The 230,686-nt window shown below is 70.1% G+C and carries 213 protein-coding genes and 3 rRNA genes (2 of these 216 running past the window's edge); 119 read left to right on the top strand and 97 right to left on the bottom strand.

From position 1 onward, the window contains the following. Positions 1-25, top strand: partial view of an anti-sigma factor RsbA family regulatory protein gene (locus F4560_RS40920; protein ID WP_184928379.1) — the 3' end only. Its footprint begins 923 nt before the window's first position; 25 of the gene's 948 nt are visible here — the last part of the coding sequence; its start codon lies off the left edge, out of view; its stop codon occupies positions 23-25. Positions 26-264: 239 nt separating this feature from the next. On the opposite strand, the gene F4560_RS40925 is transcribed toward F4560_RS40920, so the two are convergent. Continuing rightward, positions 265-789 carry a hypothetical protein gene (locus tag F4560_RS40925; RefSeq protein ID WP_184928380.1) on the bottom strand — a complete coding sequence of 175 codons (525 nt, stop codon included), beginning with the start codon at positions 787-789 and terminating at the stop codon, positions 265-267. 201 nt (positions 790-990) lie between these two features. On the opposite strand from F4560_RS40925, the gene F4560_RS40930 reads away from it, so the two are divergent. The 3 genes from F4560_RS40930 (at position 991) to F4560_RS40940 (ending at position 3,361) form a co-directional block, all read left to right on the top strand. Next, entirely contained in the window at positions 991-1,722 is a 732-nt protein-coding gene (locus F4560_RS40930) for a lysophospholipid acyltransferase family protein (protein WP_184928381.1), read from the top strand. 21 nt (positions 1,723-1,743) lie between these two features. Then, positions 1,744-2,256 carry a polyadenylate-specific 3'-exoribonuclease AS gene (locus tag F4560_RS40935; protein WP_184928382.1) on the top strand — a complete coding sequence of 171 codons (513 nt, stop codon included), beginning with the start codon at positions 1,744-1,746 and terminating at the stop codon, positions 2,254-2,256. 79 nt (positions 2,257-2,335) lie between these two features. After that, on the top strand, positions 2,336-3,361 hold the full coding sequence (locus tag F4560_RS40940) for a 6-phosphofructokinase (protein WP_184928383.1): 1,026 nt from the start codon (positions 2,336-2,338) through the stop codon (positions 3,359-3,361). Positions 3,362-3,430: 69 nt separating this feature from the next. Here the strand turns inward: F4560_RS40940 and F4560_RS40945 are convergent, their stop codons facing one another. Both F4560_RS40945 and F4560_RS40950 read right to left on the bottom strand, forming a co-directional pair. Continuing rightward, positions 3,431-3,787, bottom strand: a complete 357-nt coding sequence (locus F4560_RS40945) for a cupin domain-containing protein (protein ID WP_184928384.1) — start codon at positions 3,785-3,787, stop codon at positions 3,431-3,433. A 21-nt stretch (positions 3,788-3,808) separates the two neighbouring features. Beyond that, positions 3,809-4,048 carry a DUF4242 domain-containing protein gene (locus F4560_RS40950; RefSeq protein ID WP_184929698.1) on the bottom strand — a complete coding sequence of 80 codons (240 nt, stop codon included), beginning with the start codon at positions 4,046-4,048 and terminating at the stop codon, positions 3,809-3,811. 129 nt (positions 4,049-4,177) lie between these two features. Here F4560_RS40950 and F4560_RS40955 point away from each other — a divergent pair, with 129 nt between their 5' ends. Continuing rightward, the gene (locus F4560_RS40955) at positions 4,178-5,884 is read left to right on the top strand and encodes an AfsR/SARP family transcriptional regulator (protein ID WP_184928385.1); all 1,707 of its coding nucleotides are present in this window, start codon (positions 4,178-4,180) and stop codon (positions 5,882-5,884) included. A gap of 27 nt (positions 5,885-5,911) precedes the next feature. Here the strand turns inward: F4560_RS40955 and F4560_RS40960 are convergent, their stop codons facing one another. Next, positions 5,912-6,928 (bottom strand): DUF2891 domain-containing protein, encoded by a 1,017-nt coding sequence (locus F4560_RS40960; protein WP_221483824.1) that lies wholly within the window; start codon positions 6,926-6,928, stop codon positions 5,912-5,914. Positions 6,929-6,991: 63 nt separating this feature from the next. Here F4560_RS40960 and F4560_RS40965 point away from each other — a divergent pair, with 63 nt between their 5' ends. Further along, positions 6,992-8,380 carry a class II 3-deoxy-7-phosphoheptulonate synthase gene (locus F4560_RS40965; RefSeq protein ID WP_184928386.1) on the top strand — a complete coding sequence of 463 codons (1,389 nt, stop codon included), beginning with the start codon at positions 6,992-6,994 and terminating at the stop codon, positions 8,378-8,380. A 76-nt stretch (positions 8,381-8,456) separates the two neighbouring features. Here F4560_RS40965 and F4560_RS40970 read toward each other — a convergent pair whose 3' ends face one another. Beyond that, complete coding sequence (locus tag F4560_RS40970; RefSeq protein WP_184928387.1) at positions 8,457-10,526, bottom strand: Stk1 family PASTA domain-containing Ser/Thr kinase; 2,070 nt, start codon at positions 10,524-10,526, stop codon at positions 8,457-8,459. A gap of 184 nt (positions 10,527-10,710) precedes the next feature. On the opposite strand from F4560_RS40970, the gene F4560_RS40975 reads away from it, so the two are divergent. Then, complete coding sequence (locus tag F4560_RS40975; protein WP_184929700.1) at positions 10,711-11,076, top strand: Rv2175c family DNA-binding protein; 366 nt, start codon at positions 10,711-10,713, stop codon at positions 11,074-11,076. Between the two features lie 162 nt (positions 11,077-11,238). Further along, on the top strand, positions 11,239-11,703 hold the full coding sequence (locus F4560_RS40980) for a hypothetical protein (RefSeq protein ID WP_184928388.1): 465 nt from the start codon (positions 11,239-11,241) through the stop codon (positions 11,701-11,703). 6 nt (positions 11,704-11,709) lie between these two features. Here F4560_RS40980 and F4560_RS40985 read toward each other — a convergent pair whose 3' ends face one another. Both F4560_RS40985 and mptB read right to left on the bottom strand, forming a co-directional pair. Next, a complete protein-coding gene (locus F4560_RS40985; protein ID WP_312869788.1) occupies positions 11,710-12,597 on the bottom strand; it encodes a phytoene/squalene synthase family protein in 888 nt (295 codons plus the stop codon). Beyond that, entirely contained in the window at positions 12,594-14,144 is a 1,551-nt protein-coding gene (gene mptB, locus F4560_RS40990; protein ID WP_184928390.1) for a polyprenol phosphomannose-dependent alpha 1,6 mannosyltransferase MptB, read from the bottom strand. Before mptB ends, F4560_RS40985 begins: the two co-directional genes overlap by 4 nt. 202 nt (positions 14,145-14,346) lie before the next feature. Between mptB and F4560_RS40995 the strand changes: the two genes are divergently transcribed. After that, on the top strand, positions 14,347-15,051 hold the full coding sequence (locus F4560_RS40995; protein WP_184928391.1) for an ABC transporter ATP-binding protein: 705 nt from the start codon (positions 14,347-14,349) through the stop codon (positions 15,049-15,051). A gap of 13 nt (positions 15,052-15,064) precedes the next feature. Next, positions 15,065-15,790: an ABC transporter permease gene (locus F4560_RS41000; protein WP_184928392.1), complete on the top strand. Its 726-nt coding sequence runs from the start codon at positions 15,065-15,067 to the stop codon at positions 15,788-15,790. On the opposite strand, the gene crtI is transcribed toward F4560_RS41000, so the two are convergent. Beyond that, positions 15,723-17,216, bottom strand: a complete 1,494-nt coding sequence (gene crtI / locus F4560_RS41005; protein ID WP_184928393.1) for a phytoene desaturase family protein — start codon at positions 17,214-17,216, stop codon at positions 15,723-15,725. The genes F4560_RS41000 and crtI overlap by 68 nt on opposite strands. A gap of 2 nt (positions 17,217-17,218) precedes the next feature. Further along, on the bottom strand, positions 17,219-18,286 hold the full coding sequence (locus tag F4560_RS41010) for a polyprenyl synthetase family protein (protein WP_184928394.1): 1,068 nt from the start codon (positions 18,284-18,286) through the stop codon (positions 17,219-17,221). Positions 18,287-18,391: 105 nt separating this feature from the next. Here F4560_RS41010 and F4560_RS41015 point away from each other — a divergent pair, with 105 nt between their 5' ends. Further along, positions 18,392-19,279, top strand: a complete 888-nt coding sequence (locus tag F4560_RS41015; protein WP_184928395.1) for a methylenetetrahydrofolate reductase — start codon at positions 18,392-18,394, stop codon at positions 19,277-19,279. A gap of 53 nt (positions 19,280-19,332) precedes the next feature. Here F4560_RS41015 and F4560_RS41020 read toward each other — a convergent pair whose 3' ends face one another. Then, positions 19,333-19,776, bottom strand: coding sequence for a carboxymuconolactone decarboxylase family protein (locus tag F4560_RS41020; RefSeq protein WP_221483826.1), 444 nt, complete (start codon positions 19,774-19,776; stop codon positions 19,333-19,335). A gap of 40 nt (positions 19,777-19,816) precedes the next feature. Beyond that, positions 19,817-20,467 (bottom strand): DUF3153 domain-containing protein, encoded by a 651-nt coding sequence (locus F4560_RS41025; RefSeq protein WP_184928396.1) that lies wholly within the window; start codon positions 20,465-20,467, stop codon positions 19,817-19,819. A 104-nt stretch (positions 20,468-20,571) separates the two neighbouring features. Between F4560_RS41025 and F4560_RS41030 the strand changes: the two genes are divergently transcribed. From F4560_RS41030 to F4560_RS41040, 3 genes are all read left to right on the top strand, one after another. Further along, a complete protein-coding gene (locus F4560_RS41030; protein ID WP_184928397.1) occupies positions 20,572-22,254 on the top strand; it encodes a DUF885 domain-containing protein in 1,683 nt (560 codons plus the stop codon). An 85-nt stretch (positions 22,255-22,339) separates the two neighbouring features. Further along, positions 22,340-22,966: a DUF4148 domain-containing protein gene (locus F4560_RS41035; protein WP_184928398.1), complete on the top strand. Its 627-nt coding sequence runs from the start codon at positions 22,340-22,342 to the stop codon at positions 22,964-22,966. Between the two features lie 27 nt (positions 22,967-22,993). After that, positions 22,994-23,677, top strand: coding sequence for an SMI1/KNR4 family protein (locus tag F4560_RS41040; protein WP_184928399.1), 684 nt, complete (start codon positions 22,994-22,996; stop codon positions 23,675-23,677). A gap of 17 nt (positions 23,678-23,694) precedes the next feature. On the opposite strand, the gene F4560_RS41045 is transcribed toward F4560_RS41040, so the two are convergent. Together F4560_RS41045 and F4560_RS41050 are read right to left on the bottom strand one after the other, a co-directional pair. Then, entirely contained in the window at positions 23,695-24,255 is a 561-nt protein-coding gene (locus F4560_RS41045) for a GNAT family N-acetyltransferase (protein ID WP_184928400.1), read from the bottom strand. Continuing rightward, entirely contained in the window at positions 24,252-24,752 is a 501-nt protein-coding gene (locus tag F4560_RS41050) for a YbaK/EbsC family protein (RefSeq protein WP_184928401.1), read from the bottom strand. The genes F4560_RS41045 and F4560_RS41050 overlap by 4 nt, the downstream gene beginning before the upstream one ends. A gap of 182 nt (positions 24,753-24,934) precedes the next feature. Between F4560_RS41050 and F4560_RS41055 the strand changes: the two genes are divergently transcribed. From F4560_RS41055 to F4560_RS41065, 3 genes are all read left to right on the top strand, one after another. After that, positions 24,935-25,348, top strand: a complete 414-nt coding sequence (locus F4560_RS41055; RefSeq protein ID WP_184928402.1) for an SAV_6107 family HEPN domain-containing protein — start codon at positions 24,935-24,937, stop codon at positions 25,346-25,348. After that, positions 25,345-26,109 carry a maleylpyruvate isomerase family mycothiol-dependent enzyme gene (locus F4560_RS41060; RefSeq protein WP_184928403.1) on the top strand — a complete coding sequence of 255 codons (765 nt, stop codon included), beginning with the start codon at positions 25,345-25,347 and terminating at the stop codon, positions 26,107-26,109. The genes F4560_RS41055 and F4560_RS41060 overlap by 4 nt, the downstream gene beginning before the upstream one ends. 166 nt (positions 26,110-26,275) lie before the next feature. Continuing rightward, the gene (locus F4560_RS41065; protein WP_184928404.1) at positions 26,276-26,908 is read left to right on the top strand and encodes a dienelactone hydrolase family protein; all 633 of its coding nucleotides are present in this window, start codon (positions 26,276-26,278) and stop codon (positions 26,906-26,908) included. A 10-nt stretch (positions 26,909-26,918) separates the two neighbouring features. Here the strand turns inward: F4560_RS41065 and F4560_RS41070 are convergent, their stop codons facing one another. After that, complete coding sequence (locus F4560_RS41070) at positions 26,919-28,502, bottom strand: alkaline phosphatase D family protein (protein ID WP_184928405.1); 1,584 nt, start codon at positions 28,500-28,502, stop codon at positions 26,919-26,921. A 23-nt stretch (positions 28,503-28,525) separates the two neighbouring features. Between F4560_RS41070 and F4560_RS41075 the strand changes: the two genes are divergently transcribed. The 6 genes from F4560_RS41075 (at position 28,526) to F4560_RS41100 (ending at position 33,746) form a co-directional block, all read left to right on the top strand. Then, the gene (locus tag F4560_RS41075; RefSeq protein ID WP_184928406.1) at positions 28,526-29,236 is read left to right on the top strand and encodes a VOC family protein; all 711 of its coding nucleotides are present in this window, start codon (positions 28,526-28,528) and stop codon (positions 29,234-29,236) included. A gap of 19 nt (positions 29,237-29,255) precedes the next feature. Beyond that, the gene (locus tag F4560_RS41080; RefSeq protein ID WP_184928407.1) at positions 29,256-30,383 is read left to right on the top strand and encodes a hypothetical protein; all 1,128 of its coding nucleotides are present in this window, start codon (positions 29,256-29,258) and stop codon (positions 30,381-30,383) included. A gap of 104 nt (positions 30,384-30,487) precedes the next feature. Then, the gene (locus F4560_RS41085; protein WP_184928408.1) at positions 30,488-30,811 is read left to right on the top strand and encodes a YciI family protein; all 324 of its coding nucleotides are present in this window, start codon (positions 30,488-30,490) and stop codon (positions 30,809-30,811) included. Next, the gene (locus tag F4560_RS41090; protein WP_184928409.1) at positions 30,808-32,058 is read left to right on the top strand and encodes an RNA polymerase sigma factor; all 1,251 of its coding nucleotides are present in this window, start codon (positions 30,808-30,810) and stop codon (positions 32,056-32,058) included. Before F4560_RS41085 ends, F4560_RS41090 begins: the two co-directional genes overlap by 4 nt. A gap of 48 nt (positions 32,059-32,106) precedes the next feature. Next, positions 32,107-32,748: a GntR family transcriptional regulator gene (locus F4560_RS41095; protein ID WP_184928410.1), complete on the top strand. Its 642-nt coding sequence runs from the start codon at positions 32,107-32,109 to the stop codon at positions 32,746-32,748. A 2-nt stretch (positions 32,749-32,750) separates the two neighbouring features. After that, positions 32,751-33,746 carry a 1-aminocyclopropane-1-carboxylate deaminase gene (locus F4560_RS41100; protein ID WP_184928411.1) on the top strand — a complete coding sequence of 332 codons (996 nt, stop codon included), beginning with the start codon at positions 32,751-32,753 and terminating at the stop codon, positions 33,744-33,746. Between the two features lie 36 nt (positions 33,747-33,782). On the opposite strand, the gene F4560_RS41105 is transcribed toward F4560_RS41100, so the two are convergent. Next, complete coding sequence (locus F4560_RS41105; protein WP_184928412.1) at positions 33,783-34,250, bottom strand: MarR family winged helix-turn-helix transcriptional regulator; 468 nt, start codon at positions 34,248-34,250, stop codon at positions 33,783-33,785. Positions 34,251-34,324: 74 nt separating this feature from the next. Between F4560_RS41105 and F4560_RS41110 the strand changes: the two genes are divergently transcribed. Next, a complete protein-coding gene (locus F4560_RS41110; protein ID WP_184928413.1) occupies positions 34,325-34,828 on the top strand; it encodes a carboxymuconolactone decarboxylase family protein in 504 nt (167 codons plus the stop codon). Between the two features lie 143 nt (positions 34,829-34,971). On the opposite strand, the gene F4560_RS41115 is transcribed toward F4560_RS41110, so the two are convergent. Next, positions 34,972-39,636 carry an ATP-dependent helicase gene (locus tag F4560_RS41115; RefSeq protein WP_184928414.1) on the bottom strand — a complete coding sequence of 1,555 codons (4,665 nt, stop codon included), beginning with the start codon at positions 39,634-39,636 and terminating at the stop codon, positions 34,972-34,974. A gap of 77 nt (positions 39,637-39,713) precedes the next feature. Here F4560_RS41115 and F4560_RS41120 point away from each other — a divergent pair, with 77 nt between their 5' ends. Then, positions 39,714-41,702, top strand: coding sequence for an Hsp70 family protein (locus F4560_RS41120; protein WP_184928415.1), 1,989 nt, complete (start codon positions 39,714-39,716; stop codon positions 41,700-41,702). A gap of 49 nt (positions 41,703-41,751) precedes the next feature. Further along, entirely contained in the window at positions 41,752-42,987 is a 1,236-nt protein-coding gene (locus tag F4560_RS41125; RefSeq protein ID WP_221483828.1) for an MFS transporter, read from the top strand. Here F4560_RS41125 and F4560_RS45870 read toward each other — a convergent pair whose 3' ends face one another. Continuing rightward, positions 42,988-43,113: a hypothetical protein gene (locus F4560_RS45870; protein ID WP_281392379.1), complete on the bottom strand. Its 126-nt coding sequence runs from the start codon at positions 43,111-43,113 to the stop codon at positions 42,988-42,990. It abuts the gene before it with no gap. Positions 43,114-43,122: 9 nt separating this feature from the next. Next, positions 43,123-43,962 carry a LysR family transcriptional regulator gene (locus tag F4560_RS41130; RefSeq protein ID WP_184928416.1) on the bottom strand — a complete coding sequence of 280 codons (840 nt, stop codon included), beginning with the start codon at positions 43,960-43,962 and terminating at the stop codon, positions 43,123-43,125. Positions 43,963-44,033: 71 nt separating this feature from the next. Between F4560_RS41130 and F4560_RS41135 the strand changes: the two genes are divergently transcribed. From F4560_RS41135 to F4560_RS41160, 6 genes are all read left to right on the top strand, one after another. Continuing rightward, the gene (locus F4560_RS41135; protein WP_184928417.1) at positions 44,034-44,495 is read left to right on the top strand and encodes a cupin domain-containing protein; all 462 of its coding nucleotides are present in this window, start codon (positions 44,034-44,036) and stop codon (positions 44,493-44,495) included. A gap of 45 nt (positions 44,496-44,540) precedes the next feature. After that, on the top strand, positions 44,541-45,374 hold the full coding sequence (locus tag F4560_RS41140) for a helix-turn-helix transcriptional regulator (protein ID WP_312869790.1): 834 nt from the start codon (positions 44,541-44,543) through the stop codon (positions 45,372-45,374). A gap of 80 nt (positions 45,375-45,454) precedes the next feature. Then, complete coding sequence (locus F4560_RS41145; protein ID WP_184928419.1) at positions 45,455-46,219, top strand: glucose 1-dehydrogenase; 765 nt, start codon at positions 45,455-45,457, stop codon at positions 46,217-46,219. A gap of 72 nt (positions 46,220-46,291) precedes the next feature. Continuing rightward, positions 46,292-46,486 carry a DUF3046 domain-containing protein gene (locus tag F4560_RS41150; RefSeq protein ID WP_184928420.1) on the top strand — a complete coding sequence of 65 codons (195 nt, stop codon included), beginning with the start codon at positions 46,292-46,294 and terminating at the stop codon, positions 46,484-46,486. A gap of 181 nt (positions 46,487-46,667) precedes the next feature. Next, positions 46,668-47,714, top strand: coding sequence for a recombinase RecA (recA, locus tag F4560_RS41155; RefSeq protein ID WP_184928421.1), 1,047 nt, complete (start codon positions 46,668-46,670; stop codon positions 47,712-47,714). Between the two features lie 6 nt (positions 47,715-47,720). Continuing rightward, on the top strand, positions 47,721-48,305 hold the full coding sequence (locus tag F4560_RS41160) for a regulatory protein RecX (RefSeq protein WP_184928422.1): 585 nt from the start codon (positions 47,721-47,723) through the stop codon (positions 48,303-48,305). A 58-nt stretch (positions 48,306-48,363) separates the two neighbouring features. On the opposite strand, the gene F4560_RS41165 is transcribed toward F4560_RS41160, so the two are convergent. The 3 genes from F4560_RS41165 to edd form a co-directional block, all read right to left on the bottom strand. After that, on the bottom strand, positions 48,364-49,056 hold the full coding sequence (locus F4560_RS41165; RefSeq protein ID WP_184928423.1) for a YqeB family protein: 693 nt from the start codon (positions 49,054-49,056) through the stop codon (positions 48,364-48,366). 127 nt (positions 49,057-49,183) lie between these two features. Continuing rightward, the gene (gene eda / locus F4560_RS41170; protein ID WP_312869791.1) at positions 49,184-49,837 is read right to left on the bottom strand and encodes a bifunctional 4-hydroxy-2-oxoglutarate aldolase/2-dehydro-3-deoxy-phosphogluconate aldolase; all 654 of its coding nucleotides are present in this window, start codon (positions 49,835-49,837) and stop codon (positions 49,184-49,186) included. After that, positions 49,834-51,699: a phosphogluconate dehydratase gene (gene edd / locus F4560_RS41175; RefSeq protein WP_184928424.1), complete on the bottom strand. Its 1,866-nt coding sequence runs from the start codon at positions 51,697-51,699 to the stop codon at positions 49,834-49,836. Before edd ends, eda begins: the two co-directional genes overlap by 4 nt. 227 nt (positions 51,700-51,926) lie before the next feature. On the opposite strand from edd, the gene F4560_RS41180 reads away from it, so the two are divergent. From F4560_RS41180 to F4560_RS41195, 4 genes are all read left to right on the top strand, one after another. Further along, positions 51,927-52,223, top strand: coding sequence for an Rv0250c family protein (locus tag F4560_RS41180; RefSeq protein ID WP_184928425.1), 297 nt, complete (start codon positions 51,927-51,929; stop codon positions 52,221-52,223). 134 nt (positions 52,224-52,357) lie between these two features. Continuing rightward, a complete protein-coding gene (gene sdhC, locus F4560_RS41185; RefSeq protein WP_184928426.1) occupies positions 52,358-53,119 on the top strand; it encodes a succinate dehydrogenase subunit SdhC in 762 nt (253 codons plus the stop codon). 9 nt (positions 53,120-53,128) lie between these two features. Continuing rightward, the gene (locus F4560_RS41190) at positions 53,129-55,015 is read left to right on the top strand and encodes a fumarate reductase/succinate dehydrogenase flavoprotein subunit (RefSeq protein WP_184928427.1); all 1,887 of its coding nucleotides are present in this window, start codon (positions 53,129-53,131) and stop codon (positions 55,013-55,015) included. Between the two features lies 1 nt (position 55,016). Then, positions 55,017-55,766: a succinate dehydrogenase/fumarate reductase iron-sulfur subunit gene (locus F4560_RS41195; protein ID WP_184928428.1), complete on the top strand. Its 750-nt coding sequence runs from the start codon at positions 55,017-55,019 to the stop codon at positions 55,764-55,766. Here the strand turns inward: F4560_RS41195 and F4560_RS41200 are convergent. The 8 genes from F4560_RS41200 to F4560_RS41235 form a co-directional block, all read right to left on the bottom strand. Next, positions 55,718-56,464, bottom strand: coding sequence for a ferritin-like domain-containing protein (locus F4560_RS41200; protein WP_184928429.1), 747 nt, complete (start codon positions 56,462-56,464; stop codon positions 55,718-55,720). The two genes, F4560_RS41195 and F4560_RS41200, sit on opposite strands and share 49 nt — an antisense overlap. A gap of 97 nt (positions 56,465-56,561) precedes the next feature. Next, entirely contained in the window at positions 56,562-56,972 is a 411-nt protein-coding gene (locus F4560_RS41205; RefSeq protein ID WP_184928430.1) for a type II toxin-antitoxin system VapC family toxin, read from the bottom strand. Then, positions 56,969-57,226, bottom strand: coding sequence for a type II toxin-antitoxin system Phd/YefM family antitoxin (locus tag F4560_RS41210; RefSeq protein ID WP_184928431.1), 258 nt, complete (start codon positions 57,224-57,226; stop codon positions 56,969-56,971). Before F4560_RS41210 ends, F4560_RS41205 begins: the two co-directional genes overlap by 4 nt. 75 nt (positions 57,227-57,301) lie before the next feature. Then, complete coding sequence (locus tag F4560_RS41215) at positions 57,302-58,168, bottom strand: ADP-ribosylglycohydrolase family protein (protein ID WP_184928432.1); 867 nt, start codon at positions 58,166-58,168, stop codon at positions 57,302-57,304. Positions 58,169-58,236: 68 nt separating this feature from the next. Then, positions 58,237-59,016: a methyltransferase domain-containing protein gene (locus F4560_RS41220; protein WP_184928433.1), complete on the bottom strand. Its 780-nt coding sequence runs from the start codon at positions 59,014-59,016 to the stop codon at positions 58,237-58,239. A 103-nt stretch (positions 59,017-59,119) separates the two neighbouring features. Continuing rightward, a complete protein-coding gene (locus F4560_RS41225; protein WP_184928434.1) occupies positions 59,120-61,981 on the bottom strand; it encodes a vitamin B12-dependent ribonucleotide reductase in 2,862 nt (953 codons plus the stop codon). Positions 61,982-62,113: 132 nt separating this feature from the next. Then, positions 62,114-62,572 carry a transcriptional regulator NrdR gene (nrdR, locus tag F4560_RS41230; RefSeq protein WP_077007489.1) on the bottom strand — a complete coding sequence of 153 codons (459 nt, stop codon included), beginning with the start codon at positions 62,570-62,572 and terminating at the stop codon, positions 62,114-62,116. 523 nt (positions 62,573-63,095) lie between these two features. Beyond that, entirely contained in the window at positions 63,096-63,593 is a 498-nt protein-coding gene (locus F4560_RS41235; RefSeq protein WP_184928435.1) for a LysM peptidoglycan-binding domain-containing protein, read from the bottom strand. Between the two features lie 241 nt (positions 63,594-63,834). On the opposite strand from F4560_RS41235, the gene lexA reads away from it, so the two are divergent. Continuing rightward, positions 63,835-64,512, top strand: a complete 678-nt coding sequence (gene lexA / locus F4560_RS41240) for a transcriptional repressor LexA (protein WP_221485362.1) — start codon at positions 63,835-63,837, stop codon at positions 64,510-64,512. Between the two features lie 46 nt (positions 64,513-64,558). On the opposite strand, the gene F4560_RS41245 is transcribed toward lexA, so the two are convergent. From F4560_RS41245 to F4560_RS41255, 3 genes are read right to left on the bottom strand one after another with little or no spacing between them, the layout of a single operon-like run. Beyond that, positions 64,559-65,587: a hypothetical protein gene (locus F4560_RS41245; protein WP_184928436.1), complete on the bottom strand. Its 1,029-nt coding sequence runs from the start codon at positions 65,585-65,587 to the stop codon at positions 64,559-64,561. Between the two features lie 4 nt (positions 65,588-65,591). Further along, positions 65,592-67,037 (bottom strand): GTPase HflX, encoded by a 1,446-nt coding sequence (gene hflX / locus F4560_RS41250; RefSeq protein ID WP_184928437.1) that lies wholly within the window; start codon positions 67,035-67,037, stop codon positions 65,592-65,594. Between the two features lie 43 nt (positions 67,038-67,080). After that, positions 67,081-67,575 carry an ArsR/SmtB family transcription factor gene (locus tag F4560_RS41255; RefSeq protein ID WP_184928438.1) on the bottom strand — a complete coding sequence of 165 codons (495 nt, stop codon included), beginning with the start codon at positions 67,573-67,575 and terminating at the stop codon, positions 67,081-67,083. Between the two features lie 64 nt (positions 67,576-67,639). On the opposite strand from F4560_RS41255, the gene F4560_RS41260 reads away from it, so the two are divergent. Together F4560_RS41260 and F4560_RS41265 are read left to right on the top strand one after the other, a co-directional pair. After that, entirely contained in the window at positions 67,640-68,857 is a 1,218-nt protein-coding gene (locus tag F4560_RS41260) for an MFS transporter (protein WP_184928439.1), read from the top strand. Between the two features lie 67 nt (positions 68,858-68,924). Then, the gene (locus tag F4560_RS41265; RefSeq protein ID WP_184928440.1) at positions 68,925-69,782 is read left to right on the top strand and encodes an SMP-30/gluconolactonase/LRE family protein; all 858 of its coding nucleotides are present in this window, start codon (positions 68,925-68,927) and stop codon (positions 69,780-69,782) included. Here the strand turns inward: F4560_RS41265 and dapF are convergent. From dapF to F4560_RS41280, 3 genes are read right to left on the bottom strand one after another with little or no spacing between them, the layout of a single operon-like run. Further along, positions 69,779-70,579, bottom strand: a complete 801-nt coding sequence (gene dapF / locus F4560_RS41270) for a diaminopimelate epimerase (protein WP_184928441.1) — start codon at positions 70,577-70,579, stop codon at positions 69,779-69,781. The genes F4560_RS41265 and dapF overlap by 4 nt on opposite strands. A gap of 10 nt (positions 70,580-70,589) precedes the next feature. Further along, positions 70,590-71,492: a tRNA (adenosine(37)-N6)-dimethylallyltransferase MiaA gene (gene miaA / locus F4560_RS41275; RefSeq protein WP_184928442.1), complete on the bottom strand. Its 903-nt coding sequence runs from the start codon at positions 71,490-71,492 to the stop codon at positions 70,590-70,592. A gap of 4 nt (positions 71,493-71,496) precedes the next feature. After that, the gene (locus F4560_RS41280) at positions 71,497-72,180 is read right to left on the bottom strand and encodes a class III extradiol dioxygenase subunit B-like domain-containing protein (RefSeq protein WP_184928443.1); all 684 of its coding nucleotides are present in this window, start codon (positions 72,178-72,180) and stop codon (positions 71,497-71,499) included. A gap of 185 nt (positions 72,181-72,365) precedes the next feature. Here F4560_RS41280 and F4560_RS41285 point away from each other — a divergent pair, with 185 nt between their 5' ends. Then, complete coding sequence (locus tag F4560_RS41285; RefSeq protein WP_184928444.1) at positions 72,366-73,718, top strand: DUF349 domain-containing protein; 1,353 nt, start codon at positions 72,366-72,368, stop codon at positions 73,716-73,718. 278 nt (positions 73,719-73,996) lie between these two features. Here the strand turns inward: F4560_RS41285 and F4560_RS41290 are convergent, their stop codons facing one another. Both F4560_RS41290 and miaB read right to left on the bottom strand, forming a co-directional pair. Then, positions 73,997-74,494, bottom strand: a complete 498-nt coding sequence (locus F4560_RS41290; protein WP_184928445.1) for an Rv2732c family membrane protein — start codon at positions 74,492-74,494, stop codon at positions 73,997-73,999. Beyond that, a complete protein-coding gene (gene miaB, locus F4560_RS41295; RefSeq protein WP_184928446.1) occupies positions 74,491-75,960 on the bottom strand; it encodes a tRNA (N6-isopentenyl adenosine(37)-C2)-methylthiotransferase MiaB in 1,470 nt (489 codons plus the stop codon). The genes F4560_RS41290 and miaB overlap by 4 nt, the downstream gene beginning before the upstream one ends. Before the next feature lie 57 nt (positions 75,961-76,017). On the opposite strand from miaB, the gene F4560_RS41300 reads away from it, so the two are divergent. Next, a complete protein-coding gene (locus F4560_RS41300) occupies positions 76,018-76,965 on the top strand; it encodes a TAXI family TRAP transporter solute-binding subunit (protein WP_312869792.1) in 948 nt (315 codons plus the stop codon). 30 nt (positions 76,966-76,995) lie between these two features. Here the strand turns inward: F4560_RS41300 and F4560_RS41305 are convergent, their stop codons facing one another. Then, positions 76,996-78,375 carry a sensor histidine kinase gene (locus tag F4560_RS41305; protein WP_184928447.1) on the bottom strand — a complete coding sequence of 460 codons (1,380 nt, stop codon included), beginning with the start codon at positions 78,373-78,375 and terminating at the stop codon, positions 76,996-76,998. Beyond that, positions 78,376-79,047, bottom strand: coding sequence for a response regulator transcription factor (locus F4560_RS41310; RefSeq protein ID WP_184928448.1), 672 nt, complete (start codon positions 79,045-79,047; stop codon positions 78,376-78,378). Between the two features lie 162 nt (positions 79,048-79,209). On the opposite strand from F4560_RS41310, the gene F4560_RS41315 reads away from it, so the two are divergent. The 4 genes from F4560_RS41315 to F4560_RS41330 all read left to right on the top strand — a co-directional run bounded on the left by F4560_RS41315 (position 79,210) and on the right by F4560_RS41330 (position 82,574). Continuing rightward, positions 79,210-79,938 carry an amino acid ABC transporter ATP-binding protein gene (locus tag F4560_RS41315; protein ID WP_184929706.1) on the top strand — a complete coding sequence of 243 codons (729 nt, stop codon included), beginning with the start codon at positions 79,210-79,212 and terminating at the stop codon, positions 79,936-79,938. Positions 79,939-80,000: 62 nt separating this feature from the next. Next, a complete protein-coding gene (locus F4560_RS41320) occupies positions 80,001-80,888 on the top strand; it encodes a glutamate ABC transporter substrate-binding protein (protein WP_184928449.1) in 888 nt (295 codons plus the stop codon). 172 nt (positions 80,889-81,060) lie between these two features. Next, the gene (locus F4560_RS41325; protein ID WP_184928450.1) at positions 81,061-81,732 is read left to right on the top strand and encodes an amino acid ABC transporter permease; all 672 of its coding nucleotides are present in this window, start codon (positions 81,061-81,063) and stop codon (positions 81,730-81,732) included. Next, positions 81,729-82,574 carry an amino acid ABC transporter permease gene (locus F4560_RS41330; RefSeq protein ID WP_184928451.1) on the top strand — a complete coding sequence of 282 codons (846 nt, stop codon included), beginning with the start codon at positions 81,729-81,731 and terminating at the stop codon, positions 82,572-82,574. The genes F4560_RS41325 and F4560_RS41330 overlap by 4 nt, the downstream gene beginning before the upstream one ends. A 185-nt stretch (positions 82,575-82,759) precedes the next feature. On the opposite strand, the gene F4560_RS41335 is transcribed toward F4560_RS41330, so the two are convergent. Next, a complete protein-coding gene (locus tag F4560_RS41335; protein ID WP_184928452.1) occupies positions 82,760-83,842 on the bottom strand; it encodes an Rv2629 family ribosome hibernation factor in 1,083 nt (360 codons plus the stop codon). Positions 83,843-83,890: 48 nt separating this feature from the next. On the opposite strand from F4560_RS41335, the gene F4560_RS41340 reads away from it, so the two are divergent. The 7 genes from F4560_RS41340 (at position 83,891) to F4560_RS41370 (ending at position 90,245) form a co-directional block, all read left to right on the top strand. Further along, complete coding sequence (locus F4560_RS41340) at positions 83,891-84,592, top strand: EcsC family protein (protein ID WP_184928453.1); 702 nt, start codon at positions 83,891-83,893, stop codon at positions 84,590-84,592. Positions 84,593-84,859: 267 nt separating this feature from the next. Further along, positions 84,860-85,012, top strand: coding sequence for a hypothetical protein (locus F4560_RS41345; protein WP_184928454.1), 153 nt, complete (start codon positions 84,860-84,862; stop codon positions 85,010-85,012). A 32-nt stretch (positions 85,013-85,044) separates the two neighbouring features. Further along, on the top strand, positions 85,045-85,254 hold the full coding sequence (locus F4560_RS41350) for a hypothetical protein (RefSeq protein ID WP_184928455.1): 210 nt from the start codon (positions 85,045-85,047) through the stop codon (positions 85,252-85,254). A gap of 45 nt (positions 85,255-85,299) precedes the next feature. After that, on the top strand, positions 85,300-87,939 hold the full coding sequence (locus tag F4560_RS45875; RefSeq protein ID WP_184928456.1) for an ATP-binding protein: 2,640 nt from the start codon (positions 85,300-85,302) through the stop codon (positions 87,937-87,939). 68 nt (positions 87,940-88,007) lie between these two features. After that, positions 88,008-88,547, top strand: coding sequence for an NADPH-dependent FMN reductase (locus F4560_RS41360; RefSeq protein ID WP_184928457.1), 540 nt, complete (start codon positions 88,008-88,010; stop codon positions 88,545-88,547). Beyond that, a complete protein-coding gene (locus F4560_RS41365; RefSeq protein ID WP_184928458.1) occupies positions 88,544-89,713 on the top strand; it encodes an MFS transporter in 1,170 nt (389 codons plus the stop codon). The genes F4560_RS41360 and F4560_RS41365 overlap by 4 nt, the downstream gene beginning before the upstream one ends. A 103-nt stretch (positions 89,714-89,816) precedes the next feature. Further along, the gene (locus F4560_RS41370) at positions 89,817-90,245 is read left to right on the top strand and encodes a CBS domain-containing protein (RefSeq protein ID WP_184928459.1); all 429 of its coding nucleotides are present in this window, start codon (positions 89,817-89,819) and stop codon (positions 90,243-90,245) included. Positions 90,246-90,371: 126 nt separating this feature from the next. Here F4560_RS41370 and F4560_RS41375 read toward each other — a convergent pair whose 3' ends face one another. Then, positions 90,372-90,914, bottom strand: coding sequence for a CGNR zinc finger domain-containing protein (locus tag F4560_RS41375; protein WP_312869793.1), 543 nt, complete (start codon positions 90,912-90,914; stop codon positions 90,372-90,374). Positions 90,915-90,976: 62 nt separating this feature from the next. Between F4560_RS41375 and F4560_RS41380 the strand changes: the two genes are divergently transcribed. From F4560_RS41380 to F4560_RS41390, 3 genes are read left to right on the top strand one after another with little or no spacing between them, the layout of a single operon-like run. Then, positions 90,977-91,627 carry a maleylpyruvate isomerase family mycothiol-dependent enzyme gene (locus F4560_RS41380; RefSeq protein ID WP_184928461.1) on the top strand — a complete coding sequence of 217 codons (651 nt, stop codon included), beginning with the start codon at positions 90,977-90,979 and terminating at the stop codon, positions 91,625-91,627. Between the two features lie 45 nt (positions 91,628-91,672). After that, the gene (locus tag F4560_RS41385) at positions 91,673-92,608 is read left to right on the top strand and encodes a DUF3500 domain-containing protein (RefSeq protein WP_184928462.1); all 936 of its coding nucleotides are present in this window, start codon (positions 91,673-91,675) and stop codon (positions 92,606-92,608) included. Then, positions 92,605-93,237, top strand: coding sequence for an endonuclease V (locus F4560_RS41390; RefSeq protein WP_184928463.1), 633 nt, complete (start codon positions 92,605-92,607; stop codon positions 93,235-93,237). Before F4560_RS41385 ends, F4560_RS41390 begins: the two co-directional genes overlap by 4 nt. On the opposite strand, the gene F4560_RS41395 is transcribed toward F4560_RS41390, so the two are convergent. Together F4560_RS41395 and F4560_RS41400 are read right to left on the bottom strand one after the other, a co-directional pair. Next, positions 93,225-94,445 carry a family 4 glycosyl hydrolase gene (locus tag F4560_RS41395; protein ID WP_184928464.1) on the bottom strand — a complete coding sequence of 407 codons (1,221 nt, stop codon included), beginning with the start codon at positions 94,443-94,445 and terminating at the stop codon, positions 93,225-93,227. The genes F4560_RS41390 and F4560_RS41395 overlap by 13 nt on opposite strands. Next, complete coding sequence (locus F4560_RS41400; protein WP_184928465.1) at positions 94,442-95,308, bottom strand: LysR family transcriptional regulator; 867 nt, start codon at positions 95,306-95,308, stop codon at positions 94,442-94,444. The genes F4560_RS41395 and F4560_RS41400 overlap by 4 nt, the downstream gene beginning before the upstream one ends. A 71-nt stretch (positions 95,309-95,379) precedes the next feature. Here F4560_RS41400 and F4560_RS41405 point away from each other — a divergent pair, with 71 nt between their 5' ends. The 6 genes from F4560_RS41405 to F4560_RS41430 all read left to right on the top strand — a co-directional run bounded on the left by F4560_RS41405 (position 95,380) and on the right by F4560_RS41430 (position 101,914). Further along, positions 95,380-96,282 carry an alpha/beta hydrolase gene (locus F4560_RS41405; RefSeq protein ID WP_184928466.1) on the top strand — a complete coding sequence of 301 codons (903 nt, stop codon included), beginning with the start codon at positions 95,380-95,382 and terminating at the stop codon, positions 96,280-96,282. After that, entirely contained in the window at positions 96,282-97,475 is a 1,194-nt protein-coding gene (locus tag F4560_RS41410) for an MFS transporter (RefSeq protein ID WP_184928467.1), read from the top strand. Before F4560_RS41405 ends, F4560_RS41410 begins: the two co-directional genes overlap by 1 nt. Before the next feature lie 63 nt (positions 97,476-97,538). Further along, positions 97,539-99,398 carry a Xaa-Pro dipeptidyl-peptidase gene (locus tag F4560_RS41415; protein ID WP_184928468.1) on the top strand — a complete coding sequence of 620 codons (1,860 nt, stop codon included), beginning with the start codon at positions 97,539-97,541 and terminating at the stop codon, positions 99,396-99,398. A gap of 95 nt (positions 99,399-99,493) precedes the next feature. Further along, positions 99,494-100,006 carry a M23 family metallopeptidase gene (locus F4560_RS41420; protein ID WP_184928469.1) on the top strand — a complete coding sequence of 171 codons (513 nt, stop codon included), beginning with the start codon at positions 99,494-99,496 and terminating at the stop codon, positions 100,004-100,006. Continuing rightward, positions 100,006-100,770, top strand: coding sequence for a M23 family metallopeptidase (locus F4560_RS41425; RefSeq protein WP_184928470.1), 765 nt, complete (start codon positions 100,006-100,008; stop codon positions 100,768-100,770). The genes F4560_RS41420 and F4560_RS41425 overlap by 1 nt, the downstream gene beginning before the upstream one ends. Positions 100,771-100,885: 115 nt before the next feature. Continuing rightward, positions 100,886-101,914 (top strand): DUF4192 domain-containing protein, encoded by a 1,029-nt coding sequence (locus tag F4560_RS41430; RefSeq protein ID WP_184928471.1) that lies wholly within the window; start codon positions 100,886-100,888, stop codon positions 101,912-101,914. A 732-nt stretch (positions 101,915-102,646) separates the two neighbouring features. Here F4560_RS41430 and F4560_RS41435 read toward each other — a convergent pair. The 6 genes from F4560_RS41435 to F4560_RS41460 form a co-directional block, all read right to left on the bottom strand. Then, a complete protein-coding gene (locus tag F4560_RS41435) occupies positions 102,647-102,886 on the bottom strand; it encodes a hypothetical protein (protein WP_184928472.1) in 240 nt (79 codons plus the stop codon). A gap of 142 nt (positions 102,887-103,028) precedes the next feature. Further along, entirely contained in the window at positions 103,029-103,523 is a 495-nt protein-coding gene (locus tag F4560_RS41440) for an RICIN domain-containing protein (protein ID WP_184928473.1), read from the bottom strand. A 145-nt stretch (positions 103,524-103,668) separates the two neighbouring features. Continuing rightward, complete coding sequence (locus F4560_RS41445) at positions 103,669-105,723, bottom strand: S9 family peptidase (protein WP_184928474.1); 2,055 nt, start codon at positions 105,721-105,723, stop codon at positions 103,669-103,671. Next, complete coding sequence (gene galE, locus F4560_RS41450; protein ID WP_184928475.1) at positions 105,723-106,685, bottom strand: UDP-glucose 4-epimerase GalE; 963 nt, start codon at positions 106,683-106,685, stop codon at positions 105,723-105,725. Before galE ends, F4560_RS41445 begins: the two co-directional genes overlap by 1 nt. Positions 106,686-106,707: 22 nt before the next feature. After that, entirely contained in the window at positions 106,708-107,868 is a 1,161-nt protein-coding gene (gene galK, locus F4560_RS41455; RefSeq protein ID WP_184928476.1) for a galactokinase, read from the bottom strand. Further along, positions 107,865-108,557, bottom strand: a complete 693-nt coding sequence (locus F4560_RS41460; RefSeq protein WP_184928477.1) for an iron-dependent transcriptional repressor DtxR — start codon at positions 108,555-108,557, stop codon at positions 107,865-107,867. The genes galK and F4560_RS41460 overlap by 4 nt, the downstream gene beginning before the upstream one ends. Before the next feature lie 61 nt (positions 108,558-108,618). Here F4560_RS41460 and F4560_RS41465 point away from each other — a divergent pair, with 61 nt between their 5' ends. Continuing rightward, positions 108,619-109,458: a sulfurtransferase gene (locus F4560_RS41465; RefSeq protein WP_184928478.1), complete on the top strand. Its 840-nt coding sequence runs from the start codon at positions 108,619-108,621 to the stop codon at positions 109,456-109,458. A gap of 90 nt (positions 109,459-109,548) precedes the next feature. On the opposite strand, the gene F4560_RS41470 is transcribed toward F4560_RS41465, so the two are convergent. Further along, positions 109,549-110,172, bottom strand: coding sequence for a DUF3558 domain-containing protein (locus F4560_RS41470; RefSeq protein ID WP_184928479.1), 624 nt, complete (start codon positions 110,170-110,172; stop codon positions 109,549-109,551). 126 nt (positions 110,173-110,298) lie between these two features. Between F4560_RS41470 and F4560_RS41475 the strand changes: the two genes are divergently transcribed. The 5 genes from F4560_RS41475 to F4560_RS41495 all read left to right on the top strand — a co-directional run bounded on the left by F4560_RS41475 (position 110,299) and on the right by F4560_RS41495 (position 116,414). Continuing rightward, positions 110,299-111,474, top strand: a complete 1,176-nt coding sequence (locus F4560_RS41475; protein WP_184928480.1) for an acetoin utilization protein AcuC — start codon at positions 110,299-110,301, stop codon at positions 111,472-111,474. A gap of 2 nt (positions 111,475-111,476) precedes the next feature. Continuing rightward, on the top strand, positions 111,477-114,146 hold the full coding sequence (locus tag F4560_RS41480) for a bifunctional acetate--CoA ligase family protein/GNAT family N-acetyltransferase (protein ID WP_184928481.1): 2,670 nt from the start codon (positions 111,477-111,479) through the stop codon (positions 114,144-114,146). 135 nt (positions 114,147-114,281) lie between these two features. After that, entirely contained in the window at positions 114,282-115,115 is an 834-nt protein-coding gene (locus F4560_RS41485; RefSeq protein WP_184928482.1) for a glutamate ABC transporter substrate-binding protein, read from the top strand. Positions 115,116-115,137: 22 nt separating this feature from the next. Next, positions 115,138-115,911 (top strand): GntR family transcriptional regulator, encoded by a 774-nt coding sequence (locus tag F4560_RS41490; RefSeq protein ID WP_184928483.1) that lies wholly within the window; start codon positions 115,138-115,140, stop codon positions 115,909-115,911. Positions 115,912-116,087: 176 nt separating this feature from the next. Further along, complete coding sequence (locus F4560_RS41495; RefSeq protein ID WP_184928484.1) at positions 116,088-116,414, top strand: hypothetical protein; 327 nt, start codon at positions 116,088-116,090, stop codon at positions 116,412-116,414. 269 nt (positions 116,415-116,683) lie between these two features. Here F4560_RS41495 and F4560_RS41500 read toward each other — a convergent pair whose 3' ends face one another. From F4560_RS41500 to F4560_RS41515, 4 genes are read right to left on the bottom strand one after another with little or no spacing between them, the layout of a single operon-like run. Next, the gene (locus tag F4560_RS41500; protein ID WP_184928485.1) at positions 116,684-117,487 is read right to left on the bottom strand and encodes an ABC transporter permease; all 804 of its coding nucleotides are present in this window, start codon (positions 117,485-117,487) and stop codon (positions 116,684-116,686) included. Further along, the gene (locus F4560_RS41505) at positions 117,484-118,449 is read right to left on the bottom strand and encodes an ATP-binding cassette domain-containing protein (protein WP_184928486.1); all 966 of its coding nucleotides are present in this window, start codon (positions 118,447-118,449) and stop codon (positions 117,484-117,486) included. Before F4560_RS41505 ends, F4560_RS41500 begins: the two co-directional genes overlap by 4 nt. A 49-nt stretch (positions 118,450-118,498) precedes the next feature. Further along, positions 118,499-119,239 carry an HNH endonuclease gene (locus F4560_RS41510; protein WP_184928487.1) on the bottom strand — a complete coding sequence of 247 codons (741 nt, stop codon included), beginning with the start codon at positions 119,237-119,239 and terminating at the stop codon, positions 118,499-118,501. Then, the gene (locus F4560_RS41515; protein ID WP_184928488.1) at positions 119,236-120,570 is read right to left on the bottom strand and encodes an AAA family ATPase; all 1,335 of its coding nucleotides are present in this window, start codon (positions 120,568-120,570) and stop codon (positions 119,236-119,238) included. The genes F4560_RS41510 and F4560_RS41515 overlap by 4 nt, the downstream gene beginning before the upstream one ends. Positions 120,571-120,790: 220 nt before the next feature. Here F4560_RS41515 and F4560_RS41520 point away from each other — a divergent pair, with 220 nt between their 5' ends. After that, positions 120,791-121,645 (top strand): helix-turn-helix domain-containing protein, encoded by an 855-nt coding sequence (locus F4560_RS41520; protein ID WP_184928489.1) that lies wholly within the window; start codon positions 120,791-120,793, stop codon positions 121,643-121,645. Then, positions 121,642-121,818: a DUF397 domain-containing protein gene (locus F4560_RS41525; RefSeq protein ID WP_184928490.1), complete on the top strand. Its 177-nt coding sequence runs from the start codon at positions 121,642-121,644 to the stop codon at positions 121,816-121,818. Before F4560_RS41520 ends, F4560_RS41525 begins: the two co-directional genes overlap by 4 nt. Positions 121,819-121,856: 38 nt before the next feature. On the opposite strand, the gene F4560_RS41530 is transcribed toward F4560_RS41525, so the two are convergent. The 5 genes from F4560_RS41530 to F4560_RS41550 are packed head-to-tail and all read right to left on the bottom strand — an operon-like array spanning position 121,857 to position 128,849. After that, entirely contained in the window at positions 121,857-122,090 is a 234-nt protein-coding gene (locus F4560_RS41530; protein WP_184928491.1) for a formate dehydrogenase subunit delta, read from the bottom strand. After that, entirely contained in the window at positions 122,087-124,867 is a 2,781-nt protein-coding gene (fdhF, locus tag F4560_RS41535; protein WP_184928492.1) for a formate dehydrogenase subunit alpha, read from the bottom strand. The genes F4560_RS41530 and fdhF overlap by 4 nt, the downstream gene beginning before the upstream one ends. Continuing rightward, positions 124,864-126,411, bottom strand: a complete 1,548-nt coding sequence (locus F4560_RS41540) for a formate dehydrogenase beta subunit (protein ID WP_184928493.1) — start codon at positions 126,409-126,411, stop codon at positions 124,864-124,866. Before F4560_RS41540 ends, fdhF begins: the two co-directional genes overlap by 4 nt. After that, positions 126,408-126,872, bottom strand: coding sequence for a formate dehydrogenase subunit gamma (locus F4560_RS41545; protein ID WP_184928494.1), 465 nt, complete (start codon positions 126,870-126,872; stop codon positions 126,408-126,410). The genes F4560_RS41540 and F4560_RS41545 overlap by 4 nt, the downstream gene beginning before the upstream one ends. Positions 126,873-126,932: 60 nt before the next feature. After that, positions 126,933-128,849, bottom strand: coding sequence for a molybdopterin-binding protein (locus F4560_RS41550; RefSeq protein WP_184928495.1), 1,917 nt, complete (start codon positions 128,847-128,849; stop codon positions 126,933-126,935). 93 nt (positions 128,850-128,942) lie between these two features. On the opposite strand from F4560_RS41550, the gene F4560_RS41555 reads away from it, so the two are divergent. From F4560_RS41555 to sigJ, 4 genes are all read left to right on the top strand, one after another. Then, positions 128,943-130,262 carry an OFA family MFS transporter gene (locus tag F4560_RS41555; protein WP_184928496.1) on the top strand — a complete coding sequence of 440 codons (1,320 nt, stop codon included), beginning with the start codon at positions 128,943-128,945 and terminating at the stop codon, positions 130,260-130,262. A gap of 420 nt (positions 130,263-130,682) precedes the next feature. After that, complete coding sequence (gene fdhD / locus F4560_RS41560; protein ID WP_184928497.1) at positions 130,683-131,516, top strand: formate dehydrogenase accessory sulfurtransferase FdhD; 834 nt, start codon at positions 130,683-130,685, stop codon at positions 131,514-131,516. An 84-nt stretch (positions 131,517-131,600) separates the two neighbouring features. Beyond that, a complete protein-coding gene (locus F4560_RS41565; protein ID WP_184928498.1) occupies positions 131,601-132,791 on the top strand; it encodes an NAD(P)/FAD-dependent oxidoreductase in 1,191 nt (396 codons plus the stop codon). A gap of 10 nt (positions 132,792-132,801) precedes the next feature. After that, a complete protein-coding gene (sigJ, locus tag F4560_RS41570) occupies positions 132,802-133,737 on the top strand; it encodes an RNA polymerase sigma factor SigJ (protein ID WP_184928499.1) in 936 nt (311 codons plus the stop codon). Between the two features lie 6 nt (positions 133,738-133,743). On the opposite strand, the gene sucD is transcribed toward sigJ, so the two are convergent. Then, on the bottom strand, positions 133,744-134,631 hold the full coding sequence (gene sucD, locus F4560_RS41575; RefSeq protein WP_184928500.1) for a succinate--CoA ligase subunit alpha: 888 nt from the start codon (positions 134,629-134,631) through the stop codon (positions 133,744-133,746). 1 nt (position 134,632) lies between these two features. Continuing rightward, the gene (gene sucC / locus F4560_RS41580; RefSeq protein ID WP_184928501.1) at positions 134,633-135,793 is read right to left on the bottom strand and encodes an ADP-forming succinate--CoA ligase subunit beta; all 1,161 of its coding nucleotides are present in this window, start codon (positions 135,791-135,793) and stop codon (positions 134,633-134,635) included. A 235-nt stretch (positions 135,794-136,028) separates the two neighbouring features. On the opposite strand from sucC, the gene F4560_RS41585 reads away from it, so the two are divergent. The 6 genes from F4560_RS41585 to F4560_RS41610 all read left to right on the top strand — a co-directional run bounded on the left by F4560_RS41585 (position 136,029) and on the right by F4560_RS41610 (position 144,574). Then, positions 136,029-137,849 (top strand): thiamine pyrophosphate-binding protein, encoded by a 1,821-nt coding sequence (locus tag F4560_RS41585; protein ID WP_184928502.1) that lies wholly within the window; start codon positions 136,029-136,031, stop codon positions 137,847-137,849. 12 nt (positions 137,850-137,861) lie between these two features. Beyond that, positions 137,862-139,091 (top strand): formyl-CoA transferase, encoded by a 1,230-nt coding sequence (gene frc / locus F4560_RS41590; protein WP_184928503.1) that lies wholly within the window; start codon positions 137,862-137,864, stop codon positions 139,089-139,091. A gap of 39 nt (positions 139,092-139,130) precedes the next feature. Beyond that, positions 139,131-141,263, top strand: a complete 2,133-nt coding sequence (locus F4560_RS41595; RefSeq protein ID WP_184928504.1) for an acetate--CoA ligase family protein — start codon at positions 139,131-139,133, stop codon at positions 141,261-141,263. 64 nt (positions 141,264-141,327) lie between these two features. After that, positions 141,328-142,833: an Nramp family divalent metal transporter gene (locus F4560_RS41600; RefSeq protein WP_312869795.1), complete on the top strand. Its 1,506-nt coding sequence runs from the start codon at positions 141,328-141,330 to the stop codon at positions 142,831-142,833. Then, a complete protein-coding gene (locus F4560_RS41605; protein ID WP_184928505.1) occupies positions 142,833-143,402 on the top strand; it encodes a hypothetical protein in 570 nt (189 codons plus the stop codon). The genes F4560_RS41600 and F4560_RS41605 overlap by 1 nt, the downstream gene beginning before the upstream one ends. 71 nt (positions 143,403-143,473) lie before the next feature. After that, positions 143,474-144,574, top strand: a complete 1,101-nt coding sequence (locus F4560_RS41610; RefSeq protein WP_184928506.1) for a TerC family protein — start codon at positions 143,474-143,476, stop codon at positions 144,572-144,574. A 178-nt stretch (positions 144,575-144,752) separates the two neighbouring features. Here F4560_RS41610 and F4560_RS41615 read toward each other — a convergent pair whose 3' ends face one another. Together F4560_RS41615 and F4560_RS41620 are read right to left on the bottom strand one after the other, a co-directional pair. After that, positions 144,753-145,079 carry a hypothetical protein gene (locus F4560_RS41615; protein WP_184928507.1) on the bottom strand — a complete coding sequence of 109 codons (327 nt, stop codon included), beginning with the start codon at positions 145,077-145,079 and terminating at the stop codon, positions 144,753-144,755. Between the two features lie 290 nt (positions 145,080-145,369). Continuing rightward, positions 145,370-146,107 carry a GntR family transcriptional regulator gene (locus tag F4560_RS41620; protein WP_184928508.1) on the bottom strand — a complete coding sequence of 246 codons (738 nt, stop codon included), beginning with the start codon at positions 146,105-146,107 and terminating at the stop codon, positions 145,370-145,372. Positions 146,108-146,715: 608 nt separating this feature from the next. On the opposite strand from F4560_RS41620, the gene F4560_RS41625 reads away from it, so the two are divergent. From F4560_RS41625 to F4560_RS41635, 3 genes are read left to right on the top strand one after another with little or no spacing between them, the layout of a single operon-like run. Then, on the top strand, positions 146,716-147,741 hold the full coding sequence (locus F4560_RS41625) for a 2-dehydropantoate 2-reductase (RefSeq protein ID WP_184928509.1): 1,026 nt from the start codon (positions 146,716-146,718) through the stop codon (positions 147,739-147,741). Positions 147,742-147,751: 10 nt separating this feature from the next. Beyond that, on the top strand, positions 147,752-149,290 hold the full coding sequence (locus tag F4560_RS41630) for an aldehyde dehydrogenase family protein (RefSeq protein ID WP_184928510.1): 1,539 nt from the start codon (positions 147,752-147,754) through the stop codon (positions 149,288-149,290). A 13-nt stretch (positions 149,291-149,303) separates the two neighbouring features. Next, entirely contained in the window at positions 149,304-150,389 is a 1,086-nt protein-coding gene (locus tag F4560_RS41635) for an acyl-CoA dehydrogenase family protein (RefSeq protein ID WP_184928511.1), read from the top strand. Between the two features lie 13 nt (positions 150,390-150,402). Here F4560_RS41635 and F4560_RS41640 read toward each other — a convergent pair whose 3' ends face one another. The 3 genes from F4560_RS41640 to F4560_RS41650 are packed head-to-tail and all read right to left on the bottom strand — an operon-like array spanning position 150,403 to position 153,524. Next, positions 150,403-151,896 carry an aldehyde dehydrogenase (NADP(+)) gene (locus tag F4560_RS41640; protein ID WP_184928512.1) on the bottom strand — a complete coding sequence of 498 codons (1,494 nt, stop codon included), beginning with the start codon at positions 151,894-151,896 and terminating at the stop codon, positions 150,403-150,405. Continuing rightward, on the bottom strand, positions 151,893-152,717 hold the full coding sequence (locus F4560_RS41645; protein ID WP_184928513.1) for an NAD-dependent epimerase/dehydratase family protein: 825 nt from the start codon (positions 152,715-152,717) through the stop codon (positions 151,893-151,895). Before F4560_RS41645 ends, F4560_RS41640 begins: the two co-directional genes overlap by 4 nt. Before the next feature lie 24 nt (positions 152,718-152,741). Further along, on the bottom strand, positions 152,742-153,524 hold the full coding sequence (locus F4560_RS41650) for an IclR family transcriptional regulator (RefSeq protein ID WP_184928514.1): 783 nt from the start codon (positions 153,522-153,524) through the stop codon (positions 152,742-152,744). A 945-nt stretch (positions 153,525-154,469) separates the two neighbouring features. Here F4560_RS41650 and F4560_RS41655 point away from each other — a divergent pair. From F4560_RS41655 to F4560_RS45260, 6 genes are all read left to right on the top strand, one after another. Then, entirely contained in the window at positions 154,470-155,372 is a 903-nt protein-coding gene (locus tag F4560_RS41655) for a 5-dehydro-4-deoxyglucarate dehydratase (protein ID WP_184928515.1), read from the top strand. Next, on the top strand, positions 155,369-156,625 hold the full coding sequence (locus tag F4560_RS41660; protein ID WP_184928516.1) for a glucarate dehydratase family protein: 1,257 nt from the start codon (positions 155,369-155,371) through the stop codon (positions 156,623-156,625). The genes F4560_RS41655 and F4560_RS41660 overlap by 4 nt, the downstream gene beginning before the upstream one ends. Continuing rightward, the gene (locus F4560_RS41665; RefSeq protein ID WP_184928517.1) at positions 156,619-157,761 is read left to right on the top strand and encodes a hypothetical protein; all 1,143 of its coding nucleotides are present in this window, start codon (positions 156,619-156,621) and stop codon (positions 157,759-157,761) included. The genes F4560_RS41660 and F4560_RS41665 overlap by 7 nt, the downstream gene beginning before the upstream one ends. Before the next feature lie 220 nt (positions 157,762-157,981). Continuing rightward, positions 157,982-158,476, top strand: a complete 495-nt coding sequence (locus F4560_RS41670; RefSeq protein ID WP_184928518.1) for a hypothetical protein — start codon at positions 157,982-157,984, stop codon at positions 158,474-158,476. 91 nt (positions 158,477-158,567) lie between these two features. Beyond that, on the top strand, positions 158,568-159,110 hold the full coding sequence (locus F4560_RS41675) for a hypothetical protein (RefSeq protein WP_184928519.1): 543 nt from the start codon (positions 158,568-158,570) through the stop codon (positions 159,108-159,110). Further along, positions 159,107-160,618 carry a GNAT family N-acetyltransferase gene (locus F4560_RS45260; protein ID WP_246477950.1) on the top strand — a complete coding sequence of 504 codons (1,512 nt, stop codon included), beginning with the start codon at positions 159,107-159,109 and terminating at the stop codon, positions 160,616-160,618. Before F4560_RS41675 ends, F4560_RS45260 begins: the two co-directional genes overlap by 4 nt. A gap of 12 nt (positions 160,619-160,630) precedes the next feature. Here the strand turns inward: F4560_RS45260 and F4560_RS41690 are convergent, their stop codons facing one another. Next, the gene (locus tag F4560_RS41690; protein WP_184928520.1) at positions 160,631-160,885 is read right to left on the bottom strand and encodes a hypothetical protein; all 255 of its coding nucleotides are present in this window, start codon (positions 160,883-160,885) and stop codon (positions 160,631-160,633) included. 105 nt (positions 160,886-160,990) lie between these two features. Between F4560_RS41690 and F4560_RS41695 the strand changes: the two genes are divergently transcribed. Both F4560_RS41695 and F4560_RS41700 read left to right on the top strand, forming a co-directional pair. Next, entirely contained in the window at positions 160,991-161,836 is an 846-nt protein-coding gene (locus F4560_RS41695; RefSeq protein ID WP_184928521.1) for a helix-turn-helix domain-containing protein, read from the top strand. After that, positions 161,836-162,024: a DUF397 domain-containing protein gene (locus F4560_RS41700; RefSeq protein WP_184928522.1), complete on the top strand. Its 189-nt coding sequence runs from the start codon at positions 161,836-161,838 to the stop codon at positions 162,022-162,024. The genes F4560_RS41695 and F4560_RS41700 overlap by 1 nt, the downstream gene beginning before the upstream one ends. Positions 162,025-162,042: 18 nt before the next feature. On the opposite strand, the gene F4560_RS41705 is transcribed toward F4560_RS41700, so the two are convergent. Continuing rightward, a complete protein-coding gene (locus tag F4560_RS41705; RefSeq protein WP_312869798.1) occupies positions 162,043-163,716 on the bottom strand; it encodes a fumarate hydratase in 1,674 nt (557 codons plus the stop codon). A gap of 88 nt (positions 163,717-163,804) precedes the next feature. Between F4560_RS41705 and F4560_RS41710 the strand changes: the two genes are divergently transcribed. Next, complete coding sequence (locus tag F4560_RS41710) at positions 163,805-164,725, top strand: phosphotransferase family protein (RefSeq protein WP_184928523.1); 921 nt, start codon at positions 163,805-163,807, stop codon at positions 164,723-164,725. Positions 164,726-164,917: 192 nt separating this feature from the next. Here F4560_RS41710 and F4560_RS41715 read toward each other — a convergent pair whose 3' ends face one another. The 4 genes from F4560_RS41715 to F4560_RS41730 all read right to left on the bottom strand — a co-directional run bounded on the left by F4560_RS41715 (position 164,918) and on the right by F4560_RS41730 (position 169,749). Then, positions 164,918-165,862 carry a sigma-70 family RNA polymerase sigma factor gene (locus F4560_RS41715; RefSeq protein ID WP_184929710.1) on the bottom strand — a complete coding sequence of 315 codons (945 nt, stop codon included), beginning with the start codon at positions 165,860-165,862 and terminating at the stop codon, positions 164,918-164,920. 256 nt (positions 165,863-166,118) lie between these two features. Further along, a complete protein-coding gene (dtd, locus tag F4560_RS41720; protein WP_184928524.1) occupies positions 166,119-166,544 on the bottom strand; it encodes a D-aminoacyl-tRNA deacylase in 426 nt (141 codons plus the stop codon). Beyond that, the gene (locus tag F4560_RS41725; RefSeq protein WP_184928525.1) at positions 166,541-168,028 is read right to left on the bottom strand and encodes a DUF7782 domain-containing protein; all 1,488 of its coding nucleotides are present in this window, start codon (positions 168,026-168,028) and stop codon (positions 166,541-166,543) included. Before F4560_RS41725 ends, dtd begins: the two co-directional genes overlap by 4 nt. A gap of 218 nt (positions 168,029-168,246) precedes the next feature. After that, positions 168,247-169,749: a PucR family transcriptional regulator gene (locus F4560_RS41730; protein WP_184928526.1), complete on the bottom strand. Its 1,503-nt coding sequence runs from the start codon at positions 169,747-169,749 to the stop codon at positions 168,247-168,249. 96 nt (positions 169,750-169,845) lie between these two features. Between F4560_RS41730 and F4560_RS41735 the strand changes: the two genes are divergently transcribed. After that, complete coding sequence (locus tag F4560_RS41735; protein WP_184928527.1) at positions 169,846-170,160, top strand: DUF3099 domain-containing protein; 315 nt, start codon at positions 169,846-169,848, stop codon at positions 170,158-170,160. On the opposite strand, the gene F4560_RS41740 is transcribed toward F4560_RS41735, so the two are convergent. Continuing rightward, positions 170,142-171,062 (bottom strand): carbohydrate kinase family protein, encoded by a 921-nt coding sequence (locus F4560_RS41740; protein ID WP_184928528.1) that lies wholly within the window; start codon positions 171,060-171,062, stop codon positions 170,142-170,144. The genes F4560_RS41735 and F4560_RS41740 overlap by 19 nt on opposite strands. Beyond that, a complete protein-coding gene (locus tag F4560_RS41745) occupies positions 171,059-171,967 on the bottom strand; it encodes a pseudouridine-5'-phosphate glycosidase (RefSeq protein ID WP_184928529.1) in 909 nt (302 codons plus the stop codon). The genes F4560_RS41740 and F4560_RS41745 overlap by 4 nt, the downstream gene beginning before the upstream one ends. A gap of 31 nt (positions 171,968-171,998) precedes the next feature. Here F4560_RS41745 and F4560_RS41750 point away from each other — a divergent pair, with 31 nt between their 5' ends. Then, positions 171,999-172,250: a DUF3039 domain-containing protein gene (locus F4560_RS41750; RefSeq protein ID WP_184928530.1), complete on the top strand. Its 252-nt coding sequence runs from the start codon at positions 171,999-172,001 to the stop codon at positions 172,248-172,250. Positions 172,251-172,453: 203 nt separating this feature from the next. Here F4560_RS41750 and F4560_RS41755 read toward each other — a convergent pair whose 3' ends face one another. Further along, positions 172,454-173,623 (bottom strand): YihY/virulence factor BrkB family protein, encoded by a 1,170-nt coding sequence (locus tag F4560_RS41755; protein ID WP_184928531.1) that lies wholly within the window; start codon positions 173,621-173,623, stop codon positions 172,454-172,456. 186 nt (positions 173,624-173,809) lie between these two features. On the opposite strand from F4560_RS41755, the gene F4560_RS41760 reads away from it, so the two are divergent. From F4560_RS41760 to F4560_RS41780, 5 genes are all read left to right on the top strand, one after another. Continuing rightward, positions 173,810-175,522 carry a DEAD/DEAH box helicase gene (locus tag F4560_RS41760; protein ID WP_184928532.1) on the top strand — a complete coding sequence of 571 codons (1,713 nt, stop codon included), beginning with the start codon at positions 173,810-173,812 and terminating at the stop codon, positions 175,520-175,522. 171 nt (positions 175,523-175,693) lie between these two features. Then, on the top strand, positions 175,694-176,827 hold the full coding sequence (locus F4560_RS41765) for a sugar ABC transporter substrate-binding protein (protein ID WP_184928533.1): 1,134 nt from the start codon (positions 175,694-175,696) through the stop codon (positions 176,825-176,827). 93 nt (positions 176,828-176,920) lie between these two features. Next, positions 176,921-177,694, top strand: coding sequence for an ATP-binding cassette domain-containing protein (locus F4560_RS41770; RefSeq protein WP_184928534.1), 774 nt, complete (start codon positions 176,921-176,923; stop codon positions 177,692-177,694). A gap of 56 nt (positions 177,695-177,750) precedes the next feature. Continuing rightward, a complete protein-coding gene (locus F4560_RS41775; protein ID WP_184928535.1) occupies positions 177,751-179,184 on the top strand; it encodes a sugar ABC transporter permease in 1,434 nt (477 codons plus the stop codon). 1 nt (position 179,185) lies between these two features. Beyond that, on the top strand, positions 179,186-180,358 hold the full coding sequence (locus F4560_RS41780) for an ROK family protein (protein ID WP_184928536.1): 1,173 nt from the start codon (positions 179,186-179,188) through the stop codon (positions 180,356-180,358). A gap of 170 nt (positions 180,359-180,528) precedes the next feature. Here the strand turns inward: F4560_RS41780 and F4560_RS41785 are convergent, their stop codons facing one another. The 4 genes from F4560_RS41785 to ppgK form a co-directional block, all read right to left on the bottom strand. Continuing rightward, positions 180,529-180,708, bottom strand: coding sequence for a DUF7455 domain-containing protein (locus F4560_RS41785; protein WP_015800348.1), 180 nt, complete (start codon positions 180,706-180,708; stop codon positions 180,529-180,531). Positions 180,709-181,131: 423 nt separating this feature from the next. Then, the gene (locus tag F4560_RS41790) at positions 181,132-182,625 is read right to left on the bottom strand and encodes a vanadium-dependent haloperoxidase (protein ID WP_184928537.1); all 1,494 of its coding nucleotides are present in this window, start codon (positions 182,623-182,625) and stop codon (positions 181,132-181,134) included. Between the two features lie 182 nt (positions 182,626-182,807). Then, positions 182,808-184,109 carry an RNA polymerase sigma factor gene (locus F4560_RS41795; RefSeq protein ID WP_184928538.1) on the bottom strand — a complete coding sequence of 434 codons (1,302 nt, stop codon included), beginning with the start codon at positions 184,107-184,109 and terminating at the stop codon, positions 182,808-182,810. A gap of 197 nt (positions 184,110-184,306) precedes the next feature. Continuing rightward, positions 184,307-185,068, bottom strand: a complete 762-nt coding sequence (gene ppgK / locus F4560_RS41800) for a polyphosphate--glucose phosphotransferase (RefSeq protein ID WP_184928539.1) — start codon at positions 185,066-185,068, stop codon at positions 184,307-184,309. A gap of 94 nt (positions 185,069-185,162) precedes the next feature. Here ppgK and F4560_RS41805 point away from each other — a divergent pair, with 94 nt between their 5' ends. After that, the gene (locus tag F4560_RS41805) at positions 185,163-185,963 is read left to right on the top strand and encodes an inositol monophosphatase family protein (protein WP_184929711.1); all 801 of its coding nucleotides are present in this window, start codon (positions 185,163-185,165) and stop codon (positions 185,961-185,963) included. Positions 185,964-186,285: 322 nt separating this feature from the next. On the opposite strand, the gene cei is transcribed toward F4560_RS41805, so the two are convergent. Further along, positions 186,286-186,996, bottom strand: coding sequence for an envelope integrity protein Cei (gene cei / locus F4560_RS41810; RefSeq protein WP_184928540.1), 711 nt, complete (start codon positions 186,994-186,996; stop codon positions 186,286-186,288). Between the two features lie 431 nt (positions 186,997-187,427). Here cei and F4560_RS41815 point away from each other — a divergent pair, with 431 nt between their 5' ends. Continuing rightward, entirely contained in the window at positions 187,428-187,727 is a 300-nt protein-coding gene (locus F4560_RS41815; RefSeq protein ID WP_053717171.1) for a DUF4193 domain-containing protein, read from the top strand. 210 nt (positions 187,728-187,937) lie between these two features. Here the strand turns inward: F4560_RS41815 and F4560_RS41820 are convergent, their stop codons facing one another. Further along, on the bottom strand, positions 187,938-188,402 hold the full coding sequence (locus F4560_RS41820; RefSeq protein WP_312869801.1) for a DUF3093 domain-containing protein: 465 nt from the start codon (positions 188,400-188,402) through the stop codon (positions 187,938-187,940). 24 nt (positions 188,403-188,426) lie between these two features. Between F4560_RS41820 and dut the strand changes: the two genes are divergently transcribed. Further along, entirely contained in the window at positions 188,427-188,894 is a 468-nt protein-coding gene (gene dut, locus F4560_RS41825; protein ID WP_184928541.1) for a dUTP diphosphatase, read from the top strand. Between the two features lie 5 nt (positions 188,895-188,899). After that, positions 188,900-189,532, top strand: a complete 633-nt coding sequence (locus F4560_RS41830; protein WP_184928542.1) for a DUF3710 domain-containing protein — start codon at positions 188,900-188,902, stop codon at positions 189,530-189,532. On the opposite strand, the gene F4560_RS41835 is transcribed toward F4560_RS41830, so the two are convergent. Further along, positions 189,529-190,194: an alpha/beta fold hydrolase gene (locus F4560_RS41835; protein ID WP_184928543.1), complete on the bottom strand. Its 666-nt coding sequence runs from the start codon at positions 190,192-190,194 to the stop codon at positions 189,529-189,531. The two genes, F4560_RS41830 and F4560_RS41835, sit on opposite strands and share 4 nt — an antisense overlap. Before the next feature lie 105 nt (positions 190,195-190,299). Here F4560_RS41835 and F4560_RS41840 point away from each other — a divergent pair, with 105 nt between their 5' ends. Together F4560_RS41840 and F4560_RS41845 are read left to right on the top strand one after the other, a co-directional pair. After that, positions 190,300-190,677, top strand: coding sequence for an OB-fold nucleic acid binding domain-containing protein (locus tag F4560_RS41840; protein ID WP_184928544.1), 378 nt, complete (start codon positions 190,300-190,302; stop codon positions 190,675-190,677). After that, positions 190,674-191,447 (top strand): DUF3159 domain-containing protein, encoded by a 774-nt coding sequence (locus tag F4560_RS41845; RefSeq protein ID WP_184928545.1) that lies wholly within the window; start codon positions 190,674-190,676, stop codon positions 191,445-191,447. The genes F4560_RS41840 and F4560_RS41845 overlap by 4 nt, the downstream gene beginning before the upstream one ends. A 64-nt stretch (positions 191,448-191,511) precedes the next feature. Here F4560_RS41845 and F4560_RS41850 read toward each other — a convergent pair whose 3' ends face one another. Then, positions 191,512-192,168, bottom strand: a complete 657-nt coding sequence (locus tag F4560_RS41850) for a potassium channel family protein (protein ID WP_033437070.1) — start codon at positions 192,166-192,168, stop codon at positions 191,512-191,514. A 1-nt stretch (position 192,169) separates the two neighbouring features. Next, a complete protein-coding gene (locus F4560_RS41855) occupies positions 192,170-192,832 on the bottom strand; it encodes a potassium channel family protein (protein ID WP_184928546.1) in 663 nt (220 codons plus the stop codon). An 82-nt stretch (positions 192,833-192,914) separates the two neighbouring features. On the opposite strand from F4560_RS41855, the gene F4560_RS41860 reads away from it, so the two are divergent. The 3 genes from F4560_RS41860 (at position 192,915) to dxs (ending at position 198,140) form a co-directional block, all read left to right on the top strand. Continuing rightward, complete coding sequence (locus F4560_RS41860; protein WP_184928547.1) at positions 192,915-194,942, top strand: APC family permease; 2,028 nt, start codon at positions 192,915-192,917, stop codon at positions 194,940-194,942. Beyond that, the gene (locus tag F4560_RS41865; protein ID WP_184928548.1) at positions 194,939-196,168 is read left to right on the top strand and encodes a class I SAM-dependent RNA methyltransferase; all 1,230 of its coding nucleotides are present in this window, start codon (positions 194,939-194,941) and stop codon (positions 196,166-196,168) included. Before F4560_RS41860 ends, F4560_RS41865 begins: the two co-directional genes overlap by 4 nt. A 73-nt stretch (positions 196,169-196,241) precedes the next feature. After that, positions 196,242-198,140, top strand: a complete 1,899-nt coding sequence (dxs, locus tag F4560_RS41870) for a 1-deoxy-D-xylulose-5-phosphate synthase (RefSeq protein WP_184928549.1) — start codon at positions 196,242-196,244, stop codon at positions 198,138-198,140. Between the two features lie 317 nt (positions 198,141-198,457). Here dxs and F4560_RS41875 read toward each other — a convergent pair whose 3' ends face one another. Further along, positions 198,458-198,643, bottom strand: a complete 186-nt coding sequence (locus F4560_RS41875; protein ID WP_184928550.1) for a hypothetical protein — start codon at positions 198,641-198,643, stop codon at positions 198,458-198,460. A gap of 143 nt (positions 198,644-198,786) precedes the next feature. Here F4560_RS41875 and F4560_RS41880 point away from each other — a divergent pair, with 143 nt between their 5' ends. The 6 genes from F4560_RS41880 to rrf all read left to right on the top strand — a co-directional run bounded on the left by F4560_RS41880 (position 198,787) and on the right by rrf (position 207,406). Then, positions 198,787-199,923, top strand: a complete 1,137-nt coding sequence (locus tag F4560_RS41880) for a GIY-YIG nuclease family protein (protein WP_184928551.1) — start codon at positions 198,787-198,789, stop codon at positions 199,921-199,923. A 111-nt stretch (positions 199,924-200,034) separates the two neighbouring features. After that, positions 200,035-200,721: a response regulator transcription factor gene (locus tag F4560_RS41885; protein WP_184928552.1), complete on the top strand. Its 687-nt coding sequence runs from the start codon at positions 200,035-200,037 to the stop codon at positions 200,719-200,721. Between the two features lie 200 nt (positions 200,722-200,921). Continuing rightward, the gene (locus tag F4560_RS41890; protein ID WP_246477951.1) at positions 200,922-201,872 is read left to right on the top strand and encodes a sensor histidine kinase; all 951 of its coding nucleotides are present in this window, start codon (positions 200,922-200,924) and stop codon (positions 201,870-201,872) included. 346 nt (positions 201,873-202,218) lie between these two features. Further along, a 16S ribosomal RNA gene (locus F4560_RS41895) occupies positions 202,219-203,735 on the top strand. Between the two features lie 355 nt (positions 203,736-204,090). After that, positions 204,091-207,172: ribosomal RNA gene (locus F4560_RS41900) — 23S ribosomal RNA — on the top strand. 117 nt (positions 207,173-207,289) lie between these two features. After that, positions 207,290-207,406, top strand: a 5S ribosomal RNA gene (rrf, locus tag F4560_RS41905). The 16S, 23S and 5S rRNA genes sit together here, the layout of an rRNA operon. Before the next feature lie 366 nt (positions 207,407-207,772). On the opposite strand, the gene F4560_RS41910 is transcribed toward rrf, so the two are convergent. Together F4560_RS41910 and F4560_RS41915 are read right to left on the bottom strand one after the other, a co-directional pair. Further along, entirely contained in the window at positions 207,773-208,105 is a 333-nt protein-coding gene (locus tag F4560_RS41910) for a nucleotide pyrophosphohydrolase (RefSeq protein ID WP_033442814.1), read from the bottom strand. Further along, the gene (locus F4560_RS41915) at positions 208,102-209,013 is read right to left on the bottom strand and encodes an AraC family transcriptional regulator (RefSeq protein ID WP_184928553.1); all 912 of its coding nucleotides are present in this window, start codon (positions 209,011-209,013) and stop codon (positions 208,102-208,104) included. Before F4560_RS41915 ends, F4560_RS41910 begins: the two co-directional genes overlap by 4 nt. Before the next feature lie 71 nt (positions 209,014-209,084). Here F4560_RS41915 and F4560_RS41920 point away from each other — a divergent pair, with 71 nt between their 5' ends. Continuing rightward, positions 209,085-209,885 carry an NAD(P)H-binding protein gene (locus F4560_RS41920; protein ID WP_184928554.1) on the top strand — a complete coding sequence of 267 codons (801 nt, stop codon included), beginning with the start codon at positions 209,085-209,087 and terminating at the stop codon, positions 209,883-209,885. Here the strand turns inward: F4560_RS41920 and F4560_RS41925 are convergent. From F4560_RS41925 to gdhA, 4 genes are all read right to left on the bottom strand, one after another. Beyond that, complete coding sequence (locus F4560_RS41925) at positions 209,852-210,544, bottom strand: class I SAM-dependent methyltransferase (protein WP_184928555.1); 693 nt, start codon at positions 210,542-210,544, stop codon at positions 209,852-209,854. The two genes, F4560_RS41920 and F4560_RS41925, sit on opposite strands and share 34 nt — an antisense overlap. A gap of 2 nt (positions 210,545-210,546) precedes the next feature. Next, a complete protein-coding gene (locus F4560_RS41930) occupies positions 210,547-211,587 on the bottom strand; it encodes an ImmA/IrrE family metallo-endopeptidase (RefSeq protein ID WP_184928556.1) in 1,041 nt (346 codons plus the stop codon). A gap of 23 nt (positions 211,588-211,610) precedes the next feature. Next, positions 211,611-212,246 carry a hypothetical protein gene (locus F4560_RS41935; RefSeq protein ID WP_184928557.1) on the bottom strand — a complete coding sequence of 212 codons (636 nt, stop codon included), beginning with the start codon at positions 212,244-212,246 and terminating at the stop codon, positions 211,611-211,613. Between the two features lie 75 nt (positions 212,247-212,321). Beyond that, positions 212,322-213,665 carry an NADP-specific glutamate dehydrogenase gene (gdhA, locus tag F4560_RS41940; protein WP_446692429.1) on the bottom strand — a complete coding sequence of 448 codons (1,344 nt, stop codon included), beginning with the start codon at positions 213,663-213,665 and terminating at the stop codon, positions 212,322-212,324. Between the two features lie 242 nt (positions 213,666-213,907). Here gdhA and F4560_RS41945 point away from each other — a divergent pair, with 242 nt between their 5' ends. Together F4560_RS41945 and F4560_RS41950 are read left to right on the top strand one after the other, a co-directional pair. Continuing rightward, entirely contained in the window at positions 213,908-214,762 is an 855-nt protein-coding gene (locus tag F4560_RS41945; protein ID WP_281392001.1) for an alpha/beta fold hydrolase, read from the top strand. Beyond that, positions 214,762-215,982: a PP2C family protein-serine/threonine phosphatase gene (locus F4560_RS41950; RefSeq protein WP_184928559.1), complete on the top strand. Its 1,221-nt coding sequence runs from the start codon at positions 214,762-214,764 to the stop codon at positions 215,980-215,982. The genes F4560_RS41945 and F4560_RS41950 overlap by 1 nt, the downstream gene beginning before the upstream one ends. 32 nt (positions 215,983-216,014) lie before the next feature. Here the strand turns inward: F4560_RS41950 and F4560_RS41955 are convergent, their stop codons facing one another. The 4 genes from F4560_RS41955 to F4560_RS41970 all read right to left on the bottom strand — a co-directional run bounded on the left by F4560_RS41955 (position 216,015) and on the right by F4560_RS41970 (position 221,621). Further along, on the bottom strand, positions 216,015-216,383 hold the full coding sequence (locus F4560_RS41955) for a peptidase inhibitor family I36 protein (protein WP_184928560.1): 369 nt from the start codon (positions 216,381-216,383) through the stop codon (positions 216,015-216,017). A 67-nt stretch (positions 216,384-216,450) separates the two neighbouring features. Beyond that, positions 216,451-217,305: a DUF72 domain-containing protein gene (locus F4560_RS41960; RefSeq protein WP_184928561.1), complete on the bottom strand. Its 855-nt coding sequence runs from the start codon at positions 217,303-217,305 to the stop codon at positions 216,451-216,453. Positions 217,306-217,383: 78 nt separating this feature from the next. Then, the gene (locus F4560_RS41965) at positions 217,384-220,500 is read right to left on the bottom strand and encodes an AAA family ATPase (protein WP_184928562.1); all 3,117 of its coding nucleotides are present in this window, start codon (positions 220,498-220,500) and stop codon (positions 217,384-217,386) included. A 20-nt stretch (positions 220,501-220,520) separates the two neighbouring features. Beyond that, positions 220,521-221,621, bottom strand: a complete 1,101-nt coding sequence (locus F4560_RS41970; protein WP_221483838.1) for a metallophosphoesterase family protein — start codon at positions 221,619-221,621, stop codon at positions 220,521-220,523. A 284-nt stretch (positions 221,622-221,905) separates the two neighbouring features. Between F4560_RS41970 and F4560_RS41975 the strand changes: the two genes are divergently transcribed. Then, positions 221,906-225,109, top strand: coding sequence for an AAA domain-containing protein (locus F4560_RS41975; protein WP_184928564.1), 3,204 nt, complete (start codon positions 221,906-221,908; stop codon positions 225,107-225,109). Positions 225,110-225,160: 51 nt separating this feature from the next. Beyond that, entirely contained in the window at positions 225,161-225,898 is a 738-nt protein-coding gene (locus F4560_RS41980) for an arylamine N-acetyltransferase family protein (protein WP_184928565.1), read from the top strand. Here F4560_RS41980 and F4560_RS41985 read toward each other — a convergent pair. Together F4560_RS41985 and F4560_RS41990 are read right to left on the bottom strand one after the other, a co-directional pair. Next, the gene (locus F4560_RS41985; RefSeq protein WP_184928566.1) at positions 225,891-226,616 is read right to left on the bottom strand and encodes a DUF72 domain-containing protein; all 726 of its coding nucleotides are present in this window, start codon (positions 226,614-226,616) and stop codon (positions 225,891-225,893) included. The two genes, F4560_RS41980 and F4560_RS41985, sit on opposite strands and share 8 nt — an antisense overlap. 60 nt (positions 226,617-226,676) lie before the next feature. Beyond that, complete coding sequence (locus F4560_RS41990) at positions 226,677-227,129, bottom strand: hypothetical protein (protein WP_184928567.1); 453 nt, start codon at positions 227,127-227,129, stop codon at positions 226,677-226,679. Positions 227,130-227,433: 304 nt separating this feature from the next. Here F4560_RS41990 and F4560_RS41995 point away from each other — a divergent pair, with 304 nt between their 5' ends. Beyond that, positions 227,434-230,686, top strand: partial view of a PDDEXK-like endonuclease domain-containing protein gene (locus F4560_RS41995; RefSeq protein WP_184928568.1) — the 5' portion only. 1,799 nt of this gene lie beyond the right edge of the window; 3,253 of the gene's 5,052 nt are visible here — the first part of the coding sequence; its start codon is at positions 227,434-227,436; its stop codon lies beyond the right edge, outside the window.

The raw sequence follows: 230,686 nt of genomic DNA on the forward strand, positions 1-230,686 counted from the left end.
CATCCGCCTAACCGCCGGCCCCTGACCCCCGCGCGCGTCAACCCCCACCCCCGCGTGAGTCCTACGTTCAGAACGCGCGAGTCGTACGTTCAGGACCACCGTGTCCTACGTTCAGGACCCCCGAGTTCAACGCTCAGAACAAACGATCTTGTTCTGAGCGTTGAACTCGGGGGTCGCGAACGTAGGACTCACGGGTCCTGAACGTAGGACTCACGGGGTCTGGAGGTTCGACACGCGGGGCCTGAGTGTTCGACTCGCGCGGAGTCAGAGGACGGCGCCGTCGTCCCAGCCGGAGTCCGGTGGCGGGCCGCTGCGCATCCGGAGGACCAGCCACCCGGCGCCCGAGCACATCACGATCAACGCCAGCGGCGTCCCGATGGTGCCGGTCAAGCCGAACAGGCCCGGCGCGAGCAGCAGCACGACACCCAGCACGATCAGCGCCAACGCCGCGATCGTCCCCCGCCGCAACGCGGGCAACGGCGGCGGGTCCGGCGGCACGTAGTGGTCGTTCGGATCGTCCGAGTCGACGTCACCACCGGGCACGCCGTCAGGCCCGTCCTCCATCGTGGCCACGGCCGGCTGGCCCTCGGGTCGCATCGGACGGACGGGCTCAGCCTCGTCGCCTTCGTCCGGCTCGACCTCGTCGGAGACGGAGTCGGAGTCAGAGCCCGAGTCGGAGTCGGGCCACGTCCGCGTGCCCACGCCTTCGCGTTCCAGGCCCGCCACGATCTCGGCGAAGGTCGCGTCCACGTCCTCCGGACCGTCGGTCGGGTCGCGTCGGGAGTTCATCGGCGTGCTCCAGCCCTCCGGGTCGTGAAGGCCAACCCTCTGCCAGGTTCCATCGTCCCACGAGCCCGTTGTGTTGCGGATTACGGCAGCCGGTGGACCTTGGGACCGTACCGCCTTCGCGTGCGTGTTCGTTGTGTGTTGTGCCATCGGCTCCGTAGGCTGACGGCGGGGATCAAGCTCGTCGAGGAGGCGCTCCCAGCGGTGCTCTACTGGTTGATGAAACACATCTTTCTCGGGCCGCTCCTGAACCTGTTCTTCCGACCCCGGATCATCGAGGGCGCGGAGAACATCCCGAAGGACGGTGGCGCGATCCTGGCGAGCAATCACCTCGCGGTCTCCGACTCGTTCTTCCTGCCGTTGAAGCTGTCCCGCCGGGTCACCTTCCCCGCCAAGATCGAGTACTTCACCGGCAAGGGCCTCAAGGGCGCGCTGCAACGCTGGTTCTTCTACGGCGTCGGCCAGGTCCCGATCGACCGGTCCAGCGCGTCGGCCGCCCAGGGCGCGCTCGACACCGGTGTGCGGATCGTGCGCGAGGGCAAGCTGCTGGGCATCTACCCCGAGGGCACCCGCTCACCCGACGGCCGGCTGTACAAGGGCAAGGTCGGCGTGGCCTGGATCGCGCTGGAGTCCGGCGCGCCCGTGATCCCGATCGCGATGTTCGGCACGGACAAGGCCAACCCCATCGGCTCGCGGATGTGGAAGCCGTACCCGATCCGGATCAAGATCGGCAAGCCGCTGGACTTCTCCCGGTACGCGGGCCTGTCCGGCGACCGGTTCGTGCTGCGGTCCATCACCGACGAGATCATGTACGCCCTGATGGAGCTGTCCGGCCAGGAGTACGTCGACGTGTACGCGACGAAGGCCAAGGAGGACCAGGGCGCGCCCCGACCCGCGAAAGCGGTCGATCGGCTGCCCGAGACGAAGGCGGGCTGATCCGGCACCTAGGGTGGTGGGGTGCGGTTCTTCTACGACTGTGAGTTCATCGAAGACGGGGTGACGATCGACCTCGTCTCCATCGGAGTGGTCGACGAGGAAGGCCGCGAGTTCTACGCCGTGTCCACCGAGTTCGACCCGGCCAAGGCCGGTCCGTGGGTGCGCGCCAACGTGCTCAACCAGCTGCCGTCGCCCGCCGACAAGGCGTGGCGCAGCCGTGAGCGGATCCGGAAGGACCTGCTCGACTTCCTCGGCGGGGCCAAGGCCAACCGGGACGACATCGAGCTGTGGGCGTGGTTCGCCGCGTACGACCACGTGGCGTTGGCGCAGCTCTGGGGCCCGATGCCGGCCCTGCCGCGTTGCCTGCCCAGGTTCACCCGCGACCTGCGTCAACGCTGGGAGGACGTGGGCAAGCCCTACCTTCCGCCCGCTCCCGCCGACGCGCACGACGCGTTGGCCGACGCGCGGCACAACCTGGAACGGTGGAAGGTGATAGAGACCGAGCGGCTGCGCAAGGGTTTCGCGGTCCGGTAGGTGGACCCTCGCTTGCTGCACCGATCCAGGGCGTGTCAGTCTTGGGTGACTCACGCCACGAGAGAGATTGGCTAAGCAAATGCGCATTGGTGTGCTCACCGGCGGTGGCGACTGCCCCGGCCTCAACGCGGTAATCCGCGCTGTGACCCGCAAGGGCATCGAGGCTCACGGCTGGGAGATCGTCGGGTTCCGGAACGGGTGGCAGGGGCCGATCGAGAACCTGACCAAGCCGGTCGGGCTCGGTGAAGTCGAGGACATCCTCACCAGGGGCGGCACCATCCTCGGCTCCTCGCGCACCAACCCGTACAAGGTCGAGGGCGGTGTCGACCGGATCCGCGAGAACCTCGCGGCCAACAAGGTCGACGCGCTGATCGCGATCGGCGGCGAGGACACCCTCGGCGTCGCGAAGCGCCTGACCGACGACGGCATCGGCGTCGTCGGCGTGCCGAAGACCATCGACAACGACCTGGGTGCGACCGACTACACGTTCGGCTTCGACACGGCCGTGCACATCGCCACCGAGGCGATCGACCGGCTGCGCACGACGGCCGAGTCGCACCACCGGGCGCTCGTCGTCGAGGTCATGGGCCGGCACGCGGGTTGGATCGCGCTGCACTCGGGCCTGGCCGGCGGTGCGAACGTGATCCTGGTGCCGGAGCGGCAGTTCAGCGTCGAGAAGGTCGTCGAGTGGGTCGAGCGGCGCTTCGAGCGTCAGTTCGCCCCGATCATCGTGGTCGCCGAGGGCGCCATGCCCGAGGGCGGCGCCGAGGTGCTGCACTCCGGTGAGAAGGACGCGTTCGGCCACGTTCGGCTGGGCGGCATCGGCACCTGGCTGGCCGAGGAGATCGCGGAGCGGACCGGCAAGGAGTCCCGTGCGGTCGTGCTGGGCCACGTCCAGCGCGGTGGCATCCCGACCGCCTACGACCGCGTGCTCGCCACCCGGTTCGGCCTGCACGCGGTGGACGCGGTCGCCGAGGGCGACTTCGGCGTCATGGTCGCGCTGCGCGGCACGGAGATCGTCCGCGTGAAGCTGGCGGAGGCGACGGCGGAGCTGAAGACCGTTCCGGCGCACCGTTACGCCGAGGCCGAGGTCTTCTTCGGCTGATCGACACATTTCACCGACGAGCGCCCTCGGACTCCAGGTTCGAGGGCGCTCGTCGCTGTTCGAGTCCCCTCACTTCTTGGCGTAGTCCCGCAGGCCGGTGAAGTCGAGCATCACGCACGGCTCGTCGCCGACGATCCAGGCGTCGTGGCCCGGCTCGACCATGATCGCCTCGCCCGGACCCGCTTCGCCTTCCGCACCGTCGTCCATGACGACGTGCATCCGGCCGGACAGGATGTAGCCGGTGTGGGCGGCCTGGCACGAGTCGGTGCCCGCGATCGGCTTCACGTCCTGCGACCACCGCCAGCCCGGCTCGAACTCCGCTCTGCCGACCGTGGCGTCACCGACGGTGACCAGGTCGACGTGGCCGTGCGGGAACTCCCGCACTTCCTCCGGTTCGGTGAAGCTCTTCGAGGCAAGCACAGACATCTCGATCACCTTTCGCGGTTCTCAGCCCTGCGTGACGGGGTGGATCTCGTCCGCCACGAGGCCGTGCGCCTCGCGGTGGACCCGGTGCGCCGACTCCGCGTCCGGAGCCTCGACGAGGCAGAACACCTTCCCGTCCTGCTCGTCGACCCAGTAGTTGAGGTACCGGACGCCGTACTGGTCCTGGATGCGGAGATCGGCGGAGTGGGCGTCGGCCACGTCCTTCGCACTGGCGCCCTCGGGCAGGTGGTTGTGCACGTCCATGAACAACACGGTCAGCTCCTGACTGGGGGTGGAGCGGAAACGCTAGGCGGCAGAGCGTTCCCAGACCGTTCCCGCGACTACGCACGGTTTCCCCCGGCGTTCCGGGCAGGCCGGACGTATGGTTCCGCCATGCCGGCCACCTGCGAGGTGCGCGTTCTCGGCAGGTTCTCCATCGTCGTCGAGGGCAGACCTGTCCCTGGTGACGTGTGGCGCAACCGCCGGGCGGCCGACGTGGTGAAGCTGCTGGCCGTGGCGCCGGACCACCGGTTGCACCGCGAGCAGGTGATGGACCGGCTGTGGCCCGACCTGCCGGTGGACGCGGCGGGGGCGAACCTGCGCAAGGCGGTGCACTACGCGCGGCGCGCGCTCGGGTGCGCCGACGCGATCCAGTGCGAGGGTGGGCTGCTGACGCTGTGGCCGGCCGGTGTCCTCGACGTGGACCTGGACCGGTTCGAGCGGGCCGCCGACGCCGCGCTGGTCTCGGGTGACGCCGGGTGGTGCGCGTTCGCCGCCGCCTACTACCGCGGTGACCTGCTCGCCGACGATCCCTACGAGTCGTGGGTGGTCGAGCCGCGGGAGAAGGCCAAGGACAAGTACACCGCGTTGCTGAGGGCCGCGGGCGGCTGGGCGCGGCTGCTCGAACTGGACGAGACCGACGAGGACGCGCACCGCGCGCTGATGCGGCGGCACCTGACAGCCGGCAACCGACGTGGGGCGCTGCGCCAGTTCGAACGGCTGCGTCGCGCGCTGCGGGAGCGGATCGGCGTCGGGCCGGATGCGGAGACCGTCGCGCTGTACGAGTCGGCGTTGACGGTGGACGCGGCCGAACCGCCGTCCCCGGCGCAACGGGCGGCGGTGGGGCTGGCCAACGGCCTGGTCGCGTTCGGGCGGCGCGACCTCGCCGCGGCCGAGCGGTCGGCCAGGCAGGTGCGGGTGCTCGCGCTGGACGCCGACCTGGGGCACGAGCTGGGCGAGGCGTCGACGCTGCTGGCGCTCGTCGCGCATGCCCGCGGCACGTGGCACCAGGTGTTCCGCGAGGAGTTCGCCGACTCCGTGCGGCACCCGACGCGACCGGAGGTCTACGACGCCCACCTGTGCTTCCAGGAGTTCTACCTGTACGGACCGGAGGGGCACGAGGGCGCGGAGTCGTTCGGCCGCGACCTGCTGGACATCGCGTCACGGGCGGGATCGGCGGCCGGGCGGGCGCTGGCCTACCTCCTGCTGGGCGAGTTCGCGTTGCTGTCCGGGCACGTCCACAGCGCCGTCACCACGTTGCGGGAGTCCCTGCGTGAAGCCGAACGCGCCGGGTGCGTCTCGGCCCAGTCGCTGGCGCTGGAACGCCACGCCGAGGCCGAGGTCCGGCTTGGTGACCGGGCCGCCGCCCGCGCCGACCTCGACCGCGCGCTGCCGCTGGCCGGGAGTTCCCGGATCCCGTCGCACCTGGTGATCCGCGTCCACGGGGTCCGCGTGCTCGCCGCCGACAGCCTCGGCGGCGAGCTCGGCGCGATCCGGGAAGCCGAACGGTGGCTGCACGAGGCGACGCACGTGTGCGATCCGTGCTCCATGGGGTTCCGGATCGCGGCGGCGACGGCGTGTGCGCGTGCGGGCAGCCCCAGCAGGGCCAGGACGCACCAGGCGGAGGCCGAGCGGATCAGCGGGCTGTGGCAGGGCGGTCCGTGGTCGGCCGCGCTGTGGGAGGTGCGCGCCGAGGTCCGTCGCGCCGAAGGCCGGGGCGCGCAGGCGGCGGCGCTGTTCCGCGAGGCGGCCGAGCAGTTCGCGGCGCTGGGCCGACCCCTGGAGGAGAGCAGGTGCCTGGCCGCCGCGGTCACCTGCTAGGCGGTGTTTCGCACTTCCAGAACATGCCTAGTCGTGGAACGCGCCGAGGTGGAGGTAGGCGGCGAAGGTGCCGAGCCAGTGCTCGGCGTAGTAGCCGTGGCCGAAGACGTAGGCGAGGCCGGCCTCGCGGTGGGCGTCGGCGGCGGTGCGGGCCAGGTCGGCGTAGCGGTGGGCGGCCGGTAGGGCGGCGGCGATGGAACGCCACTGCCAGGCGCGGGACAGGGCGAGGCCGACCAGGTGCGACCCGTACGCGTCACCCGGGTCGTCCACCGGCACCGGCTCGCGCAGCACCTTCCAGCGCGCCTCCTCCAGGTTCGGCAGGAACGCCTCGAACCACGCGGTGAACGCGTCGGCCGGCAGCACCCGCCGCATCAGGTCCGCCTCGGTCAGCGCGGGGGACAGGAAATCCGCCGCGTCCGGCTCGAACCCGCCGTACCCGACGTCCTCCCGGTGCCACCGCAACGCCGCCTCCACGCACGCCGCGGCCAGCTCCTCGTCACCCACAGCGCGCGCCGCGTCGAGCACAAGCCCGGTGGCGAACGCGGTGTTGCCGTGCGTGCCGGACCGGTTCGGCAGCCGCGCACCGGCCACCTTGGCGAGATACCGGTCACGCAGGACCACGCTCAACGGCCGCAGCGCCACCGCCCAGGGTGAACCCCAGGTGCGGAGTTCCGCATCGAGCACCAACAGCCACGCCCATCCGTAGGGCCGCTCCCAGAACCCGCCGCCGGGGCCGTCGAAGTACGCCGCCTCGGTCTCCGCGTGCTCCGGGGTGATCAGCGAATCCAGCACCCGACGGGCCTCCGCCGCACCCTCGACCTCGGGCCGCGACCGCAGCACCCGGACCGCCAACCAGGTCTGATGCACGCACGAGTGCCAGTCGAACGACCCGGCGAAGATCGGGTGCAGCACCCGCTGCGGCACCAGGTCGGCGTCCCCGGTGATCACGTGCGACCAGTGCGTCGGATAGTCCCGCCGGAGGTTCTCCACCGCGGTCGACAGCAGCCGGGCCGCCATGTTGTCATCCAGCCGGGTGTCGGACATGGCCCACATCATGCACAGCCGGACCCGTGCCCGTCCCGAGGTGTGGACAGCTATCTTTAACGTGTGAACTGGACCGTGGACGTGCCCGTGGACACGCTTCCCGAGCTTCCGCCCCTCCCGCCCGAGCTGCGCACGCGGCTGGACGACGCGCTGGGGCGCCCCGCCGCGCAGCAGCCGGAGTGGCCGGACGCCGAGCAGGTGCGCCGGGTGCGCGCCGTGCTGGAGAGCGTGCCGCCGATCACCGTGCCGGCCGAGATCGACCGGCTGAGCGCGAACCTGGCCGAGGTCGCCCGCGGCGAGGCGTTTCTGCTTCAGGGCGGTGACTGCGCGGAGACGTTCGCGGACAACACCGAGCCGCACATCCGCGCCAACATCCGGACCCTGCTCCAGATGGCCGTCGTGCTCACGTACGGCGCCAGCCTGCCGGTGGTGAAGATCGGCCGCATCGCGGGCCAGTACGCCAAGCCGCGCTCGTCGGGCATCGACGCGCTCGGCCTGCCGTCCTACCGCGGCGACATCGTCAACTCGTTGGTCGCCACGCCCGAGGCACGCGTGCCGGACCCGTCGCGGATGATCCGCGCCTACGCCAACGCGGGCGCGGCGATGAACCTGCTGCGCGCCATGACCACCGCGGGCATGGCCGACCTGCACAAGCTGCACGACTGGAACAAGGACTTCGTCCGCCAGTCGCCGGCGGGGGAGCGGTACGAGGCGCTGGCCGGTGAGATCGACCGCGGCCTGCGGTTCATGTCGGCGTGCGGCGTGAACGACGCGTCGCTGCACACCACCGAGATCTTCGCCTCGCACGAGGCGCTGCTGCTGGACTACGAGCGCGCGCTGCTGCGCTTGGACACCAACGGCGACAAGCCGCGGCTGTACGACCTGTCGTCCCACTTCCTGTGGATCGGCGAGCGGACCAGGCAGCTGGACGGCGCGCACATCGCGTTCGCCGAGCTGCTGTCCAACCCGATCGGCCTGAAGATCGGCCCGTCGACCACGCCTGAGATGGCGGTCGAGTACGTCGAGCGGCTCGACCCGCACAACCAGCCGGGCCGGCTCACGCTGATCAGCCGGATGGGCAACGGCAAGGTGCGCGACGTGCTCGGCCCGATCGTCGAGAAGGTCACCGCCTCCGGCCACCAGGTCATCTGGCAGTGCGACCCGATGCACGGCAACACGCACGAGGCGTCCACCGGCTACAAGACCCGGCACTTCGACCGGATCGTGGACGAGGTGCAGGGCTTCTTCGAGGTGCACCGCAGGCTCGGCACGCACCCCGGCGGCATCCACATCGAGCTGACCGGCGAGGACGTCACCGAGTGCCTGGGCGGCGCCCAGGAGATCTCGGACATCGACCTGGCCGGCCGCTACGAGACCGCCTGCGACCCGCGGCTGAACACGCAGCAGTCGCTGGAACTGGCGTTCCTGGTCGCGGAGATGCTCCGCAGCTGATCCCCGGCTGAGAAGTGGCCCCCGACTCGCGGAGTCGGGGGCCACTGTCGTTCCAGGCGACTTTCGTCCCAGGGCCCTACACGGCGATCAAAGTGATCTTGGTGTCCTTGGGGACGCGTTCCCCGGCCCGGATGGACTGGTTGACGACGCGGGCGCGGTCGCGTTCGTTGAACTGGACGTCGACCTTGAGGCCCGCCTCTTCCAGGATCTTCTTCGCTTCCTTCACCGACTTGCCCTCGACGTGCGGCACGGTCACCGAGTCCGCCGACAGCACGACGGTCACCTTCCGGTTGTTCGGGGGCATGTTCGAGCCCGCCGGCGGGTCGGTGCGCACCACCCGGCCGCCGTCGACCGCGGCGGAGAACTCGGTCGGACCCTCGACCGGCTCGAACCCGGCCGCGCTGAGCTCCGCGAACGCCTCGTCCTTCGTCTTGCCGGTCACGCTCGGCACCGGCTTGGGCTCGGAGCCCTTGCTCAGCACGATGACCACCGTCGAGCCGATCGGCACCGGCGTGCCGGGCGCGGGCTTCAGCGTCACCACCTTGCCCTTGGGCACGCGGTCGCTGAACGCGTCCTCGACGGGGTTGAGCTGCGACTTCAACCCGACCGACGCGATCTCCCGCTCGGCCGCGGCGATCTCGGAACCCGCGTTGACCTGCGGCACGACCGGCTTGCCGGCGGACACCACGATCCGCACGTGGTCACCCTGCGTGGCCTCGGTGCCGGCCGGCGGGTCGGTGCCGATCACCTGCCCGGCGGGCACGGTGTCGCTGTTCTCGGTCCCCTGGGTGGACTTGAGCGAGGCCTGGTCGAGCATCGCGATGGCCGTGGACAGCTCCTTGCCGACCAGGTCGGGCACCTTGGTGACGCGACCGACCGCGAGCCACCAACTGGTGAGCCCGACGAGGATCGCGGCCACCACCACGACGCTGATCCACGTGACGAACTGCCGCTTGCTGCGCGCCCGCATTTCTTCGTGCAGCTGCTCGGGCGTCTTCTTCTTCGGCGGTCTCTTCGTCCGCACCCGGGCCGGCGGTGGGGGCGCCGCGGGCATGGGCTCGGACGGCGGCATGATCAGGTCGGCCCGGGAGATCGCCTTGGTGCCCTGCGGGCCGGTCGACGGCGGCACCAGCGGGTTCGGCCGGTGCACGGGCACGGTCGGCTCGGCGAACGGCGCACCCGCGCCCACCCGCACCGGCTCCACCCGCAACGTCTGCTCGGCCGGGCTCGGCGGCGCGGGAACGTGCGCCGTCGGCTCCTCGGTCGGCGCCGCCGAGGGCGCCGAGGCGGGTACCGGCACGTCCACGGTGGCCAGCCCGAGCATCGCCCGCGCGGTCTCCACCTCGGACAGGAACGAGTCGGCGTCCGCGGGCCGCAGGAACGGCTCCTTGCGGGTCGCCCGGCGGACCAGTTCGGCCACCTCGGCGGGCACGTCCGGCACCGGGGGCACGTCGTCGTTCACGTGCCGGTAGGCCACGGAGATGGCGTTGTCGCCCACGTACGGCGGCGTGCCGGTCAGCATCTCGTACAGCAGCACGCCCGCCGAGTACACGTCGCTGCGCGCGTCCGTGGTGCCCGTGGTGACCTGTTCGGGTGAAAGGTAGGCGACTGTGCCCAGGATCATGGTGTCGCTGGTCACGCCCACCGTCGACATCGCCCGGACCAGACCGAAGTCGGCGACCTTGACCGTGCCGCCCGGACCGATGAGCACGTTCTCCGGCTTCACGTCCCGGTGCACGAGGTCGGCCCGGTGCGCGGCGGCCAGCGGCGAGAGGATCTTCTCGATCACGGTCAGCGCCAGCGGCACGTCCAGCTTGCCGCGTTCGGTGATCAGGTCGCGCAGCGTGCCGCCCTCGACCAGCTCCATCACCAGGAAGACCCGGTCCTCGTCCACGCCCTGGTCGTGCACCTGCACCACGCCCGGGTGGTGGAGTTTGGCGGCGGCCCGCGCCTCACGCTCGAACCGCGCGACGAACTGCGGGTCGGCGGAGAACCTGGGGTCCATGACCTTGATGGCCACGGGGCGCTCCAGGCGGGTGTCCACACCGCGGTACACGGTGGACATGCCGCCCCGCGCTACCAGGGTGCCGACCCGGTAGCGTTGTTCGAGCAGCCCGCCGATCACGTTCGTAGCCGACCTTTCCACAGCCGTGGATCGTACGGTGGGTGGTGCAGACCGATGCTGTGCGTCGGAGCATCCCACGCTTGCTTGTGGGATCCGCGTCAAACCCCGGTGAAACAGGGGGTGGCCGAAAGCCGACCCGTGGGTGTATCCCCACCACCCGGTTGGCGCAGGGCGTCGTTCACGTCGTTGTGGCATCGTGACGCAGGTGAGTGCGATTCCTGCCGCTGCGGATGTGCTGGCTCCCGACCTGGAGGTCCTGCCTCTACCCGAGGTCGCCGAGCGTCTTGACCTACCGATCAACCGTGTCCAACAGCTGCTTCGCGACGGTCAACTGCTCGCGGAGCGCCGGAACGGCATCCTCGTCGTCCCCGCCGCGTTCCTCGCTGCCGGAGGCGTTGTGAAGGGGCTGCCGGGCACCGTCACGGTGCTGCGTGATTCCGGCTTCTCGACCGAAGAGATCCTCCGGTGGCTGTTCACCGAGGATGAAACCCTCCCCGGCACGCCCATCGAGGCGTTGCGCGGCGACCGCGGCCGTGAGGTGAAGCGGCGGGCACAGGCCCTGGCTTTCTGACGAGCACAGCACCACCCACTACGACCGGCGACGTCCGGGCGGACCCGAAGCCGGGGCCGTCCGGACGCCGCGCCGCGCCCGGCCCGTGGACAAGTGCGGAGTCGGGTCGGTGACTTGATCGTTCCGCCCCGGCGGCGGCGTCGCCTGTGCCAGACTCCGGCCGTGTTCCTCCGTGTAGTCCGTATTGTGCTCATCGTCGCCGGTTTGGCGCTGCTCGGCATCAGCGCGAGCGTGTTGTCGGACACCAGTTCGACGAGCGGAAGCATCAACGCGCTGTGGGTCTGCGAGCCCGAGCGCCCGTCGTCGACCAGCGTCAAGTGCCAGATCCGCCAGGGCTCCTTCACCGGACCCGGCAGCAGCGAGGTCCTCGACTACCAGGTCTTGCTGCCGGTCGGGCTCGGGCTGATCCTCGCCGCCATCGCGATCGGGCAGTTCGAGCGGCCCAGGGAAGTCGCCGCCGCGCAGCAACCGGGTCGGCCTCCGGTCCCGTCCGGGCCGCCGCATCAAGGACCGCACCCCGGACAACAGCCTGGACCTCCCGGACAGCAGCCTGGACCTCCCGGACAGCAGCCCGGACAGCAGCAGGGGTGGGCGGGGCAGCCCGCGGGACCGCCTCAGCACTACTGACCCCGATCAGCGGCCGATGACCCTGGCCACCAGCGCGCGCCCGAACGCGGGCACGGCGACCGCCAGCCGCCGCGAGTCCGGCACCGCCACCCGCCGGTCCAGCACCTGGTAATCGGCCGCCACGATCTCGTCCAGGATCTCCCGGTACAGCGTGAGCGCGGTCCGCACGCACGGCCGTGACACGGGCCGCAGCATCGGCACCCCCACCTCGGCCTCCCGGTACTCGGCGAACGTGTGCGCGACGAAGTGCCGGAACGCCCGCCGCACCCGCTGGTCCGACTTACCGGTCCGCCGGCACCACACCAGCAGCTCGCGGTCGACGCCGTGCACCGCCAGCACGTCCTCCGGCAGGTACAGCCGACCCCGGTCCAGGTCTTCCCCCACGTCACGCAGGAAGTTCGTCAGCTGGAACGCCCGGCCGAGCGCGGCGGCGGACGGTTCTGCCTCGGCTCGCGGCACGACGGTCCCGAACACCGGCAGCAGCTGCAACCCGATCACCGCCGCCGAACCGTGGACGTACCGCTCCAGCGCGGCGAAGTCCGGGTACGACGTGACGGTCAGGTCCATCCGCATCGACGCCAGGAACTCGGTGAACAACGAGTGGTCGATCGAGTACCGGTGCGCGGTGTCCACCACGGCGGCGAGCACCGGGTGACCGGTCGCCCGCCCCGCCCACTCCTCCTCCAGCCGCGCTTCCCACAGCTTCAACTCGGCCGTCGGGTCGGCGGACTCACCGCTGTCCACGATCTCGTCGGCCCACCGGGCGAAGCCGTACAGGGCGTGCACGGCGGGCCGCTGGTCGGGCCCGAGCAGCTTCGTGGCGAGGAAGAACGTGCGGCCGTGCCGGGCGTTCAGCTCGCGGCAACGGGCGTACGCCGCGGCCAGGTCCGTCACACGTACCTGCCGGACAGCCGCAGCGGGTCGGGCTTGGTCAGCGACACGCACGCGAGCGCGGACACGGCGGCGACCATCGCCAGGTAGACCCACGCGTACAGCGCCGTGTCGCCGTTGGGGAACGTCACCAGCAGGAGGCAGGTCGAGAAGAACGCCGCCGCCTTCAGCCCGACCTCGGTCCACGGCAGCGCGGCGGCCATCACCAGCGGCCAGCTGAAGTACCAGGGCAGCGTCGCGGGGGAGAGCAGGGCCACGGCCAGCATGGTGATCGCGGCGCGGCGCACCGCCTCCGGCCCGCCGTCACGGGCGGCCCGCCACTGCCGCCACGCGATGTAGACCAGCAGCACCGAGCCGAGCCCGCGGGCGATGGTCATGAACCAGCCCGGTTCGACCCGGACGACCGCGTTGACCGCGGTGTGCGCGAAATCGCCGACCGCGCTGGGCAGCGACAGCCAGTTCACGATCGTGGAGGACGAGCTGAGCGCCGGGATCCAGCCCAGGTCCAGCCCGGACAGGAGGGTGGTCGCGGCGAACACCGAGACGAACGTGGCCACGCCGCCCGCGATGGCCTTGCCCAGCTGCGCCGTCCGCGTGCCGGGCAGCCGACGTGCCCACACCAACACCAGGAACGGCAGCGCGACCACGGCGGTGGCCTTCACCGCGAACGCCAACGTCACCACCGCTATGCCCAGCACGTGTCTGCGGTCCAGCACCAAGAGCACGCCGGCGGCCAGCAGGCCGACCATGAGCAGGTCGTTGTGCGCGCCGGCGATCAGGTGCACCAGCATCAACGGGTTCGCGGCGGCCACCCACAGCGCGATGGCGGCGCGTCCGCCGAGGTGGCGGGTGAGGCCGGTCAGCGCCCAGCACAGCAGCGCCAGGCCGATGGCGAGCACCAGCCGCATGACCACCACGCCGCCGATGACGCTGCCGCCGGTCACCCAGACGACACCTTCCGAGAGCATGAGGAACAGCGGCCCGTACGGCGCGGGCGTGTTCTGCCAGACCCAGCTCACGTTGTCCGACAGCGGGCTCTGGAGCACCGCCGGCCCGACCGAGTACGGATCCAGGCCGTTGAGGGCGAGCTGGCCCTGTGCCAGGTAGCTGTAGATGTCCTTGCTGAACAACGGCGGCGCGAACATCAGCGGCAGCGTCCAGGCGACGATCGCGGTCAGCACCGCGGTGGTGCCGACGTGCCGGTTGCGCACCATTCGGCCCAGCCGGATCCACGCCCAGACGACCATGCCGAGACCGATGTAGAGGACCGCGGTGGCCAGGTCGTGGCCGTGGCCGTACCGGATGAAGCTCAGCGTGGTGTCGGCGAGCAGCGGGTCGTGCTTGAGGATCGCGCCCGCGCCCGTGCCGCCCAGCGCGAGCAGCATGACGCCGCCGACGCCGAGCAGGATCGTCCGGATCGGGATGCCGCCGGGATCGGAGCGGTCCGGCCGGCTCGACCGACTGGCCTGCTCCGGAACCTGGGTAGCCGACGACCGCACCGGCTCGACAGGTGCGGCGCTCGATCGTGGAGAAGACGGGGTCGCGGCCATCGCGGCAACATCGTCGCACAACGGCTGGACGCGCCTGCACGAGATTGCTCAACCTGGTGACACGCTCGTAACACCCGGACGGATCCTCGCACGGCCGGGCCGCCCGGGGCAGTGGCCACATGGAGTATTCGGTCCAGGATCGGGATCGGTTCGACCTGCGTGGAGCCTGGCGGATCACCTGTCACGGGCGATAATCCAACGCATGTCCACAGCGGTCGGCGTTGACGGCTTGCGGGTGGTGCGCGGCGGTCGTGAAGTCGTGCGCGATGTCACGTTCGAGGTGCCGCGCGGGTCGGTGACCGGGCTCCTCGGGCCGAGCGGGTGCGGCAAGACGACGTTGCTGCGCGCGGTGGTCGGTGTGCAGGTGGTGGCGTCGGGCCGGGTGACCGTGCTCGGCCGGGCGGCGGGCAGCCCGGAGCTGCGCGACCGGATCGGCTACTCGACGCAGAGCCCGTCGGTGTACGCGGACCTGACCGTGGCGGAGAACCTGCGCTATTTCGCGTCGATCCTCCGTGCGCCGCGCGGTGACGTGGACCGGGTGCTCGACGAGGTCGGGCTGAAGGGCAACGCCGACCAGCTCGTGACCACGCTGTCGGGTGGCGAGAAGGGGCGGGCGAGCCTCGCGGTGGCGTTGCTGGGCAAGCCGGAGGTGATCGTCCTGGACGAGCCGACGGTGGGCCTGGACCCGGTGCTGCGCGAGGACCTGTGGCTGCTGTTCCACCGGCTGGCCGACGCGGGCGCGGCGCTGCTCGTGTCCAGTCACGTGATGGACGAGGCGGCCCGGTGCGACCGGCTGCTGCTGATGCGGGAGGGCGCGCTGCTCGCGGACGACACGCCGGACGCGTTGCGCGCGCAGACCGGGACCCAGGACCTCGAACAGGCCTTCCTGGCGCTGGTGCGGCGATGAGGGGGTGGCGGCGATGAACACCCTGGCCACCGCGAAGCGGATCCTCACGCAGCTCCGGCACGACCACCGCACCGTGGCGCTGATGGTGCTCATGCCGTCGGTCCTGCTCCTGCTGCTGCGGTACGTCTTCGACTCCGAGCAGGCGTTCAACCGGGCCGCGCCCGCGCTGCTGGGCGTCTTCCCGTTCACGATCATGTTCATCGTCACGTCGATCACCACCCTGCGCGAACGGCTCACCGCCACGCTGGAGCGGCTGATGACGATGCCGATCGGCAAGGTGGACGTGCTGCTGGGCTACGCGTTGGCGTTCGGGCTGGTGGCGGTGGTGCAGGTGGCGGTGGCGGCCACGGTCGCGCTGACCTGGCTCGGGCTGGAGATCAGCGGCTCGGTGTGGCTGCTGCTGGTGATCGCGGTGCTGGACGCGCTGCTGGGCATGGCGCTGGGCCTGTTCGCCAGCGCGTTCGCCCGCACCGAGTTCCAGGCCGTGCAGTTCATGCCCGCGATCGTGATGCCGCAGGTGCTGCTGTGCGGGCTGTTCGTGCCGCGCGACGAGATGGCGACGGTGCTGAACTGGATCTCCGACGCGCTGCCGCTGTCCTACGCGGTCGACGCGCTGACGCAGGTCACGACGTCCGACGAAGTGGACGGCACGCTGGTGCGGAACCTCGTGGTCATCGCGGGGTGTGCGCTCGTGGCCTTGCTGCTGGGCGCCGCGACCTTGCGCCGACGGACCCCGTGATCCGCTGCGCGGCGAGCCGGCCCGAGATCAGCACCGGTGGCACGCCCACGCCCGGCGTGGTGCCGCAGCCGGCCAGCACGACGTTGTCCAGCACCAGGTTGCGCGGCCGGAACGGGCCGGTCTGGGCGAACGTGTGCGCGGCGGAGAACGGCGTGCCGGCGGCCAGGCCCATCGCGGCCCAGTCGTTCGGCGTGACCAGGTGCTCGACCTGGATGGAGTCGCCGAAGCCGGTCAGCCCGCGCGCCTCCAGCACGCCGACCAGCTCGTCCCGGTAGGCGGGCCCGACGCGGTCCCAGTCGATCCGGCCGGTGCGCAGGTTCGGCGCGGGCGCCAGCACGAACATGCCCTGTCCGGGCGGCGCGGTGACCAGCAGTGACGGGTCGCTCATCAGCGTGCCGCGGCGGGTCAGCTCGTCGAACGTCCGCTCCCACGCGCGGCCGAAGAACAAGGTGTGGTGGGCCAGCTCCGGCCACGTCCGGTCCACGCCCGCGTGCAGCACGACCGCCGACGGCGACCACGTCATCGGCAGCGGACGGCGGGGGCGGTGGCCGAGCAGGCGGTACGACATCGGCAGGTCAGGGGTGAGCACGACCGCGTCGCACGGGATGCGCTCACCGTGCGAGGTGCGCACCGCGGAGACCCGGCCGCCGATGCGTTCCAGCCAGGCCACCGGGGTCTGGAGGCGCAGGTCCGCGCCCGCGTCCCGGGCGGCTGCCGCCAACGCGTCCGGCAGCGCCCGCATCCCGCCCTGCGGGTAGTGGACGCCCGCGATGGTGTCCATGTACGCGATGACGCCGTACGCGGCGAGGGCCTTGCGCGGCGGCACGCCCGCGTACAGCGACTGGAACGAGAACACCCGCTGCAGCCGCTCGTCGCGCACGAACCGCGCCACCGACGGCCCGAGCCGGGCGAACCCGCGCAACGCGGCCAGCTTCGCCAACTGGGGCGTGACCAGGGAAAACGGCGAGTCGAAGTTCGCGCCGATGAACGTGTCGCGCTCCACCCGGTACAGCTCGGTCAGCCAGCGGCGCAGCGCCCGGTACCCCTCGGCCTCGCGCGGACCGGCGAACCGGCGCACCTCGGCCTCCATCGCCTCGGCGTCCGCGAGCACGTCCAGCGTGCTGCCGTCGGCGAACCGGGCCCGGTAGGCGGGCTCCACGGGACGCAGGTCCAGCCGGTCGCGCAGCGACTCGCCGACCGCGTTCAGCGCCTCGTCCACCAGCTCCGGCATGGTCAGCACGGTCGGCCCGGTGTCGAACCGGTACCCGCCCAGGTCCAGCCGTCCGGCCCGGCCGCCGGGCACGGCGTCCCGCTCGACCACGGTGACCCGGCGGCCCGCGCCGAGCAGGTGCAGCGCCGCGGACAACCCCGCGAGTCCCGCGCCGACCACGACGACGTGGTCCGTGCGGCCGGAGACCGTGCGCATGGTCAGTAGGTCCGCTTCGTGGCGCTGACCGCCAGCTCCGCCAGCCGTTCACCGGCCGGTTCGGCGATCGGCGCCTGGTCCAGGGCGCGCAGGGCCGACCCGGTCAGCTCGGCGATCCGGTCCTCGATCGCGTCCACCGCGCCGACCTCGCGCAGCCGGGCGCGCACCTCGTCCACCATGGCCACGTCCAGGTCGGGCTTGCCCAGCGCCTCGTGCAGCACGTCCGCGCCGTACTCCATCCCCAGCGCCACCAGCAGCGTCCGCTTGCCCTCGCGCAGGTCGTCGCCCGCGGGCTTGCCGGTCACCACCGGGTCGCCGAACACGCCGAGCAGGTCGTCCCGCAGCTGGAACGCCACCCCGATGTCCGTGCCGAACGAGCGCAGGCCGGCCACCAGCTCGGGTGAGCCGCCGCCGATCGCCGCGCCCATGTGCAGCGGGCGTTCCACGGTGTACGCGGCGGTCTTGAGCCGGTCGATGCGCAGAGCCGCGTCGGGCGAGCTGTCGCCGCGCGCCTGGGTGAGCACGTCGAGGAACTGGCCGGCGAGCATCTCGGTGCGCATGTCGCGCCACGGCAGGCTCAGCCGCTGGAGGGCGTCGGTGGGCAGGCCGGCGGCGAACAGCATGTCGTCCGCCCAGGCCAGCGCCACGTCGCCGATCAGCACCGACGCCGCCAGCCCGAACCGGTCGGCCTCACCCAGCCAGCCCTCGGCGCGGTGCTTGCGCGCGAACCGGACGTGCACGGTGGGCATGCCGCGGCGGGTCTCGGAGGCGTCCATCAGGTCGTCGTGCACCAGCGCGCACGCCTGGAGCAGCTCCAGCGAGCTGACCGCGGTGAGCACCGCGTCGGCCAGCTCGTCACCCGGGTCGCCGCCCGCTGCGCGCCAGCCCCACCACGCGAACGTCGGCCGGATCCGCTTGCCACCGCCGAGGACGAAATCGGACAGCGCGTCCACCGCGTCGGTGAACGTCTCCTCCATGCGCACGCCCAACGCCCGGCGGTCGGCGAGATAACCTGCCAACGCCTCGTCGACGTGCTTGGGCAGTTCTAGGTCCAACGCATGGAACGGCACCCGTCTATGGTCACCTCTGCCGCCGCCGGGTGCCCAACCGGGGGCCTTGTCCCATCACGTGAAAGGGAACTCCCACTGTCCGGACGTACCTCTAAGCTGAGCCCCATGACGTCGGTGGTCGAACGCCTGCGCGGGGATTCCCCCGTGTTCTCCGTCGAGTTCTTCCCGCCACGCGACGAGGCGGACGAGACCGTGCTCTGGCGCGCGATCCGCGAGCTGGAAGCCTTCGACCCGGCGTACGTGTCCATCACCTACGGCGCGGGCGGCTCCTCGCGTGACCGGACCATCCGCACCATCGGCCGGGTGGCGCAGGAGACGACGCTGGTGCCGATGGCGCACCTGACCGCCGTCGACCACTCGGTGGCCGAGCTGCGCAACGTGATCGGCTGGTACGCGGCGGTCGGCGTGCGCAACATCCTGGCCGTGCGCGGCGACCCGCCCGGCGACCCGAACGGCGAGTGGGTGGCCCACCCGGAGGGGCTGACGTACGCCGAAGAGCTGGTCCGGCTGTGCCGTGAGCTGGGCGACTTCTGCGTGGGCGTGGCGGCGTTCCCGTACGGGCACCCGCGGTCGGCGGATTTGGACGAGGACACCAAGTACCTGGTGCGGAAGCTGCGGGCGGGCGCCGACTTCGCGATCGCGCAGCTGTTCTTCGAGCCGGACGACTTCTTGCGCCTGCGTGACCGGGTCGCCGCCCTGGGGTGCGACGCGGACATCCTGCCGGGCCTCATGCCGTTGACCACGCCGCGGACGTTGGCCAAGACGGTGGAGCTGTCGGGCGCGCCGATGCCGGACTCGTTCGCGCGGCGGCTGAACCCGTACCTGGACGACCCCGCCGGGTTCCGCAAGGAAGGCATCGACGTGGTGACGGAGGTGGCGGAGCGGCTGCTCGCCGAGGGCGTGCCGTGCCTGCACTTCTACACGTTCAACCGGTCCAAGGCGACCCGCGAGATCGTCGGCAGACTCGGTCTGGTCCCAGCCAGGAGTGTGTGAATGGCCGCGAGGTCGCCTCGCTGAACGACCGAGGCGACCTCGCGGGCGTGTGGCTAGGCGTGCAGGTGGCGTTCGGTCGCCGAGTCGAGGGTGACGCCGAGCCGGTTCAGGCCGTTGATGCTGATGATCAACGCGAGCAGGTCGGCCAGTTCCTTCTCCGTGAACGTCGCGCTCGCGCGCTCCCACAACTCGTCGGGAACGCCGTGCTCGCCGAGCCGGGTCACCGCGTCGGTCAACTCCAGCGCGACCCGCTCGGTACCGCTGAAGAACTTCGACTCCCGCCACACCGACACGGCGAACAGCCGCTGCGGGTTCTCACCGGCCTTCATCGCGTCCGTCGTGTGCAGGTCCACGCAGAAAGCGCAGCCGTTGAGCACCGACGCCCGCAGCTGGACCAGCTCCACCAGCGTGCGGTCGACGTTCTCGGCGGCGTAGGCGGCCAGTCCGGTCATCAAGCGGTAGGCCTCGGGCGCGACCTTGGCGAATTTCATCCTCATGCCAGGTGGACGAGGCCGCCCCCGATCATGTGACAGCGCTCTACACGACCTGGCTGCGGCGGTGCGCCACCAGGGCCAGGACCAGGACGATCAGCACCGCGCCACCGGTCAGGCCGGCGACCAGCATGGTCCAGCCGAAGTACGACACCGAGTTCTCCCCGGCGTACCGGACCGTCGCGGTCAGCATCGAGGCCTGGCCGGGCTTCGGGGACCACGCGATGGTCGCGTCGTCCTCCTCTCGCCCGTTCGTGTCCACGATCTCACCCGGGAAGCTGATCTTCACCTGGATGTCCGAGCGCTCGGGCGGCACCTGCGTCAGGTCCACCGACCCGGACAACGTCACCAGGTCGCCCGACCGGCGGAAGGACAGCTGGTACCGGCTGGACGACGCGCTTGTCGCCGCCGACAGCGCCCTGACCTCCTCGAACGTCAACGCGCTGAACGACAGCTGCGTGCCGACGTAGTCGTCCACCTTGTACGGCTTGGTGCTCACCCGGCTGGCCAGCTCGTTCGGCACCTTCAACTGCGGCCCGGGGTCGTTGTCCTGGGTGGGCGGTGTGGCGGCGGTGATCTCGCCGGACACCCGGTCGTCCGAGGACAACGCCATGGCGGCGTGCAGCCGGACGCACCCCGTCAGCGAGAAGAGCGCGAGGAGGAACATCGGCAGGAGGAGCGCGGAGGCCCTGGACACGCGGCCATCCTGCCGGCAGCGGTCAAAAGTTGACCGCTGGGACACGATCGTGAGCGTGGCTAATTACCTGTTGGAGGGACATGGCCCGCAGTAACGTGCGACTCATGTCGACCTCCTCCTCCGCCGGCGTGCACGGCATCAGCAACCAGTTCGTAGCCGACTACGTGGCGGCGGACCCGCTGATCGCGACGTTCATCGGCGTGCCCGGTCACGACGACCGGCTGACCGACTACTCGCCGGAGGGTCACGCCGCCCGCAAGGAGCTGGCACAGCGCGCGCTCGCCGCCGTCAACGCGGCCGAACCCGCGGACAAGTCCGAAGCCGACGCCAAAGCCGTGTTCACGGAGCGGATCGGCCTGGAGGTCGAGCTGTACGAAGCCGGCCTGATGGAGGGCAGGCTCAACGTCATCGCCAGCCCCGTGCAGTCGATGCGCGAGGTGTTCGACCAGATGCCCACCGAGACGGCCGACGACTGGGCCGTGATCGCCAAGCGGCTCATCGCCGTGCCGGACGCGGTGGCGAACCTGCGAGCGGGCCTCGCGTACGCCGCGGACAAGAACCGGTCGGCGGCGTTGCGGCAGGTCACGCGGGTCGCCGAGCAGTGCGACACGTGGGCGGGCCGTGGCGGCCAGTCGTCGTTCTTCGCCACCCTGATCGCCGACGCACCCGCGGACGGCGCGCTGCGCACCGAGCTGGAGGCGGGCGCGAAGGCCGCCGCCGAGGCGTACGGCGACCTGGCCGCGTTCCTGCGCGACGACCTCGCGCCGAAGGCGCCGAAGAAGGACGCGGTCGGCGAGGACGTCTACCGGCTCCAGTCCCGCTACTTCACCGGCTCCCGCTTCGACCTGGCCGAGGCCTACGCGTGGGGCTGGGAGGAGTTCACCCGCATCGAGACCGAGATGAAGCAGGTGGCGGACCGGATCAAGCCGGGCGCCACGCTCGCCGAGGCCGCCGCCGCGCTGGACGCGAACCCGCGTTACCTGGTGCACGGCAAGGACGGCCTCCAGTCGTGGATGCAGGAGCTGTCCGACAAGGCGCTGCTGGACGTGCGCGGCGTGCACTTCGAGCTGCCGGACGAGCTGATGAAGCTGGAGTGCCGCATCGCGCCGCCCGGTGGTGGCGTCGGCGCGTACTACAGCGGTCCCACGCCGGACTTCACCCGACCGGGCCGCATGTGGTGGTCCGTGCCGGACGACAAGGAGGAGTTCTCCACCTGGCGCGAGGTGTCGACCGTCTACCACGAGGGCGTGCCCGGCCACCACCTCCAGATCGCCACGGCGGTCTACCAGGCGGAGAAGCTGAACGAGTTCCAGCGGCTGCTGTGCTGGGTGTCCGGCCACGGCGAGGGCTGGGCCCTGTACGCCGAGCGGCTGATGCGCGAGCTCGGCTACCTGGAGGACGACGGCGACCTGCTGGGCATGCTCGACGCGCACCTGTTCCGCGCCGCCCGCGTCATCATCGACATCGGCATGCACCTGGAGCTGGAGATCCCCCGCGGCACCGGGTTCCACGAGGGCGAGCGGTGGACGCCGGACCTGGGCCTGGAGTTCATGCTCACCCGGACCATCACCGACGCGGCGCACGTGAAGGACGAGATCGACCGCTACCTGGGCTGGCCCGGCCAGGCGCCGTCGTACAAGCTCGGCGAACGGCTGTGGCTGGCGGCCCGCGAAGACGCCCGTACCCGGCATGGTTCCGAGTTCGACCTCAAGCGTTTTCACAAGGAAGCCTTGGAGATGGGGGCCATGGGGCTGGACACTCTTCGTGAGCGGCTCGCGGAGCTCTGACCCTTTCGGGTCCGGTGACCTCACGTCGAGGTCACCGGATCGAGGGTTGGATGTGGGCGGACGAAAAACGGGGAGCGGGGGAACGATGGCCAGACGTGCGATGCGGTCCGCGCTGGGCGTGGTGCTGGCGGGCGCGCTGCTGATCGCCGGCGCCCCGGCGTCCGGGCAGGCCCAGCCGGTCGAGGACCAGACCGAGTGGCGCGTCCGGCAGGAGATCGTGGACCACGCGCTGCGCGAGGTCGGCCAGCGTGAGGGGAACGGCAACTACTACCCCGAGAAGTACTCGCAGACCGGTCAGGGCGTGCTGCGCCCGGCCGAGTGGTGCGGCGTGTTCGTCAACTGGGCGTGGACGACGGGCGGCGTGCCGGACAAGCCGTCGATGCGCCCCGCGCCGGGTGGGTCCGTGCTCGACCAGGGGCACTGGGCGACGTACTGGCAGAAGTGGGGCAAGGCGAACGGCCGGTGGAAGGACATCGGCGAGCGCGACGTGGAGCCTGGTGACGCCGTGGTGTACGGCAACTACCCGGACATGCACGCGCACGTCGGCCTGGTGGTCGAGGTCAAGTACGACCGGAGCGGGCATCAGGCGACGCACGTCCGCACCGTCGAGGGAAACTTCGGCGACCGGGTCGTCTACTCGAAGATGCGCCCGATCGAAGGGCTGAACGCGGGCAGGTACCTCCAGGCGACGGGCTTCGTCTCGCCGTTCTAGCACTTCCGTTGATCTACCCTGCGGCACGTGATCACCACGGACTGGGGCGGGGTGCGTGAACGCGTCGAGGCGCTCGCGCGACGGGACAAGGCCGACGTGCTCTTCGGCTACGGCGGCCGGGGGCACGGCCACCGGTTGCGGCTCGACGCACCGCTCTCGGAAGAGCAGCTGGATGAGGCCGAGGCGCGATTGCGGGTGACCCTGCCGGCGGACTACCGCTCGTTCCTGCTCCAGGTCGGGGCGGGCGGCGCGGGTCCGTTCTACGGGATCGGCTCGTTGGTGCGGCAGGACGACGGCTGGAGCTGGAACGGCCCGGGGCTGGAGTCCGATCTCGGCCGGCTCCACCTGCCGTTCGCGGGCGAAGACGTCATCACGGAGGCCCTGGCCGAGCACGACGGTAGGGAGCCGGTCTTGCGGGACTTCCCCGGCATCGAGGAGTTCAGCCGGGCGTTCAAGGCCTGGGACGGCGAGGGCGAAGTCCTGTTCCGCCGGATGGCCACCGGCGCGGTGCGGCTGAGCCACTTCGGCTGCGGCGCCTACTACTGGCTCGTCGTCAGCGGGTCCGAACGCGGTCACCTGTGGGTCGAGAACCGTCCGGTCGACCTCGGCTTCACCCCGCTCACCCGTCCCGAGCCGCGGGTCACCTTCACCCGGTGGTACCTCGACTGGCTGGCCGCGGCCGAAGACCAAGTAGACCGCGCGAGCCGCTGACCTCAGGTGACCGGTTTCTAGGTGACCGGCAGGGTGCGGCCCAGCACGGCGAACGGCCGGGGGTCGCCGGTGAACTGGTAGTGCCGCAGCACGTCCACGAAACCCATCCGCCGGTACAGCCGCCACGCCTTGCTCGGACCCTCCGGAGTGGACAGCAGCACCCGTGAACTGGGCACGCCGGCCAGCAGGTTCCGCAGCAGCTGCTCACCGATGCCCCGGCTCTGCGCGCGCGGCAGGACGTGGAGTTCGGTCAGCTCGAAGTAGTCGCGCATCCACTCCTCTACCGCGTTCGGCCCGGCGACCATGGTCAGCCCGTGCCGCACCTGCTCGTGCCACCACTGGCCGACCGAGCCGCGGTAGCCGTAGCCGATGCCGACCAGCTCGTCCTGCTCTCCCAACGCCACCACGCACCGCCAGCCCTCGCGCAGCATGTGCGCCAACCACATGGGCGCGCGCTGCTCGGCCGTGCCGGGCGGGTAGTCCATCGCGCTCACGTAGAGCGCGAGCGCCTCGTCCAACCGGGAGTTCAGCTCACGCGAGGACAGCGTGACGATCCGCTGCGACGGCGCGGCGGTCACCGGGCGACCTCGGCGGGTGTGCCACCGGTCAGGTCGACCAGACCCGCGTAAGTGGTGGGGTAGAGCGCGTGCGGGTGCCCGGCGGCGGCCCACACCACGTCGTGCCGCTCCAGCGCGACGTCGACGAACGTGCGGATCGGCGCGGGGTGGCCCACCGGGGAGACGCCGCCGATGACCTGGCCGGTGTGCTCACGCACGAACGCGGGGGTGGCCCGTTCGATCGAGTCGGCGCCGGCCAGCGCGGCGAGCTTGTCGGTGTCCGCCCGGTGCGCGCCGGACGTGAGCACGAGCAGTGGCGCGGCGACACCGTCGCGGACCGCGGCGAACACCAGGCTGTTCGCGATCGCGCCGACCGGCACGCCCACCGCGTCGGCCGCTTCGGCGGCGGTGCGAACGGCGTCGGCCAGCACGCGAATCCCGTTCGCCGCCTCGTGATGGCCCGCCTCGGACAGTGCGGCGGCCACCTTGCGGATGCCGGGGTGGTCGAGTGCGCTCACCTGTTCATAAGACCACGGGCGGTCGGCTTGAGGAGTTCCGGGCCGGCAGGTTACTCTGGTCTTGCTCGAACATTTGTTCGAGCAATGCCTTGGTGGTGGGGCGGGGGAAGCGCCCCACCACCAAGTGCCGCCGTCTCCCCGCGGCGGTCGTCGCTGTCCCGACGCCGCGAGGAGGCCGCGATATGACTCAGACCTTCCCCCGCCGCATTCCCCTCCCACTGCCACCGGCGTCGGCCGTGACCCTGCTCGGTCAGGCGCGCGAGTGCCTGGCCGAGGCCGAACGGGACCCGTTGCCGCACACCCGCTTCGCCACGGCCTACCTGGCCGCGATGCGGGCCGCGGCGGCCGTGCTGGCGGCCCGCGGCCGACCCCACCGGGGCCGGGCCAGGCCGACCAGCGTGTGGCTCCTGCTGTCCTCCCTCGCGCCGGAACTGCGCGAGTGGGCCGCGTTCTTCGCCGAGTGCTCGGCGACGCGCGCGGCCGTGTTGGCGGGCATCACCAGGCAGGTCACCCCGCGGGCAGCCGACGACCTGGTGCGCCAAGCGGCGCAGTTCACCGAGTTGGTCGACGAGATCATGTACGAGGACGGACTGTGAGCAGGGGACTGGTCGCCTACGACCGCCTGATCGACGTAGTGGAGCAGGAAGCCGAGCGCCTGGCGGCGTCGGCCGAAGGACAGCGCCCGGAACGCCAGGTGCCCGCGTGCCCGGGACTCAACCTCGGGGAGACGGCGAGGCACGTGGGCAGCACGTACCGGATGGTGTCGACGTGGCTGAGGGAAGGCAGCCAACCGCTGGTGTGGCAGCAGGACCCGGAGAAGGGGCAGACGCTGCCCGAGTACGTCCGGTCGGGTGTGCCGCCGTTGGTTCGGGCATTGCGGGCTCGTGAGCCGGACGACCCGTGCGAGACGTGGTGGCCCGCCGAGCGCAACCACAACTTCTGGGCGCGACGGCTGGCGCACGAGTCGACCGTGCACCGGATGGACGTCCAGTCGGCGGTCGGGCTGCCGGTGGACCCGGTGGACGACGACGTGGCCGAGGACGGTGTGGACGAGATCCTGTCGCTGTGGCTGGGACACCGGCTGGACCTCCTCGGTGTGCGCGGCACCCGGCAGGGGACCGTGGCGCTCCGTGCCGGGAACAAGGTGTGGCTCGCGACGACCGGACCGGACCCGGCCGTGGCACGGCTGGTCGACGACGAGGAAGCGGCGTCGGCGGACGGCGAGGTGACCGGCACTCCGATGCAGCTGTACCGCTGGCTGTGGGGCCGCATCCCGGACCGCGACCTGCCACCGCCGACCGGTGACCACGACGCGATCGCCCAGCTGTGGGCGTTGCTGAGGCTGGCCACCAAGTAGCCGGACCACCAAGTAGCCGGCCACCAAGTAGACGTGCGTCCGCCGCCGGGTAACCCGACCCCCCACCCGGCGGCGGGCGCACCCGACCCGCGCTCGACGGCGGGCGCACCCGACCCGCGCTCGACGGCGGGCGCACCCGACCGCACGGCCCGGTAGCTTTCCGGCGATGACCGAGTTCCGACCGCCAGGACGTGCCCGCGGTGGTGTCGTGGTGTGCCATGAGATCTGGGGCATCACGCCACCGCTGCTGACCGCGGCACGCGCCCTGGCCGCCGCCGGTTTCCTCGTCACCGTGCCGGACTTCTACGCCGGGCTGGACCGTCCGCACCCGCCGACCCACGCCCGCGCACGCCAGTGGCGTGACAGCCTCGACGTCACCGGAATCCGGCGGGTGCTGGACGAGGCGATCGACCGGCTGCGGACCGAGGGTGTGCCACGGGTCGGTGTGCTCGGGTACTCGATGGGCGGCGCCATCGCGCTGTGGGCCGCCACGGTCCCCGACATCGACGCGGCCGTCACGTTCTACGGCGGCGGCCTGCTGAAGCCGTACTGGCCGGACATGCCCGCGGGAGTCGTGCTGGCCGAACGCCTGGCCGTGCCGTGGATCGGCTTCTACGGGGCACGCGACCCGCTCACCCCGCCGGACGCGCTCCGACGACTCCAAGACGTGGTCGACGGCCGCGCCACCGTCTTCGAAGGGCTGGACCACGGCTTCGCCCTCGACCCCGCCGATCCCCGCCACGCGCCGGTTGAAGCCGCCGCCGCCTGGCAGGACACCATCGCGTTCCTCAACGGCTGACGCACGAAGTTCAGAGCGCGATCGAGGTCGCCTCACGCAGGCCGTCGGCGGTCGCCGTCTCCAGGCGGAACCGGGCGTCGCGGCCGTCGATCTCCAGCACGCCCACCGAGTTGCCGAAGTGCGGGCCGCTGAGCTTGCGCCACGCCACCGGGTCCGGCGAGATCCCGCGCCGGTCCGCCCACCACCGCAGCACCCGCGCGATCGGCCGTGACCACGCCAGCCGGAACGCGGGCCGGAACACCCACGGCGGCTCGTTGTGCACGGGCGAGCACACGAGTTGGTACACCTTCGAGGCCACCGGCGACTCGAACGCCGCCCGCGCCGCGTAACTGTGGTGCACGTCCCCGGACAGCACGCACACCGTGGCGGGCGCGTCGTCGGACCGCCCGATCCGCCCCAGCAGCCGGGCCAGCCGCTCGAACGACCCGCGGAACGCGGGCCAGTGCTCCAGGTCCCAGGCCTGCCGCACCTTCTCCCCGAGCCGCCCGCGCCACCCCGGCAGGCCCGCCATCCGCTCGTTCAGCGACTGGAAGTGGCTCAGCGCGTGCGGCATCAGCCACGGCAGCGACGAGCCGACCAGCAGGTGGTCGAAGTCGCCCTGCGCGTTCTCCTCGATCCAGCCGAACTCGCGGTCGCCCACCATCAGCCGTTGCGGCCCGGACAGGATCCGACCACCGCGGGTGTCGATCACCAGCAGCCGCACCCGGCCGAAGTCACGCCGGTAGCTCCACCGCGTCGACTTGCCACCGTCGACCTCCTTGTCGGCCTGCCCGGCGAAGTCCTCCAGCAGCCCTTGCACGTCACCGCCGCTCGCCCGGACCTTCCCGTACAGCTCGTCGCGCGCCAACTCGTCGGGGGAGAGGTTGCCCAGGTGCTGGTACACCCAGTACGACGCGAGCCCCGCCCGGATGCGCTCCGGCCACCACGGCTTGGCCGCCATCTGCTCGCGCCACGTCCGCGAGGTGTTCCAGTCGTCCCGCACGTCGTGGTCGTCGAAGATCATCGACGTCGGCGCCACGGACATCAGCCAGCGGACCTCCGGGTCGGCCCACGACTCGTGGTAAAGCTCGGCGTACTCGCGGAACGACACCACTTCGCCTGCGGGCTCGGGTCTGCGTTCCGCCAACCACCGGGTGACGCGCGGCGTCGGCTCGTCCGCGTAGACCTGATCGCCGAGCAGCACCAACGCGTCCGGCCACTTGTCCCGCGGCTGGTCCACCATCCGCGACGCGTACGCGTCCAGGGCGTCCAGCCCGAGCTTGTCCGGTTTCCCCGGCACGGGTTCGGTCTTCGCCGCCCGGCACGAGCCGAACATCAGCCGCCGCACCGGGCCGGTCCTGATGACGGGCGGCGGGTACGGCGAATCCGGCCGCGGCCACACCACCTCGTCGTCCAGCCGCACGTCGTACGGCGTGGTCGTGCCGGGCGCCAGCCCTTCGACCACGACCAGGGCGAAGTGCTGCTCGCCCACCTGGAACGTCTCGGCCCGCCCGCCCGCGACGGCGACCTCACAAGCGACGTCGGTCTCGACCCACACCGTCGCCGAAGTGGAGTCGACGTGCCGCAACACCGGACCAAGTACCAGCTCAGCCATTCGGCAGACGTTACCGTCGGGACATGGCAACGAGGTGGTGCGATGTCGTCGTGGACGCGGTCGACCCGGCGGCACTGGCCCGTTTCTGGTCGGCGTTGCTGGAGCGGCCGATCACCGGCGAGAGCGCCGACGAGGTCGACGTGGCGCTGGCCGACGGGATGGAGTTGGTGTTCGGGACGGTGCCCGAGCCGAAGTCGGTGAAGGACCGCGTGCACCTGGACCTGGCTTCCTCCTCGCCGGAGGACCAGGCGGCGATCGTGGCGCGGGCCGTCGACCTCGGGGCGAAGACCGTGGACGTCGGGCAGGGCGACGTGCCGTGGGTGGTGCTGGCCGACCCGGAGGGCAACGAGTTCTGCGTGTTGGAGCAGCGTGACGAGTACGCGCACACCGGCCCGGTGGCCGCGGTCGTGGTGGACTCGTTCGACCCGCCTGCGCAGGCGGCGTTCTGGGCCGGCGTGGTCGGGTTGCCGGTGATCGGCGAGGGTGCCGACTTCGCGTCGTTGGCGCGGGAAGCCGGGCCGTCGCTGGAGTTCGTGCGGGTGAACGAGCCGAAGGTGGTGAAGAACCGGATCCACCTGGACGTCGCGCCGCCCGCGGACGGCGACCTGCTGATCGAGGTGGCGCGGTTGGAGGCGTGGGGCGCGGTGCGGGCGGACGTGGGGCAGATCGACGTGCCGTGGGTGGTGCTGGCGGATCGTGAAGGCAACGAATTCTGCGTGCTGACACCACGTTGACCCGGCCATGATGGCGAGCGTGATGCAGCCCGCGTACTTAGAACCGCGCACGGACGTCCCCGCGGTGGACGACTGGTCCACCAAGTTGTTCCTCGACGAGGACAAGGCCTTCGCGCACGTGAACGACGCGATGGCCGTGGGGTCGCTGACGGTCGCGGTGAGCCTCGTGGTGTTCCCCGAGACCACTCCCGGCACCGTGGCGGCGGTGGTGGTGCTCGCGCTGCTGGGTCTCAACGCGGCGCTCGCAGCGCTGGTCCACCGGCACGAGCGGGCGCCGCGCCGGCGTGGACTGCTCGACCGACCGTGGCGGCGCGTTCCCGCGACGGTCGCCGCCGGCGGGACGTGGGACGAGGATCGGCTCATCCTCTTCACCGAGGACGGCACGGTCGTCCTGCGCGGTTCGCTGCCCGACGTGCCGCTCCAGGTGTTGGACCGGCAGGAGGTGTTCCTGTGCGGGCCGGACGACGAGGGCCGCGCCGTGGTTCGCGTCGCGGGCCTGTGCACCCTGTTCCCGATGCGGGTGGACGCCGAGGCCGACGAAGTGCGTCCCCGTGAACGCGAACCACACCTGATCGGCCGTCCGCTGGACGACCCGGTGGTGGCGCGGGCGTTCCGCGGCTTCCGTTGGGGCGCCCGAGCCTGGGTGTGGCCCACGGGGGCAGCGGTGATCGGCGCCGCGGTGGTGTCGCTGAGCCTGTCACCCCTGGCCCCGGCGGGTCTGGTGGTCGGCGGGCTCCTGATCGTCGCCGCAGCCATCCTGTCGCCGGGTGTGGCCCTCATCGGCGGGCTGTACCGCCAGGCGGTGGCGGCGGCCGAAGCGGCGACGAAGTGGACGCCGGTCCCCGTCACGCTCTTCCCATGGGAAGAGGAGCACGAGGTAGCCGGGCTCGCCCAGTTGCCGACCGGCACGGCGGTGGTGCGGTTCCCGCTGCCGGACCGGGACCTGATCGCGAACATCGCCGAGACGGGGACGATGTGGATGGCGGGCGAGGGCAGCGGCGTCGTCACCGTCGGCCTGCCGCGCGTGCACGCGCTCATGGTCGTGATGGTCGAGCGGGACCGCGACGTGCCGGAGGAGAACCCGCAGCCGTGGCTGCGGCGCGTCTTCGAACCGTCATGGGACGGTGTTCCGACGCTCCGCGGCTGAACGAAAAAAGTCCGGAGTCGATGTCGGATCGGGGCAGAGGCGTTCGTAGTAGGGGTGAGAGGCCGCCCACGAGGGGCGCCCCGAACCACAGGAGATGATCTCAGATGCAGTACCTGCTTTCCGTGATCCACGACTCGTCCACCTTGGCCACGTCGGACGAGATGGCCGCCATCGACGTGTTCAACGACCGGCTCCAGGCCGAGGGGTACTGGGTCTTCGCCGGCGGACTCGGCGGGCCCGACATGGCCACCGTCGTCGACAACCGCGGTGGCGAGGCGATGGTCACCGACGGGCCCTTCGTGGAGACGAAGGAGTACCTCATCGGCTTCTGGATCATCGAGGCCCCCGACCTCGACGTCGCGCTCAAGCTCGCCACCGATGGGTCGAAGGCCTGCAACCGGAAGGTCGAGGTGCGGCCGTTCCTGTGAACGAAGTCCGTGAGGCGATCACCCGAGCCCACCACGAGGAGTGGGCACGGGTGGTCGCCGCCTTGACCAGGCGTTTCGGTGACCTCGACATCGCCGAGGAGGCGGCGGCCGAGGCGTTCGCGGCCGCCGTCGAGCGCTGGCCGGCCGACGGTGTGCCCGCCAACCCCGGCGCCTGGCTGACCACCACCGCCAACCGCAAGGCCATCGACCGGATCCGGCGCGAGACCAAGCGCGACGACAAGCACAAGGAGGCTCGGATGTTGTACGACGACTCGCGCGGGCCTCTCGAAGGCTCTGTGGACGACGCCATCGAAGACGCCATCGAGGACGAGCGGCTCCGGCTGATCTTCACCTGCTGTCACCCGGCGCTCGCGCCGGAGACCCGCGTGGCGCTGACGTTGCGCATGGTCGGCGGTCTGACCGTGGCCGAGATCGCCCGTGCCTTCCTGGTGCAGGAGGCCGCCATGGGGCAGCGGATCACCCGCGCGAAGGCCAAGATCAAGGCGGCCCGCATCCCCTACCGGGTGCCGTCGGCGGAGGATCTCCCGGCACGCGTCTCCGGCGTGCTCGCCGTGCTCTTCCTCGTCTTCAACGAGGGCTACCTGGCGACCGGCCCCGACACCGATCCGGTGCGTCCCGGCCTGACCGCCGAGGCGATCCGGCTCGCCCGCCTGGTCCGCGCCCTCATGCCGGAGGACGGTGAGGTGGCCGGGCTGCTGGCGTTGATGCTCCTCATCGAGTCCCGCCGCCCCGCGCGGGTTTCGGCGAGCGGCGAACTGGTCGCCCTGGACGAGCAGGATCGCGGGTCCTGGGACACGGCGCTGATCGCCGAGGGGCATCGGCTGGTGCGCGAGCGCCTGGCCACCGGGGTGGCGCCGGGCCGCTACCAGATCCTCGCGGCCATCAACGCCGTGCACACCTCCGCCCGCGACGTGCGCGACACCGACTGGTCGCAGGTAGTCGCCCTCTACGACCAGCTCGTCCGCCTCGACGCCTCGCCGATCGTCGCCCTCAACCGGGCCATCGCGGTCGCCGAACTCGACGGCGCGGAGGTGGCGCTGGCGGCCGTCGACCGTCTTGAGGACAGGTTGGCCGGCTATCACGCCTACCACGCGACCCGTGCCGACCTGCTACGACGGCTGGGCCGCAGCCGGGAGTCGCGCGCCGCCTACGACAGGGCCATCGAACTGGCGGGCAACACCGCTCAGACCGCCTACCTGACCCGCCGCCGCGACCAGCTGGGATAGCCCGCGCTGGGCGCTGCGCGGTCGGGCATCAGCGTCTACAGTGCCGATATGCAATATATTGGTCGGGCGTTATTCCGTGACCAGGCGCTGACCGCGATCCGCGAGGCGATCCTCGGCGGCGACCTCGCGCCCGGCGTGCCGATCAAGGACGCCGAGTTGGCCGAGCGGCTGGGCCTGTCCCGGACGCCGGTGCGCGAGGCGTTGGCGCGGCTGACCGACGAAGGCCTGGTCGAGAGCAAGCCGCACAGCTACACGCGGGTCACTCCGCTGGACACGGCGGCGGTGCGTGACGCGTACGTCGTCGTCCGGACAATGCACGCGTTGGCCGCACGGCTGGCCGTCCCGCGCATGGTGGCGGCGGACCTGGACGCGATGCGTGCCGCCAACACGTCGTTCGCCCAGGCCTTGACCGCCGGCGACGTGCCCGCCGCACTGGCCGCGGACGACGAGTTCCACGCGGTGGCGGTGCGGGGGAGTGCCAACTTCGCCATCGCGGCCACCATCGAGCGCTACACGCCGCTCGTCCGCCGGCTGGAGCGGTTGAGGTTCGCCGCGCCGACCGGCCGCCACTCGGTGGCGATGCACGACGAGATCATCACCGCCTGCGCCGCGGCCGACGCCGACCTGGCCGCGCGGCTGGTCGAGCGGAACTGGGCGACGTTGGCCGACCTGCTGGTTGAGGAGAACTGATCATGGCGCTGGACGATTTCGCGCGCTTCCCGCTGACCTTCGGCCCATCGCCGGTGCACGAGCTGGAGCGGCTGAGCCGGCACCTCGGCGGTGCGCGGGTGTGGGCCAAGCGGGAGGACTGCAACTCCGGGTTGGCCTTCGGTGGCAACAAGACGCGCAAGCTGGAGTACCTGGTGGCGGACGCGTTGGCCACGGGCTGCGACACGCTGGTGTCCATCGGCGGCGTGCAGTCGAACCACACCCGGCAGGTGGCCGCGGCGGCGGCTCGGGCCGGGCTGAAGTGCGTGCTGGTGCAGGAGAGCTGGGTCGACTGGCCGGACGCGGTGTACGACCGGGTGGGGAACATCCTGCTCAGCCGGTTGATGGGCGCGGACGTGCGGCTGGTGGAGGCGGACTTCGGCATCGGCGTGAAGCCCGCTTGGGAGCAGGCGATCGAGGACGTGCGTGCGGCGGGCGGCACGCCGTACGCGATCCCGGCGGGGGCGTCGGACCACCCGTTGGGCGGGCTCGGGTTCGCCGGGTGGGCGGTCGAGGTGGAGCGGCAGGAGGCGCTGCTCGGGGTGCGGTTCGACACGGTGGTCGTGTGCTCGGTGACCGGCAGCACGCAGGCGGGCATGGTGGCCGGGTTCGCGGGCAGTGGGCGGACGATCATCGGGATCGACGCGTCCGCCGAGCCGTGCGACACCCGTGACCAGGTGTTGCGGATCGCCAAGAACACGGCGGACCTGCTGGGGGTCGAGGTGACCGACGCGGACGTGATCCTCGACGACCGGTTCCACGAAGGCATCTACGGTGTGCCGGGGGAGTCCACTTTGGACGCCATGCGGCTGGGTGCGAGCCTGGAGGGCATGATCACCGACCCGGTGTACGAGGGGAAGTCGCTGGCGGGGTTGATCGAACTCGTCTCCACCGGCGAGATCCCGCGTGACTCCAACGTCCTGTACGCGCACCTGGGCGGTCAGCCCGCGCTCAACGCGTACAGCGCGCTGTTCCGCTGACCGCGCTGTTCCGCTAAGCATCAGCTCCGCTGGACGTCAGCCGAACCAGCCCGGCACGTCGACGGGGAACCCGGCGTTGGGCACGACCGTGCGGAGGGACGACTCCAGCTGCGTGACGCGGTCGGCGCCGAGCTTGTGGACCCACTGGGCCCGCAGCCGGTCGAAGATCTCCGCTGCCTGGGCCAGCGAGTCGATGCCGCGCGGCGTGAGCCGGATCAGCTTGCGCCGCGCGTCCTGCGGGTCGTCGACGCGTTCGACGTAGCCGAGGGCCGCGAGCCGGTCGACGGTCTTGCCGGCGGCTTGTTTGGAGACGCCGAGGCGGCGTCCGATCTCGCTGGCGGACGCGCCGTGGGCGCCGATGGCCTGCATGGCGAAGCCGTAGGCGGGTCGGACGTCGGGGTGCCCGCGTTCGGCCAGTTCGGCGTGCAACTGGTCGATGAGTGAGCGGAACCCGGCGAACAGCAGCAAGGGCAGCTCAAAGCCCGGCGGCTCCCGGTCAGCCATCGGGATGCTCGACAAACTCGACAACCTGGTTTACGGTTTCGACAACCACGTTGTCTACTTTATCGGAGTGCTCCATGTTTGCTCAGCACACGCTCGAATCCGCCCCCACCGGCTCACGGCGACTTATGGAGTCCACCGTCGCCCACCTCGGCCACTTGCCGCCGGCTGTGGCGCTGCTCGCCGAGTCACCCGAGATGCTCGGCGGCTTCCTCCACGCCAGTGGCCTCTTCGAGGCAAGCACCCTCGACCCACTCGGCCGCGAGGTGGTGATCATGACCATCGCCACCGGAAACGGCTGCCGGGTCTGCGTCGCCATGCACACCGGCCGGCTGCGGGAGCTGGGGGCTGATGCGGCACAGATCGCGGCCCTGCGGTCCGGGGAGCCACTGGACGACCTGCGGCTGGAGGCGCTGCGGCAGTTCACCCTGCGGGTGCTCGCCACTGCCGGCGAGGTGCCGGAGGACGAGCTGGCCGAGTTCCTGGACGCCGGCTTCAGCACGCGCAACGCGCTGGAGGTGGTGCTGGGCATCGGCACGTACACGATGTCCACCCTGGCGAACCGCCTAGTGCGCGCCTGACCGGCGCACCCCGCGCGCCAGCCCGCCGGCCGTCGGCACCCACCGCAGCGGTTCGTTTGGTGCCCGCCTGACCGACACACCCCGCGCGCCCGCAGCCCGTGTCCGCCTGGGCGAACCGCCTGGTCCGTGCCTGAAGCCCGCCGTCACGCCCGCAGCCGCAACCCCTTGGGCGTCGCCCGGAAGCCCGCGTCCTGGAGGATGCCGGCCAATCGTGAGCCCAATGCCACCTCCCCATCCGCCCGCTGCACCGCCAGCTGACCCAACCACCCGTCGCGCACGGCCCGTCCCAGAGCCTGGGCGGCCGAGCGCAGCGACTCCTCCTCCTCGGTGAACGACAGCAGCGACCGCCCACCCCGCTCCACGTAGAGCGTCGCCGCACCGTCCACCAGCACTACCAGCGCACCGGACTTCCGGCCCGGCCGGTGCTTGCCCTCGCCCGACGACTCCGGCCACGGGAGCGCCGCACCGTAGGGCTGCGCCGGATCGGCCGCCGCCAGCACCACGGCGTCCGGCGTGCCCATGTGCTCCTGCCCCGGCGGCCGGGACGACGCGCGCAGCCGGTCCACCGCACCCCGCGCCGCGAACTGCGCCGCACCGAGCCCTTCGACCACGTACCCGCGCACGACCTGCCCGGACTCCTCCATCGCCCGCAGCACCCGGTACACCGCGCTGAACCCGCCCGTCACCCGCTCGGTGTCCAACGCGCCCCGCGTCAGCACACCGTGCCGCTCCAGGAACGCCTCGGCCCGCGCGTGCGCCCGCCGCGTCGCATCGACAGCGGGCACGACGGCCAGCGACCACCGGCCCGCCACCGTCGGCGGCCCGGTGCGGCTCGGCATGTCCGGTCTACCGGCCCGCATCCGCGCGTACCGACCTCGCGGCGCGGTACGCCGGGGTTTGTGCGCCGTGCCACCACCCGCGACCAACGCCCGCAACGGCGCCAACGTGTCGTTCGTGACCACACCGGCCCACACCAGGTCCCACAGCGCGCCGACGACCTCGCCGTCCGTCGTCGGACCCTGCAACGACACCCGGTCCACCAGCTGCCGGAAGAACAACGCCCCGCCGCCCAACGCCTCCACCACGGCGGTGTGCAGCGACGAGTCCGGCATCGCCTCCGGCACCAGGTCCGGCAGCAGCAGATCGGCCACATCCGTCGGCGCCAACGCGATCCAGCCGTCACCACCGGCCAGCGAGCCGCACCCCGTCCACGTCACCTCACCGGACGCGGTCAGCTCGTCCAGCAGCGCCGGGCTGTAGCCGGGCAGCCGCGCGGGCAGCACCAGCGACTCGACCGCGCTCGCGGGCAGCGGCGCGCCGGCCAACTGCTCGACCACCGAGTACACGTCGTCCACCGTCGGCGCGGACCGCAACCGCCGCCCCACCCCGTGCCAGCCCGGCAGGAATCGGCCCAGCGCGGCGGGCTCCACCGGCTCCACCTCGGCCCGCAGCCTGGCCAGCGACGCCCGCCGCAACCGCCGCAGCACCTCGGCGTCGCAGTACTCGGTGTGCGTGCCACCGGGTCTCAACTCACCGCGCACCAGCCGCCCGGTGGCCGCCATCCGCTCCAACACCCCGGTCACCACGGCCACGCCCAACCCGAACCGCTCCGCCGCCTCCATCGCCGGGAACGGCCCGTGCGTCCGCGCGTACCGGGACAGCAAGTCGCCCAAGGGATCGGCCACCGGCTCGGTGAACACCTCCGGCACACCCACCGGCAACGCCACGCCCAACGCGTCCCGCACGCGGCCCGCGTCCTCGATCGTGATCACGCGGTCCTCGCCCGCGATGCGCACCCGGATCGCCCGCCGCTGCGCCACGAGGTCCGCCAGCCACTCCGGCCGCACACCCCGTTCCAGCGCCTCCGCCTCGGACAGGTCGCCGAGGAACCGCAGCAGGTCCGCCGCGCCCTCCGCGTCCCGCGCATGCCGGTCCGGCGCGAGGCGTTGCAGGTTGCGCTCGACCTCCTCGACGACCTCCGGGTCCAGCAACTCGCGGATCGCCTCGGAGCCCAGCAACTCCGCCAGCAGTGCCGAGTCCAGCGACAACGCCGCCGCCCGCCGCTCGGCCAGCGGCGCGTCCACCTCGTACAGGAACATCCCGACGTACCCGAACAACAGGCTGCGCGCGAACGGCGACGGCGACGGTGTCTCCACCTCCACCACCCGCACCCGCCGGGCCCGGATCTCCGTCATCAGCTCACGCAGGCCCGGCACGTCGTACACGTCCTGCAAGACCTCGCGCATCGCCTCCAGCACCACCGGGAAGCTCTCGTACTTCGCCGCCACCGACAGCAACTGCGCCGCCCGCTGCCGTTGCTGCCACAGCGGGGAACGCTTGCGCGGATCACGCCGGGGGAGCAGCAGGGACCGCGCCGCGCACTCCCGGAACCGGGCCGCGAACAGCGCCGACCCGCCCACCTCGGCCACCACGACCTGCTCGACCTCCTCCGGGTCGAGCAGCACGTCGTCCGCACCCGCCACGACCTGCGCGCCGTCCAGGTCGACCGCGTCCGGCAGCCGGATAACGATCCCGTCGTCGGAGTGCGCCGCCTGCACCTCGATACCGCGCCGCTCCCGCAGCCGGGCCGCGATCGCCAACGCCCACGGCGCGTTGACCTGCGCCCCGAACGGCGAGTGCACCACCAGCCGCCAGTCGCCCAGCTCGTCCCGGAACCGCTCCACGAGCACGATCCGGTCGTTCGGCACGTGCCTGGTCGCCTCACGCTGCTCACCCAGGTACGCCAACAGGTTCGACGTCGCCCACGCGTCCAACCCGGCCGACGCCGTCCGCTCGGCCGCCTTCGCTTCGTCCATTGTGGACACTTCGCGGAGGAACTTCCCCAGCGCCCGCCCCAACTCCAGCGGACGCCCCGGCGCGTCGCCCTTCCAGAACGGCATCCGTGCCGGCTGACCGGGCGCGGGCACCACGATCACCCGGTCGTGGGTGATGTCCTCGACCCGCCACGATGACGTGCCCAGCAGGAACGTGTCGCCCACCCGCGACTCGTACACCATCTCCTCGTCCAGCTCGCCCACCCGCGAGCCGGGACCGCGCTCCGACGGCGGCGTCATCACCGCGAACAGCCCCCGGTCCGGGATCGTGCCGCCCGACGTCACCGCCAGCCGCTGAGACCCCGGCCGGCCGCGCAGCTCACCGGTGATCCGGTCCCACGTGATCCGGGGCCGCAGCTCGCCGAACTCCTCGCTCGGGTACCGGCCCGCGAGCATGTCGAGCACCGCCTGCAACGCCGACTCCGGCAGCGCGGCGAACGGTGCGGCCCGCCGCACCAGCCCGGCCAGCGCCTCGACCGTCCACGTCTCCATCGCCACCATGGCCACGACGTGCTGCGCCAGCACGTCCAGCGGGTTGCGCGGGTACCTCACGGCCTCGATCGCGCCGTCCCGCATCCGCTCCGCCACCACCGCGCACGACACCAAGTCGCCCCGGAACTTCGGGAACATCACCCCGCGCGACACCGCGCCCACCTGGTGCCCGGCCCGGCCGACCCGCTGCAACCCGGACGCCACCGTCGGCGGGGCCTCCACCTGCACCACCAGGTCGACCGCGCCCATGTCGATGCCCAGCTCCAGCGACGACGTCGCCACCACGCACGGCAGCCGCCCGGACTTCAGCTCCTCCTCGACCACCACCCGCTGCTCGCGTGACATGGAGCCGTGGTGCGCACGGGCGATCGCGGCGCTGCGCTGGGTCGTCACGCCGGACTGGCCGACCGCCTCCGCGGGAAACCGCTCGGGTTCGGACCGCTCGTCGTGGGACCGCCCGGCTTGGGGCCGCTCGGCTTCGGACCGTCCGGCTTGGGGCCGCCCGGGTTCGGACCGCTCGTCGCGGGATTGCCCGAGCTGGGACCGCTCCAGCTCCGCGGCCTCCTCGGCCAGCTCGTTGAGCCGCGCGGTGAGCCGTTCGGCCAGCCGCCGGGAGTTGGCGAACACGATCGTGGACCGGTGCGCCTGGACCAGCTCCAGGATCCGCTGCTCCACCGCCGGCCAGATCGACGCCCGCTGCACCGCGCCCGACGCCGAACCCGACACCTCGCCGGTCGGCTCGCCGAGCACCGACATGTCCTCGACCGGAACCTCGACCCGCACCTCGATCGTCTTCGCCGTCTTCGGCTGCACGACCCGCACCGGCCGACCGCCCGCGAGGAACGCGCCCACCTCCTCGACCGGCCGGACCGTCGCGGACAGCCCGATCCGCTGGGCGGGCCGCTCCAGCAGCGAATCCAACCGTTCGAGTGAAAGTGCGAGGTGCGCCCCTCGCTTCGTGCCCGCCACCGCGTGCACCTCGTCCACGATCACCGTCTCGACGCCGCGCAACGACTCACGTGCCGCCGACGTGAGCACCAGGAACAGCGACTCCGGCGTCGTGACCAGCACGTCCGGTGGTGTCCGCGCGAACGCCCGGCGCGCGTCCGCCGGTGTGTCGCCGGTGCGCATGCCGACCGTGATGTCCGGCTCGGGCAGCGATAGCCGGTGCGAGGCCTGCCGGATGCCCGCCAACGGCGCCCGCAGGTTCCGCTCCACGTCCACTGCCAGCGCCTTCAGCGGCGAGACGTACAGCACCCGACACCGCCGCTTCGGCTCCGCGGGCTTCGGCGTGGACGCCAGCCGGTCCAGCGCCCAGAGGAACGCGGCCAACGTCTTGCCGGACCCCGTGGGCGCGATGACCAGCGCGTGTTCGCCCGCGGCCGCCGCCTCCCACGCGCCCACCTGCGCCGCGGTGGGCTCGGCGAAGGCCCCGGCGAACCACTGCCGGGTCGCGGGGGAGAACGCGGACAGAACTTCCATGCCGTCCATAGTGAACCTGCGGTCCGACAATTTTGTTTGTGGCACGATCACCCCCGTTCGAAACCAAAGGGGTGACCGTGCGCGTCCTGTCCGTTGACCTGGGCACTTCCAACACCGTCGCGGTGCTTGCCGCGCACGGCCGGCCGCCCCGGGTCGTGGAGGTGGACGGTTCCGCCACCATGCCGTCGGCCGTCTACTGCGAAGAGGACGGCACCCTCGTCGTCGGCCGTGACGCCGAGCGCCGCGCCCGCCTCGACCCGGCCCGCTTCGAACCCAACCCCAAGCGCCGCGTGGACGACGGCGTGCTGCTCCTCGGCGACAACGTCGTACCCGTCACCGACGCGCTGGCCGCCGTGCTGCGCCGCGTCCTGGACGAGACGAACCGCCAGCTGGGCGGCGAGTCGCTGGACGAGATCCGCCTCACCCACCCTGCCCAGTGGGGCCTGACCCGCCGCAACGTGCTGCTGTCCGCGGCCCGCCTCTCCGGTGCCAAGGGCGAGGTCGTGCTGGTCCCGGAGCCGGTCGCCGCCGCCTCCCACTACGCCTCGCTGGCCGTCGGCCAAGCGCTTGCGGTGTACGACCTCGGCGCGGGCACGTTCGACGTGGCCATCGTCGGCGCGACCCAGAACGGCTTCACCGTGCTCGCCGAGGACGGCCTCCAGGACCTGGGCGGCCTGGACGTCGACCAGGCACTCCTCGAACACGTCGGGCGGCAGGTCTCGCACCGCGACCCGGCGGCCTGGCAGCGGCTGCTGCGCCCGGAGTCCACCGCCGACCGCAGGGCCCGGCGCGCGCTCCAGGAGGACGTGCGGGCCGCCAAGGAGTCCTTGTCACGGCACGCGCACACCGAGGTGCCGATGCCCGAGCCGTTCGAGGACGTGCTGGTCAACCGGTCCGACCTGGAAGCGCTGGTCCGGCCGAGCATGATGCGCAGCGTGGAGCTGCTGGAGTCCACGATCCGGTCCACCGGCATGGCCCCCAACCAGCTCGCGGGCATCTACCTGGTCGGCGGCGCCAGCCGCATCCCGCTGGTCGCGACGATGATCGCCGAGCAGGTGCGGATCGTGCCGACGAGCCTGGACCAGCCGGAGACCTCGGTGGCCCTGGGCGCGCACCACGTCCCCAAGGACGGCGTCACGCCGCGCTCGCAGGAGACGGCCAGGCCCAAGGAGCCGGACACGGTCGTCACCAAGCCGGTGAACCCGAACGCCGGCGGCGGGTACCAGGTCAACCCCGCGACCAGCGGCGCGTACCAGGTGAACCCGAACGCCGGCGGCGGGTACCAGGTCAACCCCGCGACCAGCGGCGCGTACCAGGTGAACCCGAACGCCAGCGGCGCCTACCAGGTGAACCCGGGCGTCAGCGGCCCGTACCAGGTCAACCCGAACGCGAGCGGCGCCTACCAGGTCAACCCGAACGCCAGCGGGCCCTACCAGGTGAACCCGCAGACCGGGCCGCAGCAGTTCAACTTCCCGTCCGTCACGCGCAGGCTGCCCGCCGAGAAGAAGAAGCCCAGCCGGACCATGCTGATCTCGGTCGGCGCGGCGGTGGTGGTGCTCGCGCTGGCGGTGGTCGGCGGGCTCGTCGCGTTCAGCGGGCCGGGCGTGCCCACCGCGCAGGACTGCAAGAACGACACCCAGCAGGACGACAAGGGCTTCACCGAGTGCCTGCGCCGCCTCGCGGGCACGATCCCGGACACGAGCACGTGCAAGGCTGGCGGCACGCCGGGTGTGGGCGGCGTCAACGCCATCAAGGGCACCGTGGTCAGCTGCGCCGTGAAGGACGACTACTCGGTCCAGTACGTCCTCACCGAGACGGTCGTGGGCGCGCAGCACGGCGCGGAGGCCGTCGTGCAGTCGCTCAAGAGCGACATGGTCGAGGCTCAGTGGGCGGGCAACGGCCTCAAGGGCAAGTACCGTGCCGCGGCCGACGGCGGGCTGGGGCTGCTCGTGTTCACCGCGGACGACCTCCCGTTGCTGGGCATCGTGACCAAGAGCGGCGGCGAGGAGCTGACCGCGGACCAGGTCGCGGACTTCTTCGAGGCTGCCGTCCAACCCGGCACCTGACCCGGACGGTGGCTGGTCGGGACACTGGTCCCCTGGCACGATCAAGATCATGACTGTGGTCGACGTCGTGCAGCGCAGGGTCCTGCGGGTGCTGGCGGTGACCCAGGTGCTGGGCGCGGCGGGCGTCACCATCGGCTTGGCGGTGAGCTCGCTCATCGCGGCCGTGCTCGCGGACTCCGACGCGGTCGGCGGGCTGGCGCAGACCAGCGCGGTGCTCGGCGCGGCCCTGTTCGCGCTGCCCGCGGCCCGGATGGCGGCCCGGCGCGGACGTCGTCCGGCGCTGGTCTTCGGCTACGGCGCGGGCGCGATCGGCGCGGTGGTGGCGGCGTGCGCGGTGGTGCTCGGCTCGTGGCACGTGCTGCTGGTCGCGCTCGTGCTGTTCGGGGCGGCGTCCAGCGCGAACCTCGCGGCCCGGTACGCGGGCGCGGACCTGGCCCATCCGCATCGCAGAGCGCGCTCGGTGGCGTTGGTGGTGTGGGCGTCCACGTTGGGCGCGGTGGCCGGGCCGAACCTGGCCGCCCCGGCGGGTGACGTGGCGGTGCGGCTTGGGTTGCCGGTGGGCGCCGGGCCGTACCTCTTGGCGGCCGCGCTGTTCGGTCTGGCCGCGGTCGTCGTCCTGCGGTTCCTCAGGCCCGATCCGCTGGCCATCGCGCAGTCCGCCGTCGTACCCGCGCACTGCGCCGGGGGAGTGGGCGAGACCAAGGGCGCGAAGGCCCTGTGGCGGTCGCTGCCCTCCGCCGCGAAGCTCGCGCTGGGCGGGGTGACCCTGTGCCACACCGCGATGGTGGGTCTGATGTCGATGACCCCGGTGCACATGGACCACGGTGGCTCGTCGCTGCGCGTCGTGGGCGTGGTCATCAGCCTGCACGTCGCCTCCATGTACGCGGCCAGCCCGCTGTTCGGGTGGATGGCCGACCGGCTCGGTCGGGTGCCGGTGCTGACGATCGGCGCCGCGCTCGTGGTCGCCGCGGCCGGTATCGCGGGCATGGCGTCCTCGCACGACGCGCCGCAGCTCGCCGCCGGTCTGGCACTGCTCGGCTTCGGCTGGTCGGCGGGCCTGGTGGCGGGATCGGCGCTGCTCACCGAGTCGGTGGAGGTGCTGGACCGGCCGGCCGCGCAGGGGTTGTCCGACCTGTGCATGAACGTCGGCGGCGCGCTCGGCGGCATCACGGCGGGCGTGGTGGTGACCGCGTGGTCCTACGCCGCGTTGGGGCTGCTCGTCGGGTTCATCGCGCTGCCGCTGCTGGTGGCGTGCCTGTTCTCGTCGTTGCAGCGGGTGTGGTGATCAGCGCTTGCGGTTGTGCCAGAGCGCCCTCACGCCCACGACGATCGCGGCGACCAGCACGGCGATCACCGCGATCGTGGCGATCGGTGACGACATCCCCGTGGGGTCTTCCTGCAGCAACAGCACACTTCGAGGTTAGCGCGCCGCCGCGGCGAATTCGCGGACCCGGGCCGTTTCGCCGGCACTGCGCCAGACCAGTCCCCACGCCACGCGCGGAGCGTCCACCAGCGGCAGGAACGCGATCTTCGGACGGGTGAAGTAGCCGACCGCGTGCGCGCCCAACGGGCAGACGCCCTCGCCGTCGGCGATCGCGGTGAGCAGTTCCTGGAACGTCGTGAGGTCCCGTCCACGCTTGACAGGCGCCCCGTGGGGGGTCGTGTCACGCCAGTAGGAGGCACGGAAGACCGTGTCGCGGGCCAGGTCCTCCAGGGTCACGGACTTCTGCCGCGTGAACGGGTGCGTGTCGGACACGGCGAGCACCAGAGGCTCCTCGAAGACCACCGGACCGGACGTCAGATCGGGTTCGTCCACCGGGAACAAGGTCACCAGCACGTCCACCTCATCCGCCCTGAGCAGCGCGAACGGGTCGGTGAACGGGGCCTCGCGGACGCGCACCTCGCTGCCGGGGTGGCGGGCGCGGAAGGTGTCGAGGACGTCCGTGACGAGGTCGGCGACGGCCGGCGCCTCGAACCCGACCCGCAGCAGGTCCGTCCCGCGTGCGGCCTCCACAGCGCGCGCTATGCCGTCCACGATCTGCTGGTAGGCCGGTGCGAGGTCGTCCCGCAGCCGGCGGCCGATGGGGGTGAGCGCGACCCGGCGGCTGGTGCGCTCGAACAAGGGCGCGCCGATGCGGCGTTCCAGCTGCTTGACGGACTGGCTGACCCGCGCCTGGGAGACGTGCAGGCGCTCGGCGGTGCGGCTGAAGTGCAGCTCCTCCGCCAACGTCAGGAAAACCTCCAGGTCACGCCGTTCCATAACTGCCAGGTTATCGTTCTATCCGGTTTCCGTCGTTGTTCGGGGTCCTGCCGGCGACGAGGCTCGACCTCATGGAAAACACGCTCCTCGTCCGCGCCGCCCAGGCCGAAAAGCTCGACGCCGACCCCGCCGCCATCGTCACCCTCCTCGCCGACCTGGACGGCCTGACCAGCAACCGGTCCACCTTCCGCGACGGCTCGGACGGCGCGCCGCCGCACTTCCACACCCGCGCCTCGGAGTTGTTCTTCGTGCTCGACGGGACGCTCCAGGTGCTGCTGGACGAGGACGTGGTGACGTTGGAACGCGGCGACTTCCTCGTCGTGCCGCCACGCGTGCCGCACGCCTTCGGCGCGCTCAAGGGCGCCGACGCGGACGTGTTGTTCGTCTTCACGCCCGGCATGGGCCGGTTCGACTACTACCGACTGCTCGACCGCGTGCAGCGCGGTGAGGCGAGCCCGCAGGAGATCCGCGACTCGCAGGACCGGTTCGACAACCACTACGTCGACAGCCCTGCCTGGAAGGCGGTGCGCTGACCGGGCTCGTTGCTACCGTGGCGTGTGACCAGCGAATCCCCCGCGGTGAGACTGCGTCGGCGAGAACAGCTCCGCGACTTCCTGCGGACCTGCCGGGCGCGGCTCACGCCCGCTGACGTCGGCATCGTGGCGGTGGGCCGGCGCCGGACGCCGGGGCTGCGGCGCGAGGAGGTCGCCGCGCTCGCCGGGGTCGGCGTGTCCTGGTACACCTGGCTGGAGCAGGGCCGCGACATCACCGTCTCGGCCGAGGTGCTCGACGCGATCAGCCGTGCGCTGCGCCTGACCGCCCTCGAACGCGCGCACCTGTACGTGCTGGCCGGTCTCAACCCGCCACGGGTCGGTGGTGCGCGCGGTGACGCGGTCGGTCCGGAGTTGCGGCGCCTGGTCGACGCGTGGACGCCGCGGCCCGCGATCCTCCGGGACCGGTACTGGAACCTGCTCGCGATCAACGCCGCGACCCGGACCGTGTTCGGCTATGACGACACCGACCACAACTGCCTGATCACGTTCTTCACCAATGCCCGGTACCGCGACATGCACGTCCACTGGGCATCGGTCGCACCGGTCGTCGTCGCCGCCTTCCGCGCCGACGCGGCGCACGCGCCCGCGGACCCGGAGTTCGACCGGGTGGTCGACGCGCTCAGCGCCGCGAGCACCGAGTTCGCCGAGCTGTGGGCACGCCACGAGGTGGGCGCCCCGGTCCAGGCGGTGAAGGCGATCCACCACCCCGAGGCCGGTGACCTGGTCTTCGACGTGACGACCCTGGCGGTGGCCGACCGCTCGGACCGGTTCCTGGAGCTGCACAACCCGCGGCCCGGGACGGGGACCGAGGAGCGGCTCGAACGGCTGCAGCACGGCGTGCAGGCCGCCTCGGCCTGATCAGGGCCGAGGGTGGTGGTGCCGCTCCCAGGTTGAGCGCGCACTGTTTGCGCCCCACGCCGGTCGGCACGCTGGACCCCATGACGCACAGCGCTACTTCCCGGTTCAAGGACAAGATCGCGCTCATCACCGGCGGCACGAGCGGCATGGGGCTCGCCACCGCGCGGAGGTTGCTCGCCGAGGGCGCCCAGGTGGTCGTCACCGGGCGCGACCAGACCCGGCTGGACGCCGTGGTCGACGAGCTGGACGGCGGTGACGGCGTCCTCGCGGTGCGCGGCGACGTGGCGAGCCTCACCGACCTCGACGCGCTGACGGCCGTGATCCTGGACCGGCACGGGCGGCTGGACGTGGTCTTCGCGAACGCGGGCGTCGCTTCGTTCCAGCCGAACGGCGACGTCACCGAGGCCGAGTTCGACCGCGTCGTGGACATCAACTTCAAAGGGGTGTTCTTCACCATCCAGAAGACCCTGCCGCTGCTGTCCGACCACGCCGCGATCGTGATCAACGCGTCGTGGACGCTGCACCGCGGCCTGGCCGGCGCGTCCCTCTACGCGGCGACCAAGGCGGCCGTGCACAACCTGGCGCACACCCTCGCGGCCGAGCTGGCGCCCAGGGGAGTGCGGGTCAACTCGGTCAGCCCCGGCTACATCGAGACCCCGATGTTCCACGACAACGTCTCCGCCGAGGCCGGAGCCGCCGTCGTCGCCGCGGTGGCCGCCGGTCGCATCGGCACCGCTGACGACGTCGCCGGCGCGGTTGCGTTCCTCGCCTCCGGTGATGCGTCCTACATCAACGGGCAGGACCTGATCATCGACGGCGGTCTGGTCGCCGCTGCCCCGCGTTGACGACCACCCTCGCTTTGACGGCCTACTACGTCGACAGCCCCGCCCGGAAGGCGGCGCGATAGCCTGGCGTCGATGCGCATCACGGTGTTCCGCGGGCGGATGGCCGACGAGTTCGGCCAGGTCAGAGCGGAGATGGTGGCCAGGGACCACGTGCTGTCGGCCCTCGGCGGTAGGACGCCCGACGAGGCGTTGGAGGCGGGGCTGCAGGTCAAGGAGGTCTGGCTGGCCGTCTGCGACGCCTTCGACGTGCCGGAACAGCGGCGGTGACCGGGCGTGACCCGGTGTGTCGACCAGGCGGTCGAACACCTGTTCGGCTACACTCCCCGACACGACCGGGTGACGACACCCCGCTGGTGACCTGGTCCCCACCCGAAATTGTCGGACCCCACCCGTAACGTCGGCCCCGACATCGCACAGCGACCCCAAGACACTCCAAGGTGGACTCCAGATGGCACCCCAGGCACCCGACCGGGACAAGGCCCTCGAACTGGCCCTGGCCCAGATCGACAAGCAGTACGGCAAGGGCTCGGTCATGCGGCTCGGCGACGAGGTCCGCGCCCCGCTCCAGGTGATCCCCACCGGCGCGATCGCGCTCGACGTGGCGCTGGGCATCGGCGGCCTGCCGCGTGGCCGCGTGGTGGAGATCTACGGCCCTGAGTCCTCCGGTAAGACGACGGTGGCGCTGCACGCCGTGGCCAACGCCCAGCGCGCCGGCGGCATCGCGGCGTTCATCGACGCCGAGCACGCGCTCGACCCGGACTACGCGAAGAAGCTGGGCGTCGACACCGACGCGCTGCTGGTCTCCCAGCCGGACACCGGTGAGCAGGCGCTGGAGATCGCGGACATGCTGGTCCGCTCCGGCGCCCTCGACATCCTGGTCATCGACTCGGTGGCGGCCCTGGTGCCGCGCGCCGAGATCGAGGGCGAGATGGGCGACAACCACGTGGGTCTCCAGGCCCGCCTGATGAGCCAGGCGCTGCGCAAGATCACCGGCGCGCTCAGCAACTCCAACACCACCGCGATCTTCATCAACCAGCTGCGCGAGAAGATCGGCGTGATGTTCGGCTCGCCCGAGACCACGACCGGTGGCAAGGCGCTGAAGTTCTACGCGTCGGTGCGGCTGGACGTGCGGCGCATCGAGACCCTGAAGGACGGCGGCGAGCCGGTCGGCAACCGCACCAGGGTCAAGGTCGTGAAGAACAAGGTGGCCCCGCCGTTCAAGCAGGCCGAGTTCGACATCCTCTACGGCCACGGCATCAGCCGTGAGGGCTCGCTCATCGACATGGGCGTCGACCAGGGCATCCTGCGCAAGTCGGGCGCCTGGTACACCTACGAGGGCGACCAGCTGGGCCAGGGCAAGGAGAACGCGCGGAAGTTCCTGCGCGACAACCCGGACGTGGCCAACGAGATCGAGAAGCGGATCAAGGACAAGCTGGGTATCGGCGCCACCCTCGACGCCGACGACACCGCTCCGGCGGCGCCGGTCGAGTTCTAACCTGGCATGGCAGGGCGAGGTGGCCGTGGTCGCGGGCTGTCCCGCGACCCTTCGGCCGACGACACCGAGCCGGTACCGGTCGACCCGGCGAAGGAGCAGCGCAAGGCGACGGACATCTGCTACGCGCTGCTCACCGCTCGGGCACGGACGCGCGTGGAGTTGAAGGACGCGCTGCTGCGCAAGGGCATCACGGAGCCGACGGCCGAACTGGTGCTGGCCAAGTTCGACCGGGCGGGCCTGATCGACGACGTGGCCTTCGCCGAGGTCTGGGTCCGTTCCCGGCACACCTACCAGGGTCTGGGTCGGCGGGCCTTGGCGATGGAGTTGCGGCGCAAGGGCGTGGCGGACGAGGTGGTCACCGAGGCCGTCGCGGCCGTGGACGACCAGGCTGAGGAAGACCGGGCGCGGGATTTGGTGCGCAAGAAGCTGCGCACCATGGCGGGCCTGGACGACACCACCAAGATCCGCCGCCTGGTCTCCGCCCTGGCACGGAAGGGCTACGCGGAAGGCCTCGCCTACCGGATCGTGCGCGAAGAGCTGCGCCGGGCCGGCGAGGACACCACGACCCTGGACGACCTGACCCAGTTCTGACCCGGCGCCGCCCCCCTGACAGTCCCGGAGTGGACGGTGCCGCAGTGGACGGTGGAGGTCAGGGGAGTTGGCGGGTCAGGCGCCAGTACTGGCGCTTCTTCTCCTCGCGCACCACGACGCCAAGGCGGCTCAGCTCGTCGCGCAGCTCGGCGGCGTCCGTGTTGTCGCCCTTGCGCAACGCCTCGGCCCGCACCTTCAACAACGCGTTCGCCCCCGGCGGCAACCCCGGCGACCCGTCGACCCACCGCCGGTAGTCGTCCCGGTACGGGTCACCGCCTTCGAGCCACTGGTACCCGTGCGACTGGAAGGCGTCCGCCAGCTCCGCCGGCTTCAGGTCGTGGTTCTCCCGGGCCAGCTCACCGGTGTCCACCCCGAGCAGCACGAGCTTCTTGCCGTCCAGGAACGCCCCGGACACCAGCGTCCGGTCGAAGCTCCGGTGCTTCCCACCCCGCAGCAGCTCGACACCCTCGTTGAACACCTCGACCACGAGCCGCTCGTGCGCCGCGATCCCGGCCACCACCAGCCCGAGCACGGCGCCCACGGCCAGCGACCCGATCGTCGCCCAAGGCTCCGGAATCGACGCCACCAACCGGAACGGCCCTTGCATCGGCGCCCAGGACAGGTCGGCCACCCAGCCGGCGACGGACTTCAAACCCCACACCACGCCCGCACCCACCAACGGGAACCCGACGGACACCAGCGCCACCTGGCCGTGCGGTTCGGCGACCACCGTGGTTCGTCGCGCGCTCATCCCTCACTACCTCCCCCGAAGTGAACGGCCCAACGCTATCGCCGTAGGCAGCGCCGGCAGGGATCAGGGGGCGAGAGTACGAAGAAGGGCGCCTCCCCGTGAAGGGAGACGCCCCACTGGCCAGGACCTAAAGGGCGGCGGCGGCCCTGGCCAGGTCTTCGATCCGGGCGAAGTCACCCGAGGCCAGCGCGTCCTTCGGCGCCAGCCACGACCCGCCCACGCAGCCGACGTTCGGCAACGCCAGGTAGCGCGGCGCGCTCTCCGGCGTGATGCCACCGGTCGGGCAGAACCGCAGGCCCGGCAACGGGCCGCCGATGGACTTCAGGTAGTCCACCCCGCCCGCGGCCTCGGCCGGGAAGAACTTGAGCGACGTCAGACCGCGCTCGACCAGCCGCATCGCCTCCGACACGGTCGCCACACCCGGCAGGAACGGCAGCCCGGTGTCCTCGGCCGCGTCCAGCACCCGGTCCGTCGACCCCGGCGTCACGAGGAACGCCGCACCGGCCTTCGCCGCCTGCTCCGCGTGCTCCGGCGTGGTCACCGTGCCCGCGCCGATCACGATGCCCGGCACCTCCGCCGCCACCCGCTCGATCGCGGCCAGCGCGGCGGGCGTGCGCAGGGTCAGCTCGATCACCCGGACACCACCGCGCAACAACGCCTGCGCCAGCGGCACGGCGTGCGAGGCGTCGTCCACGACGACGACCGGGATGACGGGCGACAGCGCCAACAGGTCCGCCGCCGTGGCGTGCGCCGGGGTGGTGGTCGCTGAGTTGGTGGTCACCGGGAAACCTCCTGGTTGAACTGGCCCTCGAAGTGCGAGGCCGCGATCGGTCCGAACACGCTCGCGCCCCGGTCCGCGGGCCCGACCGCCCGGCGCAGCGCGGCGAACAGCTCCCGACCGGTGCCGGTCCACGCCTGCGCGTCCGGTGGGAAGTCCACCAGCTCACGCCCGGCCAGCTCCTCCGGGTCCACGAACACCTCCAGCGTGCCGGTCTCGGCGTCGAGCCGCAGCACGTCACCGTCCCGCACGCGCGCCAACGGCCCGCCGACGGCCGCCTCCGGGGTGACCTGGATGGCGGCCGGGATCTTGCCGGACGCGCCGGACATCCGACCGTCGGTGACCAGCGCGACCTTGAACCCGCGGTCCATCAGCACGCCCAGCGCCGGGGTGAGCTTGTGCAGCTCGGGCATCCCGTTCGCCTGCGGCCCCTGCTGCCGGACCACGACCACCACGTCCCGCTCCAGCTCGCCCGCGTTGAACGCGGCGCTGAACGCCTCCTGCGTGGTGAACACCCGCACGGGCGCCTCCACGATCCGGTGCTCGGCCTTGACCGCAGACACCTTGATCACCGCACGGCCGAGGTTGCCGGACAGCATGCGCAGGCCGCCGTCGGCCGCGAACGGCTCCGACACGGGCCGCAGCACGTCGGTGTCCAGCGAGTGCGGCGGGCCGGGACGCCACATCAGCACGCCCTCGACCAGCACCGGCTCCTGTCGGTAGCGGTCCAGCCCGGGACCGGCCACGGTCTGCACGTCGGCGTGCAGCAGACCGGCGTCCAGCAGCGTCGAGACCAGGTACGACACGCCGCCCGCCGCCTGGAAGTGGTTGATGTCCGCCGAACCGTTCGGGTAGACGCGCGCCAGCAGCGGCACCACCGAGGACAGCTCGGAGAAGTCGTCCCAGTTCAGCTCGATGCCCGCGGCCGACGCGATGGCCACCAGGTGCATCGTGTGGTTGGTCGACCCGCCGGTGGCCAGCAGCGCGATCACGCCGTTGACGACCGACTTCACGTCGACCACGTGCCCGATCGGCGTGTACTCCTCGCCGCGGCTGATCTCCACCGCCCGCCGCGCGGCCTCTTCGGTCAGCGCCTTGCGCAGCTTGGTCCCCGGCGGCACGAAGCTCGCGCCGGGCAGGTGCAGGCCCATGACCTCGACCACGAGCTGGTTCGAGTTGGCCGTGCCGTAGAACGTGCAGGTCCCGGGGCTGTGGTACGACTGAGCCTCGGCCTCCAGCAGGTCCTCGCGGGACGCCTTGTTCTCCGCGAACAGCTGCCGCACCCGGGCCTTCTCCGAGTTCGGCAGGCCGGAGTTCATCGGGCCTGCGGGCACCAGGATCGCGGGCAGGTGCCCGAACGACAGCGCGCCGATCAGCAGGCCGGGCGTGATCTTGTCGCACACGCCGAGCAGCAGCGCCGAGTCGAACATCTCGTGCGACAGGGCGATACCGGTGGCCATCGCGATGACCTCACGGCTGAACAGGGACAGCTCCATGCCCGCGCGGCCCTGCGTGATGCCGTCGCACATGGCGGGCACGCCGCCCGCGAACTGGGCCACACCGCCGACGGCACGCGCCGCGTCCTTGATCCACGCGGGGTACTCGTTCATGGGCTGGTGTGCGGACAGCATGTCGTTGTACGCGGACACGATCGCCACGTTCGGGCGACGCAGTGCACGAAGGAGGTCTTTGTCACCGCCAGTGATCCCGGCGAAGCCGTGCGCGAGGTTGCTGCACGCCATGTCGCGCCGGGCGGGGCCATCCTGCTGGGCCTGGGCGATGCGTTCGAGGTAGGCGGACCGGCCGGCGGCGCTGCGGGCGGCGATTCGAGCCGTCACGTCGGTGACGACGGGATGCACGCTCATGGGTTCGCTGTCTCCGGTGGTGATCACGGGCCGTGGTGGGCCCGGTGGACGACAGCGCTGGCGTCGCACGGACGGACGTGACAGCTCGCACACTATGTCACGACTCATGATCGTCACAAAACCGATTCAGATCATGAGACACGACTGGGTTGGTTGTGGTCCTTGTCACAGCGCTTTCTACTTGGCAGAGTCGGCACACGGACCGGACCCCGAGGGAGGTGCTGACCATGACGTCCTCCGAGATCGTGGAGCTGCGCCGGGCGCTAGGCCAGTTGCGCCACTGCGTCGGCGGCCTGCGCGCGCGGTACGGCGACGTGGCCGCGGTGCAGAGGCTGGCCAACGACGTCGAACGCCTGGACATCGACGCGACCGAGCTGCTCGACCTGGACAGCACGCCCCGGCAACGCGAGGCGCCCCGGGCCGAACGGGAGGTCGTCGTCGTCCCCGACACGCCCTACGACCCGAAGCTGTGGAGCGACGCCGACGACGAAGGTCTCGGCGGCTACCGCAGCCAACGCACCTGAACGAACCCCGACCGGCCCCCGCGTGACCACGCGGGGGCCGCTCCCTTTCCCGGCCCTGCACTGTGTCCCACGCCACAATGTGTCTCGCACCACAGCATTCTTCACGCCCACAACGAAGTGGAACGAGGTGAGGTATGAGGGCGCAGATAGGCCAGCGCACGTTGCGGACGGACCGGTGGTGGCTACCCCCGCTGATGACGTTCGTGGGCCTGCTCCTGATCTCCATCTACGCGGGCGTGCGGACCTTCATGGGCGACCACTACTGGGTCGACGAGTACCGCTACCTCACGCCCATGTACTCGCCGTGCCTGACCGCGGAGTGCCTGCCGAACGCGGCGCACTTCGGCCGGCTGCTGCCCGAGCTGCCGGGGTTCCTCACCCCGCCGGTGATCATCATCCCGTTCCTGCTCGGCTTCCGGGTGACCTGCTACTACTACCGCAAGGCGTACTACCGGGCGGCGTGGCTGTCCCCGCCCGCGTGCGCGGTGGCCGAGCCCCACACCAAGTACACCGGTGAGACCCGCTTCCCGCTGATCGCCCAGAACCTGCACCGGTACTTCTTCTACGTCGCGTCGCTCCTGCTGCTGATCAACATCTACGACGCGATCTTCGCGTTCAGCACCGGCATCGGCCTCGGCAACATCGTGCTGCTGGTGAACGTCGCGCTGCTCGGCGCGTACACGCTGTCGTGCCACTCGTGCCGGCACATCGCGGGCGGGCGGTTGAAGCACTTCTCCAAGCACCCGGTCCGGTACTGGGCGTGGACGCAGATCTCCAAGCTCAACGCCAAGCACATGCAGTTGGCGTGGGCCTCGCTGATCTTCGTCTGCGTCACGGACCTCTACGTCGCGCTGGTCGCCTCCGGGACGATCTCCGACCTCCGATTCGTCAACTAGGGAGCTGTTTTGCCCGAGGTGGAGCGGCATTCGTTCGACGTCCTCGTGATCGGTGCCGGCGGTGCCGGTCTGCGTGCCGCGATCGAGGCCAGGGAACACGGGATGCGCACGGCGGTCCTGTGCAAGTCGCTGTTCGGCAAAGCCCACACGGTGATGGCCGAGGGCGGTATCGCCGCGGCCATGGGCAACGTGAACTCCGACGACAGCTGGCAGGTGCACTTCCGGGACACCATGCGCGGCGGGAAGTTCCTCAACAACTGGCGGATGGCCGAGCTGCACGCCAAGGAAGCCCCCGACCGGGTGTGGGAGCTGGAGACCTACGGCGCGCTGTTCGACCGCACCAAGGACGGTCGGATCAGCCAGCGCAACTTCGGCGGCCACGAGTACCCGCGGCTGGCGCACGTCGGCGACCGCACCGGCCTTGAGCTGATCCGCAGCCTTCAGCAGAAGGTGGTGTCGCTCCAGCAGGACGACTTCGCCGAGACCGGGGACTACGAGTCGCGGCTGAAGGTGTTCCAGGAGTTCACCGTCACCGACCTGGTCCTGGACGACGGCCGGGTGGCCGGCGCGTTCGGCTACTGGCGCGAGTCCGGCCGGTTCGTGCTGTTCGAGGCACCCGCGGTGGTGCTGGCGACGGGCGGTATCGGCAAGTCGTTCAAGGTGACGTCGAACTCGTGGGAGTACACCGGCGACGGTCACGCCCTGGCGCTGCGGGCCGGCGCGTCGTTGATCAACATGGAGTTCGTCCAGTTCCACCCGACCGGCATGGTCTGGCCGCCGTCGGTGAAGGGGATCCTGGTCACCGAGTCGGTCCGCGGTGACGGCGGCGTGCTGCGCAACTCCGACGGCAAGCGGTTCATGTTCGACTACATCCCCGAGGTGTTCAAGGACAAGTACGCCGACAACGAGGCCGAGGCCGACCGCTGGTACGCCGACCCGGCCGGCAACCGACGGCCACCGGAGCTGCTGCCACGTGACGAGGTCGCCCGTGCGATCAACTCCGAGGTGAAGGCAGGGCGCGGGTCGGAGCACGGCGGTGTGTTCCTGGACGTGTCGACGCGCCTGCCCGCCGAGGAGATCATGCGGCGGCTGCCGTCGATGCACCACCAGTTCAAGGAGCTGGCGGACGTCGACATCACGGCGCAGCCGATGGAGGTCGGGCCGACGTGCCACTACGTGATGGGTGGCGTGCAGGTCGAGCCGGACACGGGCGAGTCGTCGGTGCCGGGGCTGTTCGCGGCCGGTGAGGTGTCCGGCGGGATGCACGGCTCGAACCGGCTGGGCGGCAACTCGTTGTCCGACCTGCTCGTGTTCGGGCGTCGGGCTGGCGCGGGCGCTTCTGATTACGTGGCAGGGCTTTCCGCGCGGCCCGTGTGTTCGGATGCGGCCGTGGCCGAGGCGGAACGGGTGGCCGTCGCGCCGTTCTCCGGTTCCGCCGAGGGTGGCGAGAACCCGTACACGCTGCACATGGAGTTGCAGCAGGCGATGAACGACCTGGTCGGCATCATCCGCAAGGCCGACGAGATGGACCAGGCGATCAAGCGGCTGGGCGAGCTGAAGCGGCGGGCCGCGACGTTGGTGGTCGAGGGGCACCGGCAGTTCAACCCCGGCTGGCACCTGGCGCTCGACCTGCGGAACATGCTCGTGGTCAGCGAATGCGTGGCGCGGGCCGCGTTGCTGCGCACCGAGAGCCGTGGCGGGCACACGCGTGACGACTTCCCCGGGATGGATGCCGAGTGGCGGCGGAAGTTGTTGGTGTGCAAGCTCTCCGACTCCTCGGTCGAGGCCGTCGAGGTCGTGGAAGAGGCGCAGATCCCGATCCGGCCGGACCTGCTGGCGTTGTTCGAGCACAGTGAGTTGCAGAAGTACCTGGCCGCGGACGAGCTGGAGGGGTGACATGGGGTACCAGGGGCACTTCCGGGTGTGGCGCGGATCGGACCAGGGCGGCGGACTGGAGGACTTCACCGTCGAGGTGAACGAGGGCGAAGTGGTGCTCGACGTGATCCACCGGTTGCAGGCGACCCAGACGCCGGACCTGGCCGTGCGGTGGAACTGCAAGGCGGGCAAGTGCGGGTCGTGCTCGGCGGAGATCAACGGCAAGCCCAGGCTGCTGTGCATGACGCGGATGTCGGTGTTCGCGGAGGACGAGACGGTGACCGTGACGCCGATGCGCACGTTCCCGGTGATCCGCGACCTGGTGACGGACGTGTCGTACAACTACAAGAAGGCGCGGGAGATCCCGTCGTTCCGGCCGCCTACCGGTGTGGGGCCGGGGGAGTACCGGATGCAGCAGGTCGACGTGGAGCGCTCGCAGGAGTTCCGCAAGTGCATCGAGTGCTTCCTGTGCAACAACACGTGCCACGTCATCCGGGACCACGAGGAGAACAAGGAGTCGTTCGCCGGGCCGCGGTTCCTGATGCGGGTGGCGGAGCTGGAGATGCACCCGCTGGACGAGGCGGACCGGGTGGACCAGGCGCAGGCGACCCACGGGTTGGGGCTGTGCAACATCACCAAGTGCTGCACGGACGTGTGCCCGGAGAACATCAAGATCACCGACAACGCGTTGATCCCGATGAAGGAACGAGTGGCGGACCAGCGCTACGACCCGCTCGTCTGGCTGGGCAACAAGCTGTTCCGGCGGTCCTGACCTGCTTGTGCGTTCGCCAGGGCGGTCCGGAACAGGCCGGCGACGTCCAGGGCGAACCCGCGTCGCGTCACCCCGAGGTGGCGCAACGCGGGGCCGTGGTCCCAGGCGACCGTGATCACGGCGCCGCAGAGGAGCGTCCACCAGATCGCCGTCACTGCTGTTCTCGTCGGACCTGACCACCCGGCGAACGCGTCCCGCAGCCGGTCGCAGTGGAACGGAACGTGCCGTTCCTCGTCGGCGAGGATGCGTCCGGCCACCTCGGTCGTGAGCGGATCGCGGGTGCCGTCGCGGAGGGCGCGGTAGTAGCGGAGGGCCACGACTTCGGCGATCAGCAGGACCATCAGTTCGAGCTTCAACCCCAACGCCCGCCGGAGCTTGACGAACACCACGTCCGACCAGTGGCTGCTGATCGTTTGGGCGCCGGCCGAGGACAGCAGCAGCGCGAGCAGCCGAGCGTGGTTCTGCTCCTCCTTGACGAACATCCGCACGACTTTCTCGTAGTCGCCATCGCCCGCGCCCGCGGCCTTCGCGATCAGGTTCGCCCCGTCACCGGCCTCCCCGACCTGGAACCGCTGCACGCTCTCGACCACCGCGGCGTCCATCCGCGCGGCCTTCGTGAAATCGGGGTCACCAACCTCCTGCCGCCGCCGCGCCTCCGCCTCGAACTCCTGCACCCAATCACTGAAGCTGCTGTTCACGACCCTGACCTTCCGTGCGCTGGTGCCCCTGGTTCCAGCATGGACGGAGCCGGGTCGTTCGCGCGTGGAGATCCGGTGGAGGTCTCGTGGAGACCGGTCAACCGGTGAAGGGGTTCAGCAGGCGTGCGCCGGATGACGCGACATCACCGACGTTCCGCGTGACCAGCGTCCAGCCGTGGACCAGCGCGGTCGCCGCCAGCAGACCGTCGACAACGGGCAGCGGGTCCGGGACGTTGAGGCGTCCCCAGACTTGGGCCACCTCGGCGGTGACCGGGACCATCCGGTCACCGTAGGCGTCGGCCAACTGCGCCAGCCACCGCTCGAACGTCTCCGCCTGGGCCGGGTCGCGTCGGGCCAGCCGCTCGACACCCTGTCTGATCTCGCCGACGACCAGCACGCTCAAGAACAGCTCATTCGGGGAAACCGACGCGAACCAGGCGGAAACGCCGGCGTTCGGCACCTTCTTGCGGATCTCCGACACCACGTTGGTGTCAAGGAGAAAGCTCACTCGCCCTCGCTCAGGTCGACGGCTCGTGCGGGCGTCGACGGCCGGGTGATCTCCAGGTCGACATCGGGGGCGGAGCGCAGGAACGACTTGAAGTCCTCCCCGCCGCCGCGGAGACGTCGGTACTCGGCGATGTCGATGACCACGGCGACTTCTTCGCCGTGCCTGGTGACGAACTGCGGACCGTCGGTCTCGACCGACCTGATCAGCTCGCTGAAGCGCTGCTTGGCCTCCTGCAACTGCCAGTGCCCGTTCATCGCAACCTCCTCGCCCGGTCCGGTCTGTCTAGACAGACTAGATGGCGGTGACCGATCTGTCAGGTCGCGTGCCCGTCACGGCAGGGGCGAACCGGTCCGCAAGTCTGGTGGCAGCGGCTCGCGGAGGGCCAGCCAGTCACCCGGAACGCCCGTGCGGCAGGCGACGATGCCGCCGACCATCGCCGCCGTCGTGTCCATGTCACCGCCCGCTTCCACGCACGCCACGATGGCGGCCCGGTAGTCGTCGGCGTGCGTGGCGGCAGCCCAGAGGGCGAACGGCACGGTGTCCTGGGCGGTCGAGTGCGAGCCGTTGCCCAACTCGTACGCGGCCTCGGCGGTCGGACGTCCAAGCAGCCGACGTGCGTCCTCCACACCACGGCGCACCTCACTGCCATCCAGGTAGTCGAGCACCGCGTCCAGCAGATTCGGCCCCGCCATCGCCGCACCCACCGCCACCGCCACCGCCACCGCGCCCGCGATCCCCTCCGGATGCAGATGAGTCACCTCGGCCGACAGGACCGCCTGCTTGACCACGACGTCGAGGTCATCCGCGAAGAACGCGCCAAGCGGAGCCACCCGCATCGCCGCCCCGTTGCCACACGACCCTTCGCCCCGGTAGGCCGTCGTCGCAGCCTCCCGCCACGGCACCCCATCCCGAATCCGGTGCAACACCACCACCGCCCCAGGCCCGTACCCCCGGTAGGGCTCGCAGTGCTCGGCGAACGAGGCGGCCAGGCGGTCCTGGTCGACGTGGCCGTGGTCGAGGAGTTCGGCCAGCAGCAGGCAGGCCATCTCGGTGTCGTCCGTCCAGGGCCACGGCCCGGCGGGCGGCCTACCCGCTGTGAGGTCGGAGCGGGAATGGCCGGGAACGAAGTACTGCGCGCCCAAGGCGTCGCCGACGGAAAGCCCGTCCAGTGATCGGTGTGCGGAGTTGGCAGACATGTGCCGCCAACCCTAAGCCAGTTGTTCTGGAGTCTGGCAACCGTCTTACTGGTGTGGCCTCACAACCATCAGGTGCTCGGGTCCGTTTCCCAGATCGACACGTGCTTGGTGCTCTCAGCCGTGAGCTCCGAGCGGTCCCAGTCTGCCCAGCGGTACTTCAGGCTCATCCCGGCGATGCGCGCCATGAGGTCCATCTCGGCCGGCCAGGCATACCGGAAGGGGATGCGGCGGAACCGCCCTGTCCCGTCCGGTGACACGGTGACGTGGTTCGACGTGAACTCCTGCGTGACGACGTCGTACTGGTCGAACCCGACATACCCGCCGCCGTCGACGCCGGGCGCCACCGTGAACGGGACGGTGTCCTGCCCGGGCGGTAGGCGACGCAGGTCCGGCAGGCCGACCTCGACGAGGAACAGCCCGCCCGGCCGCAGGTGCGCGGCCGCGTTGCGGAAGACGTCGACCTGCCCGTCCTGCGTGGTCACGTTGCTGATCGTGTTGAACACCAGGTAGACCAGTGAGAACTGACCGGCCACCCGCGTTGTCGTCACGTCGCCGATCGTGACCTCGACCGCGTCGCCGCCCGGCTTGCCCGCGATCCGCGACGCCATCGCCCGACTCAACTCGATGCCGCTCACCGGCACGCCGCGAGCGGCCAGCGGCGCGGCGATCCGCCCGGTGCCGACGGCGAACTCGAGGACCGGACCGTCGGCCAAGTCTTCGAGCACGTCCACCGCGGGCGTCACCACATCGGGTGCGTTCGCACCGCCCGGTGCGTCGTAGTCCACGGCCACGCTCTCGGGGAACCAGCCGTCCGCAGGGTTGTCTCCCGCATTCGCTTCACCGATCACGGTCGCCGACGCTACGCCCGCGACCCTCCGTCCCTCACCCCATTTTCGAAAGGCCACGACACCTGCTGAGGAGGCCAGAGCCCCCTCAGCAGGTGGCCCGGTATCAGCTGCAACCGGAGGTGGAGCCGCAGCCCTCGCACAGGTAGCAGGAGCCGGCCGGACGCATCTTCGTGCCGCACGTCATGCACAGCGGCGCGTCGGCGGCCTTGCCCAAGTGCAGTTCGAGCAGTTCCGTCGAGCTGCCCACCTTCACGTCCTGCGGCTTGGGCTTCTTCTCCGCGGGCGCCGGGGTGGAGGCGGGAGCCGGGGCCGAGTCGACCGACGTGCGCAAGCCCTCCAGGTCGACGTCACCGTTGCCGTAGTCGGCCGACACCTGCGCGGTGCGCTCGTCGGCGGTGAAGATGCCGAGCTGGGCGCGCTTCTCGAACGGCAGGTAGTCGAGCGCCAGCCGGCGGAACAGGTAGTCCAGGACGCTGGTCGCGATGCGGACGTCCGGGTCGTCCGTCATGCCCGCCGGCTCGAAGCGCAGGTTCTGGAACTTCGAGACGTAGAACTCCAGCGGGATGCCGTACTGGAGACCCACCGAGATGGACATGGAGAACGCGTCCATCACGCCGGCCAGCGTGGAACCCTGCTTGCCGAGCTTGACGAAGATCTCGCCCAGCCCGTCGTCCGGGTACGAACCGGCGTGCAGGTAGCCCTCCGCGCCGCCGACCGTGAACGACACCGTCTGCGACGGGCGCTTCTTCGGCAGCCGCTTGCGCACCGGCCGGTACTCCACGATCGTCTCGGTCTTCACCTCGGACGAAGGTGAGCCCGCACCGACCGCCTTGGCCGTCTTGCCCGCCGACAGCGGCTGGCCGACCTTGCAGTTGTCGCGGTAGATCGCCAGCGCCTTCAGGCCCAGCTTCCACCCCTGGTAGTAGATCTCCTCGACCTCGGCGACGGTCGCCGTCTCCGGCATGTTCACCGTCTTCGAGATCGCGCCCGAGATGAACGGCTGCACGGCCGCCATCATCCGGACGTGACCCATCGGCGCGATCGACCGGTCGCCCATCGCGCAGTCGAACACCTCGTAGTGCTCGGACTTGAGCCCCGGAGCGTCCACCACGTGCCCGTGCTCGCCGATGTACTCGACGATCGCCTCGAGCTGCTCCTCCTGGTACCCCATGACCCGCAGGGCGCGCGGCACCGTCTGGTTGACGATCTGCATCGAGCCGCCGCCGACCAGCTTCTTGAACTTCACCAGCGCCAGGTCGGGCTCGATGCCGGTGGTGTCGCAGTCCATCATCAGACCGATGGTGCCGGTGGGCGCGAGCACGCTGGCCTGCGCGTTGCGCCAGCCGTTGCGGGCGCCGACCTTCTGGCACTCCTGCCACGCCTTGGTCGCGACCTTCTGCACCGCCCCGTCGTTCGAGTGGTACGTGCGCAGCATGTCGTTCGCGGCCGAGTGCTTGCGGATGACCCGCTGGTGCGCCTCGGCGTTGCGCGCGTAACCCTCGTACGGGCCGACGATGCCCGCCAGCTCCGCGGAGCGCTTGTACGCCACGGCCTGCATCAGGGACGTGATCGCGGCGGCCAGCGCGCGGCCACCCTCGGAGTCGTACGCGTGACCGGTCGCCATGAGCAGCGCGCCCAGGTTCGCGTAGCCGATGCCCAGCTGGCGGAACGCACGGGTCGTCTCGCCGATCGCGGGGGTCGGGAAGTCCGCGAAGCAGATCGAGATGTCCATCGCGGTGATGATCAGCTCGACCGACTTGGCGAACAGCTCCGCGTTGAACGTGCCGTCGTCCTTCAGGAACTTCATCAGGTTCAACGACGCCAGGTTGCAGCTGGAGTTGTCCAGGTGCATGTACTCCGAGCACGGGTTCGAGGCGGTGATCCGACCCGACTCCGGCGTGGTGTGCCAGTCGTTGATCGTGCCGTCGTACTGGATGCCCGGGTCGGCGCACTCCCACGCGGCCTGCGCCAGCTTGCGGAACAGGTCCTTCGCGTCGACGTGCTCGATGACCTCGCCGGTCTGGCGGGACCGCAGGCCGAACTGGCCGCCGTCCTCGTAGGAGCGCATGAACTCGTCCGACACGCGGATCGAGTTGTTCGCGTTCTGGTACTGCACGGACACGATGTCCTTGCCGCCCAGGTCCATGTCGAAGCCGGCGTCGCGCAGCGCGCGGACCTTGTCCTCTTCACGCGCCTTCGTCTGGATGAACTCCTCGACGTCCGGGTGGTCGACGTCCAGCACGACCATCTTCGCCGCACGGCGGGTCGCGCCACCGGACTTGATGGTGCCCGCCGACGCGTCCGCGCCGCGCATGAACGACACCGGGCCGGACGCCGTGCCGCCGGACGACAGCAGCTCCTTGGACGACCGGATCCGGGAGAGGTTCAGGCCCGCGCCGGAGCCGCCCTTGAAGATCAGGCCCTCCTCGCGGTACCAGTTCAGGATCGACTCCATCGTGTCGTCGACCGACAGGATGAAGCAGGCGCTGACCTGCTGCGGAGAGGTCGTGCCGACGTTGAACCACACCGGCGAGTTGAAGCTGAACACCTGGTGCAGCAGCATCCAGGTCAGCTCGTGCTCGTAGATCTCGGCGTCCTCGGCGGTGCCGAAGTAGCCGTGCTCGACGCCCGCCGCGACGTACTTCTTCACCACGCGGTCGATGAGCTGGCGCAGGCTGTGCTCGCGCTGCTGCGTGCCGACCGCGCCGCGGAAGTACTTGCTGGTGACGATGTTGGTCGCGTTGACCGACCAGAAGTCGGGGAACTCGACGCCGCGCTGCTCGAAGTTCACGGAGCCGTCGCGCCAGTTCGTCATGACGACGTCGCGGTGCTCCCAGGTGACCTCGTCATACGGGTGCTTGCCGGCCGTGGTGAAGACGCGCTCCACCTTCAGCTTGGCGTTCTTGTCCCCCGCGCCGTTGCGGGTGGCCGTCCTCTTGCTGGAGCCACCGACGGTCTCCGTCATCCCGGGTCCCTCTCGTCTTTCGAATCGTCTTCGAAGTTTTTCGGCGCGACCACGTCCGGGCTCCCCGTCCGAGGCGGTCGCAGGTTGGTGCCGCCGTGCTGTTGTGCCGCTGTCGTGCTGCTGTTGTGCTGCTCAGTCGTCCGTGCGCTGGGCGTCACGAAGGTCGGCGATCTCCTTCTCGAAGTCCTCGACGGACGAGAAGGAGCGGTAGACGGAGGCGAACCGCAGATAGGCCACCTCGTCCAGGTCGCGCAGCGGGCCGAGGATGGCCAGGCCGACCTCGTGGCTCGGGATCTCGGCGTTGCCGCCCGAGCGGATGGATTCCTCGACGCGGTGGGCGAGCTGCTGGAGGGCGTCCTCGTCGACGGGGCGGCCCTGGCAGGCGCGGCGGACGCCGTTGACGACCTTGTCCCGGCTGAACGGCTCGGTGACGCCCGAGCGCTTGACGACCGCGAGCACGGCTTCCTCCACGGTGGTGAACCGGCGACCGCAGCTGGAGCAGGACCGCCGGCGGCGGATCACCTGGCCTTCGTCCACCTCGCGCGAATCGACCACGCGAGAGTCCGCGTTCCGGCAGAACGGGCATCGCACGGCTCGTCTTCCCTCCTCCGCGCAGCATCCATCGCGTTAGCCTCCATGATGGGGAATACCCCAACCTGTGGACTAACTACAACGGTGTAACCACTAGATGTAGGGGTCAACCTATGCCGCGAGCCTACTGCTCTGCAACTCGGACACGCCCGTTCTCGTCCCCCGCTCGGGTGAACGAGCGCTCCGCGACCCGCCGGTCACGCAACGCCCACGGCTCGCCGCAGGTCACCGCCAAATCGCAAACGCAAACGCGCGAGTCCTACGTTCAGAACGCGCGAGTCCTACGTTCAGAACGCGCGAGTCCTACGTCCAGAACGCGCGAGTCCTACGTCCAGGACCCCCGAGTTCAACGCTCAGGACAGCCGGCCGCGGCGTCACGACGTTCTGAGCGTTGAACTCGGGGTACGCGAACGTAGGACTCACGGGTCCTGAACGTAGGACTCACGGGGTCTGGAGGTTCGACACGCGGGGCCTGGAGGTTCGACTCGCGCGGGGGTTACTGGGAGTGATTAAGAGGGTGTGATCAGGGGGTGCCGTCGGGGACGACGAGGGGTTGGCCGGGGACTACGTCGGAGTCGGGGAGGTCGTTCAGCTCGCGGATGCGGGAGACGACGGCTTCCGGGTTGCTGTTGGGGGCGTTGCGCTCCGCTACGTCCCACAGCGTCTCGCCCACCTGGACGTGTACGACGTTAGTGCGTTCGGGGACGGTCGTGGCTCCCGAGACGTACAGATAGAGCAGGCTCAGCAGCGCGGCGAACACGGCTGCAGCAGTCGCGTACGCGAGGAACTGGAGCACCGGGTGGCGCTGGGGCCGCACCGCACAGGCGGCGGGCTCGGGCGCGGTCTGGTGTACTTCGAGTCGCCGGGCTCGGCTGGCCGGGCGACGATTGTCCTTGTCCGCCAACTCGAACCGGCGGAGCACCCGCGGTCCGGGGCGCAATCCGGCGCCGAGGGCGACATCCTCGACACCCGCGCCGTCCACGAGTTCGAAGCTGTTCCGGGTGCCAATGACCACCGCCATGATGCCCTCCAACGCAGGTCATCCGATCATGATCGAACCTGTGTTCGATCGAACGTCCGTGCGAATGTGTACCACTTCATCGGGCATAATCGCTACGACACGCCGAGGTTTACTTCGAACAGGTGTTTGATCTGGACCGGTAACGCGACTACCGTCCACAAGTGAAGATCGTCGGAGAGCCGGCCTGGGCAATCGGGACCGGTGAGGAGGAAGCACCGTGGCACGCAAGACAAACGAAGACCTGCGCACCGCCGATGTGCCCTCCGCGCCCGAACCGGCGGACATCGCGGGCAACGCCGGGCTCACCCTGCGTCAGCGCAAGGTGCTCGACGTGATCCGCGACTGGCTGGACCGGTTCGGCTACCCGCCCAGCGTGCGCGAGATCGGGGAGGCGGTCGGCCTGACCTCCACCTCCTCGGTCGCCCACCAGCTGCGCGCGTTGGAGCGGAAGGGCTACCTGCGTCGCGATCCGAACCGGCCGCGCGCGGTGGGTGTGCTGCCGGCCGAGATCGTCACCGGCCTGGACCCGTCGTCCAAGCCGACGCCCGCCTACGTGCCGATGCTGGGTCGCATCGCGGCCGGTGGGCCGATCCTGGCGGAAGAGGCCATCGAGGACGTGTTCCCGCTGCCGCGCGAGATCGTCGGCGAGGGCGACGTGTTCCTGCTGAAGGTCGTGGGTGACTCGATGGTGGACGCCGCCATCACCGACGGCGACTGGGTCGTCGTCCGGCAGCAGCCCACGGCGGACAACGGCGAGGTGGTGGCCGCGATGATCGACGGCGAGGCCACCGTGAAGTCGTTCAAGCGCAAGGAAGACGGTCACGTGTGGCTGATGCCGCACAACGTCGCCTACCAGCCGATCCCGGGTGACGAGGCGACGATCCTGGGCAAGGTCGTGGCGGTCCTGCGCAGGCTCTAGAAGTCCACGGGCGGGCGGGCGGTCCGGGTCGAACGGCACGGGCCGCTTACGCCTTCCGCCTGCGCGAACGTCGCACCAGGGCCCCTAGCAGCACCAACGCCACCGCGCCGCCACCCACCACCGGCCACACCGAACGCGAGTCGGAGGCCGGGGCAGCGGCCGAGGCGTCACCGCCTGGCGCCGGAGCGTCGGCAGTGGTCGTAGTGGGCGCCGGGGGCTCGGCCAACGCCGCCGCACCCGCCACCGCCCGCACGGTCGACGACGTGGCCCCGCCGTTCCCGAACTCGGACGCCGACAGCAGCGTGCCGTCCGGGTCGAACGCGATGGCCTCACCCTGCGGCTCACCGGCCAGCGGCACCCGCACCGGGTCGCCTTCCAGCGCCTTCGCCAGGTCGCCGTCCGGCACCGGGAACAGGTACGCGTCGGTGTACGTCCGCAGCGCCGCCACCTTGCCGTCCCGCGACATGGCGCCACCGGTGACCACGCGTGTCACCACGGGGTTCTGCAACGGCCCGCCGGGGGTCTCCGTGCCGCTGATGGACACCCGGGCCACCTGCTCCATCGGCGTCGCCGCGCCCTCGCTCAACCCGGACGCCGGCCGGTACACCAATGCCGACCCGAACGTTTCCTTGGTGATGATGTGCGGAATGCCCGCGCCGTCCACCAACAATGCTTCCGCGTCGTGCTTTCCGTCAGGATACGTGAGTCGGTACAAACGACTGCCGCCGTCCGGTGAAACCGCGTGCAATGCCACGGTTTCCCGAGACTTGCCGTTGTCCCCGGTGTCCGCCGCCCACAGGGTTCCGTCAGGAGCGAGGGCTAGGTCTTCGACGTCGAACGGGTTGTTCGGCGCGGTGATCGTGCGGGTGATCGCGCAATTCCGGTCGAGCACCTGGATCAGCAGTCGGCCGCTGTCGCTGTCGTTCACCGCGAACCACTGGTTGCCGTCGGACGCGAAGCCGGACAGCTCCTCCAGCCGCGGGTCGGTCACCGCGCACACGTCGGCGACGGCCGGCTCCGCCGAGGCGGAACCGGCCGTCAACAACAGCCCGACGACTACCGCGAACGCGCGCAACGGCTCAAGCGTGGCTTCCGTTCACGGCGAACTTCTCCAGCACGCCGGCCAGGTCGCGCGGCACCCGGGCGGACAGCTCGGTGCCCTCCTCGGTGTGCCGCTCCTTGAGCACCTCGCCCTCGCGGTGCACGCGCGCGACCAGCTCGCCTCGCGCGTACGGCACCATCGCGTCGACCACGACCTCCGGCCGCGGCGTCATGGCCGCGATGCGTTCACGCAGCTCGGGGATGCCCTCACCGGTCTGCGCCGACACGAACACCGCCGTCGGGAACAGGTGCCGCAGGCGGGCCATGCCCAGCTCGCCCACCGCGTCGACCTTGTTCACCACGAGCAGCTCGGTCGGCATCGGGTCGTCCCGCCGCGACGAGATCTCGGTGATCACCTCGCGGACCGCGACGACCTGCTTCTCCGGCATCGCGTCCGAACCGTCGACCACGTGGACCAGCAGGTCCGCGTCGGCGACCTCTTCCAGCGTCGACCGGAACGCCTCGACCAGCTGGTGCGGCAGGTGCCGCACGAAGCCGACCGTGTCGGTCAACGTGTAGGGCAGGCCCTCGGGCGTCTCGGTGCGCCGCGTGGTCGGGTCGAGGGTGGCGAACAGGGCGTCCTGCACCAGCACTCCCGCGCCGGTCAGCGCGTTGAGCAGGCTGGACTTGCCCGCGTTCGTGTAGCCCGCGATGGCCACGTTCGGCACCGAGTTGGCGATCCGGCGGTGCCGCTTGGTCTCCCGGGTGACGCTCATGGCGGCGATCTCGCGGCGCAGCTTCGAGATGCGCGCGCGGATGCGCCGGCGGTCGGTCTCCAGCTTCGTCTCACCGGGACCGCGCAGACCCACGCCGCCGTTGCCGCCGCCGGCACGACCACCGGCCTGCCGGGACAGCGACTCACCCCAACCGCGCAGTCGCGGCATGAGGTACTGGAGCTGGGCCATCTCGACCTGCGCCTTGCCCTCACGGGTGGACGCGTGCTGGGCGAAGATGTCCAGGATCAGCGCGGTGCGGTCGACGACCTTGACCTTGAGCTTCTCCTCCAGCTGCCGGAGCTGGCCGGGGGAGAGCTCGCCGTCGCAGATCACCGTGTCCGCGCCCGTCGCGATCACGACGTCGCGCAGCTCGTGGACCTTGCCGGAGCCGATGTAGGTGGCCGGGTCGGGCCGGTCGCGCCGCTGCACGAGGCCTTCGAGCACCTCGGAGCCCGCCGTCTCGGCGAGCAGGGCCAGCTCGGCCAGGGACGCCTCGGAGTCGGCCGCCGTGCCTTCGGTCCACACGCCGACCAGCACGACGCGCTCCAAACGGAGCTGCCGGTACTCGACCTCGGTGACGTCCTCAAGCTCGGTGGACAGTCCCGCGACGCGACGCAGTGCGGCGCGCTCTTCGAGCGCCATGTCGCCGGTGGACAGCTCGTCCTCGTGGTCGAGCCAGTCGTTGCTGTTGTGCGTGTTTTCCGTCATTTGCCCTTCATCGTTTCACGGCACCCCTGCCGGTTTCGAGTGGTTAATCGCCCGGGTACATCGCCAGGTAGATCGCCACGCGCTCCCCGTCGGGGTGGGCCGGCTCCGCTGCCAGCTCATCGAACAACGAACGGAGACGCCGGTTTAGTTCCTCCGGGTCGGCCCGCACCACGAGTCGGACCTGTCGCAGCGAGTCGATGCCCACGTCGGCGACCTCGCCCAGGAACGCCTGGAGGACCGCCTCCTTGGCCGCCAGCGGCTTCTCCCGCCAGTCGAGCCGCCACGAGAGGCCGGTCGACAGGTAGGGGATCTCCCGCGCGCCCCGGTTGCCCGCACGCGGCTCCTGGGGTTCGAGAAAACCCGAGGCGACGAGTTTGCGCACGTGGTGGAGGGTGGTGGCGGGGTCCTTGCCGAGGCGTTCGGCGATCTCCTTGTTCGTCAACGGCGTGTCGTACGTCAGTCGGATGATGCGCAGCCGCACGTCCGAGGAGAGGGCAGCGGCCTCGTCCGCGGTGGCGATGCGTCTGGGCACGGGCACAGCATAAGACCCGCCAGAACTGAGTGATTGACAGTTTCCAATCACTCCCGAGAGACTTCACGTCGTGTCCCTCTGGTCTCATCGCGACTTCCGCCTGCTCTGGGCAGGCGACACCATCAGCCAGTTCGGCTCGACGATCGGCCGCACGGTGTTGCCGCTGCTCGCCGTGGGCGCGCTGGCCGCGACACCGTTCGAGATGGGCGTGCTGTCCGCCGCCGGAACGGCCGCGTTCCTGCTGATCGGGCTGCCCGCCGGGGTGTGGGTGGACCGGCTGCGCCGCCGTCCGGTGATGCTCGTCGCCGACCTCACCCGTACGGTGCTGCTGCTGTCGGTGCCGTTGGCCTGGTGGCTGGACGTGCTCACGCTGCCGCACCTCGTCGTGGTCGCGCTGCTGGTCGGCGCGGCCACCGTCATGTTCGACATCGCGTACCAGTCGTACCTGCCCGCGCTGGTCGGCCGGGAGCAGCTGGTCGAGGGCAACTCGAAGCTGGAGGCCAGCCGGGCGGTGGCGGAGGTGTCCGGGCCAGCCGTGGCGGGTGGTGTCGCGCAGGCGGTCGGCGCGGCGCTCGGCGTGCTCGCCACCGCGGTCGGTTACGTCGCCTCGGCGTTGTTCCTGCTGCGTATCCGCACGGAGGAGCCGCCGCCCCGTGTGCCGGACAAGCCCGGCTTGGCGCACGAGATCGCCGAGGGCCTGCGGTTCGTCTTCGGGCACCGGTCGCTGCGCGCGATCGTCGGGTGCACGGGGACCGCCAACCTGTTCGGCGGCATGACGATGGCCGTGCTGGTGCTGTTCCTCGTCCGCGACCTGGAGTTGTCCGAAGGCGTGGTGGGCCTGGTGCTCAGCTCGGCCGGCATCGGCGGGGTGCTGGGCGCGCTGACCGTGAACCGGTGGAACGCCCGGTTCGGCCAGACCAAGGTGATCTGGCTGTCCGGCCTGGTCACGTGGCCGCTCGGGCTCCTGGTGCCGCTCGGCGCGGCGGACTGGCGACTCGCGTTCCTGGTCGTCGGCGAGGCCGGGGTGGCGTACGGGGCGACCGTCTACAACATCGCCCAGGTCAGCTACCGGCAGTCGATCTGCCCGGACCACCTGCTGGGCCGGATGAACGCCAGCATCCGGTTCGTGGTGTGGGGCTCGATGCCGATCGGCGGGTTGGTGGGCGGCGTGCTGGGCGGTGGCATCGGCGTCACGGCGACGTTGTGGGTGGCGATGACGGGACAGGCCCTGTCCGTGCTGTGGGTGGTCCTGTCACCGCTGAGGACCCGCAACACCGTCACCGCGTGATCCTTTCCGGTGCTGTCACCACTGCGGGCGATGCGGGAGGCGCCGGCGATCACTACGGTCGACCGGCATGGCTGACACCACCGTGCTCCGCGAAGGTCTCCGGTTCGGCGAGGGTCCGCGTCAGGGGCCTGACGGCCGGCTCTTCTACTCCGACTTCTACGCCCACGAGGTCCGCGCGCTCGACCTGGCCACCGGCGACGAAGAGGTCGTCTGCACGGTGCCGGAGCAACCGTCGGGCCTGGGCTGGCTGCCGGACGGCCGACTGCTCGTGGTGTCGATGCGGGACCGGAAGGTGCTGCGGCTGGACGACGGCGGCCTGGTCGAGCACGCCGACGTGAACGGCATCGCGACCTTCCACGCCAACGACATGCTGGTCGACGCGCAGGGCCGCGCGTACGTCGGCAACTTCGGCTTCGACCTGCACGCGGCCATCGCGGCGGGTGGTGAGGGGCCGATGCTGGAACCGGACTGGGTGCCGCCAGGCACGCCGTTGGCGCTGGTCCAGCCGGACGGCGCGGTCACGGTGGCCGCCGACGACCTGAAGTTCCCCAACGGGATGGGCCTGCTGCCCGACGGCCGGCTGGTCGTCGCGGAAACCCTCGCCTTCTGCCTGACCAGCTTCGCGGTGGCCGACGACGGCACGTTGTCCGGCCGGCAGGTGTGGGCGTCGTTGCGCGATTACGGCATCGCGCCGGACGGCATCGCGGTGGACGCCGACGGCGGAGTGTGGGTCGCGCCCGCGCTCCAACCGTTCGCGTTCCGGGTCGAAGAAGGCGGCGAGATCACCCGAAAGGTGGAAACGAGCCAGATCTGCTTCGCCGTCGCGATCGTCGACGACAAGCTCGTCTGCTGCACCGCACCCACCTCCCAGCCGGAGACGGTTGCCACCGCACAGCTGGGCAAACTGGAGGTGTTCGCCCTCTAGAGCGCGTCCCACCAGGCCTGGTCGAGCTCACCGCGGGCCAGCAGCACGGCCGGGCCGGTCAGCGTCGCGGTCTCCTCCTCGATCACCACGGACACCTGTCCACCCAGGACGTCCACAGTGGCCTTGCCGACCCGCCGGCCGGTGCCGTACAGCCACGACGCCACCGCGGCCACCGTGCCCGTGCCGCAAGACCTGGTCTCGCCCACACCACGCTCGTGCACGCGCATCCGCAGCGCGCCGTCGCCGAGCACGTTGACGAACTCCACGTTCACCCCGTGCGGGAACAGCACCGGGTCGTGGCCCGGCGGAACGTGCAGGTCCAGTTCGGCCACGGGCACGTCCGTCACGCACCCCAGGTGCGGGTTGCCGACGTCCACCGCCACCCCGCTGAACGCCCGGCCGTCGACCGTCGCGGTACCGGTCCCGGTGACCTGCGCGCGCCCCATGTCCACCGTCACGGTGCCGTCGGAGTGCGTGATCACGTGCCGCTCACCGGCCCGCGTGCCGATGGTGAACTCCCCGGCGGGCACGAGCTCGGCCTCCACCAGGTACCGGGCGAACACGCGCACCCCGTTGCCGCACATCTCGGCGATCGAGCCGTCCGCGTTGCGGTAGTCCATGAACCACGGGCCGAAATCGGGCCGCACGACCCGCAGCACACCGTCCGCGCCCAAGCCCCGCTGACGGTCGCACAGCGCGCGCACCCGCGACTCGGTCAGGTCCAGCACGCCGTCCGGATCGGGCAGCACCACGAAATCGTTCTCGGTGCCGTGGCCCTTCAGAAACTCGACTCCCACAGCCGCCAGATTACGGGGCGACCAGCGACAGCACGTCCCCGGCCACGTCCGACGCCGCCGCGTCGAACCACCTGACCCGCTGGTCACGGCGGAACCAGGACCGCTGCTTGCGGACGAACCGCCGGGTGGCCTGCGCGGTGGTCGCCGCCGCCTCCTCCAGAGTGCACTCGCCGTCGAACGCCGCCAGCACCTGCTGGTAGCCCAGGGCCCGGGACGCCGTGCGGCCATCGCGCAGCCCCCGTGCCTCCAACGCGCGCACCTCGTCCACCAGCCCGGCCGCGAACATCCGCGCCACCCGCTCGTCCACCCGCTCGTCCAGTTCGGACACCTCGCGGTCCAGCCCCACCATCACGGTGCCGTACCGCGCGGGACCGGGCTTGGGGAGCGTCGCCGAGAACGGCTGCCCGGTCAGCTCGATGACCTCCAGCGCGCGCACCACCCGGCGACCGTTGCTCGGCAGGATCGCCAACGCCGCCGCCGGGTCGAGCTGCGCCAGCCGCCCGTGCAGCGTCTCCGGGCCGAACACCGACAGCTCCTGCTCCAGCTGGGTGCGGATCTTCTCGTCGGTGCCGGGGAACACCAGGTCGTCCACCACAGCCTGCACGTACAGGCCCGAACCGCCGACCAGCACCGGCGTGCGCCCCTCGGCCAGCAGCCGCTCCACGACGGCCCGAGCCTCACGCTGGTAGGCCGCCACGGACGCCGTCTCGGTCACGTCCAGCACGTCCAGCAGATGGTGAGGAACCCCCTGCCGCTCAAGATCACTGATCTTCGCAGTGCCGATGTCCATGCCCCGGTAGAGCTGCATCGCGTCCGCGTTGACCACCTCACCGCCCAGTTCCAGGGCAAGCCGGACGGCCAGATCGGACTTCCCGGTGGCGGTGGGGCCGACGACGGCGACGGGGGTGCTCACGGGCTCAAGCCTCCCAGACGGCGAAGTGGTAGCCGACCCCGAACGGCGCGAGGAACGACGACCAGGTGCACCGCCACCCCCCAGGCACACCCGCGGCGACCTGCCAAGCAGCCCGCCCGTAAGCGCCCAACTCAGCAGCCAACACCGGGTCCAACCCACGCAACGCACCCCTGTCCGCCGTGGCCAGCGCCTTGCGCACGTCTTCGTCAAACGTCCCGGCCCGCTCATCCGAACGTCCCACCGCCAACTCGCCATGCCGATGCGACCCATCACCCAGCACCAGAACGGCCCGCTCACCACCCAGCCGTTCACCGAGCGCGACACACTCGGCAACCGGCAGGTCCGGCGGCACGAGGTGCACCCGAACCCTCCGAACGCCCACCTGTTCCCGCAGCCAGGCAGCGACCAGCACCGGCAACGGCAGGTCGTCATCCACAGAGGACGCGTCGTCCGACAGCGACACCCGCACGTCCACCCCGAAGCCCCGGAACGTGCCCGCGACGTCCTCGACCACCCGAGGCCCAGAGGGGTCCACCGCGACCGCCACCCACTCCGACGAGTGCGCGGCCAACTCCCGGGCGACGGCCAGGCACGCCGAGCGCACCGGTTCGGTGTCCGGCGCGGCGCCGGAGACCAGTTCGGGCACCAGCAGGGGAGGGTGCGGCAGGACCGCCAGACGCGGGATCATGGCAGCCAACGCTACTCATCGGCCACCACCGGTACCGATGCGAGCTTTGACCTGTTTGAATGCGCGCGAGGTACTGGACACTCTGAAGGAGCGTCGCGGTACCCGGGTGCTGGGCCCCGTCGTAGGCGGGGCGCCCGTGGTCGGCACGGGCACCACGAAGTGGGCAGGCGAGGAGGAAGCCGGCGATGACGGAGCACGAGACGACACCGGGAACCACTGGCGACAGTGGCGCGGGGGCGGTGGTCGAGGAGACCAGGGTGGAGGCAACGCCGGTAGCAGCAGCAGCTGCGACGGCGGCGGCACCACCGGTCCCCGTGGCGTCGGACCACCCTGACCGCTGGGGGCGCGTGGACGCGGACGGCACCGTCTACGTCAAGACGGCGGACGGCGAGCGGGTCGTCGGTTCCTGGCAGGCGGGCGAGCCCGCCGAGGGCCTGGCGCACTTCGCGCGTCGGTTCGACGACATCCGCACCGAGGTCGAGCTGCTGGTGACACGGCTGTCCTCCGGCGCGGGCGACCCGAAGCACGCGATGACCAGCGCGAAGCACGTCAAGGAGAGCCTGGCCGACGCGGCGGTGGTCGGTGACCTCGCCGCCCTGGCCGCTCGCGTCGACTACGTGCTGGTCAAGGCGGAGGAGGGGTTGGAGGCCGCGAAGGCCGCCAAGGACGAGGCCCGTGCCGCGGCAGGCGCTCGCAAGCAGGAGCTGGTCGAGGAAGCCGAGGTGTTGGCGAACGAGTCGACGCAGTGGAAGTCCGCCGGTGACCGGCTGCGGCAGATCCTGGACGAGTGGAAGACCATCCGGGGTGTGGACCGCAAGACCGACGAGCAGCTGTGGCGGCGGTTCTCCAAGGCGCGTGACGCGTTCAACCGCAGGCGCGGTTCGCACTTCGCGGACCTCGACCGGCAGCGCACGGTGGCCAAGAACCGCAAGCAGGAGCTGGTCGAAGAGGCCGAGAAGCTCATCGAGTCCGACGACTGGGGCCCCACGGCCGGTCGGTACAAGGACCTGATGGTCGAGTGGAAGGCCGCCGGCCGGGCGCCCAAGGAGGCCGACGACGCCCTCTGGCAGCGTTTCCGCGCCGCCCAGGACGCGTTCTTCGCCAAGCGGTCCGAGGCGTTCAGCGAGCGTGACGCCGAGTTCTCGACCAACGCGAAGCTGAAGGAGGAACTGCTCGCCGAGGCCGAGCGGATCGACCCGTCACTGGACCTCGAATCCGCCCGCCAGCAGCTCTACAAGATCCAGGAGCGCTGGGACGCCATCGGCAAGGTCCCCCGCGAACGCGTCCGCGAACTGGAGGGCAAGCTCCGCACCATCGAGGAGCGGGTCCGGGGCGCGGTCGACGCCCAGTGGCGCAAGTCCGACCCGGAAGCCGAAGCCCGAGTGGCCCAGTTCCGCGAGCGCGTAGAACAGTTCGAAGCCCAGGCCGCAAAGGCACGCACAGCAGGTGACAAGCGCCGCGCCGAGCAGGCCGAGGCCCAGGCCAAGCAATGGCGCGAATGGCTGGCCGCCGCCGAACAGGCAGTCTCCAGCCGCTAGCAAGCAACACTCCGATGGCCCCTTCACCACCCGGTGAAGGGGCCATCGGCATCTTCGAACGCCTGTATCAACCGGCCCTTTTAATGCACCCACAACGGACCCGCAATCAACCCACCAAGGCCTGATTTGACATGGGTTCGGGTGCCATAGGCTGGACGAAGCCGGGCAGGCTTGGCGGACGCTCTTCCCGCCATGCCTGCCCGGCTTTGGCCTGCCTGGGGTGCCCGTACGGGCCCCATGTCAAATCAGGCCGGACCCGCCCACCACACCCACACACATCACTGCATAGGCGGCCGAGAAGCAGCCAACTTCAACCACTTCACCAACAACACCACCACAGCCACCACAGCCAAAACGAGCCCAAAACCGGGCCCAGGCCCAGGGTGGTGCCCAGTAGTCGTCTGCGTAGTCCAAATCGACACCACACCCGTAAACGCACCGACAAAAGAAGCCAGCGCGCAAATCCAAGCCAATACCCACCGCCGCAAAGCCAACGTCAACGCCGGCAGCAGCACACCCCCGACCACCGCCACGTACGAGAAGATCTTCGGCAACGAATCCGCGTCGCCGAACAGCACCGTCAACCCCGTCGCGCCATCCGCCCACGGCAGAATCAACGACACCAGAATCGCCAACGCCGCGACAGCAATCGTCAACGCCCCGGCACCCGGATCGATCCGCTTGGCCGCCGACCGACCCACACTGTCAATCTCTTCACGCAGCCCGGCCACGTCCTCGGGCTCGTCACCTACGGGCTCACCTGCGGGATCACTCACGGAGCCGCACACCCACCCACAGCCGCAGGCAGCGGAGCAGGCTTGCCGAACGAAGGCAGCCCCAACGTCACACCAGGCGTCTTCGGCTTGATCCCAGCCTCGGACCGATCCCCTGCCTTGGTCCGCCGATGCGACAACAACGGCCCGTCCGCGATCAGGTTGTGCGGGGCCCCGTACGTCACCACCGTCTCCACCACATCACCCGGCCGCACCCGCGCGTCACCAGGCGTGAAGTGCACCAACCGACCGTCACGCGCCCGACCGGTCATCCGCAGCGTCTCGGCGTCCTTGCGCCCCTCGCCCGAGGCCACCAACAACTCCACCCGACGTCCGACCTGCTCCAGGTTCAGCTCATGCGCGACGTCGTTGACCAGCGTCACCAGCCGGTCATACCGCTCCTGAACGACCGCCTTCGACAGTTGCCCAGGCAACTCAGCCGCCGGCGTGCCAGGCCGCTTCGAGTACTGGAACGTGAACGCCGACGAGAACCGAGCCTCCCGCACCACGTCCAAAGTGGCCTGGAAGTCCTCCTCGGTCTCACCGGGGAAGCCGACGATGATGTCCGTCGTGATGGCCGCGTCCGGCATCGCCGCGCGCACCTCGTCCAGGATGGACAGGTACTTCGCGGTCCGATAAGACCGGCGCATCTCCTTCAGCACGCGGTCCGAGCCCGACTGCAACGGCATGTGCAGCTGGTGGCACACGGCCGGCGTCTCGGCCATCGCGGCGATCACGTCGGAGGTGAAGTCCTTCGGGTGCGGCGACGTGAACCGGACCCGCTCCAGACCCTCGATCCCACCCGCGGCGCGCAGCAGCTTGCCGAACGCGAACCGGTCGCCGAACTCGACGCCGTAGGAGTTGACGTTCTGCCCGAGCAGCGTCACCTCCAGCACGCCCTCGTCGACCAGCGCCTGCACCTCGGCCAGCACCTCGCCGGGACGGCGGTCCTTCTCCTTGCCGCGCAGCGACGGGACGATGCAGAACGTGCACGTGTTGTTGCAGCCGACGGACACCGACACCCAGCCGGAGTACGCCGAGTCGCGGCGGGCGGGCAGCGTGGACGGGAAGGTCTCCAGCGAGTCCAGGATCTCGACCTGCGCCTCGCGGTTGTGCCGGGCGCGTTCCAACAGCACCGGCAGCGAGCCGATGTTGTGCGTCCCGAAGACCACGTCCACCCACGGCGCGCGCCTGACGATCTCGTGCTGGTCCTTCTGCGCGAGGCAGCCGCCGACGGCGATCTGCATGTCGGGGTTCGCGGACTTGGCGGGCGCGAGGTGGCCGAGCGTGCCGTAGAGCTTGTTGTCGGCGTTCTCCCGCACGGCGCAGGTGTTGAAGACCACCACGTCCGGCGGGGCGTCGCCCTCGGCCGGTTCGTAGCCCGCGTCCTCCAACATGCCGGCCAGGCGCTCGGAGTCGTGCACGTTCATCTGGCAGCCGAACGTGCGGATCTGGTAACTGCGAGTCACTGCACCTAGTCCTTCCGTCGGGTCCAGCGTAGAGCGTGGACGTGCGACGATGCGCAGGTGTCGGGAACGCTGCTGCGGTTGCACGCGGTCGGGGCCGCCTTGGCCCTGGCCACTCTGTCATTGACCGCGTGCGGTGACGACTTCGACCACGTCAAGCTCACCATGGCCGCAGGCAGTCCGGGCGGGGTCTACCACGCGTTGAGCACGGCGCTGGCCGACGCGTGGACGCGCGACCCCGGCATCCCCCGCCCGCAGGTGGCGAACACGGCCGGCTCGGTGGACAACCTGGACCGGCTGCGGACCAACCAGGCGCAGGTCGGGTTCTCGGCGGCCGACGCGGCGGAGGAGAAGCAGAAGGACGGGGCCGGCCACAAGCTGTACGCGCTGGCCAGGATGCACGACGACTACCTCCAGCTCGTGGTGCGGGACGACGTCCCGGCGACCAAGCTGGCCGACCTGAAGGGCCTCCGGGTGAGCGTGGGCGCCCGCGACTCGGGTGTGTGGCTGATCGCGCAGCGGCTGCTGAAATCGGCGGGCATGTCACCCGACCAGGACCTGAAAGTGCAGTACATGGACCTTCCGACCAGCACGGACGCGATGCGGAACGGTGCGTTGGACGCGTTCTTCTGGTCCGGTGGCGTGCCGACGAACGCCGTCACCACGCTGGCCACGACGGTGAAGCTCCGGATGCTCGACCTGGGCGACGAGCTGCCGAAGCTGCGGCAGGCGTACCCGGTGTACGGCTCGGCGACGCTGCCCGCGTCGGCGTACCGGCTGGGCGGCGGCCCGGTCGTCACGCTGGTCGTGCGCAACTTCCTGCTGGTCAACGACACGATGTCGGAGGAGGTGGCAGAAGCCCTGGTCAAAGGCCTGTTCCAGGCGCAGTCATCCCTCGTCGCGGCGAGCCCCGTGGCGAGGTCGATAGAGGTCAGGTCGGCGATCGAGACAACCCCGGTGGAGCTGCACCCGGGGGCCGCGCGGTACTACCGGGACGCAAAGATCTAGGTAGTCGCAGTTCCCTGAATCTCTGGCTACTCAGGCAGCCGGAAACTCGACCACCACCCGCAACCCACCCGCCTCCGGCAACTCCAACCGCACCGACCCGTCCACCCGATCCACGATCTGCCGCACCAACGCCAGCCCCAACCCGGACCCCTGCACGTTCTGGTGCGCCGGACTGCGCCAGAACCGGTCGGTGGCCCGCTCCAACTCGTCCGGCGCCAACCCCGGCCCCTCGTCCTGCACCGACAGCCGCACCACACCATCCCGCCGCCGCACGTCGACGTGCACCATCGTCCCGTCCGACGTGAACTTCAGCGCGTTGTCCAGCAACGCGTCCAACACCGTCTCGACACCACGCGGCGGCACAAGGGCCCGTCCACCCGGCTCCCCGTCCAGCACCAGGTGCACCCCACGCGCCGCGGCAGCGGGCTGCCAAGCCGTCAACCGCCCGGCCACCGCCCGGTCCACGTCCACCGGCACCGGATCGACCGACTGCGCCCCCGCCCGCGCCATGGACAGCAGCTCGTCCAGGATCCGGTTCAACCGGTTGGTCTCGTCCAGCGCGGCGGCCTGGTGCGCGATCCCCTCGCCCACCACGTGGTCCTCCAAATTGGACAGACGCAGCTTCAACGCGGTCAACGGGTTGCGCAGCTGGTGCGAGGCGTCCGCGACGAACGCCCGTTGGGCGGCCAGAACATCGCTCACGTTCGCCGCCATCTGGTCGAACGACCGGGACAGCTGCCGCAGTTCCGGCGGACCGTCGGACGAGCCGACCGGCTGCACGGGCTGACCGGACACCACCGCCGCCAACAGCCGCCCGGTCGCGTCGTCCAGCCGCCGCACGGGCCGCAACGTCCACCGGACCAGCGGCAACGCCACGAACACGCCGAGCACCAGCACCAGCAGGCTCGACCCGAGCAGCACCGACCACCACACCACGATCTCGACCCGGGTCTTCGACGTCGGCGACATCGTCACCACCGCGCCCCGGACCTCGCCCGCCTCCAGCACCGGCTCGGCCAGCACCAGCTCGGTCGACTCCCACGGCATGACGAGCGCGGGCGCGACCGGCTGCCGACCGGCCAGCGCGCCCCGCACCAGGTCGGCCACCTCGGGTGAGGACACGTCCACGTCGTCCGAGGACGCCGCCACCACCTGCCCGTCCCGGCCCAGCAACGCCACCCGGACCCCGTACAGCTCGTGGTACCGGCGCAGCTCCGCTTCCAGCACCTCGGGCTGGTCGTCGATGAACGGCCGCTGCGCCACCGACGCGAATCGGTTGGTGTCGGTGAGCCGGTCCAGGAACAACTCCTGCTGCTCGGTCTGCGCCACCCCGCGGCCCAGCGGCACGCCCATGCCGACCAGCACGAGCACGACCAGCGTCAACACGATGCCCAGCAGCCGCGACCGCACTCAGCCCCCGCTCAACCGGTACCCGACCCCGCGCACCGTCTCCAACAAAGAAGGACGCCCGAGCTTCGTCCGCAGCGTCGCCACGTGCACGTCCAGGGTCCGGTTGGCTCCCGCCCAGGTGCGTCCCCACACCTCCGCCAGGATGCGCTCCCGGGTGCACACCGCGCCACCCGCCGCCATGACCAGCGCCAACACCTGGAACTCCTTGCGCGACAACGCCACAGGTTCACCCGCGACGGTGACCTCGTGCCGGCCGAGGTCCACCCGCACGTCGGACACCTCGAACACCTCGGTGCCGGTGCCGCCGAGCCCGACCGGGTCGCCGCGCCGCCGCCGCACCGCGTGCACCCGGGCCACCAGCTCCCCCACGTCATAGGGCTTGACCAGGTAGTCGTCCGCGCCGGCGTGCAGGCCGAGGATCCGGTCGTCGATCTCGCCGCGGGCCGACACGACGATGATCGCGACGTCACTCGCCGCACGGATGTGGCGGCAGAGCGTGACACCGTCCACATCTGGCAGCCCGAGATCGAGCAACACCACGTCGATCCCGGCCAACCGATCGAGCGTCCCCCGTCCGGTGGCCTGACGGTCTACCGTGAACCCGCGCCGCGTCAACGCCGGTACCAGCGCTTCTGCGACGCGGTCGTCGTCCTCGACCAACAGCACCCGCACCGTGGAGCCTCCCCGATAAGTGTCGCCACCCTGTGACAGAGTTGAGACCCTAAGTCTTGCTCAACCGCCTGGACTGGTGTGGTGATACGCACCTAGGTTTCCGCCATCGCTCAGGAACCCCTACCTGGAGGACTGATGACCGCCGCCACTCCTGCTCCGCCGATGATCCGGATGGCGGGCGTGGACAAGTTCTTCGGACCTCTGCACGTCCTCAAGGACGTGACGTTGGAGGTGCCGAAGGGGCAGGTCGTCGTGGTGCTCGGGCCGTCCGGCTCGGGCAAGTCCACCCTGTGCCGCACGATCAACCGGTTGGAGCCGATCAACGCCGGCGCCATCGAGGTCGACGGACAGTTGCTGCCCGCGGAGGGCAAGGAGCTGGCCCGGCTGCGCGCGGACGTGGGCATGGTCTTCCAGTCGTTCAACCTGTTCGCCCACAAGAGCATCGTGGACAACGTGATGCTCGCGCCGGTGAAGGTCCGCAAGACCCCGCAGGCCCAGGCCCGCAAGACGGCCATGGAACTGCTGGAGCGGGTCGGCATCGCGAACCAGGCGGAGAAGTACCCCGCCCAGCTGTCGGGCGGGCAGCAGCAGCGCGCGGCGATTGCCCGCGCCCTGGCGATGCGCCCCAAGGTGATGCTGTTCGACGAGCCGACCTCCGCGCTGGACCCCGAGATGGTCCAGGAGGTGCTGGACGTGATGACCACGCTGGCCAAGGAGGGCATGACCATGCTCGTGGTCACCCACGAGATGGGCTTCGCCCGCAAGGCCGCGGACCGGGTGATCTTCATGTCCGACGGCGAGATCGTCGAGGACTCGGTGCCGGAGACGTTCTTCTCCGCACCCAAGTCCAACCGCGCGAAGGACTTCCTTGGCAAGATCCTGACCCACTGAAGTCCCACGACCGCGGCGCTGAGCCTGGCGCCGCTCTACCGAACAAGAGCAGGAGAAGGACGATGAGGGTTCGCACCCTTGCGGTGGCGCTGCTGGCCGGCGGCCTCGCCCTGACCGCATGCGGCAAGGAGGGCACCCCGGGCGACACGGGGACCGCCCCCTCCCAGCAGGTCGCCAGCGACGTGAAGGTCGACGGTTCGGCGACGTTCGAGAAGATGACGAAGCGCGGCAAGGTCATCGTCGGTGTCAAGGAGGACCAGCCGGGCCTGGGTTACAAGGACCCGACCACGAACAAGTACACCGGTTTCGACATCGAGATCTCGAAGCTCGTCGCGGCCAAGCTCGGCTTCGCCGAGGACAAGGTCGAGTTCAAGTCGATCCCGTCCGCCGGTCGTGAGCAGGCGCTGATCAACGGCGACGTCGACTACTACGTCGGCACGTACACGATCAACGACAAGCGCAAGCAGCAGGTCGCGTTCGCCGGCCCGTACTTCACCGCGGGCCAGGACCTGCTGGTGAAGAAGGACGACAACTCGATCACCGGCCCGGAGACGCTCAAGGGCAAGAAGGTCTGCTCGGTGACCGGCTCCACGCCGATCCAGAAGGTCAAGACCGACGGCCTCACCGAGGCGGGCAACATCGTCGAGCTCCAGACCTACTCGCAGTGCGTGACGCAGCTGCTCGAGGGCGCCATCGACGCCGTCACCACCGACGACGCGATCCTCAAGGGCTACGCCGCGCAGACGCCGGACAAGCTGAAGGTCGTCGGCAAGACGTTCTCGAACGAGCCGTACGGCATCGGTCTGCCGAAGGACGACAAGGCCCTGCGCGACAAGGTCAACGACATCCTGGACGCGGCCATCAAGGGCGGCGACTGGCTGTCCGTCTACGACGCGACGCTGGGCAAGTCGGGCTCCCCGGCCGACAAGCCGGTTATCGACCGCTACTGATCACGGTTCTCAACCGCAGCTGATCACGGCCTTCGACCGCTGCTGATCACCTGCGCACCGCGGCCGGTCGCCCCTACCGGCGGCCGGCCGCTCCACCACTCTGGCTGCACCAGCTCCACCACCTAGCTGCACCACCAGCTCCACCACCGACACCACCTAGCCGAGGAAGCCGATGGACGTCCTGCTCGACAACCTGGACCTGTACGGGCCCGGGTTCCTCAGCACCATTTGGCTGTTCCTCATCTCGGCGGCCGCGTCGCTGGTGCTGGGGGTGATCCTGGCGATGCTCCGGGTCGCGCCGGTCCCCGTGATGCGCGCCATCGGCGCCACGTATGTGACGCTTGTTCGCAACACCCCTCTCACGCTGGTGTTCTTCTTCTTCGCGTTCGCGTTCCCGCTGCTGGAGATCGTGACGTCGAACACCTTCGGCTCCGCGTCCGGCTACTACTTCTTCGCGGCGCTGATGGCGCTGATCCTCTACACCTCGGCGTTCGTGTGCGAGGTCGTGCGGTCGGGCATCAACACCGTGCCCGTCGGCCAGGCCGAGGCGTCCCGCGCCCTGGGGCTGACGTTCGGCCAGATGCTCGCCTCCGTGGTGTTGCCCCAGGCCACCCGCGCGGTCGTGCCGCCGATGATGAGCACGATGATCGCGCTGCTCAAGAACAGCACCATCGCGGCCGGTTTCTCCGTGTTCCAGGCGGGCTCGATCAGCCTGTACCTGTCCGAGCGCGGGGAGAGCCAGATGATCGGCCTGCTGTGGGTCGCGCTGTTCTTCATCCTGCTCGTGATCCCCATGTCCCTGCTGCAACGCAGCCTTGAGAAGCGGTGGAGCATCGCCCGATGAGCTCGGTCCTGTTCGACGTCCCCGGGCCCCGGGCCCGGCTGCGACACCGCCTCTACGCGCTCCTCACCATCGCCGTGGTGGCCGGCGCGCTCGGCTTCGTGGTGTACCGGTTCACCGTCACCGGCCAGTTCGAGCCCGACAAGTGGGCGTGGCTCCAGTACGAGCAGATCCAGCTGTCCTTGGTGGAGGCGCTGCTCAACACGCTGAAGGCGTTCGCGGCCGGCGCGGTGCTGGCCATGGTCTTCGGCGCGATCTTCGCCGCCGGTCAGCTCTCCGACCACAAGATCATCCGCGTGCCGGCGTTGGTGGTCGTCGAGCTGTTCCGCGCCGTGCCGCTGGTCGTGATGATCTTCTTCTTCCACTACGGCGTGCTGAAGGGGGACCCGTTCTACTCGGTCGTCCTCGGCCTGACCCTCTACAACGGCTCGGTGCTTGCCGAGGTGTTCCGTGCGGGCGTCCGGTCGCTACCGCGCGGGCAGAGCGAAGCGGCCCAAGCGGTGGGCATGCGCAAGACCCAGGTGATGTCCTACGTGCTGCTGCCGCAGGCCGTCCGGGCGATGCTGCCCGCGATCATCAGCCAGCTGGTGGTGCTGCTCAAGGACACCGCGCTCGGCTTCCTCATCACCTATGACGAGCTGCTGGAGTACGCACGCGAGCTGGGCGGCGCCTTCCAGTTCGACCGGCCGCTGGTGCCCGTCACCCTGGTGATCGGCGCGATGTACATCGCGATGTGCCTGCTGCTGACGTGGCTGGCCACGTACCTGGAGAAGCGCAGCCGGCGGAACAAGAAGGTGCTGAAGCTGGAGAAGAAGCCGGCCGAGGACGTCGTCGCGGCAGTCTGAGGTTCGCCGCGGCGGTCTGAGGTTCTGAGGTTCGCCGCGGCGGATCGGCTGACACCGCGGTCGGCCAGGCGGGTGTCCGCCGCGCTTGAGGCACGTGAGCGCGGCGTGACCCCTCTCTGCCTCGTGACCCCTCTCCACCTGGAGAACGGGGTGCCAGTAGCAACGGGTGCTAGTAGCAACGGGTGCTAGTAGCGCAGTAGCGCGCCGACACCCTCACGCAGACCGGCGACGTCGGCGACCACCACCTGGGCGCCGGTCGCCGCGGCGGCGGTGCCCAGGGCCTCGTCGGCCCGGTGCTCGCCCACGTGTTCGACACCCAGCGTGCGCAGGTCGTTCTCCCGCAGCGCGACCTGGGCGGGGTCGTCGCCGGACCACACGGTGCGGTCGCCCAAGGCCGGGTCGGACACCACCAGCGCGGCCACCTTCGCCTCCCTCAGCGCCGCCACCACGGGCTCCAGGCCCTGCACCGCGAGCCCGTCCGGACGGCCTGCCTGCGCGGTGAACTCCTCGACCACGTCGTTGTCCAGGTCGAACTGGTACTGGGCCACGAGCGCCTGCACGGCGTGGTCGAACGCGGCGTCGTCCGCCCCCTCGGCGAGGGTCGCGTGCTCGACCTCAACCAGCACGTCCCGGCACCGCGTGCTCAGCTCCGCCCGCACGTCCGCCCTCGCCTGGACCTCGCCGCCTAGGATCAGCAGCCGGGCCTTCAGGTCGGTGACCAGCCGGTCGACCTCCTCGGCGACCTGCGTCGCGTTGCGCTTGGTCGTCTCCTCGACGCCCTTCTGGATCCGGCGGTGCGAGTAGCCGCCACCGCCGACCTTGTGCAACGGGTGCTCGTCGCCGTGCACCTCGGCCGTGGTCCGCTCACCTTGGCCGTCGTAGCCGTGCAGGTCCGCGCCCGCCCGGTCGACCAGCGCGACGACGTGCGGCACGTCCGGCTCCATCCAGGTGGCCAGCGGCAGCACGTGCGGCAGGTCGGACCAGCGCACCGTCTCGGTGGCGGGCGGGCGGGGCAGCACCCGGTCCAGCAGCAGCCGCCCGTGCGCCGCGATCATCGCCCGGCCGGACTTGCCCACGACCGGCGCGAGCGCCGCCTCCTCCATAGCGTCCAGCGTGGCCTCGTCCGCACCCTGCCGGGCGAGTTCCGCGCGCGCCCCGCGCCACCGCAGCTCCATGGCCCTGGCCGCGTCCTCGGTGTCGTGCGAGGCGTCCAGGTAGACCGACGCGAACGGGCCGCGTTGCCTGACCAGCTCTCCCAGCGAAGACATGTCCATTGGCCTCGGCTACCCGCTCGCGCGCCGCGTAATCTCGGGGGCATGGTGGACGAACCGGGTGCGATCACCAAGGTGCAGCAGAGCGCGGTCGACCACCTGCTGAAGGTGGGCATCAGCGGGTTCGGGCCGTTCAAGGGCGCCGAACGGATGGCCGTGGAGGCGCTGGAGAAAGGGCTGACGCCCGAGGAGGCGATCAAGCACCTGATCCGGACGCACGTGGCGGCGGCGGGCGTGCAGGGTTTCGCCACGAACGTCGGCGGCCTGATCACGCTGCCGATCAGCCTGCCCGCCAACCTGACCGCCTCGTACCTGGTGCAGACGCACCTGATCGCGTCGATCGCCGCCGTGTACGGGCACGACCTGGAGAGCGACGAGGTGCGCACGGCGATCCTGCTGTGCCTGCTCGGCAACGCCGGGACGGAGCTGCTGAAGAAGGCGGGCATCAAGGTGGGCACCAGGCTCACCATGAACCTGATCGAGCGAATTCCCGGCCAGCTCATCCGTGAGATCAACAAGCGGGTCGGGTTCACGCTGCTGGCGAAGTACGGCACCAGCAGGGCGACCGTCACCCTGGCCAAGGGCGTGCCGCTGGTGGGTGGCGTGATCGGCGGAGCGTTCGACGCCGTCACGACGCGCGCCGTGGGCGCCTTCGCCTCCCGCTTCTTCACCGAGCGCGAAGCCGCGCCGCCGGCGGTCGTGGACGGCATCGTCATCGACGGCGAGGTGCTGGAGATCCGGGAGTGATTGGTCCAGCCGGACGTGCCTGAAACAGGCTCACGCGGTGGACCAATCTGTCTCGCGGAAAACCGGTTGGCGTTCCGGCGGGAAGCAGGCTAACGTCATGACCATGTTCTTCCAGATCTACTTCTGAGGACTTCTTCCTCCAGCGCCGCGCAGGCCTCGGGCCGCGCCGCGCCCTTCTCCTGGTGGCCTTAGCGGCTCTTCACGCGACCCCGTTGAACCGGGGGTCGTAGCCTTCTGCACGCCTCGACCTTCCGAGGAGGCGATCGCATGCCCACCATGCGCAACGAACCACCACACGACGGTCAGCCGACCAGCCGTGCCGCCCGGCGCGGTGCTCGTTCGTCCGGCGCGGTCCAGCCGCGTTACGGCGGGGGACGGGCTGTCGTCAACCAGCGCCAGTACGCCATGCGGCGTCGCTGACCAGCGACTTCGCCACACCTCAGGAGGCACACATGACCAAGAACGACGTTCCGCAGGGCGAGGCCGAGTCGGCGCAGCAGGAGCCCGAGCAGGAGTCGCAGGAAGAGCCTGCCGCCCCGCTCAACCGCGCCGCCCGACGCGGTCACGCCGCCAAGAACGACAGCGTGAACAAGGTCCCCGGCCGTCCGCAGCAGAACACGTTCGTGGGACGGCGCGTCTTCCGCCGCACCAGCGGCGGCTGACGGACCCCGCCGGCACGACACCGCTCGACTAGTCTCCGGTGCGCTATGAGCGCACACCTGGTGAGCCCGGAGCTGGTCGGGCGGTCGGCCGAGATCGGGCACCTCGCGGGCGCGTTGGCCAACGCGCCCGCGACGGTGCTCGTCGGCGGTGAGGCGGGCGTCGGGAAATCCCGGCTGGTCAACGACTTCACCGCCGGGCTGGACGCCACGGTGCTGCTCGGCGGCTGCGTCGAGCTGGACGGCCTGCCGTTCGCGCCGTTCGTCGCCGCGCTGCGGGGCATTCCGGTCACGGACCGGGAACGCGTCGACCTCGCACCCCTGCTGCCCGCGTTCGGCGCACAAGCAGCGGGGGACGAAGCACGTCCACGCCTGTTCGAGGGCGTGTTGTCGCTGCTGGCCCGGCTGTCGGACCAGCGGCCGGTGGTGCTCGTGGTCGAGGACGCGCACTGGCTGGACCGTTCCAGCCGCGACCTGCTCGACTTCCTGGTGCGCAACCAACGCGCGGTGCCGCGGTCGTTGGTCGTGGTCACGTACCGGTCCGACGAACTGGGCGGCCCGGTGCGGCCGTTGTTGGCGGAGCTGAGCCGGGTGCCGTGGGTGCGCCGGATCGAGCTGCCCCGCCTGTCCGCCCGCGACGTGCGCGCCCAACTCCGGGGAATCCTCGGCGCCGAACCGGATCCGGTGACCGCACGCGACGTTTTCCGCCGCAGTGAAGGCAATCCGCTGTTCGTCGAGGCACTGGTGGACGGCGGGGCGGAGCTGTCGCTGGAGGAGCTGCTGCTCAGCCGGGTGGAACGACTCGCCGCGGACGCCGTAGCCCTCGTGCGCGCCGCGGCCGTCGGTGGCAGGCGCATCTCCCACGACTTGCTCGCCAAGGTCCACGACGTGAGCCCCATCCGGTCCATTGTGGACGCGGGAATCCTGGTTGTGGACGGCGACGGCTACGCGTTCCGGCACGCGCTGATCCGTGACGCGGTGTACCAACGCCTCCTCCCCGGTGAACGGGTCGAGCTGCACGCCCGTTACGCCGCCGTGCTGCCCCGGTCGGTGGCGGCCGAGTTGGCCCACCACCGTTACGCCGCCGGCGACATCCCGGGTGCGGTGTCCGCCGCGTGGGAAGCTGCCGGCGCGGCACGGCGGGCGTTGGCCTACGCCGAGCAGCTGGCGATGCTCGAACGCGTGTTGTCCTTGTGGGACAACGCGTCCCACCTCGAAGTGGACCGGCTCACGGTGCTGGAAGCGGCTGGTGAGGCGGCGAGCCGGGCCGGGGAGCACGAACGCGGTGAGGAGCTGACCACCGAACTGCTGGCCGACCTGGACCCGGCCACCGAGTGCATCCGGTACGCGGCCGTGCTGGAGCAACGCGGTCGGCTGCGCGCGCAGTTGGGCCGGCCAGGAGCGCTGGAGGACCACCGCGAGGCCGTGCGACTCGTGCCGGTCGGGCACCCGATCCGCGGCTACCTGCTCAACTCGCTGGCCGCCCGGCTGATGCAGATCCCGCTCCCGGACGAGGCCCGAGAGGTCGCGGAGGAGGCGTTGGGAGCTTCCCACCACGCCGGTGACGACCCGTCCGAGGCCGCCGCGCTGATCACGTTGGCCGTCCTGGACGCACGGCTCGGTGACCTGGACGCGCAGTTGCCCCGGCTCCGCCATGCCAGGGCCATCGCCGAGAACGTCGCCGCGCACCGCGTCCGGCTGCGCGCTTTGCACTGCGAGGCGTCGCTGTCCGAGGCCTATGGGCGGCTTGAGGAAGCCGAGGAGCTGGCACGGCTGGGCATCCGAACGGCCCGCGAACTCGGGCTGGCACGGTCCGCCGGCGCGTCGCACGCCGTCGACCTGACCCGGACGCTGATCGGTGCCGGCCGGTGGGACGAGGCGCTGGAGTGCGTCGACCACGCCCTCGACCACGCGCCGCCCGCCGTCTACCACGCGCACCTGCTGTGCCTGGCGGGGTTCGTGGACGTGCGCCGGGGCGAGGTGGACCGGGCCGAGTGGGCGTTGACGCGGGCGCGTGAGCTGGCGGACGTGCCGTTCGCCCAGAACCCGCTGCAACTGCCCGGGTTGGAGGCCGAGGTGCGGCTGGCCCAGGGCCGGTTGGACGAGGTGGCGGCGGTGGTGCGGGCCGCGTTGGACCTGCCGAACGCGCTGGTGGCGTCCCGGTTCGCGTGGCCGTTGGTCGCGCTGGGCGTGCGTGCGGGGCTGCCGGTGCCGGACATGCCGGTGGCCGGACCCGTCCAAGCGGCGTGGGCGTTGACGTGTCGGGGCGAGTGGCCCGAAGCGGTCGCCGCGTGGGAGGCGTTGGGGCAGCCCTTGTGGCACGCGGAGGCGTTGTTCGGCCTGGCTTCCGTGACGCGCGATCCCGCCGCGATGCGCAAGGCCGCGGAGCTGGCGGACGGACTGGGCGCGGCGCCGTTGCGGGACCGGATCGCCGACCTGGCACGGCGGGCGCGGGTGACGCTGACCGGCGACGGCCCGGCGGAACGGGCGCGGTTCGGGTTGACCGCACGTGAGGTGGAGATCCTGCGGCTGGTCACGGACGGGCTGGCCAACCGGGAGATCGCCGAGCGGCTGTTCATCTCGGCGAAGACCGCGAGCGTGCACGTGTCGAACATCCTCGGCAAGCTCGGCGTGGCGAACCGGGTGGAGGCGGCGGCGACCGCCCACAAGCTGAGGCTGTTCGAATAAGCCCGAGTAAGTCCGAATAGGGCTGTCGCCCGATGCCTTGCCGGGTGCCTTAGACCGACCGTTGACGCATGGAGATCTTGGGTATCGCGGGAAGCATTCGCGCGCAGTCGTTCAACCGGAGGTTGCTGGCCGCCGCACGGCACGAGTTGCCTGATGGCGTGCGGTTGGCGCAGTGGGACGGGCTCGCGTCCGTGCCGCCGTTCGACGAGGACGCCGAGGACGGGCCGGTGCCGCCGGCGGTGGCCGAGTTGCGGGAGGCCATCGCGTCGGCGGCGAGCCTGCTCATCGCGACGCCGGAGTACAACGGGTCGATCCCCGGGCAGCTGAAGAACGCGCTGGACTGGGCGTCCCGGCCACGCGGTGCGGCGGTGCTGGCGGGCAAGCCGGTGGCCGTCGTCGGCGCGAGCCCCAGCCCGCACGGGGCCGCGATGGCCCAGGGCGACCTGCGGAGGGTGCTGACGACGTCCGGTGCGTCGGTGGTCGGCGAGCCGGTCGTGGTCGGGCAGGCGTTCCGGCAGTTCGACGAGCACGACCGGCTGCTGGACCACGAACTGCGGGCCGCGTTGGCCGGCGTGCTCGTGGAGCTCACGAGCCGGGTGGTCGTATGACCACTGCCCTGGAGCGCACGCGGTGGGGTGCGGTGTTCGCGGTGTCGTCGGGCATCGTGCTCGCGGCGCTCGACATGACGGCCGTCGCCGTGGCGTTGCCGGTGCTCGGAGCCGATCTCAGTGCCGGGCCTTCGGTCACGCAGTGGGTCCTGCTGGCGTACAACATCCCGTTGATCGCGTTGAGCATCCCGGCCGGGCGGTGGCTGGACCGGGCCGGGCACCTGCCCGCGTTCCTGCTTGCGGTCGGCGGGTTCGGCGCGACGAGCCTGCTGATCGCGGTCGCGCCCAACACCGAGGTGGTGCTGGTCGGACGGGCGTTGCAGGGGGCGTTCAGCGCGTTGATCGGCGCGGTGACCATGCCGATCATCGCGGGCAACGTGCGTCCCCAGCACCGGGCCCGCGCCATGGGGATCGTGCTCACCCTGATCCCGTTGAGCGGGGTGGCCGGTCCGGCGTTCGGCGGGTTGCTCACCGACCTGTTCGGCTGGCGGTCGGTGTTCCTGATCAACCTGCCGGTGGTGGCGGTCGCGGTGCTGGCCGGTCGGCGGGGGATCGCGGACGACGGGCGCGGGTTGCCGTGGCCGGGCCGGCGGATCCTGGTGGAGTCCGTCGTCTTCAGCGCGCGCGTGGTGCGGCGGCGGTCGTTGGCGTTGCCGCTGGTGGCGTTGCCGTTGATGGTGGCCGGGGTCGGGGCGTTGAACTTCGTGGTGCCCTACCTGCTGGTGGACCTGCCGTCGCGGACGGTCGGGCTGGTGCTGCTCGCGCTGTCGGCCGGGATGGCGGTGCTGTCGCCGATCGCGGGCGTGATCGCGGACCGGTACGGGTACCGGACGGTCGCCTTGACCGGTGCCGCGGTGATCCTGATCGGTACCGTGCTGCTGCTCCGAGCGGGTGACGATCCGTGGGACCTGGCGTGGCGGTTGGCGGTGATCGGGATCGGGCACGGGCTGTTCGCCGGACCCAACGCGGCGGCCCTCCTGGCGCGCACGCCACCGGAGCTGATGGGCACCGCCGGCGGCATGACGACGCTGGTACGCACGGTGGGCTTCTCCGTCGGGCCCGCGTTGGGCGCGTCGCTGGGAGGGTTCCACCCGACCGTCGTGGTGCTGGTGGTGATCACCGCTCTGGGGGTGCTCGCGACGGCCGCGCAGCAGCGGGCCGACTGAGGGCGCAGTGCTCCTATCGGGCGCGTGATCTGCCGATCACTTGCGCGGAGAACTAGCCTGAGGTGGGTAGCAACCGGATCCGGTGTAGATCGGGAGGCGCCCCATGAGGATCGCTGACGTGTTGCGTAACAAGGGCTCGGCCGTGGCGACGGTCGAGTCGAGAGCGTCGGTAGCGGATCTCGTCGCCGCGCTGGCCGAGCACAACGTGGGCGCGATGGTCGTGATCGGGCCCGAGGGCATCGCCGGGATCGTGTCGGAACGGGATGTCGTGCGGAAGCTGCACGAGCGGGGCGGCGAGCTGTTGGGCGCACCGGTGTCGGACATCATGACCAGCGAGGTGCACACCTGCACACCGCGCGATTCGGTCGACAGCCTGACCCTGTTGATGACCGAGCAGCGCATCCGGCACGTGCCGGTGCTCGACGACGGCCGGTTGGTCGGCATCGTCAGCATCGGCGACGTGGTGAAGAGCCGGATCAACCAGCTCCAAGAGGACCAGGACAAGCTGACCGCCTACATCGTGCAGGGCTGAGCGCACGACCGACCGCGCGGGCGCCTTCGGGTGTTCGCGCGGCTTGGCGTCCGGCTGGCGTCCGGCTGGCCTCCGGGGCTTGGCGTTCGGCTGGCGTTCGGGGCTTGGCGTTCGGCTTGGCGCCGGTCAGTCGCGCGTGCGGTGGTAGTGCCGGCTGACCCTGGCCCGGTTGCCGCACGACGGGTTGCACCACTCCTGCCGGGCGTGCGCCTTGACGAAGTACCGGATGCACCGGGGCCCTTGGCACGCCCGCAGCTCCTCCCGCGTCCCGCTCGCCAGGAACTCGATCGCCGCCGTCGCCAACGTGGCCAGCAGGCGGTCGACGGGGGCGGCCGAGTCCTCGTAACGCAGTCGCGGTTGCTCGGTCCAGTCCAACTGGGCGGCACGCGGCACCCGGGCGGCGGCGTCGTTGACCGTCTTCAGCGCGCTCTCGAAGTCCAACAGGTAGGGCGTGTCGAGGCGCTCGTTCGCCCGCGTCACGTGCGCGAACAGTGATCGCACGGCCCAGCGCAGCTCGATCACCCGCTGCCGTGACACCTCGTCCGGTTCTACGCCGGCCGTCACCGCTCCCGTCCACGCCGCGAAACCCTCCGGTGTGGCCAGGGCGTCCGTCAGCCCGCCGTGCCCGTCGTACCGGACCGTCCTCGCGAACTCCAGTGCCAGCGCCACCCGAGCCAGTCTAGTGATAGGTTCCCTAACGGAGTTAAGGTTATCAACCATTAGGGGGAGTGATGACGATCCAGGAGAACGCGCTGGACGCCTATCGCGGGTTGGCGGTCCTGATCGAAGACGTCACGGACGCGCAGGTGGCCGAACCGTCGGTGCTGCCCGGCTGGACTCGCGGCCACGTGCTGGCGCACATCGCCAACGCCACCGCCGGCCTGGCCGGTCAGGCGGAGAACGAGGGCGTCATGGTCGAGGTCTACGCCGGTGGACGGCCCGCGCGGGACGCCGCGATCGAGGCGGACGCGGGGCGTTCGGCGGCGGAGCACCGGGCCGCGATCGGTGACGCCGTCGCCCGGCTCGCCAAGGCCTGGGCCGGCGTCCGCGACTGGGACACCCCGGTCGTCTACCGCGACGGCACGCTGACCGGCACCGCCTACGCGTTGTGGCGCGAGGTCGAGATCCACGCCCATGACCTCGACCTGGGGCCCGTCACGTGGTCGCCCGAGTTCTGCGACCACGCGGTCGAGTTCCTGTCGGCGCGGGCGCCCGACGGCGTCCGGCTCACGTTGCAGGCCGAAGATCGCCGGTGGGTGCTGGGCGAGGGCGCGGACGTCACGCTCACCGGCTCCCGCACCGACCTGGTCACGTGGCTCGCCGGGCGCGAGCCGACGGGCCCGATCACCGGCGACCGGCCGGAACTCAAGCCCTGGCCGTAGCGCCGGCTGTGGGCGCACGGACGTCGAGGCGGATAAGTTCGGGTAATGCTGCACGAGATCGCCGAAGCCACGCGGGGCTTCCTCGACCTGTTGGACGACGGGCAGCGCGCGGTCGCGGCGCGGGAGATGTCCGACGACGACCTGCGCAAGCGGTGGGCTTACACGCCGGGGGAGCGGCCGGGCGTCGTCTACGGCTCCCTGGGCCGCGACCAGCGCAAGGCCGTGCACCGACTGCTGTCGTGCGTGCTCAGCCCGCACGCCTACGCGCAGGCCAGCACGGTCATGGCGTTGGAGGACGTGCTGGACGACCGGGAAGGCGGGCTCCGCGACCGGCACCAGGGCGACTACTGGGCCGTCCTGCTCGGCGAGCCCGGTGACGAGCCGTGGGGCTGGCGGGTCGAGGGGCACCACCTGTCGGTGAGCGTGGTGGTGGCCGACGGACGTGTGTCGGCCACCCCGTTCTTCCTCGGCGCGAACCCGGCGCGGACGTCGTACCGGGGCCGGACCGTGTTGCAGCCCTTGCGGTTGGAGGAGGAGTTGGCCCGCGAACTCCTCGACCGGATGGGCCGGACGGCGCGCGGGCTGGCCGTGGTCGCCGACACCCCGCCGCCGGACCTCCGCACCGGGAACTCGCCCCGCGTGGGCGATCTGGAACCCGCCGGCGTGACGCCCGGACAGCTCGACCGGGCGTCACGCGGGCTGCTCGTCGGGCTGGTCCGGTACTACCTCGACCGGCTGCACAGCGACCTGGCCGACGAGGAGTTCGACGCCCTCGACCTGGAGCGGCTGCACTTCGCGTGGGAGGGTTCGGCCAAACGCGGCGACGGGCACTACTACCGGATCCAGGGGCCGGAATTGCTGATCGAGTACGACAACACGGCCAACGACGCCAACCACGCGCACTCCGTGTGGCGGCGGCGGTCCGGCGATTTCGGTGACGACCTGCTCGCCGCGCACCGGGCGTCGGTGAGGCACGAGTGACCCCCGACGAAGCGATCGCGGAGCAGGAACGGCTGCGTCCGCTGGTGTCGACGCGGACCGATCCGGGGCTGGTGGTGCGGCACGTCGCCGGGCTCGACGTGTCGTACGCGGACGACGACCGGTTGGCGGCGGCGATCGTGGTGCTCGACGCGGAGTCGTTGGAGACGGTGGACTCGGCCGTGGTGTCGGGCAAGGCCGATTTCCCTTACGTCCCAGGCTTGTTCGCATTCCGGGAGCTGCCGTCGCTGCTGGAGGCGATGGAGAAGCTGACCGTCACGCCGGACCTGCTGGTGTGCGACGGTCAGGGGTTGGCGCATCCACGGCGGTTCGGGTTGGCGTGCCACCTCGGGGTGGTGGCGGACATGCCGAGCATCGGCGTGGCCAAGACGCCCATGGGGCAGTTCACCATGCCCGACGACGTGCGCGGCGCCCACACCGATCTCGTGGACGACGGCGAGGTCGTCGGGCGGGCGTTGCGGACGAGGGAAGGGGTGAAGCCGGTGTTCGTGTCCGTGGGGCACCGCATCGACCTCGACCGGGCGTGCGCCGAGGTGTTGCGGCTGTGCGTGACGAGGCTGCCGGAGACGACCCGGCGTTCGGACTCGTTGGGCCGGGCTCAGCTCAGGTAGGCCAACTCCGGGTGCCGTCGGACGTAGGTGTCCAGCAGGCTCTTGGCCGTGGCGACCGAGTCGACCAGCGGGTGCAGCGCGAACGCCTTCAACGCGGCCGACCGCGTGCCCTCCATGACCAGCCGGTCCACCGCCTTGACCGACGTGACGAGCCCGGCCGCGTGGTCGGGCAGCGGAGTCACCGGCATCGGACGTGCACCCGTCGCGTCCACCTCGCACGGCACTTCCACGATGGCCTGGTCGTCCAGTGTGGACAGTGTGGAGTTGTTGGGCACGTTCAGGATCAGCGTTGCGGTCTCGTTGTCCGCGATGGCACGCATGACCGCCATGGCTACGTGCTCGTACCCACCGCCCTCCAACGTGTCGCGTTCACGCTCTTGAGCCATGTACGTCGCTTCACGCTCCAGCCGAGTGGTCTCCCAGTCGACTTCACCGTCGTAGAAGCGTTGTTGTTGGCCGAGCAGGAACGCCCCGCGGTTGTCGCCCAGCGCTTCCCGCGTCGAGTAGTAGTAGTGCAGGTACTCGTTGGGGATGACGCCGAGCGCGCGCAGCCATTCCGCGCCGAACAGGCGGCCTTCCTCGAAGCCGGCCAGGGCGTTGTCGTCGGCCAGGAGAGTGGGGAGCAGGTTCTCCGTGCCCAGGTACACGCCTTGCAGCCACCCGAGGTGGTTCAGGCCCGCGTAGTCGAACGTCGGGTTCTCCAGGTCGAGGGCATGGGCGACGCGGCGGCACAGGCCGATCGGCGAGTCGCAGATGCCGATCACCCGTTCGCCCAGGTGGCGGGCCATGACCTCGGTGATCAGCCCGGCCGGGTTGGTGAAGTTGACGACCCAGGCCTGCGGGGCGAGTTCGGCGATCCGCCGGGCCAGCCGATCGGCCACGGGGGCGGTGCGCAGGCCGTACGCGATGCCGCCCGCGCCGACCGTCTCCTGACCCAGGACGCCGTGCGCGTGGGCGACCTCCTCGTCGATCGCCCGCCCGGCCAGACCGCCGACCCGGATCGCGGAGAACACGAAGTCCGCGCCGCGCAGGGCCTCGTCCAGATCGGTGGTGGCGGTGACGGGCGGGCCGCCGCGCAGCACGTGGTGGATCGCGTCCAGCCGGTTCGCGTCCACGTCGTGCAGCACGACTTGGGTGATGTGCTCGTCCAGCGCCTTGTGCACGAGCGGCACGCGGAACCCGCCGCCGCCCAGGATGACCAGCCTCATGCGTCCCATCCTGCACCGGCGAGCAAGGTCACGAAGGCCGACGTGAGCGGGTCCGGGGACTTGTGCGCGTAGGCGACGAGGGTTCTCCGCACCGGGGGATCGGTGCTCAGGACGGCGCCGTCGAACGTCTCGGGCAGGATGTTCCGCGGCACCAACGCCGGGCCCAGACCCGACGCGGCCAGCACCGGAGCCGCCGCTGTCTGCTCGGTGCGAACCGCCGCACCCGGCTGGAAACCCCGCGCCGCGCACGCCGCGTCGACCAGGTCCGCGAGGCCGTTGCCCGGCGCGTAGTGCACCCACCCGACGTCGGCGAGCACCCGCAGGTCGATCGGTTCGCGGTGGTGGGTGTCGGGCGGCAGGACGATCACGAACTCCTCCACGCCCAACGGCTGCTGGAAGCCGACCCAGTTCGCGGGTTCCGGCCCGAGGGCGATGTCGGCCTGACCTTCGGCCATCGCTTCGCGCAGCTCGTCGGCGTGGCGGTGCTCGAACAGGCGGATGCGGACGTCCGGGTGTTCCGCGCGCCAACGCCTGAGCACGGGCGGCAGCACGCCGAGGGTGAGCGAGTAGAGCGTGGCCACGCGGAGTTCCCCGCACTCCAGGCCCGCCGTGCGCCGTGCGGCGGTGAGCGCGCGCTCCGCGTCGGCCAGGGCGGCACGGGCGTGGGGGAGCCAGGCACGTCCGGCGGGCGTGAGGCGGACGGCGCGGGGCAGTCGGTCGAGCAGTTGCGTGCCCACCGTGCGTTCCAGCGCCCTGATCTGGTGCGAGAGGGCGGGCTGGGTGACGTGCAGCAGCTCGGCGGCGCGGGTGAAGGAGCCTTCGTCCACGACCGTGACCAGGTACTCGAACTGCCGCAGTGTCATGAGCGGAGTTTATGGGTTCGAGAAAGGATATGCCTTGGACTTATCAGACCTGGTGAGCCGATGATCGGTCCATGTCATTGAACGAACAGGCACGCGCGGTGCTGGAGAAGCTCGCGGGCGCGCCTGCGTTGGAGGACCTGACGGTCTTCGAGGCACGTCGGTCGCAGTGGGGGTTCATCGGATTCCAGAGCGCTCCGGAGCCGGTCACGCGGATCGAGCACTTCTACGTGCCCGGACCGACCGCCGACCTGCCCGCGCGGATCTACTACCCGGAGGGCGACGGCCCGTTCCCGGCGATCGTGTTCCTGCACGGCAGCGGGTGGGTGACGTGCAACCTCGACATCTACGACGTGGCGCTCCGGGCGTTGGCCAACGCGACCGGGCACGCGGTGTTCGCGGTGAACTACCAGAAGGCGCCCGAGCACCCGTTCCCCGTGCCGCTGGACGACTCGTACGCGGCCACCGCCTGGCTGTTCGAGCACGCCGAGTCCCGGGACGTCGACCCCGCGCGGATCGGGGTCATGGGTGACAGCGCGGGCGGCAACCTCGCCGCGGCCGTGGCGTTGAAGGCCCGGGGAACGCTCGACTTGGCGTTCCAGGTGTTGGTGGTGCCTGCGCTGGACGTCGACTTCACCACTCGGTCCTATGTGGACAATGCGGCGGGCTACGGGTTGTCGACGGACGGGATGCGGTGGTTCTGGTCCCACTACCTCGGTTCCGGCCAGGTCTCCGAGTTCGCCGCGCCGCTGCGGGCGTCGGTGGACGGCCTGCCGCCGACGTTCGTGGCGATCTCCGAGTACGACCCCGTGCGTGACGACGGCGAGCGGTATGCGGCGAAGTTGGCGGCGGCGGATGTGCCGGTCCGGCTGCGCGAGTTCGACGGCACGATTCACCCGTTCGTGTTGATGGACGGCGTGCTGGACGAGTACCGCGTGCTGCTGGGCGAGCTGCGGACCTGGCTGGGTGCGCTGTGATGCCTCCAGCGTTGATCGCGCTGGCCATCGGCGCGTTCGGCATCGGCACCACGGAGTTCGTGATCGTCGGCCTGTTGCCGCAGGTGGCGGGGGATCTCGGGGTGTCGATCCCGTCGGCCGGTCTGCTCGTGACGGGCTACGCGCTGAGCGTCGTGGTCGGCGCGCCGTTGATCACGGCGGGCGGGTCGCGGTTGCCGCGCAAGCAGATGCTCGTGGGTCTGATGGCGTTGTTCATCCTGGGTAACCTCGTGTGCGCGGTCGCCGACGACTACGCGGTGCTGATGGCGGGACGGGTCGTCGCCGCGCTGTGCCATGGCGCGTTCTTCGGCGTCGGGTCGGTGGTGGCGGCCGGGCTGGTCCCGCCGGACCGGAGGGCGCGGGCGATCGCGCTGATGTTCACCGGGCTGACCGTGGCGAACGTGCTCGGCGTTCCGGCGGGCACGGCGTTGGGGCAGGAGTTCGGCTGGAGGTCGACGTTCTGGGCGGTGACGGCGCTGGGCGTGGCCGGGCTGGTGGGGATCATCGCGCTGGTGCCGGTCCAGCCCGCATCGACGGGGTTGCGCGGCGAGTTGGCGGTGTTCCGCCGGCCGGGGGTGTGGCTGGCGCTGGCCACGACGGCGCTCGGGTTCGGCGCGGTGTTCGCGTCGTTCACCTACATCGCGCCGATGATGACGGAGGTCGCCGGGTTCTCGCCGGGCGCGGTGACGTGGCTGCTGGTGCTGTTCGGGGCCGGGCTGTGCGTGGGGAACGTGATCGGCGGGCGTGCGGCGGACCGGAGCCTGATGCCGAGCCTGTACCTGTTCCTGGGCGCGCTCGCGGTGGTGCTGGTGGTGTTCGTGTTCACCGCGCAGTCGGCCGTTCCGGCGGTGATCACGATCGCGGTGTTCGGCGTGTTCGGGTTCGCGACCGTGGCGCCGTTGCAGGCGCGGGTGCTGGAGCAGGCGGCCGGTGCGCCCGCGTTGGCGTCGGCGGCGAACATCGCGGCGTTCAACCTGGGCAACGCGGCGGGCGCGTGGCTGGGCGGCGTGGCGATCGACGCCGGGTTCGGCTACACCGCGCCCAACTGGGTCGGCGCGGCGATGGCGTTGGCCGGGCTCGGCGTAGCAGTGGCCGGTGGGCTGAACGGCCGACGCCGTCAAGGGCCGATCGTCGGGTCTTCTTCACCGTCCACAGTGGACGTGAAGCGCCCTTGACAGGGGTTGTGCCGGGGGGAAGGGTCTGCCCGAAACCTGTCCTACACATGATAGGGGTTCGGCGTGAAGGGTGTACGGAGAGCCGCGGTGCTCGCCGCTCTGGTGACGCTGCCGCTGGGGTCGATCCCCGCGGTGGCCGGCGCCGGGGCGGATGGTCCGGTGTTCGTCGGCGGCGAGGCGCAACCCGTCTTCGACCCGAAGGACGTGGTGCGCGAGAGCGTCTGGGTGCGCGCGCCGGTCGACAGCGACCACGACGGTCAGGACGACGAGGTCTACACCGAGGTGGTGCGCCAGACGGCCACCGACCGCGGGCTCAAGGTGCCGGTGGTGTTCTTCAACAGCCCTTACTTCTCCGGCGGCAACGACGTGGCCAACCACGACGTCGACGTGGAGCTGTACGTGCCGAACCGCCGCGGCGGGTACGACAAGCGCGACGGGTCGGTGCTGAAGGCCGAGGCGGACGAGCGGATCGCGGCGGCGGTCGGGCCCAACCCTGGTCCGGAACCGGCGCCGATCCGGTCCGGGCGGTACGAGGACTACTTCCTCGCCCGCGGCTTCGCCATGGTGTACGCCGAGTCGCTGGGCACCGGCAAGTCGTCCGGCTGCCCCACGTCGGGCGGGCACAACGAGACCATCGGCTCGAAGTCCGTGGTGGACTGGCTCAACGGCCGCACGACCGCGCGTGACGCGGCCGGCGCCGCCGTCGAGGCGGACTGGACCACCGGCAAGGTCGGCATGATGGGCGTGTCGTACAACGGCACCCTGCCGAACGCCGTCGCGGCGACCGGGGTCGAGGGCCTCGAAGCCATCGTGCCCATCGCGGCCATCTCCAGCTGGTACGACTACTACCGGGCCGACGGCGCGGTGGTGGCGCCCGGCGGGTACCAGGGCGAGGACCTGGACGTGCTGGCGGAGTACGTCTACACGCAAGCGGACCGGGAGATCTGCAAGCCGGTGATCGCGGACATCGCGGCCCGGCAGGACCGGGTGACCGGCGACTACAGCGCGTTCTGGGACGAGCGGAACTACGTCAAGGACGCCGCCAAGGTGCGGGCCGCGGTGCTCGCCGTGCACGGGCTGAGCGACTGGAACGTCAAGGTCAAGCACGTCGCGCAGTGGTACGAGGCGCTGCGCAAGCACGGCGTCGAGCACAAGATCTGGCTGCACCAGGCCGCGCACACGGACCCCGACACGCTGCGGCCGGTCGAGTGGCGGCGCACGATCAACCGGTGGTTCAGCTACTACCTGTACGGGGTCGACAACGGCATCGAGCGCGAGCCGAAGGCGACGATCCAGCGTGAGGACAAGACCACGTGGGTGGACGAGGCCGACTGGCCCGCTCCCGGCACGTCCACCGCGCGCGTGCACCCGTGGGCCGGTGGTTCGGCCAAGGGCTCGCTGCGGTTCCAGTCGGTGCCCGGCAGCGCGGTGGTGGAGTCGTTGCGCGACGACTCGTCCAAGCTCGCCGAGGACCTGATCGACCTGCCCGCCTCGGGCAACCGCCTGTCTTACGCGACGAAGCCGGCGACGTCGCCGGTCCGGTTCTCCGGTGTCGCGCGGGTCGACCTGGCGGTCTCGTTCGACCGGCCGGCGGCCAACGTGACCGCGTTGCTGGTGGACCGGGCGCCGGACGGCACTTCGCACGTGATCACGCGGGGGTGGACGGACCCGCAGAACCGGGTGTCGCCGTCGCGGACGAAGCCGATCGAGCCGGGCAAGCAGTACCGGGTCGAGGTGGAGCTGGAGCCGACCGACTACGTGGTCCCGACTGGTCACAGCGTGGAGTTCGTGGTGATCTCTTCTGACCACGACTACACGCTGCGTCCGATGCCGGGCACCGGCCTGTCGATCGACCTCACGTCGACGGTGGTGGCACTCCCGGTGGTCGGTGGCAGCGACGCGTTGCGCCGGTCGGTTGGTTAGAAAGTAATTCACGAAGGATCTATCTGGATAGTCTTCCACTTGCCCTGCGGTTGTGGTCGGATCGGCGCCACAGTCGTGAAGGAAGGTGGCAGCACATGAGCCGGATAAGGCGTGCGTTAGTCGCGGCCCTCGCCGCGCCGCTGGTCGGCCTCGTCCTCGTGCAGGGCGAGGCCGCCGCGGCGCCCGCGTTCCAGATGCCGTTCCCGTGCGGGCAGGTCTGGGAGGGGCAGACCCGGACCAGTCACAGCCCGGCCAACGCGGTGGACTTCAACCGGGCCAACGACCTCGGCGACGCCGTGGAAGCGGCGGCGGGCGGCACCGTGACGCGGGTGGCGAACGAGGGCAGCACCAGCTACGGCCGCTGGATCGAGATCGGCCACGGCAGCGGCTGGACCACGCGGTACGCGCACCTGTCGGTGCAGCGCGTGTCGGTGGGGCAGAACGTGTCGCGTGGGCAGCGCATCGGCGATGTCGGCTCGACCGGCGGCTCGACCGGCCCGCACCTGCACTTCGAAGAGCGGCTCAACGGTGTCGCGCAGCGGGTCGTGTTCAACGGCAGCACGATCTTCTACTGGGGCACCCGCAACTACACCAGCCGGAACTGCTGATGAAGCGGATCACGCGCGCGTTCGTGACCGCTCTGGTCGCGCCGCTGGTCGGGCTCGTCCTCGTGCAGGGCGAGGCTTCCGCGGCGCCGGCGTTCCAGCTGCCGTTCCCGTGCGGCCAGGTGTGGGAAGGCCAGACCCGCACCAACCACAGCCCCGCCAACTCGGTCGACTTCAACCGCGCGAACGACGACGGCGATCCCGTGGTCGCTTCGGCCGGCGGGACCGTGACGCGGGTGGCGAACGAGGGCTCCACCAGCTACGGCCGGTGGGTCGAGATCGGCCACGGTTCGGGTTGGACCACGCGGTACGCGCACCTGTCCGTGCAGCGGGTGTCGGTCGGGCAGACCGTGTCGCGCGGGCAGCGCATCGGCGACGTCGGCACGACCGGTGGTTCCACCGGGCCGCACCTGCACTTCGAGCAGCGGCTCAACGGTGTGGCGCAGCGGATCGTGTTCAACGGCAGCACGATCTTCTACTGGGGCACCCGCAGCTACACCAGCCGGAACGCGTGCAGCGGCGTGACCGGCACGGTCGGCACCGACAGCGGCGCTTCGGTGACCATCCGCTCGGGTCCGGGAACCGGGTACGCGGCCGTGGGTTCGGTCGCCAACGGCGCGACGGTGACGATCAGGTGCCAGACCCGCGGTGAGACGATCACCGGCAAGTACGGCACGACCAGTTTGTGGGACCACATCGGGTCGGGTTACATCTCCGACGCGTTCGTATACACAGGTTCGGACGGCCAAGTGGCCCCGAACTGCTGAGTTTCCGCAGGTGACTGGGCCGCTTCCGGTTCGCCGGGAGCGGCCCTTTCGCAGTTGTCCACAGACCTGGCTTTCGTGGTGGGCCGCGCGATCGGCTTCCGACACAGTCGGTCCCATGACGAAGCTGCTTCCCCCGACCAGGCTCACGGACCCGGGCGACCTGATCGCCGCGGTGCCCCACCTCCTCGGCTTCCACCCGGCCGATTCGATGGTCGTGCTGGTGGTGCGGGACCACGACATCGCGATGACCCTGCGGATCGACCTGCCCCCGCCCGACGCTGCCCACCGGGTGGCCGAGCAGCTGGCCGGGCCGTTGTCGCGGTGCGGTTCGGCCAAGGCGGTGGTGGTCGTGATCGGTGGTGGTTCGGGTGATCCACCGGAAGACCTGCCGCACGACTCGTTGGTCGACGTGATGGACGACGCCCTGCACGCGGCGCGCGTGCCGCTGCTGCTGGCGGCTTGGACCCGTGCGACGGCCAAGGGGGAGGCGTGGTTCGACTACCACGACGCGGGCACGTCGGGCACGGTGCCTGATCCGACGAGCACGGCGTTCGCCGCCAAGTCGGCCGCAGACGGCCACGTCACCTACGCCAACCGTGCCGCGATGGGGGAGTTGCTGGCCCCGGACCCGGCGGAGGTGTTGTCCCGCCGAGCCACCCTGCTGAACCGCTTGGCCGCCGACGCCGAGCCCCTCCCGCCGGACGGCACCGTGCCGCCTCGGCATCGTGACCTGATCCACGCGGAGGTGGTCCGTGCGGCTGGGCGGAAGCGTCCGTTGACCGATTCGGAGGTGGCGGATCTGGCGCACGCGTTGTCGGACCCGTGGGTCCGTGATTCGGCGCTTGGCTACTGCGTGGGTCAGCACGCCCGGAGCGCCGAGGCCCTGTGGACCGAACTGACCCGAGCCTGTCCCGCTCCGGAGCGTGCGGAACCGGCTTCACTGCTCGCGTTCTCGGCCTACGTCAATGGGCTAGGCACTCTGGCATCCCTAGCCCTGGACCGGGCGGAACAGGCCCACCCCGGCCACCGCCTGACCGAACTGCTCCGGGCAGCTCTGGAGACGGGCTTGTCCCCGGACCACCTGCGGCGACTCGCCGAGCGGGCGGCGGAGACGGATTGGAGCACCCCACCGGCCAGCTGCTAGAGCGGACCGAGCCGGGCCAGTTCGGGCCGACCGCGATTCCCCCAACCCAACCGCAACACCGCAACTGAGCCAACCCGGCCCACCGCAACCCCGCCCAGCACGCCGCGGCCCAACCCAACCCAGGCCGAGCGCAGCTGCGGCCCGACCCGGCCCGACCCAACTGCGGCCGAGCGCAGCTGCGGCCCGGCACGCCTGCGGTCCAGCGCACCCGGCCGAGCGCAACCCGGCCCAACGCACCCCGGCCCGCACGCCTGCGGCTGGGCCAACCGCAGCTGGGCAACCCCGGTTCAGCGCGACGCTGGCGGGGCCAACCGCAGCTGGGCAACGCCGGTTCAGCGCGGCGCCAGCTGTACCAACCCGGCTGGGCCTGCGCTGGCTGAGCGGCGGTGTCGGCCGGGGTCAACTGCGGCTGGGCCTGCGCAGGCTGGGCAAACCCCAGCTGGTGGGCCAACCCCAGCGGGCCCAACTCCGGCTGAGCGCAGCGCTGGCGGGGGCAACCCCCGGCTGGGGCCGGCACCGGCGGGGTCAACTGCGGCGGGTCAACCGTGGTTGGGCGAGCGTCGGTATCAGCGCGGTGCTGGCGGGGCCAACCCCGGCTGGGCTGGCGTCGGTTCAGCGCGGTGTCGGTCCAGCGCCGGCCCGGCGCCGGCTCAGCGGTTTGGGCTCAGGGTGGGTTCGGGTCCAAGACGGCGGCGCTGGCGCCAAGGCGGTGCCGGCGTACAGCGGCTCCGGTCACCACCAGCCGGTGCAGCGGCCGGACGAGCTGTCGCAGAGGCGGAACGCGATCTTGGTGACGTCCTGGTAGCTGCCGGAGTAGGACGAGTTCGTCACCGAACCATCCTCCGAGCGCTGGAGGTACGTGCGCGAAGGCAGGGAGGACGGGCCGTTCGTCCACCACCTGCCGTCGTAGTCGTTGCCGTCCCAGACCCAGGACTTGCACAACGGCAGCGTGCCGCCCTCTGGCCCGCTCAAGTTCGCGCACTGTTGAGCGGCCGACGCCGGAGAGGCGGCGACGATGGCTGCGCCGGCAACCGCGGCGAGGACGACGCCGACCCTTCGGGCAACGGAAAGAAGCATGGTGAAACCCCCGGGTTCGTGGTTGTGGGACAGGAGATCAGGCGTCGATGATCCGGGCGTCGAAGTACCAGCCCTGCTCGGCGCCGCCGTTGGCCGACCACTGGACCACCTTGGCGCCGTTGACGGTGCTGCCACCGTCGGACACCGAGGCGACCTTGCCGCTCTTGGCGTTGACCAGGTAGCCGTTCGACGTGTACCAGGACTGCTCGGCCCCGCCGTTGCAGGTCCACTGGATCAACTCGGCGCCATTGGCGGTGCTGCCGCCGCCGGAGACCGACAGGCACTTGCCGCTCTTGCCGTTCTTCAGCTGGCCGCCGGACCAGTACCAGAGCTGTTCGCCGCCGTCGTTGCAGCGCCACTGGATGATGTTGGCGCCGTTCGTGGTGCTGCCGCCGCCCTCGACGGACATGCACTTGTTGCTCTTGTAGTTCACGAGGTTGTAGTAGGTCGCCGCGCCGGCCTGCGGTGCCATGGCCACGGTCAGCCCGACGACCGCCAGGGCAGCGAAAACCGTTCTACGAAAGCGGAACACGACACTCCTGCACGTGATCGGTGCGGGTCGGGTGACCCGCACCGCCACGTTACGAACGTCCGGTTTGTGCGCGCAAAGATCCAGTGATCAAGTTCGCTTGATCTTCACCTGCGCGCCATCCGGGCGACCGGCGTCCCGAGTGCGACTAGAGCAGTTCCGGTCGGCGCCAGGGCTCACCGAGCACGTGCTCGGCCAGGAAAGCGAAGATCGTTTCGTACCAGACCTTCGCGTTCCCGGGCGTGAGGATCCAGTGGTTCTCGCTCGGGAAGTACAGGAACTTCGCCGGCACCCCGTGCCGCACGAGGTCGAAGTAGAGCCGTTGGCCCTCGCCGATCGGGACCCGGTAGTCCTTGTCCCCGTGGATCACCAGCATCGGCGTCTTGATGTCCGCCACCCGCAGGTGGGGCGAGTTGGCCCGCACCTGCTCCTGCTGCCGAAGGGGGTCGCCCATCTCGCGGATCCAGTAGTACGAGTCGTCCGTGGTCCCGGTGAACGCGTCCAGGTGCCACAGCGACGCGTGCGTCACGATCGCCTTGAACCGGTCGGTCTGAGTGGCGATCCAGTTCGCCATGTACCCGCCGAACGACCCACCCATGGCGGCCGTGCGCGAGTCGTCGATGTCGTCCCGCCGCACGGCCACGTCGGTGATCGCCATCAAGTCCGTGTACGGCTTCACACCCCACGAAGCCCACCCCGCGCGGACGAAGTCGTGGCCGTAGCCGGTGGACAGCGCCGGGTCCGGAAGCAGCACCGCGTAGCCCCGCGCGGCCATCAGCCACGGGTTCCAGCGCCAACTCCACCCGCTCCAGCTCATCACCGGACCGCCGTGCACCCACAGCAACAGCGGCGCGGGCCGGTCGGTCGACGCGCCGGCCGGCAGCACCAGCCACGCGCGAACGGTCCGGTCGTCCTCGACCACCGTGTCGATCTCGGTCAACGTGCCGGGCAGCGCCTCGACCCCACCGGGCGCGGGCAGCGGCACGGCGTCCTGGTCCACCCCGGACGCGGACAGCCGCACGGGCTGCGGCGGGTGGTCCCACGCGTTGCGCAACGCGTACACCGACGCACCGTCGGGGCTGACCATGACGTTGGTGTACGCGCCGGACGCGGTCAGCTTCACCACCGCGCCGGACGCCAGGTCGAGCTTCCAGATCGGCTGGTGCCCCCGGTGGCTGCTGGTGAAGTACACCGCGTCACCGGTCGGGCTCACCACCGGGCTGTCCGGCTCCTCGGGGAAGTCCGCCGCCAGCTCCTCGACCGCGCCGGACTCCAGGTCGACGCGCACCAACGTGTTCGTCCACGGGCTGTCCGGCGTCGAGTCGAACGCCCGCACCGCGATCACCCCGGACGAGTCCGGCAGGAACACCGGCTGGAGGAACGAATACCCCTCACGATCGGCCAGGACGCGATCCGTGGCGCCGTCGGTCGACGTCAGCCGCAGCCGGATTCGCGAGCCGTACGACGCGCTCACCGCGACGCGCTCCGCATGCGCCACCCACCGCCCGTCCGGGCTGATGGCGGGGGAGTCGTCCAACCGCGCGGCGGCGTTCGGCGTCAGGTCCACCAGACCCTCGGCCTGGTCGATCCGCGCGCTGTCCACGTCCACCGGCGACGTGGTGGCCAGCAGCCGGGGGAAGCTCGGGCCGAGGTCCGAGTCCCAGTACCGCACCGGGTACGACTCGTGCAGGATCGCGGTCACCCCGGCGTCCTCACGGGCCTTGCGGTGCTGTTCGTCCTGCTCGCCGAACTCCGCGTGAGGGTGCGCGCCCGCCGCGAGCAGCACCGTGCCCGCGTCCCGCGCCACCGCGAACTCCGACACGCCACCGGCGGGCCGGTACAGCTCGCGCGCCTCACCCACGGGAGGCAGCAGCCACAGCGCGGCCTTGTCCTTGGCGGCCTTGCCGTCCGCCGGCTTGGCCTCCTGGTCCGGCCGCGCCGAGACGAACAGCAGCGCGCCGTCCGGCGTGAACGCGGGCGCCGATTCGCCCTTCCCACCACGGGTCAACCGCCGCGCGGGCCGTTCGCCGGCGGGGTCGATCTCCCACAGCGCGCCCTGCCACGTCTTGCCGTCCGGCGCCAGGGTCGCCACCACGGCGACCATCCGCGTGCCGTCCGGCGACAGCGCCGGCGACGACACCCGCGGCATCTCGTTGTACGAGTCCAGGTCCCCGAACCCGGCCTCGGTGCTCTCGCCTGTCATCACGCCCCCTGTTGTGCCCGGGTGAAGTCCCACGCGTCACGCACGATGCCGGCCATGTCCACCCGCTCCGGCTTCCACCCCAACTCCGTGCGCGCCCGCTCGCTGGAGGCGACCAGCACCGCCGGGTCACCCGCCCGGCGCGGCGCCACGTCCGCCGGGATCGGGTGCCCGGTCACCTCGCGGCACGCGTCGATGACCTGCTTGACGGAAAAGCCCATCCCGTTGCCCAGGTTGTAGATCCGGTGCTCACCCGCCGAGGCGTGCGCCAACGCCCGCAGGTGCGCGTCGGCCAGGTCCACGACGTGGATGTAGTCGCGGACGCACGTGCCGTCGTCGGTGGGCCAGTCGTCGCCGTACACCTGCACGCGTTCACGCTTGCCCATCGCGACCTGCAACACGATCGGGATCAGGTGCGTCTCCACGCCGTGCCGCTCGCCGAACCGCCCGTACGCGCCGGCCACGTTGAAGTAGCGCAGCGACACGGCGGCCAGGCCGTGCGCGGCGGCGTAGGAGCTGATCGCGTGGTCGATCGCGAGCTTCGTCGCGCCATAGGTGTTGGTGGGCCGGGTCGGCGCGGTCTCCGCGATAGGCACCTGCTCCGGCTCGCCGTAGGTCGCGGCGGTGGAGGAGAACACCAGCCGGGACGTGCCGTGCTCGCGCATCGCGTCCAGCAGCCGCAGCGACGTCACCACGTTGCCCTGCCAGTACTTCGCGGGATCGACCATGGACTCGCCGACCAGCGACTTGGCCGCGAAGTGCAGCACGCCGTCGAAACCTTCGGCGAGCACCTCGCCGATCGCCTCGTCGATGCCCGCCTCGACCAACCGCGCGCCGTCGGGCACCGCGTCGGCGTGCCCGGTGGACAGGTCGTCCAGCACGACCACCTCGTGCCCGGACTCCACCAGCCTGGCCGCGCACACGCTGCCCACGTACCCGGCACCGCCCGTGACGAGCAACTTCACCGCAATCCCACCTTCTACTGGATCATCTGTCGCGCCCGGCGCCCGCCGAGGGCACCGCAGTGAAAGTCCTGGGCGCGGTCCAGCCGCGCTCCGCGAACGCCGCGTGCACCCGCCGCACCACGTCGTCGTGCCGCTGCACGGGTACCAGCGCGATCGCCGACCCGCCGAAGCCGCCACCGGTCATCCGGGCGCCCAGCGCACCCGCCGCGTTCGCCGCGTCCACCGCGACGTCCAGCTCCGGCGCCGACACCTTGTAGTCGTCACGCAGCGAGGCGTGCGACGCGTCCAGCAGCGGCCCCAACTCGGCAATCCGGCCCGCGCGCAGCAATCCCACCGACGCCAGCACCCGCTCGTTCTCCGTCACCACGTGCCGCACCAGCGGGCGCAGGCCCTCTGGCAGCCGGGCCGACGCGGCGTCCAACCCGTCCACGTCCACGTCCCGCAGCGCGGGCACACCCAGGATCGAGGCGGCCTTCTCGCAACCCGCACGCCGCGCGCCGTAGCCGCCGTCGGTGTGCGAGTGACTGGCCCGGGTGTCGATCACCAGCACTTCCAGGCCGTGCTCGGCCGCGTCGAACGGCACCTGCTCGGCCTCGAACGAACGGACGTCCAGGAACAGGACGTGCGCCTCGGTGCAGCACAGCGACGCCGTCTGGTCCAGCAGACCGGTGGGCGCGCCGACGAACTCGTTCTCCGCCCGCTGCACCCAGCGCGCGATCCGCGGCAGGTCGTCGGCGGGACGGTCGGCGAGCCCGAGCAGCGCCAGCGCCACCGCGCACTCCAGCGCGTGCGACGAGGACAGGCCCGCGCCCGTCGGCACGTCACCGGCGATCACCAGGTTCGCGCCGCCGGTCACGCCCTGCGCGCGCAGCGCCCACGCCACACCGGCCGGGTAGGCGGCCCAGCCGCCGACCGCGCCGGGTTCGAGGTCGGCCACCGCGATCGGCGACGCTTGCTGCACCGTGCCGCCGTCACCGACCGTGGCCACGTGCAACCGGCCGTCGGCCCGCGGCGACGCGGCCACCGCCGTCCGGTGCGGCAGTGCGAAAGGGAGCACGAACCCGTCGTTGTAGTCCGTGTGCTCCCCGATCAAGTTCACCCGACCGGGCGCCGACCACACGCCAACGGGCTCGGCGCCGTGCAGCCGGGTGAACGCGGCGACCGCACGCCGCGCCGGACTCACCGCGCCTGCACCATGACGGCGTGCGCCACCGCCGGGTCCAGTTCGGCCACCGTGCCGTTGCCGCGCACCTGGACGACCTTCGCCCCACCGAGCGAGTCGACCTCGATCAAGCCGCCCGGCACCACGCCGGCGGCCTTCAACTCGGCCATCAGGTCCGGGTCGAGCTGCACGTGCTCGGCGATCCGCCGCACCTCGACGCGACCGCCGCCACGCCGGGCCACCTCGTCCACCCGCACCAGGTCCGCCTCCGCGGGCGGCGCGGGCTCGCCGTCGCCCAGCTTGTCCAGACCGGGGATCGGGTTGCCGTAGGGAGAGGTGGTGGGGTTGCCGAGGAGCTTGACCAGCTTGCGCTCGACGGCCTCGCTCATCACGTGCTCCCAGCGGCACGCCTCGCTGTGCACGTGCTCCCACTCCAGGCCGATGATGTCGACCAGGAGGCGCTCGGCGAGCCGGTGCTTGCGCATGACCGCGATGGCCAGCCCGCGACCCTGCTCGGTCAGCTCCAGGTGGCGGTCGTCCGCCACGATGACGAGACCGTCGCGCTCCATCCGGCCCACGGTCTGGCTGACCGTCGGACCGCTCTGCGCCAACCGCTCCGCGATCCGCGCGCGCAGAGGCACTACGCCCTCTTCTTCGAGCTCGTAGATCGTGCGGAGGTACATCTCGGTAGTGTCGATGAGCTCGTTCACGCCCGCTCCCCTTCGTATGCCGTCAATGCTAGTCGGCCGGTCACGGGTGCAGGATGGTGCCGTGCATCCACTGATCAGCACCGAAGCCCTGGCCGCCGCACTGGACGGCGCCGAACCCCCCGCCGTGCTCGACGTCCGATGGCGACTGGGTGGACCGTCGGGACGTCAAGACTACGAGGTCGGCCACGTTCCCGGCGCGGCCTACCTGGACCTGGACACCGACTTGTCCTCGCCGCCCGGCGCCGGCGGCCGTCACCCCCTGCCGGACCCGGCCGCGCTCCAGGCCGTGCTGAGGGCCGCCGGCGTCCGCGAGGGTCACCCGGTCGTGGCGTACGACGCCGGTGACGGCTCGGTCGCGGCCCGTGTCTGGTGGCTGTTGCGCTGGGCCGGTCACCCGGAAGTGGCAGTCCTGGACGGTGGCTTCGCCGCCTGGGCCGCCGAGGGCCGTCCGGTCGACGCAGACACGCCCGCGCCCACCCTCGGTGACATCGTCGTCCGCCCCGGCGGCATGCCCGTGCTGAACGCCGACGAGGCCGCCGCGTTCACCGACGACGGCACGCTGCTGGACGCCCGCGCCCCCGAGCGCTACCGCGGCGAGACCGAGCCGGTGGACCCCCGCGCCGGTCACATCCCGGGGGCGCTGAACGCCCCCACCTCGGGCCACACCGCCAACGGCCGCTGGCTCGCCGGGCAGGCTCTCGCGGAACGCTTCCAGGCCATCGGCGTCTCACCGGACCGCCCGGTAGCGGCCTACTGCGGCTCCGGCGTCACGGCATCCTCGGTGGTCATGGCACTGGAACTAGCCGGAATCACCACCCCGGACGCCCCTGCGCCGCTCTACGCGGGCTCTTGGTCCCAGTGGTCCTCAGACCCGTCCCGCCCAGCAGCCACGGGCCCATGAGCCCGCGAGGTCGCGTCGATCGTTCGCGGGGCGCGAGCGGTCGACTTCCCAGGCGACCGAGCCGCCGTCTGCGGAGCAGCGGCCATTAGATCAGGCGTTCGGGATCTTGCCGAACGCCGTGGTGGCCAGCTTGAGGGAGGCTTCACACGCGTCGAAGTCGCCGAGCGGCGTGACGCTGACCATGAACGCCGGGGTGAACTCATCGGGGTCGTCGGTCAGCATGACGAGGATCGTGCACTCGCCTTCCTGCTTGACCTCGTAAGCGGTGTTGCCGCCGACCTCGATCACCCGCGGTTCGCCCTCCTGCTCGGCCGGCGCGAGCATGAACAGCACGACCGAGAACGGTTCCTCGGTGCTCTGCAAGCAGCCCTTCTCGTCGACCTTCGTCGAACCGACGGCCGCGGCCACCTCCTCGGGCGTGAGGATTTCGCACACGTCGTAGCCGTCGGTCTTCTTCTTCGTGGTGATCTTGATGTCACCGGACGGCTTGGCCGCGCCGCTCGTCGTCACGGCGCTCGTGGGCGGCTTGGACACACGGCTCGCCGTGGCGGACGACTTGGTCGAGGACGGCTTGCCGGAGGTGGTCTCCGCGGCCGACGCCCCCGCCGCGGCGACCGGCTTGCCGTCGACCTGGGTGGCGCACGCCGTCAGGCCGAACACCAGCCCCAGGGACAGGGCAGCAGTGGTGAGGGCGGAGACTCGTCGCAGGCGCATACCTCTGTGACCCCGTTCCGACGTGCGGGGTTCCATCTTCGATGGCCGCGATCCTGGCCCGCCTCGTCTCGGCAGAGACTAAGGCGCGACCGGATGGTCGGCTGCCGGGTGGGTTAGGTTTCGGGCATGGGCAAGGCAGCCGCTGTCGTCTGGGACGAGTCCTTCCTCGGCTACGACCTGGGATCGGACCACCCGCTCAACCCCGTCCGGCTGGACCTCACGATCCGGCTGGCCACCGCGCTGGGCGTGCTGGACGGCGTGGACCTGGTCACGCCGGAGCCGGCGACGGACGCCGAGATCGAACGCGTCCACGAGCCGTCGTACCTCAGCGCCGTGCAGGCCGCGCCGATGGCGGGCTGGGACGTCGGCCACGGCCTCGGCACCGCGGACAACCCGGTGTTCGCCCGCATGCACGAGGCGTCCGCGCTGGTCGTGGGCGGTTCGCTGGCCGCCGCACGCAAGATCGCCTCGGGTGAGGCGGACCGCGCGGTGAACATCGCGGGCGGGCTGCACCACGCCATGCCCGACCACGCCGCCGGCTTCTGCGTCTACAACGACTGCGCGGTCGCGATCTCCTGGCTCCTCGACAACGGCTTCGACCGGATCGCCTACATCGACGTCGACGTGCACCACGGCGACGGCGTCCAGACCGCCTTCTACGACGACCCGCGCGTGCTCACGGTGTCCGTGCACCAGAGCCCGCTGAGCCTGTGGCCGGGAACCGGGCGGGCGGCCGAGCTGGGCGGGAAGGGCGCGGAGGGCGCCAGCGTCAACCTGGCACTGCCGCCCGGCACCGGCGACCAGGCCTGGCTGCGCGCGTTCGACGCCACCGTCCCCGCCCTGCTGAAGGTTTTCCGGCCGCAGGTCCTGGTCACGCAGTGCGGCGTCGACACGCACCGCGAGGACCCGCTGGCCGACCTCGCGCTCACCGTGGACGGCCACCGCGCCATCTACTACCGCCTGCGCGAACTCGCCGAGGAGACCGCGAACGGCCGCTGGCTGGCGCTCGGCGGCGGCGGGTACGAGCTGCTCCGCGTCGTGCCGAGGAGTTGGACGCACCTGCTCGCCACCGTCCTGGACCGGGACGTGGACCCGAACACCCCGCTGCCCGCGGACTGGGTCGCCCACGCGTCCACCATCGCGCCGAACTGGCCGCTGCCGTCGTCCATGACCGACAGCGCCGACACGGAGTTCCTGCCGTGGGGCGGTCAGGTGGACACCCCGGTCGACCTGGCGATCCTGGAGACCCGGCGCGCGCTGTACCCGCTGCACGGCCTCGACCCGGAAGATCCGAGGGACTGATCGTGGACCCGTTCGACTACCCCAGACACTGGGAAGCCGACGTCGTGCTCAGCGACGGCGGCACGGTCCACCTGCGTCCCATCACGCCCGACGACGGCGAGAAGCTGCTCGCGTTCCACGGCCGGCTGTCCGAGCGGACCCGCTACTACCGCTACTTCGGCCCCTACCCGCGGATGCCCAAGCGGGACCTCGAGCGGTTCAGCACCGTCGACCACGCCGACCGGGTCGCGTTCGTCGCGCTGCTCGGCGACGACATCGTGGCGGTCGGCCGCTACGACCGCCTCAACCACACCGGCAGTGCCGAGGTCGCGTTCGTGGTCGAGGACGCCCACCAGGGCCGCGGCCTCGGCTCGATCCTGCTTGAGCACCTCGCCGCCGCCGCCCGGGAACGCGGGCTGGGCCGGTTCACCGCCGAGGTGCTCGCCGAGAACGGCCAGATGGTGCGGGTCTTCCGGGACGCCGGCTACGGGGTGAGCCGCGCGTTCGAGGAGGGCGTGGTGCACCTGGAGTTCGACATCGACCCCACCGAGGAGTCGGTCGAAGTGGCCCGCGCCCGTGAGCAGCGTGCCGAGGCGCGCAGCGTGCACAACCTGCTGCACCCGAAGTCGATCGCGGTCATCGGCGCGTCCACCGACCGGACCAAGATCGGCAACGCGGTGCTGACGAACCTGCTCACCGGCGACTTCGCGGGTCCGGTGTACCCGGTGAACGCCGAGCACCGGTCCGTGCGCGGGGTGCGCGCCTACCCATCCGTGCTGGAGATCCCGGACGACGTGGACCTCGCCGTGGTCGCGGTGCCCGCCGCGAGCGTGGACGAGGTCATGGACGCCTGCCTGGCGAAGGGCGTGAAAGCGCTGGTCGTGGTCACGTCCGGGTTCGGCGAGACCGGGCCGGGCGGGTTGAGCGCGGAACGCAGGCTCGCCGCCGAGGCCCGTGCGCACGGCATGCGGGTGGTCGGCCCGAACGCGCTGGGCGTGCTGAACACCGACGCGGGCGTGCGACTGAACGCCACCCTCGCGCCGAATCTCCCGGCCCGGGGCCGCACCGGCTTCTTCTGCCAGTCCGGCGCGCTGGGCACCGCGATCCTGGCCACCGCCGCCGAACGCGGTCTCGGCCTGTCCACGTTCGTCTCCGCCGGCAACCGCTCCGACGTGTCCGGCAACGACCTGCTCCAGTACTGGGAGACCGACCCGGCCACCGACGTGGTGCTGCTGTACCTGGAGTCGTTCGGCAACCCGCGCAAGTTCGCCCGGCTCGCCCGCCGGCTCGGCCGCACCAAGCCGATCGTGGCGGTGAAGTCCGGTAGGCACGCGGTCACGCCCGCGTTGGCGGCCACCTCCGTGCCGGTGGACGAGTCGAGCGTGCAGGCGTTGTTCGAGCAGGCCGGCGTGATCCGGGTGGAGTCGCTGGCGCAGCTGTTCGACACCGCCCTGCTGCTGGCGCACCAGCCGTTGCCCGCCGGGCCGCGCGTCGCAGTGGTCGGCAACTCGACCGCGATCGGGCTGCTGGCCGCCGACACCGCGTTGGCGCAGGGCTTGGAGCTGGCGGGCGACCCGGTGGACGTGGGCGCGCAGGCCGGGCCGGAAGCGTTCGCGGCGGCGGTCAAGGAAGCGTTGGACAACCCCGACGCGGACGCGCTGGTGGTCGTGTTCGTGCCGCCGCTGGCGGTGCCGGGCACGTCGTTCGCCCGCGCGTTGCGCGAGGTGGTGGAGCAGGGCGGGCGGAACAAGCCGATCGCGTCGACGTTCCTCGCCGTGGAAGGTGTTCCGGCCGAGTTGGCGGTGCCCGGTCCCGGTGGTGCGCCTGGACGGGGTTCCGTGCCGTCGTACCCGAGCCCGGAACGCGCCGTGCTCGCGTTGGCGCGGGTGACCCGTTACGCGCGGTGGAGGTCCGCGCCGCAGGGCACGTTCGTGCGGCCCGACGGCATCGACCGGGACGCCGCGCACGTGATCGTCGACTCCCTGAAGCTGGACGACACCGGTGAACGGCTGGTCGACGACGACACCGCCGTGCGACTGCTCGGCTGCTACGGCGTGGAACTCGTGCCGTTCCGTGTGGTCACGTCGGCCGACGAGGCCGTGCGCGCGGCGGGGGAGCTGGGCTACCCGGTGGCGATGAAGTCCACCGACGACCGGCTGCGGCACCGCACGGACCTGGTCGGCGTGCGGCTCGACCTGTCCGGCGAGGAGGCCGTGCGCACGGCGTACGCGATGCTCGCGGAGATGTCCGACCGGCCCGACGTGTACGTGCAGCGCATGGCGCCCAAGGGGATCTCCTGCGTGCTGGGCCTCCAGGACGACCCGTCGTTCGGCACGCTGGTGTCGTTCGGGCTGTCGGGGCTGGTCAGCGATCTGCTGGGGGACCGGGCGTACCGCGCCGTGCCGCTGACCGACGCGGACGCGGCGGCGTTGGTCCGCGCGCCCAAGGCGGCGCCGTTGCTGGCGGGGTACCGGGGTGACGAACCGGCCGACCTGGGAGCGTTGCAGGAGTTGGTGTTGCGGCTCGCCGCGCTGGCCGAGGACCTGCCCGAGGTCCGGCAGCTCACGCTGGAGCCCGTGCTGGCCAGCGCCGCCGGCGCGTACGTCAGCAGCGCGCGGGTGACCCTCGGTCCGCCGCCTTCCCGGCATGACACCGGTCCCAGGCGGCTGCGTTCACCCGGCGGCGCCCGTTAGCGCGGTCATGTTCTTGATGCACAACCGTCACCCTTGACCGATCCGGTGTCCCCTATCTTCCCCGTGGCTATGGACGCCAATCCCCGGGCCCGCTTAAGTTCCGGGCATCCCGAGGAACTCCCGAAAAGGGGAAGAATGGCTCTGGCATCGCTGCGCGCCCTTGTTGTGGCGTGTTCCGCCTCGCTTGTCCTCACTTCGTGTGCCACCGGTGACGGCACCACCGTCGCCGGCAAGGCGGACAGCTCCAACGAGTTGACCATCGCCGTGGCATACGACCAGCCCGGTCTCGGTGTGCGCCGTCTCGACGGCACGTACCGCGGCTTCGACGTCGACGTGGCGCGCTATGTGGCGAAGGAACTGGGTGTCGATGAATCCGGTATCAAATTCACGGAGGCGACCCCTTCGGAACGCGAGAAGCTGCTCACCGAGGGCGGCGCGGACCTCGTCGTGTCCAGCTATTCGATCACTGACAAGCGCAAGGAGGTCATCGACTTCGTCGGCCCGTACTTCGTGGCTGGTCAGGACCTGCTGGTCAGGCTGACCGACGAGCGGATCACCGGCCCGGACTCGCTCGACGCGAGTGGTCTGAAACTGTGTTCTGTGAAAAACACCACCTCTGCGCAGTATGTGAAGGAGAAGTTCGCGCAATCTGTGGAACTCGTGGAATATCCCAACTTCAGCGACTGCGTCACCGCGCTGCTCGCCGAGCAGGTGGACGCGATGACGACCGACGACGTGATCCTCGCCGGCTACGCCGCGCAGAACCCCGAGCTGCTGCGGGTCGTCAACAAGCCGTTCAGCAAGGAGGAGTACGGCATCGGGATGCGCCAGGGCGACCCCACCAGCAAGGCGAAGGTCACCGCCGCCGTTCGGAAGATGATCGATACGGGCGAATGGCGCAGGTCGCTTGAGGCCAATGTGGGCGCATCCGGTTACGCCATCCCGGACCCGCCTGAAATCACGTCCTGAGCCGCGCCCGTAGGCTCGGAATGTGCATGCCTCGCAATACGTTCCCCAGTACCGCGCGGACGGGCCGGTCCGCGCCGGTATCCCCGAACACGGTCGCGTCCCCCGCTACTACGCGGTGAAGACGGAACTGCTGTGGCTGATCGACGCGCTGGGCGAGGGCGCCGCGCTCCCGCCGGAGCGTGAGCTCGCCGAGCGGTTCTCGGTGTCCCGGGTGACGCTGCGGCAGGCCGTCGGCGAACTGGTGCTGGAAGGCAAGCTCCAGCGTCGCCAGGGGAGCGGCACGTACGTCGCGCCGCCCAAGCTCGTGCAGCCGCTGTCGCTGCTCAGCTACGCCGAGGGCATGCGGCGGCAGGGCGTGGTCCCGACGCGCAGCGTGATCACGGTCGAGCACCTGCCCGCGGACGAGGTGCTGTCGCGGGACCTGCGGGTCGACCGGGGTGAGCCGGTCGTCCACCTGGAGCGGGTGCTGCTGGCCGACGACGAGCGGGTCGGGTTGGAGTCCACCTACCTGCCGGCGGCGAGGTTCCCGACGCTGCTGGAGGTCTTCGACCCGACCACGTCGCTGTACGCGTGCCTGCGCGACCGGCTCGGCGTGGTGTTCAGCGAGGCCGAGGAACGGGTGGAGACCGTGCTGGCCACGCCGCGCGAGGCGTTGCTGATCGGCACGAACCCGGCGTTGCCGATGCTGCTGGTGCACCGGGTGTCCCACGACGACGGCGGTGAGCCGATCGAGCGCGTCCGTTCGCTGTACCGGGGTGACCGGTTCAGCTTCGTCGCCCGCCTCCGTTCGGAGTGACGATCAGTCCACTTCGGACGGAGGTGTGATCGTCCCGTCCGTCGGACCGTCACCAAATCTTTTCCTTGAACCGCCCGTTGGCAGTAATTTCGGTGTACCCCGGCAGCGGTACCGTGGTGTATTGGGACGTGAGTCCTCCTCACCCGCGATGACGCGGGGGAAGCGGGGGTGGCGCCGTGACGTTCAAAGAGGAGTTCCTGGCGGAACTCGAGGACTGTCTGCGCGGGTACGGCGCGGTGCCGGTGAGCAGGCCTGCCGCGCTGGCCCGGTTCATCGACTACGTGCGCCGCCTGCCGGAAGACGATTCGAGGCTGCGCTGCCTCGACGGCGTCGACCAGGGCTCCGGCTCGTTCTGGAACAACCCGGCGGTGTGGTGGGAGCAGGTGCCGCAGTTCGGTGTCGGCTCCGCGGACTGCTCCGACCTGCTCGACCGGATGCTGGACGAGGCGATCAGCGACGAGATCGACGTCCTGGAGATGGAGATCCGCGAACTGCCCGGCTGAGCGCGAACCCGGCTGAGCGCGAACCCGGCTGAGCGCGAACCCGGCTGAGCGCGGTCTGTTCGGCTGGAGACGTGAACACCCGTTGTGCACCTGGGTCGCCAGACGCACAACGGGGAGTCTCCACGTGTCACACGGAAAGCAGTCGGTCGAAGCGTTCCTGGTCGGTCACGACCGTGCTCCCTTCCGGTGATCGCTCATCCAACCGGCTACCCGACCCGCGACTGGTTCGAAACCTGTTCGCCTCTTGACATGGAGAACCAGGGATGGGGTCAGCGCGCGACGGCCTTGCGGTACTGCCGGATCGCCAGCGGCACGAAGACCAGCAGGAACACCGCCACCCAGATCAGGGTCATCAACACGGGGTGCTGGAGCGACCACACGTCCGCCACCGGCGCCTCCGGGTGGGTGTTGCCGAACAGCTGCCGCGCCGCGGCCGTCACCGCCGACACCGGGTTCCACTCGGCGAACGTCTTCAGCGGCCCGGGAAGGCTGCTCTCCTGCACGAAAGTGTTGGCGATGAACGTCAACGGGAAGATCGCGATGAACGAGGCGTTGTTGAACACCTCGGGGCTGCGCACCATCAACCCGACGATCGCCATGCCCCACGACACCGCGTAGGCGAACAGCAGCAGCAGGGCGAACCCGGCCAGCGCCTCCAGCGGCGACGAGTGGATCCGCCAGCCGACGATCAGACCGGTGATCGACATGACCACGATGACGATGACGTTGTTCGCCAGGTCGCTCGTGGTCCGCCCGATCAGCACGGCCGACCGCGCCATCGGCAGCGACCGGAACCGGTCGATCACGCCCTTCTGGATGTCGTCGGCCAGCCCGGCGCCGGTGATGGTCGCGCCGAACACCACGGTCTGCGCGAAGATGCCCGCCATCAGGAACTCGCGGTAGTCCATGCCGGGGATGGCGATCGACCCGCCGAACACGTAAGCGAACAACAGCACGAACATGATCGGCGACAACGTCGAGAACACGATCAGGTCCGGGACCCGCTTGATCTTGATCAGGTTGCGCTTGGCGACGACCGCGCCGTCACCCAACGCCTGTGCGAACGCGCTCATTCTCCCTTTTCCCCCTGCTTTTCCTCGGCTGCGTGGCCGGTCAACGTGAGGAACACGTCGTCCAGAGTCGGCCTGCGCAGCCCGATGTCCAACACCTTGATCGACTCGGCGTCCAGCCGCCTGATCCCGTCGACCAGCACGTCCGCGCCGCCCGACACCGGCACGGTCAGCCGGTGGCCGCGGTCGTCCACCGCGATCTCCCCGATCGCCAACGGCGCCAGCGTGGCCTTCGCCATCGCCGCGTCCTGCGCGGAGCTGACGGTCAGCTCCAGCCGCTCACCGCCGACCTGGTCCTTCAACTCGTTCGCGGTGCCCAGGGCGATGACCCTGCCGTGGTCGATCACCGCGATCTTGTCCGCCAGCCGGTCGGCCTCCTCCAGGTACTGCGTGGTGAGCAGCAGCGTGGTGCCGCCGGCCACCAGCTCCGAGATCACGTCCCACATGCCCAGCCGGCTGCGCGGGTCGAGCCCGGTGGTCGGCTCGTCCAGGAACAGCACCGACGGCTTGGCCACCAGCGCTCCCGCCAGGTCGAGCCGCCGGCGCATGCCGCCCGAGTAGCCCTTGACCGGCCGGTCGGCCGCTTCCACCAGGTCGAACCGCGCCAGCAGCTCGCGCGCACGCTCCCGGCTGAGCTTCTTGCCCAGGTGGTAGAGCCGGCCCACCATGTCGAGGTTCTCGAAGCCGGTCAGGTTCTCGTCCACGGCCGCGTACTGCCCGGACAGGCCGATCCGGCGGCGCAGCTCCTTCGCGTCGGCGACGACGTCCAGCCCGGCGACGGTCGCCTTGCCCTCGTCGTGCTCCAGCAGGGTGGTGAGCACCCGGACCGTCGTGGTCTTGCCCGCGCCGTTCGGCCCGAGCAGACCCATGACGGTGCCCTCCGGCACCACCAGGTCGAGGCCGTCGAGTGCGACCACCGACCCGTAGCGCTTTACCAGTCCTTCGGCCACGATTGCGTCTGCCATGCGGGTCATGATGGACCTGGGGTCCGACAATTTCAGGTCGTTTTCGCCGTCAGGCGAGAAGTTCCCCCCGCAGATCCCCGTTCCGCAGCACGTCCAACGCCCACGGCGTGTCCTTGAACACCCGGTCCGCGCCGGGCGAGAGGGCCAGCCGCAGCATCGCCTGGCACACGTCGGCGAACGGCTGCCCCTGCATGGTGAGCACGGCCTCGCGCATCTCGTCCCGCGCGTCCCGCGCCTGCGCGTCCGTCCACCGGTTCAGGCACATCAGGACCACCCGCCGTGCGTGCACCCGGCCCTGCGTGAGCACCGGCCGGTTGAGCCCGCACACGTCGATGGTGGCGGCGCCCTTCGCCGTGCGCGCCACGTACACGCCCAGTGACAGCGTGAGCAGGAGGTGGTCGAACGGGTCCTCGGTGGTCGGGTCGACCAGCAGCGGCGTGCCGTCCGCGTCCACCGGGTACCGGTCCCGCTTCAGGTTGCTGTTGCACGTCGAGCACGCCAGCAGGTGGTTGAGCCAGTCGAACGTGCGCAGCGGGTTGAGCGACAGCGGTTCGAAGTGGTCGATGTCCGTGCCCTGGCTGTCGCCGCAGTACATGCACCGCTGGAAGCCCGGCGCCATGCCCTCCAGTAGCCGCCTCAACGGCGCGTGCACGTTCCGCCGCACCACAGCGCGTTTCCACAACGCCCGCGCGGTGCGCGTTCGCTGCGCGGACTCCTCGATCTCCGCGGTCAGCCCGGGTAACCGGTCCGCGAGCGCGGTGGGCAGCACCGGCCGGACAAGTCGGATCACGTGCCGTCGCGCTCCATCCGCGCCGTCACCTCGCGCGTGCGCGCCACCGGCGAACTCGTCAGCCGTGCGCGCAGCAGCTCGTACCGGCGCACCTGGCGTTCGTCCGCCGTGCCGCCGATCACCGCGACCTCCAGCTCCACCAGCTCGGCGCGCAGCCGCTGTGCCCGCTCCGAGTACGGCGTGTCCAGGCCGAACAGCTCGGACAGCACCGCGTCGTCACCGCTGCCGTAGACGATCCGCTCGTACAGCCCCTTGTCCACCACGCGCGGTGGTTCCTGCTGGTCCGGGCCGGGCAGCCGGATCAGCCCGCCCGGGTCGGCGGCCTGGCACAGGTACGGGCTGTGCGTGGTGACGATGAACTGGATGTTCGGGAAGTGCTCCTTGAGCCAGCCGCCGATCCGCTTCTGCCACGACACGTGCAGGTGCGCGTCCACCTCGTCGATGATCACCACGCCGGGCGCGGTCAACGCCATGCCGTTCGCGGTGGGCTTGTGCTCCAGCGTGCCGTAGGACTCCTGGATCTGCTTGATCAGGTCCACCACGAGCGCGGCGACGGTCCGGTAGCCGTCGCTCATCTCCCGCAGCGGGAACCGGTGCCCGCCGCTGACCACCCACAGGCCGTCGGAGTCGACGCCCTCGATCCGGTAGTCGTCGGGCAGCAGGCCGTCCGACAGCACGCCCAGCGCCACCGTCTTCAGGTCCTCCGCGCCGGGCCTGCGCTCCAGCGACCTCAGGTGCTGCTCGATCAGCCAGCCGACGCCCTCGGCCAGTGACGCGTCCTCGTGGAAGAGGCTCGCCAGCCGCGACACCGGGCCGGGGCTCAGCATCAGCCGCTGCGCGTCGCCCGCGCCGCCGACGAGCCGCCGGAAGGGCCCGTACGCCGCGCAGAACCACCCGGTCGGGTTGTCCTGCCACGGGCCGCGCGCGGCGGCGGTCTTGCTGCCTTCGAGCTTCTCCCGCAACGACGGCTGGAGACCCCGGTGCGTCGGGCGGCTCTCCTCGTCCGGCATGGTCCAGCTCAAACCGGCCCACAACCTGCCCTCCGGAGGACGGCCCTTGCCGAACCTCTCCACCCGTCGGTCATGGGTGAACTGCACCTGGACGACGCCTTCGCGCTGCCCGGCGGTGACCCAGTTCTCGAAGTCGGGCACCAGGTTGCGGGCCACCGCGGGGCCGCTCACGGCCAGCGCGATCGCCCGCAGCAGGGACGTCTTGCCGGACCCGTTGCGGCCCGCGATCACCGTCCAGCCGGGCGCGGCGAGCTTCAGATCCACTTCGCGGGCACCGTGGAACCCCTTGACGTTCCGTAGGCGGACCTGCGAGATGTACATGTGGCCAGACTTTAGTCGGGGCCGATCACGACTCGTCCAGTTCGCCGGGCACGTCGCACAGCGTGTCCGGTACCGCCGACGGCACCACCGGAGGGCGGTCGACAGGACCATGTCATAGGGGCGTATATGCACCTTTTGGACGTTCGATCGAGTGAAACTGGGCAGGACGCGGGACCGCACTAGGGTGTTCGCAGTTCTTTTCCAGCGAGGAGAGATCCGCATGGCAGCCGTCCAAACCCGACGCAAGCGCAAGCTTGGTCAGTTCCTCAACGCTTTGCGCAAACGCGCGGGCAAGACCGAGATCGACTACCACGCGCTGACGCGGAAGACGCAGTCCACGCTGTCGCGGATGGAGAACGGGTACATCAGTCCCAGTTGGACCGAACTGGGGGCGCTGCTGGGCCTCTACGGCGCGACCGACGCCGAACGGCGTGAAGCGGAAGCGTTGTGGGAGGACGCCAAGCAGGACGGCACCCGTCTGGTCTACGCGGCGGCGTACACGCCTGAAGCGCGGACCTACGCCCGTCAGGAAGCGGACGCGACCGAGGTGCGCACCATCGAGATGATCGTCATTCCGGGCCTGCTCCAGACCTCCGCCTACGCGGCGTCGATCCGGCTCGCCGGCCGGCGGTTCATGGACTCGTCCGTTTCGGTGGAACAGGTGGCCGCCGCACTGGCCAACCGGCAGCGCCGACTGCCCGGGTTACGCCTGCACGCGGTGATCGACGAAGCGGCCCTGCACCGGGTCGTGGGCGGTCCCCTCGTCATGCGCGAGCAATTGTCGCATTTGCTGGAGAAGGGAAAGCAGGACAACATCACCATCCAGGTGGTTCCGTTCGGGGCGGGGGCTCACGGGACCATGTCCGGTGGTGGCGCGACCGCTCTTCGCTTCGAGGACAGTGATCCTTCGGCCGTGTACCTGGAGTACGCGGGCGGCGGGAAGTGGGTGGACAATCGCGCCGACGTGCAGAAGTACCTGCTGCACTTCGAGGAAATGGTGAGCGAGGTCGCCCTGTCGCCCAAGGAGTCGGCTTCGTTGATCAGAAAACTGGCAACGGCACTGAAGGACACATGAACAACGACAAGACATGGCGCAAGAGCACGCACTCCGGCGCGGGGAACAACTGCGTCGAACTGGCCGTGGGACGGAACACGACCAGCATCAGGGACACCAAGCGACCAGGACCGGGATTGACCTTCGCCGATCGTCCATTCAGGGCGTTCATCACAGCCCTTCGACAAACCTGACCGTCACCGCCAACCCGCCGTCCGCCCCGGTGTCGCGGTCACCGTCGCACCGTGGGCGGCGCGTCGACCAGCTTCGCCGCCGCCAACGCCGTCGCGGCCAGTGAACCCGGGGCGGTGGTGGCGTGGTGACGGAGTTCCTCGCGCATCCGGGGATCCCAGAAGCGCTCGATGTGGTCGGCGACGGCCCTCGCCGCCGCGTCGGGCGGCTGGTGCTGGAACTGGCGGGCGATCTCGTTCACCAGCCGGACGGTGGGCGGGGTCGCGTCGCTCATAGCGGTGAGACCTCGGCGGGTTGGGCCACCAGGGCGACCTGGACGGCGGTCACCTTGTACTCCGGGCAGTTCGTCGCCCAGTCGGAGTTCTCCGTGGTCACGACGTTCGCGCCGGTCACCGGGTGGTGGAACGTCGTGTACACGACACCCACCGGCATCCGGTCCGATATGACCGCGTGCAACGACGTCGTGCCGACCCGGCTGGCCAGCGTCACCGAGTCGCCGTCGCGGATGCCGCGCACCTCGGCGTCGTGCGGGTGGATCTCCAGCACGTCCTCCGGGTGCCACGCGATGTTCGCCGTCCGCCTGGTCTGCGCGCCCACGTTGTACTGGCTCAGGATCCGCCCGGTGGTGAGGATGAGCGGGTACTTGCGGGTCGAGCGCTCGCTGGTCGGCACGAACGACGTCGGCACGAACCTGCCCTTGCCGCGGGTGAACGAGTCCACGTGCATGGTCGGCGTGCCGGCCGGCGCGTTCTCGTCGCACGGCCACTGGATGCTGCCCAACCGGTCGAGCGCCGCGAACGACACCCCGGCGAACGTCGGCGTGAGGGCCGCGATCTCGTCCATGATCTCGCGCGGATGGGTGTACTCCATGTCGTAACCCAGCGCCGCCGCCAGCTCGCACACGATCTGCCACTCCTGCTTGCCGGTCTTCGGCGCCATCACCGGCCGCACCCGGTTGATCCGCCGCTCGGCGTTGGTGAACGTGCCGTCCTTCTCCAGGAACGACGTGCCGGGCAGGAACACGTGCGCGAACTTGGACGTCTCGTTCAGGAACAGGTCCTGCACCACCACCAGGTCCATCGCCTTCAACGCCGCCGTCACGTGCGCGGTGTTCGGGTCGGACTGGGCGATGTCCTCACCCTGCACGAACAGCCCGCGGAACGTGCCCGCGACGGCCGAGTCGAACATGTTGGGGATGCGCAGGCCCGGCGTCGGCAGGATGCTGCGCCCCCACACCTGCTCGAACACCGTGCGCACCGCGTCGTCGGACACGTGCCGGTAGCCGGGCAGCTCGTGCGGGAACGATCCCATGTCGCACGAGCCCTGAACGTTGTTCTGCCCGCGCAGCGGGTTCACCCCGACGCCGTCACGGCCCACGTTGCCGGTGGCCATGGCCAGGTTCGCCATGCCCATCACCATCGTCGAACCCTGACTGTGCTCGGTCACGCCCAGCCCGTAGTAGATCGCGGCGTTGCCGCCCGTCGCGTACAGCCGGGCCGCCGCCCGGATCTCGGACGCCGGCACGCCGGTGATCGACTCGACCACCTCGGGGCTGTTCTCCGGCTGCGCGATGAACCGCGCCCACTCGTCGTACCCCTCGCAGCGCGACGCCACGAAATCGGCGTCCACCAGACCCTCGGTGACGACGACGTGCGCGAACGCGTTCACCACGGCGACGTTGGTGCCGGGCTGCAACTGGAGGTGGTGCGTCGCCTCGACGTGCGGCGACCGGACCAGGTCGATCCGGCGCGGGTCGACCACGACGAGCTTCGCGCCCTCCCGCAGCCGCCGCTTCATCCGTGACGCGAACACCGGGTGGCCGTCGGTCGGGTTCGCGCCGATGACCACGATCACGTCCGCCGCCGCCACCGACCGGAAGTCCTGGGTGCCCGCCGACTCGCCGAACGTCTGCTTCAGCCCGTACCCGGTGGGGGAGTGGCACACCCGCGCGCACGTGTCGACGTTGTTGTTGCCGAACGCCGCCCGCACCAGCTTCTGCACCACGTACACCTCTTCGTTGGTGCACCGGGACGACGTGATCCCACCGATCGAGCTCACCCCGTAGGACGTCTGGATCTCCCGCATCCGTGACGCCGTGTAGGAGATCGCCTCCTCCCACGACACCTCCCGCCACGGATCGGTGATCTTCTCCCGCAGCATCGGCTTCATCACCCGGTCCGGGTGCGTGGCGTAGCCGAACGCGAACCGACCCTTCACGCACGAGTGACCTTCGTTCGCGCCGCCGTCCTTGTAAGGCACCATCCGCACGAGTTCGTCACCGCGCAGCTCGGCCTTGAAGGAACACCCGACACCGCAGTACGCGCACGTCGTCAACACCGTCCGGGTGGGCATCCCCAGCTGCACCACGGACTTCTCCTGCAACGTCGCCGTAGGGCACGCCTGCACGCACGCGCCGCACGACACGCACTCGGAATCCATGAACGACACGCCGCCCGCGGACACCTTCGACTCGAACCCGCGCCCTTCGATGGTCAACGCGAAAGTTCCTTGTGTCTCACCGCAAGCCCGGACGCACCGTGAACACGAGATGCACTTGGACGGCTCGAAGTCGAAGTACGGGTTGCTGGTGTCCTTCTCCAGTTCCAGGTGGTTCTCGCCCTCGTACCCGTACCGCACCTGCCGCAGGCCGACCACACCGGACATGTCCTGCAACTCGCAGTCGCCGTTCGCCGAGCACGTCAGGCAGTCCAGCGGGTGGTCGGAGATGTACAGCTCCATCACGCCCTGCCGCAGCTTCTCCAGCTTCGGCGTCTGGGTGCGCACCTTCATCCCGTCTGTCACCGGTGTGGTGCACGACGCGGGCGTGCCGCGCCGGCCGTCGATCTCCACCAGGCACAGCCGGCACGACCCGAACGCCTCCAGGCTGTCCGTCGCGCACAGCTTCGGGATGTCGACACCGCTCGTCGCGGCGGCGCGCATGACCGACGTGCCCGCCGGCACGGTCACCGGCATGCCGTCGACCTCCATGGTCACCTCGGTCGTCGAGGTCGAAGCCGGTGTGCCGAAGTCAGGTTCCTTCAAGATCGTCACTGGGTGGCCCTCCTTGGCGTGAAGTCGTCGGCGAAGTGCTGGAGCGCGCTCCGCACCGGATTGGGCGTCAGGCCGCCCATCGCGCACAACGACCCGTCGGTCATCAGTTCGCAGAGATCCCCGAGCAGGGCCAGGTTGTCGTCGACGTCCTCGCCGCCGACGATCCGGTCGATCACCTCGACCCCGCGCACCGCGCCGACCCGGCACGGCGTGCACTTGCCGCAGGACTCCTCCGCGCAGAACGAGAACGCGAACCGCGCCATCGACGCCATGTCCACGGTGTCGTCGAACACCACGATGCCGCCGTGGCCGAGCATCGCGCCCGCCTCGGCGAACGCCTCGTAGTCCATCGCCAGGTCCAGCCCGGACGCCGGCAGGTACGCCCCGAGCGGCCCGCCCACCTGCACCGCGCGCACCGCACGGCCGGACAGCGTGCCGCCGCCGTGCTCCTCGATCAGATCCCGCAACGAGATGCCGAACGCCGTCTCGAACACGCCGCCGCGCGCGATGTTGCCCGCGAGCTGGAACACCTGCGTGCCGCGGGACCGCTGCACGCCCAGCGCCTGGTAGGCCGCGCCGCCGTCGGCCAGGATCGCGGGCACCGAGGCCAACGTCAGCACGTTGTTCACGACGGTCGGCTTGCCGAACAGGCCGGTGATGGCGGGGATCGGCGGTTTGGCCCGCACCACGCCCCGCTTGCCCTCCAGGCTTTCGAGCATGGAGGTCTCTTCACCGCAGATGTACGCGCCCGCGCCGACCCGCACCATCAGGTCGAACTTCAGGCCGGAGCCGAGCACGTCGTCGCCGAGCCAGCCCTGCGCGTAGGCGATGTCGATGGCCCGGCGGAACGTCCGCACCGCTTCGGGGTACTCCGACCGTATGTAGATGTAGCCCTCGGTGGCGCCCACGGCGTGTGCCGCGATGGTCATTCCCTCGATCAGGCAGAACGGGTCGCCTTCCATGAGCATCCGGTCGGCGAACGTGCCGCTGTCGCCCTCGTCGGCGTTGCAGCACACGAATTTCACCTCACCGGGCGTGTCCGCGACTGTTTTCCACTTGATGCCCGCCGGGAACCCCGCGCCGCCGCGTCCGCGCAACCCGGAGTCGGTCACCTCGGTGACGGTGGCCGCCGGGCCGATCTCCAGTGCGCGCCGCAGGCCCGTCAAGCCGCCGTGCGCTTCGTAGTCGTCGGGGGACAGGGGGTCGGTGACGCCTACGCGGGCGAAGCACAGGCGGTTCTGGGCGCGGAACCACGGCAGGTCCGCTACGACGCCGACCCGCAGTTCGTGATCGGCGCCGTCGAACATGCCGGCTTTCACCAGACCTGGCACGGCGTCGGCGGTCACCGGCCCGTACCCGATGCGGCCGGTGTCGGTGACCACCTCGACCAGCGTCTCCAGCCACAACATGCCGCGTGAGCCGTTGCGGACGACGCGGACGGGACGGTCGGCGAGGACGGCTTCCCTGGTGATCGCGGCGGCCACTTCGTCGGCGCCGACCGACAGTGCGGCGGCGTCGCGGGGGACGTACACGGTGGTGGTCATCGCATCTCCGCTTCCGCGTTGATCAGCCCGTCCAGGCGGGTGGGGTCGAGCCGTCCGTGCAGTCGGCCGTTGACTTGGGCGGCTGGTCCGAGGGCGCAGTTGCCCAGGCAGAACACTTGGGTCAGGGTGACTGTGCCGTCGGTGCTGGTTTGGCCGACCTTTACGCCGTAGGCGGTTTCGGCGTGGGTGACCAGGCGTTCGGAGCCGACTGCTTGGCATGCTTCGGCGCGGCACAGTTGGACCGTGACGCGGCCGGCGGGTTCGCTGCGGAAGTCGCTGTAGAAGGTGACGACGCCGTGGACGTCGGCGCGGGAGAGGTTCAGTTCCTTGGCCACCAACGGGATGACCGACTGGTCGACGTAGCCGAATTCGGCCTGGATGCCGTGCAGGATCGGGAGCAACGCGCCCCGGTCGCCGCGGTGTGCCTCGATGACGGCGAGCACCCGTTCCACCACGGTCATGGCGCCTCCATGCAGTAGCCAGCAGACTGTATACCGTATCCACCATACGCTCAGGCCGGTCTAGGCAACAGACACACGGGCATGCCCACCGACACCAGGCCCACCGACACCAGGCCCACCGACACCAGGCCCACCGACACCAGGCCCACCGACGCCAGGCCCACCGGATCGAGCTCCGCCGGAACCAGCCCCACCGGAACCAGCCCCACCGGAACCAGCCCCACCGGCGCCATTCACACCAGCACCAGGAGCACCGGCACCAGGCCCACCCGCAAGTGGCAGCACCTCAACCTCGCCGCCCCCAAAGCCCGGCGGCACCACCGCCAACCCGTCCGCCAACGCCGTGCCCCACAACGTCCCCGGCTGGTCGTGCCCCACCGTCACCGCTAGAGAGCCGGTCACCACCACCGGCACCAACCGCGTGTCGTGTTCGTGCGCCTGGGCCGCCGCCAACTCGACTTTCCGGGCGGGACGGGGTTCGCGTCCGGACAACGCCTCCATCAAGGGCGTGAGCAACGTCAGCCCGGCAGCCAACGCGGCGAACGGGTTGCCAGGCAGTCCCACGACGAACCGCCCGTCCGGCAGCACGGCGAGCATTTGGGGATGGCCAGGCCGACACGCGACCCCGTCCACCAACACGTCCGCGTGCAGCACCCTCAGTGCCTCGTGCAGGTGATCGGCCGGGCCGACGGACGTCGCGCCACCGACGACGAGGACGTCCGCATCGATCTCCCACAAGGTTTCGACCAGCGCCCCAGCCTGATCGGAGAGGTACACCACCCCCGCCGACTCCCCGCCCGCCGCAACAATCAATCCGGGCAACACAGGCCCAATGGCATCCCGCACCAAACCCGGTCGGGGCAGACCGGCAGTAACCACTTCGTCCCCGGTCACAACGGCGGCCACGCGAGGACGTCGGTGCACGGCAAGGGTGTCGTGCCCAACGCTCGCCGCGAGCCCGAGGACAGCAGGCGTAACCACCACGCCCGCCGGTAACAGCAGTTCGCCAGCCGGACAAGTCTCACCAAGCCGCCGAATATGCCGACCAGCCACCACATCCCCCATGACCAGCCCACCAACCACCTCGACGCACTCCACCGGCAAAACCCCCACCGCCCCACACGGCACCGGCGCCCCAGTAACAATCCCGACCGCCTGCCCGTCAGCCAACGACCCCCCAACCCAGCCCGCCGCCGAGTCAGCGGCGAGGCCCGCCACCGGACCCGCCACCGAGTCCACCGGTTCGCCCGACACTCGACCTGCGGTCGGGTCTGCGGTCGGGTCCACCACTGGGCCCGCCAGTGGGCTTGCCACTGGGCTTGTCGCCGAGCCCGCCGCCGGGTCGGTCGCTCCGCCCGGTACTGGGTCTGCCGCCAGGCCTGTGGCGGGGTCCGCCGCCAGACCTGTGGTCGGGCGCGGTGCCGAGTCCGCCGCAGGGCCTGTCAGAGGGTCGACCACCGGGCCTGTTGTTGAGTCGGCTACCGAGTGCGTTGACGAGTGCGCCGCTGAGTTCTTCATCGTGCGCGCCGCTTGGCTTGTCGCTGGCCCTGTCATCGAGTCCGTCGCTGAGCCTGCTGCCGGTCGCGGCACCGAGTCCGTCGGCGGGTTGGTCGCTGAATGTGCCGCCGGGTTCGTTGCCGGTTCGATCTGCTGGCTTGTCGCCGAGGCCGCTGCTGAGTCTGTCGTCGGGACTGTTGGCGGGAGTGTTGGTGGGCCTTTTGTCGGTGCACTTGTCGGCGGGCTGGTGGAAGCCACCGTGGAGCCTGCGCGTACCCGGCCCACCACGGTCCACGGGCCTTGGCCGGCTACTGCGTAGCCGTCCATCGCCGAGTTGTCGAACGACGGGATGGCCGTGAGTGCGTGCAAAGGTGCCGCCAACACCGCGCCCAAAGCCTGCGCCAAAGGTACTTCCACCACGTTCAACGGCTTGCCTGCTTGTCGTGCCGCCTGCCTTGCCTCTGTCCACGGGATTCGCATGGTGGTCCGCCCGACTGAAGGGGTGGTCACGGGTGTATGCAGGAGGTAGGCTACTTAATACTGTATACGATCTGCAAGGCGGGGTGAGCGCTCATGCAGGTGCGTGAAGTCCTCGATGTCTACGGCCGTCGCTACCGCATCGGCGAGACCGATCATGAACTGCTGGGTGGGCCACGGGGTCGGGTTGCGTGGCTTAGCGGCCTCGCCATGCTTGTCACCGGCATGGCGCAGTATGGGTTCGGCGCACTCGTTCCAGTCCTGGAGCAGCGGTGGGGTTTGGTTGAGCTGTGCTGGGCGTTCGCGCTTTGGGCCGCTTGCCAAGCGGGCATTGCGTTTCCGGCTGCATGGCTGCGCGAGAGAGGTCTGCTGCCACCACGCAACGCCGTCGTCCTCGGCGCGGTGCTGAGCGCGATCGGGCTGCTGACCCTGGGGTCCGCCGACCACCTACTCATCCTCTACCTCGGCTACTCCCTTGTCGGCGGCATCGGCACGGGCCTCGTCTACGCGACCTGCGTCGGCACCGTCATCCGCTGGTTCCCCGACCGCGTCACCCCCCGCATCGCCCTCATCACCAGCACGTTCGCCCTCGGCGGCGTGCCCTTCGCACTGGCCGCCGGACTCTGGCTCGCACCCGACAACCGGACCGCCTTCCTCTCCACAGCCGCCCTCGTGACCCTCATCGTCGTCACCGCCTGCGGCCTGCCACTGCGCGACCCGCCACGAAACTGGTGGCCCGCCGACATCGACCCGAGACAACGCGAAACCCGCACCCACCGCACCAACCGACCCGCCATCCGCCACTTCAAACCAGGCGAGGCGCTGCGCAGCGGTGTCCTCGTGCCGATGTACGTCACCGTGGTGTTCGCAGCAGCCGTGTCCCTGTTCGACCTGGTCTTCCTAGCCGCCCTGGCGGCAGACACGAACGGCACGGTGTTCGCGGCGGTGGCGTTGGCCGTGCTGGCGGCATCGGCGGGCGCGGGACGTTTGCTGGCGGGGCGGATCTCCGAGGCCATCGGTCGGCGGCTCACCCTCCGGCTGGCGATGGCCACCGGCGGCCTCGCCCAACTCGTCCTGCTGTTCGGCGGACAACGACAGGACGCCGTGGCACTGCTGATCGGCGCGGGCGTCGCAGGACTGGGCACGAGCTGCTGCTACTCACTGCTTGTCGGCCTGGTCCGCGAGTACTTCGGCGAGGACACCGCACCGCTCAACTTCGCCGTCATCTACAGCGCCAAAGCCCTCGGCGGCGTCGTGGGCGTCGGCCTCGCCTCACTGATCGTCGTCGCCCACGGCTACCCGGCCACCTTCCTCACCGCCGCCGCCCTCGGCGTGGCGGGCGCCGCGCTGGCCGGCCGGTTCGGTCACCCCGGACGCCCCCACCGCCTCCTCCCACACCCGCGTGAGGCGTCGTGACCACCCGCCTGCCCCGACTCGCCCCGGGCCGACACCCCAGCCCCGCGCACGGCTGCTGCCTGCTGGAACTGGTCTCCACGCTGGCCGACGAGGAGTGGACCGACCGACCCGCAACGGTGCACCCCGTCCTCGCCGCCGTGGCACGCTGCGTGAACGACTTCAGCACACCGGACGGCCGCCGCGCCCTACCCGAGTTCGCCATCCCACTCCTGGGAACCGCGCAAGCCCGCTGCACCGACGCCCTGGTCGACCACTGCCTCCGCGCGGCCGGCCAACCGCGCGCCCGGTGGATGAAGTGGTGGCCGGCCCTTGCGGTCCACAGTGCCACCAAAGCCGTAGCGGCTAGAGCGGGGGACGAAGCCCTGCGCCGCCTGCTGGCCGACTGCACCGCCCTGTGTCAGAGAACAGAGGAGTGTCCACATGGGACGCGTGACGAGCAGGCGCCGGGTAGTGCGACTGGTGGACGGCGTAGCGGACGCCCGCGCCGACACCCTCACCGTGGAAGAACCGCTGGAGATCCGGGTCGCCGGCAAACCCCTGTCCGTCACCATGCGCACGCCCGGTGACGATTTCGACCTGGCCGCCGGCTTCCTGGTCAGCGAAGGCGTCGTCCGCAGCGCCGAACACATCACCACCATCCGCTACTGCGCCGGCGCGACCGAGAACGGCGCCAACACGTTCAACGTGCTGGACGTGGGTCTGGCCGCAGGCGTGCCCCCACCCGACCCGTCGATCGAACGCAACTTCTACATGACGTCGTCCTGCGGCCTGTGCGGCAAGGCCAGCCTTGACGCCGTCCGCACCAGCGTGACCTGGCCGGTAGCCGACGACCCCCTCACCATCGACACCGACACCCTCGCCACCCTGCCGAACGAACTCCGCGCCGCCCAACGGGTCTTCGACCGCACGGGCGGCCTCCACGCGGCCGGGCTGTTCAACGCCGAGGGCCGGCTGCTGTGCCTGAGGGAGGACGTCGGCCGGCACAACGCCGTCGACAAGGCAGTCGGCTGGGCCATGAAGAACCACAGCCTCCCCCTGACGTCCACCGTGCTCATGGTCAGCGGCCGGGCGTCGTTCGAGCTGGTGCAGAAGGCAGCGATGGCCGGCATCCCGATGCTCGCCGCCGTCTCCGCCCCCTCCTCGCTGGCGGTCGACCTGGCCGCCGAACTGGGTATGACCCTGGTCGGTTTCCTGCGCGGCACCTCGATGAACGTCTACACGGGCCGCCACCGCCTCCTCGACCGCCCGCGGTAGTGACCCACGCCATAGTCCGACCCTGTCAGGGATCGCGGCGCTGTCCCGTTCAAGGGGGCGAGCGAACCAGACAGGAGCACGAACATGGCGCACCGCATCATCGTCCTCGGGGCCGGATACGCCGGGGCCTATGCCGCTGGAAACCTCGCCCACCGACTCCACCGCGACGACTTCGAGATCACCGTGGTCAACGCCGAACCCGACTTCGTCGAGCGGCTGCGGCTGCACCAGCTCGCCGCCGGCCAGGACCTGCGCCGCCACGAACTGGCGGAGTTGTTCGCGGGGACCGGCATCCGCCTGCGGCTGGCGCACGTCACCGCGATCGACCCCGAGCACCGGACCGTCACCGTGACCGACGGCGACGGCACCGACCGGCTCGAGTACGACACCCTCTTCTACTCGCTGGGCAGCACCGCCGCCGACCACGACGTGGAAGGCGTGGACGAGCACGCCTTCCACGTCGCCACCAAGCCCGCCGCACTACGCCTGCGCCGCCGACTGGACGAGCTGGGCGAGAACGGCAGGGTGCTCGTCGTCGGCGGCAACCTGACCGCGATCGAGGCGGCCACCGAGCTCGCCGAATCCCGGCCCGGACTGCGCGTCACCCTCGCCACCACCGGTGAGCTGGGCGGTTGGCTGGGCACGAAGGCCCGCGACCACCTGCTGCGAGCCTTCGACCGGTTCGGCATCACGGTCCACGAGCACACCACCATCGACCACGTCGACGCGACCGGCGCCACCGCCGCCGACGGCACCCGCTTCGACGCCGACGCGACCGTGTGGGCCGCTGGCTTCGCCGTCCACCCGATCGCCGCGGCCAGCGGACTGGACGTCACGGACGACGGCAAGATCCTGGTCGACCGCATGATGAGGTCGGTCTCGCACCCCGACGTCTACGCCGCGGGCGACAGCGTCCACGTCATCGGCGACAACGGCCGGCCGCTGCCGATGTCCTGCGCCTCGGCCGGGGTCACCGGCATGCAGGCCGTGGCCGCGATCGTCGGGGACCTGACCGGTCGCAAGATCTCGAACACCGCGCTGAGCTACTACGGCAACCACATCAGCCTCGGTCGGAACGACGCGATCTTCCAGGTGGTCGACGGCGACGTGCGCTCGAAGTCGTGGGCACTGCGCGGACGCACGGCCGCGCGCTTCAAGGCGGCGGTCCTCTGGGGGTCGGTCTTCGGCGTGGGCCACCCGACGTTCGGCATGCCGACCCGCAAGCACCGCCTGGCGGCCGAGTCCGTCCGCTCGACCGTGACGGTCACCGCCTAACGTGGTGTGCATGGACAGCGCGACCGTGGAGCGTTTCGAGGCCAGCCGCGACCGGCTGGCCTCGTTGGCGTATCGATTGCTGGGCTCGGCCGCGGACGCCGAGGACGCCGTGCAGGACGCGTTCCTGCGCTGGCAGGCGGCCGATCGGGACCACATCGAGGTGCCCGAGGCGTGGCTGACCAAGGTGGTCACGAACCTGTCCCTCGACCGGCTCCGCTCGGCGAAGACCCGGCGTGAACGCGCGGTCGGAGCCTGGCTGCCCGAACCGCTGCTCGACGGCGACCCGATGCTGGGCCCGGCGGACACCTTCGAGCAGCGCGAATCGGTGAACCTGGCGGTGCTGACGCTGATGGAACGCCTCACTCCGGTCGAACGGGCCGTGTACGTCCTGCGCGAGGCCTTCTCCTACAGCCACGCCGAGATCGCCGAGATCCTGGACATCACCGAGTCCGCGAGCCAGCAGCACGCCCACCGCGCCCGGCGCCACATCGCCGCCGGGCGCAACGTCGCGGAGGTCGACCGCGCCTCCGCGCGCCGGATCGTCAAGGCGTTCATCGCAGCCGCTGCCTCGGGCCAGACCGAACAGTTGGTGGCCTTGCTGACCGCGGACGCGACCGCGATCTCCGACGGCGCCGGGTTGACCGAGAAGCTGCTGACGTACACGGACCCCGAACAGTTCGCCGCCGCGGCGCGAGCCTCCTTCAAGCCGACTCCGGCGAAGCGCAAGCTGATCGGCGGCTCGCCGTCGATCCACGCCGGAATGATCAACGGCTCCCCGGCCATCCTCGCCGTGCTCGAGGACCGGGTCGTCGGCGTGGCGATCCTGGAGGTCCGCGACGGCAAGGTCGCCACCGTGCGCGGCATGGCCTCACCCGCCCGGCTCGGCCGCCTCACCGACGAATGGCGGCGGGGCGGGCACGACGACCCGATCATCGACTTGTGGTGACCGGGTTCAGGGTCGGGACAGCACCTCCCGCAGCAGCCGGGCCGTCTCGCTCGGCGTCTTCCCGACCCTGACGCCCGCCGCCTCCAGCGCCTCCTTCTTGGCCTGGGCCGTTCCCGCCGACCCGGAGACGATCGCGCCCGCGTGACCCATGGTCTTGCCCTCGGGCGCGGTGAAGCCCGCGACGTACCCGACGACGGGCTTGGTCACGTGCGCGCGGATGTACTCGGCCGCGCGCTCCTCCGCGTCACCGCCGATCTCGCCGATCATCACGATCGCCGACGTCTCCGGGTCCGCCTCGAACGCGGCCAGCGCGTCGATGTGGGTCGTCCCGATCACCGGATCACCGCCGATCCCGATCGCCGTCGTGAACCCGATGTCCCGCAGCTCGTACATCAGCTGGTACGTCAGCGTCCCCGACTTCGACACCAGCCCGATGGGCCCCGGTCCGCAGATGTCGTCCGGGATGATGCCCGCGTTCGACTTGCCGGGACTGATCACGCCGGGGCAGTTCGGCCCGATGATCCGGGTCCGACCACCCGACGCGACCGCGTGCGCCCAGAACGCCGCCGTGTCGTGCACCGGCACGCCTTCCGTGATCACCACCGCCAACCCGATCCCGGCGTCGACGGCCTCCATCACCGCACTCTTGGTGAACGCGGGCGGCACGAACACCACGGTCACGTCGGCGCCCGTGGCCTCCATCGCCGACGCCACGCTGCCGAACACGGGCAGCACGTGACCGTCGAAGTCGACCATCTCCCCGGCCTTGCGCGGGTTCACGCCGCCCACGATCCGCGTCCCGGACTTCAGCATCCGCTTGGTGTGCTTGGCGCCCTCGGCGCCGGTCATGCCCTGCACGATCACCCGGCTGTCCGCATCGACGAACACGGCCATCTCACACCCCCACGGAAGCGAGTTCGGCGGCCTTGTCGGCCGCGTTGTCCATCGTGTCCACGACTGTCACCAACGGGTGCGCCGCGTCGGCGAGGATGCGCCGGCTCTCGGCCACGTTGTTCCCATCCAAGCGCACCACCAACGGCTTGGTGGCCGCGTCGCCGAGCATCTCCAGCGCCGCCACGATCCCGTCCGCCACCGCGTCGCACGCCGTGATGCCGCCGAACACGTTGACGAACACCGACCGCACGTCCGGGTCGTTGAGGATGATGTCCAGCCCGTCGGCCATGACGGACGCCGACGCCCCGCCGCCGATGTCGAGGAAGTTCGCCGGCCGCACGCCGCCGTGCCGTTCACCCGCGTACGCGACAACGTCCAAAGTGGACATGACGAGCCCGGCGCCGTTGCCGATCACGCCGACCTGGCCGTCCAGCTTCACGTAGTTGAGCCCGCGTGAACGCGCCGCCGCCTCCAACGGGTCCTCCGCCGAGACGTCCGTCAACGCCTCGTGCGCCGGGTGCCGGAACGCCGCGTTGCCGTCCAGCGTGATCTTGCCGTCCACCGCGATCACGTCCCCCGACCGCGTGAGCACCAACGGGTTCACCTCGACCAGCGTGGCGTCCTCCGCCACGAACGTCTCCCACAGCCGGACGACCACGTCGGCGATCCGGTCGGCCACCTCGGGCGGGAATCCGGCCGCCGTCACGATCTCGTGCGCGACCGTCAGGTCCACCGACGTCACCGGCACGCGTGCCAGCGCGTGGGGCCGGTGGGCGGCCACTTCCTCGATGTCCATCCCGCCCTCGACGGACGCCATGGCGAGGAACGTCCGGTTCGCCCGGTCGAGCAGGAACGAGACGTAGTACTCCGAGACGATGTCGCTGGCCTCCACGACCAGCACTTCGCGCACGACGTGCCCCTTGATGTCCATCCCGAGGATGTCCGAGGCCGCCTCCCGTGCGTCCGATGGCGTGCGCGCCAGGCGGACACCGCCCGCCTTGCCCCGGCCGCCGGTCTTCACCTGCGCCTTCACCACAACGGTTCCGCCGATCGATGATGCCGCGGCGTGCGCCTCGTCCGGTGTCACGGCTAGTACGCCGTGGGGCACCGGGACGGCGTGCGCCGCGAACAGATCCCTGGCCTGGTGTTCGTGCAGATCCACGGCAGAAGTCCTCTCCGCGCGGTGGGGCGCCGATGTCGGACAACCGCCGGACAACCGCCGGGCAACTGCCGGATTCGGCAATTTCCGGTGTTCCAGCCTCTGGACATCGGCGCGAACACGAGCAACTATATGGCTACCCCATACGGTATGCAATCTACAACCGGGCCAGTTCCAGGGTCGGGGGCCACTCCCGGAGGGGGCGGAGCCGACCGCGATCGAAGGAGTTGACCAGCACATGGCGCGGACAGCGACCGAGGCTGCGACGGGCGACAGCGCGGGACCGGCAGGCGAGCCCGACACCGGTCCGGCACAGATCTCCGGCCCAGCACAGGATCCCGGCCCGGAACAGCTCTCCGGCCCGGAAGCGACCTCCGGCCCGGAAGCGACCTCCGGCCCGGAACTGATCTCCGGCGGACACCTGGTGGCCAAGGCACTCAAGGCCGAGGGCATCGACACGATCTTCACCCTCTGCGGCGGCCACATCATCGACATCTACGACGGCTGCGTGGACGAGGGCATCGCGGTGATCGACGTGCGGCACGAGCAGGTCGCCGCGCACGCCGCCGACGCCTACGCCCGCGTCACCGGCAAACCGGGCTGCGCCGTGGTGACGGCCGGACCGGGCACCACCGACGCGGTCACCGGCGTGGCCAACGCGTTCCGCGCCGAGAGCCCCATGCTCCTCATCGGCGGCCAAGGAGCGTTGAGCCAGCACAAGATGGGCTCACTCCAGGACCTGCCGCACGTCGACATGATGACCCCGATCACCAAGTTCGCCGCCACCGTCCCGTCCACCGCGCGGATCGCCGACCTGGTGTCGATGGCGTTCCGCGAGGCCTACAACGGCGCGCCCGGACCGTCGTTCCTGGAGATCCCGCGTGACGTGCTCGACGCGTCGGTGCCGGTGGACCAGGCGCGCATCCCGGAGGCCGGCCGCTACCGGGCGTCGACGCGCAACGCGGGCGACCCGCAGTCGATCGAACGGCTCGCCGGCCTGCTGGTGCACGCGAAGAAGCCGGTCGTGCTGTTCGGCAGCCAGGTCTGGACGACCCGGGCCACCGACTCCGCGGTCGAACTCGTCCGCACGCTCAACATCCCCGCCTACATGAACGGCGCCGGCCGCGGCACGCTCCCGCCCGGCGACCCGCACCACTTCCAGCTGTCCCGCCGCTACGCGTTCGACAACGCCGACGTGATCGTCATCGTCGGCACCCCGTTCGACTTCCGGATGGGCTACGGCCGCAGGCTCTCCGCCAAGGCCACCGTGGTGCAGATCGACCTGGACTACCGCACGGTCGGCAAGAACCGCGACATCGACCTCGGCATCGTCGGCGACGCGGACCTCGTGCTCAGCGCGGTGACCCGGTCCGTCACGGGCGACACGGGCGCGGTGGCGCGCAAGCCGTGGCTGGAGGAATTGCAGGCGGTGGAGGAGAAGGCGCGCACGAAGCGGTTGCCGCAGCTGCACTCCGACGCCACCCCGATCCACCCGTACCGGCTGGTGCACGAGATCAACGAGTTCCTGACCGAGGACTCGATCTACATCGGCGACGGCGGCGACATCGTCACGTTCTCCGGCCAGGTCGTGCAGCCGAAATCGCCCGGCCACTGGATGGACCCCGGTCCGCTGGGCACGCTCGGCGTCGGCGTGCCGTTCGTGCTTGCGACCAAGCTGGCACGACCGGACAAGGAAGTGGTGGCGCTGTTCGGCGACGGCGCGTTCAGCCTCACCGGCTGGGACTTCGAGACGCTGGTCCGCTACAACCTGCCGTTCGTCGGCATCGTCGGCAACAACTCGTCGATGAACCAGATCCGCTACGGCCAGGCGCAGAAGTACGGCGTGGCGCGGGAACGGATCGGCAACACGCTCGGCGACGTCCGCTACGACGAGTTCGCCCGGATGCTCGGCGGCTACGGCGAAGAAGTCCGTGACCCCAAGGACATCGCGCCCGCGCTCCAACGCGCGCGTGAATCAGGCCTGCCTTCCCTGATCAACGTCTGGGTCGATCCCGACGCGTACGCGCCCGGAACCATGAACCAGACCATGTACAAGTAGAGGAGCGGTGCGATGGGCAAGGCTCTCGATGGCGTCCGGGTCCTCGACCTGACGCATGTCCAGTCCGGACCGTCGGCCACGCAGATCCTCGCGTGGCTGGGCGCCGACGTGATCAAGGTGGAGGCGCCGGGCCGGGGCGACATCACCCGCGGCCAGCTGCGCGACCTGCCCGGCGTGGACAGCCTCTACTTCACCATGCTGAACGCGAACAAGCGCAGCATCACCTTGAACATGAAGAGCGACGAGGGCAAGGCGGTGTTCGGCCAACTCGTCACCACCGCCGACGTCCTGGTCGAGAACTTCGGACCCGGTGTGGTGGACCGGTTCGGGTTCACCTGGGAACGGCTCCAGGACTTGAACCCGGGCTTGGTCTACGCGTCCATCAAGGGCTTCGGCCCCGGCCGGTACGCCGACTTCAAGGCGTACGAGGTCATCGCGCAGGCCATGGGCGGCTCGATGGCCACCACCGGCTTCGAGGAGGGCCCGCCGCTGGCGACCGGCGCCCAGATCGGCGACTCGGGCACCGGCATCCACCTCGTGGCGGGCATCCTCGCGGCCCTGTTCCAACGCACGTCCACCGGCCGCGGCCAACGCGTGCAGGTGGCCATGCAGGACGCCGTGCTCAACCTGTGCCGGGTCAAGCTGCGAGACCAGCAACGGCTTGCGCACGGCCCGCTGGTCGAGTACCCGAACGAGCACTTCGGCGACGAGGTGCCGCGCTCGGGCAACGCGTCCGGCGGCGGGCAGCCCGGCTGGGCGGTGCGCTGCGCGCCCGGCGGACCCAACGACTACATCTACGTGATCATCCAGCCGGTCGGCTGGCAGCCCATCACCGACCTCATCGGCAAGCCGGAGCTGGCAGACGACCCGGCGTGGGCCACTCCCGAAGCCCGGCTGGACAAGCTGGACAAGGCGTTCGCGCTGATCGAGGAGTGGACCGAGCGGCACACCAAGTGGGAGGTCCTGGACGCGCTCAACGCCCACGACATCCCGTGCGGGCCGATCCTGTCCACCCGGGAGCTGATCGAGGACGAGACGCTGGCCGAACTCGGCACCGTGGTCGAGGTCGAGCACCCCGAGCGCGGCCCGTACAAGACCGTGGGCAGCCCGTTGAAGCTGTCCGACTCGCCGGTGGACGTGCGGCGGTCCCCGCTGCTCGGCGAGCACAACGACGAGGTGCTGGCCGAACTCGGCTACCTGCCCGAGCAGTTGGCGCGGCTGAGGACCGCCGGCGCCATCTGACCCCCGCGAACCCCCGCGAGAACCTTCCAAGGAGACGTCATGCCGGACTACGACCGGACAGCGGTCGAACGGATCATCGCGGCGGTCACCGCCGAGGGGCGCGACTCGCTGACCGCGCCCGAGGGCAGGCTGGTCTGCGAGGCCTACGGGATCGCCACCCCGGCCGAGGGCCTGGCCAGGTCGCGGGACGAGGCGGTGGCACTGGCCGGTGAGATCGGCCTGCCCGTGGTGCTCAAGATCGTCTCGCCGGACATCCTGCACAAGACCGAGGCCGGCGGCGTGCTCGTCGGCCTCGGCACCGACGACGAGGTGGCGGCGGGCTTCGACAAGATCGTCGCCAACGCCGTCGCCTACAACGCCGACGCGGACATCGTCGGCGTCCAGGTGCAGCAGCTGATGACCTCCGGCCACGAGGTGATCATCGGCGCGACCACCGACGACACGTTCGGCAAGATCGTCGCCTTCGGGTTGGGCGGCGTGCTGGTCGAGGTGCTGAAGGACGTCACGTTCCGCCTCGCGCCGACCACGGCCGTCGAGGCGATGTCCATGGTGGACGGCATCGCCGCGGCCGAGGTGCTGCGCGGGGTGCGTGGCGCGGCTCCGGCCGACCGGGACGCGCTCGCGGACCTGATCCGGCGGGTGGGCGACCTGGTCACGGACTTCCCGGAACTCGCCGAGGTGGACCTGAACCCGGTGCTCGCCACACCGGACGGCGCGACGGCCGTCGACGTGCGGATCCTGGTCGACAAGAACGCCGCGCGCGAGCCGGTCCGGTTCAGCCAGGAGGACATCCTGGCGTCGATGAACCGGATCATGAAACCGGCGGCCGTGGCGGTGATCGGGGCGTCCAACGAGGCCGGGAAGATCGGCAATTCGGTGATGCGCAACCTGGTCAACGGCGGTTATCGGGGGGAGATCTACCCGATCAACCCCAAAGCCGACGAGATCATGGACCGCAAGGCTTTCCGCAGCATCGCGGACGTGCCCGGTGACGTGGACGTGGCGGTTTTCGCCATCCCCGCCAAATTCGTGCCGGCCGCGTTGGAGGAAGTCGGCGCGAAGGGCGTGGCGGGCGCGATCCTCATCCCGTCCGGGTTCGGCGAGACCGGCAACCACGAGTTGCAGGACGAGGTCGTGGCCATCGCGCGCAGGCACGGCGTGCGCATTCTCGGCCCGAACATCTACGGCTACTACTACACACCGGAAAATCTTTCGGCTACCTTTTGCACGCCGTACGACGTGAAGGGAGGGGTAGCCCTGTCCTCGCAGAGCGGGGGCATCGGGATGGCGATCCTCGGGTTCAGCCGATCCGCCCGGATGGGTGTGTCCTCCATCGTCGGCGTCGGGAACAAAGCCGACATCGACGAGGACGACCTGCTGACGTTCTTCGAGCAGGACGACAACACCCAGCTGATCGCCATGCACCTGGAAGACCTCAAAGACGGCCGCGCGTTCGCCGAGACCGCGAAGCGCGTGTCGAAGAAAAAGCCGGTCGTGGTGCTCAAAGCGGGCCGCACCGCGCAAGGCGCGAAAGCCGCCAGTTCGCACACCGGCGCATTGGCGGGCAACGACAAGGTCTACGACGACATCCTGCGGCAGAGCGGCGTCATCCGGGCGCCCGGTCTCAACGACATGCTGGAATACGCGCGCGGCGTGCCCCTGCTGCCCACGCCCCAAGGCGAGAACGTCGTCATCATCACCGGCGCGGGCGGCTCCGGCGTGCTGCTGTCCGACGCCTGCGTGGACAACGGGCTCTCGCTCATGGAGATCCCGGCCGACCTGGACGCGGCGTTCCGGAAGTTCATCCCGCCGTTCGGCGCGGCGGGCAACCCCGTCGACATCACCGGCGGCGAACCGCCGTCCACCTACCGCAACACGATCGCCCTCGGCCTCGAAGACGAACGCGTGCACGCGCTGATCCTCGGCTACTGGCACACCATCGTCACCCCGCCGATGGTGTTCGCCGAACTCGTCGTCGAGGTCGTCCAGCACTACCGGGACCAGGGGATCCACAAGCCCGTCGTCGCCTCGCTGTCCGGTGACGTCGAAGTCGAAGAAGCCAGTGAGCACCTGTACCGGCACGGGATCGTGGCCTACCCGTACACCACGGAGAAGCCCGTCACCGTGCTGGGCGCGAAGTACCGCTGGGCCCGCTCCGCCGGGCTGCTCTGAAGGGGACATGCCGTGAAGGGGGAAGGCCGGCCTTAGGAAGCAGTAACTCACCGGGAGGTCCGTTGTGGATACACCCAACTCACCCGCCGAACCGCGGTCGGGCGCGGACGTCACCACGCCTCCACCGGAGGAACGCGTGTGGCGGGCGGGGCGGCTGGAAGCGATGCCCATCAGGAAACTGCCCGACGCCCCGCCGTCCATCCACATCCTGGGCCCGACGGTGTTCCTCGTCGCCCTCGGCGTCGGCATGGGCGAGTCCTACATGTGGCCGCGACTCGTGCTGCTGTTCGGCCCCGAGATCCGATGGCTGTTCCTCATCGGCGTGACGCTCCAGGCCGTCGTCATGCTGGAGATGGCCCGTTACGCGATGGCCACCGGTGAGAGCATCTTCTTCGGTGCGGCACGGGTTTTCAAACCGATCATGTGGTTCTTCTTCACCGTCGCGATCCTGGTCTACATCTGGCCAGGACACCTCTCCGCGGGCGCCGCCGCGCTGGAGCAACTGACCGGAATACCGTGGACGGTCTCGGCGTGCGTCGGCCTGATACTCGTCGGAATCCTCTTCAGCATGGCCAAGGTGATCTACAACCTGCTGGAGAACGTGCTGTCCCTGCTCATCGGACTGCTCGTCGTCGGCACGTCCGTAGTAGCCGCGATGGTGGGCACGTGGTCGGACGTCGTGTCCACGCTCACCGGCATGTTCAACTTCGGCTACCTCCCGGCGGAGGCGTTGACGGCGGCCTGGTTCCCGATCCTGGTCGGCTCGATCGCGTTCGCCGGACCGTCCGGCATGCAGCAGATGTGGTACACGCTGCACTTGCGCGACAGCGGCGCCGGCATGGGCGCGCACATCCCCCGCATCCGCGGTCTGCGGCACGCGGGGGAGGAGGAGGCGATGCCCGCCCGCGGGTTCATGTTCGACACCGACGACCCGGCCGAGATGGCGAAGTGGCGCGGGTGGCGGCGCTGGGTCACGTTCGACGCGCTGCTGCTGTTCTGGGGCATCACGATGCTCGTGACCGTGTCGTTCACGGTGCTCGCGCAGGCGGCCAGCCGCACCAGTCCGGACGTCAAGGCGCTGCTGCAAGCCGGTGAGCGTGAAGCGGCCCTCAACGCCATGTCCGACTCGTTCGCGGCGGCGGGCGGACCGGTGCTCGGCGGGGTGTTCCTCGGCTTCATCGCGTTGATCGGCCTCAACGCGACCCTGGGCCTGTTCGACTCGTTCTCCCGTGGTCAGGCGGACATGACGTACCACTTCGTGCCCGGTGCGAAGCGGTTCCGGATGTCCCACATCTACGCGGGATTCCTGTGGGGCGTCATCGCTTTCGGCATCATCATCCTGCTGTTCGGGCCGGCTGACGGGCCGGGCGCGATCCTCGACATCCTCGCGTTCCTGTCGACGTTCGCCATGGGCGCGTACTGCGTGGTGCTGCTGCTGGTGAACAACCGGATGCTGCCCAAACCCATCCGGCCGAAGCTCGTCACCAACCTGATCATCGGCTTCGGCGCCGTGTTCTACCTCGGCATGCTGCTCTACAGCCTGTTCCGGTTCGGCGTGGTGGTGGGCTGATGAGGGACAGGGTGGAGTTGGCCGTTCCGGGCGCGGTGGTCGGCGCGGTCGGCGGGCTGATCGCGGGAGGTCTGTCGGCGGTCGTCGGACATCCCTTCGGCTGGGCGGTGACCACGGCGCTGGCCATGGCCGTGCCGCTGGGTCTGCTCGGCGGCGGGTACGGGCTGCTGGCCGGGTCGGGTCGGTTCCGGCTAGGCGTGTTCGCACCGGCGGCGCTGTACTGGCTGATCGGGTTTCCGCTGGCCAGGCTGGTGGCGGAGAGTTCGACGGGTTTCCTGCTCGGCGGTGGGTTCACGCCGCCCGCGGACGTGCTGGGGTTCCTGGCGTACCAGGGGATCGTCAGCTTCGGGTGGGCGATCGGGTTCTTGTGGCTGCACGAGCGGATCGCGCCGCACTGGTTGGATCACGTGCGTTCGCGCAACGCGTTGGCGCAGCAGTGGTACGAGCGTTACGTCACGCATGCGCGGGTACTGCGGGACGCGTCGGCACGTGCGCGGCGGAGGCGTGGGACTGTGGTGGAATCGCCGGCGGCCAAGTCACCGGCGGCCAAGTCACCGGCTGCGAAATGACCGGCTGCGAAATAACCGGCCGACCGGTGGCTGACCGGTCGGGCGGCTCCGGCTAGCGGAAGGGCGCACAGATGGACCTGCCCACCTGGGTGTGGATCGCGACGTTGGGCGGGATCGCCGCGGTGATCGCGTTCGACTTCTACCTCGTGGCGCGCAACCCGCGTGACCCGTCGTTCCGGGAATCGCTGGTGGCGGTGTCGGTGTACGTCGGGCTCGCGGTGCTGTTCGGGCTCGGTGTGCTGGTGTTCGCCGGTCCGCGGTACGGCGGCGAGTTCTTCGCCGGCTGGATCACCGAGTACTCGCTCAGCGTGGACAACCTGTTCGTGTTCGTGCTGATCATGGGCCGCTTCGCCGTGCCGCGGCAGTACCGGCAGAAGGTGCTGATCGTCGGTGTGGTGCTGGCACTGGTGCTGCGCGCGGTGTTCATCGCGGTCGGCGCCGAGGCCATCTCCCGGTTCGACTGGCTGTTCTACGTCTTCGGCGCGTTCCTGATCTTCACGGCGTGGAAGATGTTGAAGGAGGGGCCTGGCGGGGACGACGAGGACGTCGCGGAGAACGTACTGCTGCGCAAGGTGCGGCGGGTGCTGCCTACGTCGTCGCGGTACGACGGGGCTTCGCTCACCACGCGGGTGGACGGGCGTCGGATGGTCACGCCGATGCTGATCGTGATGGTCGCGGTCGGGACGACGGATCTGCTGTTCGCGGTGGACTCGATCCCGGCGATCTTCGGGCTGACCAAGGAGCCGTACCTGGTGCTCACCGCCAACGCGTTCGCGTTGATGGGGTTGCGCCAGCTGTTCTTCCTGGTCGGTGGCCTGCTTGATCGGCTGGTGCACCTGGCCAAGGGTCTCGCGGTGATCCTGGCGTTCATCGGGGTGAAGCTGATCCTCGAGGCACTGCACCACCATGGTGTTTCGTGGGCGCCGGAGATCCCGATTCTGATGTCGCTCGGGGTGATCGTGGTGGTGCTGCTGATCACGACGGCGGCGAGCCTGTTGGCGTCGCGCCAGGCCCGGCAGCGTGCCGAGCGTTTGGGTGTGCTGTCGGACGGTGTTCTGTTGGACGGTGTTCTGTTGGATGGCGCTGAGCGGGACAGTGTCGAGCGGGACGGTGTCCGACCGGATGGTGTCCAGCCGGATGGTGTCCAGCGGGACGGTGCGGCCGGGTCGTGAACCCGGGAGCCGGGCGGTGCTGCGAACCCCGTCCGGCTCCCGCAGGGTTTGTTCACCGCGATCTTCACCACCGACCTTGACCAGGATCGTGGTCACGAGACGGGTGGTGGTCAGGAAACCGTGGTGGTCAGGAAACCGTGGTGGTCAGGAAACCGCGGTGGTCAGGAGACGGCCGTGGTCAGGAAACCGCGGTGGTCTCTTCACCCTTGCCGGCGACACCCTTGCCGGCGACACCCCTGCCAGCGATACCCCTGCCGGCGACGTCGTGCCTCCCGGACTCTCCGCGCTGTCCCCGCTCGCGCTGTCCCTGCTCGTCGTTCTGACCCCGCTCGTTCTGGTTCTGTCCCTGCTTGTTCACGAACCGCTCGATGTCCGCGACCGCGGCGTCGGTCTCGCGGCGCTGGGCGTCCAGTGCGGTGTCCAGGCCGAGACCGAGGCGGCGGCCGTCGGCGGAGAACCCGGCGGGCCGGGTCAGGGCGTGCTTCAGCTGCTGCCATCCAGGCATGCGACTTCTCCTCTTGCTCATTCTCGGGTGTGAGCGTGTGTTCGAGCCTGCCCGCGCCATCGGGGGCGGCTCCCAGTCCAGTGGACCAGATCTGCACCATCTGCACCGGCCGGAGGTGCTATATGCAGAATACAGGCTTTCGTATACAAAACACTGTCTACGTGAGGCCGATCACCTGTACTCGATTCAGGCAGCCTGAGCTGGGCTTCGTCACCGGGGTCGGCAACGCGAAACGTGACGCCGCCCGGTGGGCCGCGTCACGCTTCAGTGGGTCGGTTCGCTTGCTGGGGTCACTTCGCCTGGGCGGCGTCCCGGTGCTCGCGGTAGGCGGTGCGGGTGCGCTCGGTGTGGTTGCCCATCAGGGCCGACGCGAGTTCGGGGTCGCCGAGCGTGATGGCGTCGATGATGTCGGCGTGCTCGGTCCAGGCATCCTTGCCGCGAGTGAGGGCGAGAGGTGCGTAGTACCAGCGGACCCGGCGGTCGACGGTGGAGATCATTTCGGCCAGGACGGCGTTGCCGGACAGTTCGGTGATGTACTTGTGGAGGGCGGCGTTGGCGGCGACGACCCGTTCCACGTCCTTCGCCTTGAGGGCGGCGACTCCTTCGTTCTGGAGCTTTCGGAGTTCTTCGACGTCCTCCGGGGTGGCGCGCTCGGCGGCGAGCTTCGCGGAGTACTTCTCCAGGACGTTGCGGACGGAGAGGAGTTGGTCGGCCTCTTCGTCGGTCGGCGTGTGGACGAAGGCGCCCTGGGCCGGACGCAGGTCCACCCAGCCCTCGGTTTGGAGGCGCTGCAACGCTTCGCGCACCGGCTGCCGGCTCACGCCGAGGTGTTCGGCGAGCTCGATCTCGACGAGGTGCTGGCCGGGCTTGAGGGTACGGTTCACGATCAGGTCGAGCAGGGCGTCGTAGACGGCTTGGCGCAACGGCGCGGGCCGCTCGACCTTGCGGCTGGCGGCGCTGCTCAGCGATTCGCGGGCGGCACGACGGGGGTTGCCTGTGCCGATCAGCGGCGCGTTGGGCTGGCTCACGGTCGCCTCCTCGGGCAGGTGTCGGAAAATGCCCGGTCTTCAGCATACAGATTTTCGTATGCAAAAAGCAATCCGACCCCAACCCTGACCCCGACCCACCCCCGAGTCCTCCGCCCACCGCGATTCGCGCGCTAGGGCTCTCGGGCACCGCGAACGACGCCCTCGGGCACCGCGAAGAACGACGTGCTCGGGCAACGCGAAGAACGACGTGCTCGGGCACCGCGAAGAACGACGCCCTCGGGCGCCCGGCAACCGCGCTGGGCGCCGCGCACCACGCGCTCGGGCACCGGCACCCGGCGACTGCGCTGGGCGCCGCGCACCACGCGCTCGTCACCGGCGACCGCGCTGGGCGCCGCGCACCACGCGCCCGGAAACCGCGAACCGCGCTGGGGTGCCGGAACGACGCGCTCCCGTACCTCGATCGACCCGCCGCTGGGCAGCGCAGAACGATGCGCTGGGCACCGCGAACCACCGGCTCGGGCACCGCGAGCCGCAAGTTTGGGCACGGCGCATTCGAGTCCCGCCAGCACGCGAGCGCCCAATTGGGGTATCGCTCGTCGGCTTCATACAACATACTGTATGCAATCACCGCGAAGGCGAGGGACGACATGAAAGTCGCAGTTCTCGGAGCCGGAGCCATCGGCGCCTACGTAGGGGCCGCACTGCACCGCGCCGGGGTGGAAGTCCACCTCGTCGCACGCGGCGCGCACCTTGAAGCCATGCGCCGCCACGGCGTCCGGGTCCACAGCCCCCGCGGCGACTTCACCGCCGCACCGCACGCCACCGACAACCCGGCCGACATCGGCCCCGTCGACTACGTCTTCCTCGGACTCAAAGCCCACCAATACGCCACCTGCGGCCCACTCATCAACCCCCTCCTCACCCCCGACACCGCAGTCGTCGCCGCCCAGAACGGCATCCCCTGGTGGTACTTCCACGGCCTCACCAGCCACCCCCTCGAAGGCACCCGCATCGAAGCCGTCGACCCCAACGGCACCGTCAGCGCCGTCCTCGACACCCACCGAGCCATCGGCTGCGTCGTCTACTGCTCCACCGAAATCGAAGCCCCCGGCGTCATCCGACACGTCGAAGGCACCCGCTTCTCCCTCGGCGAACCCGACCGCACCGCCTCCACCCGCTGCCGCGACCTCAGCGCCGCCATGGTGGAGGGCGGGCTCAAAGCACCCATCGAACCCGACCTGCGCGACGACATCTGGGTCAAGCTCATGGGCAACGTCGCGTTCAACCCGCTCAGCGCCCTCACCCGCGCCACCATGGCCGAGATGTGCGCCCACCGCGACACCCGCGAACTGGTCGCCCTCATGATGGCCGAGACGATCGCCGTCGCCCGCGCCGTCGGCTGCGACCCCCGCATCTCCATCGAGAAGCGCATCGACGGCGCCCAACGCGTCGGCCACCACAAGACGTCCATGCTCCAGGACCTCGAAGCGGGCAAGGCGCTGGAGACCGACGCGATCATCGGCGCGGTCGTGGAGATCGCTCGGCTCACGAACGTCCCGGCGCCCACCTTGCGCAGTGTGTACGCCGCCATCGACCTGTTGGGGCGCAAAGCACTCCCCACACAACGTGAAGCCGCCACACGAGCCACCAACAGCGACCGAGCCGCCAACTGAGAGGACCGACATGTCCCCGATCCTCAAGCCGGGCACGTCATGGCCCGACCTGTACGACCGGTGCGCCCGCATCGCCCCCGAGGCGTTCCACCACGACCGGCTGCTCAACCACGTCGGCGGAAAATGGCAGCGCACCGGCACGTCCGGTGAGGCCACCTCCCCCGTGGACGGCTCCACCATCGCCGGACCACCCCGCCTCGACGCCGCCCAAGCCGAGGAAGCCGTCGCGGCGGCCGTCGAGCAGCACCGCAAGTGGGCCGCGATCCCGTTGAAGGAACGCAAGTCCCGCACACTGGCCGCGCTGGCAGAACTGCACACCCACCGTGACCTCCTCGCGCTGCTACTGGTGTGGGAGATCGGCAAGCCCTGGCGGCTAGCGACCGCGGACGTCGACCGGTGCATCGAAGGCGTCGAGTGGTACGTCGAGCAGATCGACCCGATGCTCCACGGACGCACCCCGCTGCACGGACCCATCAGCAACATCGCCAGCTGGAACTACCCGATGAGCGTCCTCATGCACGCCATGCTCGTGCAAGCGTTGGCGGGCAACGCGGTCATCGCCAAAGCCCCAACGGACGGCGGCGTCGCCTGCCTCACCCTCGCCACCGCACTCGCCGTTCGCCACGGCCTCCCGCTCACGCTCGTCAGCGGCAGCGGGCGGGAGTTGTCGCCGGTGCTGGTCGGCTCACCGGACATCGGCTGCCTGTCGTTCGTCGGCGGGCGCGGTGTCGGGGGCGAGATCGTCACCGGCCTCGACGCCACCAAGCGGCACGTCCTGGAGCAGGAAGGCCTGAACTGCTGGGGCGTCTGGGAGTTCGGCGACTGGGACACCCTGCGCCCGCAGATCCGCAAGTCCTTCGACTACGCCAAGCAGCGCTGCACCGCCTACCCGCGCTACGTGGTGCAGCGGTCGCTGTTCGACTCCTTCCTCTCCGTCTACCTGGAAGCGGTCCGCGAGGTCACGTTCGGGCACCCGCTCGCCGTCACGTCCCCCGGCGACGACCTGCCGGCACTCGACTTCGGACCGCTCATCACCGACGCCAAGGCGAAGGAACTCGATGACGTGGTGAACGAGGCGATCACCAAGGGCGGCGTGCCGCTGTACCGGGGCACGTTGTCCTCCGGCCGGTTCCTCCCCGACCAGCAGATGTCGGCGTACTTCGCACCGGTGGCGATCCTCGCGCCGCCGCCGTCCTCGCCGCTGCACCACGCCGAGCCGTTCGGGCCGGTGGACACGATCGTGCTCGTGGACACGGAGGCCGAGCTGCTGGCCGCGATGAACGCGAGCAACGGCGCGTTGGTGGCCTCACTGTCGTGCGACGACGAGGCAGTCGCCCGACGGCTGGCCGGTGAGGTGAACGCGTTCAAGTTCGGCTACGGCAAGGCACGTTCGCGCGGTGACCGTTCGGAGGTGTTCGGCGGACGCGGGGCGTCTTGGCGCGGCGCGTTCGTCGGCGGCGAGCTGCTGGTGCACGCGGTGACGCAGGGGCCGCCCGGTGAACGCCTCTACGGCAACTTCCCGTCGTACTCCCTGTACCCACCGACCTGATCCGGAGGCCCCGATGTCCACTGTCGCCGTCCCCACTCGTGCGGTGTCCCACCGAACCGGCCTGGACCGCGTGATCCGGACCGTGGTCGAGCCGGAAGCCGAAGGGGTGGACCGGAACGGCACGTTCCCCAGGGCCGCGGTGAAGGCGCTCGGCGGCTTGCTCGGGATGACGATGTCCCGCAATGTCGGCGGCCGTGGGTGCGGGTTGGCCGAGGCGTCCGACGTGGTCGAGCGCGTGGCACGGGTGTGCGGCAGCACGGCCACCGTTCTCCAGTCGCACTTCGCCGCCGTCGCCGCGCTGGACCGGTTGGGGGACCGGGCGTTGCGGACGTCGATCGCGGCGGGTGGTCACCTGAGCACGGTGGCGGTGTTCGGACCGGGCGCGCACTTCGTCGTCCCAGCCGGCACGGCTACCACACGGCGTGGCGACGTGGTCGACCTGCGGGACCGGAAGTGCGGTGTCACCTCGGCAGGGGAGGCGGACAGCTACGTGTGGTCGAGTTCGCCCCTCGCCGCCACCGGCACGACCACTCTGTGGCTGGTTCCCGGTAACGCCCCGGGCTTGCTCGTGCCGGAGAACCGGCGTGGCATCGGCCTGCGGGGCAACGCCGCCACCACGGTCTGGGCGGATCCCGCGCACGTGCCGGCGGACTGCCTACTGGGCAAGGACGGTCAGGCTTTCGACGCCGTGGTCCACCAGGTCCTGCCCTGGCACGTGCTGTTGGGGGCGGCGGTGGCGCTGGGCCTCATGCACGGTGCGATCGACACGGTCGCACCACACGCCACCACGTCCGACTTGGTGCACATGCGCCTACGTGCGGACGCAGTCCGAGTCCTACGCGACGACGCGCTGGCCGCCACAGCCTGGGAACCGGACCGTGCCAGACGGAAGCTGTGCCAACTGATCGTCCACGCGCCCGAGGCCTTGAGAACCGTCACCGACCGGGCCATGACGATCGCCCCGACCGAAGCAGCCGTGGAACGCCGTTTCCGCGACGCCAGAGCCCTGTGCGCCCAACCACCGACCGCGGACGCCTACGTCGAGTTCACCGCACGCGCCGAGCCGGGCCGACAACCGCCGACCCGGCCACACGCCTGACTGGCAAAAAACCTCAGTGGACGCCCAACACCCCGTCCACCCGACGAGGGATGCCCAGCGGGTTGCCCTCACGCAGCTCGGCCGGCAACAACGCGTCCGGCCACGACTGGTAGCTCACCGGTGCGACCCACCGCCGGATCGAAGTGGCCCCGACGGACGTGTGGAGCGGGTTCGTGGTGGCCGGCCACGGTCCGCCGTGGTGCATGCCCCACGCCACCGCGACACCGGTCGGCCAGCCGTTGAAGACGAGCCGCCCCACCACCGGCCGCAGGGACTCCGCGATCCGGCCGGCCGCGTCGTGCTCCGCCTCACCGGCGTGCACGGTGCCGGTCAGGGTTCCCGGCAGTCGGGGCAGGACCGGCTCCAGCTCGGCGGGGTCGGTGTAGGTCACCACGATCGCCGCCGGGCCGAAGTGCTCCTCGGTCAGCTTCTCCAGGTTCTCCGCGAACGTCGAGAGCGGGACCTGGTAAAGGCGAGGCTCAACACTCCAGCCCTCGGCGGGCGCGGTGCCCGACGCGACCAACGCCGCAAGCCCCGACGCCGCCAAGCCCTCCGTGCCGGAACGGTACGAGTCGCTCATGCGCTCGTTGAGCATCGGTCCGCCCACAGCCGCGGACACGGCGTTGGCCAACGCCGGCACCAGGGATTCCGGCGCGAACACCAAGCCAGGGTTGGTGCAGAACTGGCCCACACCGAGCGTCAGCGAGCCGACGAACTCGGCCGCGAAACCTTCAGGCCGCGCAGCAGCGGCTTGCGGAAGGACCACGGTCGGGTTGACGCTGCCCAGCTCGCCGTAGAACGGGATCGGGTCGGGACGCGAGGACGCGATGTCGAACAGGGCCCGGCCGCCGACGGTGGAGCCGGTGAAGCCGACCGCCTTGATCGCCGGGTGCTTGACCAGCGCCACACCGGCCTGCTGGCCGTGCACGATGCCGAAAACCCCCGCCGGCACGACGGACGAGACGATCTGCGCCGTCAACTGCGACGTGCCGGGATGGGACGGGTGGGCCTTCACGACCACCGGGCACCCGGCGGCCAGGGCCGACGCGGTGTCACCGCCGGCCACCGAGAACGCGAACGGGAAGTTCGACGCCGCGAACACCCCGACCGTCCCAAGTGGACGGAGCATCCGGCGCAGCACCGGACGCGGCGGGATGATGCCGGGGTTCGCCGAGTCCAAGGTCGCCTCGACGTAGCTGCCCTCGCGCAGCATTTCCCCGAACAGCCGCAGCTGGTTGGTGGTCCGCTTCAACTCCGTCGTCAACCGCGGCACGCCCAGCGCCGTCTCCGCGTCCGCGATCTCCACCAGCTCGGCGGACGAAGCGTCCAGCGCGGAAGCCACCGCATCCAACACCGCGGCACGCTCGACGGCAGGCAGCCCGGACCACGACGGGAACGCCGCCGCACCTGCACGGGCCAGCGCGTCCACCTCGCGGTCCGACGTCTCCGGCACCGCCTCCCCGACCGCCGCACCGGTCCGCGGGTTGTACCCCTGCACGCCGCTCATCGACCGAACTCCTTCACCGCGGTGTCGAACTCGGGGCTGCACCACACGCCACCCAGGTACACCCGGGCCGGCGAGTCGGCCGGAGGCTCACCGGTCGCCGCCAGCACCTCGGCCGCGAAGACCTCCGAGTCGTCCTCGGACTTGTAGCCCAACGCCTCCGCCTCGGCCAACGAGAACCACCGGCGCTTGTTGTCCGAAACACCCCAGATGATCCTGAACCCGGGCGACGGCGTGGACAGGCAGGCCTCGAACAACCTCGCGCCGTCGTCCGGCGACAACCACGTCGACAACATCCGGGCGTCACGCGGCTTCTCGAAGCACGACCCGATCCGGATCGCGATCACGTCCATCCCGTACCGCGACGCGTACAGGCTGCCCAACGCCTCCAGCGCGACCTTGCTCACGCCGTAGTACGTGTCCGGCTTCGGGAACAGGTAGTCGCCCGCTTCACCGGACGCGCGCTCGTAGTACCCGACGGCGTGGTTGGAACTGGCCAGCACCACGCGCGAGATCCCGGCCCGGCGAGCGGCCTCCAGCACCACGTGCGTGCCGTTGATGTTCACGTCCAGGATCTCGGCCCACGGCCGCTCCAGGCTGTGCCCGCCGAGGTGGATCACCGCGTCGACGCCCTCGCACGCGGCCTCCATGGCAGCCTCGTCGGTCACCGACGCCGTGATCAGCTCGACCCGCTCGCCCTCGGCGGCCGGCGGCAACGGGGCGATGTCCAGCAGGCGCAAGGTCCGGTCCGGAGCGGCCAGTCGGGTGCGCATGAGCGTGCCGACTATGCCTGCGGCGCCGGTGATGAGGATTCGTGCGGTCACGTTGAGCCCTTTCGGCAATCGATATCAGCGGCCGAACTGGCGGAGCAGTTCGGTGATCGTGCGGGCGGCGTGCAGCAGTGCTTCGATGACCTGGCGCTCGTGGTCCGGGTCGAGCCGGCCCAGCGGCACGGAGCAGCTCATCGCGTCGAGCACCGGGTTCCGGTACGGCAGGGCGACGGCGAAGCAGCCCAGGCCGGGCGTGTTCTCTTCACGTTCGTGCGCGTAGCCGACCGCGCGGAACCCCGCGAGCTGCGCGTGCAGCGCCGGGCGTTCGATGATCGTGTTCGGGGTGAGCGGGTCCAGCCGCGCGGGCAGTATCGCGTCGACCTCGGCCGGGGTGCGCGCCGCGAGCAGCGCCTTGCCCAGCGACGTGGCGTGCGCGGGCAGCCGGCGGCCGACGCGGGACACCACGCGGAGGTGGTGCTCGGACTCGCGGCTCGCCAGGTACACCACGTCACCGCCGTCGAGCCGGGCCAGATGGACCGTCTCGTTGATCTCCCGGCGCACCTGTTCCATCACGCGGATGGCGACCTGCACCACCGGGTCGTGGTCGAGGTACGACGTGCCGACGAGCAGCGCGCGCACGCCGATGCCGTAGGTGCCGCGGCTCGGGTCGAGCTCCACCCACCCTCGGGCGACGAGCGTCTGCAGCAGCATGTAGAGGCTCGACTTCGGGTAGCTCAGCTCACGGTGCAGTTCGGTCAGCGTCAGCGGACGGTCCGACGACGACAGCACTTCGAGCAGTTCCACAGTCCGATCGGCCGACTTGACCGCGTTCGGCCGAGCGGGTGACGCGGGTCCAGTCACCAAGTCCTCCACGGGAAATGTTCCGGCAACACGCACTTGACACGTCGCTGCGCCGATTCTTACAGTCCGCCCAACACGTTCACAAGTACGACCGCAATTCATATATATGAACAGTATGGCTGTGAACAGGAGCCTCCGTCAATGACACTCTCCCGCCGGCACGGCACGGCCGCCGCTGTCACGACCGCCGCGGGCGCTGTCATGTCCTCTACCTGCGCGTCCTCGTCCCCCGACCCCGCGCAAGCGCCGGAAGACGTGGACGCCGCCCCGACCTCACCCGACCACGCCACGCCGTCCAGGCTCCGGACGCGCGGCGCGACTACACCGATCAAGGTCTACACCAGCATCCCCGGCGGCCTGCTCGCCGTCGCGCCCGACTCCGCCGAACCGGTGAAATCCGGCGAACGGTCGCGGGCCACGTGGGTTGCGGAGGCCGATCGGCACCAGACGTGGGGGTGGCGGCCAGTGGCGGCGGTGCCGTCATCTCCCACTCCGTGGGGCGGCCCCGCCGGGGTCGCCCCACGGGAACAAGGCAACGAGAATCGCACCGTGACCGGTGTCGCGTCGGCGGGGACTCGCCCATCAACGCCGATGGTGCCCTGCTGCTCCACCTTGCCGTCAGTGTGTTCGCCGCCTGTGCGCCGGCGTGCAAGGAGTTCCACGGTCGTGCAGTCCTCCCGCCCGACGCGGGGGAACAGCGGCCGTGATCGGCGCGGGAGAGCTGTGGATCTTCGTCCGGATCGACGGCCCCCCGTGCCAGCCCGCGCTCGGCGGACCGCGCGGTGACCGCCGCCCTGTCGTCGTCCAGACGACCAGAGCGACCGGTGACCGTGTCGGCCGGAGCCTTGCCGGCACGGGTGGCGAGCATGCTCGCGCACCCGTTGCCGCAGAAGTCCTTCCTGCGTGGGATTTCCACCGGAGCGATCAAGGGATGAAGGTCTGGGTATGCAACTGGATGGGGTGCTGTTCTTCCCGGTGACGCCGTTCGGCACGGACGGCGGGCTCGTCGAGGACGTGCTGGCCGAGCACGTCGCGCGCGGGGTGGAGGCGGGTGCGGGCGGCGTGTTCGTCGCCTGCGGCACCGGCGAGTTCCACGCGATGGAACCGTCGGAGGTCGAACGCGCGGTGGCCGTGGCGGTCGAGGCGACGGCCGGGCGGGTGCCGGTGTTCTCCGGCGCGGGCGGCCCGTTGCCGACGGCCAAGCGGATCGCGGACGCCGCCGCACGGGCCGGTGCGGACGGTTTGCTGCTGCTGCCGCCGTACCTGGTGACCAACCCGCCCAAGGGATTGGTCCGGTACGTGACGGAGGTGGCGGAAGCGTCCGAACTCCCGCTGATCGTGTACCAGCGCAACAACGCGGTGTTCACGCCGGAGACGGCGGTGGAGATCGCGTTGCTGCCGAAGGTGATCGGGTTCAAGGACGGGCTCGGCGACATCGACCTGCTGCAACGCATCGTGCTCGCGGTGCGCGCGGCGGTCGACGAGCCGTTCCAGTTCTTCAACGGCCTGCCGACGGCGGAGCTGACGGTGCCCGCGTACCGGGGCATCGGCGTGAACCTGTACTCGTCGGCGGTGTTCTGCTTCGCGCCGGAGATCTCGCTCGGCTTCTACAACGCCGTGCACGCCGGTGACGACGCGCTGGTCACCAGCTACCTGCTGGAGTTCTACAAGCCGTTGGTGGAGCTGCGCGACCGGGTGCCCGGTTACGCGGTGTCGCTGGTCAAGGCCGCTGTGAGGGGTACCGGCCTGGACGTCGGCGGCGTACGTCCGCCGCTGCTCGACCCGACGCCGGAGCACGTGGCCGAACTGGAGAAGATCATCGCGGCGGGACGGAGCCTGTCCGCATGAGGATCACCGACATCGTCATCACGCCGGTGGCCTTCCGGGATCCGCCGCTGCTGAACTCGGTGGGCGTGCACGAGCCGTGGGCGTTGCGCACGATCGTGGAGGTGCACACCGACGAGGGCATCTCCGGCCTCGGCGAGAGCTACGGCGACATCGGGCACCTCGGCCGGATGCGCACCGCGGCGCCCGCCCTGATCGGCCTCGACGTGCACTCGCTCAACGAGATGCACGCGCGGATCGCGGCGGCGTTGGGCGGCGAGGCGGGGTCGGACCGGCACGGGCTGACCGGGCCGCTGACCGTCGAGTCCACTGTGGACCGGGTGTTCTCGCCGTTCGAGGTGGCGACGTGGGACATCCGCGGCAAGGCGTTGGGCCGACCGGTCAGCGACCTCCTCGGCGGCGCTGTGCGGTCTGCGGTGCCGTACAGCGCCTACCTCTTCTACAAGTGGGCCGGGCACCCCGGCGCCGAGCCGGACGAGTTCGGCGAGGCGCTGGACCCGGCGGGCATCGTGGCCCAGGCCCGGCTGCTGATCGACCGCTACGGCTTCGGGTCGATCAAGCTCAAGGGCGGGGTGTTCCCGCCCGAGCAGGAGGTCGAGGCGATCCACGCGCTGCGCGCGGCGTTCCCGGACCACCCGCTGCGCTTGGACCCCAACGCGGCGTGGACGCCGGAGACGTCGCTCAAGGTCGCCCAGGAACTCGACGGCGTGGTCGAGTACCTGGAGGACCCGGCGCCGGAGATCGACGGGATGGCGCAGGTGGCGGCACGCGCGCCGATGCCGTTGGCGACGAACATGTGCGTGATCGCGTTCGAGCACATCGCCCGGTCGGTGGAGGCGGGCGCGGTGCAGGTCATCCTGTCCGACCACCACTACTGGGGCGGCCTGTCCCGGTCGAAGGAGCTGGCCGGGATCTGCCGGACGTTCGGCATCGGCCTGTCCATGCACTCCAACTCGCACCTCGGGATCAGCCTGGCCGCGATGACCCACCTCGCCGCGGCCACGCCGAACCTGAACTACGCGTGCGACACGCACTACCCGTGGAACGCCGTGGACGACATCGTCACGACGCCGTTCACGTTCGTCGACGGCGCGTTGCCGGTGCCCACCACTCCGGGGCTGGGCGTCGAGCTGGACCGCGACGCGCTGGCCCGGCTCGCGGAGAACTACCGGACGTGCGGCCTCGTGCAGCGCGACGACACCGGTTACATGCAGAAGCACGATCCGTCGTATGAGAGGAAGCGCCCCCGGTGGTGACCACCGTTGCGCATTTGTACCCCTGGGACGTCGTAGGCGACCCGTCCGCGGTCGACCGCGTCGCGTCGCTCGGCGTGGACGCGGTCGCGTTGGCCGCGTCGTACCACACCGTGCGGGCGGCGACGCCGTTCCACCCGGAACGGCGGATGGTGGACGCCAGACACGCGGCGTTCTACCTGCCCGTGCGGGAGGAGGCGTGGCGGGGCAAGCGCTTGGCGCCCGCTCGACCATCCTGGATGGACAGTGAGAACTCGTACGGCGAGGCCTCCGATGCCCTGCGTGCGGCCGGGCTGCCGGTGTACGCGTGGACCGTGCTGACCCACAGCAGCCGGTTGGGCGATGCGAACCCCGACGTGGTGGTGCGCAACGCTTTCGGCGACCTGTACCCGTACGCGCTGTGCCCGTCGAACGACGACGTCGTCGAGTACACCCGGACGCTGGTGTCCGAGGTGCTGGAACTGGGCCGGCCGGACGGGATCATCCTGGAGGCCTGCGGGCCGCTCGGGTTCTTCCACGGCGGGCACCACGAGAAGACGGACGGCGCGGACTGGTCGGCGGTGCAGCAGAAGCTGCTGTCGCTGTGCTTCTGCACGGCGTGCGCCGACCGCTACACCGATCCGGACGGCTTGCGTGCGGTGGTGCGTGCCGCGATCGACAACGGTGTCGACAGCGTGGAGGAGGCCTTGGGCGACCGGGCTGACCAGGTGCGCGAGGTGCGCACCGGTATCTCCCGCTCGCTGCGGCGCGAGCTGGTGGGCCTGGTCCGGTCGAAGTCGCCTTCGACCCGGATCGCCGCCCACGCGACCGCCGACCCGTGGGGCACCGGGCCGTTCGCCACGGTCGCCGGGGGAGTCGACAGCGACGTCGACGTGCTGACCCTGACGTGCTGGCCGGGCGTGGACGCGTCCCTGCCCGCGATCCGCGCCCTGCGCGCGGAAACCGACGTGCGCACTGCCGCGTACGTGCTGGCCCTGCCGCCGAAGCCGGCGGACGGTGACGAACTGCTGAAGGAGTGGCTGGCCTACGCGGAGGCCGGCGTTCAGGAGTTCCACCTGTACCACGCGGGCTTGGCCTCGGCACAGCGCATGGACGCGCTGCGCCACGCGGTCGCGGGCATCAAGGCGGCCCTGTCCTGATGGGCCCTGTCCTGATGGGCCCTGTCCTGATGGGCCCTGTCCTGATCGACCCGATGATCCGATCGATCACGGACGCCTGAGCCTGGGGTGACCGGCGGTGCGGCCTTCTCCGCCGCCGGTCACCCCGTCCACCAGGCCCTCGCACAGGTCGGATCACTCGAACGGGTAACTGTGAAAAGGGCGGAGCAACCCGGACACCGGGTCGCTCCGTCCTGTTCATATGAGAAGCCTTGGAACCGCGCTGGGTGCGGGCGCGTTGTTGGTCGCACTCGTCGGCTGCTCCTCGCAGGGCGGCGTCAGCCGCTCGGACGCCGGCGGTCCCGTGCTGAGCACGGAGTCGGCCACGGCCACGTTGCCTTCCGCCCCCACGTCGACAGAGCCCGAGTTCGAGAACCCCGTGCCGCCGGGTGGCAAGCAGGTGCCCAAGGACAAGGTGGACGCGAGCCAGCTGCCCGAGGGCACCCCGTCCGTCGTCTGGACCGAGGCTGACGGCAACGTCATCGGCGCCGTTGGCGTGGAGGGCGGCTGTAGCAAGGCGAGCCTCATGTTCGTCAAGCAGGACGCCCAGCAGGTGCACGTCGAGCTGGTCGAGACCACGCCCTCCGGCACGCAGGCCTGCACCATGGACATCCGCTACCCGCCGCTGGGCCTGAAGCTCGACACGCCGCTCGGTGACCGCAAGGTCGTCATCACTCATCGGCAGGCCGTGGAGTAGGGCCTGCTTTCCCGGTGCCCGGTCGGCCTCCACCCGGTCGGCCGGGCACCAGCCCTGCAACCTGATGCGGCCCGAGTAACGTCCTCCAGCTATGAGGAACGTCAACGTCGCCGTCGCCCTGGCAGCCCTGCTCGCGCTGGCAGGGTGCGGCAGCAACACCACCAGCGCCCCGCCCGGCACGTCCCCGTCGTCCTCCACCACAGCGTCCACGGCCACGTCGACCACGTCGCCGTCTGGCTCGACAACGTTGTCACCGCCGTCGGGGGAGCCCCAGCCGTCCAAGCCGCCCCGGCAGACCAGCGCCGCGCCGTTGGCCGGTGGACCGACCGAGGTGGAGCCCGAGCGGATCGACGGCGGCACCCTCCCGGACCACTACAAGCGGCAGGCGTGGACGTCCGAGGACGGTAGGACGGTGCAGGTCGTGGGCGTCACGGGCGGCTGCAAGACGGCGAGCGCCGAGGTCACCGCGCAGTCCGGCGACCAGGTGCTGATCACCCTCGTGACGACCCACTACGACCCTCCAGAGGGCCGCCTGTGCACGCAGGAGCTGCGGGACGTGCCGCTGAACGTCACCCTCGACGCGCCCCTCGGCTCACGCCGGCTCGTGCTGGAATCGCGCCAGGATCGGGCATGACCTCATTAGCCCTGACCGCCCCCACCACCAGCCTCCACACCGCCTGGCTGGACGCGCGAGACGACTGGGGACCGGGCGTCCACGAGGACGGCTTCGGGCTGTGGCCGTCCGACGAGGTCGACTCGCACGCCGGTTTCACCGCCTGGGTGGCGCGGCTCGCGGCCGAGTCGGACCCGGCGAGGTCGGAGACGGGCGGGATGCGCTGCACCTACCGGTGGATCACCGAGGACGGTCGGGTGCTCGGCGGGATCGCGCTCCGGTACGGGCTGGACGACTTCGTGCAGCGGTTCGGCCACATCGGCTACGGCATCAGACCTTCCGCACGCCGACGCGGGCTGGCGACCTGGGCGCTGGGCCGGATCCTCGATGAGGCACACTCCACCGGCCTGGACCGCGTGCTGATCATCTGCGAGGCGGACAACGTCCCCTCGATGAAGACGATCGAACGTCACGGCGGCGTCCTCGAAGACATCCGGCACTCCGAGGACGGGGCAGTCCGGCGCTACTGGGTGGACCTCACGAACCGCGTGACCAGAGGAGTCGATGCCGGCATGACGGCACAGCGACCGATGCCCACACAGGACGACGTGCTCGGGTACTTCGACACGCTGTCGAACTGGGGACGGTGGGGCGACGACGACGAGCTCGGCACGCTGAACCACATCACCGACGACGTCCGGCTGGCGGCGGCGCGGGCCGTGCGCCACGGCAGGAGCGTGTCGTGCGCATGGGAAGTCGCCGTGCCGGAGGAGATGGAGCGGTCGACGACGACGTGCCCGTGCGCCGCCGACATGCCGGGTGCCGAGAACATGCCGTTGCCCGGATTCCGCAACGACCGGAGCTGGGGCTTTTCGACCGAACGGCTCGGCATCACGTTCCACGGCAACACCATCACCCACGTCGACTCGCCGTGCCACATCTTCTGGGACGGCACGATGTACAACGGGCGGTCGCACTCGTTGGTCGACGCCGCGACGGGATCGGGCTGGGCGGCCGTCACGGCGGCGGCGAACGGGATCATCACGCGTGGTGTCCTGCTGGACATCGCGAAGGTCCGCGACGTGCCGTGGTTGGAACCGGGGGAGGGTGTGTTCCCCCAGGATCTGGAGGAGGCCGAGCGTCGCCAGGGCGTGCGGGTGCGACCCGGCGATGCGGTGCTCCTGCGGACCGGCTACGGCCGCGCCCGGCACGAGACCGGTGCGAGTGGAGGTTTCACGCAGGCCGGCTGGCACGCGTCCTGCCTGCCGTGGCTGCACGAAAGGGAGGTCGCGCTGATCGGCGCCGACACACCCCAGGACGTTCAGCCGTCGGGGTACGAAGACGTGTTGATGCCGGTCCACGCCGTGAGCCTCGTCGCGATGGGTCTGTGGCTGCTCGACAACTGCGACCTGGAGGCGTGCGCGACGACGGCCGCCGAGCTCGGCCAGTGGGACTTCCAGCTCGCGGCCGCGCCGGTCCGCTTCGCCGGCACGTCCGGCAGCCCGGTCAACCCGATCGCCACGTTCTGACGCGCTTGACCGTTACTCAGTGGTGGAGAAGGCGGCCACCCCGTCCCACGCGAGCCAGAGGTCGGCGTCGATCTCGTCGCCCTCGTCCGTGATCGCGCCCGCCTCGGCCACGTACAGGCCGAGGTTGCAGCGGTGCTTGGAGAGCATCCGCACCATCCACGGGTGCAGTTCTTCGCCGTCCGAGGCCGCCGTCCGCGTGATCTCCCGGAAGGTCGCCCGGCTTCCCACCGTCTCGATCAGGCTCAGCTGATGAAACCTCGACCCCATGTGGTCACTCCCCGCTCATTGTCATATACTCCCCGCATTCGGGACGACTATTTCGTATGTACAAGGTGCACACAAGTTCCGATCGGGTGATGATCGAGGAGAGCGATGACCAGCCCCCACCGCAGTGCCGCCCGCATCCAGATCGGCACCACCCTGCGCCGAATGCGCGAGGAGGCGGGCGTGCCCCGCGAACGGGTCGCCGAGGTGCTGCACTGCACGTTGACCAAGATCAGCAACATCGAGAACGCGATCAGCGGCGTCAAGCAGGCCGAGCTGGAGAAGCTGCTCGACCTCTACCGGGCGGACGACGCGACCCGGGAGGACTTGCTGAGCCTCAACTCCGAGGCCCACCGCCGCCGGCCGAAGAGCAAGATCGGCGGCGCGATCCACCCCTGGCTGCGCCGCATCCTCGACGTGGAAGCCATCGCCAGCGAGGCCCTGTACTCGTCGTTCGAGCTGATCCCGGCTGTGCTCCAGACCGAGCCTTACGCCCGCGCGCTCATGGCCGGCATCGGTCTCGGCGGCGAGACGTTGGAGAAGAACCTCCACCTGCGCATGGAACGCCGTGCGCTGCTGACCGACCGCGAACCGCCCCTTCAGCTGTGGGCGGTGATCGCGGAACCGGCGCTGCGGGCGAACATCGGCGGCCCTGAGGTCATGCGCGACCAGGTCAAGCACATGGTGGCGTTGACCGAGCTGGATAACGTCGTGGTGCAGGTGATGCCGCAAGGGGCCGGGGCGCACGCGTTGACCGGTACTACGCTGACCTTGTTCCGGCTGCCCGACAAGCTGCCGTCGCTGGTCAGTGTCGATACCCCGTTCGGCGCACAGTTCGTGGACGGGCTCGACCAACTGGAGAAGACGAGCCGCTGGTTCGACTACACCCGTGCGAAGGCGTTGGGGGTGGAGGAAAGCCGTGAACTCCTGACCCGGATCACGGAGGAGACCTGATGACCCTGAAGTTCGACGTGTGGACGAAGTTCAGCGGTGGCGGCGACAACTGCGTCGAGGTCATGCGCACGGCCGACGAAGTGCTCGTCCGCAACAGCAACCGGCCTGAAGAAGCCCCACAGCGCTTCACCTACAGCGAGTGGGACTTCTTCACGCGCGGCACCAAGCTCGGCGTCTTCGACCTCTGACGTCCTACCGCCGGTAAGTCACTTCCGGAACGTGATCTGGAGGGTCGGGGCGGAGGTCTCGGCGAAGAAGTCGTTGCCCTTGTCGTCCACCACGACGAACGCCGGGAAGTCCTCCACCTCGATCTTCCAGACCGCCTCCATGCCCAGCTCGGCGTACTCCAGCACCTCGACCTTGCGGATGCAATCCTGCGCCAGCCGCGCCGCCGGTCCGCCGATCGACCCCAGGTAGAACCCGCCGTGCGTCTGGCACGCCTGGGTCACCTGCTTGGACCGGTTGCCCTTGGCCAGCATCACCAGCGATCCGCCCTCGGCCTGGAACCGCTCGACGTACGAGTCCATCCGCCCGGCCGTCGTCGGCCCGAACGACCCGGACGCGTAACCCTCGGGCGTCTTGGCCGGACCGGCGTAGTACACCGGGTGGTCCTTCAGGTACTGCGGCATCGGCTCGCCCGCGTCCAGCCGTTCCATGATCTTGGCGTGCGCGATGTCCCGCGCCACCACCAACGGCCCGGTCAGCGACACCCGCGTCTTCACCGGCAGCGCGGACAGCGTGGCGCGGATCTCCGACATCGGCCGGGTCAGGTCGATCTGCACGACCTCGTCGGACAGCTCCTCACCGTGGATGTCGGGCAGGAAGTGCGCCGGGTCGCGTTCCATCTGCTCGATGAAGACACCCTCGGGGGTGATCTTCGCCTTGGCCTGCCGGTCCGCCGAGCACGACACCGCGATGCCGACCGGGCAGGACGCGCCGTGCCGGGGCAGCCGGATCACGCGCACGTCGTGGCAGAAGTACTTGCCGCCGAACTGGGCGCCGATGCCGAAGTTCCGGGTCAGCTCCAGCACCTGCTGCTCCAGGTCGACGTCCCGGAACGCGTGTCCCTGCGCCGAACCCTCGGTGGGCAGGCCGTCGAGGTACCGGGCGGACGCGAGCTTGGCGACCTTCAGGTTCTGCTCCGCCGACAGACCGCCGACGACGACCGCCAGGTGGTACGGCGGGCAGGCCGCGGTGCCGAGCGAGCGCAGCTTCTCGTCCAGGAACCTGGCCAGCCGCGACGGGTTCAGCAGCGCCTTCGTCTCCTGGTACAGGAACGTCTTGTTGGCCGACCCGCCGCCCTTGGCCATGAACAGGAACTCGTACTTCGGCTCCACGCCCGGCGCGGTGAACAGGTCGATCTGCGCGGGCAGGTTGGTGCCGGTGTTCTTCTCGTCCCAGAAGGTGACCGGCGCCATCTGCGAGTACCGAAGATTCAACTCTTGGTAGGCCTCGAAGATGCCGCGTGACAGGGCTTCCGCGTCGGCGCCGCCGGTCAGCACGGACTCGGTGCGCTTGCCCATCACGATGGCGGTGCCGGTGTCCTGGCACATGGGCAGCACGCCGCCCGCCGAGATGCAGGCGTTGCGCAGCAGGTCCATGGCGACGAACCGGTCGTTGCCGCTGGCCTCGGGGTCGTCCACGATCGCGCGCAGCTGGGCCAGGTGCGAGGGCCGCAGGAGGTGCTGGATGTCCCGGATGGCCTCCTTGGCCAGCAGCGTCAACGCTTCCGGCTCGACCTGGAGGAACGTCCGGCCGGCGGCCTCGACGACCGACACCCCGTCCGGCGTCACGAGCCGGTACTCGGTGTGGTTGTCCTTGGCCAGGGGCAGGACGTCGGTGTACTGGAACTCAGGTGCCAAGAAGTTCGGCGGAGGCACGTCGCGGGCTCCCTTGCGCGCTTCGGATTCCGCCGAACCTATACCGATACCGCCGTCGCGTCCCTCATGCCGTGATGTGATTCGCGTCGTGGTCGACAGTCTCACCAAGCGACGGCTCTCCGGAGCTGAACTCGACGCCCTCGTCCGCCGTGTCCTCGGTGTGCCGCTCGCGGAGCACGTGGAGCTGACGGAGGGCATGTTCAACACCGCCTACCGGCTCACGGCGGCGGACGGTCGCGTGACCGTGCTGAAGGTCGCGCCACCGCCGGACGTGCCACTGCTGACCCACGAACGCGACCTGATGCGCACGGAGGCGTTGGCGTTCGAGCTGATGACGGCGCGCGGCCTGCCGGTGCCGGAAGTCCTGCTGCACGAGGACGGCCTGCTGCTGATGACGGCGCTGCACGGCGTGCCGTGGATGTCGGTGCGGCCGGGGTTGAGCGATGCCGAGCAGGGGGCGTTGCGGCGTGAGCTGGGCACGATCGTCCGTGACCTGCACCGGATCACCGGTGACGTGTTCGGCTACGTGCAGGGGCCGAACGCGGCGACGTGGCGTGAGGCGTTCACGAAGATGGTGGACGCGGTGCTCGCCGACGCGGACCGGTTCGGCGTGGAGCTGCCCGACGTGCGGCCTGCGTTCGAGGCTCGGGCGCACCTGCTGGACGAGGTCACCGAGCCCGTGTTCGTGCACTTCGACCTGTGGGAGGGGAACATCTTCCTCGCCGACGGGCACATCGAGGGAATCATCGACCCGGAACGGGCTTTGTTCGGCGACCCGTTGGCCGAGATCGCGTCCGTGGCGTTGTTCGCCGACCTGGACGACGACTACAAGTCGGGCTACGGGGTCGAGGGGTTCACCGAGGCGGAGGAGATCCGGATCGCGCTCTACCGCGCGTACCTGTGCCTCGTGATGATCGTGGAGGGCGTGCCGCGCGGTTACGCCGGCGAGGAACGCGAGGCGCACGTGCGCTTCTTCCGAGAGAAGCTCGCGGAGTACTTGGAGTTGTAGAACCTTGGAGTTGCAGAACGCGGAAGGCCGGGCCGGCCCCCGACCGCCCCGACCTTCCTCAGCGTGCGATCGCCTCCGCGTAATGGGGCGGAGGCGTCGCATGGCTCGTGTAACGCACGACCGTGCCGTGACAGGAGTCACAAGTCAATCCTGCTGACGGGGGTGACTCCTGCTGTATCGCGTCAGCTCGTGTCAGCTCGCGTAGGCCCTCAGCTTGGCGGCCCGCTCGCCCTGCCGGAGCTTCGACATGACCTCGCGCTCGATCTGCCGCACCCGCTCCCGCGACAGGCCGAACTGCTTGCCGATCTGGTCCAACGTGCGCGGCTGGCCGTCTTCGAGGCCGTAGCGCAGCCGGATCACGGACTGCTCGCGCGGCTCCAACGTGGAGAGCACGCGCCGCAGGTCGTCCTGCAACAGGCCGGAGATGACCGCGCTCTCCGCGTCCGTCGCGTCGGAGTCCTCGATGAAGTCGCCCAGCGGGGCGTCCTCCTCGGCGCCGACCGGCATGTCGAGGCTCACCGGGTCGCGGGCGTGGTCGAGCAGGTCGACGACCTTCTCCGGCGTCAGCCCCGCTTCCGTCGCCAACTCCTCCTTGGTCGCCTCACGGCCAAGCTGCTGGTGCAGGTCGCGCTTGATCCGGGCGAGCTTGTTGACCTGCTCCACGAGGTGGACGGGCAGCCGGATCGTCCGGCCCTGGTCCGCCATTCCCCGGGTGATCGCCTGGCGGATCCACCAGGTCGCGTAGGTCGAGAACTTGAAGCCCTTGGTGTAGTCGAACTTCTCCACCGCGCGGATCAAGCCCAGGTTGCCTTCCTGGATGAGATCCAACAGCGGCATTCCGCGTCCGGTGTATCGCTTCGCCAGCGAAACGACCAAGCGGAGATTCGCTTCGAGAAGGTGGTTCTTTGCCATGTGGCCATCGCGGATCAACGCGCGCAGTTCGCGGCGGCGCTCATCCGGCAGACCGGGATGGGTCTCCAGCTTGTGCTGCGCGAAGACGCCCGCCTCGATCCGCTTGGCGAGTTCCACCTCGTCGGCCGCGGTCAGCAGCGCTGTCTTGCCGATCCCGTTCAAGTAGACTCGAACCAGGTCTGCGGCCGGACTCTGGGCGTCCAGGTCCAGCTCGGCGCTCGTCATGGTGATGGCCGTGTCGTTCCCGACCTGTCGGTCGAGGAGCCTCGGGACGGTCATGGAGCTCCCTCCCCCTTGTGTCGCGGGCTGGCAGTGCGGTCGTGTCGCACACTCCGCGCTGCGTTGCGCGGCGCACCTTTCGGTGACTGACACTTGGGGAAACGCGAACCGGAGCGAAATGGTTCCCGCTTCCCATGACCAGAAGACGTCACTGCCGTCACAGCGGTTGCGCGCGGAATCCTGAGGATTCCCTGAGAGCGATCTAGAGTTCCACCAACACGGTGAACGGACCGTCGTTCACACTCCGTACCGACATCATCGCGCCGAACCGTCCCGTTTGTACCCGGGCGCCCTTCCGTCGCAGTTCCGCGACTACCTGATCGATCAATGGCTCCGCGTGTTCGGGGCGTGCGGCGGCGGTCCAGGACGGCCGCCGGCCCTTCTTCGTCTCGCCGTAGAGTGTGAACTGGCTCACAACGAGTAGCGGTGCACCCGTTGTGGCGCACGACTCTTCGTCCCTGAGGACGCGTAGCTCGTAGAGCTTTCGGGCCATCACGTGGGCCTTGTCGGCGTCGTCGTCGACATGCACTCCCAGCAGCACCAACAGGCCGGGCTCCTCGATCGCGCCCACGACCTCGCCGTCCACCGTGACGGACGCCTCTGTGACGCGTGCCACCACGGCTCTCACGCGGGCGCCACCATGCCGTGCCGGACCAGTTCGCGGACCACGGGCAGGGCGGCTTCGGCGAGCTCGTCGGCGTCCAGGTCGTGGGCGTAGGCGAGCAGCGCGACCAGGTCTTCGAGGGGGAGTGCGCCGCGGAAGCCCGACAGCAGCTTCGCCGCGGTCTCGTCCAGCTCGTGCTGCCAGCCGGGGCCGTCGGTGCGGTGCAGGCGGCGGACGACCGACTCCCAGCCGTCTTCCGTCGGGGCGGAGACCTCTTCCAGGAGGACCGTCTCGGGGAGGGTGAAGCGGGTGGCCAGGAGCTTGGCGTTGTCGGTGGCGCGCAGCCAGGCGACCCGGTCCAGCCAGGCGGCGGACTCCGGGCCCAGCGGGTCGTCGTAGGCCTGGCGGAGGTCTTCGCAGACCATCTCGGCGTGCTCGGTGTCGGTGCGGCGCAGCGTGACGAAGCCGAAGCCGATGCCCTCGACGTCGTTCTCGGCGAACCAGTCCAGCCAGGCGGAGGCCTTGGCGCGGCCTTCGTCGCTGCGCGGGTCCACGCCCGCGTCACGCAGCCACGTGCCGACGTACAGGGTGGGGTCGGCGATGTCCCGCTGCACGAACCACGCGTCCACGCCGCCGCGCGGGAGCCAGCCGGAGACCCTGTCCGCCCAGTCCTCTCCCTTGCGGTGCAGCCAGGAGGCCAGCAGTTGGCCCACGCCGCCTTCGTTGAGGAAGGAGGGCATCTGGCGGACGACGAGGGCGCTGGCGTCGTCACCGGCGAGGCCGGAGTCGCGGTAGACGTAGTCGACGCGGGGCGGGCCGACGACGAACGGCGGGTTGCACACGACCTGGTCGAACCGCCGGCCGCGCAGGGGGCCGAACCACTCGCCCTGGCGGAGTTCGACGTCGATCTCGTTGATGCGGAAGGTGCCTGCGGCCAGGGCGAGCGCGCGCTCGGAGAGGTCGGTGGCGGTGATCTTTTGCGCGTGACGGCTGGCGTGCAGGGCTTGGACGCCGCAGCCCGTGCCCAGGTCGAGCAGCGTGCCGACGGGGCGGCGGGAGGTGGCGCGGGCCAGGCTGATGGACGCGTGGCCGACGCCCAGCACGTGGTCGCTCGGCACCGGTCCGCCGCGCTGCTCGGAGTCCTGGTCGGCGATCACCCACCAGGAGCCCTCGTCGTCGCCGTAGGGCCGGATGTCCAGCCCCGCCCGCAACCCGTCCCCGTCACCGCGCAACACCTCAGCCTTGACCGCGGTGTCCAGGTCGACATCAGGCAGCGCTTCCCGAACGGCCGCCTCGGACTCGGTGTCACCGAGCAGGAACAGCCGGACCAGCGTGCCCAGCGCACCGGCGTCACGGGTGGCCCGCCGGGCGGCCTCAGGCTCACCCCGCCCCAACGCGGCGTGGGCCTGCGGCCCCAGCGCGTCCACCACCCCGTCCGCGTCGTAGTCGGCAGCCAAGAACGCCGCACGCAACCGGCCAGTCAGATCACCAGAAAGATCAGGGAGCACCCCGCCATCGTCCCGCGCCCCACCCACCCCCGCCCACCCACCCCGCGTGAGTCCTACGTTCAGCACCCGTGAGTCCTACGTTGGGAACGCGTGAGTCCTACGTTCAGGACCCCCGAATTCAACGCTCAGAACAAACGATCTTGTACTGAACGTTGAACTCGGGGGTCGCGAACGTAGGACTCACGGGTCGTGAACGTAGGACTCACTGGGTTTGGGGGTTAGAACGCGCCGAGGGTGACGGCTAGCGTGATCGCCAAGGCCAACCGCTGGTCCGGGTCGTCCAACGGCAACGCCGTCACCGCCGCCATCCGCTGCATCCGGTAACGCAACGTGTTCGGGTGCACGGACAACGCCCGCGCCGCCTCCCGGGCGTCACCCTGCGCCGCCAACCACGCCCGCAACGTCACCGCGTACTGCGTCCCGTGCTCCGCGTCGTGCCGCACGAGGTCCGCCACCGGCCCCCGCGTCGGCAACCGCCCCGCCTCCGCCGCCCCCGCCAACCGCCGCAGCAACACCCGCGCCCACGCCGCGTCGTACACAACGGGCTCACCACCCGACAACGCCAGGCACTCGTCGGCCTCACCCCGTGACGCGGGCAACGACGTCGCATCCGCCCGCCCACCGACCCCCGCCATCACCACGGCCTCCGCCGGCAGTTCACGCGCCAACGCCCGCACCCACTCCACCGCCGCCGCCGGGTCCTCCCCGCACGGCAGCACGGTGTACAGAACGTTCCCGAACAACGCCGACCGCCCAGGCCGTGACCAGCCAAAACCCGCCGTCGCCCGGGAGAACGCCAACAAAGCCGCGCCGTGCTCACCCTCACCGGCATGCGCCTGCACCGCGATCACCCGCAAGTCCACCGACGGCAACCCCAGCCGCACGAGGTTCCCCGGCACCCCCGAATCCAGCGCCTCGATCACCAGGTCGGCCTCGGCCTGCCGCTCCAGATCCGCCGACGCACGCGCCCGCAGCAGGTGCAACGCCGCCGTCCGCGCCCCGTCCACCAACGCCGCCTCACGCACCGCGTCGACCGGGTCGTCCACCTCCACCCACACCGACCCCAGCAGCTCACGCCCCGCCCGCACCGCCGCGACCAGCCGCCCACCCAACCGGTCGGTCAGCTTCGGCACGAACAGCGGCTCGTCGGACCGCGCCAGGTGGGTGAACACCCCGTACGCGTCCAGCGCCTGCCACGCCTCCTCCGGCACCCGCCGTCCCAGGATGGTCTGCACCCGCACCGGGTCCACGTCCTGCTGCCGGTACGAGTACGCCAGCACCCGCGACTGCTGGTCCTCGATCGTCACCGGCCCGCCGACCACCGCCGCGATCGCGTCCGCCACCGCGAACAGGTCACCCGACCCCTGCCCACCGAGCACCAACGTCTGCGCGACGTTCGCCAGCTGCCCCCAAGGCACCGACGGGTCCACCAGCAGCACCGCCGCCCCGGACCGCTTCGCCGCCGCGACCACCCGTTCGTCCAACGGAGGCGACCCGTGCAGCACGACCGCAGCCGCCGACGTCCCACCGACCAGCCGTGCCGCCGCGGCGGGCGTCGGAACACCCAGACCCAGCAGCACGTCGTCCGACGCGGCCTGCGTGTGCTCCGCCGGATCGTGCAGCGCCACGCCACGCAGCTGCACGTCCCGCCCCCGTGGCGCGCAGCTCAGGTGCGTGCCGAGACTCCCGAGCACGTCCACCAGGCGATCAAGCGCGACCACAGCCGGATCGTACGGTCAGCGCGGCGGACGCGCGGTGATTGTGAATTCGGCACCGGGCAGGTATCGGTTCGGACAGGGCAGTGGGACGATGGGGGCATGGTCAGTCCCGAGCGCGACGGCACACCGGTGCTCATCACCGAGGCGGCTCTTTCGTACGAGGAGCAGCACGCCGCGCGCAAGCGCAAGTACGCGATCATGATGGGCGCCCGCATCCCGTGCCTCATCCTGGCGATGGTCTTCTACCAGACCTGGTGGCTCGCCCTGGCCCTGATCGTGCTGTCCGTGCCGCTGCCGTGGATGGCCGTGCTGATCGCGAACGACCGGCCTCCCCGCAAGGCGGAGAAGCCCAGTCGTTTCGCCCAGGAACACCGCGCCCTCGAAGCGCGCGACCATCACGTCATCGACGGCTGAGACGCTCCCGGTCGGACGGGTTGAGACACCCCCGGTCGGACGGGTTGAGCGCCGATCCCGGACACCGCCCGAGCCGCCGCCCGCACGCCGCCGAGCAACGCGTCCCGCCGTGACGCCCCCGACAGCCACGCCGCCAGCAACCCGGCGTCGAACGCGTCACCGGCCCCGGTCGAGTCCACGCACTCGACGTCCTCGGCCGGCACGGACACCACGCCGTCCCGGTCCACCCAGCTCGCGCCGTCCGCCCCGGACGTCAACGCCACCGCTCCCACGACGTCCAGCAACGCGGACGCCGACGCGGGCGACGCGGACCCGGTGAGCGCCACCAACTCCTCGGTGTTGGGCAGCAGCACGTCCACCCCGCGCACGTCGTCCAGGAACCCGTCGTAGATCAACGCCGCCGACTGCGGGTCCACCGACGTGGTCAGCCCCGCGTCCCGTGCCGCCCTCAACGCCGCCACCCCGGCCGCCCGCGACGACGCGTCCAGCAGCACGTACCCGGAAAGGTGCAGGTGGGACGCGTCCCGCAGCAGCCCCGGGTCGAGGTCTGCGGGGGAGAAGCGGGCGTTGGCGCCCCGATCGGGCAACATGCTCCGCTGGCCGGTGTCGTCCACCAGCACCACCACGCAGCACGTCGCCGCCTCCGGGTCGACCGCGAACGCGCACCGCACACCGGCCGTCGTCAGCTCCGAGTGCACCTGACGTCCCGCCGAATCGGCGCCGACCCGTGCCACCAGCACCGGAGACGTGCCGCAGGCTGCCAGCCACACCGCCGTGTTCGCCCCCGCGCCACCGGGCTCGATGGTCACCGACGCCCGCGAGTCGCCGCCGTGCACGATCGGCCCCGCGTGCCGGGCCACCACGTCCAGCCCGGCGTCGCCGACGACCACGATTCCCGTCACGCCGCCAGCTCCACGGCCACCAGCGCGGCCAGCGAGGCGTTCGACACCACCAGGGCCTCGTTCGCGTCCAAGCTCACACCGCCGCTCGCGGTGTGGAAGTGCTCCAGCAGCACCGGCGTGACCTCCTTGCCGTGCACGTCACGCTCGCGCAGCAGCTCCAAGCCCTCGGTCAGCAGCCGTTCGTGCAGGTCGGCGGCCATCTCGAACTCGACCGGGATCGGGTTGGCCAGCAGCACGCCCGCCGACCCCGGCACGGTCCGGTGCGCCGCTACCACAGCCGCGGCGTCCGCCACCGAGTCCACCCGCCACGGCACGTCGAACTCCGACTCACGCCGGTAGAACGCGGGGAACCGGTCCGTGCCGAAACCGAGCACCGGCACCGAACGGGTCTCCAGCAGCTCCAGCGTCGCGCCCATGTCGAGGATCGACTTCACGCCCGAGCAGACCACCAGCACCGGCGTCGTGGCCAGCACGTCCAGGTCGGCGGACACGTCCCAGGTCTCCCGCGCGCCCCGGTGCACGCCGCCCAGGCCACCGGTGGCGAACACCCCGATGCCGGCGGCAGCCGCCAACGCCGCCGTGCTGGCGACCGTCGTCGCGCCGTCGCGCTTCAACGCGTACGCGGCGCCCAGGTCACGCCGGGACAGTTTCACCAGGTCGTTGGCGGGATCGCAGACGTAGTCGAGTTCGGTGGAGGTCAGCCCGATCTTGGGCACACCGCCGAGCACGGCGATCGTGGCCGGCACCGCGCCCGCGGCGCGCACCACGCCTTCGAGCCGTTCGGCGACCTCGCGATTGCGGCCGGGCGGTAGCCCGTGGGACAGGATCGTGCTCTCCAACGCGACCACCGGCCGGTTCTCGGCCAGGGCGGATCGGACTTCGTCGGTGATGCTCGGCGTACTCACGAGGGGCCATCTTCCCAGGTACGCTGAGCCCGTGAGCACGCAGACTCTGCCCGAGGTGGAGACCCGGCCGGAAGGCACGGACCACACCGGGGACGACACCCCGAAGATGTTCCACTACGTGCGCAAGGCCAAGATCGCGGAAAGCGCGGTGATGGGCACGCACGTGGTCGCGTTGTGCGGCGAGGTGTTCCCGGTGACGAAGTCGCCCAAGCCGGGTTCCCCCGTCTGCCCTGATTGCAAGAAGGTCTACGAGGGCCTGCCCAAGGGCGGCGGCGGCGAGTAGACCTTCGCGGACCAACGAACCCCGGCGCGCCACCACACGCGCCGGGCTTCACCGCGCCCAAACCCCCGCGTGTCGAACGCCGCGAGCCGAACCCCCACCGCCGCGAGTCGAACCTTCAGGTCCGGCGTGTCGAACCTTCAGGCTCCGCGTGTCGAACGTTCAGGTCCGGCGTGTCGAACGCTCAGGTCCCGCGAGTTCCACACTCAGACACCGCGGGATTCGCGCTCCGGCCGCGCTTGTGGCTCCGGCCGAGGCTCCACCCGTTCCACCGGCAACGGCACGGTGTGGTTCGTGTCCGCCGGTGACGGCGCGGTCCCGGGAGCCAAGGCAGGCCCGGCAGCACCGGCGGCAGGCCCGGCAGGCACAGCACCGGACCCGCCCCGCAACGCCTGCCGCCCCTTGTCCGCCCGCCGCCGCTCGGCCGCACGCTCGATCTCCAGCCGCTGCCACCGCCGCCGCTGCCGCCGGGTCATCCGCGCCGGCCACATCTCCTGCAACGCGCTGTTGAAGTAAGCACCCAGCGTGATCGCCAACCCGATCAGGTAAGCGAACAGCAGGAACGCGATCGGCGTCGCCAACGCCCCGTACGTGTACCCGGTAGTCGTGATCCACTGGATGTACAGCCGCAGCCCGATGGACGACAGCAGGAACACCGCCATCGCCAGCACCGCCCCCGGCATCAACCGGTGCCACGGCAGCTTGTTCGGCAGCGACACCTTGTACAACGTCGCCAAAGCCACCACCAGCAGCACCGCGATCCCCGGGTAGTAGAACGCGCTCAGCCAAGACTCGATGAGCGGCTGCCACGAGTCCGGGAACACCCGCGGCAGGAGGTCGGGGCCCAGGGCCAGCACCGGCAGGCCGACGATCAGCAGCACCAGGCTCGCCATGTACAGCAGCAGCGCGAAGATCCGCTGCCACACCTCGTTGCGCACCCCGTACTGGTCGTGCGCCGCGGTGATCGCGTCCACGAACGACGACATCGCCGACGACCCCGCCCACAGCGAGATCAGGAAGCCGACCGAGACGATCTCACCCTTGCCGGTGGTGAGGATCTGGTCGACGGTGGGCACGATCACCTCGTTGACCACGTCCTGGCTGAAGATCGTCCGGCAGGTCGAGATGATCCGGTCCTTGACCGCGCTCACGACCTCCGGCCCGAACCAGTCCCCGAGGTACCCGAGACTGCCCAGCAACCCCAGCAGCAGCGGCGGGAACGACAGGATCTGCCAGAACGCCGCCTCGGCCGCCTCGGAGAAGATGCTCCCCTCCCACGCCTTCGACAACGTGCGCGCCAACAGACGCAGGGGTCCCTTGCGACCCGTGCTGCGTGCTGTCTCGTCCCTCGGCGAACCCATCGCAACATCAAGCATGGTGCATCCCGGGTGATTTCGCGGCATCGGCGCCCGTGCGTCGCGGTCGCAACGGGTAGGCTGTCGATGCCCTCGACCGGTCACCCGCACGAGGGCATTTGCGTGTCCACCACCGCAACGGCGCCGCAACAACGCCGCACCACCCGCACGGCACCGCCGCTGATCAGCGCAGAAGGGGTTTCGAGGTTGTCGCAACCGCAAGTCGCCACGACCCGTCCCCTCCGCGCCTGGCAGCGTCGCGCCCTCACCAAGTACCTGGCCGCGAAGCCCAAGGACTTCCTCGCCGTCGCCACGCCCGGCGCCGGCAAGACGACGTTCGGCCTGCGTGTCGCGGCGGAACTGCTGGCGGACCGCACGATCGAGGCGATCACCGTCGTCGCGCCCACCGAGCACCTGAAGCACCAGTGGGCGCAGGCGGCGGCCGAGGTCGGCATCGCGATCGACTCGAACTTCCGCAACACCAACGCGGTGACGTCCCGCGACTACCACGGCGTCGCCCTCACGTACGCGCAGGTCGCGGCGCACCCGATGCTGCACCGGGTCCGCACGGAGAACCGCAAGACGCTGGTCCTGCTGGACGAGATCCACCACGGCGGCGACGCCAAGTCGTGGGGTGACGCGATCCGCGAGGCGTTCACGCCCGCCGTGCGCCGGCTGTGCCTGACCGGAACCCCGTTCCGCTCGGACGACTCGCCGATCCCGTTCATCAGCTACGAACCGGGCCCGGACGGCGTCCAGCGCAGCCGCTCGGACCACTCCTACGGCTACGCGGACGCGTTGCGCGACGGCGTGGTCCGTCCGGTGATCTTCCTCGCCTACTCCGGTGAGGCGAGCTGGCGGACGAGCGCGGGGGAGGAGTTCTCCGCCCGGCTCGGCGAGCCGTTGACGCAGGAGCAGACGGCGCGGGCGTGGCGGGTGGCGCTGGACCCGACGGGGGAGTGGGTCCCGTCCGTCCTCAAGGCCGCCGACATGCGCCTGAGCCAGCTCCGCGCCGGCGGCATGCCGGACGCGGGCGGCCTGGTGATCGCCACCGACCAGACCGTGGCCAAGGCGTACGCGGAGATCCTGAAGCGGCACACGGGCCACGACGCGACCCTCGTGCTGTCCGACGACCCGAAGGCGTCCGGCCGGATCGCCGAGTTCGCCAACTCCCAGGAACGGTGGATGATCGCCGTCCGGATGGTGTCGGAGGGCGTGGACGTGCCGCGGCTGGCCGTCGGCGTGTACGCCACCAGCGCGTCGACGCCCCTGTTCTTCGCCCAGGCCGTCGGCCGGTTCGTGCGCCAGCGGGGCAAGGGCGAGACGGCCAGCGTGTTCGTGCCCAGCGTGCCCGTCCTGCTCGGCCTGGCCAGTGAGCTGGAGCAGCAGCGCGACCACGTGCTCGGCAAGCCGCACCGCGAGAAGGACGGCTGGGACGACGAGCTGCTGGCCCAGGCGAACCAGGTCAAGGACGAGCCGGGCGAGGAGGAGCGGGCGTTCACCGCTCTCGGCGCGTCGGCCGAACTCGATCAGGTGATCTACGACGGCTCCTCGTTCGGCACGGCGGCGTTCGCGGGGAGTGACGAAGAGCAGGAGTACCTGGGCCTACCGGGTCTGCTCGAACCCGATCAGGTGCGTGCGCTGCTGCGGCAGCGGCAGGAGAAGCAGCTCGTCGAGGCCGGCAAACGCCCCGCCGCCGCGCCGCCTCCGCCCGCCCCGGCGCGCGCGGCCGGCGTGCAGGAACGGCTGGCGCAGCTGCGCAAGGAGCTCAACACCCTGGTGGCCATGCACCACCACCGCACCAAGAAGCCGCACGGCAAGATTCACAACCAGCTGCGCGAGTACTGCGGGGGTCCGCCGACCGCGATGGCCAGCATCGAGCAGCTCGAAGAGCGCATCGCCACGCTGCGCTCCTGGTGACTTGGTGTAGCCAACTGCGGCATTAGGCGTAGTCACATGTCCGTTCGGTTACCTCGTCGTTAGCGCATCGTGCCTACTTTACCGGTCAAGTGTGCTTCCGGTCACCGCCTGTCCCGGCATACGTTGTGCGCCACAACAATTATTCTCGCTCCTGCGTGAAAGGGATGGCGGATGCGCAGCAAGAGCCTCGCTCTCATCGCCGTTGGCACCGGCCTTGCCGTGGCCATGACGGCATGTGGCGCCAACACGTCCAGCGGTGGCAACACCACGGACACCAACACGAACAGCGGCTCGGGCGGCGCGAAGGTCGGCGTCATTCTCCCCGAGACCGCGAGTTCCGCACGCTGGGAGGGCTTCGACAAGCCGCTTCTGGAGAAGGCGCTCAAGGCCGAGGGCCTCGAAGCCGACATCCAGAACGCCCAGGGTGAGGTGCAGAAGTTCTCCACCCTCGCCGACGGCATGATCAACGCCGGGGTCAAGGTCCTGATCATCGCGACGCCCAACAGCGAGATCGGCGCGACGGTCGCCAAGAAGGCCGAGGCGCAGGGCATCCCGGTCATCGACTACGACCGGCTGAACCTGGGCGGCAGCTCGAAGTACTACGTGTCGTTCGACAACGTGAAGGTCGGCGAACTCCAGGGCGAGGGCATGCTCCAGGGCTTGGCCGCGCTCGCGCCGGGCAAGAAGCCGGCCGAGATCATCGAGATCGAGGGCGCCCCGACCGACAACAACGCCACCCTGTTCCACCAGGGCCAGAAGAAGGTCCTGGAGCCCAAGTACACCTCGGGCGACCTCAAGCTGGTCCAGTCCCAGCCGATCGACGACTGGGACAACCAGGTGGGCGGCACCACCTTCGAGCAGATCCTGACCAGCAACGGCCAGAAGGTGGACGGCGTCGTCGCCGCCAACGACGGCCTCGCGGGTGCGATCATCACCGTGCTGAAGAAGTACGGCCTGAACGGCAAGGTCCCGGTCACCGGCCAGGACGCCACCCCGGACGGCCTCCAGGCCATCCTGCGCGGCGACCAGTTCATGACCGTGTTCAAGCCGATCAACGACCAGGCGAACGCCACCGCCAAGCTGGCCGCGGCGCTGGCCAAGGGCGACACGGCGGCGGCCGACAAGATGGCCACCGGCGTCACCAAGGACAGCAAGGGCAACCGCGACGTCCCGTCGGTCCTGCTGCCCGCGCAGCTGATCACCAAGGACAAGGTCAAGACCGTCGTGGACGCGGGCTTCGTCAAGGCGTCGGAGATCTGCGTCGCCGACCTGGCCGCCGTCTGCACCGAGCTCGGCATCAAGTAGTCCAGCTCGCGCCGGGGCGGGGTGTGGGAGACGCACCCCGCCCCGGCGCGCCCACCCGTGTGTGGGGAAAAAGGGTTAGACGGAGGAAATCCAGTGAGCGAGCCGATCCTCGAACTTCGCGGCATCAACAAGAGTTTCGGTCCCGTGCACGTCCTGCACGACATCGACTTCGACGTCCACCCCGGCCAGGTCACCGCCCTCGTCGGCGACAACGGCGCGGGCAAGTCGACGTTGGTCAAGTGCATCGCGGGCATCCACCCGACCGACTCCGGTCAGGTCCTGTTCAACGGCGAGGAAGTCCACATCCACGGGCCGCGCGACGCCGCGAACCTGGGCATCGAGGTCGTCTACCAGGACCTCGCGCTGTGCGACAACCTCGACATCGTCCAGAACATGTTCCTGGGCCGGGAACGCGGCAAGCTCGGCATGCTCGACGAGGCCGACATGGAACAGGCCGCGCGCACGACCCTGACCTCGCTTTCGGTCCGCACGGTCAAGTCCGTGCGCACGCAGGTCGCGTCGCTGTCCGGCGGGCAGCGGCAGACCGTGGCGATCGCCAAGGCCGTGCTGTGGAACAGCAAGGTCGTGCTGCTCGACGAGCCCACCGCGGCGCTGGGCGTCGCGCAGACCCGCCAGGTCCTCGACCTGGTGCGGCGGCTGGCCGAACAGGGCCTGGGCGTGGTGCTGATCAGCCACAACATGAACGACGTGTTCGAGGTGGCGGACCGCATCGCGTGCCTCTACCTGGGCCGGATGGCCGCCGAGGTGAACACCAAGGACGTCACCCACGGGCAGGTGGTCGAGCTGATCACCGCCGGGCGCTCCGGGGACCTGGGCATCGCCCGTCCCGAGACCGCCACCATCTGATGTCCGACCCGGATCGACGCCGGCCCGGCCAAGCTCCCCACGACGAGGAACGCAGCATGTCCAACACCACCAGCGAGACGTCCCCGCAGGACTCACCGCAGGGCGCCGCCATCTCCGACTTCGGCATCGACACCACCTCCCAGTCCACCGGTGAGGCGGCGCGCGACTACCTGGCCCGACTTCGCGGCGGCGAACTGGGCTCGCTGCCCGCGCTGCTCGGCGTCGTCGTGCTGCTCATCGTGTTCAGCTCGCTGGCCGACACCTTCCTGACCCTGGGCAACATCGCGAACCTGCTCGCGCAGGGCGCGAGCGTCGTGATCATCGCGATGGGCCTGGTGTTCGTCCTGCTCCTGGGCGAGATCGACCTGTCCGCCGGCACCGCGTCCGGTGTGTGCGCCTCGGTGATGGCGCTGCACCTGGTCAAGGGCGGCAACCTGCTCGGCGGCATGGGCGACACCGTCTTCTACCTGTTCTGCGGCATCCTCGTGCTGGCCGCCGTGTTCGCCGCGCTGATGCGGATCTGGGCGGGCACGGCGCTGTCGCTGGTGGCGCTGGGCATCGCCCTGTTCGGCGTGCCGGCCAACGCGTGGATCGAGATGCTGCTGGCCGTCTGCGTCGGCGCCGCCATCGGCTCCATCACGGGCTTCCTCGTGGCCCGCGTCGGCATCCCGTCGTTCGTCGTGACCTTGGCGCTGTTCCTGGCCTGGGGCGGTGTCATCCTGCAGTTCATCGGCCAGGGCGGCACGCTCGGCCTGAACAACGACACGCTCTTCAACGTCGCCAACGGAAACCTGAGCATCGCGGGCTCGTGGGCGCTGTTCGTCCTCGCCACCGGCGGCTACGCGGCGGTCGTGCTCGGCCGCCACTTCAGCCGGCTGCGCCGCGGCCTGGTCGCGTCGCCCACCCCGATGGTGCTGGCCAAGGTCGGCGTGGTCGCGCTGCTGGCCGCGGTGGCCACCTACGCGTTGACGCTGAACCGCTCGCAGAGCAGCGTCGTGGTGATCACCGGCGTGCCGTTCGTGGTGCCGATCGTGCTCGTGCTGCTGGTCATCGGCACGTTCGTGCTCGAACGCACCCGCTACGGCAGGCACGTCTACGCCGTGGGCGGCAACAAGGAAGCCGCCCGTCGCGCCGGTATCAACGTGGCGCAGATCCGGATGAGCGTGTTCGTGATCGCCTCCTCGCTGGCGGCCATCGGCGCGATCGTCTACTCGTCGAAGGTCGGCTCGGTCGACCCGAACGCCGGTGGTGGCAACACGCTGCTGATGGCGGTCGGCGCGGCGGTGATCGGCGGCACGTCGCTGTTCGGCGGCAAGGGCAAGCTGCGCGACGCGGTCATCGGTGGCGCGGTGCTGGCGATCATCCAGAACGGCATGGGCCTGCTCAAGCAGCCCGCCGCCGTGGTGTTCATCGTGACCGGTCTCGTCCTGCTGCTCGCCGCGAGCGTCGACGCGCTGTCCCGCCGCCGGGCGGCCACCGCCGTCCGCTGACGTGACCACACCGACCGCGGGAGCGCGACCCGACGAGGTCCGCAGGCACAACCGCACGGCGCTGCTGCGCCGGCTGCACGTGGACGGTCCGTCCACCAGGGCGTCGCTGGCGGCTGAGCTGGGCCTCAACCGCAGCACGATCAAGGCCCTGGTGGACGGCCTGGCCGAGTCCGGGGTGGTGGCCGAACGCGTGCCGGCACAACGCTCCGGCGCGGGCCGCCCGTCCCTGCTCGTGCTGCCGCAGCCGCACGCCGCGGTCGTGATGGCCATCGACGTCCGCGTGGAGCAGGTGGCGATGGCCATGGTGGGCCTCGGCGGCGACATCCTCGGCCGGGACTCGTGGAACCTGCACCACCGGTCCCGCGACCCCGGCGAGGTGATCACCCACGTCGCCGACTCGGCGAAGCTCCTCGCCGACGAACTCGACGTGCGAGCGGTCGGTGTCGGCGTCTCCGTGCCCGGCGTGGTCCGGCGTGCGGACGGGCTCGTGCACGAAGCGCCCAACCTGCACTGGACCGACGTGGCGTTGGGCCAACGGCTGTCGTCGGTGCTCAAGGTGCCCGTCCAGGTCGGCAACGACGCCGAGCTGGGGGCACTGGCGGAACACGTGCGCGGTGCGGCACGCGCGTCGTCCGACATGGTCTACATCTCCGCCGACGTCGGCATCGGCGGCGGCGTGATCTCCAACGGCCAGCCGTTGCGCGGCACCGGCGGCTACGTGGGCGAGTTGGGGCACATGGTCGTGCGTCCCGGCGGCAGGCGCTGCTACTGCGGCTGTCAGGGCTGCTGGGAGACCGAAGTCGGCGAGGCCGCGTTGTGCCGTGCCCTGTCCCTGCCCGAGGACTCGCCGCGCGGCACTGTGGTGGCCGAGCTGAGGTCGTTGGCCGGGTCGCCGGACAGCGTCGCGCACCGGCTGGGGGAGTTCACCGAGTGGCTGGCCATGGGCCTGGTCACCGTGGTCAACATGCTGGGCCCGGAACTGGTGGTGCTGGGCGACTTGTTCACCGCGCTGCCCGAGTCCATGGTCGAGCAGCTCCGGCGCACCGTGCAGAAGCGCTCACTGGTGTCCCGCGCGGTCGGTGGCACCCGCATCGTCTCGTCGCCCCTGGGCCGTGACGCGAAACTCATCGGCGCCGCCGAACTGGCCTTCGAGCCGGTGTTGGGCGAGGTCTGAGCCGCAACTCTCCGTGCCGCACAACGAACTCCGCGTCAACCCGCGTCACCTGGAAAGCGCCTTCAGCCGGCCCCGGAATCCGGCCCCGGAAATGCAGGGGGGCGGAGATCCTCTCGGATCCCCGCCCCGGACGGCTAGGGTGCTACGAGCCCAGTCAGGGCTCGCGATGATCAGCCCTGCTGCAACTCGGCAGCGAGTTCGCGCAGCTTGGTGCTGTGCTCACGGGCGTGGTGCCCGCAGAACAGCAACTCGCCCCCGGAGGGGAGCACGGCGCGAACCTGGGCAGCAGCCCCGCAGCGGTCGCAGCGGTCGGCAGCGGTCAACGCGGGGCGGGTGAGTGTCGTAGTCATGGAAATCTCCCTCCGTCCCGGCACCGGGGATCGGTGCCCTCACACCTAGCTGCGACCACTTCGCATCTGGCGGGTGCGCCGTGTTCGCTGCCTTCACTCTTGCAGACGTTCGGGCGGAAGTCAGTGTTCCCCTGACCGTGGCGACCCGCGTCACTCGTCATTTACCCGGCGTCAGGGTGGTCCGAACCTCCGGGTTCCACCGGATCGAACGGCCCCTGCTCACGTTCCGCTGTCGTGGCAACGGTTTCATGACCTGCCAATACGGCGTTGGACGCACATTCGTTGGGCCAAAAGGTGGGTAACCGGGGGCCGAGCTGTGATCGGTAACACTTTGGTCCGCCCAGAGCGAACACGGCCCCCGGTTCCACGATTCGGACACGATCAGGACACGATCGGCCGGTTCACGGTCCGTTCCCCGGCCCGTCAGATGGTCACGCGACGTCCGTCGAACCGCGTCAGCCCGAACGAGGCGTCCTCGTGGTTGACCCGCACGTGGTCGCGCAGCACCCCGATGCCGACCGCCTCGCCGAGCCGGACGGACTCCGTGAAGTCCGACCGCCAGTGCACGCCCGCCATGTTCCGGCCGGTCGCGATGTTCGCCGCCACCTTGTCCAGCTCGCCGCCCACGGTGAGCGCCTCGCCACCCTGGTAGTGCACCAGGGCCGTGCCGTCGGCGTTCGGCACGACGGGCTTGGGCAGCACCCAGGACTCGTCGAACCACGCCTTCAGCACCGTGACGCACGCCCCCGCGACGGTCGCGTGACCCGAGCCGTACGACGGGTGGGTCGGCGAGCCCTCCGGGAACGCCTGCGGCAGCAGGTACGACCCGTGCTTCTCGTGCGTGAGCTTGACCGCCGCCGAGTCCAGCACCTCGCGGTCGATCATGTCGTAGTCCCGCAGCCCGGACAGGTGCGCGTGCACCCGTCCGCCGAAGGCCTCCGGCCGCAACCGCCGGTGCACGTACCACTTCTGGAACCACACCGCCTTCAACGCCCTCGTCGCCACCTCCGTCACCAGCGACAACAGGTGCGGGCCGCCGTAGGTGCCGAACCCGATCTGGTTCGCCGAGTGCTCGTACGGGTTGCCGGTGTCGACCGGCGCGCCGAGGTCGAGCAGGATCAGCGCCGCGTTCAGGTACGCCTCGTACAGCGCGTCGAAGTGCACGTAGTTGCCGAGGTCACGGGCGTTGCGCAGGTACCGGCGGGTGACGTGGTCCCGTTCGATCCCGGGCACGACCGCGCCTTCCTGCACCGCCCGCCACTCCTTGAAGTCGGTCAGGAAGTCGCAGTCCGGCCGCACGGTGTCGTGCAGCTGCGGGATGCGCAGCGTGCCGTACTGGATGTCGCGCAGCAGGAACTGCGACAGGTACGGCCCGCGCAGGTCGCCCCTGGCGTGGCCGCGGAAGATCGTGGCGGGCGTGACCCGGCCGCCGACCTTCGGCGCCCGGTAGTCGGTCAACCGGGACAACTCCTCCGCCGCCTGCGCGATCAGCGGGTTGGTGTCGTACTCGGTGAACGGCACGTCCCTGGTCAGGGCCATCCAGTACAGCTCGACCATCTCGGCCGAGTTGCGGGCGCTGTCGATGCGGGGCACCGGCGGCATGACCAACGACTGCGGGTCCGGCCCTTCCAGGTCGAACGCCAGACCGGACTGCGGGTTGGTGAACCGGGCGCCCTGGTCGAGCGGGATGCGTTCGAAGTCCTCCGACCGCCCGGTGGCCAGGGCCCTCAACATCGTGTTGTAAGCCTCGGGCTGGACTTCGCCGACCTTGTCGTGCGGCAGGCCCTTGCTGTAGTTGGCGACGTACGGGTAGTCGCCTTCCTCCCCGTTGTTCGCGTGCTCCGGCCACGGTTGCCGGTCGAGCGCCTCAGCTGCGGCGAGGCGTGAAAGGCGTGCGTCAGTACGACGTTCACTCATGGTTCTCCCCCTGCAGGGCGCGTCCCCAGTGCTGCCCCCCCGGCAGCTGCGCCACTTCCAGGACAGCACGGAGAGTGATCGTTAGCAGTCGTCCGATCGGGTGACATTGCGCCAAAGAGCAAGGGCCCCATCGGCTGGACGGCCGATGGAGCCCTTGCTCTGAGTGATCTTCGGTCGAGCTATTAGTCCAGGTAGTCGCGCAGAACCTGCGACCGGGACGGGTGCCGGAGCTTCGACATCGTCTTCGACTCGATCTGCCGGATCCGCTCCCGCGTCACGCCGTAGACCTGGCCGATCTCGTCCAGCGTGCGCGGCTGGCCGTCGGTGAGGCCGAACCGCAGCCGCACCACACCCGCCTCGCGCTCGGACAGCGTCGCCAGCACCGACTGCAACTGGTCCTGGAGCAGCGTGAACGACACCGCGTCCACGGCCACCACGGCTTCGGAGTCCTCGATGAAGTCACCGAGCTGGCTGTCGCCCTCGTCGCCGATCGTCTGGTCCAGCGAAATGGGCTCCCGGGCGTACTGCTGGATCTCCAGCACCTTCTCCGGGGTGATGTCCATTTCCTTGGCGAGCTCCTCGGGCGTGGGCTCGCGGCCCAGGTCCTGCAGGAGTTCACGCTGTATACGGCCGAGCTTGTTGATGACCTCCACCATGTGCACCGGGATGCGGATGGTGCGGGCCTGGTCGGCCATCGCGCGGGTGATCGCCTGGCGAATCCACCACGTCGCGTACGTGGAGAACTTGTAGCCCTTGGTGTAGTCGAACTTCTCCACCGCGCGGATCAGACCGAGGTTGCCCTCCTGGATCAGGTCCAGGAACGCCATGCCACGACCGGTGTAGCGCTTGGCGAGCGACACCACGAGCCGGAGGTTCGCCTCCAGCAGGTGGTTCTTCGCCCGCTCGCCGTCCCGCACGATCCACCGCAGGTCACGGCGCATCTGGGGGGTCAGCTTCTCCTGCTCGTCCTCGGCCCGGCGCACCCGCTCGGCGGCGTAGAGGCCGGCCTCGATGCGCTTGGCGAGTTCGACCTCCTCTTCCGCGTTGAGGAGCGCGACCTTGCCGATCTGCTTCAAGTAGGCGCGGACCGAGTCGGCCGAGGCGGTGAGTTCGGCGTCCTTGCGGGCTTGCCGCAGGGCCTCCGACTCCTCCTCGTCCCAGACGAAGTCACCCTCGCCGGGCTTGGCCTCCTCCTCGGCGGGCTCCTCCTCGACCGGCTCGTCGATCAACTCGACGTCTTCGACCAGGTCTTCGGCATCAGGAGCGCCTTCGAGGTCTTCGGGGTCCTCGCCGTCCTTCTTCACCTTGCCGGGCGCGGCAGTGCCGGCCTTGGCGGCCGTCTTGCGCGGCGCCCGCGTGGCCGTCTTCCCCGCCGCGGCGGTCTTCGCCGCCGGCTTCTTGGCCGGGGCCTTCCTCGCCGAGGTGGCCTTGGGCGTCTCCTCGGCGTCAGCCTGAGCTGCCTGAGTCGTCTTCGCGGCTGCCACGTACGCCCTTTCACGACTGTCGATCAAGGCAAACCGAAGGGCGCGAACCTCGGTCGCCTGAGTACGGGGGATCCCCCGCCGGATCGTTCGTCAGCGGGGCACCGTTCCATTGTAACGACGAGAATCGCGTGCCGTTGCGCCGCGGCGTCCTCCGGAGCGGTCCGGCACGCGTTCTCGCAGGTGGAACGATGCGTAAATCAGTGGCGGAGACCCTGCGCGGCGGCTACCGCGGCCCCCACGATGCCCGCGTCGTTCTTCAACGCGGCGGCCACCACCTCGGTGCGCACCTCGAGCAGCGGGAGCCACTTCTCGGCCTTCTTGCTGACCCCGCCGCCCGCGATCACCAGGTCCGGCCAGATCAGGTCCTCCAGCACGTTGACGTACCGGGAGACGCGCGGCGTCCACTCCGCCCAGGTCAGGCCCTTGTCCTCCTTCACCGAGGCCGCGGCGCGCTTCTCCGCGTCGTGGCCGTCGACTTCGAGGTGGCCGAACTCGGTGTTCGGGATGAGCTTGCCGTCCTGGAACAGGGCGGTGCCGATGCCCGTGCCGAACGTCAGCAGGACCACCAGGCCGTCCCGGCCGACACCGGAGCCGAACCGCATCTCGGCGATACCGGCGGCGTCGGCGTCGTTCAGCACGACGATCTGGTCCTTCGGCCGGCCGAGGCGCTGGGAGAACAGTTCGGCGGCGTCCGTGCCGATCCACGCCTGGTCGACGTTTGCGGCGCTGTGCGCGATACCGTGCTTGACGACGCAGGGCAGCGTGACGCCCACGGGACCGTCCCAGTTGAACTTCTCGACGATCTCGGCGACCACGTCGGCGACCGCGTCCGGCGTCGAAGGCTGCGGCGTGATGATGCGCAGGCGCTCGCCGTCCAGTGCACCCGCCTCCAGGTCCACGAGCCCGCCCTTGATGCCGGAACCGCCGATGTCCACACCGAACCCGCGGGTCATGCCCATCCCCGTGGCCTTCCTACTCGATTCAGTAACCGTGGCCGCAGACATTAGCCTGCGGTTCTCCGATAGTCCCGTGAGAGTGACGCAGGAGGAACAGTTGCGTTTCGATCCGCGCTCATTGGTCGACACCGCCGTGCTCGTGGCCCGCGAGGCGGGCGAGTTGGCGGTCACCATGCGCGAAGCCGCCGTGACCGATGTCGACACCAAGAGCAGTGCCACGGACGTGGTGACGGCGGCCGACCGCGCGTCCGAGCAACTCGTCCGGCGGCGGCTCGCCGAACTGCGACCCGGTGAGCCGGTGATCGGGGAGGAAGAAGGCGGTACCGCCGCGGTCGAGGGGCTGACCTGGGTCGTCGACCCGATCGACGGGACGGTGAATTACCTGTACGGGATTCCGCACTACGCCGTGTCGATCGCCGCCCAGATCGACGGCGCGTCGGTGGCCGGCGCGGTCGTGGAACCGGTCAGCGGACGGGTGTGGACGGCGGCGCGCGGGGGTGGGGCGTGGCTGGACGGGCGGCGGCTCGCCGTGTCGGACGCCACCCGATTGGACTTGTCCCTTTTGGGTTACGGCTTCGCGTACCGGGCGGAGCGGCGGCAGCGTCAGGCGGAGGCGTGGGCCGGTCTGGCGACGCGGGTGCGTGACATGCGGCGGGCCGGTGCGGCGTCGTTGGACCTGTGCGCCGTGGCGGCCGGGCGGCTGGACGCGTACGCCGAGCACACGCTGGGTCGGTGGGACTGGGCGGCGGGGGCGTTGCTGGCCAGTGAGGCCGGTGCGGTCGTGCACCTGCCGGGGGAGGCGCCGGAACTGGGGGCGGACGCCACGTTCGCCGCCGCGCCGGGCATCGCCGACGCCCTGTTCACCGCCCTGGTCGAGTCCGGCTTCGGCAAGGTCTAACCCGCGAGTCGAACCCCCAGGTCCCGCGTGTCGAACCTCCAGACCCCGTGAGTCCTACGTTCAGAACGCGTGAGTCCTACGTTCAGAACGCGTGAGTCCTACGTTCCCGTACCCCGAATTCAACGCTCAGGACGGCTGGGGTCGGTCGCCCCGTGTTCTGAGCGTTGAACTCGGGTGTTCCGAACGTAGGACTCACGGGTCCTGAACGTAGGACTCACGGGGTCTGAGTGTTCGACACGCGGGACCTGAGCGTTCGACTCGCGCGGAATCACCCTGGTGGGGTCACCCGTGGCGGGGGTGAGTCGGCAGCGCGTCAGCAGCGTCAGCAGTGGACGTCGCGGGCGGCCTCGAGGTTGTCGGCGTTCAGGGACGGCGCGGTCGAGCCCTCGGCCGCCTGGCCACCCTGCTGCTCCGGCTGCTGCTCGGCCCACGCGGCCAGCTGGTCGAGCACCTTGCGGGCGTCGCTGTTCGGCTTCACCTCGCTGAACTTCTGGCCGATCGCCAGGTCCACCGTCGCGTCCTGCCGCTCGTCCCGCACCAGCTCGAGGCACGGCTCGATCAGGCTCAACGTCCGCGCGGCACCCGCACCGGGCGCCCCGAACCGGATCTGCCCGCGGCACGCCATGTCCTGCGCCGGGTACACCGGGTCGTTGCCCGGCTCGGCCGCCTGCTTCAACCCCAGCTCGACCAGCGTCGTCGCGACGAACCGCGCCTGGTTGCGCTGCGTGCTGGCGTTGAACACGCGGAACTGCACCTCGCCGACCGGCACCGGATCCGTCCGGTCCAGCGCGTTGTGCTCCAGCACCGTGCCCAGCGCGGGCTGCGGCCCGGCCGGTGGCGCGCCGGAAGCGACCGAGGGCGCCGAACCCGGCGTGTTGCACTTGATCGCGGCGTCCACGTCCCCAGCGTCCGCCAGCACGCGGTTCCACACCACTACCGACGTCACGGCGAGCACCAGGAACAGGACGAGCGCCGGCAACGGCCGTCGCTTCCGGTACCGCGACGACCCGCTGCTCCCCGTACCGGGTCCCACGTCCGTCGACCTCCCCTGGCCCAGTGCTGATGGTGATCAGGCTATGCCGCGCCCCGCCGCCCCGCGTCTCGGGCGGGTGTGTAGCGGGACGCAACCACCCGGTCGCGGACGGTCAACGCCCATGTCGGGCATCACAGCACGGGAGCACCGGGTGGGCAATGCCCACCCAAAGCCTATCGGGCCTGCGTGTGATGGGCGTGTCACCCGTCTGCTCAATTAGGGGGAACCCGCTGCACGGCCCCCCGATCAATGAGCTACCCTCTCGGCGCTCCGGGCACCTCCGGGCACCGGAAAGCGTCGACGTACAGGGGGTTGGCGCCCGGCCGCAAGAGCGAGACCTCCGTCACTGGGGACGGAGGGCACAAATTGGGGCGCTGGTGCGTTAACCAGCGACACGAACAGTCTCCGTAGACCGCAGGGGTGAAAGAAGCATGGCGACCGACTACGACGCACCGCGTCGCAGCGAGGCGGACGAACTCGCTGAGGACTCCCTAGAGGAGCTGAAGGCGCGGCGCAACGAAACGCAGTCCGGGGTCGTCGACATCGACGAGGACGCGACCGCCGAGAACTTCGAGCTGCCGGGCGCCGACCTGTCCGGCGAGGAGCTCACGTTCAAGGTCCTGCCGAAGCAGGCGGACGAGTTCACGTGCTCGAAGTGCTTCCTGGTGCACCACCGCAGCAGGCTGGCCGAAGAAGTCAACGGCCAGTACATCTGCCGCGACTGCGCCTGACGCACGATCGAGAGCACGACCCTCCAGCAGTGAGCACACGGCAGTAAGCACCACGGCACCACAGGCACCACCAGCAGTAGACACCAACGACCAGACCTGGGCGCTCACCCCCACCGCCGGGGTGGCGCCCTGGTCCCCGTCGCGAAAGTCACCCGGACCGACACTATCCCGGCCGACGCGGTCCGAACCGGCGCGAACCCGACCGGGTTTTCACCGATCACGCAGCACGGCCGCCAACTTCTCCGCCGAACGCACGCTGAACAGCCAGTACGGCGTCGGGTCCGCGGGGTCGTCGATCGCGACCCGCACCATCGGCCCCACCCACCCGCGGTGCGTCACGAACGCCATCGGGTCCAGGTTCGGCCCCATCGCCTTCCGCTTCGACTTCGAGTCGAACACCTCGACCTCGCCGAGCAGGTCCAGCGGCACGTGCGCCTGGCCGACCCGCAGCTCGCCGCCGGACACCTCGACCTTCACCGAACCCATCCGCACGATCAGCAGCACGGCCAGCGGCACCGTGATGACGTACGGCAGCCACGACCGCACGCCCGGGAACCCCATGTGGATCTCGGCCGCCAGCAACGCGGCCGCGGCCAACGGCAGCGGCCAGCCCCACCACGGGACGTACAGCCGCTCGCGGAACACGATGGGGGCGGTCACAGCACTCTCGCTCACACCACCAGGGTAGTCTCGCGCGCCGTGCCCAGCGTCGAGGTCCTCTTGTCCCGTCTCGATCCTGCCGTGCCAGTCCCGGCCTACGCCCGACCGGGTGATGCCGGCGCGGACCTGGTGACGACCACCGACGTGGTGATCGAACCGGGTGAACGCGCGGTGGTGGGGACCGGTGTCGCGATCGCGCTCCCCGAGGGCTATGCGGGATTCGTGCACCCGCGTTCGGGCCTGGCCGCGCGTGTCGGTCTGAGCGTGGTCAACACACCAGGCACGATCGACGCGGGCTACCGGGGTGAGATCAAGGTTTGTCTGGTGAACCACGACCTGCGCGAGGCCGTCGTGCTCACGCGCGGTGACCGGATCGCCCAGCTCGTGGTGCAAAAGGTGGAACACGCGGTGTTCCGCGAAGTCGAAGAGCTGCCCGACTCCGCACGCGGAGAGGGCGGCTACGGCTCTACAGGCGGGCACGACGTGCTCGCCCGGACGGAGGGGTGAAGGCGATGTTCGGAAAGCGCCGCAAGCGCGGTAGGCACTCCGCGAACCGGGGGACGGCGCAACCCGAGGTCGAGTTCGACGGTGTCGAGGAGGCCGAGGTGGGGCCGTTCGACGAGTCGCAGGCCCCGGACGACGGACTGACCCGGTTGGACCTGGGCTCGATCCGGCTGCCCGTGCCCGACGGCGCGCAGCTCCAGGTGGAGATGGACCCGGCGGGCGCGGTGCGGGCGGTGCACCTGCTGACGACCGTCGGCCAGCTCACCGTCAGCGCGTTCGCCGCGCCCAAGTCGGACCGGCTGTGGCCGGACGTCAGCAGCGAGATGATCGCCCAGTTCAAGTCCGACGGCTTCCGGATCCTGCGGGAGAACGGCGAGTGGGGCGAGGAGATCGCGGCCCGCAACAACGAGGTGCACCTGCGCGTAGTGGGCGTGGACGGCCACCGGTGGATGCTGCGCGGTATCGCCGCGGCGCCGACCGAGGAGCTGGGCCTGAAGGCGACCGAGGCGCTGTACGCGCTGGTCAGGGACACGATCGTGGTGCGCGGCGAGCAGGCGATGCCGGTGCGCACGCCGTTGCCGATCGAACTGCCCGAGGCCATCGCCAGGCACGTCCAGGCCCAAGGCCAACAGCAGGCCTAGGCATCGAGGTACGCGGTGAGCGTGGCGCGGCCCAGGGACTCCCGGTCCGCGCCCAACGCCGCCAGCGTCGTCGTGCGCAGCACGGCACGGGGAAGCGCCCCGACCCACTCCCGGGCGATACCCAACGGGTGAACGGGGTCGTCAGTGCAGGTGGCGACCCCCACTGGCACCGTCAGCCCGCCCAGTTCGGCCAACGTCGGCGAGGACGACCCGGCGGCCTCCCTCAGCACCTCCGCCAGTCGCGTCCCGTACCGGGGCCAGGCTCGCCGCAGCTCGGCGCCGAGCCACCCGTCCACCCCGGCGAGCGCGGCCTCGACCCCCGCCGACTCCACCACCGAGGCACTGGCCGACGCGGCCAAGGCAGCCGGTGCGCCGTCTGCGGCCCCGTGCCACGCCGGCAAGGCCACCAGGAGCCCCGCGCACCGCTCGGGATGCCGCACCGCCCACGCCGCCGCCACGTGCGCCCCCAGCGACACCCCGCCCACGACCAGCGGAGTCCCGTCCCAGGCGGCGTCCAACGCCTCCACGTGCTCCCGGACGCCCCGCGACGCGGGGGCGAGCAGCGACAACCCGGCCTCCGCCAGCGGACCCGCGAAGACCGACGCCACGAACACCTCGTCGGACGCGGTGCCGGGCAGCAGAACGGCGCGTGTCGATCTCATGACGCCAGATCCTCCCCCAGTCGGATACCCGACCGGGTGGACCCGGTTACGCTGGCTGTTGGACGGGCTTCGTCGTCGAGGCCCCGCGCATTCCAGGAGTCGGGGATGACTGGTACTGGGGGTGGCTACTGGCGCCGCCTCGTGCGTCGGCTTACCACCGACGTCAGCGAGTTGGACGCCGACGACCTGTCTCGAAAAGCCGAGGCCGTCGGGGCCATCCGCGCGTGCGACTGCGAGTCCGGTCAGGAGGTGACGGTGATGGGCAGGCTGCGCAGTGTCGAGCTTTGTCCGCGTGACGCCGCCGCCACGCTGGAGGCGGAGTTGTACGACGGCACCGAGGGCGTCACGCTGGTCTGGCTGGGTCGTCGCCGGATCGCGGGCATCGAGCCGGGCAGGACGATCAAGGCCAGAGGGCGGATAGCGGTGCGTGACGGCCGCAAGGTGCTCTACAACCCCTACTACGAGTTGCAGAACGCTTCATGACAAAAGTGGACGAGTCCGAGAAGCAGCCCACCATGCTGGAGCAGATGGGCGGCGTCAGCGGTCTCCTGTTCTCCTCGTTGCCCGTCGTGGTGTTCGTGCTGGTCAACGCGTTGGCCGGGCTCATGCCGGCGATCTGGAGCGCGCTGTCGTCGGCCGTGGTGATCGGCATCGTGCTGGCCATGCGCAAGGGCTCGGTGCAGCCGGCCGTCTCGGCGGTCTTCGGCGTCGGCATCGCCGCGTTCATCGCCTACCGCACCGGTGACGCCAAGGGCTTCTTCCTGTTCGGCATCTGGCAGAGCCTCGTCTACGGCGGCGTGTTCCTGGGCTCGATCCTGGTCAGATGGCCGCTCGCCGGCGTGATCTGGTCGGCCCTCAACGGCCAGGGCCAGTCGTGGCGGCAGGACAAGGCGAGCGTCCGCGACTACGACATCGCCACGCTCGTGTGGGCGCTCGTCTTCGGCGCCAGGTTCGTGGTGCAGCGTTGGCTGTACGACGAGGCGTCGGTCGGCTGGCTGGCCGCGGCGCGGTTGGCCATGGGCTACCCGCTGATGGCGGTGGCGCTGGTCGCCACCGTGTGGGCGGTCCGCCGTTCGGACAAGCGCTTGAAGGCCTCGCTCGCCCTCGCCGAGGAAGAGAACCGGGCCGCCGAGGAACGCCTCCGGGCACAGGCCGGGGCCGATCCGAACCTCGCCAAGCCGGACATCTACGAGCGGATGCTCGACGTTCCCGCCGAACACCGCCCGCAGCCCGCACGGGCCGACGAGCGGTAACAGACGAACTCACGCAGCAGGGGCCCCCGCCAGGGCCCCTGCTCCGTTTCGCGCCAAGTCCGGGCTAGTACCCCAGCGCCGAGCGGATCTCGTTCTCCACGGCGGCGGAGGCCACGAACAGCAGCTCGTCCCCGCCTTCCAGCGTGTCCTCGGGCGTCGGCACGATGACCCGGCCGCCGCGCAGGATCGTCACCAGCGCCGCGTCGCGGGGCAGCGCCAACCCGTTCACGGGCGAGCCGGCCAGCGGCGTGTCACCGGGAAGGGTGATCTCCACCAGGTTCGCCTGACCCTGGCGCAGCGTCATCAACCGCACCACGTCCCCGACCGTCACCGCCTCCTCGACCAGCGCCGACAGGATGCGCGGCGTGGACACGGCCACGTCCACGCCCCACGACTCGGTGAACAGCCATTCGTTGGCCGGGTCGTTCACCCGAGCCACCACGCGCTTCACCGCGAACTCGGTCTTCGCCAGCAGCGACACGACCAGGTTGACCTTGTCGTCACCGGTCGCCGCGATCACCACGTCGCACAGCTGCATCCCGGCGTCTTCCAACGACGACAGCTCGCACGCGTCGGCCTGCACCCACTCGGCCTGCTCCACGGTGTGCGGCTCGAAGTGGTTGCGGTCCCGCTCGATCAGCATCACCTGGTGCCCGTCGGACACCAGTTCGGCCGCGATGGACCGGCCCACCGCGCCGGCCCCAGCAATGGCGATACGCAACTCAGCTCTCCTCCGGCGCGTGAGCCGCAGCCGCGGCAACATCCGTCACGGTGCCGGACAGGGCGGCCACGTACACCTGGTCGTCGGCCTGGAGCACCGTCTTCAAGTCGGGCAGCACGCCGGTCCCGAACCGCATCACGAACGCTACCCGGCACCCGGTGGCCTCCTCCAGGTCGCGCACCGTGCGCCCGACCCAGTCCTCGTGCAGCTCAAGCGGCAGCACAGCCACCGTGCCGGACGGGTCGCGCCACGCGGTCGCCGTGCCCTCGGGCAGCAGCATCCGCAGGAACCGGTCGGTGGACCACGGCACGGTCGCCACGGTCGGGATGCCCAGCCGCTCGTACACCGCGGCGCGCTTCTCGTCGTAGATCCGGGCGACCACCGCCTCCACCCCGAACGTCTCCCGCGCCACCCGCGCCGAGATGATGTTGGAGTTGTCGCCGCTGGACACGGCCGCGAACGCGCCCGCCCGTTCGATACCGGCCTGGATCAGCACCTTCTGGTCGAAACCGTTGCCGACGACCTGCTGGCCGTGGAAGTCGGGGCCGAGTCTCCGGAACGACATCGCGTCCTTGTCGATCACCGAGACCTGGTGGTCCAGGCGCTCCAGCGCCCTGGCCAGGGACGAGCCCACCCGGCCACAGCCCATGATCACCACGTGCACGAAAGCCTCCCGAACGACGTCTGCGGAGAACCTACCCACGATTAGTCCGACCAGGGGACGCGACCCCTTACGCTTTCGACCCGTGTCCAAGCTCGCAACCGCGGCCAAGCGCCTCCTGGTCGGCAGGCCCTTCCGCAGCGATCGCCTCTCCCACACGTTGCTGCCCAAACGCATCGCGTTGCCGGTGTTCGCGTCCGACCCGATGTCGAGCGTGGCCTACGCGCCGGAGGAGATCCTGCTGACGCTGTCGGTCGCCGGTCTCTCGGCGTACGCCTTCAGCCCGTGGATCGGCCTGGTCGTCGTGGTCGTGATGCTCGCGGTGGTGGCTTCCTACCGGCAGAACGTGCACGCGTACCCCTCCGGGGGCGGTGACTACGAGGTCGCGACCGTCAACCACGGCCCACGCTGGGGCCTCACGGTCGCCAGCGCGCTGCTGGTCGACTACATCCTCACGGTAGCGGTGTCGATCTCCTCGGCGGCGGCGAACATCGGTTCGCTGGTGCCGTTCGTGGACACGCACAAGGTCCTGTTCTCGGTGACGGCGATCGTCATCCTCACCGCGATGAACCTCCGGGGCGTGCGCGAGTCGGGCGCCATGTTCGCCATCCCGACCTACGCGTTCGTCGCCGGCATCGTCGGCATGATCGTCTACGGCGCGGTCCGGGTGTTCCTGCTCGACGACGAGGTCCGCGCCGAGAGCTCGACCTTCACCCTGGCCGGCGAGCAGGGACACCTCGCCGGCGTGGGCCTGGCGTTCCTCGTGCTGCGCGCGTTCTCCTCCGGCAGCGCGGCGCTGACCGGCGTCGAGGCGATCAGCAACGGCGTGCCCGCGTTCCGCAAGCCGAAGTCGCGCAACGCGGCGACCACCCTGCTGCTGATGGGCGTCCTCGCCATCGTCATGTTCCTCGGCCTGATCTTCCTGGCCCGGGTGACCGGCGTGGTGGTGGCGGAGGACCCGGCGCACCAGCTCGTCGGCGCGCCCGAGGGCTACCAGCAGAAGACGCTCGTCGCCCAGCTGGCCGGCGCCGTGTTCGGCGGCTTCTCGCCCGCGATCTACTACGTCATCTTCTTCACCGGCCTGATCCTGGTGCTCGCCGCGAACACCGCGTTCAACGGCTTCCCGGTGCTCGGCTCGATCCTCGCCCAGGACCGCTACCTGCCCCGCCAGCTGCACACCCGCGGCGACCGGCTGGCGTTCAGCAACGGCATCGTCTTCCTCGCGCTCGCGGCGATCGTGCTGGTCGTCGCGTTCGACGCGGAGGTCACCAAGCTCATCCAGCTCTACATCGTCGGCGTCTTCGTGTCGTTCGTGCTCAGCCAGAGCGGCATGATCCGGCACTGGAACCGGCTGCTGGCCTCCGAGACCGACCCCACCGCACGCCGCCGGATGCGCCGCTCGCAGGCGATCAACAGCTTCGGCCTGTTCATGACGAGCGCCGTGCTGATCATCGTGCTGATCACCAAGTTCCTGAACGGCGCGTGGATCGCCATCGCCGCGATGGCCGCCATCTACGGTCTGATGACCGCCATCCGCCGGCACTACGACCGCGTCGCCGAGGAGCTGCGCCAGCAGGAGCAGAACAAGGAGCAGCAGAAGCTGCTGCCCGCCCGCAACCACGCCATGGTGCTCGTCTCCAAGCTGCACATGCCCACCCTGCGGGCCATGGCGTACGCCAAGGCCACCCGACCGGACATCCTGGAGGCGGTGACCGTCAACGTGGACGACATGGACACCCGCCGGCTCGTGCAAGCGTGGGGGAAGGAGAACTTCAAGGTGCCGCTGAAGGTGATCGAGTCCCCGTACCGGGAGATCACCAGGCCGGTCCTGGAGTACGTCAAACGGGTCCGCACGGACAACCCGCGCGACGTGGTGACGGTGTTCATCCCGGAGTACGTGGTCGGTCACTGGTGGGAGCAGTTCCTGCACAACCAGAGCGCGCTGAGGCTGAAGGGCAGGCTGCTGTTCCAGCCGGGCGTGATGGTGACGAGCGTGCCCTGGCAGCTGGCGTCATCCTCGAAGGTGACCGACAAAGACGACGTCGTCGCGCCCGGCGCCATCCGGCGTGGTCTGGACAAGCGTGGCCAAGAGGATCAGAGGAACGGCAAGTGACGGCGACCTGGAAGCAGCGGCTCATCGAGGTGGAGGTCGGCGCGGTGGCCCACGGCGGGCACTGCGTCGCCCGGCACGAGGGCCGCGTCGTCTTCGTCCGGCACGCGCTGCCCGGCGAACGGGTGGTCGTCCGGATCACCGAGGACACCGGCGGCTCGTTCTGCCGCGGTGACGCCGTCGAGGTGCTGGAGGCGTCACCGGACCGGGTCCAGGCGCCGTGCCCGTACGCCGGGCCGGGCCTGTGCGGCGGCTGCGACTGGCAGCACGCGTCGTGGCAGGCGCAGCGCGAGCTGAAGGCCGCCGTGGTCAGCGAGCAGCTGCACCGGCTGGCCAAGCTCGACTGGGAGGTCATCGTCGAGGACCTGCCCGGCGGGCCGGAGGACTGGCGCACCCGGATGCGGATGGCCGTCGGCCGGGACGGTCGCGCCGGGTTCCGCGCCCACCGCAGCCACGAGGTCATCGCGGTGGACGACTGCGTCATCGCCGCGCCGGACGCGCTGAAGGACGTCGTCGACCGCACGTGGCCGCCGAAGTCCGAGCTCGTCATCACCCGGGACGCGGGCGCGCAGGTCCACCTGACCGAGATCGGCCCGCCGGTCGTGCGCCGCGGCCGTCCCGTGCCCGGACCGTCCCAGCGCCGCGCCGGCAGCGGCACGGCCACCGAACTCGCCGCCGGCCGGACGTGGAACCTCCGCTCCGACGGGTTCTGGCAGGTCCACCCGGCCGCCGCGGACACGTTCGCGGGCGTCGTCCGGGACTGGGCGGACTGCCAGCCCGGCGAACGGGCCTGGGACCTGTACGGCGGCGTGGGCCTGTTCGCGTCCGTGCTGGCCGAGCAGGTCGGCGTCTCCGGATCCGTCGCGGTGGTCGAGTCGTCGTTCGGCGCGGTCGAGGACGGCAAGCTCAACCTGTCCGACCAACCGCAGGTCAGCTGGTACGTGGGCCGCACCGAGACGGTGCTGGAGACACCCGACTTCACCGACCTGCCGCCGGACGTCGTCGTGCTCGACCCGCCGCGCAAGGGCGCGGGCAAGGTCGTGGTGACCGCCATCGCACGAAGTAGACCCGCTCGTGTGGTGTACGTCGCGTGCGACCCGGCCGCCCTGGCCCGCGACATCGCCGCCTTCGCCCATCAGGGCTATGAATTGGCCCAGCTCAGGGCGTTCGACGCGTTTCCGATGACTCATCACGTCGAGTGCATTGCGCTGCTGAAGCCCGTTCGCTGAGCGCCGTCTCAGTCCTCCGTCCGTAGACTGACCGGGCAATCGGGGAGCCGACCACAGGGCGAGGTGGAGCGCAGTGACGCTGCTGGAATCCGTGCACGGACCGGCGGATCTGAAACGGCTGGGTGCCGACGACCTGGTGCGGCTCGCGGCCGAGATCCGGCGGTTCCTGGTCGACAAGGTCTCCCGGACCGGCGGGCACCTCGGGCCCAACCTCGGTGTCGTCGAGCTGACCATCGCGGTGCACCGGGTCTTCGACTCGCCGCAGGACTCGGTCGTGTTCGACACCGGGCACCAGAGCTACGTCCACAAGATCCTCACCGGTCGCCGTGACGGGTTCGACACGCTGCGCCAGAAGGGCGGCCTGTCCGGCTACCCGTCGCGGTCGGAGAGCGAGCACGACATCGAGGAGAACAGCCACGCCTCGACCGCGCTCTCCTACGCCGACGGCCTGGCCAAGGCCTACCAGCTCGGCGGCGAGCGCAGGCACGTCGTCGCGGTCGTCGGCGACGGCGCGCTGACCGGCGGCATGTGCTGGGAAGCCCTGAACAACATCGCCGCGGGCGTCGACCGCTCCGTGGTGATCGTGGTCAACGACAACGGCCGTTCGTACTCGCCCACCATCGGCGGCCTGGCCGACCACCTGTCCTCCCTGCGCCTCCAGCCCGGCTACGAACGCGCCCTGGAGCGCGGCAAGAACGCCCTCCAGGGCACCCCGATCGTCGGCAAGCCCGTCTACGCGGCCCTGCACGCGGCCAAGCGCGGCATCAAGGACGCGCTCAGCCCGCAGGCCATGTTCGAGGACCTCGGCCTGAAGTACATCGGCCCGGTCGACGGCCACGACAACGCGGTGCTGGAGTCGGCGCTGCGGCGGGCCAAGTCGTTCGGCGGACCGGTCATCGTGCACACCGTGACCCGCAAGGGCAACGGCTTCGCGCCGGCCGAGAACCACGAGGCCGACCAGATGCACGCCACCGGCGTCATCGACCCGATCACCGGCGAGAACATCGGCCCGTCCAAGCGCACGTGGACCCACGTGTTCGCGGAGGAGCTGGCGACCCTGGGCGGCGAGCGGCCGGACCTGGTCGCCATCACCGCCGCCATGCGCGGCCCGACAGGCCTGGACAAGTTCGCCGGCCTCTACCCGGACCGCTGCTTCGACGTGGGTATCGCCGAGCAGCACGCCATGACGTCCGCCGCGGGCCTCGCCATGGGCGGGATGCACCCGGTGGTGGCGATCTACGCGACGTTCCTCAACCGGGCGTTCGACCAGCTGCTGATGGACGTCGCCATGCACAAGCAGGGCGTCACCGTCGTCCTGGACCGAGCGGGCATCACCGGCCCCGACGGAGCGTCCCACCACGGCATGTGGGACATGTCCATCTGCGGGCTGGTCCCCGGCATCCACGTCGCCGCGCCCCGTGACGCCGCCACGCTCCGCGAGGAGTTGCGCGAGGCCGTCCGGATCTCCGACGCGCCGTCCGTGGTCCGCTACCCGAAGGCCTCCGTAGGCCCCGACCTGCCCGCTGTCGAGCGCGTGGGCAAGGTCGACGTCCTCCAACGCTCCGGCGACGACGTCCTGCTCGTGACGGTCGGCGCCTTCGGCTCCCTCGGCCTGGCAGCCGCCCAGCGCCTGGCAGACCAGGGCATCGGCGTAACCGTGGTAGACCCCCGCTGGGTCTTCCCGATCTCCGCCGACCTGGTCCAGATGGCCGCCAACCACCGCCTGGTCGTGACCGTCGAGGACGGCGGCCGCCACGGCGGCTTCGGCTGGACACTGGCCGCCGCACTGCGCGACGCCTCCGTAGACGTCCCCCTCCGCGACCTGGGCATCCCCCAGGCGTTCCAGGAGCACGGCGAACGGGGCGAGGTCCTAGCCGACTGCGGCCTGACCGCCCAGGACGTGGCCCGCCGCATCACCGAATGGGTAGCAGCCGACCTACCGACCCCAACCCCCGCAACCGCCAAGAACTAACCCCCACTACCGCGACCCCGGCCGATCACGCCGGTGCCCGGTCTCCGCGAGCCACGTGCTCCCGACCGGCGCCGCCCGACCGGGGTCGCGGTGTGCGTGGACGAGGAGGGCGGGGTCGCGGCACGCGCTCATGCCGTCGGAACGCGGTTGTCATGCCGACTGAGCTCCGCCACGCCGCCCTGACCGAGCTGATGACCCGCGCGGAGGCGAGGGCGGCCCTGGAACGCGCCCGCGGCGAGACGGCCGCGCTCCGCTCGCTCCTCAACGTCACCCGCCTGGCCGAGACCCGTCCGGCCCTGCCGGAACTGCGCGGGCGGTTACCGGCCGCGACGCCACAGCGCGTAGAGACTCGCCGCCACGGCGTCGACGGCGATCAGGGCCTCCAAGCCCGCGACGAGGTGGACGGTGGCCGAGAGGAGCACAAACGAGATCAGCGCGACCAGGTCGACGAGGCGGTCGCGCGACGGGTCCACCGGCGTCCGGCGGCGTTCAGGCGAAGTCATGGACACAGTTGACCATGTGCGATTGAATGGCCACGGCACATTGAACGACATCAAACGCACCTGAACGGTTTCATCCGATTGACATGCGTTTATGGCTGTTCGATGCCGTTCATCGACGTTCAATCGGAGACCGAGGTTCGCTCGTGTACGTCAGCGCAGTAGACCCTGACCTGCTACGCGGTTTCGCCGCCGAACTGAAGGCGTTCCACATCGCCTCCGGCGAGCCCAGCTACGCCGTCCTCAGCCGGCTCGCGGACAAGCACGGCGAATCGCTGTCGCCGGCGAGCATCAGCGACCTCCTCGCCGGCAGGCGCCTGACCAGCTCCACCATCGCGCTGGCCTTCGTGCGCAACGTGCTGAGGTACCGGGGCAACCACGATGACACCGCGCACGAGGCGGAAGTCGACCGCTGGTTGGAGCGTTGGACCCGGGTGCGCAACTCGACCAACCCTGCATCGCTGGCCGGCGACGCTGCGGCCGGCCCGACCGCAGCGACCCCACCGCTACCGGTTGAGCTGGACTTCACGTCGATCGAAGAATCGACCGTGACGAGGCACCGGAGGCGCCCGCCCATCGCCGCGCTGTTGCCGCCCGGCGTTCGGATCTTCCACGCGATGTTGGACGAGGCGCTCAGCGCCAAGGACCCGCGCGGGCGACGGTGGTCGGAGGCGAAGTGGGGGTGCTACGCGTTCTACGACTTCGACGGAGAACCCATCTACGTCGGGCAGACGAACGAAGGCCTGCGCGTCCGCGTCCGGCGGCACCTCTCCAACCAGCGCACCGACGCGGTGGCCATGCGCGTTCTCGACGTCATGGAGGTCGCCGAGCTCGAACTGTGGCCGCTGTGGGAATTGGAGGACGCCGGCCGGCCGGACCACCGCGAGGCGCAGAAGCTGCTCGGCCGCGTCGAGTGCACGGTCTACCGGAACGCGCTGGAGCAGAACTCGATCGGCATGTTGCTCAACACGCACATCCCGCCGTCGAGCGAGCCCGTGACATTGCCGGAGTCCGCGAGGTTCCCCCTGGTGGACCCCACCGTGCGGGAGATGCGGGGCGCGCCTGACGTCCGCATCGCCCGGTGCGCCGAAACCCTGGCACGCCTGGCCGGCGTGGTGGCCGAGCGCGGCGGCGTCAGCGCCAGTCTGCGCCGGGTGATGGTGGTACAGGCGGCCCGCCTTACCCGCCTCACCGCGGCACGCCACGCCTACGCGGCCGGGGAGCTCCCGCCTGAGCCGAATCTCGTCGACATCGGTTACCTGCGTGCCGCCGGCCGGGACTAGGCCGACACCCAGCCGGGCCCCGTCACAAGGGCCACCGGCCGGTATGCCCGTGACGGGGGTCGACAGCTTCACGCTAAGCAGCCTCTCAGGGATCTGTGGCACCGTTGTCGTGTGCGGATCCTGGTAGTCGAGGACGAGGTGCCGTTGGCCGACGCGATCGCGCGTGGCCTGCGGCGCGAAGGTATGGCGGTCGACGTCGCGTACGACGGCGAGTCCGGCCACGAGAAGTCGACCGTGACCCGGTACGACGTGGTCGTTCTCGACCGCGATCTACCCGGCATGTCCGGCGACGAACTGTGCAAGGAGATCCTCAGCTCCGGCGCCCTGACCAGGGTCATGATGCTCACGGCCAGCGCCGGCATCGACGACCGGGTCGCGGGCCTGTCCCTCGGCGCCGACGACTACCTGGCCAAACCCTTCGCGTTCCCGGAGCTGGTCGCCCGCGTCCGCGCCCTCGCCCGCCGCGCCACCCCGGCCACCCCACCGCTGCTCACCGCCCGCGACGTCGAACTCGACCCGGCCCGCCGCACGGTCCGCCGCGCCGGCCAACCCGTCGAGCTGACCCGCAAGGAATTCGGCGTGCTGGAAGTGCTGCTCGCAGCCAAGGGATCGGTCGTCTCCAGCGAAGAGCTGCTGGAACGCGTCTGGGACGAGAACGCCGACCCGTTCACCACCACCGTCCGGGTCACCGTCATGACGTTGCGCAAGAAGCTCGGCGAGCCGGGCATCATCGACACGGTGGTCGGCTCCGGCTACCGCGTACCCACGGCCGGTGTCCCCGAAGTAGGCCCACGCTGAACTCAGAGCTGGCCGGCAGGCGCGGACCGGGGCTGCGGACGCGGCTGACGCTCCTCGCGACGGGCCTGGTCGCGTTCGTCAGCGGCCTGCTGCTCCTGCTCGGCTGGCTCCTGGTCGGCCGCGTCATCGCCTCGTCACCCCGCTTCGCCGAAGGCAGCACCGTCATCGTCGACGGACGCGAGGTCGACGCCGGCGCGCTGATGGACCTGCTCGGCGAACAGGCCCGGGACGACGTGCTGCGGTCCGGCTCCGTCGCCTTCCTCTGTGTCGTGGCCGCCGCAGCCCTGCTCGCCTGGACCCTCACCGGCCGCGTCCTCCAACCGGTGCACGACGTCACCGACGCGGCCCGCCGCCTCTCCGCCGAATCACTGGGGGAGAGGCTGCGCCTGGAAGGCCCGCGCGACGAGGTCGCCGAGCTGGCCGACACGTTCGACGAAATGCTCGACCGGTTGCAGGCGGCGTTCGAATCGCAACGGCGGTTCGTCGCCAACGCCTCCCATGAGCTGCGCACACCGTTGGCCGTGGTCCGCACGGAGCTGGACGTGACGCTCGCCGACCCGGACGCCGACGTCGAGGAGCTGCGACGCATGGCGGGCGTGGTGCGTGCCGCCACGGAACGGGCGGAGCAGCTGGTCAGCGCGTTGTTGCTGCTCGCGCGCACGGACGGGCTAGGGCTGGCGGTGCGCGAGCCGGTGGACCTGAACGCGGTGGTCGAGTCGGCGTGGAAGGCCGCGCGGCCGGAGGCGGAGGACCGTCAGCTGCGGGTGTCGTTCCTGACGGCGCCGGCGCCCGCCGTCGGCGACCCGGCGTTGTTGGAACGGATCGCCGGGAACCTGCTGGAGAACGCCGTGCGCCACAACCTCCCTGGTGGGTGGATCGAAGTGCGCACTGAAGGCGGCCCCGAGTGGACGCTGCTGCGGGTGTCGTCGTCCGGGCCCGTCATCGCGCCGGACCGGGTGGAAGAGCTGTTCGAGCCGTTCCGACGGGGTGGCACCGACCGGACCGCGCGCACGGGCACCGGGCTCGGGCTGTCCATCGTGCGGGCCGCTGTCGCAGCTCACGAGGGTCAGGTGCACGCCACGGCGGTGCCCGGCGGGGGTCTGTCGGTGGCCGTGCACCTGCCGTCGGCGCCGCACGGAAAACTCGCGTGAGTGGTCCCGATCACACATGATCCGGATCTGGGCCCTTCGCACGTACTCCCACCTGCGGAGACAGGGCTCCAGACCCCCGATTTGTCTCCGCGTTGGGCGGGGTGTAACTTTCTCCATGTCAGCGCGGAACGGGCCGGAGAGAGACCGGAACGGAGCGCGGCGAACATAGAAGCCCCGGATCGAATCACTGAATGTGATGAGTGACGGTGTGCGCGTGTTCTTTGAGAACTCAACAGCGTGCCGAATAGCCAGTAAATTTATGAACCTCTGTCAAGAGGTTTCCTTTGAGATTGTTACTGGACAACTGACATTAATGTCAGTGTTGTTCGGAGCGATCAAACATTCCTTATTGGAGAGTTTGATCCTGGCTCAGGACGAACGCTGGCGGCGTGCTTAACACATGCAAGTCGAGCGGTAAGGCCCTTCGGGGTACACGAGCGGCGAACGGGTGAGTAACACGTGGGTAACCTGCCCTGTACTCTGGGATAAGCCTGGGAAACTAGGTCTAATACCGGATATGACCTGCCTCCGCATGGTGGTGGGTGGAAAGTTCCGGCGGTACAGGATGGACCCGCGGCCTATCAGCTTGTTGGTGGGGTAATGGCCTACCAAGGCGACGACGGGTAGCCGGCCTGAGAGGGTGACCGGCCACACTGGGACTGAGACACGGCCCAGACTCCTACGGGAGGCAGCAGTGGGGAATATTGCACAATGGGCGAAAGCCTGATGCAGCGACGCCGCGTGAGGGATGACGGCCTTCGGGTTGTAAACCTCTTTCAGCGGGGACGAAGGGCAACTGACGGTACCCGCAGAAGAAGCACCGGCTAACTACGTGCCAGCAGCCGCGGTAATACGTAGGGTGCGAGCGTTGTCCGGAATTATTGGGCGTAAAGAGCTCGTAGGCGGTTTGTTGCGTCGGCTGTGAAAACTTCACGCTTAACGTGGAGCCTGCAGTCGATACGGGCAGACTTGAGTTCGGCAGGGGAGACTGGAATTCCTGGTGTAGCGGTGAAATGCGCAGATATCAGGAGGAACACCGGTGGCGAAGGCGGGTCTCTGGGCCGATACTGACGCTGAGGAGCGAAAGCGTGGGGAGCGAACAGGATTAGATACCCTGGTAGTCCACGCCGTAAACGGTGGGTGCTAGGTGTGGGGGACTTCCACGTCCTCCGTGCCGCAGCTAACGCATTAAGCACCCCGCCTGGGGAGTACGGCCGCAAGGCTAAAACTCAAAGGAATTGACGGGGGCCCGCACAAGCGGCGGAGCATGTGGATTAATTCGATGCAACGCGAAGAACCTTACCTGGGCTTGACATGCACTGGAAAGCCGTAGAGATACGGCCCCCCTTGTGGCCGGTGTACAGGTGGTGCATGGCTGTCGTCAGCTCGTGTCGTGAGATGTTGGGTTAAGTCCCGCAACGAGCGCAACCCTCGTTCCATGTTGCCAGCGCGTAATGGCGGGGACTCATGGGAGACTGCCGGGGTCAACTCGGAGGAAGGTGGGGATGACGTCAAGTCATCATGCCCCTTATGTCCAGGGCTTCACACATGCTACAATGGCCGGTACAGAGGGCTGCTAAGCCGTGAGGTGGAGCGAATCCCACAAAGCCGGTCTCAGTTCGGATCGGGGTCTGCAACTCGACCCCGTGAAGTCGGAGTCGCTAGTAATCGCAGATCAGCAACGCTGCGGTGAATACGTTCCCGGGCCTTGTACACACCGCCCGTCACGTCACGAAAGTCGGTAACACCCGAAGCCCGTGGCCCAACCCGTAAGGGGGGGAGCGGTCGAAGGTGGGACTGGCGATTGGGACGAAGTCGTAACAAGGTAGCCGTACCGGAAGGTGCGGCTGGATCACCTCCTTTCTAAGGAGCATTCCTCACCGGTTCTCTTTCGAGAGGGCCTGTGGAGAGCCTCGCGATCGGCGAATGATCGATCGGTGGTTGCTCAATGATGTGGATGCTGGCTATATACAGAATCCTGGGTTGTTTGGAGAGTTAGTACGGTTCCTTCGGGAACATGGAAGGGTCTCCAGAGGGTTCGAGACTTCTGTTCGGCACGCTGTTGGGTCCTGAGGGAACACGCAAGTGTTTTGCTCAGCGAGGAAGCGACAGGACGGTCTCCGTCCGCGAACCGCCAGCTCCGGTTGGCAGGCGTGGGCATCGTGGGATGGTGTCTGGTTGTTCTTTGAGAACTGCACAGTGGATGCGAGCATCTTTGTGGCAAGTTATTAAGGGCACACGGTGGATGCCTTGGCACCAGGAGCCGATGAAGGACGTAGGAGACTGCGAAAAGCCTTGGGGAGCTGTCAACCGAGCTGAGATCCAAGGGTATCCGAATGGGGAAACCCGGCCCCAGTCATGTGGGGTCACCCACGCCTGAACACATAGGGCGTGTGGAGGGAACGCGGGGAAGTGAAACATCTCAGTACCCGCAGGAAGAGAAAACAACCGTGATTCCGTGAGTAGTGGCGAGCGAAAGCGGAAGAGGCTAAACCGTATTCGTGTGATACCCGGCAGGGGTTGCGTGTACGGGGTCGTGGGACCTGTTCGTCAGTTCTGCCGAGCTGACAAGAAGTCATAAAACGGTGTCGTTAGCGGAACGCGTCTGGAAAGCGTGGCCGTAGAGGGTGAAAGTCCCGTACGCGAAAACTCACCGTCTTCTTACAGTGTTCCCAAGTAGCAGCGTACTCGTGAAATTCGCTGTGAATCTGGCGGGACCACCCGCTAAGCCTAAATACTACCTGGTGACCGATAGCGGACTAGTACCGTGAGGGAAAGGTGAAAAGTACCCCGGGAGGGGAGTGAAATAGTACCTGAAACCGTGTGCCTACAATCCGTCGGAGCCTTTAGGGGTGACGGCGTGCCTTTTGAAGAATGAGCCTGCGAGTTAGTGCTGCGTGGCGAGGTTAACCCGTGTGGGGTAGCCGTAGCGAAAGCGAGTCCGAATAGGGCGTTTGAGTCGCGTGGTCTAGACCCGAAGCGGAGTGATCTAGCCATGGCCAGGGTGAAGCGTGGGTAAGACTACGTGGAGGCCCGAACCCACCAGGGTTGAAAACCTGGGGGATGAGCTGTGGTTAGGGGTGAAAGGCCAATCAAACTCCGTGATAGCTGGTTCTCCCCGAAATGCATTTAGGTGCAGCGTCGTGTGTTTCGTGCCGGAGGTAGAGCACTGGATGGTCTAGGGGGCCCACAAGCTTACCGAAATCAACCAAACTCCGAATGCCGGTACGTGAGAGCGCGGCAGTGAGACTGCGGGGGATAAGCTTCGTAGTCGAGAGGGAAACAGCCCAGAACGCCGGCTAAGGCCCCTAAGTGTGTGCTAAGTGGGAAAGGATGTGGGGTCGCCCAGACAACCAGGAGGTTGGCTTAGAAGCAGCCACCCTTTAAAGAGTGCGTAATAGCTCACTGGTCAAGTGGTCCTGCGCCGACAATGTAGCGGGGCTCAAGCACACCGCCGAAGCCGTGTCATTTCAGTGTAACGCTGGGATGGGTAGGGGAGCGTCGTTCAGCCATTGAAGCGCCGGAGTGATCCAGGTGTGGAGGCTGGACGAGTGAGAATGCAGGCATGAGTAGCGAAAGACGAGTGAGAAACTCGTCCGCCGGATGACCAAGGGTTCCTGGGCCAGGCTAATCCGCCCAGGGTAAGTCGGGACCTAAGGCGAGGCCGACAGGCGTAGTCGATGGACAACGGGTTGATATTCCCGTACCCGTGTGAACGCGCCCATGGCGAACCTTGTGATACTAACCGCCCGAAGCCCGGGGGTTGTCTTCGGATGACCTTCGACGTGGAGCGCGGGACCTGAACTTGTAGTAGTCAAGCGATGGGGTGACGCAGGAGGGTAGCTCCGCCAGTGAGTGGTAGTACTGGTGTAAGCGTGTAGGCCGTAGCATAGGCAAATCCGTGCTGCATTAAGGCTGAGACGTGATGCATAGCCGATTGAGGCGAAGTAGAGTGATCCCATGCTGCCGAGAAAAGCCTCTAGTGAGTGTTCATGCGGCCCGTACCCCAAACCGACACAGGTGGTCAGGTAGAGAATACCGAGGCGATCGGGCGAACTGTGGTTAAGGAACTCGGCAAAATGCCCCCGTAACTTCGGGAGAAGGGGGGCCGAGGGATTTGAAGCCCCTTGCGGGCTAGGATTTTTCGGCCGCAGAGACCAGCGAGAAGCGACTGTTTACTAAAAACACAGGTCCGTGCGAAGTCGCAAGACGATGTATACGGACTGACGCCTGCCCGGTGCTGGAACGTTAAGGGGACCGGTTAGTCTTTCGGGGCGAAGCTGAGAACTTAAGCGCCAGTAAACGGCGGTGGTAACTATAACCATCCTAAGGTAGCGAAATTCCTTGTCGGGTAAGTTCCGACCTGCACGAATGGCGTAACGACTTCTCGACTGTCTCAACCACAGGCCCGGCGAAATTGCATTACGAGTAAAGATGCTCGTTACGCGCGGCAGGACGGAAAGACCCCGGGACCTTTACTATAGCTTGGTATTGGTGTTCGGTTCGGCTTGTGTAGGATAGGTGGGAGACTGTGAAGCGCTGACGCCAGTCAGTGTGGAGTCGTCGTTGAAATACCACTCTGGTCGTACTGGATGTCTAACCTCGGTCCGTGATCCGGATCAGGGACAGTGCCTGGTGGGTAGTTTAACTGGGGCGGTTGCCTCCCAAAGGGTAACGGAGGCGCTCAAAGGTTCCCTCAGCCTGGTTGGCAATCAGGTGTCGAGTGCAAGTGCACAAGGGAGCTTGACTGTGAGACCGACAGGTCGAGCAGGGACGAAAGTCGGAACTAGTGATCCGGCCATGGCTTGTGGAAGCGTGGTCGCTCAACGGATAAAAGGTACCCCGGGGATAACAGGCTGATCTTGCCCAAGAGTCCATATCGACGGCATGGTTTGGCACCTCGATGTCGGCTCGTCGCATCCTGGGGCTGGAGTAGGTCCCAAGGGTTGGGCTGTTCGCCCATTAAAGCGGTACGCGAGCTGGGTTTAGAACGTCGTGAGACAGTTCGGTCCCTATCCGCCGCGCGCGTAGGATACTTGCGGAAGGCTGTCCCTAGTACGAGAGGACCGGGACGGACGGACCTCTGGTGTGCCAGTTGTCCTGCCAAGGGCATTGCTGGTTGGCTACGTTCGGAAGGGATAACCGCTGAAAGCATCTAAGCGGGAAGCCTGTTCCTAGATGAGGTATCCCACCCCTTTGTGGGTTAAGGCCCCCAACAGACCATTGGGTTGATAGGCCGGAGATGGAAGGTCGGTAACGGCTGGAGTTGACCGGTACTAATAGGCCGAGGACTTGTCATGAAGACGCTACGCATCCACTGTGCGGTTCTGAAAGAACCGAACCGGACCACCAGGTCCACCACGACGATTGTTGTCGGCGGTGGGTCGGGTGCCTACGGGTTGGTAATTTCATAGTGTTTCGGTGGTCATAGCGGTTGGGGAACACCCGGTCCCATTCCGAACCCGGTAGTTAAGCCTTCCAGCGCCGATGGTACTGCACTCGTGAGGGTGTGGGAGAGTAGGACGCCGCCGAACATACTTCGCCTTCAGGGGCACTCGTCAACGCGAGTGCCCCTGAAGGCTTTTTTGCGTTCCAGTAGAAATTCCAGGCGACGAGGAACCGTCACGTTCCGCTGCCTTGGCCGCTGTCCGGGCGACGCACCTGGCGCGAGCGGGTGATCTGCGGCTTTGTCCCCTTGATCCGTCCTTACCGTAGCGCCATGAGCAACGGTGAGTGGGTGGGGGAGGCTTCGGTGCCGTGGCGAGCACGAAGACGAAGAGGCAGACACAACCGTGGCCACCTCCCGCCGTCACCTGCGCCGATGTGGGCGCCGGCCCTGCTTGGCCTGGTCGTCCTCATAGCGCTGGTCCTGTTCTTGCTGACCTACGTCTGACGTCGGCTCATTCGACGGGCTTCAGGTCGCCGGTGGGGAAACGCCGTTCGTTCCGCTCGATCTTGGCGAACGCGGCTTCGATCAGGTCCACGTCGAGCTTGTCGGCCAGCCGCACCAGGTAGTGCATGACATCGGCGAGCTCGTCACGCACGTTCCAGGCCAACTCGGGGTCGTCCATCGCGTGCGCGGCCTCCTCCGGCGTGAGCCACTGGAACAGGTCGGTCAATTCGCCGACCTCCCCGGACAACGCCATCACGAGGTTCTTCGGGGTGTGGTACTCGTCCCAGTCACGCGCCGCGGCGAACCGGCGCAGGGCGTCCCGCAGGTCTTCCAGGTTCATGCCCGCAGAGCTACCACACGGTGGTCGCTGGGCCGAACGCCGCGTACCCGTTTGAACGCCGTGCTGAACGCGAACCCGTCGGCGTAACCGACCGCCCGTGCCACGGAGCCGATGGTCGCGTCCGGTTGGGTGAGCAGGTCGGCGGCGACATCCATCCGCCACTCGGTCAGGTAGGTCAACGGCGGCACGCCCACCAGCGTCGTGAACCGCCGGGCCAGCGCCGCCCGTGACACCCCAGCGCGCGCTGCGAGTTCGGCAACGGTCCAAGCGTGCTCTGGTTCGTCATGCATCGCACGGAGAGCGGGGCCGACGATCTCGTCACCCAACGCCCGGTACCACGCGGGCGTGTTGCTGTCGGGCCGGTCGAACCACTCGCGCAACACGTAGACGAGCAGCAGGTCCAGGAGCCGGTCGAGGATGACGTCCTGCCCGGCCTGGTTCTTGGGGATCTCCGTGGCCAGGACGTCCAGCGTGGGGCAGTGCTCGTCCCCGCACGGCACGACGAACGTCCTCGGCAGGGCGTTGAGCAGCCGGTCGGACACGCCGCGCTCGACCGCGAAGCTGCCGGTGACCACCATCGAGTCCGCGTCGGCGCCGAAGCCGTACGTGCGGGTGCCGACGAGCCACTGCTCGCAGTCCGGTCCGTCCAGGTCGATCTGCGGCGGCGTGGACGGGTCGTCGGCCAGCACGAACCTCATCGGTCCGCGGATGATGCCGAAGTCACCCGGTCGCATGAGGAAGCTGGCGCCGTCCTCGGTGAGCAGCCAGGTGTGGCCGCGGACGGGGGTGACGAGGGTGAGCGACGCCGTCGCCGTGTACGCCAGCGACCACGGCGGTGAGGCGAACGAGCGGCACAGGTCGGCGCGCTGCGCGTGCACGCCGCGCAGGAGAGTCGTGAGAGCGTCCACGTAGACGATTGAACATGCATCGCGGACGGTGAGCCATGTTCCGTCCAGCCCGATCTTGATTGTCTGGTGGCATGACAATCCTGGTTATCGGAGCAACCGGCAAGACCGGCCGCCGCGTCACGTCCGCCCTCGACGCCCTGGGCGTCGCCTACCGTGCCGTGTCCCGCCACACGGACATCCGTTTCGACTGGACGGACCAGTCCACCTGGGCGCCCGCCCTGGACGGCGTCACGGCGGCCTACCTCGTGCCGATCGGCACGCACATCGACGACGCCGAGGTGGCCGCGTTCGTGCCGCAGGCGGTGGCGGCGGGGGTGCGGCGGCTCGTGCTGCTGTCGGCGCGTGGGCTGACGGACGACGACGGTCGTGAGCGCGCGGTGCGGGAGTCCGGTGTGGACTGGACGATCCTGCGGCCGACGTGGTTCTCGCACAACTTCAGCGAGGACTACTTCTTGCCGCAGATCCTGGAAGGCGAGATCGCGCTGCCGCTCGGGGGCGACGGCGGGCACCCGTTCATCCACGCGCAGGACATCGCCGACGTGGCGGTGGCGGCGTTGACGCAGGAGGGGCACGCGGGCGTGACGTACGAGCTGTCCGGGCCGCGGGCGTTGACGTTCGGCGAGGTGGTGGCGCAGATCGGTGACGTGTCGGGTCGTTCGATCCGGTTGGTGGACGTGCCCGTGGCCGACTACATCGCGGGGATGGTGGAGGGCGGTTTCGACGCGGTGTGGGCGGAGGTGTTGACCCTGGGACTGGTCGCTATGCGTGACGGGCAGGACGCGGCGTTGTCCGATGGTGTGCCGTCCGTGCTCGGGCACGACGGGCGGTCGTTCGAGGACTACGTCAAGGAGGCGTCGGACGCCTGGGCCTGAGCGGCTTGAGTGGCTTGAGCTGCCTGAGCTGCTTGGGCTGCTTGGGCGAGGACGAACAGGTGCTCCTCGTCGGGCTGGCCCTCGCGGTCGGGGGAGAAGGTGGTGCTGCGGGTTTCGAGCACCGTCAGGCCGGCCCGGGTGACGCGGTCGAGCAGGTCGGGTGTGGCGAAGCTGGTGAGGCGGACGGTGTGGCCGAGGAAGGGGACTTCGAGGTTCTCGACGTCCAGCGGCACGGTCACCATGGCCAGCAGCCCACCCGGCTTCAGCCACCGGGCGATCTTGCCGAGCACGGCGGTGACCTCGTCGCGGGTCATCTGGAGGAACGGGAAGAACGCGCACACCGCGTCCCAGTTCGCGTTCTCCGTTTCCCACTCGCGAACGTCGGCGTGGACGAACCGGGCGCGCGGGACGTGGCTGCGGGCGATGTCGACCATGGTGGCCGACACGTCGACCCCGAGGACGTCGTGCCCGGCGGCCGCCAGGTCTTCCGCCACCGGACGGCCGGTGCCGCTGCCGATGTCGAGGACCTTGGCGTGGTCCGGTAGGCGTTCGAGGAGCAACCGCACCGCTTCGTCGACGGCCGGGGGACGTCCGAACGCGTCCTCGTAGCCCTGGCCGACGGCGTCGAACAGTTCGGCGGCGGTGAGAGGACGGTTCACGGTTACCTCCGGACGAGGGTGAGGTGCGGGGTGGCCGGCTGGTCGCGGTCGCCTTCGCGGTTGCCGTCGCCTTCGCCGGGTAGGGCGGTGAGGACCAGGCCGAACACGAGGCCGTTCAGCTCTTCGACGTCGAGCAGGAGTTCGCGGGCGATGGCGTGCGGGGTGGTGCCCTGGGCGCGCAGGGTGCGGAAGACCTTCGTGAGCACCTGGGACGTTTCGCGGCGGGCCATGCCGGTGGTGCGGCGGGCCAGTTGGGCGCAGACGGCCGTGTACTGGGGGCGGGTGAGCAGGCCGAGGTCGCGGAGGCGGTGCGCGAGGGTGAGCGGGGCGACGTGCCAGGTGGTGCTGTGGGCGACGACCTGTTCGGTGAGCGCGCCGCGCGGAACGGCGGCCAGCACGCCCGCGCGGGGCAGCAGGAACGCGGTGGCGAACGTTTGCGCGTCGCCGGTTCGGGTGAGGGTGAGGTGGCCGAGTTCGCGGGCGGTGTCGAAGCGGGCTTGGTCGGGGGTGGCCGTCGGGTCGAGGAACACGTACGGGGTGCCGTTGTGGCGGCAGGAGAACGGGCCGGCGGCGGCGCAGTCCTGGGGCAGGGAGAAGACGCGGACGCCGTGCGCTTCGAGCAGGTGGACCATGTTGGGCGCCGGGCGGTGCGGGATGCCCCAGCGGGCGCGGACCATCTCGGCGGCCGTCTCCGGGTCGTGGTGCTCCCAGGTCGGGACGTCCGGCTCGGGGAACGTGAAGGCGCGGGTGAGCCAGGCGTCGAAGCCGATGGCCAGCCGGGCGGCGCTGATCGCGGCGTCCCGTTGCCGTTTGGGCGCCGGTCTGGTGACGACTTCCAGCTCCGGCACGTCGTCGGCTTCCAGGAAGCCCGCGGGGAAGCCCAGGGCTTCGGTGAGCTTGGCGGTGGTGGCCGGTCGCGGGTGGCGGCGGCCGTGCTCGTAGTCGCCGATGCTCGCCGGGCTCGTGCCCGCCTTGCTCGCCAACTCCACCACGGTCAGCCCGCGACGGGCGCGGGCCAGGGCGAGGCGGGAGGGCGTGAGCATGATCGCGCCATTCTCGCACCCTCCTAGCGGCGCAGCGTGACGGTGACGTCGATGTCGTCAGGTCCTTCGGTGCCGCGGGGTGTGGGCAGTGGCCCGAACACCAAGGGCGGCAACGTGATCCGGTGGGCCCACCGGTCCACGACCTGCCCCTGCGGCGTCGGCTCCGGCTGCGCCACCTCGCGCAGGACGACCAGCCGTTCACCTTCCTGCTTCGGGTAGGTGACCAGGAACCACAGCTTCCACTCGTGCGTGTGGAGCGAGTCGAAGAGCGTGAACTGGTCCCTGTCGTTCCCTCGCATCATGGCCGCTATGGCGGGACCCTTGGCGTAGTCGCTGCGCAGGGGAGCGCCGAGCGTGCCGGTGTGGCGGTTGCCCTGGAGGGTGCCGAGGACGACCGGTCTGGTGGGGTGCTGGACGAGCCCGGCGTTCCACTTGTCGACCCTCGTCCAGCCTTCGGCCACGAGGACTTCGCGCAGCCTGCCGACGCGGTGGATCCAGTCCAGCAGTCCCGCGCCGTTGGTCGGCCCGAGCGGCGGCGCGGACGCCCTGGCGTCCACCCCGGCCCAGATCGCCTCGTCCAGGTGATCGATCCGCAGCCCTAAGTCGGCCAGCTGCGCGTGGTGGTCGGCGGTCAGCTCGGTGGCGTTCGACATCCTCATGCCCGGCACGGTAACCGCGACCACCGACATCCACGTTCGTCTCCGGTGCGGACCGGCGGCTGACCGGGACCGGGCTCAGATCACGCCCAGGGCGAGCATCGCGTCGGCGACCTGGATGAATCCGGCGATGTTCGCGCCCGCCACGTAGTTGCCAGGGCTGCCGTAGGTGTCGGCGGCTTCGAGGCAGCGGTCGTGGATGTTGTGCATGATGTCGGAGAGGCGCTGCTCGGTGTAGGCGAAACTCCAGGAGTCGCGCGAGGCGTTCTGCTGCATCTCCAATGCGCTGGTGGCGACACCGCCCGCGTTGGCTGCCTTGCCGGGCGCGAACAGGACACCGGACTCGGCGAACAGCCGGACGGCGTCCGGTGTGCAGGGCATGTTCGCGCCCTCGGCGACGATCGTGCACCCGTTCCCGACGAGCGTCGCGGCGTCACGCCCGTTCAGCTCGTTCTGCGTCGCGCAGGGGATCGCGACGTCGCACGGGACGTCCCACACCGAACCGCCTTCGACGTACCGGGCGGTGTCGGGACGGGCCTCCGCGTAGGCGCTGATGCGTGCCCTGCGGGTTTCCTTCACGTCCTTGAGCAGGTCGAGGTCGATGCCCTGCTCGTCGACCACGTACCCGTTGGAGTCCGAGCAGGCGATCACCGTGCCGCCCAGCTGCTGGACCTTCTCCGCCGCGTAGACGGCGACGTTGCCGGAACCGGAGACGACCACCTTCTTGCCGTCGAACGAGTCGCCGCGGACCTTGAGCATCTCCTCGACGAAGAACACGGTGCCGTAACCGGTGGCTTCGGTGCGCACCTGCGAACCGCCCCACGCCAGCCCCTTGCCGGTGAGCACGCCCGACTCGTAGCGGTTCGTGATGCGCTTGTACTGGCCGAACAGGTAGCCGATCTCCCGGCCCCCGACACCGATGTCCCCGGCGGGCACGTCCGTGTGCTCGCCGATGTGCCGGTAGAGCTCGGTCATGAACGCCTGGCAGAACCGCATGATCTCGCCGTCGGAGCGGCCCTTGGGGTCGAAGTCCGACCCACCCTTGCCGCCGCCGATGGGGAGGCCGGTGAGCGAGTTCTTGAAGATCTGCTCGAAGCCGAGGAACTTGACGATGCCGAGGTAGACGGACGGGTGGAACCGCAGGCCGCCTTTGTACGGGCCGAGCGCGGAGTTGAACTCGACCCGGAGTCCCCGGTTGATCCGCACGATCCCGGCGTCGTCGACCCAGGAGACGCGGAAGATGATCTGGCGTTCGGGCTCGCACAACCGGCGGATCACGGCGGCGTCGGCGTACTGCGGGTGCTTGGCGACCACTGGTCCGAGGGAATCCAGGACTTCGTGCACCGCTTGGTGGAACTCGGCCTCGCCCGGGTTCCGACGCAGCACCTCGTCGTAGATGTTGCCCAACTTCTCGTCCAGGATCGGCACTCGTTGACTCCTTGATCGCCTCTTGCTGCCCTGCCTCGGGACAACCGCCCCGACCAGGGGCATTCCACCCCACCGGGGCAAGCGTCCGCTACCAGGGGGCGGATGGCCCTGGCCACAAACCGCCCGTCCGATCGACAGCCCGCCTTTCAGCCCGGTTGTCGCACCGACCTGCGACGACCGGGAGAATCTGCCGAAGCTGGTCGACCGGCTCGCCGTCGCGCGGAAGCCGTCGGCGCATGGAACGGTGGGTCGTTGGGTACCACTGGCACCCGAGCGAGACGGGGGTGGGCATGGACGCGTTGAGCAGGAACAACGTGGCGGTCGTCGGCGACGGCGGCCCGGTGGTGGTGCTCGCGCACGGTTTCGGGTGCGACCAGAACATGTGGCGGCTGGTGGTGCCCGCGTTGGCGGAGAAGTGCCGGGTGGTGCTGTTCGACCACGTCGGGGCGGGGAAGTCGGACCTCGCCGCGTGGGACGCGCAGCGGTATTCGACGCTCGACGGGTACGCCTCGGACGTGCTCGACATCTGCCGCGACCTGGACCTCCGCGACGTCGTGTTCGTGGGGCACTCGGTGGCCGCGATGATCGGGGTGCTGGCAGCGGCCGCGGAGCCGACGCGGTTCGGCAGGCTCGTGCTGGTCACGCCGTCGCCTCGGTACATCGACGACGGTGACTACCGGGGCGGGTTCAGCGCTGCGGACATCGACGAGCTGCTCGATTCGCTGGAGAGCAACTACCTCGGGTGGTCGGCGACGATGGCGCCGGTCATCATGGGAAATCCGGACCGGCCGGAACTCGGCGCCGAGTTGACCAACAGCTTCTGCCGGACGGACCCGGAGGTGGCGAGGGTGTTCGCGCGCACGACGTTCCTGTCCGACAACCGGGCGGATCTGGCGCGGGTGACCGTGCCGACGCTCGTGCTGGAGTGCGCGCAGGACGTGATCGCACCGCCCGAGGTCGGCGCGTACGTCCACGCCCGGATTCCCGGCAGCACGCGGGTCACGCTCGACGCTGCGGGCCACTGCCCTCAGCTCAGCGCCCCGGAGGCCACGGCGGAGGCGATCTTGCGGTTCGTGATGGACCAGCGGTGATGTCCGCGAACTCCCAGGGCAACGACAACGAGATGTTCTCGGCCCTGTTGGAGGACAGCGCGGAAGACCTGTACGAGAACGCGCCGTGCGGCTACCTGTCGACGTTGCTCGACGGGCAGATCGTGAAGGTGAACGGGACGCTGCTGCGGTGGCTGGGGTACGAGCGTGAGGAGCTGGTGGGACGGCGGCGGTTCAGCGACCTGCTCAGCGTCGGCGGCAAGCTCTACCACGAAACGCACTTCTCGCCGTTGCTGCGGATGCAGGGCGAGGTTCGCGGGGTGGCGCTGGAGGTCGTCGCGGCCGACGGCTCGCGGATGCCGGTGCTGGTGAACTCCACGGTCAAGACCAGTGACGACGGCGAGCCGCTGCTGATCCGCACGACCGTCTTCGACGCGCGTGATCGGCGGGCCTACGAACAAGAGCTGTTGAGGGCGCGGAAGCAGGCGGAAGCCGAGCGCGACGAGATCCGGCGGCTCGCCACCACCCTCCAGCGCACCCTGCTGCCGCCGGTTCTGCCCGACGTGCCGGGCGTGGAGGTCGCCGCGCACTACCACCACGCGTCGCCGTTCGAGGTCGGTGGCGACTTCTACGACGTGTTCCCGCTGGCGGACGGCAGATGGGGTTTGTTCCTGGGTGACGTGTGCGGCAAGGGCGCGGACGCCGCGGCGGTGACCTCGTTGACGCGGTACACGCTGCGCTCGGCCGCCGTGTACGACCCCGACCCGGTCGCCGTGCTGACCAACCTCAACACCGTGCTCAACCAGGAACGTGATGACGGCCCGCTTCGGTTCTGCACGGTCACGTTCGGGGTGCTCGCCGTGGAGGCGGACGGCTGCAGGCTCACCCTCGCCGCCGGCGGCCACCCGCCCGGCTTGCTGCTGCGTGCGGACGGCACGGTCGAGTACGTGGAGACGCCAGGCGGTCAGCTCATCGGCATCCTGCCCGCAGCGCGCGTGGTCACCACTACTCTCCGTTTGTCCGGTGGCGACACGTTCGTGCTGTATTCGGATGGGGTGGTCGAGGCGCGAACGGGTGACACCCGTTACAGCGAGGAGGCGTTGCTGGAGTTCGCCGCCACCGTTGCCCCCACGTCGGCGGCGGGCGTGGTGGAGGCGTTCGTCGGGCTGTTGGACGTGCTCGGCGAAGGCGTCGAGGACGACACTGCCGTGCTCGCACTGGGTGTTCCGGCGTCACCCGTCCGAGTCGCCGACCCGGTTTAGGAGCCGGCCTCAGCCGCCTTCGGGGTCGTCGTTCAGTGCTCCCAGACCTGGATCGCCCGGACCACGAACGGGGCGTCGGGGACGTACGTTCCGCGGCCCGGGTAGGTGGTGAACTCGGCCTCGGTCGAGCACGTGGCGCCCTGGAAGACGGAGGCGTCCCGGGTCAGGCGGTTGACGAAGGAGCGTGCGACGAAGCCGCCCGGCAACGGGATGCACTCGCTGGGGTTTGCGGTCTCCAGGTCGAGGCGGTGGGCTTGGCCGGTGTAGTCGGTGCCGGACCACACGCAGAACTCGCCGCGGTCGCAGGTCGGGTCTGATGGTTGCTGCGCGACTGCTATCCCACTGGACGCCAGGGCGCCGGTGGTGAGCGCCAGCGCGGTCACGAGGCTGCGGGTCGTCATTCTGGTCACCTCCACCAGCCCCAGAGTGCTGTGGTCCGCGGCGGTGTGGGGTGGGGTTGACCGCCGTTCACCTGATTGTGTGGGCGGGTCCGGGTTTCGGCAGTGCGGGACGCAGGCGCTCGGCGAGTCGGATCGCGTCGTGCGGAGCGACCGCGTCCGTGTCGTTGTCGAAGTAGACGTACACGTCGTGGTCCGCCGCCCAGTCGCCGATCTTGACGGCCCACTCGTCCAACTCGGCGTCGGTGTAGCTGCCCACGTACAGCGCGCTGTTGCCGTGCAGCCGGACGTAGGCGAAGTCGGCCGTGACGTCCTCCAGGTACGGGAAGACGCCCGCCGAGTGGGACACGACCAAGGCGATGTCGTGGGCGCGGAGCAGGTCGTGGAACTCGGAGTCCGAGTACGTCGGGTGGCGGACCTCCAGGGCGTGCCGCAGTGGCCGGTCGGCGTCGGTGATGGTCCAGGCGCGTTCCGGGGACAGCCGGTCGTCGTGCCGTTCGGCCAGCTCGGCGGCTGCAGACGTGGTGCGGGGGAGGAGGCGGAAGAACGCCGTCAGGCGGTCCCGGTCGTAGGCGAGCTTGGCGGGCAGTTGCCAGAGGAACGGCCCCAGCTTCGGCCCCAACGCCAGCACTCCCGAAGCGAAGAAGTTGGCGAGGGGCGCCTCGACGTCACGCAGTTGCTTCATGTGGGTGATGAACCGGCCGCCTTTGACCGCGAAGACGAAGTCCTCCGGCGTCTGCGCCGCCCACGCCCGGTAGCTCGACGGGCGTTGCAGCGAGTAGAACGAGCCGTTCAGCTCCACGGACGTCATCAGACCGGAGATGTGCTCCAACTCCCGCCGCTGCACCAGCCCTTTCGGGTAGAAGGCGCCGCGCCAGGTCGGATAGACCCAGCCCGATGTCCCGATACGCACACGACCCGTCATGTCCCTGTGGTACCCACCGCCTTGAGATCCGCACTCCATGTCGCAACTTGCCCGCCCCTGGCGCGGAAGAGTCCCCGGCTACACCCGGGGCACCTGAGCCAGGCGCACCACCGCGTGTCGTTCGCCGGTCAGGTTCCGCTCGGCCCAGTCGAGCACCGAGGACTCCTGCGCGAACAGCACGATCTGCTGCCGTTCGGCCAACGCCAGGAGCAGTTCGAGGATCGCCGAGGTGCGGGTGTCGTCCGCCTGCACGGTCACGTCGTCCAACAACAGCGGGGACACCTCGTTCTTCGCCGTCAGATGCCGAACGAGGGCGATGCGGAGCAGGAGGTAGACCTGCCCGGTGGTGCCCACGGACAGGACGTTCGCGTTTCGCCACTCCCGGGATGGCCCGCACACCCGCACCGCCAGGGACGCGGGATCGAGCGACGCGTCGACGTAGCGGCCGGCGGTGATCGTCGGCAGCCACTCGCGCAGCGTGCCGACCAGCACGGGCGCGATGTCGCGATGGACGGCCTCCTGGGCGCGGGCGAGGTGTGTCCTGGTGAGGTCGAGGGTCCGGGCCAGCTGGTCGATCTCGTCGAGCGCGGAGCGCGCCGCATGGACCGACTCCTCGGCCTCGGCCACGCCCGGAATCGTCCGCGCCCGCTCGGCGAGCGCGCCTTCCGCTTGGTCCGCTTCGGCCGCGAGTCCGACGGCTTCCTCGCGTGCCACCGCGACTGCCTCCTTCGCCTCCTTGACCAGGGCGTCGACGTCGGCCATCTCGTCCATCCGCACCGAACAGGCCGCGGCGAGTTCCTCGCATCGCAGTCGCATCCCGTCCGCGTTGTCGCGTGATTCCGCAACCGACGTTCGTAGTGCCTCGTTCTGCTTTCGCAGGGCGATGACATCGCTTTCGAGCGTGGCGATATCGGCCCCGCCGAGCAGGCTGGTGAGCAGCAACCAGTCGGCGTGGTCCTGGTGTGCCTTGGCCGACTGCCGGTCCCACTCCTCCCGCCAGCGGGTGATGGCCGCCGACAGCGCATCGGTCTCCGCGTCATCGGTCACGGCTTGGCCGATGGCCAGCGACGCGTCCCGCACCAAGCGAACCGCGCGAGCCCGGGACTCGGTCGCCTCCCGAACGGCCGCTTCGACCGTTATCCGGTCCGCCAGCGACTGTCGGAGTGCATCACGGCGTGCGGCGGCGACGGCTTGGCGCGCGTTGAGGGCACACCGCATTTCGTACTCGTCGAACGACCTCCGCACGTCGTCCGCCACGTCGGCGCCGCGCTGCCGCAGTGCCCGCGCGAGTGCTGTCTGAGTGCGGTCGACGTGCTCGCGCAGCTGTTCCCCTTCGGCGTGCCAGCTGTTGAACGCAGTCCGCGCCTCGTTCAGCCGCTCCACGCGTTCTGCTGACTTCGACAGCTCGTGGGAGTCAGGCACGAGGCCCAGTTCCTCGCACCGTGCCACCAGTTCGGCCCGTGTCCGGCGGGTTCGTTCCTGCTGCTCCACCGCTGCCGCGTGGCGACCCTCCGCGGCGGCGAGCACGTGTTCGGCCTTGTGCAGCGATCGACGGGCGTTGTCAGCGTCGACCCGGTCCCGTTCGGCTCCAGCGAGTGCCTCTGCATCGACTCGGCGCGTGTCCGGGCGCTGAGTGAACCCGATGCCGCCGCACACGACGGCGAGGACGATCGGGACCAAGGCCAAGACGGGCGAACCGGCCGCCACCACGACGATTCCGCCGACCAGCAGCACGGTCGCCAGGGCAAACAACACCGGTCGCAGTGGGGCCGCACCGAGGGGCGAGCCGGCGTGGACAGTGGCGTTGGGGACACGTCCTGCTGCGTCCTCCGCTCGGCGTTGGGAGTTTTCCGCCGCGGCGCTCGCTTCGCGCCGGCGGTGGCGGGCCTGCTCCACGTCCTCGGCCAATGCCCGCGTCTGGACCTCGGGTGTGGTGTCCGAGGAAGTGAGTTCAGCCGCCAGCCCGCGCAGTAGGGCCGGTCCGGCCGCCACCGCGGCCTGGATCGAGGTATCGGCCTCGGACGGGGCAGCGGGTTCCTTCGAACGGTGCGCCGCGGCGACCGCGAGCGATTCCCGGTGCACGGCGGCGGAGGTACGCACGTGTTCGTCGACGACGGTGTCACCCGCGGGGTGTGACGGCAGCGCGTCCAGCTCGGCGCGTAGGTCCTCAACCGTCGGTCCGTCGAGGGTGCGGGGTGACGGTGCCGCCTGCCAGGCCGCTTGTGCCCGTTCGACCAGGGCTACCAGGCTGTCCTGGGCAACCGGCGCTACCGGCGCCACTCCGTTGAAGCGCGCGTGGAGCGCGCGAATCCGATCGAGCCGAGCGCACTCTTCTTCTACGCGGGCGCCGTGGTCGACCATGGTCTGCTCGTCGTGGCCCGCTGCGGTGAGGGTCGCGTTCCAGGAACGCCATGCCTCCCTCAACCGTGTCAAGCCGTCGGCGGCCTCTTCGGCCTCTTCGGTCCGATGCACACCTAGACCGGCCTCATACCGCAACTTCTCCGTTCGCTCGACGAGGTAGAGGTACTCGACATGGGCGTGCTGGGCGACGACGAGCTGCTCCTCCGCATCGGCCAGTCGCCTCTGCGCCCTTCTCAGCGGCTTGACCGCGTTGCTGCGCTCGGTTCCCACGTGCTCGCTGCGGAACTCGTCGATGTGTTGCAGTGCCGCCGCGGCTGTGGCGTCGGTGCCGCCTGTGGCCGCCGCCCGTTGCAGGTGCTCCTGAAGTGCGCCGGAATCGTCGAGCACGCTCAGCACGTCTGCCTGACGCACGCACGCGGTCGCGGCGAACGACCGACGGTCCAACCCCAGCCACCGACTCGCGTCCGGTGAACCGGCGAACACGATCTCGTCGCTGACGTCCCGGTTCAGCGTGAGGTCCAGCGCCCGGCAATCCACCTTGCCGTTCAGGTCCTGGCTGAGCTCGACCCGCCGCCCATCGGCCAGCTCGACGATGGCGGACACGTGCCATGCGTCGCCGTGCCACGGTCGGTGTCGTTCGGTGAACCGCTGTTCGGCGGACCGCGGCTTGCCGCGTGCCCGTTGCCGCCCGCACAGCGCCGCGTAGATCGCGGCGTGCCAGGAGGACTTCGCCGACTCGTTGGGCCCCGTGACCACGGTCAGGCCGGGGGCGAGTTCAAGCGTCGCGCCGTTGAGCGGGCCGAAGGCACGTGCGGTGACGGACTCGATTCTCATGCGTTCCCCGTGTCGGCTGTTCAGTGGACGGCGAGCTCGGAGGCACGCCCGTCGAGGGCGCGCAGGCCGGTGATCAGGACACGTCTGCGGGTGGCCTCGTCCAAACTCGTGTCGTCCCGGACGTCCCGGACGAACTGCCCCCGGACGGTCGGCTCCTCGGCGAGGGAGTCGAGGTCGTAGGCCACGCGGACTGATCCGAGTCGTGGAACCAGGGCGTCGAGGTGGGGTGCCACCGTGGCGAGGTCCGCCGGTCGGAGGTCCACATCGGGCGCGACCTCACCGGTGATCGTGACCCGCACGACCCCGCTCAGCCCGGCCACCGCGGCGATGACCTGCTCCCGCACCTGCCCGAGGTGGCTGACGCCGTCGAGGTGCACCGTCACGTCGTGGACTTGGCTGACGGACACGTCATGGCGTTCTCGTTCCACGGTTCCGTCACCGTGCACGGTGATGAGGACGACTCCCCGACCCGCCGACTCGCCGAAGGTCAACGGGTCCGGGTTGCCGGGATAGGTGTGCCGTTCGGCGTCCCGGGCGGTGTGGAAGTGGCCGACGAAGGCGTGGTCGAGGCCCGCCGACTCGATCTCCGACGCGGTGAACGGCGCGTGCGGCAGCTTGCCGGATTCCTGGAATCCCATCGCCGCGGTCTCCGACCCGTGGAAGAGCGCCAGGTTCACGCCGCCGCGGTCGACCGAAAAGCCGTCGACGAATCCGTCGGTGTTGGCAGGCGCGCGGTGGGCGGCGCCCCAGAGCGTCAGGCCCTCCGTCAATTCATGCGGCATGAATCGGTCTTCGGTGAACAGGTGCACGTTCGGCGTCCACTCGACTTGGCGGTAGAGGCTTTGCGGCCCATACCAGTCGTGGTTGCCCGGCGCGAGAAAGACCGGCATGTCCACGCTCTCGAACTCGGCCCGCAGGAACTGCGCGGTATCGGGCGAGAACCGGTCGTGTTCGTACAGGTCGCCGGCGCACAGCAGGGCATCGGCCTGGTGTGTCCGCGCGAGCGCCGTGATTTGCCGCAGCGTGTCCCGCAATGCCTGCCTGCGGGCACGTGCGAGTGCTGCGCCGGCCCACCGGAAATGCGTGTCGAGGTGGAGATCGGAAAAGAGTAGAAGTCTCACATTCATCCCGTGGTCGTGCGTCGCGGGTACACCTCGGACCGACACCCGACTCGAGTCGGTGTCGGTCGCCCTCGGCGGGCTGCTCTGGTGTCCGGCATATAGGCCATTCGCCCGCTGCCGTTACAGGGACGCGCACAATACGGAATTCGTGGGCTATCGGGTCTTGACTGTGTGGTGTGTCCGTATTGTCGCGACTCGGCCTTCGGCGCCGAGGCGGGTTGGACCGGGACGGCGGACTCGGCTCGTCTGGGGTTCTGCGAACCGGTCTTGGTTTACTGGCGGCTGTGACTGTGGGGGAGGGACGGGTTGCGGGCTGGCGGCGCGAACTCGTCGATGCGGTGGACCGAGTGCTCACCGGGCCGGTCAAGGGTGGTGACGGTGACTGGCGGTCCTTGGGGCAGGCGAGCCGATTACCGGGAGACGAGCCGGGGTGGTGGCTGCTCGACCTGCGTGCCGGTGACCGGGTGCCGTCAGCTGACAGCTTCGACCAGCTCTGCCTGGCAGACAAGGACGGACCCGACAACGGCACGTCGTTCCCCGTCGAACGGGTCCAGGTCGCCGACGGACTGCTCAAGATCAAGGTGGACGGCGTGCTCCCCGACGGCTGCGACCGGGTGTGGACGGTACGGCTCACGCCACGCCACCTTTGGCTGAAACTGCGTGACGGGATCGCCGGCCTGGACGAGGCGCCCATGGCGGACCGTTTGGCCGCCGGACGTCTCGACCCGCTGCCCACGGCGCGCGGGCACGACTACCCGCCGGGTTTTCTGCCCGCGCAGCAGGCGGCGTACCGGACGTGCACCGAGCCCGGATTGCATGCCGTGTGGGGCCCACCGGGCACCGGCAAGACCCGAGTGCTCGCCCGCGCCATCGAAGACCTGGTGAAGAAGGGCCGGCGCGTGTTGCTGGTGTCCACGGCCAACATCGCCGTGGACAACGCGCTGAAGGAGGTCATCAAGAACCTGCCCACGGACCAGGGGCAGGTCATCAGGGTCGGGCCGCCCCACTTGCCGGAGCTGGCGGCGGACGACGACGTCCAGTTGCAGCGTCTCGCCGCGCGCACCACCGCCGAGGTCGACGCGGAGCTGGCCGACGTGCGGGAACGACTCGTCCGACTGGAGCGGGTCGAAACCCGGATCGCGGCACTCGACGTCGATCTCGCCGACTACGACCACACCGTCTACGCCCGGTCGGTCGAGCGGATCGACCGGCGGACCGAGTTGGCCCGATTGGAGCAGGACCGACCCGAGCTGGAACGACAGCACCGCGCGGCGGAAGATGCGTTGTACGCGGCGTCGCTGGAAGTGGCCGACGTCGACGGCGAACTGCACCGTGTGGAGCCACAGCGCCAGTTGCTCGGGCGGGCAGCCGAACTCACCGCGTCGCTGCGGGCCGCGGACGACGACCTGCGTCGGGTAAGGGAACGCGTGGCAGGCGCTGCGTTCGATGCCGCGCGTACGCGCGGGGTGTTCGCACGGCGGAAAGCGAACAAGGTCGCGGAGCAGTCGCGCAGACAGGGGAACATCGAGGAACGCCGGATCGCCGCCCACCGGGCCGCGGTCGAGGCGGAACTGGACCACATCCGTTCGGCCGTTCAAGTGACGCTCGCGGACCTGCATCGACTCGACCAGCGCAGCGCGGATGCGAACGCGGTCTACCGCCTCCGACATTCCGAGCTGACCGGCCGGCAGCAGGCGCTCGATGCGCTGAACGGTCGGTGCGGGTGGTTGGTCGACCAGGGCATCGCCGACGAGTGGGACGACGAGATGGTGGCGTGGGCCCGTGCGCGCAACCTCCCGGCCCGACACGAGGAACGCTCGCGGCTCCAAGATCTTCAGCGGTCCGCCACCCGTGACCGGCCGCAGTGGGAGAACCGCCTCCGTGAGCTGAACAAGAAGATCACCAAACTCCGGCGTGACGCCGAGGGGGAGATCGTCGCCAACGCGCGGGTGGTGGCGACGACCTTGGCGCGCTCCCGTGCTCACCCGGCGGTGGCGCGTGAGAAGTTCGACGTAGTCCTCGTCGACGAGGCGGGCGCGGCGCTGCTCGCCGAGGTGCTGCTCGCGGTGGGACGTGCGACGCGCACCGCCGTGCTGCTGGGCGATTTCCTCCAGCTCGGGCCGGTGACCGGGGACATCGAAAAGATCGATCACGCCGGGGTGCGGAAGTGGGTCAAGCCCGATGTGTTCACGCACTGCGGCATCCTCGCCCCGGCGGATGTCGGGGCGAATGCCGGTGCGGTGGCGCTGCTGCGCCAGTTCAGGTTCGGTCCCAACCTGCGTCAGCTGGCGAACGACGTCATCTACGGCGTGCTGGAGGACGGCACGTCCAAACCCGACACCGAGATCGTCATCGTCGACGTGAGCGGGTTGCCGGACCTGGGCGTCGTCCACCGGTCGTCGACGTACGCCGGTTGGTGGCCCGTCGGGGCGCTGGTGGCCCGCGCGCTCGCCCAGCACCACGTCACCGACGGCGACGTCGGTGTGGTGACGACGTTCAAACAGCAGGCCGAGGCGACCCTCGCTGCCGTGCGCGACGTCGGACCGGACTTCGTGGTCCCGGTCGGCACCGCCCACTCGTTCCAGGGACGCGAGTTCGACACGGTCGTCTTCGACTTGGTCGAGGACGGGCAGGGCTGGATCAGCAAGGCCTCCACGAACCGCGGCGACTTCGAGTACAACGCGGTCCGGTTGTTCGGCGTGGCCATCACCAGGGCGCGGCACCGGCTGTACCTGATCGTGAACTCCCGCGTGGCGGTCAAGCATGCGGTGGGGAACAGCCCGCTTGGCGCGGTGCGGAGGTTGGCGCAGGCCGGGCGCATCCAGTGGGTTCGCGCAGGCGCCCTCCTGGGCATGGCCGACGAGCACGACTACAAACCGGTGTCGTCGGTAGAGGCCGAGCTGCACGACGTGCTGCGCGGGCTGGTCGACGTCACCGACATCGAGGACGAATTCGCGTTCAAGGAGACCCTCGCGAACAGCCTCTCCAAGGCCAGGCGCAGCGTGTGGATGTGGTCGCCGTGGGTCGGCAAGCACAGCAAGCGGTTCATGCCGCTCATCGCGGACGCGGTGGCGCGTGGCGTGGATGTACGCGTGTTCACCCGTGAGGACAAGGACTTCATCCAGAGCAAAGACACCAACCAGTTGTGGATCCAGGCGCTGAAGGACACCGGTGCGCGCATCATCCGCGCGCGTCTCGAACACAAGAAGATCGTGGTCATCGACGAGCAAGTCGTGCTGATCGGCAGCCTCAACTCGCTGTCCCACGGCGTCTCTCGTGAGGTGATGCTCACCTGTCGGGGCTCGGCGTTCGCGAAGCGCCTGCTCGCCGAGTTGCGTGCCGCCGAGTTCGTCGACCCGCTCGTGTGCACTCGATGCCGTGCGGAGATGGAGTTGCACCGGTCGGGCGACCGGAAGCGTGGAACGCCGTACTTCTGGCGGTGTTCTCTGTGTGGGAACGACGTCCCTGTGCCCGCGGCACGCGCCTGATCCCGCCGACCGATTTGACATCCACCGCAATGGAGGTTGCAAGTTGTGGGAATGAACGACAAGACGCTCGACGCCTACCTGACCCGGATCGGCGCCACGCGTACGAACACCCTCGCCGAGCTGCACGAACTGCACCTCGCCGCGGTGCCGTTCGAGAACCTGAGCATCCACCTCGGCGAGCCGATCGTGCTGGACGAGGACCTGTTGGTGGACAAGATCGTCAACCGGCGGCGAGGTGGCTTCTGCTACGAACTGAACGGCGCGTTCGCGGCGCTGCTCACCGCGCTGGGCCACGACGTGCAGATGTTGGCCGCCAGCGTGTTCAGCGACGGCGTGTGCAGCCTGCCGTTCGGCCACATGGCGTTGCGGGTGGGCGACCTGCTGGTCGATGTCGGCTTCGGCCGGTTCACGTTGCGTCCGTTGAGCATCGTCAGCCGCGACGTGCAGCCCGACCCGGCCGGGGAGTTCCGGCTGGTCGACACGCCGGAGGGTGACGTGGACGTGCTCTTCGACGGCGTCACCCAGTACCGCCTCGAACTGCGTCCACGTGCGTTGAACGAGTTCCGCGCCGCGTGCTGGTACCAGCAGACGTCGCCCCAGTCCTCGTTCCTGCGCGGCGCGACGTGCTCGTTGCCGACGCCGACCGGGCGGATCACCATCGCGGGCAACAAGCTGATCACCACGGTCGGCGACGAGAGGCACGAGGAGGAACTGGACGACGACGAGCTGCTCGACGCCTACGCCAAGCACTTCGGCGTCGTGCTCGACCGCGTGCCCCGGCTCAGTTGAGCCGTGACGCCAGGGCGACCGCGTCGTGCGGTGCCGCGCCGCGCATGGTGTTGTCCAAGTACACGAACACATCCCGGTCGACCGACCACTCGCGGATCCGGGCGGCCCAGCGGTCGAGGGCGGCGTCGGAGTAGGCGCTGACGTACGGCTCTTGGTCGCCGTGTAATCGCACGTAGACGAAGTCGGTGGTGAGGGACGTCGGTTCCGGCCACCGGCCTCCGGACTCGGCGACCACCAGGGACACCCCGGCCGACGTCAACTGGCCGACCAGGTCGGGGTTGTCCCACCCGGGATGCCGGATCTCCAGCGCGTGCCGCACGGGCGGGCCGGGTAGCAGCTCCAGGAACGCCGCCAGCCGCTCTGGGCGCCACGGCAGGGTCGGCGGCAGCTGCCACAGGATCGGGCCCAGCTTGCGGCCCAGGTCGAGGACGCCGGAGGCGAAGAAGTCGGACACGTCCTCGCGGACATCGCGTAATCGCTTGATGTGGGTGATCTCCCGATGCCCCTTCACGGCGAACACGAAGTCGTCGGGTGTGCGCTCGAACCACGACTTGTAGTCCGTCGGCTTGCGCAGCCCGAAGAACGACCCGTTGATCTCCACCGTGTCGAGCCGTCTGGACAGGAACTGGAGCTCGAGGCGCTGCTGTAGCCCTCTTGGGTAGAAATCGCAGCGCCACTCGGGATAGCGCCAGCCCGATGTGCCGATTCTGATACCCACGGTGACAAAAGTGCCCGTATGAGTGACCGCCCAAACGCGCGCGCTGGAAGAACGTGCGGGCTAGAAGCCTGCCCCGTCCAACGCGCCACTCACCACGCGATCCACCCTGGCCTGCTGCGGATCACGGGCCAACGCCTCCGTGCAAGGGCACCCTGCCAGGTCGCTGCCGCACAGGTACACGCCGAGCACTCGCAGGCTGCGGGCCGTCTGCCGCAGCCGTGCCGCACCCCGCAACCGCACCTGCCCGTACACGGCCTTCGCCAGCTGGTACGGCACACCGGGACCGAGGTCGACGCACGCCTGGCTGTCCAGCTCCTCGGCTACGTGCGCGAGCGGCCGGCACCCGTACGTCCGCGCCGACCGAACGAGCCGCTGGTCCAGTCTCGCCACGAGTCGCTTCGCCACTTCGTCCCGCCAGCCGTGGTCGGCGAGGAGGAAGGAGACCAGCTCTTCCACGCGCAGGGGGTCGGGGCGAAGCCGACGGGCGCGCGCTCTTCGTCGCTGCTGGGTCATGCACCCAAGATCGGGTGTGCCAAACCGTTGTGAGCAGCCCTCACCCGCCTGCGAGGTAAAAGCACTCGCGTGCACTAGCGGCCACCACTCAGAGGCGCGAGCGCCGTGAGCCGGTGGCATCGGGCGTGTACCTCCCCGACACCCTCGACATCACCTGGTGAGCGGTCCTGCGCCGGTGTTGTTCCTGATCAGGCGGTGCGGGTCCGTGCAACGATCCGGTGACTGCCGCTGTCACCTGTGACATTCACCAGTGGGCCGACGATGCACCTGGCGTACCGCTCGGGGACCAGGTGAGGACCACTGCATGAGCACTCCTGAGAACGATCCCGTGCTGCGCGACCGGGTCGCTCGGCTCATGGGAGTGTTGCGCCAGATCGCGGTGGCGAAGAGCCGGCCGGTTCGCCACGCGAACCAGTACATCGAGACGCTGTGGTTGTCACCCGCCCACGAACTCGGCCTCGTCCACCCCGCCCTGGAGCCGGGCGAGCAGGTCGTTCGGGTGCCGAGGGTGCCCAATGAGCGGGAACCCGGTCCGCCGCCGTCGTTGCGGAACTGGGTCGAGTGGGTCCGGGACGGTGGTGACGACCTGCCGGCACCGACGCTGAAGCAGCACGTCGACGCACTGCGCGGGCCTGTCCACTCGACTGATTATCCGCGCCTCGAACGGGAATTCGCGGCCTGGACGCGGGTGTGGCGGTCGTGGGCGGAGCGCGAACGGGTACGGCGACCGCGCAGGCGCCTCTACGACAAGTTGTTCGAGCTCCAGCGCGAGGCCGTCGACCGACCGGAGAGCGTCGAACTCGTCCTCTCGACAGGACTCCTCCACGCACCCGGTGGCCAGGAGGGCGTGCACGTGCACCTCGTCACCCAGTCGATCGTCATCGAGCAGGACGCGGTGACCGGCGACATGGTGTGCTCGCTGGCCGACGAGTCGGCCCCGAGGCTGGAAGCGGACGAACTGCTGTCCGGTCTTCCCCTGTTCGACCAGTCGAGCGGCCAGGTGATGCGGGACCGGTTGCGCGACACCGTCCAGTCGGTCCTCGACCCGGCGGTGGAGGGGTTCCTGAAGGAGTGGTCCTCGCGTGCGCTGCTGATCGAGCACGTCGTCGACAACGGCTGGGACCGCCCCGCGGGGTCAGCCGCCCGGATGGCTCTCGCGCCCGCTGTCGTCGCGCGCCGACGCGGGGCGTTCGCGCTGAGGCAGTACTACGACACCATCACCAGGTCACTCGCACGGGACGACACGCCTGTGCCGCTGGGGCTGGCGCAGCTCGTCCAGGCGATCGAGCCGGAGGAGCGACTGCGGTGGCTGGAGCGCACGGGCAGCACCGCCGCGGTGGTGCTGGCCGAGGAGCCGTTGTTCCCGCTGCCGGCGAACGAGGAGCAAGCTCAGATCCTCGAACGGCTCGGCGGCGACAGCGGCGTCGTGGTGGAAGGTCCGCCGGGCACCGGCAAGACCCACACCATCGCGAACCTCGTCAGCGCGCTGCTCGCACGCGGTCAGCGGGTGCTCGTGACCAGCGAGAAGGCTCAGGCGCTCCGTGTGCTGCGTGACAAGTTGCCGGAGCCCATGCGCGACCTGTGCGTGGCGCTCACCGACGCGTCCACCAAGGGCGACTCGGACCTGGCGCGCAGCGTCAACCAGCTGGCTGGCCGCAAAGCGGATTTCAACCCGACCAGAGCCGAACGGGAGATCGCCGATCTCGCCGCCCGCCGCCGTGACGCGCTGACGAAACGCGCCGACCTGCTGGAGCGAATCCGCGCGTTGCGCGAGTCGGAGACCTACGTCCACCCGGAGATCGCGCCCGGCTACCGGGGGACGCTCACCCGGATCGTGGAGACCGTCAACGCGGAGGAGGAGCACGCGTGGGTGCCGGCACCCGCCGCCGGTCCACTGCCGCTGAACGGCGACGAGTTCGCCGAGTTGGTCGACCTGCTGCGTGACGAGACCCCGGAACGCGCGGGGCGACGCGGCCAGGTGCTCCCCGCAGCGGACGAGCTGCCCGGCGGCGGCGCGGTGGACCGGTACTGCGACGCCGTGGCACGCGGTGACGCCGCCCGTGCGGGCGAAGCGGGTGGGCTCGTCCAGGTCCTCGGCGACCTGGACGGCGTTCGGCTCGCCCACCTCGGTCCGGCGTGCGCCGAGGTGTCCGAGGCGATCGACGCGGTTCGGCGGTTGCCCTCCGAGGCGGCGTGGGCGCTGTCGATCATCGATGGCCTGCTGACCGGCGGGGTGGGCCACCTGTGGGAGCGGGCGGCCCAGCAGCTGGGACGGGTCGAGCAGGCCGTCGCCGACGACCACGAGGCGGGTTTCGCGGACGTGCAGGTCGCGAGCGGAATCCTGCCCGGCCCCGCCGCCGGGGTGTTCCGGACGTTCGTCGACTACCTGGACGGCGGCGGCGCGCTGCGCAAGAAGCTGTTCCGCAGCGATGAGCAGAAGGCGGTCGCCGCCTACGACACGTCCGTCCTGGTCGACGGCGCTCCGGTCCGGTCCGCCGGGCAGGCTCGGGCCGCCGCCGCGCACTTGCGGGTCATGGAGGCGCACCGCGTGCTGGACGCCGCGTTCGCCCCGCTCCGCCTCACCCTCGTCGCCAACCCCCACCGGGGTGTGCTCGTGGAGCGGATGCGGCAGGTCAGGCACGCGTGCAGCGCGGTCAACCGCGTCGTCACCGCCTGCGGGCAGCTCGCCGGGCTGCTGCTGCCGATCCCGGTGGGGCAGCGCCCGCGCGTGGACTCCCTGGCCGCGGCCGAGACCATCGCCCGTACCGCGCTCGCGGTGTCCGAGGCCCGCGTCGCGTCCCTGGCGCGGGTCGAGCTGGACGAGGCGGCACAGCGCGTGCTCGCCGCGGGCGAGGGCGGGCGTCCCGCACCCGAGGTGGAGGCGGTCGCCGCGGCGCTGCGCGGGGCCGACGCCGCCGCGTACCGCCACGCCGTGGCCGCTCTCGCCGACGCCCGGGACCAGCACGAGGCCCAACTACGTGCTGATGAGCTGTGCGGACGCTTGGACAAGGCGAACCGGCCGTTGGCGGAGGAGCTTCGACGTTCCTGCGCCGACCGGTCGTGGTCGAGCCGGGGCGCGCACTGGCCGCGGGCGTGGGCCCGGGCCTGCGCGGTGACGTGGGTCGACCGGCAGGCGACACCGGGACTGGAACGCGTCCTGGACGCCCAACTCGACGTGCTGGTGCGGGACATCTCGCTGCTGACCGCGGAACTCGCGGCGGCCAAGGCGTGGCTGGCGTGCCTGAGCCGGATGACCGCCGTGCAGGTGCAGGCATTGCAGAGCTACCGGTCGGCGAAGGCGGGTGAGGGAAAGGGCACGGGCAAGTACGCTGAGCGGTTCCGCAGCTCCGCGCGCGAGGCGATGGTGGTCGCCCAGGCCGCCGTGCCCGCCTGGGTCATGCCGATCCAGCAGGTCCTGGCGTCGATCCCGCCCACGCAGGAGGCGTTCGACGTGGTGATCGTCGACGAGGCCAGCCAGGCGGAGCTGACCAGCGCCTTCCTGCTGTGGTTGGCGCCCCGGGTCATCGTCGTCGGCGACGACAAGCAGTGCACCCCCT

This window comes from Saccharothrix ecbatanensis (assembly GCF_014205015.1).
Classification (GTDB): Bacteria; Actinomycetota; Actinomycetes; order Mycobacteriales; family Pseudonocardiaceae; genus Actinosynnema; species Actinosynnema ecbatanense.

Bases quoted from the DNA above. Each gene is read 5' to 3' on its own strand.
- F4560_RS40925 (WP_184928380.1), bottom strand. From the start codon at position 789: ATGAACTCCCGACGCGACCCGACCGACGGTCCGGAGGACGTGGACGCG.
- F4560_RS40940 (WP_184928383.1), top strand. From the start codon at position 2,336: ATGCGCATTGGTGTGCTCACCGGCGGTGGCGACTGCCCCGGCCTCAAC.
- F4560_RS40945 (WP_184928384.1), bottom strand. From the start codon at position 3,787: ATGTCTGTGCTTGCCTCGAAGAGCTTCACCGAACCGGAGGAAGTGCGG.
- F4560_RS40950 (WP_184929698.1), bottom strand. From the start codon at position 4,048: ATGGACGTGCACAACCACCTGCCCGAGGGCGCCAGTGCGAAGGACGTG.
- F4560_RS40955 (WP_184928385.1), top strand. From the start codon at position 4,178: ATGCCGGCCACCTGCGAGGTGCGCGTTCTCGGCAGGTTCTCCATCGTC.
- F4560_RS40960 (WP_221483824.1), bottom strand. From the start codon at position 6,928: ATGTCCGACACCCGGCTGGATGACAACATGGCGGCCCGGCTGCTGTCG.
- mptB (WP_184928390.1), bottom strand. From the start codon at position 14,144: ATGGCCGCGACCCCGTCTTCTCCACGATCGAGCGCCGCACCTGTCGAG.
- F4560_RS40995 (WP_184928391.1), top strand. From the start codon at position 14,347: ATGTCCACAGCGGTCGGCGTTGACGGCTTGCGGGTGGTGCGCGGCGGT.
- F4560_RS41000 (WP_184928392.1), top strand. From the start codon at position 15,065: ATGAACACCCTGGCCACCGCGAAGCGGATCCTCACGCAGCTCCGGCAC.
- crtI (WP_184928393.1), bottom strand. From the start codon at position 17,216: ATGCGCACGGTCTCCGGCCGCACGGACCACGTCGTCGTGGTCGGCGCG.
- F4560_RS41015 (WP_184928395.1), top strand. From the start codon at position 18,392: ATGACGTCGGTGGTCGAACGCCTGCGCGGGGATTCCCCCGTGTTCTCC.
- F4560_RS41020 (WP_221483826.1), bottom strand. From the start codon at position 19,776: ATGAGGATGAAATTCGCCAAGGTCGCGCCCGAGGCCTACCGCTTGATG.
- F4560_RS41030 (WP_184928397.1), top strand. From the start codon at position 20,572: ATGTCGACCTCCTCCTCCGCCGGCGTGCACGGCATCAGCAACCAGTTC.
- F4560_RS41035 (WP_184928398.1), top strand. From the start codon at position 22,340: ATGGCCAGACGTGCGATGCGGTCCGCGCTGGGCGTGGTGCTGGCGGGC.
- F4560_RS41055 (WP_184928402.1), top strand. From the start codon at position 24,935: ATGACTCAGACCTTCCCCCGCCGCATTCCCCTCCCACTGCCACCGGCG.
- F4560_RS41065 (WP_184928404.1), top strand. From the start codon at position 26,276: ATGACCGAGTTCCGACCGCCAGGACGTGCCCGCGGTGGTGTCGTGGTG.
- F4560_RS41070 (WP_184928405.1), bottom strand. From the start codon at position 28,502: ATGGCTGAGCTGGTACTTGGTCCGGTGTTGCGGCACGTCGACTCCACT.
- F4560_RS41075 (WP_184928406.1), top strand. From the start codon at position 28,526: ATGGCAACGAGGTGGTGCGATGTCGTCGTGGACGCGGTCGACCCGGCG.
- F4560_RS41085 (WP_184928408.1), top strand. From the start codon at position 30,488: ATGCAGTACCTGCTTTCCGTGATCCACGACTCGTCCACCTTGGCCACG.
- F4560_RS41095 (WP_184928410.1), top strand. From the start codon at position 32,107: ATGCAATATATTGGTCGGGCGTTATTCCGTGACCAGGCGCTGACCGCG.
- F4560_RS41100 (WP_184928411.1), top strand. From the start codon at position 32,751: ATGGCGCTGGACGATTTCGCGCGCTTCCCGCTGACCTTCGGCCCATCG.
- F4560_RS41105 (WP_184928412.1), bottom strand. From the start codon at position 34,250: ATGGCTGACCGGGAGCCGCCGGGCTTTGAGCTGCCCTTGCTGCTGTTC.
- F4560_RS41110 (WP_184928413.1), top strand. From the start codon at position 34,325: ATGTTTGCTCAGCACACGCTCGAATCCGCCCCCACCGGCTCACGGCGA.
- F4560_RS41115 (WP_184928414.1), bottom strand. From the start codon at position 39,636: ATGGAAGTTCTGTCCGCGTTCTCCCCCGCGACCCGGCAGTGGTTCGCC.
- F4560_RS41125 (WP_221483828.1), top strand. From the start codon at position 41,752: ATGACTGTGGTCGACGTCGTGCAGCGCAGGGTCCTGCGGGTGCTGGCG.
- F4560_RS41130 (WP_184928416.1), bottom strand. From the start codon at position 43,962: ATGGAACGGCGTGACCTGGAGGTTTTCCTGACGTTGGCGGAGGAGCTG.
- F4560_RS41135 (WP_184928417.1), top strand. From the start codon at position 44,034: ATGGAAAACACGCTCCTCGTCCGCGCCGCCCAGGCCGAAAAGCTCGAC.
- F4560_RS41145 (WP_184928419.1), top strand. From the start codon at position 45,455: ATGACGCACAGCGCTACTTCCCGGTTCAAGGACAAGATCGCGCTCATC.
- F4560_RS41150 (WP_184928420.1), top strand. From the start codon at position 46,292: ATGCGCATCACGGTGTTCCGCGGGCGGATGGCCGACGAGTTCGGCCAG.
- recA (WP_184928421.1), top strand. From the start codon at position 46,668: ATGGCACCCCAGGCACCCGACCGGGACAAGGCCCTCGAACTGGCCCTG.
- F4560_RS41160 (WP_184928422.1), top strand. From the start codon at position 47,721: ATGGCAGGGCGAGGTGGCCGTGGTCGCGGGCTGTCCCGCGACCCTTCG.
- F4560_RS41165 (WP_184928423.1), bottom strand. From the start codon at position 49,056: ATGAGCGCGCGACGAACCACGGTGGTCGCCGAACCGCACGGCCAGGTG.
- edd (WP_184928424.1), bottom strand. From the start codon at position 51,699: ATGAGCGTGCATCCCGTCGTCACCGACGTGACGGCTCGAATCGCCGCC.
- F4560_RS41180 (WP_184928425.1), top strand. From the start codon at position 51,927: ATGACGTCCTCCGAGATCGTGGAGCTGCGCCGGGCGCTAGGCCAGTTG.
- sdhC (WP_184928426.1), top strand. From the start codon at position 52,358: ATGAGGGCGCAGATAGGCCAGCGCACGTTGCGGACGGACCGGTGGTGG.
- F4560_RS41195 (WP_184928428.1), top strand. From the start codon at position 55,017: ATGGGGTACCAGGGGCACTTCCGGGTGTGGCGCGGATCGGACCAGGGC.
- F4560_RS41210 (WP_184928431.1), bottom strand. From the start codon at position 57,226: ATGAACGGGCACTGGCAGTTGCAGGAGGCCAAGCAGCGCTTCAGCGAG.
- F4560_RS41215 (WP_184928432.1), bottom strand. From the start codon at position 58,168: ATGTCTGCCAACTCCGCACACCGATCACTGGACGGGCTTTCCGTCGGC.
- F4560_RS41225 (WP_184928434.1), bottom strand. From the start codon at position 61,981: ATGACGGAGACCGTCGGTGGCTCCAGCAAGAGGACGGCCACCCGCAAC.
- F4560_RS41235 (WP_184928435.1), bottom strand. From the start codon at position 63,593: ATGGCGGTGGTCATTGGCACCCGGAACAGCTTCGAACTCGTGGACGGC.
- hflX (WP_184928437.1), bottom strand. From the start codon at position 67,037: ATGACGGAAAACACGCACAACAGCAACGACTGGCTCGACCACGAGGAC.
- F4560_RS41265 (WP_184928440.1), top strand. From the start codon at position 68,925: ATGGCTGACACCACCGTGCTCCGCGAAGGTCTCCGGTTCGGCGAGGGT.
- F4560_RS41280 (WP_184928443.1), bottom strand. From the start codon at position 72,180: ATGATCCCGCGTCTGGCGGTCCTGCCGCACCCTCCCCTGCTGGTGCCC.
- F4560_RS41285 (WP_184928444.1), top strand. From the start codon at position 72,366: ATGACGGAGCACGAGACGACACCGGGAACCACTGGCGACAGTGGCGCG.
- F4560_RS41315 (WP_184929706.1), top strand. From the start codon at position 79,210: ATGATCCGGATGGCGGGCGTGGACAAGTTCTTCGGACCTCTGCACGTC.
- F4560_RS41320 (WP_184928449.1), top strand. From the start codon at position 80,001: ATGAGGGTTCGCACCCTTGCGGTGGCGCTGCTGGCCGGCGGCCTCGCC.
- F4560_RS41325 (WP_184928450.1), top strand. From the start codon at position 81,061: ATGGACGTCCTGCTCGACAACCTGGACCTGTACGGGCCCGGGTTCCTC.
- F4560_RS41330 (WP_184928451.1), top strand. From the start codon at position 81,729: ATGAGCTCGGTCCTGTTCGACGTCCCCGGGCCCCGGGCCCGGCTGCGA.
- F4560_RS41335 (WP_184928452.1), bottom strand. From the start codon at position 83,842: ATGTCTTCGCTGGGAGAGCTGGTCAGGCAACGCGGCCCGTTCGCGTCG.
- F4560_RS41340 (WP_184928453.1), top strand. From the start codon at position 83,891: ATGGTGGACGAACCGGGTGCGATCACCAAGGTGCAGCAGAGCGCGGTC.
- F4560_RS41345 (WP_184928454.1), top strand. From the start codon at position 84,860: ATGCCCACCATGCGCAACGAACCACCACACGACGGTCAGCCGACCAGC.
- F4560_RS41350 (WP_184928455.1), top strand. From the start codon at position 85,045: ATGACCAAGAACGACGTTCCGCAGGGCGAGGCCGAGTCGGCGCAGCAG.
- F4560_RS45875 (WP_184928456.1), top strand. From the start codon at position 85,300: ATGAGCGCACACCTGGTGAGCCCGGAGCTGGTCGGGCGGTCGGCCGAG.
- F4560_RS41360 (WP_184928457.1), top strand. From the start codon at position 88,008: ATGGAGATCTTGGGTATCGCGGGAAGCATTCGCGCGCAGTCGTTCAAC.
- F4560_RS41365 (WP_184928458.1), top strand. From the start codon at position 88,544: ATGACCACTGCCCTGGAGCGCACGCGGTGGGGTGCGGTGTTCGCGGTG.
- F4560_RS41370 (WP_184928459.1), top strand. From the start codon at position 89,817: ATGAGGATCGCTGACGTGTTGCGTAACAAGGGCTCGGCCGTGGCGACG.
- F4560_RS41380 (WP_184928461.1), top strand. From the start codon at position 90,977: ATGACGATCCAGGAGAACGCGCTGGACGCCTATCGCGGGTTGGCGGTC.
- F4560_RS41385 (WP_184928462.1), top strand. From the start codon at position 91,673: ATGCTGCACGAGATCGCCGAAGCCACGCGGGGCTTCCTCGACCTGTTG.
- F4560_RS41395 (WP_184928464.1), bottom strand. From the start codon at position 94,445: ATGAGGCTGGTCATCCTGGGCGGCGGCGGGTTCCGCGTGCCGCTCGTG.
- F4560_RS41400 (WP_184928465.1), bottom strand. From the start codon at position 95,308: ATGACACTGCGGCAGTTCGAGTACCTGGTCACGGTCGTGGACGAAGGC.
- F4560_RS41405 (WP_184928466.1), top strand. From the start codon at position 95,380: ATGTCATTGAACGAACAGGCACGCGCGGTGCTGGAGAAGCTCGCGGGC.
- F4560_RS41410 (WP_184928467.1), top strand. From the start codon at position 96,282: ATGCCTCCAGCGTTGATCGCGCTGGCCATCGGCGCGTTCGGCATCGGC.
- F4560_RS41420 (WP_184928469.1), top strand. From the start codon at position 99,494: ATGAGCCGGATAAGGCGTGCGTTAGTCGCGGCCCTCGCCGCGCCGCTG.
- F4560_RS41425 (WP_184928470.1), top strand. From the start codon at position 100,006: ATGAAGCGGATCACGCGCGCGTTCGTGACCGCTCTGGTCGCGCCGCTG.
- F4560_RS41430 (WP_184928471.1), top strand. From the start codon at position 100,886: ATGACGAAGCTGCTTCCCCCGACCAGGCTCACGGACCCGGGCGACCTG.
- F4560_RS41445 (WP_184928474.1), bottom strand. From the start codon at position 105,723: ATGACAGGCGAGAGCACCGAGGCCGGGTTCGGGGACCTGGACTCGTAC.
- F4560_RS41470 (WP_184928479.1), bottom strand. From the start codon at position 110,172: ATGCGCCTGCGACGAGTCTCCGCCCTCACCACTGCTGCCCTGTCCCTG.
- F4560_RS41475 (WP_184928480.1), top strand. From the start codon at position 110,299: ATGGGCAAGGCAGCCGCTGTCGTCTGGGACGAGTCCTTCCTCGGCTAC.
- F4560_RS41485 (WP_184928482.1), top strand. From the start codon at position 114,282: ATGGCTCTGGCATCGCTGCGCGCCCTTGTTGTGGCGTGTTCCGCCTCG.
- F4560_RS41500 (WP_184928485.1), bottom strand. From the start codon at position 117,487: ATGAGCGCGTTCGCACAGGCGTTGGGTGACGGCGCGGTCGTCGCCAAG.
- F4560_RS41505 (WP_184928486.1), bottom strand. From the start codon at position 118,449: ATGGCAGACGCAATCGTGGCCGAAGGACTGGTAAAGCGCTACGGGTCG.
- F4560_RS41515 (WP_184928488.1), bottom strand. From the start codon at position 120,570: ATGTACATCTCGCAGGTCCGCCTACGGAACGTCAAGGGGTTCCACGGT.
- F4560_RS41520 (WP_184928489.1), top strand. From the start codon at position 120,791: ATGGCAGCCGTCCAAACCCGACGCAAGCGCAAGCTTGGTCAGTTCCTC.
- F4560_RS41525 (WP_184928490.1), top strand. From the start codon at position 121,642: ATGAACAACGACAAGACATGGCGCAAGAGCACGCACTCCGGCGCGGGG.
- F4560_RS41530 (WP_184928491.1), bottom strand. From the start codon at position 122,090: ATGAGCGACGCGACCCCGCCCACCGTCCGGCTGGTGAACGAGATCGCC.
- F4560_RS41540 (WP_184928493.1), bottom strand. From the start codon at position 126,411: ATGACCACCACCGTGTACGTCCCCCGCGACGCCGCCGCACTGTCGGTC.
- F4560_RS41545 (WP_184928494.1), bottom strand. From the start codon at position 126,872: ATGACCGTGGTGGAACGGGTGCTCGCCGTCATCGAGGCACACCGCGGC.
- F4560_RS41550 (WP_184928495.1), bottom strand. From the start codon at position 128,849: ATGCGAATCCCGTGGACAGAGGCAAGGCAGGCGGCACGACAAGCAGGC.
- F4560_RS41555 (WP_184928496.1), top strand. From the start codon at position 128,943: ATGCAGGTGCGTGAAGTCCTCGATGTCTACGGCCGTCGCTACCGCATC.
- fdhD (WP_184928497.1), top strand. From the start codon at position 130,683: ATGGGACGCGTGACGAGCAGGCGCCGGGTAGTGCGACTGGTGGACGGC.
- F4560_RS41565 (WP_184928498.1), top strand. From the start codon at position 131,601: ATGGCGCACCGCATCATCGTCCTCGGGGCCGGATACGCCGGGGCCTAT.
- sigJ (WP_184928499.1), top strand. From the start codon at position 132,802: ATGGACAGCGCGACCGTGGAGCGTTTCGAGGCCAGCCGCGACCGGCTG.
- sucD (WP_184928500.1), bottom strand. From the start codon at position 134,631: ATGGCCGTGTTCGTCGATGCGGACAGCCGGGTGATCGTGCAGGGCATG.
- F4560_RS41585 (WP_184928502.1), top strand. From the start codon at position 136,029: ATGGCGCGGACAGCGACCGAGGCTGCGACGGGCGACAGCGCGGGACCG.
- frc (WP_184928503.1), top strand. From the start codon at position 137,862: ATGGGCAAGGCTCTCGATGGCGTCCGGGTCCTCGACCTGACGCATGTC.
- F4560_RS41595 (WP_184928504.1), top strand. From the start codon at position 139,131: ATGCCGGACTACGACCGGACAGCGGTCGAACGGATCATCGCGGCGGTC.
- F4560_RS41605 (WP_184928505.1), top strand. From the start codon at position 142,833: ATGAGGGACAGGGTGGAGTTGGCCGTTCCGGGCGCGGTGGTCGGCGCG.
- F4560_RS41610 (WP_184928506.1), top strand. From the start codon at position 143,474: ATGGACCTGCCCACCTGGGTGTGGATCGCGACGTTGGGCGGGATCGCC.
- F4560_RS41615 (WP_184928507.1), bottom strand. From the start codon at position 145,079: ATGCCTGGATGGCAGCAGCTGAAGCACGCCCTGACCCGGCCCGCCGGG.
- F4560_RS41625 (WP_184928509.1), top strand. From the start codon at position 146,716: ATGAAAGTCGCAGTTCTCGGAGCCGGAGCCATCGGCGCCTACGTAGGG.
- F4560_RS41630 (WP_184928510.1), top strand. From the start codon at position 147,752: ATGTCCCCGATCCTCAAGCCGGGCACGTCATGGCCCGACCTGTACGAC.
- F4560_RS41635 (WP_184928511.1), top strand. From the start codon at position 149,304: ATGTCCACTGTCGCCGTCCCCACTCGTGCGGTGTCCCACCGAACCGGC.
- F4560_RS41640 (WP_184928512.1), bottom strand. From the start codon at position 151,896: ATGAGCGGCGTGCAGGGGTACAACCCGCGGACCGGTGCGGCGGTCGGG.
- F4560_RS41655 (WP_184928515.1), top strand. From the start codon at position 154,470: ATGCAACTGGATGGGGTGCTGTTCTTCCCGGTGACGCCGTTCGGCACG.
- F4560_RS41660 (WP_184928516.1), top strand. From the start codon at position 155,369: ATGAGGATCACCGACATCGTCATCACGCCGGTGGCCTTCCGGGATCCG.
- F4560_RS41670 (WP_184928518.1), top strand. From the start codon at position 157,982: ATGAGAAGCCTTGGAACCGCGCTGGGTGCGGGCGCGTTGTTGGTCGCA.
- F4560_RS41675 (WP_184928519.1), top strand. From the start codon at position 158,568: ATGAGGAACGTCAACGTCGCCGTCGCCCTGGCAGCCCTGCTCGCGCTG.
- F4560_RS45260 (WP_246477950.1), top strand. From the start codon at position 159,107: ATGACCTCATTAGCCCTGACCGCCCCCACCACCAGCCTCCACACCGCC.
- F4560_RS41690 (WP_184928520.1), bottom strand. From the start codon at position 160,885: ATGGGGTCGAGGTTTCATCAGCTGAGCCTGATCGAGACGGTGGGAAGC.
- F4560_RS41695 (WP_184928521.1), top strand. From the start codon at position 160,991: ATGACCAGCCCCCACCGCAGTGCCGCCCGCATCCAGATCGGCACCACC.
- F4560_RS41700 (WP_184928522.1), top strand. From the start codon at position 161,836: ATGACCCTGAAGTTCGACGTGTGGACGAAGTTCAGCGGTGGCGGCGAC.
- F4560_RS41715 (WP_184929710.1), bottom strand. From the start codon at position 165,862: ATGACGAGCGCCGAGCTGGACCTGGACGCCCAGAGTCCGGCCGCAGAC.
- F4560_RS41735 (WP_184928527.1), top strand. From the start codon at position 169,846: ATGGTCAGTCCCGAGCGCGACGGCACACCGGTGCTCATCACCGAGGCG.
- F4560_RS41755 (WP_184928531.1), bottom strand. From the start codon at position 173,623: ATGCTTGATGTTGCGATGGGTTCGCCGAGGGACGAGACAGCACGCAGC.
- F4560_RS41765 (WP_184928533.1), top strand. From the start codon at position 175,694: ATGCGCAGCAAGAGCCTCGCTCTCATCGCCGTTGGCACCGGCCTTGCC.
- F4560_RS41775 (WP_184928535.1), top strand. From the start codon at position 177,751: ATGTCCAACACCACCAGCGAGACGTCCCCGCAGGACTCACCGCAGGGC.
- F4560_RS41785 (WP_015800348.1), bottom strand. From the start codon at position 180,708: ATGACTACGACACTCACCCGCCCCGCGTTGACCGCTGCCGACCGCTGC.
- F4560_RS41790 (WP_184928537.1), bottom strand. From the start codon at position 182,625: ATGAGTGAACGTCGTACTGACGCACGCCTTTCACGCCTCGCCGCAGCT.
- ppgK (WP_184928539.1), bottom strand. From the start codon at position 185,068: ATGGGCATGACCCGCGGGTTCGGTGTGGACATCGGCGGTTCCGGCATC.
- F4560_RS41815 (WP_053717171.1), top strand. From the start codon at position 187,428: ATGGCGACCGACTACGACGCACCGCGTCGCAGCGAGGCGGACGAACTC.
- F4560_RS41830 (WP_184928542.1), top strand. From the start codon at position 188,900: ATGTTCGGAAAGCGCCGCAAGCGCGGTAGGCACTCCGCGAACCGGGGG.
- F4560_RS41835 (WP_184928543.1), bottom strand. From the start codon at position 190,194: ATGAGATCGACACGCGCCGTTCTGCTGCCCGGCACCGCGTCCGACGAG.
- F4560_RS41840 (WP_184928544.1), top strand. From the start codon at position 190,300: ATGACTGGTACTGGGGGTGGCTACTGGCGCCGCCTCGTGCGTCGGCTT.
- F4560_RS41845 (WP_184928545.1), top strand. From the start codon at position 190,674: ATGACAAAAGTGGACGAGTCCGAGAAGCAGCCCACCATGCTGGAGCAG.
- F4560_RS41875 (WP_184928550.1), bottom strand. From the start codon at position 198,643: ATGACTTCGCCTGAACGCCGCCGGACGCCGGTGGACCCGTCGCGCGAC.
- F4560_RS41890 (WP_246477951.1), top strand. From the start codon at position 200,922: ATGGACCTGCTCGGCGAACAGGCCCGGGACGACGTGCTGCGGTCCGGC.
- F4560_RS41910 (WP_033442814.1), bottom strand. From the start codon at position 208,105: ATGAACCTGGAAGACCTGCGGGACGCCCTGCGCCGGTTCGCCGCGGCG.
- F4560_RS41920 (WP_184928554.1), top strand. From the start codon at position 209,085: ATGACAATCCTGGTTATCGGAGCAACCGGCAAGACCGGCCGCCGCGTC.
- F4560_RS41930 (WP_184928556.1), bottom strand. From the start codon at position 211,587: ATGCTCACGCCCTCCCGCCTCGCCCTGGCCCGCGCCCGTCGCGGGCTG.
- F4560_RS41935 (WP_184928557.1), bottom strand. From the start codon at position 212,246: ATGAGGATGTCGAACGCCACCGAGCTGACCGCCGACCACCACGCGCAG.
- F4560_RS41945 (WP_281392001.1), top strand. From the start codon at position 213,908: ATGGAACGGTGGGTCGTTGGGTACCACTGGCACCCGAGCGAGACGGGG.
- F4560_RS41950 (WP_184928559.1), top strand. From the start codon at position 214,762: ATGTCCGCGAACTCCCAGGGCAACGACAACGAGATGTTCTCGGCCCTG.
- F4560_RS41955 (WP_184928560.1), bottom strand. From the start codon at position 216,383: ATGACGACCCGCAGCCTCGTGACCGCGCTGGCGCTCACCACCGGCGCC.
- F4560_RS41960 (WP_184928561.1), bottom strand. From the start codon at position 217,305: ATGACGGGTCGTGTGCGTATCGGGACATCGGGCTGGGTCTATCCGACC.
- F4560_RS41965 (WP_184928562.1), bottom strand. From the start codon at position 220,500: ATGAGAATCGAGTCCGTCACCGCACGTGCCTTCGGCCCGCTCAACGGC.
- F4560_RS41980 (WP_184928565.1), top strand. From the start codon at position 225,161: ATGAACGACAAGACGCTCGACGCCTACCTGACCCGGATCGGCGCCACG.
- F4560_RS41990 (WP_184928567.1), bottom strand. From the start codon at position 227,129: ATGACCCAGCAGCGACGAAGAGCGCGCGCCCGTCGGCTTCGCCCCGAC.